202 protein-coding genes and 3 pseudogenes (1 of these 205 cut by a window edge) are annotated in these 226,127 nt (G+C 74.3%); 98 read left to right on the forward strand and 107 right to left on the reverse strand.

The window, feature by feature from the left end; translation table 11 throughout:
• Positions 1-810 carry the 3' portion of a sulfatase family protein gene (locus tag MF672_RS40850; protein ID WP_242381133.1) on the forward strand. It extends 549 nt beyond the left edge of the window, so only the last 810 of its 1,359 coding nucleotides appear in the window; the start codon falls outside the window, past its left edge; the stop codon is at positions 808-810.
• Between the two features lie 128 nt (positions 811-938).
• Here the strand turns inward: MF672_RS40850 and MF672_RS40855 are convergent, their stop codons facing one another.
• A complete protein-coding gene (locus MF672_RS40855; RefSeq protein ID WP_242381132.1) occupies positions 939-2,483 on the reverse strand; it encodes a M28 family metallopeptidase in 1,545 nt (514 codons plus the stop codon).
• A gap of 109 nt (positions 2,484-2,592) precedes the next feature.
• On the opposite strand from MF672_RS40855, the gene MF672_RS40860 reads away from it, so the two are divergent.
• Positions 2,593-3,438, forward strand: a complete 846-nt coding sequence (locus MF672_RS40860; RefSeq protein ID WP_302893362.1) for an aldo/keto reductase — start codon at positions 2,593-2,595, stop codon at positions 3,436-3,438.
• A 173-nt stretch (positions 3,439-3,611) separates the two neighbouring features.
• On the opposite strand, the gene MF672_RS40865 is transcribed toward MF672_RS40860, so the two are convergent.
• A complete protein-coding gene (locus tag MF672_RS40865; protein ID WP_302893363.1) occupies positions 3,612-5,549 on the reverse strand; it encodes a glycosyl hydrolase family 18 protein in 1,938 nt (645 codons plus the stop codon).
• A gap of 231 nt (positions 5,550-5,780) precedes the next feature.
• Here MF672_RS40865 and MF672_RS40875 point away from each other — a divergent pair, with 231 nt between their 5' ends.
• From MF672_RS40875 to MF672_RS40885, 3 genes are read left to right on the forward strand one after another with little or no spacing between them, the layout of a single operon-like run.
• Positions 5,781-6,131 (forward strand): luciferase domain-containing protein, encoded by a 351-nt coding sequence (locus MF672_RS40875; RefSeq protein WP_242383473.1) that lies wholly within the window; start codon positions 5,781-5,783, stop codon positions 6,129-6,131.
• Between the two features lie 4 nt (positions 6,132-6,135).
• Positions 6,136-6,546, forward strand: a complete 411-nt coding sequence (locus MF672_RS40880) for a RidA family protein (RefSeq protein WP_242383472.1) — start codon at positions 6,136-6,138, stop codon at positions 6,544-6,546.
• Positions 6,547-6,606: 60 nt separating this feature from the next.
• The gene (locus tag MF672_RS40885) at positions 6,607-7,500 is read left to right on the forward strand and encodes an IS982 family transposase (protein WP_242383471.1); all 894 of its coding nucleotides are present in this window, start codon (positions 6,607-6,609) and stop codon (positions 7,498-7,500) included.
• Positions 7,501-7,673: 173 nt separating this feature from the next.
• Here the strand turns inward: MF672_RS40885 and MF672_RS40890 are convergent, their stop codons facing one another.
• From MF672_RS40890 to MF672_RS40910, 5 genes are read right to left on the reverse strand one after another with little or no spacing between them, the layout of a single operon-like run.
• Positions 7,674-10,631: a DUF5682 family protein gene (locus tag MF672_RS40890; protein ID WP_407654798.1), complete on the reverse strand. Its 2,958-nt coding sequence runs from the start codon at positions 10,629-10,631 to the stop codon at positions 7,674-7,676.
• Positions 10,628-11,743 (reverse strand): ATP-binding protein, encoded by a 1,116-nt coding sequence (locus MF672_RS40895; protein WP_242383474.1) that lies wholly within the window; start codon positions 11,741-11,743, stop codon positions 10,628-10,630. Before MF672_RS40895 ends, MF672_RS40890 begins: the two co-directional genes overlap by 4 nt.
• Positions 11,744-11,751: 8 nt before the next feature.
• The gene (locus MF672_RS40900) at positions 11,752-13,062 is read right to left on the reverse strand and encodes a VWA domain-containing protein (protein ID WP_242383469.1); all 1,311 of its coding nucleotides are present in this window, start codon (positions 13,060-13,062) and stop codon (positions 11,752-11,754) included.
• Positions 13,059-14,444: a hypothetical protein gene (locus tag MF672_RS40905; protein ID WP_247815672.1), complete on the reverse strand. Its 1,386-nt coding sequence runs from the start codon at positions 14,442-14,444 to the stop codon at positions 13,059-13,061. The genes MF672_RS40900 and MF672_RS40905 overlap by 4 nt, the downstream gene beginning before the upstream one ends.
• Before the next feature lie 51 nt (positions 14,445-14,495).
• Positions 14,496-14,984, reverse strand: a complete 489-nt coding sequence (locus tag MF672_RS40910) for a hypothetical protein (protein WP_242384174.1) — start codon at positions 14,982-14,984, stop codon at positions 14,496-14,498.
• Positions 14,985-15,167: 183 nt separating this feature from the next.
• On the opposite strand from MF672_RS40910, the gene MF672_RS40915 reads away from it, so the two are divergent.
• A complete protein-coding gene (locus MF672_RS40915; RefSeq protein WP_242384173.1) occupies positions 15,168-15,791 on the forward strand; it encodes a GntR family transcriptional regulator in 624 nt (207 codons plus the stop codon).
• Positions 15,792-15,895: 104 nt separating this feature from the next.
• Here the strand turns inward: MF672_RS40915 and MF672_RS40920 are convergent, their stop codons facing one another.
• Positions 15,896-16,684, reverse strand: a complete 789-nt coding sequence (locus tag MF672_RS40920) for an NAD(P)-dependent oxidoreductase (protein ID WP_242383828.1) — start codon at positions 16,682-16,684, stop codon at positions 15,896-15,898.
• Between the two features lie 165 nt (positions 16,685-16,849).
• Here MF672_RS40920 and MF672_RS40925 point away from each other — a divergent pair, with 165 nt between their 5' ends.
• The 4 genes from MF672_RS40925 to MF672_RS40940 are packed head-to-tail and all read left to right on the forward strand — an operon-like array spanning position 16,850 to position 20,370.
• Complete coding sequence (locus MF672_RS40925; RefSeq protein WP_247815673.1) at positions 16,850-17,557, forward strand: PIG-L deacetylase family protein; 708 nt, start codon at positions 16,850-16,852, stop codon at positions 17,555-17,557.
• 11 nt (positions 17,558-17,568) lie between these two features.
• Positions 17,569-18,291: a 4-carboxy-4-hydroxy-2-oxoadipate aldolase/oxaloacetate decarboxylase gene (locus MF672_RS40930; protein WP_242383826.1), complete on the forward strand. Its 723-nt coding sequence runs from the start codon at positions 17,569-17,571 to the stop codon at positions 18,289-18,291.
• Position 18,292: 1 nt separating this feature from the next.
• Positions 18,293-19,420, forward strand: coding sequence for a 4-oxalomesaconate tautomerase (locus MF672_RS40935; RefSeq protein WP_242383825.1), 1,128 nt, complete (start codon positions 18,293-18,295; stop codon positions 19,418-19,420).
• A complete protein-coding gene (locus MF672_RS40940) occupies positions 19,420-20,370 on the forward strand; it encodes a catechol 2,3-dioxygenase (protein ID WP_242383824.1) in 951 nt (316 codons plus the stop codon). Before MF672_RS40935 ends, MF672_RS40940 begins: the two co-directional genes overlap by 1 nt.
• Positions 20,371-20,389: 19 nt before the next feature.
• On the opposite strand, the gene MF672_RS40945 is transcribed toward MF672_RS40940, so the two are convergent.
• Positions 20,390-21,826 (reverse strand): PepSY-associated TM helix domain-containing protein, encoded by a 1,437-nt coding sequence (locus tag MF672_RS40945; RefSeq protein ID WP_242383823.1) that lies wholly within the window; start codon positions 21,824-21,826, stop codon positions 20,390-20,392.
• A gap of 346 nt (positions 21,827-22,172) precedes the next feature.
• Between MF672_RS40945 and MF672_RS40950 the strand changes: the two genes are divergently transcribed.
• Positions 22,173-22,502 carry a hypothetical protein gene (locus tag MF672_RS40950; protein ID WP_247815674.1) on the forward strand — a complete coding sequence of 110 codons (330 nt, stop codon included), beginning with the start codon at positions 22,173-22,175 and terminating at the stop codon, positions 22,500-22,502.
• Positions 22,503-22,723: 221 nt separating this feature from the next.
• Here MF672_RS40950 and MF672_RS40955 read toward each other — a convergent pair whose 3' ends face one another.
• Positions 22,724-23,605: a polysaccharide deacetylase family protein gene (locus MF672_RS40955; protein ID WP_242384032.1), complete on the reverse strand. Its 882-nt coding sequence runs from the start codon at positions 23,603-23,605 to the stop codon at positions 22,724-22,726.
• A gap of 370 nt (positions 23,606-23,975) precedes the next feature.
• On the opposite strand from MF672_RS40955, the gene MF672_RS40960 reads away from it, so the two are divergent.
• Positions 23,976-24,629 carry a hypothetical protein gene (locus MF672_RS40960; RefSeq protein WP_242384031.1) on the forward strand — a complete coding sequence of 218 codons (654 nt, stop codon included), beginning with the start codon at positions 23,976-23,978 and terminating at the stop codon, positions 24,627-24,629.
• Between the two features lie 15 nt (positions 24,630-24,644).
• Here the strand turns inward: MF672_RS40960 and MF672_RS40965 are convergent, their stop codons facing one another.
• Positions 24,645-27,911: a glucodextranase DOMON-like domain-containing protein gene (locus MF672_RS40965; RefSeq protein WP_247815675.1), complete on the reverse strand. Its 3,267-nt coding sequence runs from the start codon at positions 27,909-27,911 to the stop codon at positions 24,645-24,647.
• Between the two features lie 117 nt (positions 27,912-28,028).
• Between MF672_RS40965 and MF672_RS40970 the strand changes: the two genes are divergently transcribed.
• Positions 28,029-29,255, forward strand: coding sequence for a L,D-transpeptidase (locus MF672_RS40970; protein ID WP_242383929.1), 1,227 nt, complete (start codon positions 28,029-28,031; stop codon positions 29,253-29,255).
• A 132-nt stretch (positions 29,256-29,387) separates the two neighbouring features.
• Here MF672_RS40970 and MF672_RS40975 read toward each other — a convergent pair whose 3' ends face one another.
• Both MF672_RS40975 and MF672_RS40980 read right to left on the reverse strand, forming a co-directional pair.
• On the reverse strand, positions 29,388-30,056 hold the full coding sequence (locus tag MF672_RS40975; protein ID WP_247815676.1) for a response regulator: 669 nt from the start codon (positions 30,054-30,056) through the stop codon (positions 29,388-29,390).
• Positions 30,053-31,309 carry a sensor histidine kinase gene (locus MF672_RS40980; RefSeq protein ID WP_247815677.1) on the reverse strand — a complete coding sequence of 419 codons (1,257 nt, stop codon included), beginning with the start codon at positions 31,307-31,309 and terminating at the stop codon, positions 30,053-30,055. Before MF672_RS40980 ends, MF672_RS40975 begins: the two co-directional genes overlap by 4 nt.
• 521 nt (positions 31,310-31,830) lie before the next feature.
• Between MF672_RS40980 and MF672_RS40985 the strand changes: the two genes are divergently transcribed.
• Positions 31,831-32,403 carry a multicopper oxidase family protein gene (locus tag MF672_RS40985; protein WP_242383742.1) on the forward strand — a complete coding sequence of 191 codons (573 nt, stop codon included), beginning with the start codon at positions 31,831-31,833 and terminating at the stop codon, positions 32,401-32,403.
• On the opposite strand, the gene MF672_RS40990 is transcribed toward MF672_RS40985, so the two are convergent.
• The gene (locus MF672_RS40990) at positions 32,400-33,374 is read right to left on the reverse strand and encodes a hypothetical protein (protein WP_247815678.1); all 975 of its coding nucleotides are present in this window, start codon (positions 33,372-33,374) and stop codon (positions 32,400-32,402) included. The two genes, MF672_RS40985 and MF672_RS40990, sit on opposite strands and share 4 nt — an antisense overlap.
• Positions 33,375-33,430: 56 nt before the next feature.
• Between MF672_RS40990 and MF672_RS40995 the strand changes: the two genes are divergently transcribed.
• Both MF672_RS40995 and MF672_RS41000 read left to right on the forward strand, forming a co-directional pair.
• Positions 33,431-33,961 (forward strand): hypothetical protein, encoded by a 531-nt coding sequence (locus MF672_RS40995; RefSeq protein ID WP_247815679.1) that lies wholly within the window; start codon positions 33,431-33,433, stop codon positions 33,959-33,961.
• Positions 33,962-33,979: 18 nt separating this feature from the next.
• On the forward strand, positions 33,980-34,852 hold the full coding sequence (locus MF672_RS41000; RefSeq protein WP_247815680.1) for a fumarylacetoacetate hydrolase family protein: 873 nt from the start codon (positions 33,980-33,982) through the stop codon (positions 34,850-34,852).
• Positions 34,853-34,875: 23 nt separating this feature from the next.
• Here MF672_RS41000 and MF672_RS41005 read toward each other — a convergent pair whose 3' ends face one another.
• The 8 genes from MF672_RS41005 to MF672_RS41040 form a co-directional block, all read right to left on the reverse strand.
• A complete protein-coding gene (locus tag MF672_RS41005; protein ID WP_242383746.1) occupies positions 34,876-36,858 on the reverse strand; it encodes a glycosyl hydrolase family 28-related protein in 1,983 nt (660 codons plus the stop codon).
• A 136-nt stretch (positions 36,859-36,994) separates the two neighbouring features.
• A complete protein-coding gene (locus MF672_RS41010) occupies positions 36,995-37,306 on the reverse strand; it encodes a hypothetical protein (protein ID WP_242383747.1) in 312 nt (103 codons plus the stop codon).
• Complete coding sequence (locus MF672_RS41015; protein ID WP_247815681.1) at positions 37,303-38,481, reverse strand: hypothetical protein; 1,179 nt, start codon at positions 38,479-38,481, stop codon at positions 37,303-37,305. The genes MF672_RS41010 and MF672_RS41015 overlap by 4 nt, the downstream gene beginning before the upstream one ends.
• A gap of 95 nt (positions 38,482-38,576) precedes the next feature.
• A complete protein-coding gene (locus tag MF672_RS41020; RefSeq protein WP_242381872.1) occupies positions 38,577-40,046 on the reverse strand; it encodes a sulfatase family protein in 1,470 nt (489 codons plus the stop codon).
• A complete protein-coding gene (locus MF672_RS41025) occupies positions 40,043-41,011 on the reverse strand; it encodes an aliphatic sulfonate ABC transporter substrate-binding protein (RefSeq protein WP_242381873.1) in 969 nt (322 codons plus the stop codon). The genes MF672_RS41020 and MF672_RS41025 overlap by 4 nt, the downstream gene beginning before the upstream one ends.
• Positions 41,012-41,038: 27 nt before the next feature.
• Complete coding sequence (locus tag MF672_RS41030; protein ID WP_242381874.1) at positions 41,039-41,809, reverse strand: ABC transporter ATP-binding protein; 771 nt, start codon at positions 41,807-41,809, stop codon at positions 41,039-41,041.
• Positions 41,806-42,618 (reverse strand): ABC transporter permease, encoded by an 813-nt coding sequence (locus MF672_RS41035; protein WP_242381875.1) that lies wholly within the window; start codon positions 42,616-42,618, stop codon positions 41,806-41,808. Before MF672_RS41035 ends, MF672_RS41030 begins: the two co-directional genes overlap by 4 nt.
• Positions 42,615-43,913 carry an ROK family transcriptional regulator gene (locus tag MF672_RS41040; RefSeq protein WP_242381876.1) on the reverse strand — a complete coding sequence of 433 codons (1,299 nt, stop codon included), beginning with the start codon at positions 43,911-43,913 and terminating at the stop codon, positions 42,615-42,617. The genes MF672_RS41035 and MF672_RS41040 overlap by 4 nt, the downstream gene beginning before the upstream one ends.
• Positions 43,914-44,158: 245 nt before the next feature.
• Between MF672_RS41040 and MF672_RS41045 the strand changes: the two genes are divergently transcribed.
• The gene (locus tag MF672_RS41045; protein ID WP_242381877.1) at positions 44,159-46,999 is read left to right on the forward strand and encodes a beta-galactosidase; all 2,841 of its coding nucleotides are present in this window, start codon (positions 44,159-44,161) and stop codon (positions 46,997-46,999) included.
• Positions 47,000-47,012: 13 nt separating this feature from the next.
• Here MF672_RS41045 and MF672_RS41050 read toward each other — a convergent pair whose 3' ends face one another.
• Entirely contained in the window at positions 47,013-47,339 is a 327-nt protein-coding gene (locus MF672_RS41050; protein ID WP_242381878.1) for a putative quinol monooxygenase, read from the reverse strand.
• Positions 47,340-47,566: 227 nt separating this feature from the next.
• On the opposite strand from MF672_RS41050, the gene MF672_RS41055 reads away from it, so the two are divergent.
• The 6 genes from MF672_RS41055 (at position 47,567) to MF672_RS41080 (ending at position 55,180) form a co-directional block, all read left to right on the forward strand.
• A complete protein-coding gene (locus MF672_RS41055; protein WP_242381879.1) occupies positions 47,567-48,580 on the forward strand; it encodes an ABC transporter substrate-binding protein in 1,014 nt (337 codons plus the stop codon).
• Positions 48,577-49,383, forward strand: a complete 807-nt coding sequence (locus MF672_RS41060) for an ABC transporter ATP-binding protein (RefSeq protein WP_242381880.1) — start codon at positions 48,577-48,579, stop codon at positions 49,381-49,383. The genes MF672_RS41055 and MF672_RS41060 overlap by 4 nt, the downstream gene beginning before the upstream one ends.
• Positions 49,376-50,350 carry an ABC transporter permease subunit gene (locus MF672_RS41065; protein ID WP_247815682.1) on the forward strand — a complete coding sequence of 325 codons (975 nt, stop codon included), beginning with the start codon at positions 49,376-49,378 and terminating at the stop codon, positions 50,348-50,350. Before MF672_RS41060 ends, MF672_RS41065 begins: the two co-directional genes overlap by 8 nt.
• Positions 50,347-51,672 (forward strand): LLM class flavin-dependent oxidoreductase, encoded by a 1,326-nt coding sequence (locus MF672_RS41070; RefSeq protein WP_242381882.1) that lies wholly within the window; start codon positions 50,347-50,349, stop codon positions 51,670-51,672. The genes MF672_RS41065 and MF672_RS41070 overlap by 4 nt, the downstream gene beginning before the upstream one ends.
• On the forward strand, positions 51,669-52,178 hold the full coding sequence (locus tag MF672_RS41075) for an NADPH-dependent FMN reductase (RefSeq protein ID WP_242381883.1): 510 nt from the start codon (positions 51,669-51,671) through the stop codon (positions 52,176-52,178). Before MF672_RS41070 ends, MF672_RS41075 begins: the two co-directional genes overlap by 4 nt.
• Positions 52,179-52,264: 86 nt before the next feature.
• Positions 52,265-55,180 carry a M36 family metallopeptidase gene (locus MF672_RS41080; protein ID WP_242381884.1) on the forward strand — a complete coding sequence of 972 codons (2,916 nt, stop codon included), beginning with the start codon at positions 52,265-52,267 and terminating at the stop codon, positions 55,178-55,180.
• A gap of 66 nt (positions 55,181-55,246) precedes the next feature.
• Here MF672_RS41080 and MF672_RS41085 read toward each other — a convergent pair whose 3' ends face one another.
• Positions 55,247-55,663, reverse strand: a complete 417-nt coding sequence (locus MF672_RS41085; protein WP_242381885.1) for a hypothetical protein — start codon at positions 55,661-55,663, stop codon at positions 55,247-55,249.
• Between the two features lie 126 nt (positions 55,664-55,789).
• Positions 55,790-57,064, reverse strand: coding sequence for a serine hydrolase domain-containing protein (locus tag MF672_RS41090; protein WP_242381886.1), 1,275 nt, complete (start codon positions 57,062-57,064; stop codon positions 55,790-55,792).
• 183 nt (positions 57,065-57,247) lie between these two features.
• On the opposite strand from MF672_RS41090, the gene MF672_RS41095 reads away from it, so the two are divergent.
• Entirely contained in the window at positions 57,248-57,985 is a 738-nt protein-coding gene (locus tag MF672_RS41095; protein ID WP_242381887.1) for a class I SAM-dependent methyltransferase, read from the forward strand.
• A gap of 22 nt (positions 57,986-58,007) precedes the next feature.
• On the opposite strand, the gene MF672_RS41100 is transcribed toward MF672_RS41095, so the two are convergent.
• Entirely contained in the window at positions 58,008-58,913 is a 906-nt protein-coding gene (locus MF672_RS41100; RefSeq protein ID WP_247815683.1) for an ArsR/SmtB family transcription factor, read from the reverse strand.
• Positions 58,914-59,293: 380 nt separating this feature from the next.
• Between MF672_RS41100 and MF672_RS41105 the strand changes: the two genes are divergently transcribed.
• Positions 59,294-59,482 (forward strand): hypothetical protein, encoded by a 189-nt coding sequence (locus MF672_RS41105; protein WP_242383265.1) that lies wholly within the window; start codon positions 59,294-59,296, stop codon positions 59,480-59,482.
• A 169-nt stretch (positions 59,483-59,651) separates the two neighbouring features.
• Here MF672_RS41105 and MF672_RS41110 read toward each other — a convergent pair whose 3' ends face one another.
• Both MF672_RS41110 and MF672_RS52315 read right to left on the reverse strand, forming a co-directional pair.
• A complete protein-coding gene (locus MF672_RS41110) occupies positions 59,652-61,067 on the reverse strand; it encodes a vanadium-dependent haloperoxidase (RefSeq protein WP_242383267.1) in 1,416 nt (471 codons plus the stop codon).
• A gap of 83 nt (positions 61,068-61,150) precedes the next feature.
• Positions 61,151-61,803: pseudogene (locus MF672_RS52315) on the reverse strand (endonuclease/exonuclease/phosphatase family protein).
• Here MF672_RS52315 and MF672_RS41120 point away from each other — a divergent pair.
• The 4 genes from MF672_RS41120 to pflA all read left to right on the forward strand — a co-directional run bounded on the left by MF672_RS41120 (position 61,721) and on the right by pflA (position 65,308).
• Positions 61,721-61,963, forward strand: coding sequence for a hypothetical protein (locus MF672_RS41120; protein WP_242383271.1), 243 nt, complete (start codon positions 61,721-61,723; stop codon positions 61,961-61,963). The pseudogene MF672_RS52315 and the gene MF672_RS41120 overlap by 83 nt on opposite strands.
• Before the next feature lie 12 nt (positions 61,964-61,975).
• Entirely contained in the window at positions 61,976-62,116 is a 141-nt protein-coding gene (locus MF672_RS41125; protein ID WP_242383273.1) for a hypothetical protein, read from the forward strand.
• Between the two features lie 213 nt (positions 62,117-62,329).
• Positions 62,330-64,579, forward strand: coding sequence for a formate C-acetyltransferase (gene pflB, locus MF672_RS41130; RefSeq protein WP_407654799.1), 2,250 nt, complete (start codon positions 62,330-62,332; stop codon positions 64,577-64,579).
• 3 nt (positions 64,580-64,582) lie between these two features.
• Positions 64,583-65,308, forward strand: a complete 726-nt coding sequence (gene pflA, locus MF672_RS41135) for a pyruvate formate-lyase-activating protein (RefSeq protein ID WP_242383275.1) — start codon at positions 64,583-64,585, stop codon at positions 65,306-65,308.
• Between the two features lie 18 nt (positions 65,309-65,326).
• Here the strand turns inward: pflA and MF672_RS41140 are convergent, their stop codons facing one another.
• Complete coding sequence (locus MF672_RS41140; RefSeq protein WP_242383277.1) at positions 65,327-66,025, reverse strand: CBS domain-containing protein; 699 nt, start codon at positions 66,023-66,025, stop codon at positions 65,327-65,329.
• Positions 66,026-66,249: 224 nt separating this feature from the next.
• On the opposite strand from MF672_RS41140, the gene MF672_RS41145 reads away from it, so the two are divergent.
• Complete coding sequence (locus MF672_RS41145; protein ID WP_242383278.1) at positions 66,250-66,690, forward strand: hemerythrin domain-containing protein; 441 nt, start codon at positions 66,250-66,252, stop codon at positions 66,688-66,690.
• Positions 66,691-66,881: 191 nt separating this feature from the next.
• Here MF672_RS41145 and MF672_RS41150 read toward each other — a convergent pair whose 3' ends face one another.
• The 6 genes from MF672_RS41150 to MF672_RS41175 all read right to left on the reverse strand — a co-directional run bounded on the left by MF672_RS41150 (position 66,882) and on the right by MF672_RS41175 (position 72,590).
• A complete protein-coding gene (locus MF672_RS41150) occupies positions 66,882-67,130 on the reverse strand; it encodes a cupredoxin domain-containing protein (RefSeq protein WP_242383280.1) in 249 nt (82 codons plus the stop codon).
• Positions 67,127-68,353 carry a nitrate/nitrite transporter gene (locus MF672_RS41155; RefSeq protein ID WP_242383281.1) on the reverse strand — a complete coding sequence of 409 codons (1,227 nt, stop codon included), beginning with the start codon at positions 68,351-68,353 and terminating at the stop codon, positions 67,127-67,129. The genes MF672_RS41150 and MF672_RS41155 overlap by 4 nt, the downstream gene beginning before the upstream one ends.
• A 40-nt stretch (positions 68,354-68,393) precedes the next feature.
• Complete coding sequence (locus tag MF672_RS41160) at positions 68,394-69,821, reverse strand: nitronate monooxygenase (protein WP_247815684.1); 1,428 nt, start codon at positions 69,819-69,821, stop codon at positions 68,394-68,396.
• Positions 69,814-70,863, reverse strand: coding sequence for an Acg family FMN-binding oxidoreductase (locus MF672_RS41165; protein ID WP_242382400.1), 1,050 nt, complete (start codon positions 70,861-70,863; stop codon positions 69,814-69,816). The genes MF672_RS41160 and MF672_RS41165 overlap by 8 nt, the downstream gene beginning before the upstream one ends.
• Positions 70,864-70,977: 114 nt before the next feature.
• The gene (locus tag MF672_RS41170) at positions 70,978-71,769 is read right to left on the reverse strand and encodes an SAM-dependent methyltransferase (RefSeq protein WP_242382401.1); all 792 of its coding nucleotides are present in this window, start codon (positions 71,767-71,769) and stop codon (positions 70,978-70,980) included.
• Between the two features lie 56 nt (positions 71,770-71,825).
• The gene (locus tag MF672_RS41175; RefSeq protein WP_242382402.1) at positions 71,826-72,590 is read right to left on the reverse strand and encodes a PP2C family protein-serine/threonine phosphatase; all 765 of its coding nucleotides are present in this window, start codon (positions 72,588-72,590) and stop codon (positions 71,826-71,828) included.
• Between the two features lie 366 nt (positions 72,591-72,956).
• Here MF672_RS41175 and MF672_RS41180 point away from each other — a divergent pair, with 366 nt between their 5' ends.
• Genes MF672_RS41180 through MF672_RS41190 form a run of 3 tightly spaced genes read left to right on the forward strand, consistent with a single transcriptional unit; the run spans position 72,957 to position 75,903 of the window.
• Positions 72,957-74,111, forward strand: a complete 1,155-nt coding sequence (locus tag MF672_RS41180; RefSeq protein ID WP_242382403.1) for a sensor histidine kinase — start codon at positions 72,957-72,959, stop codon at positions 74,109-74,111.
• A complete protein-coding gene (locus MF672_RS41185; RefSeq protein ID WP_242382404.1) occupies positions 74,108-75,238 on the forward strand; it encodes a hypothetical protein in 1,131 nt (376 codons plus the stop codon). Before MF672_RS41180 ends, MF672_RS41185 begins: the two co-directional genes overlap by 4 nt.
• The gene (locus MF672_RS41190) at positions 75,196-75,903 is read left to right on the forward strand and encodes a response regulator (protein ID WP_242382405.1); all 708 of its coding nucleotides are present in this window, start codon (positions 75,196-75,198) and stop codon (positions 75,901-75,903) included. Before MF672_RS41185 ends, MF672_RS41190 begins: the two co-directional genes overlap by 43 nt.
• A gap of 54 nt (positions 75,904-75,957) precedes the next feature.
• Here MF672_RS41190 and MF672_RS41195 read toward each other — a convergent pair whose 3' ends face one another.
• Positions 75,958-76,542, reverse strand: coding sequence for a Uma2 family endonuclease (locus tag MF672_RS41195; protein ID WP_242382406.1), 585 nt, complete (start codon positions 76,540-76,542; stop codon positions 75,958-75,960).
• 254 nt (positions 76,543-76,796) lie between these two features.
• Between MF672_RS41195 and MF672_RS41200 the strand changes: the two genes are divergently transcribed.
• Entirely contained in the window at positions 76,797-77,462 is a 666-nt protein-coding gene (locus MF672_RS41200) for a lytic polysaccharide monooxygenase auxiliary activity family 9 protein (RefSeq protein WP_242382407.1), read from the forward strand.
• Here the strand turns inward: MF672_RS41200 and MF672_RS41205 are convergent.
• Positions 77,455-78,477 carry a LacI family DNA-binding transcriptional regulator gene (locus MF672_RS41205; RefSeq protein WP_242382408.1) on the reverse strand — a complete coding sequence of 341 codons (1,023 nt, stop codon included), beginning with the start codon at positions 78,475-78,477 and terminating at the stop codon, positions 77,455-77,457. The two genes, MF672_RS41200 and MF672_RS41205, sit on opposite strands and share 8 nt — an antisense overlap.
• A 159-nt stretch (positions 78,478-78,636) precedes the next feature.
• Here MF672_RS41205 and MF672_RS41210 point away from each other — a divergent pair, with 159 nt between their 5' ends.
• From MF672_RS41210 to MF672_RS41250, 9 genes are read left to right on the forward strand one after another with little or no spacing between them, the layout of a single operon-like run.
• Positions 78,637-80,538 (forward strand): primary-amine oxidase, encoded by a 1,902-nt coding sequence (locus MF672_RS41210; protein ID WP_242382409.1) that lies wholly within the window; start codon positions 78,637-78,639, stop codon positions 80,536-80,538.
• Between the two features lie 14 nt (positions 80,539-80,552).
• On the forward strand, positions 80,553-82,175 hold the full coding sequence (locus MF672_RS41215) for an ABC transporter substrate-binding protein (RefSeq protein WP_242382410.1): 1,623 nt from the start codon (positions 80,553-80,555) through the stop codon (positions 82,173-82,175).
• A gap of 2 nt (positions 82,176-82,177) precedes the next feature.
• Positions 82,178-83,146, forward strand: a complete 969-nt coding sequence (locus tag MF672_RS41220; RefSeq protein WP_242382411.1) for an ABC transporter permease — start codon at positions 82,178-82,180, stop codon at positions 83,144-83,146.
• On the forward strand, positions 83,143-83,961 hold the full coding sequence (locus MF672_RS41225; protein ID WP_242382412.1) for an ABC transporter permease: 819 nt from the start codon (positions 83,143-83,145) through the stop codon (positions 83,959-83,961). Before MF672_RS41220 ends, MF672_RS41225 begins: the two co-directional genes overlap by 4 nt.
• Entirely contained in the window at positions 83,958-84,908 is a 951-nt protein-coding gene (locus MF672_RS41230) for an ABC transporter ATP-binding protein (protein ID WP_247815685.1), read from the forward strand. Before MF672_RS41225 ends, MF672_RS41230 begins: the two co-directional genes overlap by 4 nt.
• Positions 84,905-85,642 (forward strand): ATP-binding cassette domain-containing protein, encoded by a 738-nt coding sequence (locus MF672_RS41235; RefSeq protein ID WP_242376517.1) that lies wholly within the window; start codon positions 84,905-84,907, stop codon positions 85,640-85,642. The genes MF672_RS41230 and MF672_RS41235 overlap by 4 nt, the downstream gene beginning before the upstream one ends.
• A complete protein-coding gene (locus MF672_RS41240; RefSeq protein ID WP_242376518.1) occupies positions 85,639-86,625 on the forward strand; it encodes a P1 family peptidase in 987 nt (328 codons plus the stop codon). Before MF672_RS41235 ends, MF672_RS41240 begins: the two co-directional genes overlap by 4 nt.
• Before the next feature lie 4 nt (positions 86,626-86,629).
• Positions 86,630-87,226 (forward strand): FMN-binding negative transcriptional regulator, encoded by a 597-nt coding sequence (locus tag MF672_RS41245; protein WP_242376519.1) that lies wholly within the window; start codon positions 86,630-86,632, stop codon positions 87,224-87,226.
• Positions 87,223-88,290, forward strand: a complete 1,068-nt coding sequence (locus tag MF672_RS41250) for a C45 family autoproteolytic acyltransferase/hydrolase (RefSeq protein ID WP_242376520.1) — start codon at positions 87,223-87,225, stop codon at positions 88,288-88,290. The genes MF672_RS41245 and MF672_RS41250 overlap by 4 nt, the downstream gene beginning before the upstream one ends.
• A 4-nt stretch (positions 88,291-88,294) precedes the next feature.
• Here the strand turns inward: MF672_RS41250 and MF672_RS41255 are convergent, their stop codons facing one another.
• Complete coding sequence (locus tag MF672_RS41255) at positions 88,295-89,458, reverse strand: acyl-CoA dehydrogenase family protein (protein ID WP_242376521.1); 1,164 nt, start codon at positions 89,456-89,458, stop codon at positions 88,295-88,297.
• Between the two features lie 65 nt (positions 89,459-89,523).
• On the opposite strand from MF672_RS41255, the gene MF672_RS41260 reads away from it, so the two are divergent.
• From MF672_RS41260 to MF672_RS41275, 4 genes are all read left to right on the forward strand, one after another.
• A complete protein-coding gene (locus tag MF672_RS41260; RefSeq protein ID WP_242376522.1) occupies positions 89,524-90,957 on the forward strand; it encodes an aldehyde dehydrogenase family protein in 1,434 nt (477 codons plus the stop codon).
• The gene (locus tag MF672_RS41265; RefSeq protein WP_242376523.1) at positions 90,954-92,078 is read left to right on the forward strand and encodes a CaiB/BaiF CoA transferase family protein; all 1,125 of its coding nucleotides are present in this window, start codon (positions 90,954-90,956) and stop codon (positions 92,076-92,078) included. Before MF672_RS41260 ends, MF672_RS41265 begins: the two co-directional genes overlap by 4 nt.
• A complete protein-coding gene (locus MF672_RS41270) occupies positions 92,075-92,737 on the forward strand; it encodes a GntR family transcriptional regulator (protein WP_242376524.1) in 663 nt (220 codons plus the stop codon). The genes MF672_RS41265 and MF672_RS41270 overlap by 4 nt, the downstream gene beginning before the upstream one ends.
• 203 nt (positions 92,738-92,940) lie before the next feature.
• On the forward strand, positions 92,941-93,576 hold the full coding sequence (locus MF672_RS41275; RefSeq protein ID WP_242376525.1) for a hypothetical protein: 636 nt from the start codon (positions 92,941-92,943) through the stop codon (positions 93,574-93,576).
• 42 nt (positions 93,577-93,618) lie between these two features.
• On the opposite strand, the gene MF672_RS41280 is transcribed toward MF672_RS41275, so the two are convergent.
• The 3 genes from MF672_RS41280 to MF672_RS41290 are packed head-to-tail and all read right to left on the reverse strand — an operon-like array spanning position 93,619 to position 96,643.
• On the reverse strand, positions 93,619-94,830 hold the full coding sequence (locus MF672_RS41280) for a metal-dependent hydrolase family protein (RefSeq protein ID WP_242376526.1): 1,212 nt from the start codon (positions 94,828-94,830) through the stop codon (positions 93,619-93,621).
• The gene (locus MF672_RS41285; RefSeq protein WP_242376527.1) at positions 94,827-95,261 is read right to left on the reverse strand and encodes a GAF domain-containing protein; all 435 of its coding nucleotides are present in this window, start codon (positions 95,259-95,261) and stop codon (positions 94,827-94,829) included. Before MF672_RS41285 ends, MF672_RS41280 begins: the two co-directional genes overlap by 4 nt.
• A complete protein-coding gene (locus tag MF672_RS41290) occupies positions 95,258-96,643 on the reverse strand; it encodes an MFS transporter (RefSeq protein ID WP_242376528.1) in 1,386 nt (461 codons plus the stop codon). Before MF672_RS41290 ends, MF672_RS41285 begins: the two co-directional genes overlap by 4 nt.
• A gap of 189 nt (positions 96,644-96,832) precedes the next feature.
• Here MF672_RS41290 and MF672_RS41295 point away from each other — a divergent pair, with 189 nt between their 5' ends.
• Entirely contained in the window at positions 96,833-97,969 is a 1,137-nt protein-coding gene (locus MF672_RS41295; RefSeq protein WP_247815686.1) for a MurR/RpiR family transcriptional regulator, read from the forward strand.
• A gap of 220 nt (positions 97,970-98,189) precedes the next feature.
• Here MF672_RS41295 and MF672_RS41300 read toward each other — a convergent pair whose 3' ends face one another.
• From MF672_RS41300 to MF672_RS52320, 3 genes and pseudogenes are all read right to left on the reverse strand, one after another.
• On the reverse strand, positions 98,190-98,729 hold the full coding sequence (locus tag MF672_RS41300; protein ID WP_242376530.1) for a hypothetical protein: 540 nt from the start codon (positions 98,727-98,729) through the stop codon (positions 98,190-98,192).
• Between the two features lie 140 nt (positions 98,730-98,869).
• Positions 98,870-101,251, reverse strand: a pseudogene (locus tag MF672_RS41305) (WD40 repeat domain-containing protein); the annotation flags it as partial.
• Between the two features lie 277 nt (positions 101,252-101,528).
• A pseudogene (locus tag MF672_RS52320) lies at positions 101,529-102,224 on the reverse strand (serine/threonine-protein kinase); the annotation flags it as partial.
• A 140-nt stretch (positions 102,225-102,364) separates the two neighbouring features.
• Between MF672_RS52320 and MF672_RS41315 the strand changes: the two are divergent.
• Together MF672_RS41315 and MF672_RS41320 are read left to right on the forward strand one after the other, a co-directional pair.
• Complete coding sequence (locus tag MF672_RS41315) at positions 102,365-103,015, forward strand: RNA polymerase sigma factor (protein WP_242376533.1); 651 nt, start codon at positions 102,365-102,367, stop codon at positions 103,013-103,015.
• A gap of 41 nt (positions 103,016-103,056) precedes the next feature.
• Positions 103,057-103,296, forward strand: a complete 240-nt coding sequence (locus MF672_RS41320; RefSeq protein WP_242376534.1) for an anti-sigma factor family protein — start codon at positions 103,057-103,059, stop codon at positions 103,294-103,296.
• Positions 103,297-103,307: 11 nt separating this feature from the next.
• On the opposite strand, the gene MF672_RS41325 is transcribed toward MF672_RS41320, so the two are convergent.
• Entirely contained in the window at positions 103,308-104,201 is an 894-nt protein-coding gene (locus tag MF672_RS41325; RefSeq protein WP_242376535.1) for a hypothetical protein, read from the reverse strand.
• Between the two features lie 57 nt (positions 104,202-104,258).
• On the opposite strand from MF672_RS41325, the gene egtA reads away from it, so the two are divergent.
• Genes egtA through egtD form a run of 4 tightly spaced genes read left to right on the forward strand, consistent with a single transcriptional unit; the run spans position 104,259 to position 108,611 of the window.
• Positions 104,259-105,515: an ergothioneine biosynthesis glutamate--cysteine ligase EgtA gene (gene egtA / locus MF672_RS41330; protein ID WP_242376536.1), complete on the forward strand. Its 1,257-nt coding sequence runs from the start codon at positions 104,259-104,261 to the stop codon at positions 105,513-105,515.
• Entirely contained in the window at positions 105,512-106,819 is a 1,308-nt protein-coding gene (egtB, locus tag MF672_RS41335; RefSeq protein WP_242376537.1) for an ergothioneine biosynthesis protein EgtB, read from the forward strand. Before egtA ends, egtB begins: the two co-directional genes overlap by 4 nt.
• Positions 106,819-107,604 (forward strand): class II glutamine amidotransferase domain-containing protein, encoded by a 786-nt coding sequence (locus MF672_RS41340; RefSeq protein ID WP_242376538.1) that lies wholly within the window; start codon positions 106,819-106,821, stop codon positions 107,602-107,604. The genes egtB and MF672_RS41340 overlap by 1 nt, the downstream gene beginning before the upstream one ends.
• Positions 107,605-107,624: 20 nt before the next feature.
• A complete protein-coding gene (gene egtD / locus MF672_RS41345; protein ID WP_407654800.1) occupies positions 107,625-108,611 on the forward strand; it encodes an L-histidine N(alpha)-methyltransferase in 987 nt (328 codons plus the stop codon).
• A 1-nt stretch (position 108,612) separates the two neighbouring features.
• Here egtD and MF672_RS41350 read toward each other — a convergent pair whose 3' ends face one another.
• Positions 108,613-110,145, reverse strand: a complete 1,533-nt coding sequence (locus tag MF672_RS41350; RefSeq protein WP_242376539.1) for an outer membrane protein assembly factor BamB family protein — start codon at positions 110,143-110,145, stop codon at positions 108,613-108,615.
• 162 nt (positions 110,146-110,307) lie between these two features.
• Positions 110,308-111,072, reverse strand: a complete 765-nt coding sequence (locus tag MF672_RS41355; RefSeq protein ID WP_242376540.1) for a PaaX family transcriptional regulator C-terminal domain-containing protein — start codon at positions 111,070-111,072, stop codon at positions 110,308-110,310.
• An 88-nt stretch (positions 111,073-111,160) separates the two neighbouring features.
• Here MF672_RS41355 and MF672_RS41360 point away from each other — a divergent pair, with 88 nt between their 5' ends.
• Positions 111,161-111,889, forward strand: coding sequence for a VC0807 family protein (locus MF672_RS41360; protein ID WP_242376541.1), 729 nt, complete (start codon positions 111,161-111,163; stop codon positions 111,887-111,889).
• 13 nt (positions 111,890-111,902) lie between these two features.
• On the opposite strand, the gene MF672_RS41365 is transcribed toward MF672_RS41360, so the two are convergent.
• Positions 111,903-113,534, reverse strand: a complete 1,632-nt coding sequence (locus MF672_RS41365) for a hypothetical protein (RefSeq protein WP_242376542.1) — start codon at positions 113,532-113,534, stop codon at positions 111,903-111,905.
• Between the two features lie 301 nt (positions 113,535-113,835).
• Here MF672_RS41365 and MF672_RS41370 point away from each other — a divergent pair, with 301 nt between their 5' ends.
• Positions 113,836-114,672, forward strand: coding sequence for an amidohydrolase family protein (locus tag MF672_RS41370; RefSeq protein ID WP_242376543.1), 837 nt, complete (start codon positions 113,836-113,838; stop codon positions 114,670-114,672).
• Here the strand turns inward: MF672_RS41370 and MF672_RS41375 are convergent.
• Genes MF672_RS41375 through MF672_RS41400 form a run of 6 tightly spaced genes read right to left on the reverse strand, consistent with a single transcriptional unit; the run spans position 114,669 to position 120,114 of the window.
• Complete coding sequence (locus MF672_RS41375) at positions 114,669-115,709, reverse strand: aldose 1-epimerase family protein (protein WP_242376544.1); 1,041 nt, start codon at positions 115,707-115,709, stop codon at positions 114,669-114,671. The genes MF672_RS41370 and MF672_RS41375 overlap by 4 nt on opposite strands.
• Positions 115,706-116,407 (reverse strand): SDR family NAD(P)-dependent oxidoreductase, encoded by a 702-nt coding sequence (locus tag MF672_RS41380; protein ID WP_242376545.1) that lies wholly within the window; start codon positions 116,405-116,407, stop codon positions 115,706-115,708. The genes MF672_RS41375 and MF672_RS41380 overlap by 4 nt, the downstream gene beginning before the upstream one ends.
• Complete coding sequence (locus MF672_RS41385; RefSeq protein WP_242376546.1) at positions 116,404-117,447, reverse strand: type 2 periplasmic-binding domain-containing protein; 1,044 nt, start codon at positions 117,445-117,447, stop codon at positions 116,404-116,406. The genes MF672_RS41380 and MF672_RS41385 overlap by 4 nt, the downstream gene beginning before the upstream one ends.
• Entirely contained in the window at positions 117,435-118,625 is a 1,191-nt protein-coding gene (locus MF672_RS41390; RefSeq protein WP_242376547.1) for a CaiB/BaiF CoA transferase family protein, read from the reverse strand. Before MF672_RS41390 ends, MF672_RS41385 begins: the two co-directional genes overlap by 13 nt.
• Before the next feature lies 1 nt (position 118,626).
• Entirely contained in the window at positions 118,627-119,391 is a 765-nt protein-coding gene (locus MF672_RS41395) for an enoyl-CoA hydratase/isomerase family protein (protein ID WP_242376548.1), read from the reverse strand.
• Positions 119,392-119,403: 12 nt separating this feature from the next.
• Positions 119,404-120,114, reverse strand: a complete 711-nt coding sequence (locus tag MF672_RS41400; protein WP_242376549.1) for a FadR/GntR family transcriptional regulator — start codon at positions 120,112-120,114, stop codon at positions 119,404-119,406.
• A 205-nt stretch (positions 120,115-120,319) separates the two neighbouring features.
• Here MF672_RS41400 and MF672_RS41405 point away from each other — a divergent pair, with 205 nt between their 5' ends.
• A complete protein-coding gene (locus tag MF672_RS41405) occupies positions 120,320-121,072 on the forward strand; it encodes an SDR family NAD(P)-dependent oxidoreductase (protein ID WP_242376550.1) in 753 nt (250 codons plus the stop codon).
• Between the two features lie 142 nt (positions 121,073-121,214).
• Positions 121,215-121,742: a DoxX family membrane protein gene (locus MF672_RS41410; RefSeq protein ID WP_242376551.1), complete on the forward strand. Its 528-nt coding sequence runs from the start codon at positions 121,215-121,217 to the stop codon at positions 121,740-121,742.
• A 49-nt stretch (positions 121,743-121,791) separates the two neighbouring features.
• Here MF672_RS41410 and MF672_RS41415 read toward each other — a convergent pair whose 3' ends face one another.
• Together MF672_RS41415 and MF672_RS41420 are read right to left on the reverse strand one after the other, a co-directional pair.
• A complete protein-coding gene (locus MF672_RS41415; protein ID WP_242376552.1) occupies positions 121,792-122,142 on the reverse strand; it encodes a hypothetical protein in 351 nt (116 codons plus the stop codon).
• A 118-nt stretch (positions 122,143-122,260) separates the two neighbouring features.
• Positions 122,261-122,683, reverse strand: coding sequence for a pyridoxamine 5'-phosphate oxidase family protein (locus MF672_RS41420; RefSeq protein ID WP_242376553.1), 423 nt, complete (start codon positions 122,681-122,683; stop codon positions 122,261-122,263).
• A gap of 494 nt (positions 122,684-123,177) precedes the next feature.
• Here MF672_RS41420 and MF672_RS41425 point away from each other — a divergent pair, with 494 nt between their 5' ends.
• From MF672_RS41425 to MF672_RS41445, 5 genes are all read left to right on the forward strand, one after another.
• Positions 123,178-124,155 (forward strand): ABC transporter permease, encoded by a 978-nt coding sequence (locus MF672_RS41425; RefSeq protein ID WP_242376554.1) that lies wholly within the window; start codon positions 123,178-123,180, stop codon positions 124,153-124,155.
• Between the two features lies 1 nt (position 124,156).
• Complete coding sequence (locus MF672_RS41430; RefSeq protein ID WP_242376555.1) at positions 124,157-124,999, forward strand: ABC transporter permease; 843 nt, start codon at positions 124,157-124,159, stop codon at positions 124,997-124,999.
• Positions 124,996-127,071, forward strand: coding sequence for an ABC transporter ATP-binding protein (locus tag MF672_RS41435; RefSeq protein WP_242376556.1), 2,076 nt, complete (start codon positions 124,996-124,998; stop codon positions 127,069-127,071). Before MF672_RS41430 ends, MF672_RS41435 begins: the two co-directional genes overlap by 4 nt.
• A complete protein-coding gene (locus MF672_RS41440; RefSeq protein WP_242376557.1) occupies positions 127,068-128,777 on the forward strand; it encodes an ABC transporter family substrate-binding protein in 1,710 nt (569 codons plus the stop codon). The genes MF672_RS41435 and MF672_RS41440 overlap by 4 nt, the downstream gene beginning before the upstream one ends.
• 121 nt (positions 128,778-128,898) lie before the next feature.
• Positions 128,899-130,956 carry a M14 family zinc carboxypeptidase gene (locus MF672_RS41445; RefSeq protein WP_242376558.1) on the forward strand — a complete coding sequence of 686 codons (2,058 nt, stop codon included), beginning with the start codon at positions 128,899-128,901 and terminating at the stop codon, positions 130,954-130,956.
• Here MF672_RS41445 and MF672_RS41450 read toward each other — a convergent pair.
• Both MF672_RS41450 and MF672_RS41455 read right to left on the reverse strand, forming a co-directional pair.
• Positions 130,929-131,795, reverse strand: coding sequence for an NAD(P)H-binding protein (locus MF672_RS41450; protein WP_242376559.1), 867 nt, complete (start codon positions 131,793-131,795; stop codon positions 130,929-130,931). The two genes, MF672_RS41445 and MF672_RS41450, sit on opposite strands and share 28 nt — an antisense overlap.
• Positions 131,796-131,836: 41 nt before the next feature.
• Positions 131,837-132,832, reverse strand: coding sequence for a saccharopine dehydrogenase NADP-binding domain-containing protein (locus tag MF672_RS41455; protein WP_247815687.1), 996 nt, complete (start codon positions 132,830-132,832; stop codon positions 131,837-131,839).
• 84 nt (positions 132,833-132,916) lie between these two features.
• On the opposite strand from MF672_RS41455, the gene MF672_RS41460 reads away from it, so the two are divergent.
• Complete coding sequence (locus MF672_RS41460; RefSeq protein ID WP_242376561.1) at positions 132,917-133,507, forward strand: TetR/AcrR family transcriptional regulator; 591 nt, start codon at positions 132,917-132,919, stop codon at positions 133,505-133,507.
• 13 nt (positions 133,508-133,520) lie between these two features.
• Here the strand turns inward: MF672_RS41460 and MF672_RS41465 are convergent, their stop codons facing one another.
• Genes MF672_RS41465 through MF672_RS41475 form a run of 3 tightly spaced genes read right to left on the reverse strand, consistent with a single transcriptional unit; the run spans position 133,521 to position 137,700 of the window.
• The gene (locus MF672_RS41465) at positions 133,521-134,912 is read right to left on the reverse strand and encodes a glycosyltransferase family 2 protein (protein ID WP_242376562.1); all 1,392 of its coding nucleotides are present in this window, start codon (positions 134,910-134,912) and stop codon (positions 133,521-133,523) included.
• 11 nt (positions 134,913-134,923) lie between these two features.
• Positions 134,924-135,085, reverse strand: coding sequence for a hypothetical protein (locus MF672_RS41470; RefSeq protein WP_242376563.1), 162 nt, complete (start codon positions 135,083-135,085; stop codon positions 134,924-134,926).
• Between the two features lie 38 nt (positions 135,086-135,123).
• Positions 135,124-137,700: a polysaccharide lyase family 8 super-sandwich domain-containing protein gene (locus MF672_RS41475; protein ID WP_242376564.1), complete on the reverse strand. Its 2,577-nt coding sequence runs from the start codon at positions 137,698-137,700 to the stop codon at positions 135,124-135,126.
• 298 nt (positions 137,701-137,998) lie between these two features.
• Here MF672_RS41475 and MF672_RS41480 point away from each other — a divergent pair, with 298 nt between their 5' ends.
• Positions 137,999-140,446 (forward strand): glycoside hydrolase family 3 N-terminal domain-containing protein, encoded by a 2,448-nt coding sequence (locus MF672_RS41480; protein WP_242376565.1) that lies wholly within the window; start codon positions 137,999-138,001, stop codon positions 140,444-140,446.
• 19 nt (positions 140,447-140,465) lie between these two features.
• Here the strand turns inward: MF672_RS41480 and MF672_RS41485 are convergent, their stop codons facing one another.
• Positions 140,466-140,984, reverse strand: a complete 519-nt coding sequence (locus MF672_RS41485) for a snapalysin family zinc-dependent metalloprotease (RefSeq protein ID WP_242376566.1) — start codon at positions 140,982-140,984, stop codon at positions 140,466-140,468.
• Between the two features lie 139 nt (positions 140,985-141,123).
• Here MF672_RS41485 and MF672_RS41490 point away from each other — a divergent pair, with 139 nt between their 5' ends.
• Positions 141,124-142,986, forward strand: coding sequence for an ABC transporter ATP-binding protein (locus MF672_RS41490; RefSeq protein ID WP_247815688.1), 1,863 nt, complete (start codon positions 141,124-141,126; stop codon positions 142,984-142,986).
• A gap of 17 nt (positions 142,987-143,003) precedes the next feature.
• Here the strand turns inward: MF672_RS41490 and MF672_RS41495 are convergent, their stop codons facing one another.
• From MF672_RS41495 to MF672_RS41510, 4 genes are read right to left on the reverse strand one after another with little or no spacing between them, the layout of a single operon-like run.
• On the reverse strand, positions 143,004-144,938 hold the full coding sequence (locus MF672_RS41495; RefSeq protein WP_247815689.1) for an erythromycin esterase family protein: 1,935 nt from the start codon (positions 144,936-144,938) through the stop codon (positions 143,004-143,006).
• 1 nt (position 144,939) lies between these two features.
• Positions 144,940-145,830 (reverse strand): carbohydrate ABC transporter permease, encoded by an 891-nt coding sequence (locus tag MF672_RS41500; RefSeq protein ID WP_242383556.1) that lies wholly within the window; start codon positions 145,828-145,830, stop codon positions 144,940-144,942.
• Position 145,831: 1 nt separating this feature from the next.
• The gene (locus tag MF672_RS41505) at positions 145,832-146,758 is read right to left on the reverse strand and encodes a carbohydrate ABC transporter permease (RefSeq protein WP_242383555.1); all 927 of its coding nucleotides are present in this window, start codon (positions 146,756-146,758) and stop codon (positions 145,832-145,834) included.
• The gene (locus MF672_RS41510; protein WP_242383554.1) at positions 146,755-148,107 is read right to left on the reverse strand and encodes an extracellular solute-binding protein; all 1,353 of its coding nucleotides are present in this window, start codon (positions 148,105-148,107) and stop codon (positions 146,755-146,757) included. Before MF672_RS41510 ends, MF672_RS41505 begins: the two co-directional genes overlap by 4 nt.
• A gap of 344 nt (positions 148,108-148,451) precedes the next feature.
• On the opposite strand from MF672_RS41510, the gene MF672_RS41515 reads away from it, so the two are divergent.
• From MF672_RS41515 to MF672_RS52540, 5 genes are all read left to right on the forward strand, one after another.
• Positions 148,452-150,893: a beta-xylosidase/alpha-l-arabinosidase gene (locus MF672_RS41515; protein ID WP_242383553.1), complete on the forward strand. Its 2,442-nt coding sequence runs from the start codon at positions 148,452-148,454 to the stop codon at positions 150,891-150,893.
• Entirely contained in the window at positions 150,877-151,914 is a 1,038-nt protein-coding gene (locus tag MF672_RS41520) for a LacI family DNA-binding transcriptional regulator (protein ID WP_242383552.1), read from the forward strand. Before MF672_RS41515 ends, MF672_RS41520 begins: the two co-directional genes overlap by 17 nt.
• A 47-nt stretch (positions 151,915-151,961) precedes the next feature.
• Positions 151,962-153,392, forward strand: coding sequence for a PP2C family protein-serine/threonine phosphatase (locus MF672_RS41525; RefSeq protein WP_247815690.1), 1,431 nt, complete (start codon positions 151,962-151,964; stop codon positions 153,390-153,392).
• Positions 153,393-153,773: 381 nt separating this feature from the next.
• The gene (locus MF672_RS51630; protein WP_302893364.1) at positions 153,774-154,958 is read left to right on the forward strand and encodes an AfsR/SARP family transcriptional regulator; all 1,185 of its coding nucleotides are present in this window, start codon (positions 153,774-153,776) and stop codon (positions 154,956-154,958) included.
• Between the two features lie 635 nt (positions 154,959-155,593).
• A complete protein-coding gene (locus tag MF672_RS52540; RefSeq protein ID WP_507161387.1) occupies positions 155,594-157,360 on the forward strand; it encodes an ATP-binding protein in 1,767 nt (588 codons plus the stop codon).
• 64 nt (positions 157,361-157,424) lie between these two features.
• Here MF672_RS52540 and MF672_RS41540 read toward each other — a convergent pair whose 3' ends face one another.
• The 3 genes from MF672_RS41540 to MF672_RS41550 form a co-directional block, all read right to left on the reverse strand.
• Positions 157,425-158,327: a hypothetical protein gene (locus tag MF672_RS41540; RefSeq protein ID WP_242382851.1), complete on the reverse strand. Its 903-nt coding sequence runs from the start codon at positions 158,325-158,327 to the stop codon at positions 157,425-157,427.
• 44 nt (positions 158,328-158,371) lie between these two features.
• On the reverse strand, positions 158,372-158,764 hold the full coding sequence (locus MF672_RS41545) for a peptidase inhibitor family I36 protein (RefSeq protein ID WP_242382853.1): 393 nt from the start codon (positions 158,762-158,764) through the stop codon (positions 158,372-158,374).
• 67 nt (positions 158,765-158,831) lie between these two features.
• A complete protein-coding gene (locus tag MF672_RS41550) occupies positions 158,832-159,593 on the reverse strand; it encodes a FadR/GntR family transcriptional regulator (RefSeq protein ID WP_242382854.1) in 762 nt (253 codons plus the stop codon).
• Between the two features lie 140 nt (positions 159,594-159,733).
• On the opposite strand from MF672_RS41550, the gene MF672_RS41555 reads away from it, so the two are divergent.
• The 4 genes from MF672_RS41555 to MF672_RS41570 are packed head-to-tail and all read left to right on the forward strand — an operon-like array spanning position 159,734 to position 164,804.
• Entirely contained in the window at positions 159,734-161,089 is a 1,356-nt protein-coding gene (locus MF672_RS41555; RefSeq protein WP_242382856.1) for an ABC transporter substrate-binding protein, read from the forward strand.
• Positions 161,086-162,000 carry a carbohydrate ABC transporter permease gene (locus MF672_RS41560; protein ID WP_242382858.1) on the forward strand — a complete coding sequence of 305 codons (915 nt, stop codon included), beginning with the start codon at positions 161,086-161,088 and terminating at the stop codon, positions 161,998-162,000. Before MF672_RS41555 ends, MF672_RS41560 begins: the two co-directional genes overlap by 4 nt.
• Positions 161,990-162,859, forward strand: a complete 870-nt coding sequence (locus MF672_RS41565) for a carbohydrate ABC transporter permease (RefSeq protein WP_242382860.1) — start codon at positions 161,990-161,992, stop codon at positions 162,857-162,859. The genes MF672_RS41560 and MF672_RS41565 overlap by 11 nt, the downstream gene beginning before the upstream one ends.
• A gap of 16 nt (positions 162,860-162,875) precedes the next feature.
• Positions 162,876-164,804 carry a DUF8034 domain-containing protein gene (locus MF672_RS41570; protein WP_242382862.1) on the forward strand — a complete coding sequence of 643 codons (1,929 nt, stop codon included), beginning with the start codon at positions 162,876-162,878 and terminating at the stop codon, positions 164,802-164,804.
• Here the strand turns inward: MF672_RS41570 and MF672_RS41575 are convergent.
• Positions 164,785-166,167 carry a xylan 1,4-beta-xylosidase gene (locus MF672_RS41575; RefSeq protein WP_242382864.1) on the reverse strand — a complete coding sequence of 461 codons (1,383 nt, stop codon included), beginning with the start codon at positions 166,165-166,167 and terminating at the stop codon, positions 164,785-164,787. The two genes, MF672_RS41570 and MF672_RS41575, sit on opposite strands and share 20 nt — an antisense overlap.
• A gap of 117 nt (positions 166,168-166,284) precedes the next feature.
• Between MF672_RS41575 and MF672_RS41580 the strand changes: the two genes are divergently transcribed.
• Complete coding sequence (locus MF672_RS41580) at positions 166,285-166,749, forward strand: hypothetical protein (RefSeq protein WP_242382866.1); 465 nt, start codon at positions 166,285-166,287, stop codon at positions 166,747-166,749.
• An 8-nt stretch (positions 166,750-166,757) separates the two neighbouring features.
• Here the strand turns inward: MF672_RS41580 and MF672_RS41585 are convergent, their stop codons facing one another.
• The 7 genes from MF672_RS41585 to MF672_RS41615 form a co-directional block, all read right to left on the reverse strand.
• Positions 166,758-167,753 carry an endonuclease/exonuclease/phosphatase family protein gene (locus tag MF672_RS41585; RefSeq protein ID WP_242382872.1) on the reverse strand — a complete coding sequence of 332 codons (996 nt, stop codon included), beginning with the start codon at positions 167,751-167,753 and terminating at the stop codon, positions 166,758-166,760.
• A 126-nt stretch (positions 167,754-167,879) separates the two neighbouring features.
• Entirely contained in the window at positions 167,880-168,242 is a 363-nt protein-coding gene (locus MF672_RS41590; protein WP_242382868.1) for a hypothetical protein, read from the reverse strand.
• Between the two features lie 188 nt (positions 168,243-168,430).
• Positions 168,431-169,552 (reverse strand): hypothetical protein, encoded by a 1,122-nt coding sequence (locus tag MF672_RS41595; protein ID WP_247815691.1) that lies wholly within the window; start codon positions 169,550-169,552, stop codon positions 168,431-168,433.
• A gap of 116 nt (positions 169,553-169,668) precedes the next feature.
• Positions 169,669-172,317 carry a family 78 glycoside hydrolase catalytic domain gene (locus MF672_RS41600; protein ID WP_242382643.1) on the reverse strand — a complete coding sequence of 883 codons (2,649 nt, stop codon included), beginning with the start codon at positions 172,315-172,317 and terminating at the stop codon, positions 169,669-169,671.
• Position 172,318: 1 nt separating this feature from the next.
• A complete protein-coding gene (locus tag MF672_RS41605) occupies positions 172,319-173,146 on the reverse strand; it encodes a carbohydrate ABC transporter permease (RefSeq protein WP_242382642.1) in 828 nt (275 codons plus the stop codon).
• Positions 173,143-174,072: a carbohydrate ABC transporter permease gene (locus MF672_RS41610; protein ID WP_242382641.1), complete on the reverse strand. Its 930-nt coding sequence runs from the start codon at positions 174,070-174,072 to the stop codon at positions 173,143-173,145. Before MF672_RS41610 ends, MF672_RS41605 begins: the two co-directional genes overlap by 4 nt.
• Positions 174,066-175,379: an ABC transporter substrate-binding protein gene (locus MF672_RS41615; protein WP_242382639.1), complete on the reverse strand. Its 1,314-nt coding sequence runs from the start codon at positions 175,377-175,379 to the stop codon at positions 174,066-174,068. Before MF672_RS41615 ends, MF672_RS41610 begins: the two co-directional genes overlap by 7 nt.
• A gap of 195 nt (positions 175,380-175,574) precedes the next feature.
• On the opposite strand from MF672_RS41615, the gene MF672_RS41620 reads away from it, so the two are divergent.
• Positions 175,575-176,609 carry a LacI family DNA-binding transcriptional regulator gene (locus MF672_RS41620; protein WP_242382637.1) on the forward strand — a complete coding sequence of 345 codons (1,035 nt, stop codon included), beginning with the start codon at positions 175,575-175,577 and terminating at the stop codon, positions 176,607-176,609.
• A gap of 12 nt (positions 176,610-176,621) precedes the next feature.
• Here MF672_RS41620 and MF672_RS41625 read toward each other — a convergent pair whose 3' ends face one another.
• Positions 176,622-178,067: an amidohydrolase family protein gene (locus MF672_RS41625; protein ID WP_242382635.1), complete on the reverse strand. Its 1,446-nt coding sequence runs from the start codon at positions 178,065-178,067 to the stop codon at positions 176,622-176,624.
• A 151-nt stretch (positions 178,068-178,218) separates the two neighbouring features.
• Between MF672_RS41625 and MF672_RS41630 the strand changes: the two genes are divergently transcribed.
• From MF672_RS41630 to MF672_RS41650, 5 genes are read left to right on the forward strand one after another with little or no spacing between them, the layout of a single operon-like run.
• A complete protein-coding gene (locus MF672_RS41630; RefSeq protein ID WP_242382633.1) occupies positions 178,219-179,397 on the forward strand; it encodes a CaiB/BaiF CoA transferase family protein in 1,179 nt (392 codons plus the stop codon).
• A complete protein-coding gene (locus MF672_RS41635) occupies positions 179,394-180,215 on the forward strand; it encodes a citryl-CoA lyase (RefSeq protein WP_242382632.1) in 822 nt (273 codons plus the stop codon). Before MF672_RS41630 ends, MF672_RS41635 begins: the two co-directional genes overlap by 4 nt.
• Complete coding sequence (locus MF672_RS41640; RefSeq protein WP_242382631.1) at positions 180,208-181,074, forward strand: DODA-type extradiol aromatic ring-opening family dioxygenase; 867 nt, start codon at positions 180,208-180,210, stop codon at positions 181,072-181,074. The genes MF672_RS41635 and MF672_RS41640 overlap by 8 nt, the downstream gene beginning before the upstream one ends.
• Positions 181,071-181,433, forward strand: coding sequence for a hypothetical protein (locus MF672_RS41645; protein WP_242382630.1), 363 nt, complete (start codon positions 181,071-181,073; stop codon positions 181,431-181,433). Before MF672_RS41640 ends, MF672_RS41645 begins: the two co-directional genes overlap by 4 nt.
• Positions 181,434-181,459: 26 nt before the next feature.
• Complete coding sequence (locus MF672_RS41650) at positions 181,460-182,146, forward strand: zinc-binding dehydrogenase (RefSeq protein ID WP_242382629.1); 687 nt, start codon at positions 181,460-181,462, stop codon at positions 182,144-182,146.
• 46 nt (positions 182,147-182,192) lie between these two features.
• Here the strand turns inward: MF672_RS41650 and MF672_RS41655 are convergent, their stop codons facing one another.
• From MF672_RS41655 to MF672_RS41680, 6 genes are all read right to left on the reverse strand, one after another.
• The gene (locus MF672_RS41655; RefSeq protein WP_247815692.1) at positions 182,193-183,146 is read right to left on the reverse strand and encodes a nucleotidyltransferase domain-containing protein; all 954 of its coding nucleotides are present in this window, start codon (positions 183,144-183,146) and stop codon (positions 182,193-182,195) included.
• A 64-nt stretch (positions 183,147-183,210) separates the two neighbouring features.
• A complete protein-coding gene (locus MF672_RS41660; protein WP_242383725.1) occupies positions 183,211-184,014 on the reverse strand; it encodes an IclR family transcriptional regulator domain-containing protein in 804 nt (267 codons plus the stop codon).
• A gap of 175 nt (positions 184,015-184,189) precedes the next feature.
• The gene (locus tag MF672_RS41665; protein ID WP_242383726.1) at positions 184,190-185,803 is read right to left on the reverse strand and encodes a GMC oxidoreductase; all 1,614 of its coding nucleotides are present in this window, start codon (positions 185,801-185,803) and stop codon (positions 184,190-184,192) included.
• A 29-nt stretch (positions 185,804-185,832) separates the two neighbouring features.
• On the reverse strand, positions 185,833-186,345 hold the full coding sequence (locus tag MF672_RS41670; protein ID WP_242383727.1) for a carboxymuconolactone decarboxylase family protein: 513 nt from the start codon (positions 186,343-186,345) through the stop codon (positions 185,833-185,835).
• On the reverse strand, positions 186,342-187,424 hold the full coding sequence (locus tag MF672_RS41675) for an NAD(P)H-dependent amine dehydrogenase family protein (protein ID WP_242383728.1): 1,083 nt from the start codon (positions 187,422-187,424) through the stop codon (positions 186,342-186,344). Before MF672_RS41675 ends, MF672_RS41670 begins: the two co-directional genes overlap by 4 nt.
• Positions 187,425-187,478: 54 nt before the next feature.
• On the reverse strand, positions 187,479-188,069 hold the full coding sequence (locus MF672_RS41680) for a TetR/AcrR family transcriptional regulator (protein WP_242383729.1): 591 nt from the start codon (positions 188,067-188,069) through the stop codon (positions 187,479-187,481).
• Between the two features lie 101 nt (positions 188,070-188,170).
• On the opposite strand from MF672_RS41680, the gene MF672_RS41685 reads away from it, so the two are divergent.
• Positions 188,171-189,331, forward strand: coding sequence for an FAD-dependent monooxygenase (locus tag MF672_RS41685; protein WP_242383730.1), 1,161 nt, complete (start codon positions 188,171-188,173; stop codon positions 189,329-189,331).
• 111 nt (positions 189,332-189,442) lie between these two features.
• Here MF672_RS41685 and MF672_RS41690 read toward each other — a convergent pair whose 3' ends face one another.
• Together MF672_RS41690 and MF672_RS41695 are read right to left on the reverse strand one after the other, a co-directional pair.
• Positions 189,443-189,985: a copper chaperone PCu(A)C gene (locus tag MF672_RS41690; RefSeq protein WP_242383731.1), complete on the reverse strand. Its 543-nt coding sequence runs from the start codon at positions 189,983-189,985 to the stop codon at positions 189,443-189,445.
• 145 nt (positions 189,986-190,130) lie between these two features.
• Positions 190,131-190,955: an alpha/beta hydrolase gene (locus MF672_RS41695; RefSeq protein ID WP_247815693.1), complete on the reverse strand. Its 825-nt coding sequence runs from the start codon at positions 190,953-190,955 to the stop codon at positions 190,131-190,133.
• Positions 190,956-191,047: 92 nt separating this feature from the next.
• Between MF672_RS41695 and MF672_RS41700 the strand changes: the two genes are divergently transcribed.
• Positions 191,048-191,515, forward strand: coding sequence for an SRPBCC family protein (locus MF672_RS41700; RefSeq protein WP_242384036.1), 468 nt, complete (start codon positions 191,048-191,050; stop codon positions 191,513-191,515).
• A 4-nt stretch (positions 191,516-191,519) separates the two neighbouring features.
• Here MF672_RS41700 and MF672_RS41705 read toward each other — a convergent pair whose 3' ends face one another.
• On the reverse strand, positions 191,520-192,707 hold the full coding sequence (locus tag MF672_RS41705; protein WP_242384035.1) for a CoA transferase: 1,188 nt from the start codon (positions 192,705-192,707) through the stop codon (positions 191,520-191,522).
• A gap of 153 nt (positions 192,708-192,860) precedes the next feature.
• Here MF672_RS41705 and MF672_RS41710 point away from each other — a divergent pair, with 153 nt between their 5' ends.
• The 3 genes from MF672_RS41710 to MF672_RS41720 are packed head-to-tail and all read left to right on the forward strand — an operon-like array spanning position 192,861 to position 194,686.
• Entirely contained in the window at positions 192,861-193,325 is a 465-nt protein-coding gene (locus tag MF672_RS41710; protein WP_247815694.1) for an STAS domain-containing protein, read from the forward strand.
• A 10-nt stretch (positions 193,326-193,335) separates the two neighbouring features.
• A complete protein-coding gene (locus MF672_RS41715; protein ID WP_242384034.1) occupies positions 193,336-193,908 on the forward strand; it encodes a DUF2243 domain-containing protein in 573 nt (190 codons plus the stop codon).
• 7 nt (positions 193,909-193,915) lie between these two features.
• Entirely contained in the window at positions 193,916-194,686 is a 771-nt protein-coding gene (locus tag MF672_RS41720; protein WP_247815695.1) for a cytochrome c oxidase assembly protein, read from the forward strand.
• Here MF672_RS41720 and MF672_RS41725 read toward each other — a convergent pair.
• Positions 194,683-194,946: a hypothetical protein gene (locus tag MF672_RS41725; RefSeq protein ID WP_242382234.1), complete on the reverse strand. Its 264-nt coding sequence runs from the start codon at positions 194,944-194,946 to the stop codon at positions 194,683-194,685. The two genes, MF672_RS41720 and MF672_RS41725, sit on opposite strands and share 4 nt — an antisense overlap.
• Before the next feature lie 186 nt (positions 194,947-195,132).
• Here MF672_RS41725 and MF672_RS41730 point away from each other — a divergent pair, with 186 nt between their 5' ends.
• Positions 195,133-195,462, forward strand: a complete 330-nt coding sequence (locus MF672_RS41730; protein ID WP_242382235.1) for a helix-turn-helix transcriptional regulator — start codon at positions 195,133-195,135, stop codon at positions 195,460-195,462.
• 22 nt (positions 195,463-195,484) lie between these two features.
• Here MF672_RS41730 and MF672_RS41735 read toward each other — a convergent pair whose 3' ends face one another.
• Positions 195,485-196,603: a uroporphyrinogen decarboxylase/cobalamine-independent methonine synthase family protein gene (locus MF672_RS41735; RefSeq protein WP_242382236.1), complete on the reverse strand. Its 1,119-nt coding sequence runs from the start codon at positions 196,601-196,603 to the stop codon at positions 195,485-195,487.
• 258 nt (positions 196,604-196,861) lie between these two features.
• Between MF672_RS41735 and MF672_RS41740 the strand changes: the two genes are divergently transcribed.
• Complete coding sequence (locus tag MF672_RS41740; protein ID WP_242382237.1) at positions 196,862-197,632, forward strand: SigB/SigF/SigG family RNA polymerase sigma factor; 771 nt, start codon at positions 196,862-196,864, stop codon at positions 197,630-197,632.
• 71 nt (positions 197,633-197,703) lie between these two features.
• On the opposite strand, the gene MF672_RS41745 is transcribed toward MF672_RS41740, so the two are convergent.
• The 3 genes from MF672_RS41745 to MF672_RS41755 form a co-directional block, all read right to left on the reverse strand.
• On the reverse strand, positions 197,704-198,519 hold the full coding sequence (locus MF672_RS41745) for a sigma 54 modulation/S30EA ribosomal C-terminal domain-containing protein (RefSeq protein ID WP_242382238.1): 816 nt from the start codon (positions 198,517-198,519) through the stop codon (positions 197,704-197,706).
• The gene (locus MF672_RS41750) at positions 198,516-199,640 is read right to left on the reverse strand and encodes a CapA family protein (protein WP_242382239.1); all 1,125 of its coding nucleotides are present in this window, start codon (positions 199,638-199,640) and stop codon (positions 198,516-198,518) included. Before MF672_RS41750 ends, MF672_RS41745 begins: the two co-directional genes overlap by 4 nt.
• A 288-nt stretch (positions 199,641-199,928) precedes the next feature.
• The gene (locus MF672_RS41755) at positions 199,929-201,134 is read right to left on the reverse strand and encodes a cytochrome P450 (protein WP_242382240.1); all 1,206 of its coding nucleotides are present in this window, start codon (positions 201,132-201,134) and stop codon (positions 199,929-199,931) included.
• A gap of 128 nt (positions 201,135-201,262) precedes the next feature.
• Here MF672_RS41755 and MF672_RS41760 point away from each other — a divergent pair, with 128 nt between their 5' ends.
• Positions 201,263-201,886 carry a flavin reductase family protein gene (locus MF672_RS41760; RefSeq protein ID WP_242382241.1) on the forward strand — a complete coding sequence of 208 codons (624 nt, stop codon included), beginning with the start codon at positions 201,263-201,265 and terminating at the stop codon, positions 201,884-201,886.
• Positions 201,887-201,890: 4 nt separating this feature from the next.
• On the opposite strand, the gene MF672_RS41765 is transcribed toward MF672_RS41760, so the two are convergent.
• A complete protein-coding gene (locus tag MF672_RS41765; protein ID WP_242382242.1) occupies positions 201,891-203,033 on the reverse strand; it encodes a trypsin-like serine peptidase in 1,143 nt (380 codons plus the stop codon).
• Between the two features lie 158 nt (positions 203,034-203,191).
• Between MF672_RS41765 and MF672_RS41770 the strand changes: the two genes are divergently transcribed.
• A complete protein-coding gene (locus tag MF672_RS41770; RefSeq protein WP_242382243.1) occupies positions 203,192-203,827 on the forward strand; it encodes a LysE family translocator in 636 nt (211 codons plus the stop codon).
• Positions 203,828-203,868: 41 nt separating this feature from the next.
• Entirely contained in the window at positions 203,869-204,600 is a 732-nt protein-coding gene (locus MF672_RS41775) for a maleylpyruvate isomerase family mycothiol-dependent enzyme (RefSeq protein WP_242382244.1), read from the forward strand.
• 5 nt (positions 204,601-204,605) lie between these two features.
• Here MF672_RS41775 and MF672_RS41780 read toward each other — a convergent pair whose 3' ends face one another.
• A complete protein-coding gene (locus MF672_RS41780; RefSeq protein ID WP_242382245.1) occupies positions 204,606-204,821 on the reverse strand; it encodes a hypothetical protein in 216 nt (71 codons plus the stop codon).
• Positions 204,822-205,035: 214 nt separating this feature from the next.
• On the opposite strand from MF672_RS41780, the gene MF672_RS41785 reads away from it, so the two are divergent.
• Positions 205,036-205,593 carry a calcium-binding protein gene (locus MF672_RS41785; protein ID WP_242382246.1) on the forward strand — a complete coding sequence of 186 codons (558 nt, stop codon included), beginning with the start codon at positions 205,036-205,038 and terminating at the stop codon, positions 205,591-205,593.
• Between the two features lie 488 nt (positions 205,594-206,081).
• A complete protein-coding gene (locus MF672_RS41790; RefSeq protein ID WP_242382247.1) occupies positions 206,082-207,353 on the forward strand; it encodes an MFS transporter in 1,272 nt (423 codons plus the stop codon).
• A gap of 51 nt (positions 207,354-207,404) precedes the next feature.
• On the opposite strand, the gene amaB is transcribed toward MF672_RS41790, so the two are convergent.
• Genes amaB through MF672_RS41805 form a run of 3 tightly spaced genes read right to left on the reverse strand, consistent with a single transcriptional unit; the run spans position 207,405 to position 212,954 of the window.
• Complete coding sequence (gene amaB / locus MF672_RS41795; protein ID WP_247815696.1) at positions 207,405-208,937, reverse strand: L-piperidine-6-carboxylate dehydrogenase; 1,533 nt, start codon at positions 208,935-208,937, stop codon at positions 207,405-207,407.
• Positions 208,938-208,950: 13 nt separating this feature from the next.
• Positions 208,951-210,105: an NAD(P)/FAD-dependent oxidoreductase gene (locus MF672_RS41800; protein ID WP_242382248.1), complete on the reverse strand. Its 1,155-nt coding sequence runs from the start codon at positions 210,103-210,105 to the stop codon at positions 208,951-208,953.
• Positions 210,105-212,954 (reverse strand): FAD-binding and (Fe-S)-binding domain-containing protein, encoded by a 2,850-nt coding sequence (locus MF672_RS41805; protein WP_247815697.1) that lies wholly within the window; start codon positions 212,952-212,954, stop codon positions 210,105-210,107. Before MF672_RS41805 ends, MF672_RS41800 begins: the two co-directional genes overlap by 1 nt.
• Before the next feature lie 61 nt (positions 212,955-213,015).
• Between MF672_RS41805 and hglS the strand changes: the two genes are divergently transcribed.
• The gene (gene hglS / locus MF672_RS41810; RefSeq protein ID WP_242381890.1) at positions 213,016-214,407 is read left to right on the forward strand and encodes a 2-oxoadipate dioxygenase/decarboxylase; all 1,392 of its coding nucleotides are present in this window, start codon (positions 213,016-213,018) and stop codon (positions 214,405-214,407) included.
• A 33-nt stretch (positions 214,408-214,440) separates the two neighbouring features.
• Here the strand turns inward: hglS and MF672_RS41815 are convergent, their stop codons facing one another.
• Positions 214,441-215,187: a GntR family transcriptional regulator gene (locus MF672_RS41815; protein WP_242381891.1), complete on the reverse strand. Its 747-nt coding sequence runs from the start codon at positions 215,185-215,187 to the stop codon at positions 214,441-214,443.
• A gap of 176 nt (positions 215,188-215,363) precedes the next feature.
• Between MF672_RS41815 and MF672_RS41820 the strand changes: the two genes are divergently transcribed.
• Positions 215,364-215,981 (forward strand): hypothetical protein, encoded by a 618-nt coding sequence (locus tag MF672_RS41820; RefSeq protein WP_242381892.1) that lies wholly within the window; start codon positions 215,364-215,366, stop codon positions 215,979-215,981.
• Between the two features lie 10 nt (positions 215,982-215,991).
• Here the strand turns inward: MF672_RS41820 and MF672_RS51635 are convergent, their stop codons facing one another.
• Positions 215,992-216,117 (reverse strand): hypothetical protein, encoded by a 126-nt coding sequence (locus tag MF672_RS51635; protein ID WP_302893365.1) that lies wholly within the window; start codon positions 216,115-216,117, stop codon positions 215,992-215,994.
• 157 nt (positions 216,118-216,274) lie between these two features.
• Here MF672_RS51635 and MF672_RS41825 point away from each other — a divergent pair, with 157 nt between their 5' ends.
• On the forward strand, positions 216,275-218,224 hold the full coding sequence (locus MF672_RS41825) for an FHA domain-containing protein (RefSeq protein ID WP_247815698.1): 1,950 nt from the start codon (positions 216,275-216,277) through the stop codon (positions 218,222-218,224).
• A 17-nt stretch (positions 218,225-218,241) separates the two neighbouring features.
• Here MF672_RS41825 and MF672_RS41830 read toward each other — a convergent pair whose 3' ends face one another.
• Genes MF672_RS41830 through MF672_RS41840 form a run of 3 tightly spaced genes read right to left on the reverse strand, consistent with a single transcriptional unit; the run spans position 218,242 to position 220,652 of the window.
• A complete protein-coding gene (locus MF672_RS41830; RefSeq protein ID WP_242381894.1) occupies positions 218,242-218,661 on the reverse strand; it encodes a CoA-binding protein in 420 nt (139 codons plus the stop codon).
• A gap of 53 nt (positions 218,662-218,714) precedes the next feature.
• On the reverse strand, positions 218,715-220,091 hold the full coding sequence (locus MF672_RS41835; RefSeq protein WP_242381895.1) for a GntP family permease: 1,377 nt from the start codon (positions 220,089-220,091) through the stop codon (positions 218,715-218,717).
• Between the two features lie 24 nt (positions 220,092-220,115).
• On the reverse strand, positions 220,116-220,652 hold the full coding sequence (locus MF672_RS41840; protein ID WP_242381896.1) for a gluconokinase: 537 nt from the start codon (positions 220,650-220,652) through the stop codon (positions 220,116-220,118).
• A 78-nt stretch (positions 220,653-220,730) separates the two neighbouring features.
• Here MF672_RS41840 and MF672_RS41845 point away from each other — a divergent pair, with 78 nt between their 5' ends.
• Positions 220,731-221,423 carry a FadR/GntR family transcriptional regulator gene (locus MF672_RS41845; protein WP_242381897.1) on the forward strand — a complete coding sequence of 231 codons (693 nt, stop codon included), beginning with the start codon at positions 220,731-220,733 and terminating at the stop codon, positions 221,421-221,423.
• Between the two features lie 14 nt (positions 221,424-221,437).
• On the opposite strand, the gene MF672_RS41850 is transcribed toward MF672_RS41845, so the two are convergent.
• The 5 genes from MF672_RS41850 to MF672_RS41870 are packed head-to-tail and all read right to left on the reverse strand — an operon-like array spanning position 221,438 to position 226,111.
• Positions 221,438-222,298 carry an alpha/beta fold hydrolase gene (locus tag MF672_RS41850; RefSeq protein ID WP_242381898.1) on the reverse strand — a complete coding sequence of 287 codons (861 nt, stop codon included), beginning with the start codon at positions 222,296-222,298 and terminating at the stop codon, positions 221,438-221,440.
• A 56-nt stretch (positions 222,299-222,354) separates the two neighbouring features.
• Positions 222,355-222,948 (reverse strand): GTP-binding protein, encoded by a 594-nt coding sequence (locus MF672_RS41855; protein ID WP_242381899.1) that lies wholly within the window; start codon positions 222,946-222,948, stop codon positions 222,355-222,357.
• Entirely contained in the window at positions 222,929-223,279 is a 351-nt protein-coding gene (locus tag MF672_RS41860) for a DUF742 domain-containing protein (protein ID WP_242381900.1), read from the reverse strand. Before MF672_RS41860 ends, MF672_RS41855 begins: the two co-directional genes overlap by 20 nt.
• Complete coding sequence (locus MF672_RS41865) at positions 223,276-223,701, reverse strand: roadblock/LC7 domain-containing protein (protein ID WP_020546030.1); 426 nt, start codon at positions 223,699-223,701, stop codon at positions 223,276-223,278. The genes MF672_RS41860 and MF672_RS41865 overlap by 4 nt, the downstream gene beginning before the upstream one ends.
• Positions 223,682-226,111 (reverse strand): sensor histidine kinase, encoded by a 2,430-nt coding sequence (locus MF672_RS41870; RefSeq protein ID WP_242381901.1) that lies wholly within the window; start codon positions 226,109-226,111, stop codon positions 223,682-223,684. Before MF672_RS41870 ends, MF672_RS41865 begins: the two co-directional genes overlap by 20 nt.
• Positions 226,112-226,127 lie beyond the last annotated feature (16 nt).

The raw sequence follows: 226,127 nt of genomic DNA on the forward strand, positions 1-226,127 counted from the left end.
GCCCCCGACGGCTACGAGGAGCGCTACCAGGGCGCCTGGCTGCCGCCGGACCTGGCCGCGCTCGGCGGCACCGCCCACCGCCACCTGGGCGGCTACCTCGGCCAGGTCAAACGCCTGGACGAAGGGCTCGGCCGGCTGCTGGACGCGCTGCGCAGCCTCGGCCTGCTGGACGACACGATCGTGGCCTACACCTCCGACCACGGCAACCACTTCAAGACCCGCAACGGCGAGTACAAGCGCTCCTGCCACGACGCCTCGCTGCGGGTGCCGCTGGCGGTGCGCGGCCCCGGCTTCGACGGCGGCGGCGCGATCGCCCGCCCGGTCAGCACCCTCGACCTGCCGCCGACGCTGCTGGCGGCCGCCGGGCTGCCGGTGCCGGAGGCGATGCAGGGCCGCTCGTTCCTGCCGCTGCTCCGCGACGCCCGCGCCGACTGGCCGGAGGAGGTGTTCTTCCAGGTCAGCGAGTCGGAGGTGGGGCGCGGCATCCGCACCTCGCGGTGGAAGTACTACGCCGTCGCCGAGGACGCCCACCCCTGGGACGACCCGGCCGCCGGCCGCTACCGCGAGCAGGCCCTCTACGACCTGGAGCACGACCCGCACGAGCTGGTGAACCTGGCCGGCTACCCGTCGCACGCCGAGGTCGCGGCCGGGCTGCGGGAGCGGCTGGCGCGCCGGATCGCCGAGGCCGAGGGCGCCCGGCCGGAGATCGAGCCGGCCGCCGGGCGCGAGGCGCCGCACCAGACGATGACGGACCCCGAGGTGCGGCTGCGCGGCCCGCAACCGGTCCGGATCGGCCACCAGCGCAAGTAGGGGCACCGGCGCCAGGCAGGGGCACTGGCGGCGGGCAGGGGCACCGGCGGCGGGCAGGGGCGCCGGCGCGTGTGCGGTGACGCGGCGTGACCGGTGTGCGCGCGGCACCGGTCACGCCGCTCAGCGGGTCAGCTCGCCGCGTCGGCGGGCTTGTGGGTGTGCCCGGCCCGCTCGGCCTGCCCGGCCCGCCCGGCGGCCGGGGCGGGGGCGGTGCCGATGGCGCCGGTGTCGAAGGCGTACTTGGCGGTCAGGGCGGCGATGGCGTCGGAGTTGACGTCGAGGGCCTTGTCGTCGATGTTCGCGATCGTGTCGCAGACGCTGTGGTAGCAGGGGTCGAGCGGGATCCCGGCGGTGCCGCCGAAGATCGCCGCCTCCTCCTCGGTCTTCAGCACCTCGGCGCCGGTGAACAGGCCGCCCGAGGGGATGCCGACCGCGATGAACGGCCCGTAGTCGGAGCGGCCGGTGAACGCCGTCGCCGTGTGGGGCAGGCCGCGCCCGGCGAAGAACTTCTCGAAGTCCTCCTCGATCACGTCGGACCCGGCGGGGCCCGCGGTGCCGAAGGCGTCGCCGTCGCCGTCGTAGATCCCGAACGTGTAGTTCGGCGAGGCGATCATGTCGAAGTTGAGGTACAGGGCGATCTTCGCCCGCTCCTCCTCCGTCAGGGACGCCACGTAGTGCTCGGAGCCGAGCAGGCCGAACTCCTCGGCGCCCCAGAACGCGAAGCGCACCGCGTTCTTCGGCTTGGTCCTGGCGAACTGCAGCGCCACCTCCAGGATCCCGGCGCTGCCCGAGCCGTTGTCGTTGATGCCGGGGCCCTCCTGGACGCTGTCCAGGTGCGCGCCGAGCATGACGACGTGGTCCGGGTCGCCCTTCCTGGTCTGCGCGATCACGTTGTACGTGGTCCGCTGCTCCACGACCGGGTCCCAGTTGAGCTGGACCGTCGTGCCCGCGGCCGCGGCCAGCTCCTGGCCGACCGAGAACCGGGTGAAGAACGCCGGGATCGTCACGCCGGGCCCGCTGAGGGTGGGGTTGAGGTCGACCTCGGTGCGGCCCTCCTGGCCCTCGTTGAAGACGATGGCCGCCTTGGCGCCGGCCGCGATCGCGTTGTCCACCTTGACGCGGAAGTTGCAGGTGCCGCGCTGCATGAGCGCGACGTTGCCCGGGACGAACCCGGCGAAGTCGCTCGCCTCGCACCCCGACGTCGAGGTGTTGGCCGCCGCGCCGGGCGGCAGCACCAGGTCCACAGGCTGGATGGTGCCGCTCGCCGAGCCGGACGGGGAGTCGGCCATCGCCACGTAGTCCTGGAAGAAGCCGTAGGTGTAGGTCTTCTCCGGGGCGGGGCCGGTGCGCTTGAGCACGGGCGGGGTGCGGTAGCCGTCGAAGGTGAACTCGAACGGCTGGATCGTCACCTGGTAGCCGGCGGCGCGGAGCTTGCGGGCCACGTAGTCGCGGGAGGCGTCGAAGCCGGGGCTGCTGGAGACGCGGGTGCCGCCGTTGGCGTCCGCGATGGCCTGGAATGCTTTGAGGTGTTTCTTGACGTTCTTGCCTGAGACGTCCTTGACGAGCTTGCGGATCGCGGCGTCGTCGCGGCCGTGGGCCTCGGCGGGGGCTGCGACGGCTAACGGGGACAGGGCCACGGCGGCCACGGTGATGGCGCCGAGTAGGGAACGCATGCTTCCGTTGCTCCTCGGTACGTGGTGGGGGACCCGGGTCGAGATGCGCGCGTTTCCTGCCCGAAAGTAGTAATTACTGAGCTATTAGCCAAGATTGGGGATGTCTCCCTTGCGTCACGATACGTTCACCATCGCCGGGCGGGCCGTGCACCGGCTGGGGTTCGGCGCCATGAGCCTCACCGGACCCGGCGTGTGGGGCCCGCCGAAGGACCGCGACGCGTGCGTCCGGGTGCTGCGCCGAGCCGTCGAGCTGGGCGTCGAATTCATCGACACCGCCGACTCCTACGGGCCCTACGTCAGCGAGGAGATCATCCGCGAGGCGTTGCACCCGTACCCGGAGCACGTCGTGATCGCCACCAAGGCCGGGTTCGTGCGTACCGGGCCGGGGGAGTGGCACCCCGTGGGGCGGCCCGCGTACCTGCGGCAGGAGGTCGAGATGAGCCTGCGCAGGCTCGGCGTGGACCGGCTCGACCTGCTCCAGCTCCACCGCATCGACCCCGAGGTGCCGCTGGAGGACCAGGTGGGCGAGCTGAAGGCGCTCCAGGACGAGGGCAAGATCGCCGAGATCGGCCTGTCCGAGGTCACCGTCGCCGACCTGGAACGGGCCCGCCGCGTCGCCCCGATCGCCACCGTCCAGAACCGCTACAACCTCACCCTGCGCGGCTCCGAGGACGTCCTGGAGCACTGCGAGGCGCAGGGGCTCGGCTTCATCGCCTACACCCCCATCGCCAAGGGCCGGCTGGCCGCGCCCGGCGGCCCGGTGGACCACGTGGCCGAGGCCGCCGGCGCCACGCCCGCCCAGGTCAGCCTGGCCTGGCTGCTCGCCCACTCCCCGGTGCTGATCACCATCCCCGGTACGTCGTCGGTGGCGCATCTGGAGGAGAACATGGGCGCCGCGCGGGTGTCGCTGACCGGCGGGCAGCTGGCCGAGCTGACCGAGGCGGCGGCCCGGTGAAGGGGCTGCTCGCCTGAGGCGTCCTGGCCGGTGGGGCTCGCCGCCCGCTCGTGCTGAGGGCCGGCCGCTCGTGCTGCGGCCGTTCGTGCTGAGGGCCGGCCGCTCGTGCTGCGGCCGCTCGTGCTGAGGGCCGGCCCGCCGGCGCGTGGCGGGCCGGCCCCCAGGTCATCGGGTCAGCCCAGGCCGTTCTTCATGGCCGTGAGCAGCTCGGCGTTGGCGGTGTCGCCGCTGAGCTCCCAGAAGAACGCGCCGCCGAGGCCCTGGCTCTTCGAGTAGCTCATCTTGCCGCCGATCGTGGCCGGCGTGTCGTAGCTCCACCACTGACCGCCGCAGAAGGCGTACGCGGTGCCGGCGACCGTGCCGGTGGCCGGGCAGCGGGTCTTGAGCACCTTGTAGTCCTCGATGCCCTGCTCGTACGTGCCCGGCGCCGGCCCGGTGGCGGTGCCGCCCGGCGCGGCCTGCGTGACGCCGGTCCAGCCGCGCCCGTAGAAGCCGATGCCGAGCAGCAGCTTGCTCGCCGGCACGCCCTTGCTCTTCAGCTTCTGGATCGCGGCGTCGGAGTGGAAGCCCGCGATCGGGATGCCCGAGTAGGAGGTGAGCGGCGAGTGCGGGGCGGTCGGGCCCTGCGCGGCCCAGGCGCCGAAGTAGTCGTAGGTCATGACGTTGTACCAGTCGACGTACTGGGCGGCGCCGCCGTAGTCGGCCGCGTCGATCTTGCCGCCGTCGGTGCCGTCGGCGGTGATGGCAGCGGTGACCAGGTTGCCCGAGCCGAAGCGGGCCCGCAGCGCCGACATGACGTTCCTGAAGGCCGCCGGGCCGCTGGTGTCGCAGGTCAGGCCGCAGGCGTTCGGGTACTCCCAGTCGATGTCGATGCCGTCGAAGACGTCCGCCCAGCGCGGGTCCTCCACCAGCTTGTAGCAGGAGTCGGCGAACGCGGCCGGGTTCTGCGCGGCCTGGGTGAAGCCGCCGGACCAGGTCCAGCCGCCGAAGGAGAACAGCACCTTCAGGTTCGGGTACTTCTTCTTCAGCTTGCGGAGCTGGTTGAAGCTGCCGCGCAGCGCGCCGGCGTCCCAGGTGTCGGCGACGCCGTCCACGCTCTCGCCCGCCTGGTAGAAGCGGTCGTAGTCGGCGTAGGAGTCGCCGATCGCGCACTGGCCGTTCTGGACGTTGCCGAAGGCGTAGTTGAGGTGGGTCAGCTTGGCCGCCGAGCCGCTGGTGTCGATGTTCTTGACGTGGTAGCCGCGCTGGTAGACGCCCCACTGGACGAAGTACCCGAGGACCTTGTTGCCCCCGCCCCCGGTGCCGCCCGTGGTGGTGGCGGTGGTGGCGGCGCTGGCGGCGGAGCGGTTGCCGGCGGCGTCGCGGGCGCGGACGGTGTAGGTGTAGGCGGTGCCGGCGGTCAGGCCGGTGTCGGTGTAGGCGGTGCCGGTGACGGTGGTGACGAGGGTGGTGCCGCGGTAGACCTCGTAGCCGGTGACGGCGACGTTGTCGGTGGCGGCGTCCCAGGCGAGGGAGACGCTGGTGTTCGTCACGCCGGTCGAGCGCAGGTTGGCGGGGACGGACGGCGGGGTGGTGTCCGTGCCGGTGCCGCCCGTGGTGGTGGCGGTGGTGGCGGCGCTGGCGGCGGAGCGGTTGCCGGCGGCGTCGCGGGCGCGGACGGTGTAGGTGTAGGCGGTGTTCGCGGTCAGGCCGGTGTCGGTGTAGGTGGTGCCGGTGACGGTGGTGACGAGGGTGGTGCCGCGGTAGACCTCGTAGCCGGTGACGGCGACGTTGTCGGTGGCGGCGTCCCAGGCGAGGGAGACGCTGGTGTTCGTCACGCCGGTCGAGCGCAGATTGCCGGGGACGGACGGGGCCGTGGTGTCCGTGCCGCCGCCGGAGGCGACCTTCCACAGGGCCGGGACGTTCGGCGGCTCCCAGCCGGGCTGCGAGGTGTGGCTCTGGACGCACTCGTACTCGACGCCGTTGTAGGTGACGCGGGCGCCGGCCGAGTAGGCCGTCCACGGGGCCCAGTCGGCGGCCAGGACGACGCCGTAGGCGGCGGGCGGGGCCGCGGCGACGGCGGTGAGGGGCAGCGCGAGCGCCGCCAGGCAGGCGAGGATCTTGTGTCTCATCGATGCTCCGACATCCGTTGGGGGTGTGTTGGGGGGTGGGATGCCAGGAAACTATTAGGAAAGTTTCCTTTTAGTTGTACGTTGACGGTAGCCTCAACCTGCGGAGGCGTCAACAAGTTCGGCGCGCGAAATCCTGAGCCCGACGGGACGGCCGTCCCGGGCCGCCGGGGGTTGATAACGGTTGCGGAACGGACGGTGACGAAAGGGGCGGCGTGCACCAGCATGGGAGCCGTGGCAGGGATCACCGCCTGGCGGCGGACGCCCCAGCGGCGGGGGCCGTACGTGGCCCGCGCGCTGGCCGAGCTGCGGTCCTGGCCGGCGCTCGCGGTCAGCGACACCCGGCGCGGGGTGGCCTTCGCGGTGCGCGGCGGCGCGGAGATCCTGCGCACGGCCGGCGGCGACGAGGTGCGGGTGCGCCTCAGCGCGCCGGCGGTGGAGCGGCTGGAACCCTACCTGGCGGGCTGCGGCCAGGTGCAGGCGTGCCCCGACCCGGCCTGGGTGGCCGTCCAGGTGGACGCCGAACCCGACCTGGAGCTGCTGCTGGCGCTCACCAGCGTGGCGATCAAGGAGAATGTAGCCTGATCCCGTGACCCCCGCTGTCCGGTTGATCCGTAGTTCTGACCTCGCCCCCGTCCAGTACGCGTACGCGGCCGTCGCCGACGGGCCCGTACGCGCCGTGTGGGCGGCGGGGGCCTGCCCGCTCGACGCCGACGGCGCGACCGTCTGCCCGGGCGACGTCGCCGGCCAGACCCACCAGGTGATGCGCAACCTCGCCACCTCGCTCGCCGAGGCCGGCGCGGCGCTGACCGACATCGCCAAGACCACCGTGTACGTCGCCTCGTCCGACCGGGCCGACCTGGTGGCGGCGTGGGAGGTCTACCGCGAGCACATGGCCGGTTACGACGTCCCGAGCACGCTGCTCGGCATCGCCGTGCTCGGCTACCCGGACCAGCTCGTCGAGGTCGAGGCGGTCGCGGTGCTCCCCCTGCCGCGCTAGACGAGTAAGTCCTAAGTCGTTCGGTGTGCAGGTACGACGAAGGGTGTCGAGGATCGATGCGTGACGAACGACCTCAACACCCTTCTGACCGCACTGTACGTGAGAATCGACGACTGGCTGGGCGAATCACCCCGGCTAGGACGACCACCCCGACTGACCGACGCCGAGCTGCTGACCTTGGCGGTGGCCCAGGTCCTGCTCGGCGTGCACTCCCAGGCCCGCTGGCTGCGCTACGTCCCCGCACATCTGCCCGGCGCCTTTCCGTACCTGCCCGGCCAGTCCGGCTACAACAAGCGCCTGCACAAGGCATTGCCCCTGTTCAAACGGGTGATCCGGGCCCTGGCCTGCGACACCGACCTGTGGGACGACCCGCTCTGGGTGGCCGACTCCACCCCGGTCGAGTGCGGTCGTTCCCGCCCCACAGCCCGCCGTTCCGAGCTGGCAGGATGGGCCGGCTACGGCTACTGCCGCTCCCACTCACGCTGGTTCTGGGGCCTGCGCCTGCACCTGATCTGCACCCCGGCCGGACTGCCCATCACCTGGGCCTTGGCCACCCCGAACATCGACGAACGCCGAGTGCTGATGGCCGTCATCGAACACGACCCGAATCTCGTGGCCGAGCGCCCTGGTTTGCTCATCATCGCCGACAAGGGATACATCTCCGCCGAGCTGGACGCCTTCCTGGCCGAACGCGGGGTGCGGCTGTTACGCCCGTCCTACCGCAACCGCACACCCCGCCCCGGCGAGGAACTCCTCAAGCCCATCCGCCAGCTCATCGAGTCCGTCAACGACACTCTCAAAGGTCAACTCGACTTGGAGCTTCACGGCGCCCGAACCGCCATCGGCGTCGGCGCCCGCATCGCCCAGCGCATCCTGGCCCTGACCACCGCCATCTGGCACAACCGCGCCACCGGCCAGCCCATCACCCGATCCCTGATCGCCTACGACCACTGACCCGACTTAGGACTTACTCGTCTAGTCCTGGCACCAACTCCGAAGGAGCTGACCGGCCTCCGCCTGGCCCCACCCCTCGTGAGCTGGGGTGATCCGGCCCGTCCTGGTGCCCGCCCACCGTTCGCCGAGCCGCCCCGCCGGATCGGCCGGGGCGGCTCGGTGGGGGCGGAGCGTCAGGTGAGCAGGGTCGCCAGGGCGAGGGCGGGCTCGGGGTGGGTGGTGAGCAGGGTGGCGGCGGCGGTCACGGACGGGTCCGCGCCTCCCGACGGCCCGGCGCCTCCCGACGGCCCGGGGGCTCCCGACGGGTCGGTGGCTTCTGAGGCGGGGGAGCCGGGCGGCTGCCAGTCGCCCGCGCAGCCGAGCAGGGCCGCCACCGCGTCGCACGTCGCTCGGTGAGCGAACAGCAGCTCCGGCACCGGACCGGCGGCCGCACGCCGAGCCCCGGCTCCGGGAGCATCGGCTCCGGCGCCCCCGGTGCCCGCAGCGCCGGCGCTCCCAGCCCCGGGGCCCCCGGCCGCGACAGCCCCCGCGGTCCGGTCACCGGTCGAGCGGGAGGTCCAGGGCGGCGTGAAGGAGTCGACGGCGGCCAGCGTCGCGGGGAAGGTGCGGCCCGCCTCGCGGACCAGCGCGGGCATCAGCTCGCCCGCCTCGTCCTTCAGCGTCGTGATCAGCCGCGGCAGCCACGGCAGCAGCACCGCGTCCGGCAGCCGCCCGAACGCCTTGGAGATCACCTCCACCACGAACCCCGACAGCGCCGGCACCGGCTCCATGGCCTGCACGAACCCCATGATGTACTGCGGGAACGCCGGCACCACCAGCGGGTTGCCGAGCAGGTCGTCGCACCGCTGCCGCAGGTCGGCCACGGTCATCAGGCCGAGCTGGGTCCGCGCCGCCCACAGCAGCGCCACCTTGGCCGGCGCCTCCGGATGCGACTGCCGCACCGCCAGCTCGAGCTGCGCCCGGTCGCAGCCCAGCGCCAGCGCCAGGCTCTCCATCGAGAACAGGAACCCGAGCATCGCCCCGACCTGCCGCACGCCCGTGTCGTCGTCGTCGAACGCGGTCGGCAGCAGCGTGCAGTAGTGCGCGTACCCGGCGGTCGCGAACTCCTCGCACCAGGCCGGCAGCGCCGGCTCGCCGGCCCGGTAGTAGGCCAGCAGCCGCCGGATGCGGCGCAGCACCTCGGGCGCGTCGTCCACGCTCCGCTCGCCGGCCAGCAGCTCCACCGCGCGGGCGCCCAGCTCGTCGGCGAAGCGCCGGCTGCCGAGGTAGAGCACCGCGTCCTCGACCGCCGCCAGCGCCACCGCCGCCGTCGCCTTCGGGTCCCAGACCTGGCGCCGCAGCCGCTGCTCCAGCACCTGCTCGACGGTCACGCCCTCGTAGCCGAGCTCGATCAGCGCGCGCTGGTGCTTGCCGAACGCCAGGTCCCAGCTCTCCTGGATGGCCCGCTCCCCGAGCCGCCGCTCGCCCATGATGGGCCGCACCGCGTCGGGCGGCAGCAGGTAGCGCAGCATCCACAGCAGGTCGGAGCAGGGGCCGAGGGCCGGGTCGGCGCGCAGGTCCAGCAGGGCCCGCTGGATCGTGCGCTTGTCCAGGTCGAGGCCGAGCGGGGCGAGCCGGTCGTGGACGTTCCTGGCCAGCGGGGGCAGCGCGTCGTAGCCGACCTCGCCGACGCGGTCGCCGCCGAGCAGGATCTCGCACAGCCGCCGCACGTCCCTGCGGCCGGGGACGGCGTCCTTCTCGATGCAGGTGACGGCCGCGTCCTGGAAGTCGTACGGGGTGGGCCGGGCCCGGCCGCGCAGGCCGGCCAGCAGGATCGAGGTCTCGAACACCGCGATCGCGTCGGCCGTGCTGGCGAGGTAGCCGTTGCGGCGGGCCAGCCGGACGATGTCCACGCACCAGCCGAGCAGTTCGTCCTCGTCGAGCGCGTCGAGCGCGGGCGGCACGGACAGGAAGCCGGTGAGCTCATCGGCGATCGACTCACCGGCCTGCGGAGGGGCGGGCTTGGGGGTGGCGGGCTTCCGGGTGGCGGGGCCGCGTCCGGCGCCCTTCTGGCCGGTGAGCCGGAACGGGGTCAGCCGGTCGCGCCTGACCGCCTTCGCCCAGGTGGCCGCCGCGATCGACACCGACCCCGAGGCCAGCCCGAACTGCGCCTCGATGGCCGAGTGGCTGGACGGGATCAGCCCGTACAGCCAGGTCGTGCCGGTGCGCGGGCTGATCTCGAACGGCGCCGCCGAGCGCACCCCGAACTGCTCGACCCGGCTCGCCGCGTGGAAGGCGCCGCACACGTACAGGCAGTCGGCGGGGTCGGCGCCGGTGGCGGCCAGGTGCTCGCGCATCCGGGTCCACATGTGGCGCTCGCGGTCCTCGTCGACGGCGAGGCGGGCCGGGTCGCGGCTCAGGCGCCGGAACAGGCTGCCGATCAGCACCATCACCTGCCGGTAGGTGGCGTAGCCGGCGCCGGACAGCGGCTGCTCGACGTACTGGTCCCACCACTCCGACCAGTGGCGCACCTTGCCGTGGTGCAGCAGGTGCTCCTCCAGCTCGGCGAAGCGGGGCCGCAGGTCGCCGATCTCGACGCCCACCGCGTCGCCGTGCAGCCCGGCCTCCTCGCCGTGCTCCCGCTGCCGCTCCTCCTCCCGCGCCCACTGGAAGACGTGGTCGGTCGAGCGGTCGACCAGCACCAGCTCGACGCCGGGCGTCTCCAGCGCGTACGCGATCGCCTGGTACTCGGCTGACGCCTCGGTGACCGGCGCGACCACGCTGAGCGGCGCCCACTCCTTGGGGAAGCCGTCGAGGTCGGTCGCGAACGCCTGCACCGCGACCGGCAGCCGGCAGTTGCGCAGCTCGGTGAGCAGCGGCTGGAGGTCTTCGCACAGCTCCAGGTAGATGACCTTCGGCTGCTTCTCGCGCAGCCTGCGCACCATCGCCAGCGCCGAGGCGGGGGAGTGGTGGCAGACCGGGAAGATCTCCAGCTCCTCGCGCAGCGCCCGGTCCACGTCGTCGACCATGCCGGTGAGGACGCCGGACACGGCGTCGCCGCCGAAGTCGCGCGCCGCCCGCGCGAGCTGCTCCCGCAGCGGGTCGAACGTGCCGCCGATCATGGAAGGGCCGCTCATGGAGGAGCCGCTCATGACAGGGTCGCGATGGCCTCGCGGCCGCCGTCGAGGAACTCCTGCCACGGCCCGCCGTCCTTCTTGCCGCGCGGCTCGACGACGCCGTGCCAGTACTTGTTGAGTATCGCCAGGTCCTCAGGGCTGCGCCGGGCCAGCGAGCCGACCAGCGAGCCGGCGAGCGTCTGCGCCCGCAGCACCCGGTCGCCGAAGAAGTGGCTGTGCAGGATCGCGTCCTCCAGCACGCCGATCTGCTCGGCCGTGGACAGCGCCGACTCCAGCCGCTCGTCGTCGCTGGTCGCCGAGGCCGCCGCCGAGCGCAGGTCGGCGAAGCTCTGCAGCAGGATGTCCAGCAGCGTCGGCGGCAGGTCCAGCTCGATCCGGTGCCGCCGCAGCAGCTCCTCGGTACGGAAGCGGACGATCTCCGCCTCGCTCTTCTTGTTCGTCACGACCGGGATGCGCACGAAGTTGAAGCGGCGCTTCAGCGCGGACGACAGGTCGTTGACGCCCCGGTCGCGGCTGTTGGCGGTGGCGATGACGGAGAAGCCGGGCTGCGCGAAGACGATGTTGTCGTCGTCCAGCTCGGGGATGGAGACGTACTTCTCCGACAGGATCGAGATCAGCGCGTCCTGGACGTCGCTGGTGGAGCGGGTCAGCTCCTCGAAGCGGCCGATCACGCCCCGCTCCATCGCCGTCATGATCGGCGAGGGGATCATGGACGCGCGCGACTGGCCCTTGGCGATCACCATGGACACGTTCCACGAGTACTTGATGTGGTCCTCGGTGGTGCCGGCGGTGCCCTGCACCACGAGCGTGGAGTTGCGGCAGATGGCCGCCGCCAGCAGCTCGGCCAGCCAGCTCTTGCCGGTGCCCGGGTCGCCGATCAGCAGCAGGCCCCGGTCGGAGGCGAGGGTCACGATGCTCCGCTCCACGAAGCTCCGGTCGCCGAACCACTTCTGCGAGATCTCCCGGTCGAGCCCGTCGGCGCGCTCGGAGCCGAGCACGAACAGCCGGACCATGCGGGGGCTGAGCCGCCACGAGAACGGCTTCGGGCCGTCGTCGACCGACTCCAGGTAGTCGAGCTCGTCGGCGTACTTGACCTCTGCGGGGGCGCGCAGCATGTCACTCATCAGCGGGTCTCCTAGGTGAGGAAGTTCTTGAGCTCGAGGACGAGCTTGCGGATGTGGCCGGACAGGACGGGGGTGCCCAGGTCCTTGAGCTTCTGGCGGTACCAGGGGTCGACGCTCTGGTGGCCGGAGCTGTTGACCGAGCCGACGGGGATGAACTTCACCCCCGAGCGGTGGATCGCCTCGAAGTCGGTGATCAGCGACCGGTTGTCGTAGAAGTCGGAGATCCACACCATCACGGTGTTGCGCGGGTCGGCGATCTTGGGCCGGGCCAGCGCCATCGCGACCGTGCCGTCGGTGCCGCCGCCGAGCGTGGTGCGCAGCAGCACCTCGAACGGGTCGGCCACCCACGGGGTCAGGTCGAGCGCCCTGGTGTCGTAGGCGACGAGGTGCACGTCGACCTTGGGCAGCCCGGCGAAGATGGACGCCAGGATCGTGCAGTTGACCATCGCGTCCACCATCGAGCCGGACTGGTCGACGACCACGATCAGCCGGGCCGGCGTGGTGCGGCGCGCGGTGTGCTTGTAGAACAGCCGGTCCACGTAGAGCCGCTGGTCCTCCGGGCTCCAGTTGGTGAGGTTCTTCCAGATCGTCCGGTCGAGGTCGAGGTTGCGGAACACCCGCTTCGGCGGCACCGACCGGTCGATGACGCCTGCGCTGGTCTTCTCGACCTGGGTGCGCAGCACCTCGGCCACCTCGTCGACGAACCTGCGGATGAGCGCCTTGGCGTTGGCCAGCGCCACGCCCGACAGGTTGTGCTTGTCGCGCAGCAGCTGCTCGATGAGCGACATGCTGGGTGTGAGCTGCCGCGCCAGGCGGGAGTCGGCCAGCACCTCGCGCAGGTGCATGCGCTTGACCAGGTCGCCCTCGATGCCGGCGAGGACGGCGGCCACCTCGTCGTCGCCGGGGGAGTGGCCCCGGCCGCCGGCCTCGGTGCCCCTGCCCTTGCCGAGCCAGCCGGCGTCCCGCTTCCAGCGTTCGAGCTGCTCGGCGGTGACGTTGCCGCTGCCGGTGCAGAAGACGTTGAGCAGCAGCTTGGAGACCAGCGCGGCGCGCCGGACCTCGCCGCCCGCCTCGTGCTCGCGCTCGGTCATGAGGTCGCGCAGCTCGTCGCCGAGCGCGGGGAAGCGCTGGACCAGCGTGTCGACGGACACGCCCGGGTCGAGCAGCGCGGGCGGCAGGCCGAGGTCCTCGACGACGGCCAGGCCGGCTCTCTCCAGGGCGGGCTGCTCGTCGGCGCCGAACAGCCGCGACATCAGCCGCCAGTAGAGCACCTGACGGCGGGTCTCGTCGGCTTGCGTGTCGTGGGTCGGTCGCTGGGTCATTTGCGCAGCAACCGTCCCGCTCGCTCGCGGAGCACGGCGACGGGGTCGCCGGCCCTGGCCTCGGCCTTGACCACCTTGGGGTCGGCCGGGCCGAGCGCCCAGTCGCCGGTGTGCGCGGTGACGGGCTTCTTCTGCACCGTGGCCTGGACGGCGAGCGGCTGCAGCAGCCACCGGCCGCCGTCCCAGCGCAGCAGGCCGAGGCAGGTGGAGGAGGCCGCCACCAGCTCGGGCGTCAGCGGGGTGCAGGACGGCAGCCGGTCGAGGTCGAGCGCGAGCCGGTTGCCGCCGAGCTCCAGCGTCTCGCCGTCGACCCGGTAGTGCTCCACGAGCACCGGCTCGGCGATGCGCACCGGGTGGCGGTCGAGCGGCGGGACGGGCGGCGCCTGCGCCGCGCCGAGCAGCACGCGGGCGGTGGTGAACGGGTCGGCCGCCTCGCCCGCCCGCGCGAGGTCGTCGTGCCACACCAGGTCGCCGCCCGGCAGCAGCGGCATGCCGGCGAGGTCGAGGGCGTGGTGACCGGCGAGCGCGCCGAGCAGCACCGGATGGCCGGCCAGCAGCCGCCACACGGCCGGGCCGGTGATGGTGTCGACCTTCGCGGCGGCGACCCCGGCCCGGACCAGCCGCGCCGGGCCGCCCCCGGCGGGCTCCAGGACGCCGTGCACCTGGACGCGGACCACCGTGGCGTGCTCGTGCACGTCGGCGCCGAGGACCAGCAGCCGGCCCGACACCGGCTCCGGCGTGCCGTGCCAGGGGCCGGACCTGGCCAGGAGCAGGCCGCGCGCCCACAGGTCGGCCCAGCGGCGGGCGGGCAGCAGGTCCATCGCGCTCACCGGGCAGGAGGCGCGCAGCTCGGCCGCCAGGCCGTCGAGCAGCACCGCCAGGCCGCGCAGCGCGGGCACGCCGAGCAGCGCCTCGACCGTGCGGTCGGACGGGGTGACGACGTCGTGGTCGACGCCGCGCCACCCGGTGATGGCCAGCTCCGCAGCCAGGCGCGGGCGCCCGCCAGCAGGTTGTCCGGCTGGTCGCCCGCGGGCACGGCGGGCGCGTCCCAGGGGCGCGGGCCCGGCGAGCGCGGCGTCGAGCCGGGCCAGCAGGGCGTCGTGCGCCGCGCCGGTGAGCGCGGCCCGCCACGCCGGCCAGCGCGGCCAGGTGCTCGTCGCCGACGGAGCCCGCGACCACCTCTCCACGGCCTCGCCGGCGCGGTCGCCGAGCGGGCTGCCGGCCAGCGCGCCCGCCAGCGCGGCCAGCGCCGCCGCCGGCTCCTCGCCGACGCGGGCGAACCCGAGCGCGAGCGCCTGGTCGAACCCGGCCACCAGGCCGAGCGCCTCGGCCACGCCGGCCGGCCCGGCGGCCGTCAGCTCCCCGAGCTGTACGTCAAGCATCAGCCCTCACCTCGCCGGTCGGCTCGTCGCGGGTCGCGGCGGTCATGCCCCTCATCGGCGCACCGCCCCCGTCGCCGGGAACCAGTGCAGCTCGGCCAGCGGCTCGGTGCTGTCGGGCACCTCCAGGTAGGCCAGGTGACGCAGGAAGCGGCTGAACACGACCGCCGCCGGCGTGCGCTCGACCGGCCCGTTCAGCTGCAGCCCGGTCTCCGGGGACGCCTCCACCCGCAGGTAGCGGGCCACCCGGTCGAGGCCGTACTGGAGGATCGCCTCGTCGGCCAGCATACGTACGTGCTTGCAGGCGTAGCCGTGCAGCGCCCCGCAGGGGCGGTTGTTGTTGGTGCTGCAGCTCATCGCCAGGCTGCCGGCGGTGATCGAGGAGACGTAGACCCGCTCGATGTCGGACCCGCTCGACACCACTCCCTGGAGCCGGCCGTCGGCCAGCTCGACGAACGGCACCTTGGCCAGTTTGCGTGGCTCGACGGGCGCGACCACCCGTACCACGCTGCGTTGCTCCCACGCGGTCCTGTCCGCGTCCACGGCTTCGCGACCTCCGCCCTGCCGGTCGCGGGGCAGGCGGGGGTGCCCGCTCCCGCGCGAACGGCTTGATCAACTGATCCAGGAACCTACTGGAGGGCACCGACAGTTCGAGAGTGAAATGATCAAAGGCGGATTGTCGATAATATTGTCCAACCAGTTGCACGCGACGGCGGGAGGATTCCGTTGGGGGAGACGCTGACCGACCGCGTCCGGGCGGTCATACTCGGCGGGGACTTCGTGCCCAACCAGCGCCTCATCGAGGCCGACGTGTGCGAGCAGTTCGGGGCGAGCCGGGCGGCCGTGCGCGAGACGTTCAAGGAGCTGGCGTCCGAGGGCCTGGTCGAGATCATGCGCAACAAGGGCGCCAGGGTCCGGGTCATCTCCAAGGCCGAGGCCGTGGAGATCACCGAGGTCCGGATGGTGCTGGAGGGGCTGGCGGCGTACAAGGCGGCCGAGCGGGTGACGCAGGAGCAGGCCGACGAGCTGCGGCAGGTGGTCGCGGACATGCGCGAGGCCGTGGCGGGCAACGACCTCGACCGCTACTCCGAGCTGAACGTCGCCCTGCACGCCAAGGTCCGGGAGATCGCCGGGCACCGCACCGCGGCGTCGATCATCGAACGGCTGGGGGCGCAGGTGGTGCGGCACAAGTTCCGGCTGGCCCGGCAGCCGGGGCGGGCGGCCGTGTCGCTGCCGCAGCACGAGCTGATCGTCGCCGCCATCGCCGCGCGCGACCCCGAGGCGGCGCAGACGGCGATGCAGCAACACCTGCGCAGCGTCGTCAAGGCCCTGGAGTCGAGCGCGGACTGAGAGCCCGCCCCGCCCCGCCTCGCGCCCGCCGGCGGGCCCGCCCCGCGCCCCGCCCGTCCCCGCGCCCGTCCCCGCGCCCGTCCTCGCGGCCGTTCTCGCGGCCGTCAGCGCGGCCCGGGCGGGCGCGGGACGCCGGTCTCGGTGGCGCGGTGCAGCGCGGCGGCGGTGGCGGCGGTCATGTCGCTGGGCACGCCCAGCTCCTCCAGCATGCGGGTGGCGGCGCGCATCTCGTGCACGCGGCGGACGCCGTGCTGCCCGGCCCCCTCCAGCAGGCGGGTCAGGAAACGCTCGTCGGCGTCCGTCACCGTCTCCACCAGGTGCGCCCAGAACCACTCGCCCAGCCCGGCCGCCTCGGCGGCGCGCCGCGCCTCGACGGCCAGCGCGCTGAGGCCCTTGACCAGGACGCTGCGCAGCAGCTTGCGGGCGGCCGCGTCGCCGGGCGCGCCGCCGATCGGGGTCACGTCCATGCCGAGGGCGCCCGCGAACGCGGCGAAGCGCTCGGCGCCCGGGCCGCTCGCCAGGATCGGCGTGGCGAGGCCGCGCAGCGGGACGGGCGCCATGATGGCCCCGTCCACGGCGACCGCGCCGGCCGACCCGGCCAGCTCGGCGATCGCGCGCTTGTCGCCGGGGGCGGCCGTGGACAGGTCGGCGTAGAGGGCGCCCGGCTTCAGGTGGGGTCGCGACTCGGCGCAGGCGGCCAGGCTGTCGGCCCCGGTGGTCACGGCGATGACGACGTCCGCCCCGCGCACGGCGTCGGCATTGCCCGCGACGAGCGGCGACGCCGGTGGGTGCGCCGGGTCGTAGGCGCGCAGCCGCACCCGCCCCCCGAGCCCGCCGGCGAGCACGCGGCCGACCTCCCCGTACCCGAGCAGCGCCACCCGAAGCCCGTCCATGAGCACCTCTCCCCAACATCGTTGACAATATTGTCGATGTTCCGTCACCCACACCCTATCGAAACCCCGTTTAGTGGTCGATTGGCGACGAAAGTGTTGACAATCCTCCGGGGCCGCTCATAGCGTCGGGGCGTGAACTCGGGAAACACTCCGCACACCCTTCTGGTGATCAGTGCCCACGCGGGCGACTTCGTCTGGCGCGCGGCCGGCGCGATCGCGCTGACCGCCCACCGCGGCGGGCGGGCCAAGGTGGTCTGCCTCAGCTACGGCGAGCGCGGCGAGTCCGCCAAGGCGTGGCGCGCCGGCCACACCCTCGACGAGATCAAGGCCATCCGCCGGGAGGAGGCCGAGCACGCCGCCGCCGCGCTGGGCGCCGAGATCGAGTTCCTCGACGCGGGCGACTACCCGCTGGTGGAGACGCCGGAGCTGGTGGACCGGCTGGTGCGGGTCTACCGCGACTGCGAGCCCGGCGTGGTGCTCACCCACCCCCTCGCCGACCCGTACAACGGCGATCACCCCGCCGCGGCCCGCATGGCGCTCCAGGCCCGCGTGCTGGCCCAGGCCGCCGGCTACGACGCCCCCGGCGAGCCGCTGGGCGCGCCCCCGGTGTTCTTCTTCGAGCCGCACCAGCCCGAGCAGTGCGACTTCAAGCCCGACGTGCTGCTCGACATCACCCCCGTCTTCGAGGCCAAGCGCAAGGCCATGGAGTGCCTGCCGGCCCAGCAGCACATGTGGGACTACTACACCGACCTCGCCGTCCGCCGCGGCGTGCAGCTCAAGCGCAACGCCGGACCCAACCTCGGGCTGCCCCACGACACCCGCGCCGAGGCGTTCATGCGCCTGTACCCGCAGGTGACGGACACCCTGGGATGAGGCCCGCGCGCATGAGGAACGTCGTCGTCACCGACATCACCCGCGCGGACGTCGCCCGCATCGACGTCCTGGCCCGCTACGGCGTCGCCACCGTCCACGAGGCCGTCGGCCGCACCGGCTACCTCGGCCCGCGCCTCCGCCCCGCCTGGCCCGGCGCCCGCGTCGGCGGCAACGCCGTCACCGCGCTCTGCTGGCCCGGCGACAACCTGATGATCCACGTCGCCGTCGAGCAGTGCCGCGAGGGCGACGTGCTGGTCGTCGCCACGACGTCGCCGTGCGCCGACGGCATGTTCGGCGAGCTGTTCGCCACCGCGCTGCGGCACCGCGGCGTGCGCGGCGTGGTGATCGACGCCGGCGTCCGGGACGTCGCCGAGCTGCGGGCCATGGGCTTCCCCGCCTGGAGCGCGGCGGTCAGCGCGCAGGGCACCGTCAAGGCCACCCCGGGCGCGGTCAACGTGCCGGTCGCCGTCGGCGGCCAGGTCGTCCGGCCCGGCGACGTGATCCTCGCCGACGACGACGGCGTGCTCGTCGTCCCCCGGCAGGACCTGGAGTGCGCCGTGAGCGCCGCCGAGGCGCGGGCCGTCAAGGAGGCCGCGACGCGGGCGGCGTTCGAGAAGGGCGAGCTGGGCCTCGACCGGTACGGGCTGCGCGAGCGGCTGCCGGAGCTCGGCCTCGTCTACCTCACCCAAGCCGAGTACGAAGGCGCCGGGCCCGACGGGGACGGACGTGACTGACGTGACTGACGTGACTGACGGCGGCGCTGACGGCGGCCGCCACGACGGCGGCGTGCGCTGCATGCTGATGCGCGGCGGCACGTCCAAGGGCGCCTACTTCCTGGCCGCCGACCTGCCCGCCGACCCCGGCGAGCGCGACGAGCTGCTGCTGCGGATCCTCGGCAGCCCCGACCCCCGCCAGATCGACGGCATCGGCGGCGCCCACCCGCTGACCAGCAAGGTCGCCGTCGTGTCGCGCTCGGCCGACCCCGCGGCCGACCTCGACTACACCTTCCTCCAGGTGGCCGTGGACGAGCCCGCCGTGACCAGGACGCAGAACTGCGGCAACCTGCTCGCCGGCGTCGGCCCGTTCGCCGTCGAGCGCGGCCTCGTCCCGGCCGGGGGCGAGCACACCGAGACCCGCATCCGCCTGGTCAACACCGGCGGCGTCGCCACCGCCCGCTTCCCGACGCCGGGCGGCCGGGTCGACTACCGCGGCGGCACCGCCGTCTCCGGCGTGCCGGGGACGGCCGCCGCCGTCGTCCTCGGCTTCGAGGACACCGCAGGCTCCGCCACCGGCAGCCTGCTGCCCACCGGCAACCAGGTGGACGTCATCGACGGCATCGAGGTCACCTGCGTCGACAACGGCATGCCGGTCGTCGTGGCGGCCGCCCGCGACCTCGGCATCACCGGCTACGAGCCGTACGAGGAGCTGGCCGCCGACGCCGCGCTCGCCGAGCGGGTGCAGGAGCTGCGCCTGCGGGCCGGGAAGCTGATGGGGCTCGGCGACGTCGCGGGCGCGTCCGTCCCGAAGACGACGCTGGTCGCGCCGCCCAGGGACGGCGGCGCGCTGTGCACCCGCACGTTCATCCCGGTCCGGCCGCACACCTCGATCGGCGTGCTGGGCGCGGTGAGCGTCGTGACGGCGGCGCTGCTGCCGGACGGCGTGGCCCGCCGCCACGCCCGCCTGCCGGACGGGCCGCGCGTGGACGTCGAGCACCCCGCCGGCCACCTCCAGGTCGAGGTGGAGCTCGACCTGACCACCGACCCGCCCACCGCGGTGCGCGCCGCGAACGTGCGCACCGCCCGCAAGCTCTTCGACGGGACGGTCTTCCCCCGCCCGCGACCGGACGAAGGACCGACGACCTGATGAACGCCCTGCTGCACGACGTCGCCCACCTCGGCTACGCCGAACTGCTCACCCCCCAGCCCGAGCGCAGCCTGTGGTTCTTCACCGAGATCCTCGGCATGACCCGCGCCGGCGCCGACGGCGACTCGGTCTACCTGCGCACCTACGACGACTACGAGCACCACAGCCTCAAGCTGACCGCCCACCGCACCTCCGGCCTGCGCGCGACCGGCCTCCGCGCGGCGAGCCAGGAGGCGCTGGAGCGCCGGGTGCTCGCCGTCAAGGACGCCGGGCTCGGCATCGGCTGGCGCGACGGCGACGCCGGGCGCGGCCCCACGTACGCCTTCCGCGACCCCGACGGGCACGAGATGCACCTGTACTGGGAGTCGGAGTGGTACGAGGCGCCCGAGGAGCTACGGTCGGCGCTGAAGAACCAGCCGCAGGCGTTCCCCCGGCACGGGGTGGGCGTGCGCCGCCTCGACCACGTCAACTACCTGGCCGCCGAGGCCGCCGCCAACGGCGCCTTCGTCCGCGACGCGCTCGGCGCCCGCGTCACCGAGCAGATCATGCTGGACAGCGGCCGCGTCTCGGCCCAGTGGCTGCACTTCGCGAACAAGTCGTACGACCTGGTCTACACCGACGACTGGTCCGGCTCGTCCGGGCGGCTGCACCACCTCGCGTTCGCCACCAACGGCCGCGAGGACATCCTGCGCGCCGCCGACATCGCCCTCGAGAACGGCGTCTTCATCGAGACCGGCCCGCACAAGCACGCCATCCAGCAGACGTTCTTCCTCTACCTGTACGAGCCCGGCGGCAACCGGATCGAGCTGTGCAACCCCCTCACCCGGCTCATCCTGGCCCCCGACTGGCGAACGGTGACCTGGACCGAGGCCGAGCGCGCCAAGGGCCAGGCGTGGGGGCTGAAGACCATCGAGTCCTTCCACACGCACGGCACCCCGCCGCTGGAGTGACCTGACCGAGCGGCCGGCCTCAGCCCACGAACCGGGCCACCGCCGGGACCCGCCGCAGCACCAGCCGGTCCAGCAGCAGCACCGCCACCATGGTCGCGCCCGCCAGCGGGAACACCAGCCCCAGCACCGCCATGATCGCGATCACCCCGTACGCCGTGCGCCGGTCCGCCGGCCGGGCGGGCGCCCCGGCGCGGCCGCGCGGCCGGCGCTTCCACCACATCCACCCGCCGGTGACCACGAGCGTGATCAGCGACAGGCAGGCGGCGAGCATGACGGCCAGGTTGGCGGGGCCGTACCTGCGGCCCTCGTGCAGCGCGATGCCCTGCTCGACGAGCTTGGCCATCGTGCCGTACTCGGCCCAGCCGTACGACGTCAGCACCTTGCCCGAGTACTGGTCCACGTGGAGCGTGCGGGCGGCCGACGGGTCGCGGCGCGGCTCGGCCACGACCGTGTAGACGCCGGTCGGGCCGTCCGGCAGGAGCACCTTGACCTCGCACTCGCCGCACGAGGCGACGGCGGGCCGGGCGGCGGCGAGCGCGGCCTCCACGGGCAGCGCGCCGGCCTGCGCCGCCCCGCCGTGGCCGGCGTGCCCGGCATGCCCGCCGGACTCGGGGACGGGCAGCCGCTCGGCCGCCCACGGCACCTTGGCGTCGGGGTTCGCGGACAGGTCGCCGGACAGCGGCGGAGTGGAGGTGTGCGGGAAATCGGCGGCGTTCGGCGCGGTCGAGCCGGTGCGCTCCTGGAGGCGTTGCAGCCCGTCGCCCCACACGCCCGACCAGGGCAGGCCGGACACGACCAGGAAGACCACGACCGCGCCCGACCCGACGCCCACCCGGACGTGCAGGCGGCGCAGCCGGCCGCGGGGCGACCTGGAGGCCCGCGCCCGGGTCCGGCGGCCGGTCCACCACAGGTACGTGCCCGACGCCACGAGGATCAGCGCCCAGCAGGCCGCGATCTCCACGACGCGGTCGCCGGCGACGCCGGACATCAGCTCGCCGTGGATCGTGCGGACCATCCGCATGAACGTGGCCGCGTCGTCGATCTGGCCGACCACCCGGGCCGTGCCCGGGTCCACGTACACGGAGACGCCCTGCGCGAACGGGCCGGTGTCCGCGCCCTGGAGGATGACGCGGGTGGTGCGGTCAGGGGAGGAGGGCGGGACGACGGACATGACCGCCGCCCCGGGGCGGGCGTCGCGGGCGGCGGCGATCTGCTCCGACAGCGGGCGCGGCGCGGCGACCGGCTGGGCGAGGGTGCGGACGTCCTGGTAGCGCCACTCCTCGAACGGCTCCTTGAACAGGTAGACGGCGCCGGTCACGGCGAGCACGAGCAGGACGGGGGCGACGAACAGGCCGGCGTAGAAGTGCCAGCGCCACACGGCGCGGTAACGCTGCGAAGAGGAGGCGGGGGCGGGAGTGGTGGGGGAAGGGGCTGGGCGTGCCTCGACCGAGGTCATGAAGGGCTCCGTTCGTTACGGAGGAAAGGCAGGGGAGCACGCCCGCACCCGCGGGGCGCGGGCAGGGCGGCGGGGTGGCCCGCGGAGTGCGGGCGCGGCGGGATGGCCCGCGGAGTGCGGGCACGGCGGGTTGGCCGCGCGGCGGGTTGGCCGTGGGGCGCGGCGGCCGTGGGGCGCGGCGGTCGCGGGGTGGGCCTGCGTCAGCCTGCCGGGGCGGGCGGGCCACGCCGGCACAGCGCGCCCGCGAGGGCCTGGGGCGCCCGCACCCGGCCGCGTCCCACGCGGCCGGTCCCGGCGCGCACGGCTCGGGCGGCGGGACGAGGGCGGGCAGGCCGCGCCACAACCGGTGCAGCGAGCAGCACAGCAGCGCCAGGAGGGCGGCGAGCGCCGTCTCCCCCCGGTCCAGCCACCAGGCGGACACCACGGCGACGACGGCGTGCGCGGCCGGCATGCCGAGCTGCGTCCACAGCCCGCCGCCCCCGGCGAGGTGGCCGGGGTGCTCGTGGTGGGCGAGGGACGGGGCGGCGTCCAGGCCGAACAGGCGATGCATGCCGTACTGGGCGGCGAAGGCGGCCACGACCAGCGTCCCCAGGGAGCGCCGGCGGCGGGCCAGCACGTAGGCCCCGGCCGCGGTCAGGGCGGTGGCGGCGGCGAGGACCGGCAGGCGGACGCCTGAGCCGCCGGCCAGCGTGTGCATCCCGAGCGCGGCGTACACGCAGACGACCGCGAACACCGCCGAGCGGGGGCCGCGCAGGCCGGACCGGCCGGCCTGCGCGCCGTCCCTGCTGTCGGTGCCGCCGAGGCGTCCTTCCTGATCGGGTTTCATGCGCGACCACCGCTCACACCGACAGATACGGGGGCGTGTCACGAAAAGTTCAGACATCTACCTCGGACGGCTCAGAGCTGATCCGGCGCCCCTCCGCTGTACACCAGGCGCGGCGGCCGGCCGCCGAACAACCGGCTGACGGTGACGAACGCGTACCCCTGCCTGGACAGCGCCTTCAGCACCCGCGGAACGGCCCGCACGGTCGTCGGGTGGATGTCGTGGAACAGGATGACGCTGCCGGGCCGCGCCGACCTGATCGCCACCCGGGCGACGCGGGCGCTGTCGCGGTGCAGCCAGTCCAGGGTGTCGACGCTCCACAGCACCAGCGGGCGCTTGACCTGGGCGCGGACGGTGGCGTCGAAGGCCCCGTACGGCGGCCGGACGAGCGCCGGCGTGAGGCCCGCCGCGTCCCTGATCGCCTGGTCGTCGCGCGCCACCTGGGCGCGCACCCGGGCGGCCGACAGCTTCGTCAGGTCGGGGTGCGACCAGGTGTGGTTGCCGATCTCGTGGCCGGCGGCGACGGCCCGGCGCAGGACGGAGGGGTAGGCGGCGACGTTCTGGCCGACGACGAAGAACGTGGCGCGGGCGTCGTAGGCGGCGAGGTGGCGGAGCAGCGTGTCGGTGTACGGCCCTGGGCCGTCGTCGAAGGTGAGGGCCACGCACTTGACGCGGCGGCAGTCCACCGCCCGGCCCCGGGCCGTCGCGGCGCGGTCCCGCGCGGGGCCGGCCTGCGCGGCGCGGTCCTGTCCGGTGCCGGCCTGCGCGGTCGTAGCGGACGCGGGAACGTTCCTGGTCGTGGCCGCGTCGGCGCGGGCCGGGCCGGCGGCGTCGCGCGTGGCCGCCTGGACCGTTCCCGCCGGCGGCGGACGGTGGGAGACCGTCGCGAGCGCCGCGGCGGTCAGGACGACCGAGGCCGCCACCCGCGCCGATCCCCGTCTGGCACCAGTGCTCATGTGATCCCCCCAAACCGCGCCGCCCCCGGCGCGGCTCCCGGTCGTCCCGCCTGCCGGGACCGCCCCCATACGATTCGACACCTGCCGGTCACGCCTGGTTCGCCACGAACGGTTCTCCGGATGACACACTTTTGTCCTCATGAGGCCAGCAGCGGACGGGCTGACATACGATGCAGTCCGGTCTGCCGCGGGGAACCGCGACCAGGCTGACCGCGATCGCCCAGCGCCGGCGCCGACCGGCTCGACGCGCTGCTCAGCCTGCGCGCCCGCGGCGGACCTCACCGCCCGTCCCCGCCCGGGCGCGCGGCCGTTCGGCACGCACGGCGCGGACGCTTGATCCGGCGATCCGGGGCCCGGGATCATGCGGGGAATGGACTACTACCTGATCTCCACCTCGGCACATGACCGGTCCCCGGCGGGAGTCCTGGTGGAGGAGTTCGTCCTCTGCGAGGACTTCACCGCGGCCGGCATCGACAGCGCCGAGTGGGGATCGGAGACGGGGGAGTGGCTGGCCGCGCCGGAGGTGAGCCGCCTCATCCGCTCCGACGGCGCCCTCCGCTCCCGGGTCACGCCGGTGAGCCGGTCCGAGGCCCGCGACGCCTACGCCGGCCTCGGCGGGGGCGAGCTGCCCGAGGAGGAGGAGCTGCGCGGGCACTTCCGCCGCCGCCAGCCGCTGCCCGCCGCGGCCCCGCTCCGGCTCGGCTCGGGCGCGGCCCAGGCCCGCCGCTACCGCATCCTGTTCGCGGGGGAGCTGGGCGCGGACGGGCTGGCCGGGGCGCAGGCGGCGCTGCGGCTGGAGCCCACGGGCGACCCGCGCGTGGTCGGCAAGGCGTCCGGCAGCGCGGGCGGGCACGGCTTCACGTGGGAGCTGCGCCGCATCGGGGCGGGGATCGCCTGGTGCGTGGACGTCACCGTGCGGGTCGGCACCGGCTCCCTCGGCACGCTGGGCGCGCTGCTGCACCACCACCGGCAGGCGGTCCGCGAGCAGGGGCTGATCCCGGTCACGATCGAGCGCTTCGCCTGACCGGCCCCCGGGCGCTCAGGGGACGGGGACGGCGGGCAGGGTCACCGGCCCGGCCTGCGGGTTCAGCACGTCCGCCGGCGACCGTCCGGCCGGGAGGACCACGTCCATCGCCTTCGGGACGGTGGCCGGGTCGGCCGCGCACAGCGGCGCCGTCCCGCCCTCGGCGCACACCCCGAACAGGTACGGCTGCGGCGTCGGCGCGAAGCCCCGCGCCTGGTCGGCGGCGAACCCGTCCTGGCCGGTCAGCGCCACGGCGAAGCGCCAGCCGGGCCCCGGCGTGCCGAAGGCGTCCCGGGGTAAGGCGATCGTGATCGTCCTGGTCGTCCCCGAGGCCCGCACCGCCGCGCCGGCCGGGGCCGCGCCCGCCGCCGTCACCCACACGGGCGCGGCGAAGCCCTGGGCCTCCACCCGCTGCGTCCAGGCGTCGGCGAGCCGGTAGTTGCGCTGCGGGAACGCCGCCTCGGCGGAGCGCTCGGCCACGGCCGGGTCCTGGACGTAGACGTCGAGGAGCTGCGCGCCCATCTGGCTGCCGAACGTCGGCGTCAGGTCCCGCAGCTCGGCCCGCAGGTAGACGGTGGTGTCGTCGGTGATCACCTGGAAGCGGCGCAGGTCGAAGGCCCCGTCGTGGAAGTCGGCGGCCGTCGGGTAGGCGTAGGTGCCGGGCCCGTGGTCGTCGCCGTCGGGGTCGGCCACGTCGAGCACGGTCGTCGCGCCGGTGATGTCGCCGGTGACGGAGCGGCGCGCGTGGCCGGTGCGCCCGCCCGGAGCGGTGGCCGTCACCGTGAGCGCGACCTCGCCGAACGACACCGGCGCCGCGACCGAGAACGTCCCGTCCGCGCCCGCCCGCCCTGACACCACCTGGGCGGGCGCGCCGGTGTCCACGGGCGCGGCGGCGACGTCCACCCGCGCGCCCGGCGTCGTGCTGCCCTCGACCGCGACCGACGTGCCGCGACCGCGCTCCGTCGGCCGGGGCGGTGACGGCGAGCGGGGCGGCCGCGGGCGCGCCGCCCGGTCCGCGTAGCGCTGCCGCACCACGGCGGGCTGCTCGACCGGCCGGGTGCCGCCGAGCGACAGGATCAGCCGCAGCGCCTGGGCCTGCGCCCAGGTGAGCGGCGAGGCCGAGCCGGCCGGGCCGCCGTCGCGGAAGCCGATCGAGGCGGTCGCCGGGTCGCTCCCGTACGGCGAGGCGGGCAGGTCCGGGTTCTCCCACGCCTGCTCGGGCACCAGCCCGGTGCCGGACGCCATGCCGCGCATCGCCCGCAGCAGCGCCGCAGCCGTGCCCTGGTCGCCGCGCTGGAGCGCCTGCTCGGCCCGCTCGCCGGCGAGGACCGGCCACAGGTGCCCCGAGCCGGTGTCACCCGTGGGCCACGGGCGGCCGGACGGCGCGCAGGAGGTCGGGTCGGGCTCGTGGCAGTCGCCGTAGCCGTCCTCGGTGCCCGGGGTGTCGCCGCCGTAGCGGTACCAGCCGGGGCCGCTCGCCGTGTCGCGCCGGATCACCCGGTCCAGCACGGGCAGGCTGGCCAGCACGTCCGGGTCGCCGGCCGGCAGGACGCCGAGCCTGGTCAGCTCCAGGAAGCCGGCGTCCACCACGCGCCGCTGGTCCTCCGTCGGGCCGCCGTTGCCCAGGTTGTACGACACCGCCGCGTCCGGGTCGCCGGTCCGCGACAGCCGCAGGAAGTAGCGGGGCGCGTACGGGCCGGTCGTGGTGACCGTCCAGCCCTTGACCGAGCGCGCGAAGTGGTCGGCCGTGGCCCGGTAGAGCCGGGCGCGGGCCGCGTCGCCCTGCCGCTCGGCGATCTCCCCGGCCGCCGTCAGCCCGGCGATCTCGGCCGCGATCGTGGACGGCGAGTGGCCCGACTGCTCCTCCCACCGCTCCACGCCGAACGCGGGGCCGCGCGCCGTCAGGAAGTCGGCCGCGGCGCGCACGTCGTCCCACAGCCCGGCGTCGCCGGCCAGCCCCGCCTGGTACGCCATGAGGATCGGGTAGGCCGTCTCGTCGAGCTGGTCGCCGCCCGAGTCGGGCGCGAGCCGGCCGTTGAGCAGCGAGTTGCGCGGCAGCCGCCCGTCCGGCAACTGCTGGCGCTCCAGCAGGAAGCGGACCGTGGACCGGGCCGTCGCGAGGTCGCCGGCGGCGAGGAAGCCGGTGAACGCCTCGTACAGGTCACGGGCGAACACCTCGCGGTAGGAGCCGAAGTAGCGGGCCTTGCCGCCCACCGGCTCGCCGGCCGGCACCGCCTGCCCCCACGGGCTCGCCAGCGACGCCGCGACCGCACCGGGGAACGTCTTGTCCTCGCTCGCCTTCAGCACGTTCGCCGACAGCCGGTACAGGTCGGCGTGCGCCGCCGGCGGGCGGCGCAGCCCGGCGTCGTAGGCCGCCCAGCCGGCCTCGTACCTGGCCAGGGTCGCCGCGAACGGCCGGCTCGCGGCCTCGCCCGCCACCCGCAGCGCGGCGGCCCGGTCGCGGCCGAAGCCGAGCGCGAACGTCGCCTCGCCGCCCGGGTCCAGCGGCAGCCGCGCGGTGGCGACCACGTTGCCGTCCGGGGCCGCGGTGTACGGGGTGAGCGCGCGGGCCGCGTCGAGCTGGGCGGCGCCGTCGCCGGGCGTGCCCGCGTAGCCGACGCTCGCCTCCGGCAGCCGCCGCCCGGCCCGCAGCGCCAGGTGGGTGGGGACGGCGTAGTCGCGGGCGGTCGCGTCGGTCACGGTGTTGTCGTCGGAGAGCACCGGCGCGCCGGTGGCGGCGTCCACGACCGCGTCGTCAGCGCCGCCGTTGGCGGGCCCCCCGCCGCCGTTGCCGTTCACGCCGGCGTCGAGGCGCACGTACAGGCGCAGCCCGGGCGGCTGGAGCCGGGTGCGGACCACGACGGCGTCGCGGTCGGGGTCGGTGACGTAGGTGGTGGTCAGCCGGTAGCGGCCGGACCTGCTGGCGGAGGTGACCGTGCAGGTCATGCCGGAGCGGCCGGTGGCCACCTCGTAGGTGGTGTCGCGCGCCTGCAGCTCGGTGAACGTGCGGCCGTCGGTCACGATGAACTGCATCGTCTCGACGTTCGTATTGTCAATCGTGGGCTCGTACACGTCCGACAGGACGCCCCCCGCGACCGTGTACCAGACCTTCGAGGTCCGGGTCGCGGACGTGCCCACGCAGTCCTTGCGGGCCAGGCCGAAGTGCGACATCGCCCCCGGCCCGGCCGGCGCGGGCGCCGCCGCCCGCGCGGTCACGGCGGGCGTGGCGGCCAGGGCGGCGGCGCACATCACGGCAAGGGCGGACCGTCGAATCGCGGACATGGCTGCTCCCCTCCCGACCCCCGTACCGTCGAGGGAAGACCCGCCCCGGCCGCCTGTCAACCCCGTGATCCGCATGCTCGCCCCCATCGCGGGCATGGACCTGTCAGAGCGGTACGCATGCGGGAGGCATCGACGATGCGGAACGGCCGGACCGGCACGACGATCGCGGGCGGCCTCGCCGCGGCGCTGCTCCTGACCGCCGGATGCACCTCCGGCGGCGGCAGCGGCGTCACGGGGCCGGGCGCGCCGGGCGGATCGGGCACGCCGGCGCAGCAGGCGCCGGCGGCCAGGCTGTCGATCACCCCTGCCGACGGGGCGAAGCAGGTCCCGCCGGACACGGGCGTCGGCGTCCAGGCCACCGGCGGCAAGGTCACCGGGGTGCGCGTGAGCGACGCCAAGGGCCGCGAGGTGCGCGGCACGCTGGCCGCCGACGGCACCTGGCGCCCGCGGTGGCCGTTACGCCCCTCGGCGGCGTACACCGTCGAGGCCGAGGCCACCGGCGCCGACGGCAGACCGGTCACGGCGACGGCCACGTTCACCACCCTGAAGCCCCGGCGGGCGCTGGAGAGCGGCATGTCGCCCCTGGACGGCGAGAAGGTCGGCGTGGGCATGCCGGTGCAGCTCCTGCTGTCGCGGCCGGTCACCGCCAAGGCCGACCGGGCCAGGCTGGAGAAGGCGCTGACGGTGCGGATGTCCGAGCCGGTCGAGGGCGCCTGGAGCTGGGTGAGCGACCGCGAGGTGCAGTTCCGGCCGCGCGAGTACTGGCCGGAGGGCGAGCGGGTCACGGTCACCGCGCACCTGGCCGGGCTGCGCGCCGGCGAGGGCGTCTGGGGCACGAAGGACCGGAGCCTGAGCTTCACCGTCGGACCCTCGCACATCACCAAGGTGAGCGCGAGCAGCCACAAGGCGGTCGTGCGGGAGAACGGCCAGGTCGTCAGGACCATCCCGGTCAGCCTGGGCAAGCCCGGCGACGACAGCTACTCCGGCGTCATGATCGCGCAGGAGAAGGCCGCCGAGACCGTCATGGACTCCGCGACCATCGGCAAGCCGGGCGAATACCGCATCCGTACCAAGTGGAACGTCCGCATGACCTACAGCGGCACGTTCTTCCACGCCGCCCCGTGGTCCACCGGCGCGCAGGGCAACCGCAACGTCAGCCACGGCTGCGTGAACGCCAGCCCCGAGAACGCCCGCTGGTTCTACGAGTTCACCCAGCGCGGCGACATCATCGAGGTCACCGGCACCTCCAGGAAACTGCGGTTCGGCAACGGCCCGACGCCGTGGGCCAAGTCGTGGACGGACTGGCTGGCGGGCAGCGCGCTCGGCAAGCCGGTCAACGGGTAGAGCGACGGACGGAGCGAAGGGAAACGGGACGGTGCGGATGTGCGGGGCACGGGAGGCGGACGGCCGGTTCGCCGCCGTCCTGCTGTGGACGCTGATCTGGGGACTGAACGTCTACGAGCTCCTGCTGGCCTTCTAGCCGCGCCCGCCCGGCACGACCAGCCCCGACTCGTAGGCGAGCACGACGAGCTGCGCCCGGTCGCGCACGCCCAGCTTCGTCATCGACCGGCTCACGTGCGTCTTCGCCGTGGCCCCGCTGATCACCAGGTGCGCGGCGATCTCCTCGTTCGACAGGCCGCGGCCCACCAGGGCGACGATCTCCCGCTCCCGCTCGGTCAGCCGCTCCAGCCCGGCCGGCCTCGCCGCCGGGCGCGGCGGGGTGCTGACGTACTCCTCGATGAGCCGGCGCGTCACCGACGGCGACAGCAGCGCGTCGCCGCGGGCCGCCACCCGCACCGACTGCAGCAGGTCGCCGGGCTCGATGTCCTTCAGCAGGAACCCGCTCGCCCCGGCGCGCAGCGCGGCGAAGACGTACTCGTCGAGGGCGTAGTTGGTGAGGATCACCACGCGCACGCCGTCCAGATCGGGGTCCGCGCCGATCCTGCGGGTGGCCTGGATGCCGTCCAGCAGCGGCATCCGCACGTCCAGCAGCACCACGTCGGGGCGCAGCCGCCGGGCCAGCTCCACCGCGTGCGCGCCGTCGCCCGCCTCGCCGACCACCCGGATGTCGTCGGTCAGCTCCAGCAGCGCCTTGAAACCGGCGCGGATGAGCGGCTGGTCGTCGGCCAGCAGGACCTCGATCACCGGGCCGCCCCGGCGGACGCGGGCAGGTGGGCGCGCACGCTGAAACCGCCGCCCGCGCCGGGCCCCGCCGTCAGCGAGCCGCCGGCCGCGACCGCGCGCTCCCGCATCCCGATCAACCCCATCCCCGGCGTGACCGTCCCGGTCCCGCCGCCCTCGCCGTCGTCGGCCACGTGCAACGTGATCCCGGCGCGATCGTAGCCGAGGGTCACCGTGACCGACGCGGCCCCCGCGTGGCGCAGCACGTTGGTCAGCGCCTCCTGCGCGATCCGGTACGCGGCCCGCCCCACCTCGGGCGGCACGGGGTACGGCTCGCCGGTGACCTCGTACGACACCGGCAGCCCCGCCCGGCCGGCCCTCGCCACCAGCCCCGGCAGCCCGCCCAGCCCGGCCCCCGCGCCGCTTCCCGCGCCGCTTCCCGCGCCGCTTCCCGCGCCGCTTCCCGCGCCGCTTCCCGCGCCGCTTCCCGCGCCGCTCGTCCGGTCGCCGCCGGGCGCGCCGCCCGGGGCGTCCTCCGCAAGGCCCGCCTGCCGCAGCACGCCCAGTGTGGCCCGCAGCTCCCGCATCGCCTCCCGGCCCGACTCCCTCACCGCCGCCAGCGCCTCCCTGGCCCGCGCCGGGTCCCGGTCCAGCAGCTCCGCCGCCACCGCGGCCTGCACGTTCACCACGGAGATGCTGTGCGTGAGCGAGTCGTGCAGCTCCTGCGCGATCCACAGCCGCTCCTCGCCGGCCCGGCGCAGCGCCGCCTCCTCGCGGGTGCGCTCGGCCTCCTCGGCGCGCTGCTCGACCGCCCGCAGGTACGCCCGCCGGCTCCGCGCCACCTCGCCGACCACCACCATCGCGACCAGCCAGCCGCTCAGCAGCGTCATCCCGGAGCCGGCCGCCGGGTCCCGCTCGGCCAGCGCCATCAGCCCGTACACGGGGACGGCCAGCGCCGCGCCCAGCCCGATCGCCTGCCCCCGGCGGCCGAGCGAGGCGAGGGTGTAGATCGAGGCCAGCGCCGGCCCGGCGGCGAACACCCCCGGGTACTGGGCGTAGTAGTAGCCGGCCGCCGCCGCCACCGCGACCGCCCCGGCGGCCAGCGGGGCCGCGCGCCGCCAGGCCAGCGACAGGGCCGCGACGGTGATCAGGATCAGGCCCGCCGGGTCGAGCGGCCGCTCCGCGGTGCCGCTCCACGACAGGCCGGCGTACGTGCCGCCGACGATCCCGGCCAGCGCGCCTGCCGCCACCAGGGCGTCGGTTCTCCGGCTGCTCATGCCCCTCACCGTAGGGGGTCGCGCGTCGGGCGGGCGTCGGCCCCCGGGCGTACGTCCGGGCCCCGGCGGGCGTCACCTCCCGGGAGTACGCGCGAGGTCGCGGCGGCCCCCGTACCACCGGGGGAGTACGGCGCATCACCCTCCGCCGGGCGACGTCCGGCCGGGGCCCCGACCGGCAGCATGGCGGGCCATGAGCACCTCTCCCTGGATCCGCTGGGCGCTGCGGGCGCTCGCGACCGCGCACCTGGCCGGCCTCGCCCTGGTACGCGACGACGAGGAGGACGCCCTGCCGCTGCCCCGCGGCGAACGGGAGCTGCCGCTGCTCATCTGCGACCGCTCCTTCAACGAGGACGGCTCCTTCCGCCACCCCGGGATCGGCCCCGTGGGCGGCCATCACCAGGCAGGGCACCTGGCCGGCGACCACCTGGCCGGGGTCGAGGGCGACGTCGTCCTCGTCAACGGCGCGCCCTGGCCGGTCGCCGAGGTCACCGCCACCCGCCACCGCCTGCGCCTGCGCGCCCGTGGCCCACCAGGAGGTCCCGCTCGCCCCCGGCGAGCGCCAGGACGTGCTCGTCGACTTCTCCGCCTACCCGCCCGGCACCGCGGTCACCCTGGTCAACACGCTGGGCGACGGCCCGGCCAGGAACGTCATGCGCTTCGTCGTCACCCGCCGCGCCCCCGACGACAGCGCCGTCCCGCGCGTCCTGACCCGCCCGGCCCCCCGCCCGGTGCCGGTCGCCACCCGCCGTTTCGACTTCCGCCGCACCGACGAGACCTGGACGGTCAACGGGCTGCCCTACCGGCCCGGCGTCCCGCTGGCCCGCCCCAGGCTCGGCACCGCCGAGGTGTGGCGGTTCACCAGCGACTTCCACCACCCGGTGCACCTGCACCTGGCCCACTTCCTGGTGCTGGCGCGCAACGGCCGGCCCCCGCTGCCCGGCGACGGCGGGTGGAAGGACACCGTGGACGTGCGGCCGTACGAGGTCGTGGACGTGCTGGCCCGCTTCGCCGGGCACCGCGGCCGGTACATGCTGCACTGCCACAACCTGGAGCGCGAGGACATGGCGATGATGGCCGACTTCGAGGTGGTCTAGCCGGGACAGGGCGCCAGGCCGGGGACCGGGTGCGGGGCGTGCACGTACGCCTCGGAGACGTACCCCCACCCCCTCCCCTCGTACGCCACGTCGGCCACCGTGCGGTACCAGTAGCGGCCCGCCTTGCCCGTGCGGCAGAGGAAGAGGCTCACGGTGGTCTTGAGCAGCCCGGTCGTCCTGGTCGTGGCGTCCGGGCCGAGGTGGACGGGGGCCGGGTCGTTCGGGCAGGAGTAGCCGAACCGCCAGGTGCGGCGGAGGTCCGGATCGTCCGGCCGGATGATGGCGGGCCGCACGGGTGTCTCACGGCACGCCTCAGGCGCCGGCGGCGGGGACCCGGACGGCAGGGCCGCGCGCGACGCCGGCGGCGGGGCGGCGGCATCGAAGGCCAGCACCAGCGCGACGGTCACCGCGACCGCCACCGCCGACGCCGTCCCCACCAGCACGGGCTCGCGCACCCACCGCGCCGGCCCGGCCGCCAGCAGCGAGGCGTGCGCCACCAGCACCAGCCCGACCGCGCCCCACGCCCAGGGATCGCCGGTGTTGCTGGTGGCCAGGTTGACCGCCACACCGGTCACGGCGGGCAGCAGCACACCGGCCGCGACCGCCCGGCCCCGCCCGCCGCGCGGCCGGTGGACGGCGGCGAGCACGCCGTCCCAGGCGGCCCGCCACACGCGCTGCTCGGCCCCGATCTCCTCCTCGGGCCACTCGCGCAGCAGCAGGCAGGCCCGCACGATCAGCTCGGCCGCCCGCCGGTCCGGCACCGCCCGCCGGGTCTCGCCCAGCACGCGCCGCACCTCGGCCACGGTCAGGCCCGGCGCGTTCGCGGCCAGCTCGGCGTCGCCGCGCGCGCCCGCCCACAGGCGCAGCGTGCGCAGCGCGGCGACGTACTCCTCCCACGTCGTCACGCCGTCGGGCCGGGGAGGGGAGTCGAGGGGCACCGGGGTCACCGTCCTGGAGAGGTCGTGTCGCACTGCGTACGCGCACGATTACACCAAGCGATGGCCGCGCCGGGGGCCGTTATGCCGAGGTGGCCTGCGGCGCCGCGGTGGCCGGTACGCTGCCCCGGCCGGCCGCGGTCGTCCTGCTGCGTGACGGCTCGTTCAGCCTGATCACGCTGACCCACCAGGAGTGCGTTCCCAGCGGCGTGTTCGACGTGCCCGGCCTGCGGGACCGGTACGTCGCCGAGGAGAGGACGACGACGAGCCGGGTGCTCGTGATGTGGCTGCCCTACCCGGCCCTGCTGCTCGAGCCCGTCTCCAGGCTGACCTTCGGCGACCGTGACCCGGTGGACGGCCTGGCGTCCCGGCTGCTGGACCTGGGCCTGCACCTGGTGGGCACGCCCGCCGTCGAGCCGCCGGCCGCGCCCGGCTGGAGCGTCGAGCTGGACGGCGGGGACGGCGGAGGAGCTCTGCGCCCGTCTCGCGGCCGTGGCCGCCGCCGGGCGGCTGGTGGGCGGCACGATCACGACCGTCTCACGGGAGCAGGGGGACGGCGCCCCCGCGCGGCGGCGGATCAAGGAGTAGGGGAGACTTGCCCTCAGATGGGTCACTTCATCTGATCAAAGCGAGGAGCAGGCATGCACATCGTACGCTTCGTCAGCCCCCTGACCGGCACGGACGCGGTCGGCGTCGACGACGGCGAGCAGGTGGCCGAGCTGTCCGGCGTCACCACGGTCGCCGAGCTGCTGCGGCTGCCCGCCGCCGAGCTGCGCGAGCGTCTGGAGGCCGCCGACGGCCCCCGGCACCCCTCGGCGGCGATGCGCAGGCTGGCCCCGGTCGACGGGCGGATGGAGGTGTGGGCGGCGGGCGTCACCTACCGGCGCTCGCGCGAGGCGCGGGTGCTGGAGAGCGAGCGGGCCGCCGACGTGTACGAGCTGGTGTACGACGCCGAGCGGCCCGAGCTGTTCTTCAAGTCCGTCGCATGGAAGGTGGCCGGCGACGGCGGGCGCATCGCGGTGCGCGCCGACTCCGAGATCGACGTGCCCGAGCCGGAGCTGGGCCTGGTGCTCAACGCGGCCGGCGAGATCGTCGGCTACACGGTCGTGGACGACGTCAGCTCCCGCACCATCGAGGGCGTCAACCCGCTCTACCTGCCGCAGGCCAAGATCTACCTGGGCGCGTGCGCGGTCGGCCCGGCGGTCCGGCCCGCGTGGGAGGTCGCCGACCCGTACGCGCTGGACATCACGCTCACCATCGCGCGCGGCGGCGAGACGGTGTGGGACGGCAAGTCGTCCACCTCGGAGCTGCACCGCCGCCTCGACGAGCTGGCCGGCTACCTGTTCCGCGCCGACGTCTTCCCCGACGGCGCCGTCCTCGCCACCGGCACCAGCCTGGTCCCCGACCTGCCGTTCACCCTCCAGGACGGCGACACGGTCACCATCGGCGTCGGCGAGGTCGGCACCCTGACCACCACCGTGGTCAGGGGGCTCGACGCGATGCGCCAGGAGTAGGGCGCGGGGTCCCGCCCCCGGCGTCACCAGGGGGACGGCGGCGGGGGCGGCACCACCGGCGGGCGGTCGTCGCAGGTGATGGTGTTCGGCAGCAGCCAGGGCGCGAGCCAGCCGCCGTCGTTGCCCCCGAGGTCGGTCAGCGAGAACTCCGAGCCGGTGGGCGGGAAGCCGAAGGAGCCGCAGTTGTTGACGCCGACCGCGCCGACGTTGCGCGCGTCCACGTTCTCGAACGTCGCCCAGCCCTTGGCGCGGGCGCTCACCACCGACGTGCCGGTCCCGTCCACCCGGGTGTCCTTGACGTGCACGTTCGTGATCGAGTAGAGGTCCTTCACCGACCACTCGCTGACCAGCATGATCGCGTTGTAGGTGTTGTCGAGGAAGTGGTTGCCGGTGATCCGCGCGTCGGCGGCGATGTCCCGCTCCAGCGCGTAGAACCACAGCGCGCCGAGCCCGATGTTCCAGTTCAGCTCGTACGTCCCCGACCGCACGGTGGTGTTGCCGTCGATCGTCAGCCGCCCCTCGAACGGCTCGGCCCCGAACCGGGAGCCGACCTGCAGCGCGCTGCCCTCGCGGACGGGGTCGGCCACCAGGTTGCCGGAGATCGTGTTGTCCCGGCCGCCGTACACGGCGATGCCGTTGGCCAGCACGGGCGACTGCACGGTGTTGCGCTCGAACCGGTTGCCCGCGTCGGCCACCTGGTCCGACCACATGGCGAGGCCGTCGTCGCCGGTGTTGCGGACGAAGTTGCCCGCCACCACCGAATTCGTGACGCCGGTGTGGAAGTTGACCGCGTCGGCGATCTGGTCGACGATCATGTTGCCGGTGATCCGCAGGTTCGTTATCGGGCCGTCGAACCACATGCCGGCCTTGGTGTGGCGGAGGTGCAGGCCCTCGATCGTGGAGTCGCTCATCGCGCCGCCGATGCCGTTGACCTGGTCGTCGTCGACGCGCTCGCGCACGTCGCCCTCGATGGCGAAGCCCGACAGGCGCACGTCGCGGCTGCCGCCGTCGGCGGCGTCCCTGCCGTAGAAGCCGACGCCGCGGCCCTTGACGATCGTGTACCAGTTCCCGGCGCCCGTGATGGTCACGCCGTCCACGATGACGTGCCGGTTCACCTGGTACGTGCCCGGCGGCACGTACACCTTGAGCCGGGCCCGCTTGGCGAAGGCGATGGCCCGGTCGAACGCGGCGGCCGAGTCGCGCCGCCCGGCCGGGTCGGCGCCGAACGCGAGCACGTTCGCGGCGACCGGCTCCACCTTGGGCGGGCCGACGAGCTGGGAGTCCATCAGGTCGATGACGGTCCAGGCCGCGGCGGTGCCCGCCGGGGCGGTCAGGCGCACCCGGTCGCCGGCCCGGAACGCGCGGCCGAGCAGCAGCCGCTGCTCGTCGTAGAAGTGGCTCGGCCGGAACGGCTTGGCGATGACCGGCGGCGGCGTGGTGGCGCTCGGCACGCAGGAGCACTCGGTGATCCACCAGTCGGGGTGCAGCAGGTCGGCCTGCGGGTCGTTGCTGAACGGGTACTGGTTGTACAGCCAGGCGTACTGCGAGGTCAGCGTCATGGTGCGGCGGTGGCCGCCGTTGACCGTGACCTCCAGCGGCGCGGTGATCCCGCCGCCGCCGGGCGCGTCCGGGATGCTGTAGCGCACGGTGACGGCGTTGGCCGCGGCCGGCAGTGTGAACTCGACGTGCTGTCCGGGCGTCAGCCTGACCGCCTTGCGGCCGGACGCCTCGGCGGGCAGCGTGTAGGCGGTGCGGTCCGGGCCGATGACCGTGCCGTCGGTGGCGGCGTTCTCGGCCTCCTGCTCGGCGAAGTCCACGGGCGCGCCCCGGCCGGCGACCAGCGCCGGGTCCAGGGCGGCCCGCGTCACGACGGGCCCGGCTCCGGCGGTAGTGGCTCCGGCGGTGGCGGTCGCGGCGGTGGCGGAGGCGGGCGGCACGACGCCCGCGGCCAGCAAGGCCAGTAAGGCCAGGGTGGCCGGGACGGCCGGGAGGGGCATGCGACGCATGGGGGCTCGCTTCTCTCGGGGGGGGTGACGCGACAGTAGGTCCCCCGCACCGCCCTCCACAAGGCGTTGTGCAGAACTTTCGTCTTTTCGCCGACTTCTTGCGTAGGAACGCAAGTGCTTGCGGCTTATTGCGTGGTCACCCGGCCCACTGGTCGTCCTGTGCCGCGGCGGCGGCCGCGTCCTCGCGGAGCCGGCGGGCGCGGCGGCGCAGCCGCTCGGCCGTGGCCAGGCAGGAGTCCTCCAGCTCGGCCAGCTCCCGCCGCAGCCCGGCGGCGCGCGCCGCGAACCGGCCCGCGGCCGGGCCGCTCCAGTACGTCTCGCACTCCTGCCGCCGCACCGGGACGCCGTCGAACGCGCCCGTCAGGCGCTTGGCGTACCGGGCGAACGTGGAGGCCAGCGCCTCCTTCTCGGCGGCCTGCCGGAGCAGCTGGTGCCTGGTGGTGGTCATGGTCGGCCTCCGGCGTGCAGCGCGGGTTCGAGGGCGTGCCAGAGCGGGTGCTCGCCGTCGAGCGCGCCGACGAGGCCGAGCCAGGCCCGCTCGCGCAGGCCGTCCGCGCCCGCGCCCGGCTCCAGCGCGGCGTGCAGGGCTCCGGCGAGGGCCCGCTCGTAGGCGGGGTGGGTGCCGAGGGCGTAGGCGTCCAGCAGGACGCCGGTCTCCTTCGGATGCTCGGCCAGCAGCTCCTGGAACGCCTCGGGGCGGGCGCGGCAGGCGTGCACGAGGTGGTGCAGGTTCCAGTCGGGGCCGGCGTCGGGGCGGCGGTTCAGCAGCTCGACGGCCACCACGGTGAGGAACGCGCCGGACGGGCGGCCCAGCGCGAGCAGCGTCGTCAGGACGTCGGCCGGGGCCGTCACGGGCAGTTCGCGCCACTCCTCGCCGAGCCGGGCGGTGCGCTCGGCGGCGGCGAAGGCCCGGGCCAGCAGGCCGGGGGAGGCGGCGGCGGCGCGGGCCAGCGCGGCCGGCGGCAGGCCCTCCCGCTCGCCGGCGGCCTCGGCCTCCGTCCAGCAGCGCAGCGCGAGGACGAGGCCGTCGGGGCCGAGCGCCGCGAGCAGGGCCGCCGCGTACGCCGGATCCCCGGCCACCGCGCCGTCCCCGGCCAACGCCCGCTCGACCGCCAAGGCCCGCTCGATCACCGTCGCCCGCTCGACCGCCGACGCCCGCTCGTCCGCCAGGGCGCGCAGGGCGCCCGGCCGGGCGGATCCGGGTGGGGCCGCGTCGCCGGAGCGGCTGGTTCCGGCGACGCGGCTGGCACCCGCGGCCCGGCCGGGGGCAGGCGGGGGCAGGCCCAGGGCGGCGAGGACGGCCGCGGCCGTCGTGCCGGCCGCCCGCGTGGCCTCCGCCTCCTCGGCGAACGGGAACGCGACCCTGATCAGGCCGCGCTCCCGCACCGGCACGAGCTGCTCGGCGGCGTCGATGCGCCACCTGAGCTCGCGCCGCGCGTCCTGGAGGAAGGCCGCGACGCGGGCCAGGGCGGCGGTGCCGTGGCGGCCGGACCAGTCCTCGCCCGCCTCCGCCACGGCCGCGTCCAGCAGTGGACGCACGCTGCCCAGGAGCCCTTCGCCCGCCTCCAGGCGGTGGATGAGATCGTGTGCTCCGCTGGGGTCGATCCCCACGAACTCCCCCATGGTCAAACCCTCCCAGAGGGTGTGTTTATAGGGCGGGAGTCAAGCACACCTGGCGGCGTGTCGCAGGGCTTTGGGCGTGCCATGCGCAACGGGAATCATCCGGCGGCGCTCTCCTTCTCGAAGGAGCTGAGGGTGGGGTCGTAGTCCGAGGCGCCGATGTCGTACATCGGGGTCATCCAGTGGTAGAAGTTGTCGCCGCGCCCGCGCAGCAGGTCGTACAGCCTGCGCATCAGGCGGCGGCGGACCGGGGCCAGCTCGGGGTGGGTGTAGCGGTTGCTCAGCTCGTGCGGGTCGGCCCGCAGGTCGTACAGCTCGTTGACGGACTCCGGGTTGACGACGAGCTTGTAGCGGTCGTCGCGGATCATCCGCTGCGGGTAGGGGAAGTGGTGGCCGTGGAACTCGGCCAGCAGCTCGCCCGGCCACTCCGGACGCTCGCCGCGCACCAGCGGCACCAGGCTGCGGCTGTCCACGGCCGGCTCCGGGTCGCAGCCGGCCAGCTCCAGGATCGTCGCCGTGCAGTCGGTGAGCGTCACGAACTCGTCCCTGACCTGCGGCGGCGCGCCCGGGATGCGGACCAGGCCCGGGATGCGGTAGATGTCCTCGTACATGGCCGGGCCCTTGTCGTGCAGCCGGTGGGCGCCGGTGAACTCGCCGTGGTCGGCGGTGAAGAACACCGCCGTACGGTCGCCCAGCCCCAGCTCGTCGAGCCGGTCGAGGACGCGCCCGACCTGCTGGTCGATCAGCGTCACGTACCCCCAGTAGACCGCGATCAGCTTGCGGGTGACCTCGATCGGGATCGTGTCGAACGTCCAGTGGTCGCTGTAGTTGCGCTGCACCGGCGGCTTGCCCTCGAACGTCTCCGCGATCGACGGCGGCAGCTCCACCAGCGCCGGGTCGTACATGTCGAAGTACTCGTCCGGCAGCAGGTACGGCAGGTGCGGCCCGAAGAAGTGCGTGGCCAGGTAGAACGGGCGGCCGTCGGCGGCGTACCGGTCCAGGTGCTCGATCGCCCGCGTCGCCAGGTAGTGCTCGAAGGTGGCCTCGACCGGCTGGTGCAGCCGCGCGGCCAGCAGGTTGCCCGGGTTGCCGTTCGGCGTCGTCCCCCTGATCAGGTCCGAGATCCGGTACGGCGGCAGCCCCCGCTCCTCCAGGTAGGCCAGGTAGTCGGGGTGGTCCACCGGATTGTGCCAGCCGGGCAGGTCGGGCCCGTCGAAGCCGTAGGAGGCGGCGTTCCTGTGCGTGCCGCCGTGCCACTTGCCGATCAGCCCGAGCTGGTAGCCCTGCTCCTTCAGCGCGCCGGGGAAGGTGAAGGCGTCCTCGCGCAGGTCCTCCAGGTAGCCCACGTTGCGCTCGTAGTTGGCCAGCAGCCGGTGCCGGAACGGGGCCTGCCCGGTGAGCAGGCTGGCCCGCGCCGGCGTGCAGATAGCCGTCGGCGTGTAGAACCGGTCGAACCGCGTGCCGGTCGCCGCCAGCCGGTCGAGGTTGGGCGTGGCCACGTGCGGGTTGCCGTAGCAGCCCAGGGTGTCCACGCGGTGCTGGTCGGTCATGAGGAACAGCAGGTTCACTTGCTGGAAGCCTTCTCGTAGAGGTCGCCGGTGTAGTACGTCGCCGGGTCGGGCCGCGACTTGAGCTGGCCGGTGCCGACGAAGAAGTCGCCGAGGCTGTTCAGCCACTTGGCGACCGTGCCGTCCTTGGTCTTGGCGACCAGGTCGGCGGTCGTCATGGTCCGCACGTTCGCCGCGTCGGCCTTGACCTTGGCCGGGTCGAGCTTGAGCAGCCCCGCCGCCTCGGTGATCGACTCCTCGGGGTGCGCGGCCCGCCAGTCGTTGGCCTCCTGCAACACCTTGATCACCTTGGTGGTCAGCTCCTGGTCCACCTTGGTGCCGCCGACGAACGCCGTCGGGAACGAGTTGTCGGGGAACTCCTTGGTGCTGGCCAGCTCCGTCAGGCCGGGCACCTTCTGCTTGATCGTGTCGATCAGCGGGTACCAGATGCCGGCGCCGTCGATCTGGCCGGCGGAGAACGCCGAGACGACCGTCGCCGGGTCCATCGGCACCTTCTGGATGTCCGCGGCCGTCATGCCGGCCTTCTTCAGCGCCAGGTTGAGCACCATGTCGCCGGAGGTGCCCTCGGGCACGCCGACCTTCTTGCCCTTCAGGTCCGCCATGCTCGCCACGCCGGGCCGGCCGATGACGCGGTCGGCGTAGGCGAGCGTGTTGATCGCGACGACCTTGGCCTTGCCGGAGGCGGGCAGCCACATGGCGCCGGGGCCGATGTAGCCGAAGTCCAGGTCGCCGGCGCCGAGCGCCTGGATCTGGAGCGGTCCATTGGTGAAGACCTTGATCTCGGGCGTGAGGCCCTGCTTCTCCCACAGCCCCTGCTTCTGGGCGATGGCGAGCAGGCTCGCGCCGTTGTAGTCGCTGATGTAGCCGAAGCGGACGGTGGTGCCGTCGTCGGAGCAGGCGGTGACGGACAGTGCCAGGAGGCTCACGGCCGTGGCGGCCGTCAGGGCGCGGCGAACAGAACGCATGGCGGGTGGATCCTTTCCGGGGGGTGGTTACGCGGCCTTGGGCTGGTGGTAGACGCCGTGCCAGACCTCGTTGCGGATGCGCGCGAACTCCGGGGACAGGCGCATCTCCTCGGTCCTCGGGTACGGCAGGTCCACGTCGACGACCTGCTGGACGCGGCCGGGCCGGGCGGCCATGACGACCACCCGCCTGGCCAGGTAGACGGCCTCGTCCACGTCGTGCGTGATGAACATGACCGTGCGCTGCTCCCGGCTCCACGTGGCGAGGAGCTGGTCCTGGAGCTGCACCCGGGTCAGCGCGTCCAGCGCGCCGAACGGCTCGTCCATGAGCAGCACCTGCGGGTTCACCGCGTACGCGCGGGCGATCGCGCAGCGCTGCTTCATGCCGCCGGACAACGTCTTCGGCAGCGCGTCGGCGAAGTCGGACAGGCCGACCAGCTCGATCGCGTGCCCGGCGCGGCGTCGCCGCTCGTCCGGCGGCAGGTCCATCAGCTTGAGCCCGAACTCGACGTTCTTGCGTACGCTCAGCCAAGGGAACAGCGCGTACTGCTGGAAGATCACGCCGCGGTCGGGGCCGGGGCCGGTGACGGGCGCGCCGTCCACCAGCACCTCGCCCGAGGTCGGCTCGGTCAGCCCGGCGGCCATGCTCATCAGCGTGCTCTTGCCGCACCCCGACGGGCCGACGACCGTGACGAACTCGCGGTCGGCGATGTCCAGGGAGACGTGGTCGAGGGCGGTGAAGACGCCGTCCTTCATCGGGTAGGTCTTGACGATGTCGGTGAAGGAGATCTTGGCTTTCATCGGCGCTCCTGCCAGTCGGTGAGGCGGCGCTCGGCGAGCAGCAGCAGGCGGTCCATCAGCAGGCCGAGCACGCCGATGGCGATCAGGCCCACGAAGATCGTGGACAGGTCGTAGTAGAGCTGGGCCTGCTGCATCCGGAAGCCCAGGCCCTCCTGGGCGGCGATCAGCTCGGCGGCGACCAGCGTGCCCCAGGCCGAGCCGAGCCCGACCCGCATCCCGACCAGGATGAACGGCGTGGACGCCGGGACCACGACCTTCAGGAAGATCGTCCGGTCGGACGCGCCGAGCACGCGGGCGGCGTTGATCAGCGTCCTGTCCACGTCCACCACGCCCTGGAACGTGGACACGACGCTGGACAGGAACGACGCCAGGAAGATCACGAAGACCTTCGGCACCTCGCCGATGCCCATGAGCACGATGGCCAGCGGGATGATCGCGAGCGGCGGGATCGTGCGGAAGAACTGCACGTACGGCTCCAGCAGGCCCCGGGCGGTGGCGTACCAGCCCATGAGGAAGCCGACCGGGATCGCCAGCAGCGTCCCCAGCAGGAAGCCGAGCAGCACCCGGCGGAGGCTGGCCAGGGCGTCGCCGAGCAGGGTGCCGTCCGCGATCAGCTCGCCGGCCTTGGCCGCCACCTCCAGCGGCGTCGGCAGGCCCTGGACGCCGACCGTGGCCAGCAGCGTCCAGACGAGCAGGCCGGCGAGGACCGCGACCAGGTTGAGCACGATGGCGCGCCGCGGGCGCCGGCCGCCGCGGCGCGCGGCCGGCGCCGGCTGCGACGACTTGCCCAGCGCGGTGAGCTGGGTCATGAGCCCTCCTTCGAGAGGTTCTTGCGCGGGAAGCCGGGCCCGGCGCCGGGCAGCGCCAGGTCCGGGCCCGCCGGGTAGCGGGAGAGCAGCGGCGACTCGTGCAGCACCAGGGCGATGCCGCCGAGCGCGCCCGCGGCCTCGCCGAGGGTGGCCCGGCGCAGGCTGACGCGGTGCCGCGAGATCGGCATGACCCGGGCGTCGAGGGTGCGCTCGATCGGCTCCAGCAGCGCGGGACCGGCCTCGGCCAGCTCGCCGCCGACCACGATCACGCTCGGCCCTATGGCGTTGCACAGGGCCGCGAGCACGCCGCCGATGTCCGCGCCCACCTCCGCCAGCAGGCCGAGCGCGCCCGGCTCGCCCTGCTCGGCGGCCCTGACCAGGCCGGGCACGTCCGCGGCCCGGCCGCCCCTGGCGCGGTAGGCGTCCAGCACGGCCCGGACCGAGGCGACGGTCTCCAGGCAGCCGGTGCCGCCGCACGAGCAGGGGCGGCCGCGCGGGTCCACCACGATGTGGCCGAACTCGCCGGACAGCCCGTACGCGCCGCGGTGCAGCGAGCCGGCGATCACCAGGCCGCCGCCGACGCCGTGGGACAGGCGCAGGTACAGCACGTCCCGGCCGCCGGTCGCGGCGCCCCAGATCGCCTCGCCGAGCGCGGCCAGGCGGGTGTTGTTGTCGAGCAGCACGGGGACGCCGAACCGCTCGCGCAGCAGCACCTGGGCGGGATGCGGAAGCGGCTCGTCGGGATCGGTGCCCGGACCAGCGTGTCCCGGGCCGTCGGGAGGGCCGTCGGCCGGGCTGTCGGCCGGGCCGTCGGCCGGGCCGCCGACCGGGCCGACGACGCCGGCGCCGATCGCGCTGAGCGCGCCGAGCCGCAGGTCGCCGCCGCCGAGCCGGCCGACCAGCCGCTCGGCCAGGTCCACCCGCTGCTCCCAGGGCAGGTCGGCGTCGTGCGGCTCGCTGGCCGCGCCGACGATCTCGTGCGCCAGGTTGACCGCCGCGACGTGCAGCGCCCGGCGGGCGAAGTCGATGCCGATCGCCTGGCCGGCGCCCGGGTTGAGGGCCAGCGTCTCGGCGGGCCTGCCCCGGCCGCGCGGCGCGTCGTCCTGCTGCCCGGCGGGCACGACGGCGCCGGTGGCGACGAGCTCGGCGAGGATGTCGTACAGGGTGGTGCGCGACAACCGGCAGAGCTTGCCCAGCTCGCCCCGGCTCAGCGGGCCGTGCTTGCGCAGCAGGCCGAGCACGAGCTCTTCGTGCCCGCGCCTGAGCTGCGACAAGGGGCCACGGGGTTGTGACATATCGCAGAGTGTGCCGACGTTCCGGGTTTTTCGTCAATAACCCGGAAAAAAACGTACCGAAGCCGTCATCCCCGCTGTGAGCTGGGAAAACGGCCGCCCGAAAGGATTCGCACGCCGCGTAACGTTCCCGTAACGGGACGGCGGGCCGGGTCGCCGCTCCAGCCCCACGCGTTGACATTCGTTTGGACAGTCGCCAAATTAAAGGAGCGCGTGCCGTCCCGAGCCGACCCCCTGGAAGGCCACCCATGAGGCGCTTGCTCCCGGTGCTCCTGGCCCTGACGCTCACCTGCGGCACGCTCGCCGCGCCCGGCCACGCCCGCACCGCCGCGCGCCAGGTGACCTACGACCGGTACTCGCTCATGCTCGACGGAGAGCGGATCGTGCTGCAGGCCGCCGAGTTCCACTACTTCCGGCTGCCGAGCCCGGCGCTCTGGCGGGACGTGCTGGAAAAGCTCAGGGCGGGCGGCTTCAACGCCGTCTCGGTGTACTTCTCCTGGGCCTTCCACTCGCCGCGCCCCGGCGCCTACGACTTCACCGGCGTCCGCGACGTGGACCGCCTGCTCCGCCTGGCCGAGGAGACCGGCCTGTACGTCATCGCCCGCCCGGGCCCGTACATCAACGCCGAGACCACCGGCGGCGGCCTGCCCGCCTGGGTCAAGACCGTGCCGGGCCGCGCCCGCAGCAGCGAGCCCGGCTACCGCGAGGCGTACCGGGAGTGGCTGGACCACATCAACCCGATCCTGGCCCGCCACCAGGTCACCAGGGGCGGCCGGGTGATCCTCTACAACGCCGAGAACGAGTACCAGGTCAACACCGACGCGGCGTACATGCAGGACCTCCAGGACCGGGCCCGCGCCGCCGGCATCGACGTGCCGATCACCACCAACGACTGCTGCGACGCCGGGAGCTGGAGCTCGACCTGGGCCACCGGTCCCGGCGCGGTGCAGATCCCCGGCGTGGACGACTACCCGCAGTCCTTCGCCTGCGCCACCCCCGGCGTGTGGGGCCCGTGGGGCGAGGGCCTGACCGAGCGGCTGCGCGAGGACGTCCCCGTCTTCGCCGCCGAGTACCAGGCGGGCGCGATCGACTCGGGCAACGCCGGCTACGACAGGTGCCGCGAGCTGACCGGCCCGGCGTACATGAAGTTCTTCTACAAGAACAACCTCATCCAGACCGGCGCGACCGTGCTCTCGTACTACATGGGCTACGGCGGCACCAACTGGGGCTGGCTCGCCCAGCCCAACGACGTCTACACCTCCTACGACTACGGCGCCGCCGTCACCGAGGCCCGGCAGCTCACCCCCAAGTACGACGAGTTCAAGCGCCAGGGCTCCTTCCTGCAGGCCGTCGCCCCGCTGGCCGAGACCGACCCGCTGGCCGCCCGCCCGGCCGCCGACAACCCCGCCCTGACCACCGCCGCCCGCGCCAACCCGGACACCGGCACCCAGTTCGTGCTGGTCCGGCACGCCGACCGGGCCGCCGCCACCACCGACGACGCCACCCTCGACTGGGCCGCCCCCGACGGCCGCTACCGGGTGCCGGTGCGGGTCCAGGGCCGCGACGCGCACGTGCTGGTGGCCGGGTACGACCTCGGCGGCCAGCGCCTGGCGGTGTCCACCAGCGAGATCATGACGCACGCCGCGATCGGCGGCCGCGACGTCGCCGTGCTCTACGGCACCGCCGACTCGCCCGGCGCGACCGTGCTCCGCTACGCCGCCGAGCCGCGCGTCACCGTGCTCGCCGGGCGGGTGCGCAGCGCGTACGCGGGCGGCGACCTGCGCCTCGACTACACGCACGAGGGCCTGGCCCGGGTGCTGGTGACCGGCGGCGGGCGGCGTCCGCTGCTGCTCCTGCTCGGCACCGACGAGGAGGCGGCGGCGTTCTGGCGGGCCGGGACGGACGCCGTCCCGGTGCTGGTGCGCGGCACGAAGCTGGTCCGCGCCGCCTCGGTGAGCGGCGACGCCGTCCGGCTGACGGCCGACACGGCGGCAGGCGAGGTCGAGGTGTTCGCCCCGCCGCAGGCCCGCCGGCTGCGCGCCGGCGGCGAGGAGGTGGCGGTGTCCCGCACCGCGAGCGGCTCCCTGCTCGGCGTCACCCGCGCCCCCGCCCCCGTCCGGCTGCCCGCGCTGACCGGCTGGCGCCGCCACGCCGAGAACCCGGAGGCGCGGCCCGGCTTCGACGACTCCCGCTGGACCGCCGCCGACCGCACCACCACCGTCAGCCCTCACAAGCCGCGGACGCTGCCCGTCCTGTACGCCGACGACTACGGCTTCCACCACGGCGACGTGTGGTACCGGGGACACTTCACCGCCACCGGCCAGGAGACCTCGGTGGACCTCAACGCCGTCACCGGCCTGCGCGGCGGCTACCTCGTCTGGCTCAACGGCCGCTACCTCGGCTCGGCCGCCGGCGGCGTGGAGGCCGACTCCGGCGACCAGGCCACGCCGCCGAACCCGGACCCCGGGCCGGGGCACTTCGCCGTCCCCGCCGGCGTGCTCCGGCCCGGCACCGACAACGTCCTCGCCGTGCTGGTCGAGAACATGGGGCACAACGACGACTGGATCGCCGACGACCTGCGCTTCAAGCAGCCGCGCGGCCTGGTCGCCGCCGAGGTGGGCGGCGCCCCGATCGCCTGGCGGATCCAGGGCGCGGCCGGGACGGACCCGGTCAGGGGCGGGCTCAACAACGGCGGCCTGTACGGCGAGCGCGCCGGCTGGCACCTGCCGTCCCACCCCGACCGGGCGTGGCCGGCCGCCGATCCCGCCGCCACGCCGCTCGCGCCGGGCGTCACGTGGTACCGCACCTCGTTCCGGCTGGACCTGCCCGCCCGGCAGGACGTCCCGGTGGGCCTGCGCTTCGGCGGCACGCCGTCGCCGGACCACCGGGTGCTGATCTTCGTCAACGGCTGGAACCTCGGCCAGTACGGCGGCGACATCGGCCCGCAGACGGAGTTCGTCCTCCCGGCCGGCGTGCTGCGGGAGCGCGGCGCGAACACGATCGCCCTGGCGGTGACCGCCGAGCGGCCCCTGCCCGGCGGTCCGGGGCCGCTGGAACTGTTCGCCTACGGCAACGTGCGCACCGGGTAGCGCACCGGGTGGCTCAGTCCCGGACCGCCATCTCGCCCAGCTCGGACCAGTCGTCCTGCGGGACGGTGGCGTTGACGATGCGCGGCGTCTCGGCCAGGTAGCGCGGCAGCGTCTCCTGGGCCTGCTTGAAGTGCGGCGACTGCACGTGCGCCGCCCCGGCGGCGGCGTCGCGGAACGCCTCGACCAGGACGTACTCGTCGCGGTCGGCGACGCTGCGCGACCAGTCGAACCACAGGCAGCCGGGCTCGGCCCTGGTCGCCTCGGTGAACTCCCGGGCGATCTCCGGCCAGCGGTCGGCGTGCTCGGGCTTGATGCGGAACTTGGCGGTGATGAAGATCATGGAGCCTCCCTCGTCGGATCCTGCGTACGGCTCCGAGCCTAATTTCATGGTTTCCGTGTAGGAAATGTTGACTTTCTTCGAGGGGCCCCGTAACTTCGTCCGCATGAGCCAGGGCCTCTACCTGACCCGGCGCCCGCACGTGGACCACTGCCACGTCGCCAGCGCGCAGTGTCGCTGATCACGCTTCGCCGGAACCCCCCTCTCTCCCTCCCCAGAGGACACCCAACGTGATCAAGACCAGACATGCCTTCATGGCCGTGCTGCTGCCCGCCGTCCTGGCGGGCTGCGGCGGCGCCGAGGCGACCACCGGTGCATCGGAGGTGAAGGTGCTGCGTTACCAGGGCAACGCAGGCGCCGTCACCTTCGCCGAGCTGGCCGAGTCCCTCGGCTACCTCGGCGACGTCAAGCTGAAGTGGGTGGGCAACACCACCTCGGGACCCCAGGACATCCAGTCCGCCGCGACCGGCCAGACCGACTTCGGCGGCGCGTTCAACGGCGCGATCATCAAGCTCAAGGCCGCCCGCGCCCCGATCAGGGCGGTCGTCGGCTACTACGGCTCCGACCGCGAGACCTTCAACGGCTACTACGTCAAGCAGGACAGCCCGATCAGGACCGCCCGCGACCTCATCGGCAAGAAGATCGGCGTCAACACCCTCGGCGCGCACCACGAGGCGGTCATCAAGGAATACCTCAAACGCCAGGGGCTCACCCCCGAGGAGGTCAAGCAGGTCCAGCTCGTGGTGATCCCGCCGGTCAACACCGAGCAGGCGCTCCGGCAGGGGCAGCTCGACGCGGGCACGCTCGGCGGCGTGCTCAGGGACAAGGCGCTCGAACGCGGCGGGCTGCGCCCCCTGTTCACCGACGTGGACCTGTTCGGCCCGTTCACCGCCGGCTCGATCGTGCTGCGCGAGGACTTCATCGCCGACAACCCCGCCACCGTCAAGACCTTCGTCGCCGGCTTCGCCAAGGCCGTCGAATGGGCGCAGACGCACTCCCGCGCCGAGGTCGTCGCCCGCTTCGAGCAGATCATCGCCAAGCGGGGCCGCAACGAGAGCGCCGACACCGTCCGCCTGTGGAAGAGCACCGGCATCGCCGGCAAGGGCGGCGTCATCGCCCCCAAGGAGTTCCAGACCTGGATCGACTGGCTGGAACGCGAGGGCGAGCTGCGCCCCGGCCAGGTCAAGGCCGCCGACGTCTACACCAACGAGTTCAACCCCTACGCCGCCGGGAGCGCGTCATGACCGAGATCGGCATCAGGGACGTCACCAAGACGTTCCACCTCCGCGACGCCGCCGAGCCGTTCACCGCCCTGTCCGGCGTCGACCTCGACGTGCGCGCGGGCGAGTTCCTGGCGCTCGTCGGGCCGAGCGGCTGCGGCAAGTCCACCCTGCTCGACCTGATCGCCGGGCTCACCCCGCCGACCAGCGGCAGCGTCCTCATCGACGGCGTCCCGGTCACCGGCCCCGGCCTCGACCGGGGCGTGGTCTTCCAGCAGTACGCGCTGTTCCCGTGGCGCACCGCGCAGGCCAACGTCGAGTTCGGGCTGGAGGCCAAGGCCGTGCCGAGGCGCGAGCGGGCGGCGCGGGCCCGCGAGCACCTGGCGCTGGTGGGCCTCGCCGGGTTCGAGGACCGCTACCCGCACGAGCTGTCCGGCGGCATGCGCCAGCGCGTGGCCATCGCCCGCAGCCTCGCCTTCGACCCCGACGTGCTGCTCATGGACGAGCCGTTCGCCGCGCTCGACGCCCAGACCCGCGAATCCCTCCAGGAGGAGCTGGTGCGCGTCTGGCAGCACACCGGCAAGACCGTCGTCTTCATCACGCACGGCATCGACGAGGCCGTCTACCTGGGGCAGCGGGTCGCCGTCATGACCTCCAGGCCCGGCCGGATCAAGGAGGTGGTGGAGGTCGCGTTCGACTCGCGCGAGGGCGACCTGCGGGCCCACCCGGACTTCGGCGAGTACCGCCACCACATCTGGACGCTGCTGCGCGACGAGGTCGCCGCCGCGCAGCGCCAGGAGCGGGAGGTGGCGGTCTCCCATGGCTGACACCCGCGCCCTGCCCGGCGACCTCCACTGGTACGACCTCCCGGACGACGAGGCCGAGACGGACGGGCCCGACACCGGCGAGCCCGACACCGGCGAGCCCGACACCGGCGAGCCCGACACCGGCGAGCCCGACACCGGCGAGCCCGACACCGGCGAGCCCGACACCGGCGAGCCCGACACCGGCGAGCCCGACACCGGCGAGCCCGACACCGGCGAGCCCGACACCGGCGAGCCCGACACCGGCGAGCCCGACACCGGCGAGCCCGACACCGGCGAGCCCGACACCGGCGAGCCCGACACCGGCGAGCCCGACACCGGCGAGCCCGACACCGGCGAGCCCGACACCGGCGAGCCCGACACCGGCGAGCCCGACACCGGCGAGCCCGACACCGGCGAGCCCGACACCGGCGAGCCCGACACCGGCGAGCCCGACACCGGCGAGCCCGACACCGGCGAGCCCGACACCGGCGAGCCCGACACCGGCGAGCCCGACACCGGCGAGCCCGACACCGGCGAGCCCGACACCGGCGAGCCCGACACCGGCGAGCCCGACACCGGCGAGCCCGACACCGGCGAGCCCGACACCGGCGAGCCCGACACCGGCGAGCCCGACACCGGCGAGCCCGACACCGGCGAGCCCGACACCGGCGAGCCCCTGCTGATCAAGTCGGCCCGGTCCATGGGCCTCGGCCCGGTCCGGCTGTTCCAGAAGGTGATCCTGCCCGCCGCCGTGCCGGCCATCTTCACCGGCGTCCGGCTGGCCGGGGCGACCTCGATCCTCGTGCTGCTGTTCGCCGAGATGGTCGGCGCGAAGGCCGGGCTCGGCTACCTCATCCTCGACACCCAGTCCAGCTTCCGCATCCCCGACATGTACGCCGGCATCATCACCATCTCCGCCCTCGGCCTGCTGCTCAACCTGCTCCTGGTCGCCGCCGAGCGCCGCTTCTCCACCTGGAGGACCACGTGACGAGAAAGCTCCACCTGAACGCCTTCCTCATGGGCGTCGGCCACCACGAGGCCGCCTGGCGGCACCCGCGCACCGAGCCCGCCCGGCTCACCGACGTACGCCACTACCAGGAGCTGGCCAGGATCGCCGAACGCGGCACGCTCGATTCGGTGTTCCTCGCCGACGGGCTCGCGCTGCAGGGCCACGTCGGGCACAACGCGCTCGGCGGCCTCGAACCCCTCACCCTGCTGTCCGCGCTCGCCGCCGTCACCGACCACATCGGGCTCATCGCCACCGTGTCCACGACGTACAACGAGCCCTTCCACGTGGCGCGCAAGTTCGCCTCGCTCGACCACATCAGCGGCGGCCGGGCCGGCTGGAACATCGTCACCTCCGCCGGCGAGGCCGAGGCGCGCAACTTCGGCATCGAACGCCCGCCGCACGCCGCCCGCTACGCCCGCGCCGAGGAGTTCCTGGAGGTCGTGCTCAAGCTGTGGGACAGCTGGGAGGACGACGCCGTGCTGCGCGACCGGGCCGCCGGGCGCTACGCCGACACCGGCAAGATCCACGCGATCGAGCACACGGGGGAGCACTTCGCCGTGCAGGGCCCGCTCAACGCCGCCCGCCCGCCCCAGGGGCACCCGCTGCTGGTGCAGGCCGGCTCGTCGGAGGACGGCAAGGACTTCGCCGCCCGTTACGCCGAGGCCGTCTTCACCGCCCAGCAGACGCTCGCCGAGGGCCAGGAGTTCTACGCCGACCTCAAGCGCCGGGTGGCCGCGCGGGGCCGACGTCCCGAGGAGGTCCTGGTGCTGCCCGGCATCTCGCCGATCATCGGCTCCACCGAGCGGGAGGCGCTGCGGCTGGAGAAGGAGCTGGAGGAGCTGATCATCCCGGCGTACGGGCTGGCGCAGCTCCGCCAGATGACCGGCATCGAGCTCACCGAGGACGACCTGGACCGGCCGCTGCCGGAGCTCCCGGCCGAGACGGAGGGGGCGCAGAGCCGCCGCCGGCTCGTCCTGGACCTGGCCAGGCGCGAGCGCCTGACGGTCAGGGGGCTGCTGGCCCGCCTGGCCGGCGGGCGCGGCCACCGCGTCGTCGCCGGCACGCCGGAGCAGATCGCCGACCAGCTCCAGGAGTGGTTCGAGGGCGGGGCGGCCGACGGCTTCAACGTGATGCCGCCGATCCTGCCGGACGGCCTGGCCGACTTCGTCGACCACGTGGTGCCGGAGCTGCGCGCGAGGGGGCTGTTCCGGCACGCCTACGAGGGCCGCACCCTGCGGGAGAACTACGGCCTGCCCCGCCCCGCCTCCCGCTACGCGGCCGAGCTGGTGGCCGCCGGATGAGCGTCGTCACCGTCGTCGGCCATCCGAGAGCGGACTCCAGGACCCAGACCGTGGCGATCGCGGCCGGCGAGGCGATCGCCGCCCGCCTCGGCGGGCCGGTCGCGCACGAGCTGGTGGACCTGTCGGCGCTCGGCCCCCACCTGCTCGCCCCGGCCGCCTCCCCGGGGGTGGAGGCGGCGCTCGGCCTGGTGGCGGAGGCGAGCGTGCTGCTCGTGGCCGGCCCCACCTACAAGGGCACCTACACGGGCCTGCTGAAGGCGTTCCTGGACCGGCTGCCGCCGGCCGCGCTGGCGGGCAGGAGCGCCCTCCCGCTGCTGGTCATGGGCGATCCGAAGCACTCGCTCGCGGTGGAGGTGCACCTGCGCCCGCTGCTGGTCGAGCTGGGCGCGTCCGTCCCGACCCCCGGCCTGGCCTTCCTGGAGTCCCAGCTCCCGGACCTGCGGGAGGTCGTCGCCGCCTGGGCCGAGCAGGTCGTCCCGCAGCTCCCGGCGAGGGTGCCTCACTGAGATCTTGTCAGGCAGTCAACACGGTGTTTCTGTTGCGGGAGGCGCGCGCGACCCGTGCGCCTCCCGGCACGCAGAGAGGACCGTCCGTGTCGTCACAGTCCTGGTTACGCAGCAGCACCCTCCTCGCCGTCGCGCTCGTCGCGGCCACCCTGTCGCCTGCCGGGCCGGCCCGGGGCGAACCCGGCGGGCCGGCCCCCGTCCACGACTTCCAGGCCGAGCAGGGCGGCAAGCCCGACGTGGACAACCGGCAGGGCCGGGTCCCGCCGCCGGCCGGCGCCGACGCCCGCAGGGCCGGCTCGGCCGCCCGGATCCGCTGGAACGACCTCGGCACCCCCGCCGTCGTCACCCCCGCCGTCGTCACCGGCGCCGGGCCGCTGGCCGAGGGCCTGGGGAACGACCCCGAGCAGGCCGCGCGCGGCTACCTCAAGGCGAACGAGAGCCTCTTCGGCCTGCCCGCCGAGGCGGTGGACGCGCTGGAGCGGGTCGCGGTCAACCCCGTCGGCGCCGGCCACGCCGTGCTCCTCCGCCAGCGCTTCGGCGGCCTGCCCGCCGGGGTGGACGGCCTGGTCTCGGTCGGCGTGGTGAACGGCGCCGTCCGGTTCGTCACCTCCTCGCTGTCGCGGGCCACGCAGCCGCCGCCGGCCGCCGCGATCACCGACCGGCAGGCCTTGGAGATCGCCGCCAGGGACGGCGGCATCGACCTCGCCACCGCCGCGACCAAGCAGGCCACGCCGGTGGCGGTGCCCGCGCCCGACGGCGTGCACCGGGCGTACCAGGTGGTCCTGATCGGCGGCTCGGACGGCGCGCCGGCGGCGTACACCACCCACGTGGACGCCGTCACCGGCGCGATCCTGACCCGCGAGAACCTGGTCGACCACTTCGACCCGGAGAACCCGCGCTGGGCGGTGTTCCCCGCCACCCCGCCCGGCGACCACTCCTCCGCCGACACCCGCCGGACCTGGTGCTTCGCCGCCGCCCCCGGCTGTGACCTGGTGACCGGCGGCGACCCGCGCACCGGCCTGCCGTGGGACGTGGACCACGCCACCGGCGAGCCGACGCGCACCAGCCTCGGCAACGCCGCCCGCACGTACGAGAACCGCGCCAACGGCGACCCGTTCAGCGTCGGCACCCGCACCAACGTCCTCACCCCGAGCCGGAACTACGTCCACCCGTGGCGCAACGCCTGGTACGCGGCCAAGTGCGACCCGGCCGCCCTCGACCAGCCGGGCGAGGCCGACCTGGAGGCCGCCATCGCCAACCTCAACGCCATGCACAACCGCATGCACGACTGGTCCTACCGGCTCGGCTTCACCGAGACCGCCTGGAACATGCAGGCCGGCAACGGCGACCGCGGCGGCCTCGGCGGCGACCCCGAGCAGGGCAACGCCCAGGCCGGCGCGCGGGTGGCATCGGTGCGCGACAACGCCAACCAGGTCACCGGCCCCGACGGCGTGGCCCCGATCACGAACATGTACCTGTGGCAGCCCATCGCGGGCTCCTTCTACGCGCCCTGCGTGGACGGCGACTACGACATGTCGGTCATCGCCCACGAATACTCGCACGCGATCTCCGGCCGCATGATCGGCGGCCCGGCCGCCGGCTGGAGCGGCGCGCAGGCCGGCGCGATGAACGAGAGCACCTCCGACCTGTTCTCCATGGAGTACCTCTTCGAGTACGGCTTCCGCGCGCCGGGCGCTACCCCGTACGTGACCGGCGGCTACGTCACCGGCGACCGGCAGCGCGGCATCCGCAACTACGACATGTCCAAGTCGCCGCTCAACTACAGCGACCTCAACTACGACCTGGTGGGCCAGCAGACCCACGCCGACGGCGAGATCTGGTCGGCCACCCAGTTCGACGTGCGCGCGGCCTTCGTCAAGCGCTACGGCCTCGGCACCGCGGCGCTCCAGCGCTCCTGCGCGGACGGGAGGACCCCCGTGGAGCGGTGCCCGGGCAACCGGCGCTGGGTGCAGCTCGCCTACGACGCGCTGCTGCTCATGGCCTCCGGCGCGGTCACGTACGTCGACCACCGCGACGCCCTGCTGGCCGCCGACGCCATCCGCTTCGGCGGCGCGGACCAGGACATCATGTGGCGCGCGTTCGCCCAGCACGGCCTGGGCCGCGACGCCGCCGCCACCGGCCCCAACGACGGCGACCCGACGCCGAGCTTCACCGACCCGCTCGGCCGCAACGGCTCGGTGCGGCTGAAGCCCCTCGGCGAGGCGAAGGACGCGGCGCTGCGCCTGTACGTCGGCGACTACGAGGGCCGCGTCGTCCCCGTCGCCGACACCGACCCGGCCACCCCGCTCGGCGACACCGCCGAGCTGACGCCCGGCGTCCACTCCGCCGTGGTCGCAGGGAAGGGCTTCGGGCACCATCGCCTGACGCTCCCGGTGGTGCCGGGCGTGACGCTGCCGGTGCCGCTGCCGCTGACCCGCAACCTCGCCGCCGCGGCGGCGGGCGCGACGGCGAGCGGCGACGGCGTCAACCAGGGCCTGCTCATCGACGAGACCGAGGCCACGAACTGGGCCTCGCTCTCCGGCGCGCCGGCCGGCCGGTCGGTGGTCGTGGACCTGGCGGGCGACGCCCCCGTCACGGTCCGGCGGGTGCAGGTGAGCGCGATGCTGCGGCCGAACACCGGCGACCCGGCCGACCCCGGCGGGCAGAACCGCTTCTCGGCCCTGCGCGCCTTCGAGGTGCTGGCCTGCAGCGCGAACTGCGCCGACCCGGCGAGCTTCAGGAAGATCTACACCAGCCCGCCCGACGCGTTCGCCGCGACGCTGCCGCGCCCGCGCGGCTCCGACCTGCTGATCAGGTCGTTCGCGGTGCGGCCGGCGGCGGCGACGCACCTGATGCTGCGCGTGGTCAGCACGCAGTGCACCGGCAACCCGCTGTACGCGGGGGAGCAGGACGCCGACCCGGCGTCCTCGACGGACTGCGCCACGGCGAGCCCGCAGCGGGAGCAGGTGCGGGCGGCCGAGTTCCAGGCGTTCACCCGCTGACGCAAGGGAGAGGCCCGGCGGGGGTGGTGGCCGCCGGGCCTCTGGTCAGGTGTTCAGCCGCGGGCCTCAGTAGATGCGGTACTTCTTGCCGCAGTTGTCGAACTTGCCGGCCCAGCAGGTGAAGGTGTAGATCTTCTTGATCCCGTGGCCGCTCCACGTGCCGACGACCTTGCCGTCGAAGGCGTGGTTGAAGCGGTGCCAGGAGCCCTTGCTGTAGTACTCGAACCAGACCCAGCCCTTCTTGCCGCCGGGCTTGTCCACGCCGTACCACTTCGTGTAGACCTTGCCGCCCTGCTTCCAGGTGCGGCCGAAGGTGTAGGCCTTGTGGTCGCTGGAGAAGAACCTGCCCCAGGTGTGGACGCCGGTGCCGGCGGTGGCGGCCTGCTGGGCGCCCGCGGTCGTGGCCTGGGCGGCCGGGGCGACGGCGAGGCCGGTCAGGGCCAGCGAGCCGGCGATGGTGGCCATGGCGAGGGTCTTACGCATTTCGGGTTTCCTCCCCGTTTGTCGGTGCTGCCGGGTGCTGTCCGGCATCACGGACATTACGGAGACCTCCAGCGAGACTCTGTGGAGAAATCCACACGTGGGACGTGATCAGGAGCACACCCGCCCTCACGAGCCGCCGAGCGGCCCCCGGTCGGCCGGGAACGGCAGGAACGGGGCCGTGGCCGCCTTCGCCGCGGCCGCCCCGGCGTCGCCGCACAGCGCCACCAGCAGGTGATCGACCTGGGCGTAGTCGATGGCGTGCGGCACGAGGTGCCCGTTCTCGTCCACGGTCTGGTACTTCGTGCGGTTGACCCCGAAGGAGATCTGCCGGGCGCCGTCCGGGCTGGACAACGACTGCGTGGCCATGCCGAACACGCCGCCGTCGTGCCCCCAGAACCGGCCGCAGGGCAGGTCGAGGGCGTAGATGCCGAGGCCGTACTCGATCCGGCCGCCGCCCGCCAGGACGGGCACCGTCTTCTGCATCTCGGCGAGCTGCGCCGGGCCGACCAGCTCGCCGCGCAGCAGCGCCCGGTAGAACCGGTTGAGGTCGTCCATGGTGGAGGTGACCGCCCCGGCCGTGCTCGCCCACGACGGGTCGTAGACGCTGTAGTCGCGCGGCGGGTCGATGAAGCCGTACCACGACTCGTACGCCTTGGAGTGCGGCCCGGGGATGTGCGGCGTGCGCGGGAACGACGTGTGCCGCAGGCCCGCCTTCCTGATCACCTCGCGGGTGACGTAGTCCTCGGCGTCCTGGCCGGTCACCTTCTCCAACAGCAGGCCGGCCAGCACGTAGTTGGTGTTCGAGTACGAGCCGGGGGCCGCGCCCGGCTCGCCCGTGGGCGGCGCGGCGAGGCCCATCCGGGCCAGGTCCTCCGGCGCGAACCTGCGGAAGCGGTTGTCGTCCAGGCTGCGCGTCGAGCCCTCGCCGAGCGAGGGGAACGCGGGCAGGATGTAGTCGGCGATGTGGCTGGTGTGGTTGAGCAGCATCCGCACCGTGATCCGCTGCCCGCGCTCGCCCGGCACCAGGTCCGGCAGGTACCGGCCCACGGGGGCGTCCAGCTCGACCGCGCCCCGCCCGGCCTGCTGGAGGATCGCGACCGAGACGAAGGTCTTGGTGATGCTGCCGATGCGGTGCACCAGGTCGGGGCGGACCGGGCGGCCGGTGTCCACGTCGGCCACGCCGGCCGCGCCCCGCCAGGTCCGGCTCCCGTCGCGGACCTCCGAGTACATCCCGAACATGCCGGCGTCGTGGACGGCCTCCAGCGTCCGCCGGAGCGCCTGGCGGTCCAGGCCGCCGGCCGCCTCGGCGGGGGCGGCCAGGGCTCCGGCCGCGAGCAGCGCGCCCATGGCGGTGGCGGCGGCCGCCCGCCGGGCGCTGGTGGGGAATCGGCGAGAAGTCATGGCCTCAGCATGCGCCGGGCGGGGGTGCGGGGATAAGTCGGCGATGTCACCGGGTGGGTATGACAGGGATCATGCGTTCCCGATGACATCGCGCGAGCGCGCGGGTGAAAGGGCGCGCGGGTGAAAGGGCGCGCGGGTGAAAAGGGCGCGCGCCCGGCGCCGCCCGCGCGGCATGATCGCTGGGTGGAGTACGAGGAGCTGGTCCGCCGCGCGCTCGCCGAGCCCTTCGCGGGCTGGGACTTCGGCGTCCTGGCCGGCCGCATGACCGCCCGCGAGGAGCTGCCCTGGGACTACGCGCGGCTGGTGCGCGACCGGCTGCCCGGCGCGGCCTCGCTGCTCGACCTCGGCACCGGAGGGGGCGAGCTGCTGGCCTCCCTCGCGCCGCTGCCGCCCCGCACCGCCGCCACCGAGGGCTACCCGCCGAACGTGGCGATCGCCCGCCGGCGGCTGGCCCGGCTCGGCGTCGAGGTGGTCGCGGGTGGTCCCGCGCCGCTGCCCGGCGGGGCGTTCGAGCTGGTCACGGCCCGGCACGAGGCGTACGACCCGGGCGAGATCCGCCGCCTGCTGGCCCCCGGCGGCGTCTTCGTCACCCAGCAGGTCGCGGGGCGCGACCTGGAGGAGGTCAACGCGGCCCTGGGCGCGCCGCCGCACGAGCGCCGCGACTGGGACCTCGCCCAGGCGGCGGCCGGGCTGGCCGCCGCCGGGCTGGAGGTCACCTGGACGGGGGAGGGCGGCTACCCGGCGGTCTTCCACGACGTCGGGGCGCTCGTGCTGTTCCTGCGGGTGGTGCCCTGGCAGGTGCCGGGCTTCACGGTCGCCGGCTACGACGGGCGGCTCCGCGCCCTGCACGCGGAGCTGCGGCGGGGCCGGTCGCTGCGCGCCACCGCCCGCCGCTTCGCCCTCGTCGCCCGCCTCCCCTGACCGCCCGGCGTCCCCCTCGGGGTCACTGCCGGAACAGCTCCAGCAGCTCCTCCGCGCGGTCCGTGCGGGCGATCCACACCTCGCGGCCCCGCCGCTCGCGGGTGATGAGCCGCCCGGCGCACAACCGGTCGCAGTGGTAGGTCAGCCCGCTCGGCGCGATGTTCAGCCCGGCGGCGAGCGTCGACATCGTCATCGGCTGCTCCAGCGCGTGCAGCAGCTCCGCGCGCACCGGCCCGATCAGCGCCGACAGCTCGTCCGGCGCCTCGGTGTCGGGACGGCGCCACAACGTCTCCGCGCCGGGCACCGGGTACGCGATCCACACCGCCTCCGGCCCGTCCAGCCCCAGGATCAGGGCGTCCCGGCCGGCCAGCATGGGCACCAGCACGATCGGGCGCTCGCCCAGCTCGTACGTGCGCGGCTCCGGGTCGGCGATCAGCAGCCCGCGTCCGCCCGGGTGCGGCCTGACCCGGCCGCTGAGCGAGGCGAGCAGCAGCTCCGGCGTGCCGCGGACGGCGGCCACGCCCACCCGTTCCACCTCCTTGCCGAGCAGCGGCCGGGCGCGCCGCCACACCGGCTCGGCGGCCTCCCACGCGGCGGCCAGCGCGCCGGCGTAGCCGTGCAGCCAGCGTCCCGGCCGCCGGGCGGCCTCCTGCCAGTGGGGCGGCGGCGGGCCGGCGCCGAACGTGCGCTCCAGGTCCGCGAGCAGGGCGCCGGGCGGGGTGTCGCGCAGCGCGATGAGCTGGTCCCGCACGCCGACGTCCCCGGCGGTGGGGGGCAGCGGGACGACGAGGTCGGGGGCGATCGAGCGGCCGGGCGCGCCCAGGGGCCGCGCGGCCTCGTGGCCGAAGCGCCCGGCGCGTGAGCTGAGCGTCCGCCGCCAGTGCTCCGGCAGGCCGCGGCGGCGGCCGGCGAGCGCGTCGGTGACCATGGCGACGGCGGTCAGACTGGAAGAGAGCGAGACGTGCAGCCGAGGCGTGGAGCCGATGATCAGTTCGCTCCACCCGTTGGTGCTGGTTACCGGGACCCCCAGAGTTCGACGGCAGGGACGATCCGCGAGATTAGGGAGCTTCGCTAACTTCCGACTTGAAAGTCCCTTACAACGGCCTGACTCGGTCCCGTCCGCGAAAATCTTGCTCCCAGGGGGGAAAGAGAGGCACTCCAGGTGGTGGATTTGTCACCCTAAGTGCCGACGGAACCGCTGGCCGCGGCCCGCACGGAATGGGAGGCTTCCCGCAACCGCCCCGGCTCCCCTGCGAACGGGGAGCCGGGGCGGAACCTCCGCAGTGTTCACGGAAGAAGGAATGCGGCATGACTCATGACGCCGGCCGCGTCGCGGCCAAGCGGATCAACGACCACGTGGAGCTGGTGCACGCCGACCACCCCGAGACGGTGTTCGAGGTGCCCCGGCGCGACTGGGAGGCGTTCACCACGGCGGTCAAGTCGGGCGCTTTCGACCTCGGGACGCTGGAGCGCGAGGCGGAGGAGAACGTGGCCTGACCGCTTCCCCCAGCCGCGCGACGGCGCCCGCTCCCGTGCAGGGGGGCGGGCGCCGTCCTTGAGGAGAACGCCGCCCCCGTCGCGGGGGCGGTCCGCTCCGGCCGGGGCGGGCGCGCCTGTCTATGGGGGGCGGGGCGCGCCTGCCCGCGGCCGGTCAAGCGTCACCAGGTCAGCCGCGGCCGGTCCAGTAGGCGGTGGCGCGGTTCCAGGCCGCCTCGCCGACCGCGCGCCCGAGCGCGCGCCCCTGCAGGTCGCCGGCCTTGAAGTGGATGCCGCCGTAGCGCCGCGACAGCCCCGCCTGGTCGGCGGCCTCGCTGTAGGTCCGCCACCGCAGCGTCACGTCCTGCGCCGGCGTCACCCAGGGCTCCACCTTGGACGACCCGGCCGCGACGACCGCCTGCCCGCCGAACGCGTCGGTGCCGGTGAAGCGCTTGAGCACCTCGGCCGAGGCCGCGCTGAACGTGCTGTGCCCCGAGACGTACTCGGCGAACGGCGGCGTCGGGAACGTCGAGGGCTGGTACGGCACCCACGACGCCCCGTCCACGCTCCGCCCGCCCCACGTCGGGACCGTGGACCCCCGGTACAGGTCGCGGATCGCGGTGATCGGCCGCCCGGTGTCGTGGTCGCGCTTGACCTCCCACGAGGCGATGCCGGCGTCCATGACGGCGTTGGTCAGCGCGAAGAACAGCTTGACGTCCTGGTCGAGGCCGTGCCGGTCGCGCGCCGAGACCTGCTGCGCGAACAGGCACCAGTGGCCGGGCGGCGTCTCGCTGGCCGGCCCGTCGGCCCAGTACTCGGCGATGGCCTTCTGCCGGTCGTCGAGGGCGGCCGTGAGGGCCACGATCTCGGCGGCCTGCGTCTGCCAGCCCGCCGACCCGTACGGCACGGGCGCGGGAACGGCGTCGGCCAGCGCCCGCGCCGACCCGCCGAAGGAGGCCACCTGACCCCAGTGCGGGGCCAGGAACGGCGGCGTGACCAGGGCGCCCGCCGCGTTGCGGTAGGTCAGCGGCGCCCACCGCCCCGGCTGGGCCAGCGTCGTCAGCGGCTCGGACACGACCACGGGCGCGTTGGCCGGCGCGTAGCCCGTGGTGTCGGCGTACCCGCCGAGCTGGTTGGAGCCGTCGGCGTGGCGCTGGTCGAGCACGGCGCGGCAGGCGGCCAGGCCGGTCTGCGCCGCCTGGCTCGCCGGGGCGGCCGGGTCGTAGCCGAGGTCGGCCATCAGGGCGTCGAACGTCGCCCGCTGCGCCGGATAGAGGTCGGCCGCCGCCAGGTGGGCGGCGTAGCTGATCGCCTCGGCCTTGTTCGCCTGGGTGCGCTCGGCAGCCGGGCGGCGCAGCGACCCGCCGAGCCGGGTGCCGACGGCCACGGCGTCATAGGCCGCCCAGGCGTCGTAGGCGCAGGTGTGCACGATCGCCAGCGCCCTGGCCACCAGCGGCGGCCCGAGCGTGCCGGTGCGCACCGCCGTCAGCATCGCCTGGTTCCAGCGCACGACCAGCGTCGGCCCGCCCGCGTGTGCGGGCACGGCGGTCAGGGCGAGCATGAGCGCGGCGGTCAGCAGGGCAGCGGTTAATCGTCGTACGGGCATGGATGATTCCCCTCGGTGTCGGACGGGCCCCCGAGCGACGATCTCACATTCGAACAGGTATTCGAGCTAACCTTTTGGTGACATCAAGGAAGCCTCAGCTCGGCGAACACGGCCCGGTGGTCGGTGCCCGGCACGTCGGCGAACTCCACCTCGTTCACCGCCACCCGCTCGTCGGCCAGCACATGGTCGATCGCGATGATCGGCGGCACCGGCCGGAAGTTCGGCCAGGTCGGCACCAGGCCCTTGCCCGCCTGGGCGGCGGCGTCCACGTAACCGCGCTCCAGCAGCTCGCGGAAGGCGCGGTGGTCGAGGCTCGCGTTGAAGTCGCCCGCCAGCACCCGCACCGCGCCGCTGGGGGTGGGCGGGGGCAGCGAGCCGAGGGCGGTGTCCCAGTCGTCGGCCATGCGGCCAGCGGCGGGTTGGGATGCACGGCCACGACCTCCACCGCGTCGCCGCCGGGCAGAGTCAGGGCGGCGGCCGGCATGTTGTGGCCGACCGGCGTGAACAGGCCCTTCAGCTCGGTCACCGGGTGCCGGGAGTAGACGCCGCTGCCGGTCGCGCCCGGGGCGTCATGGAGCACCCGGTACGGCAGCAGCTCCTTCAGCCCGGCCTCGTCCAGCCGCCCGGCCGTCTCGGGACGCAGCTCCAGGGCGGTGAAGACGTCCACGTTGTCGCGCCGCACCAGGTCGACCACGGCCCGCGCGTCGGCCCGGCCGAACAGGTTCAGCGTCAGCACCCGCAGCGCCGGGCCGGCCGCCGCCGGCTGCTCCTCGGCGGTCAGCCGCGGCGCCACGCAGGCGGCCAGCACCACGCAGGCCGTCGCGGCCACCAGCGCCGCCGGGCGGTTGCGCCGGACCAGCAGCAACGCCGTGAGCCCGGCGAGCACCGCCCCGTAGGGCGTCACGGTCATGAGCTGGGCCGGGAACGAACCCTGCTCCCATCCGCCGGCCCTGACCAGGGCCCACAGGCCCAGCAGCGTGACGATCGTCCAGGACATCCACCGCCTGCGCCGCCGCCGCTTCGCCGGCCGTTCCGTCCGCGTGGCCTGATCGGTCCCGGCCGTCGTGCTCACTCCGCCGTCCCGTCCACAGATGCGATCACAAGGTGAACCTTAAACGGATCACCGCCCGAACGTGCCCATCCCGCCTGCCGGCTCCGCGGCGCGGCGGGGTCGTTGGTCACCGGGGTTGGGGACCTTCGCCCGCAGTGTCCCGCCTGTCCCCGGGCGACAGTAGTGGTATAGACCACTACGTCAAGGGGGCATGATGACGGCCACGGAGGTCGAGCGCGAGGCCTGGCGGGGATTCCGCGGCACGCAGTGGCGGCACGCCATTGACGTGCGGGCGTTCATCCAGGACAACTACACCCCGTACGAGGGCGACGGCGCCTTCCTGGCGGGACCGACCGAGCGCACCCGGGCGGTGTGGGCCAAGGTCTCGGCCCTGTTCCCGGAGGAGCGCCGGCGCGGGATCCTCGACGTCGACACCACGACCCCGTCCACGATCACCTCCCACCGGCCCGGCTACATCGACCGCGACCGTGAGCTCATCGTCGGCCTGCAGACCGACGCCCCGCTCCGCCGCGCCATCATGCCGGCGGGCGGCCTGCGCATGGTCGAGAACGGCCTGGCCGCCTACGGCCACGAGCTCGACCCCCGGGTGAAGGAGATCTTCACCCGCTACCGCAAGACCCACAACGACGGCGTCTTCGACGCCTACACGCCGGAGATCCTGGCCGCCCGCCGGGCGCACATCATCACCGGCCTGCCCGACGCCTACGGCCGCGGCCGCATCATCGGCGACTACCGCCGCGTCCCGCTCTACGGCGTGGACCGGCTCCTCCAGGCCAAGCGGGCCGAGCTGCGCTCCCTGGACGGCGAGCCGGCCACCGACGAGGTGATCCGCGACCGCGAGGAGCTGTCGGAGCAGATGAGCGCGCTGCACGAGCTGAAGGTCATGGCCGCCTCCTACGGCCACGACGTCTCCCGCCCGGCCGCCACCGCGCACGAGGCGATCCAGTGGCTCTACCTCGCCTACCTGGCCGCGATCAAGGAGCAGAACGGCGCCGCCATGTCGCTGGGCCGCACCTCCACGTTCGTGGACGTCTACCTGGAGCGTGACCTGGCGGCGGGCCTGATCACCGAGGAACGCGCCCAGGAGCTGGTGGACGACTTCGTGATCAAGCTGCGGATCGTCCGCTTCCTGCGCACCCCGGAGTACGACCGGCTCTTCTCCGGCGACCCGACCTGGGTGACCGAGTCGATCGGCGGCATCGGCGCCGACGGCCGTCCCCTGGTGACCCGCACCAGCTTCCGCTACCTGCAGACGCTGCGCGACCTCGGCCCCGCCCCGGAGCCGAACCTGACCGTCCTGTGGTCGCCGCGCCTGCCCGAGCCGTTCAAGCGGTTCTGCGCGGAGCTGTCCATCGAGACGAGCGCCCTCCAGTACGAGAGCGACGAGCTGGTGCGCCCGCTGATGGGCGACGACACCGCCATCGCCTGCTGCGTCTCGGCCGCCCCGGTGGGCCGCCAGATGCAGTTCTTCGGCGCGCGGGTCAACCTCGCCAAGACCCTCCTGTACGCGATCAACGGCGGACGCGACGAGCTGACCGGCGTCCAGGTCGGCCCGGAGCTGCCGCCGCTGAGCGGCGAGTACCTCGACTACGACGAGACCGTGAAGGCCCTCGACCGGATGATGGACTGGCTGGCCGAGACGTACGTGAACGCGCTCAACGTCATCCACTACATGCACGACAAGTACGCCTACGAGCGCCTGGAGATGGCCCTGCACGACTACCCGGTCAAGCGCACGCTGGCCTGCGGCATCGCCGGCCTGTCGGTCACCGCCGACAGCCTCTCGGCGATCCGGCACGCCCGCGTCCGGGTCATCAGGGACGAGACCGGCCTGGCCGTGGACTACGAGGTCGAGGGCGACTACCCGGCGTACGGCAACAACGACGACCGGGCCGACGGCATCGCCGTCGAGCTGGTGCGCTCGTTCATGGAGAAGGTGCGCCGCCACCCCGCGCACCGGGGCGCCGAGCACACCCAGTCCGTGCTCACGATCACCTCCAACGTCGTCTACGGCGAGCACACCGGCAACACGCCCGACGGCCGCCGCGCCGGCGAGCCGTTCGCGCCCGGCGCGAACCCGATGCACGGCCGCGACCGGCACGGCCTGGTGGCCTCGGCCCTGTCGGTGGCCAAGCTGCCGTTCGACGCCGCGCAGGATGGCATCTCGCTGACCAGCACGGTCACCCCGGACGGCCTCGGCCGCACGCCGGAGGAGCGGGTGCGCGACCTCGCCGGGGTGCTCGACGGCTACTTCGACGCCGGCGGCTTCCACATGAACGTCAACGTGCTCACCCGCGAGGTGCTGCTGGACGCGATGGCGCACCCGGAGCGGTACCCGCAGCTCACGGTCCGGGTCTCGGGGTACGCGGTCAACTTCGTCCGCCTCACGCCCGACCAGCAGCGCGACATCGTCAGCCGCACCTTCCACGGAGCGCTCTGAGCCATGGACGGCGTCATCAGCTCGTGGGACCTGTCGGTCGGCGTGGACGGCCCCGGCACCCGTTTCGTGGTGTTCACCTGCGGCTGCCCGCTGCGCTGCCGGTACTGCCAGAACCCGGAGACCTGGCGGATGCGCGACGGCCGCACGGTGCGCGCCGACGAGGTGATGACCGAGATCGGGAAGTACCGCCGCTTCATCGCGGTCGCGGGCGGCGGGGTCACGATCAGCGGCGGCGAGCCGCTGCTCCAGCCCCGCTTCACCGCCGAGCTGCTGAGCCGCTGCCACGCGGGCGGCCTGCACACCGCCCTGGACACCTCGGGGCTGCTCGGCGTCCGCGCCACCGACGAGATGCTGGCCGACACCGACCTCGTCCTGCTCGACCTGAAGTCGTGGGACCCGGCGACCTACCGCCGGGTCACCCGCGGGCCGGTGGAGCCGACGCTGCGCTTCGCGCGGCGGCTGGCGGAGCTGGGACGCCCGGTGTGGGTGCGGTTCGTGCTGGTGCCGGGGCTGACCGACGCCGCGGACAACGTGGCCGGGCTGGCCCGCTTCGCCGCCGGGCTGGGCAACGTGGAGCGGGTGGACGTGCTGCCCTTCCACCGGATGGCGACCGGCAAGTACGAACGCCTCGGCCTGACCTTCCCGCTGGCGCACGTGGACCCGCCCGGCGAGGCGCTGCTGGAGCGGGTCCGCGGCCAGTTCCGCGAGGAGGGGCTGGCGGCCGTCTGACCGGCCGGCCCCTTCACCTCAGGTGTGGCGCGCCGGGTCGCGCTCGTCCCACACCAGCGACTGGCGCACGTCCACGACGCCGCCGAGCCCCTTGGCCAGGTGCACGGCCGCCGCCGCCTCGGTGCGCGTCGCGGTGTGCCCGGACAGCGTCACGATGCCGTCCCGCACCTCGACCACGATGCCGCGCCGGTCGGTCCAGCGGGCCTGCTCGGGGATGGCCTCCTCCACCCAGCGCTTCAGCTCGGCGTCGTCACGCGTGTACGCCTTCAGCAGGTCGCGCCGGCTCACCACGCCCAGCAGCCGCCCGTCCTCGTCCACCACGACGAGCCTCTTGACCCCGCGCGCGTCCATGAGCTGGGCGGCGGTCACCGTGGAGGCGTCCGGGCCGATCGTGACCGGCGGCGACGACATCAGCTCGGCCGCGGTCGCGCCCGCCGCCTTGCGCCGCCCGTCCTCACCGCGCCCGGTCAGCCGGCGGCGCAGCCGGGCCCGCAGCCGCGGCCGGTAGCCCTCGCCGTAGTAGAGCTCCCGGAACTCCTCCTTGCGCAGCAGGTCCGCCTCGGACACCACGCCGACCACCCGCCGCTCCCCGTCCAGCACGGGCACCGCGCTGACCTCCCGGCTCACCAGGACGCCGGCCACGTCCTTGAACGGGGTGCCCGCCGCGACCGAGGCCACCCGGGTGGTCATGACGTCCCGCACGCTGATCCGCATCATGGGATGCTCCTTTCCTTCCCTCCGCCATGCCATCGCAGGTCAGCGGGGCGGCCCCAGGGGCGGAAGTCCCGTGGTGCGGGGCTTTGGTCCGGGGCGTTCGCCCCGGCGCCGCACTCGTGACGGACGACCGTGGCACCGGTGACCTTCGGCCCTGATCATCCGGCCGCCGGTCCCCGAAGGTGAGGGCGAGAGATGACGCTCGTCTTGGCCGGAAGGACACGATCATGTGCAACTACTGCGGCTGCCGGGAGTTCCCGCTCATCGGCCGCCTGTCCGCCGAACACTGGGACATCGAGGAGTGCGCCGGCGAGCTGCGCAGGGCCATCAGGGCCGGGCGCGAGGCCGAGGCCCTGGCCCTGCTGGAGGAGCTGTTCGGCCGGCTGGTCCCGCACACCGCCGCCGAGGAGGGCGGGCTGTTCGCCGAGCTGCGCGCCGAGGGCACGCTGGCGGGCGAGGTGGAGCGCCTGTGCGACGAGCACACCGGCATCCACGGCGTGCTCGGCACGGTGGACCGGGCGGCCCCCGACTGGCCCGCCGTCCTGGACGCCCTGGACCGGCTGCACCAGCACATCGACCACGAGGAGCACGGGCTCTTCCCGGCCTCGGTCATCATGCTGCCGCTGGCCGCCTGGGACCGCATCACGCCGACGGCGGTGTCCGGCTAGCGGGGACCTTCGGCCGGGTGATCAGGGCCGAAGGACCCGGCCGGCGGCCCCGCCCGGTGATCTAGCGTGAGGGACGAGCCCCCCGAGAGCCGCCCGGCCGGCGGCGATCGGCGCGGGGCCTGCACCCAGACGGGCGGCGAGTCGTGAAAGCCCATCCCCGGACTCGCCGCCCTTCGGGTCCCCCCGGCAGCTCAGCGCGCGGTCACCTCGAACACGCCGTGCGCGCCCGCCTCCGCCCGCCGCATCGCGTGGTCGACGACCGGGTAGCGCCCCGGCCCGGGGAACACCAGCTCGGCGAAGCCGCCCTGCGCGGGGGCCAGGTCCAGCACCTGCGCGCCGCCGGCGTCGCCGGTGGTCGTAGCCGGCCGCGGTGCCGGCGACCGCCACGGCCAGGCCGGGCGCGGCCAGCCGCAGGCCGGTCCGCGAGGCCCGCTGGTCATCGCCGTCCCGGCACCAGCGCGCCCGCGCCCCGCGCGGCCAGGGCCCGGACCTTGGTGGCGGTCAGCAGCAGGATGAGGACGGCGGTGCCGGCCAGCAGCGCCAGGCCCGGCCCGTACGAGCCGGTCTGCCCGTACACGAAGCCCATGAGCAGCGGCGGGACGAACCCGCCGAGCCCGCCCGCCGCGCCGACCAGCCCGGTGACCGAGCCCACCTTGTCGGCCGGGGCGACCTGCGCGACCAGCGCGAACGTCGCCCCGCTGCCCGCGCCGAGCGCGGCGGCCATGGTCAGGAACGCGATGGTCCCGACCGGCATCAGCGCCGGGGTCAGCGCCTGCACGCCCGCCATGACGGTGAGCACCGCGAACACGGCGGCCAGCACCGGCACCGGCCCCACCCGGTCGGACAGCCAGCCGCCGACCGGCCGCATGAGCACGGCCAGCACCACGAACCCGGCCATGCGGTTGGCGGCGTCGGCCTGCTCCAGGCCGTAGCCGGTCTGGAGGTAGGCGGGCAGGTAGACGGAGAAGGCGACGTAGCCGCCGAAGGCGAGCGCGTACAGCACGCACGCCTGCCACGTGACGGGCAGCTTCAGGGTGGCCGCCATGCGGGCCAGGAGCGGCTGCGCCGCGACGGCCCGCCCGGGGGCGTCGCGCAGCACGAGCCAGGCGAGCACGGCGTAGCCCGCCAGCACGCCGGCGGTGATGAGAAAGGGCAGCTCGGGCCCGCCCGCCCGGACGAGCGGCACGGTGGTCAGCGCACTGATCGCGGTGCCGCCCATGCCCGCGCCGAACACGCCGACCGCGAGGCCGCGCCGGTGCGGCGGGAACCAGGCGTTGACGAACGGCACGCCGACCGCGAAGGCCGTCCCCCCGATGCCCAGGAAGAACCCGCCGGCCAGCAGCGCCGCCAGCGAGGTCTGCCCGGCCAGCCCGATGAACAGCACCGGGACGATGGTGGCCGCCGAGATCAGCGGGAACATCACCCGCCCGCCGAACCGGTCGGTCAGCGCGCCGACCGGGATGCGGCCGAGCGAGCCGACGATGACCGGCACGGCCACCAGCAGCGCCTGCTGCGCCGCCGACAACCCCAGCAGCTCCTTGAAACGCGGGCCCAGCGGGCTGAGCAGCGCCCAGGCCCAGAAGTTCAGCGCGAACCCCAGGGTCGCCAGGCCGAGCATCACCGCGGGCGTGCGGCCGCCGGTGACGGCCGGTGCGTTCGTCATGTCGTTCTCCATAGAAGGATCTCAAGATGGGGGTGGTGCGTCAGACGCGCGCGCCCAGCAGGATGCGGGCCACGACGTCGGCGGCGCAGTGGTCGTCGGGCAGGCCGTCGAGGAAGGCCGCGTCCTGGCCGAGGGTGAGCAGCGGCGGCTCGGCGTAGCCGTCCGCGCGGTGCTGGCCGAGCCCTACGGCGGCGAGCAGGCCGTTGCACAGGCAGCGCCGCTCCTCGGCCTCCTCGGCGGGCCGGCCCTTGCGCACGAGGACGTCGACCGGCTCGGCGGGGCAGCGGTAGCCGACCGAGCCGTCCGCCCGCTGGTACGGCGTGCGCAGGTAGCCGAGGTCGCACAGGCGGGGCCGCTCCCGGTAGACGGCGTCCTCCGACAACGTCCCCGGCACCTCGGCCACCTTGAACGGGAACCCGGTCGGCGAGGCCCGCGGGTCGTTGCGCACCCGCAGCCCGCCGGCGGCGGCCCGCTCGCGCAGCCCGCGCCGCAGCCGCGGGTCCAGCCCGGACTCCCGGCACAACGCGAACGCCGAGCCCACCTGGACGCCCTGCGCGCCGGCCGCCCGGGCCCGCTCCAGCCCGCCGGGCGTGCCGTAGCCGCCCGCCAGCCAGAACGGCAGCCCGAGCGCGGCGAGCTTGCCCAGGTCGGGCTCGTCGCGCGGCCCGTACACGGGCTCGCCCGCCGCGTCCAGCACCGGCCGGCCGCGCGGCGGCGCGCTGTGCCCGCCCGCCACCGGCGTCTCGACGACGAACCCGTCCGGCCGGGTCGCGGGGGAGCGGGCCAGGTACGCGGCCAGCACGTGCGAGGACACGATGGCCAGCAGCCGCGGCCGGGGGAGCGGCGTCAGGCGGCGGCCCAGCAGCGCGACCGGGTCGAGCCCGGCGGTGTGGCCCTCGCCGCCGGACACCGCGACCGAGATCCGCGCGGGACGGTGCCCGGCCAGGTCGTCGAGCAGGCGCGGCAGCTCGGCCGGGATGCCGGCGCCCACCAGCACGTAGTCCACCCCGGCCAGCAGCGCGCCGTAGGCGGCGGCGGGGGTGGCGAGCTGGATCTTCTCCAGGTAGTTGACGCCGACCGGGCCGTCGTGGCCCTCCTTGGCGAGGAACACCTCGGCGAAGTTGGCCACCACCGCCAGCTCGTCGCGCGCCCGGTGCGCGCGCAGCCCGAGCCGGGGCACGGGCCGGTACGGCACGCCCTCGCCGGTGCCGCCGGGCACGAAGTAGCGGCCGAGCACGCGCTCGGCGACCTCGGGCACCGGGAAGCGGGCCAGGGCGCGGCGCAGGTGGCCACCGGGGTCGCCGCGCTGCAGCCGCCTGGCCAGGGTGACGTCCAGCGCGGTGCCGGACACCACGCCGAGCTGCCCCGTGGCGGCCACCGCGCGGGCCAGCCGCCAGCCGGACACGCCGACCCCCATCCCGCCCTGGATCAGCGCGGGCCAGGCCGCGGCGCGGTCCGCGTCAGGCACCGGGGGCCTCCCGGCCGTCGAGCACGTCGGGGACGGGACGGCGGGGGACGCGCGGGACCGGCGGGCCGTACCCGAGCCTGATCAGCATCTGCACGTGCCCGAAGGGCCCGGTCACGTCGCCGCGGTGCTGCGCGGGGCGCAGGTCGAGCGGCTGGCTGAACAGCGAGGCCGCCACGCCCTTCGCGGTGGCCGTGAGCAGCACCCGCTGGAGCGCCTGCCCGGCCCGCAGCCAGTCGCGCGGCCCGTCGCCGCGGGTGAACAGGGCGGCGAGCTGCGGCTCCGCCTCGAAGTCCGCTTCGGCCTGGCGGCGGCCCGGCGCGAAGTCGCGCATCGGCACCCGGCCGTCGCGGGGCCGCGGGCCGAAGGCGTGCTCCGGCACCCCGTCGGGGCGGGCGTCCGTGCCGGTCCAGGCGGCACGGGCGTCCGTGCCGGTCCAGGCGGCCAGCTCCGCCCGGTACGCCGGGTCGTCGGACAACGTGTCGTCGGCCATGGCGACCAGGTCGAGCACCCGGCGCGCGGTCCGGCCCGCCACCGGCACCAGCGTGGCGCCCTCGGCGTGCGCGGCGTGCACCAGGCCGACCATGACCTCGCGCGCGACCGGCCGGCCGTCGAAGGGGAAGCGGTTGGTGCGCCGGTGCGGGATCATCTCGTGCAGCAGCCGCTCGTCCGGGTCCGGCGGCGCGCCGGGCACGGCGTGCACGGTGGCCAGCAGGTCGGGGCGGTCCGCCGGCCGGGGCAGCAGGCGCACGTGGGCGTCGTGCCCGGTGGCGCGGACGGCCAGCCGCAGGTTGAGCAGGGCGGCGCCGCAGCTGATGCCGAGGCCGCGGCCCATGGGGTCGGTGGCGGTCAGCAGCCGGTCGAGGTCGGCGTACAGCTCCATCGTCGTGTCGTCGGCGCAGTGGAAGCGCCACGGCTGGGTGTTGTGCACGGACGGCGCCGCGACGGCGGCGCCCACGATCGCGCACACGCGGGCGACGGAGGCGAACGGGGGTTCCAGGGCGGCGGCCGGCGACCGGTGGCCGGCCGCGCCGAGATCGATCACCGGGACGCTCCCGGGACAGCGGTGACAGCGGGCATGGGATCACCCTCCCGCGGGCCGGCTGCCCCGCGTCAGGGACCAAAGTCCCTGGCATCAGGCCCGATGGACCGGGATCGGTCAGAGCTTGCGGCCCACGCCGCCGTACATCCAGGGGATCTCGTCGGGGAAGAGCGGGGTGTCGCGCCACTCGGAGACCGCGACGAGCCCCGGCTCGACCAGCTCGAACCCGTCGAAGTAGCGGGCGATCTGCTCCCCGGTGCGCGGGGTGCGGCGCATCGCCTGCCGCCCGGTCGCCGCCAGGTAGTCCGCGGCGACCTGCGGCGGCGCGAGGTCGAGCGTGAGGTGGCTGAGCACCAGCCAGCCGCCCTGGGGGAGGGCGTCGGCGTACGCCTTGACCAGCCCGGCGGGGTCGTCGGAGTCGGGGATGTGCATGAGGAGCGCGACCATCATGAGCGCGACCGGCTGCCGGAAGTCGATGATCTCGCGCAGCTCGGGGTGCTCCAGGATGGCGGCCGGGTCGCGCACGTCGGCCTCCAGGTACGCGGTCCGCCCCTCCTCCGTGCTGGTCAGCAGCGCCCTGGCGTGGGTCATCACGATGGGGTCGTTGTCGACGTACACCACCCGCGCCTCGGGAGCCTCCGCCTGGGCGACCTCGTGGGTGTTGCCCTGGCTCGGGATGCCGGTCCCGAGGTCGAGGAACTGCCGCACGCCCTGGGCGGTGAGGTGACGCACCGCGCGGCCGAGGAAGGCGCGGTTGTTCCTGGCGCTCTCGCGGACGCCGGGGACGGCGGCCATCGTCTCCTCGGCGACCCGGCGGTCGGCGGCGAAGTTGTCCTTGCCGCCCAGCCAGTAGTCGTACACGCGGGCCGAGTGCGGGATGTTCGGATTGATCCCCGACGCTGCGCTCATGATCGAGATCCTAGGCGATGCGCCGCCGGCTGTGAGAGCTTCTCGCGTTCACCGGGTCAGACGGTCACGAAGTCGGCGATGACCACCGTGGCGTCGTCCTTCGGCTCCACCGCGGCCAGCTCGTCGTAGAGCCGGTCCAGGCAGGCGACCGGCGGGGCGGCCGCGTCCAGCAGCTCCGTCAGGCGCTGCGCGCCGAGGGCCCGCACGACGCCGTCCGTCACGATCACCACCCGGTCGCCCGGCCGGACGGCCACCGTGCCGACCTCGGCGTTGAGCGCCGTGGGCCGGCCGAGCGCGCGCAGCGGCGGCCCGTCGTCGAAGCAGTGCGAGGTGGTGAGCGGCGCCGGCGTGCCGCCGCGCGGGCAGTGCCAGATCGCGCCGTTGCCCACGTGCGCGAAGCGGAGGCGCGGGCTCTCGCCCGGGTCCAGCACGATGAGGTCGAGCGTGCTGGTCAGCTCGGGCATGGCCGGGTTGCGCAGGGCGGCGTTGCGCACCGCGCGGTGCGCGGCCTGGGCGCAGTCGTCCAGGTCCTGCTCGCGGGTGCCGGCGTGCTGCGGGCGCGCCGCGACGACGGCCGCCAGCGCGAGGGCCGCGGCCGCGTGGCCCAGCTCCGCGCCCGCCCCGCCATCGGCCGTCGCGACCAGCCGCTCCTGGACGACGTACGCGTCCGACGGCCGGCCGTGCGTGCCCTCGTAGGTGCCCCCCACCGCCACCAGGCGCGGCCGGGTCACCGGCATGCCCGGCGGCCACTTGCCGCGCCTGCCCTGCACGGTCATCACCGACAGACATCCGATCAGGATCGAGATCACGAAGAACGTCATGAGGTCCCCTCCCGCCGCGGCCTTCGCGGCACCGCCCTTTCGGGCACCGCCAGTAGACGCCCCCGCGTGCCCGGACGGCTGACGGCCGATCGGCCGTCGTAGCGTTATATAGGCGGATATGCGCAGGTGACGGCATGACGGCCGTTCGACCGTCATGTCCGGCGGGGCGGCCCCGGTCAGGGTGGGGAGGGGCGGTGCACACCGCACAGCACCGAACCAAGGGAAAAACAGCCATGCGACCCATGACCACCGGCCCGGAAATTCCTTACCGGTCATCCGGGAGAACACATTCTGTTTTCTTTTTGCGCATCCGGAACTGCGTTATCGTGAGACCCGTCCTGTGCTCCCGGCGCGTGCGGACGGCTCATGTCTCACCCCCGCTCCACCAGGTACGACTCGGCGACCCGGCAATTCGAGAAAGCCACCGCCAGAACCGCGGCGGGCGCGCGCAGCGCGGTGGGCGCGGTGGCCGTCGTCGCGGCCTCCTTCGGCGCCGTCCAGCCGGTCTCCCTTTCCTGGCTGGTGCCGTTGCTGGCCGTTCACCTCACCCTGACGGCCTTTTTCGCGCGGGTGTGGTGGCGCAAGGAGCTGGTGCCGCGCGGGCTGGTGGTCGCTGATGTGGCCGTCACGCTCACGCTGTGCCTCGCGCAGCGTCACCTGGTCGCCGAGGAGTCGCTGGACAGCGGCGCGAGCTGGGTGTCGGGGCTGGTCACGATGACGATCATCCTGACCGGAGTGGCCTGGCGGCCGGTCGTCACGGTCGCGGTCGGGCTGGCCGTCGCGGCGGCCTTCGCGGCCGGCGTGCGCCTCGCCTCCGCCGCCCACGACGTCGTCGTCCCCACCGGGGTGCACCTCGTCCAGCTGCTCGCCATCGTCATGCTGATGACGCTGCTGCGCCGCTCGTCCGCCAAGACCGACGCCTTCCTGGAGCGCAGCGTGCGCGCCGAGATCGCCCTCATGGTCGAGCGGCTGCGCCGCGAGGACCAGCTCAAGCAGGTCGGCAGCATCCACGAGACCGCGCTGCACACGCTCACCATGGTCGGCCTCGGCACCTACGACCGGCCCTCGCCGACGCTGGCCGCCCAGGTCCGCACCGACCTCGCCGCGCTGGAGAAGCTGCGCGACACCCCCGGCGCCGACTCCGCCCCGATCGCCCTCGACGCCCTGCTCGACGAGGTCGCCGGCCGCGCCGCCGGCCTCGACGTGCGCACCGACCTCACCCCCGAGACCGTGCCGGGCGACGTCGCCGAGCGCTTCGCCCGCGCCGTCACCGAGGCCCTGGCCAACGTCGCCCTGCACGCCGGCGTCCAGCAGGCCGAGGTCGTCTCCACCCGGCGCGACGGCGAGATCGTCGTGGAGATCGCCGACAGCGGGCGCGGCTTCGACCAGGAGCGCCTGCCGCCGGACCGGTTCGGGGTGCGCGGCTCCATCCTCGACATGATGCGCACGCTGCCCAACGGCGGCGCCCAGATCTCCTCCGGCGCCCAGGGCACCCGCGTCAGCCTGTGGTGGCGGCCATGACCGAGGAGATCGAGCAGGTGGCCCAGCGCTACGCCCGCTACACCGCGCTCGGCGCCGCCGTCATCGCGGCCGTCTGGCACCTCGGCTACGACCTGACCGTCACGCTCACCGGCTGGCCGGCCTACCGCCTGCCCTGGCTGAACGTGGCCGCCTGGCTCGTCTACACCGCCGTCTTCGCCGTCGCCCTCCGCTCGCTGGCCCGCGAGTCGCGCGGCCCGGCCCGGATCCGCGAGCTGGCCGTCGTCACGCTCGCCGTGGACGTCATGGGCATCGTCGCCATCGAGCCCCGCGAGCTGCTCGGCATCAGCGACTGGGCGTGGGGCTCGATCGGCTGGATCGGCGTCATGCTCGTGTGGGGGCGGCCGCGCTGGCGCCGCGAGCTGATCGCGATCCTCGCCGCCAACGCCGCCGTCATGCTGGCCGCCATGGCCCTGACCGGCATGCTCGACCGCGTCGCCATCTCCAAGTACCTCGTGGTCATCGTCGGCGGCATCACCATGCAGCTCGGCTACACGTGGGGCTGCCACCTGCTGCGCACCCGCGCCGAGGACGCCGTCCTGCTGGCCCGCCGGCTCGCCGCCGACGACGCGCTCCGCGAGTCGGCCCAGCGCATCCACACCGACCGGCTGCGCAGGTACGCCGCCATCCGCGACGTCGCCGAGGAGCTGCTGCAACAGCTCGCCGACGGCGCCGACCCCGGCGACCCCCAGGTGCGCGACGGCTGCACGGCCGGCGCGATGCGGCTGCGCCGGCTCATCACCGAGCGCGAGGACGTCCCCGACGAGCTGGTCTCGGCGCTGCGCGAGCGCATCGAGGCGGCCGAGCGGCGCAAGGTGATGGTGACGGTGCCGCCGTTCGGCGACTACCTGCCCTGCCTGCCCGACGGCGTGCGCGAGGACCTGCTGCGGGCCCCGGTCCGGGCGCTCGACGGGGCCAGGACGCGGGCCCGCGTAACGGTGTCGGCCATGTCGACGATGGTGAGCGTGGCCGTCGTGGCCGACAACGACGACCTGCCGGTCAGCGCCGCCCCGGTGCGCGAGCCGAGCGGCGTGGTCGTCACCTATCAGCGGCAGGGAGGGGAGGTATGGGTCAACAGCATCTGGCAGAACCCGTCACCGGGCCGGTGACGGTCGCGCTGGTGGAGGACCACCAGGTCGTGGTGGACGGCGTGCGCTCCTGGTTCGGCCCGCCACCGAGCCCGGTCGAGCTGGTCGCCGAGGGGCCCACCATCGAGGCGGTGCAGGGCGTCGAGGCCGACGTGCTGCTGCTCGACCTCAACCTCAACGGCACCATGGTCGTCGACCGGGTGGCCGAGCTGTGCCAGGGCGGGCAGCGGGTGATCGTCTTCTCCGAGCACGAGGAGCCGGAGACGGTGCGCGCCGTCCTGGACGCGGGGGCGTCGGCGTTCATCGGCAAGGGCCGCGCCACGCGCGAGTCGTGCCTGGAGACGATCATGGAGGTGGCCGCCGACCGGCCCACCGTCACGCCCCCGATGGCCCAGGCCATCGCCACCGACGAGCGCCCCCACCGGCCCCAGCTGTCGGACAAGGAGCGGGAGGCGCTGCTGTTCTGGTTCCAGTCGATGTCGAAGGCGTCGGTGGCGGCCCGGATGGGCATCAAGGAACGCACCGTGCGCCAGTACATCGACCGGGCCCGCGTCAAGTACGCCGCCGCCGGCCGCCCCGCCCCCACCAAGGAGAAGCTGCTGATCTGCGCCATCCAGGACGGCCTCATCCAGCCCGACGAGGTGACCATCTACACCTCGCTGGCCGCCGACCCCGGCCCCCGCTGAAGCCCCTGGCCCCGGTCCTCCCGGCGGGAGGGGACCGGCAGGGCCGAGGCCAGGTCAGCGGCGGCGTACCAGCTCGGCGGGGTCGAAGCTCACGGGGAAGGGCGCGGGCGGCGTGGCGACCGCGCCGGCCTTGAACACGGCGGGCGGGTCGTAGGAGTCGCCGTCGAGCTCGTACACGTAGAGCGCGGGGCCCTCGTCCGGCTCGATCCGCCAGTAGAGCGGAATGCCCGCCTCCGCGTACGCCTCGGTCTTCAGGATGCGGTCACGGACGTTGGTGCTCGGGCTGCCCACCTCTACGGCGAGGAGCATGTGCTCGGGGGAGAACATCAGCCCGACGCTCTCCACCAGGTTCGTGGGGACGACGACGAGGTCGGGGATGTAGAAGTCCCTGTCGGTCACCCGCAGGTTGACCGTCGCCAAGGGCTCCAGCTCCGGCGGCGCCGCGTCGGTGAGGATGACCTGCAGCCGGAAGCAGATGCGCTGGTGCAGGGGAAGGGGGGCTGGGCTCACCAGTAGGCTCCCGTTGAAGAGCTCGTAGCGGTTCCCGTCGTCGGGGAACTTGAGAAGGTCGTCGACCGTGTACGGGGGCGCGCCCGGAAGTACCGTGCTGCGCTCCGTGCCCGGTTCGATCGTCGCCATCGCGGTCACCCACTCAGTATCGAGAACTCGGCCCTCGCTCACATGCTACTTCTCCAAAATCACGCACGCTGAGTCACCGCTCGACCACGGTGAAAGTTTCACCTGCCGGAAAGCCCTTTCCCCTGCTCATCCCCCCTCTCTGCCGTCCTGACAACGACACTCACTTGGCCGCGGCGATTCCGGTCAGATACCGTCCCGCACCAGGAGCGCTCCTCCCCACCGGCAACCCCCGACCGGAACACGGAGACCGCACTATGCCCCGACCCGCACGGAACCGCTGGGCGCTGCGCGCCCTGGCCCTGCTGACGTCCATGGCGATGGTCGTCGTCGTGCCGCTGGCCGAGACCGCCTCGGCGCACGGCACGGTCGTCGACCCGGCCACCCGCAACTACGGCTGCTGGCTGCGCTGGGGCAACGACTTCCAGAACCCGGCCATGGCCCAGCAGGACCCGATGTGCTGGCAGGCCTGGCAGGACAACGCCAACGCCATGTGGAACTGGAACGGCCTCTACCGCGACAACGTCGGCGGCAACCACGAGGGCGTCATCCCCAGCGGCCAGCTCTGCAGCGGCGGCCAGACGCAGGGCGGCCGCTACCGCTCCATGGACACCCCCGGCGCGTGGAGGACGACGAGCCTGCCCGCCACGTTCGACATCCGGCTGACCGACCAGGCCCGGCACGGCGCGGACTACATCAGGGTCTACATCACCCGCCAGGGCTACAACGCCCTGACCACGCCCCTCGGCTGGGGCGACCTGGAGCTGATCCGGCAGACCGGCAAGTACGCCCCCAGCGACACGTACCTGATCAACGGCATCAGCAAGGGCTCGCGCACCGGCCGCCACGTCGTCTACACGATCTGGAAGGCCTCGCACATGGACCAGACCTACTACTTCTGCAGCGACGTCACCTTCAGCTGAGCCCCGCCCCCGCCCCGGCCGCCCCCGGCCGGGGCTTCGCCGTGGAGGCGCGCACGGCCAGCTCGATCGGGTGCAGGCGCTCGGTGCCCACCGGCGCGGCCCCCGACAGCAGCTCGAACAGCAGCTCCGCGCAGCTCGCCCCGGCCTCCTTCGGCCGCAGGTCGATGGCGGTGATCGGCGGGTCGGCGAGGCGGGTGCCCGCGCTGTCGACGCACGAGGCGAGCAGCACCTCCGCGCCCGACTCCCGCAGCAGCGGCGCGACCTCCGTCGCCGCGCCCGCGGGCGCGCACACCAGCGCGTCCATCGGGGTTCCGGGGCCGGCGCCGAGCAGGGCGCGGGCGGCCGCGCGCACCTCGTCGCCGGTCGCGTCGAACGACACCCGCCGCACGAGCGGCGCGACCTCCCGCGCCGCGCACCAGTCGAGGTAGCCCCGGTGCAGGCTGGCCGCCCAGTCGCTCTCGTCGCCGGCCACGATGAGCGCCGGCCGGGCCGCGCCCGCCCCGCGCAGGTGGTCGAGCAGCCGGGCCAGCATGGGCGCGTGCTCCGACCAGACCACGCCGTCGGCCTGGCGCGGCCCGGGGAAGCGCTCGCACGAGACCGTGGGCAAGCCGGTCCCCATCAGGCGCTCCACCACCGGGTCGCCCTCCAGCGGGTCGCCGAGCACGAGCCCGTCCACCCGGGGCGGACGCGGGCGGCGCTGGCCGGAGGTGATGAGCGTGACGTCGTAGTCGTGCCGCGCCGCCTGCTCGACGACGCCGAACACGAACGACATGTAGTACGACGAGCGGGTCAGCACCTCGGGGACGTGCAGCCCGATCGTGCCGGTGCTGGCCCTGCGCAGGTGGCGGGCCGAGCCGTTGGGGACGTAGCCGAGCCGTTCGGCGACCTGCGCGACCGCCGCCCGGGTGGTCTCCGAGACCCGCCCGGAGCCGCGCAGGGCGTCGGAGGCGGTCGTCTTGGACACCCCCGCCTCACGGGCGACGGTGAGGATGGTGACCGGCTCGTCTGCTTGCACGCCCCGAATGGTAGCGGCCCTCATGAGCGCCCCCTCGCGGGCTCTCGTCCGTAAACGATGTGTTTCAGCTGGCGTCCAGGTCTTGTGCCGTCCGTCCTGCGGGTTTTATGTTAGCCCGCAATTGCCGGAACGTTCCGGCAGCAGAAAGGGGCGGACACGTTGCACCTCACCACCGGCCGGCACCCCCACCCCCTCGACCCGCTCGCCGCGCGGGAGATCGACGAGGTCAGGCGGATCCTCATGGCGGAGGGCCTGCTGACCGAGCCGGTGCGGGTCGCCTACCTCGGCCTGGAGGAGCCGCCGAAGCACGAGGTCCTGGTCTGGGAGCCCGGCGCCCCGCCGCCCGCCCGCCGCGCCCGCGCCTACCTGCTGGACCTGTCCACCGAGGCCGCCGAGGCGGTGACCGTCTCGATCACCGCCGGCGCGGTCGAGTCCCGCACCCCGATCGACCCGCTCACCGACGGCCAGGTCCCGATGCTCGACGAGGAGCACGCCCTGGTCAGGAAGGTCCTGCGCGAGGACGCCGGCTGGGCCGCCGCCCTCGCCAGGCGCGGCATCGACGACCCGGCGTCGGTCTACCTGGCCGCGCTCAGCGCCGGCCACTTCGCCCGGCCGCGGGAGCACGGCCGCCGCGTCGCCCGGGTGCTGGCCCACCTCATGCCGACCCGCGCGAGCCTGCCCTGGGCGCACCCGGTGGACGGCCTGGTCGCCTACGTGGACCTGGTCAAGGCCGAGGTCATGGAGATCGTCGACACCGGCCCCCAGCCCGTCCCCGCCGAGCCCGGCGACTACGGCCACGGCCCCTACCGCACCACCCAGAAGCCCATCCACATCACCCAGCCGGACGGCCCCAGCTTCACCGTGGACGGCCCGCTCGTCACCTGGGAGAAGTGGAGCCTCCGCCTCGGCTACGACATGCGCGAGGGCCTCACCCTGCACCGGATCGGCTTCGAGGACGGCGGCCGGGTCCGCCCCGTCGTCTACCGCGCCTCGGTCGCCGAGATGGTCGTCCCCTACGGCGACCCGAGCCCCGTCCGCTTCTGGCAGAACTACTTCGACACCGGCGAGTACCAGCTCGGCAAGCTGGCCAACTCCCTCGAACTCGGCTGCGACTGCCTCGGCGAGATCACCTACTTCGACGCCGTCGTCACCGACGGCGCCGGTCTGCCCAAGGTGATCACCAACGCGATCTGCATGCACGAGGAGGACTACGGCGTGCTGTGGAAGCACACCGACCCCGCCAACGGCTCCCGCGAGACCCGCCGCCAGCGCCGCCTGGTCATCTCCTTCTTCGTCACCGTCGGCAACTACGACTACGGCTTCTACTGGTACCTCTACCTGGACGGCACGATCGAGCTGGAGGTCAAGGCCACCGGCATCGTCTTCACCGGCGCCTACGACGACCGCGCCGCCCCCTACGGCTCCGAGGTCGCGCCGGGCCTCGCCGCCCCCTACCACCAGCACCTGTTCAGCGCCCGCCTCGACATGACCGTGGACGGCGTCGCCAACGCCGTGGACGAGGTCGAGGCGAAGACCGTGCACAGCCCGTACGGCAACGCCTTCACCCGCGTCGCCACCCGCCTCCGCACCGAGCGCGAGGCGGTCCGCGACGCCGACCTCAAGGCCGAGCGCACCTGGCACGTCGTCAACCCCGGCGTGCTCAACCGCCTCGGCCGCCCGGTCGGCTACGCCCTGCACCCCGAGGGCAGGCCGACCCTGCTGGCCGCGCCCGGCTCCAGCATCCACGGCAGGGCCGAGTTCGCGACCCGGCACCTGTGGGTCACCCGCTACCACCCGGCCGAGCGCTACCCCGCCGGCGACCTGGTCAACCAGCACCCCGGAGGCGCCGGCCTGCCCGCCTACACCCGGGCCGACCGCGACCTCGACGGGCAGGACATCGTGCTGTGGCACACGTTCGGCCTGACGCATTTCCCCCGCACCGAGGACTGGCCGATCATGCCGGTCGACACGTGCGGGTTCGTCCTCAAGCCGGTCGGCTTCTTCGACCGCAACCCGACGCTCGACGTCCCGCCGAGCGCCTCCGCACGTTCCTGCCACTAGAGGAGAAGAGGCCCATGCGTCCGATACGCCTGGCCTGCGGCGTCACGGCCGCCCTGCTCGCCGCGGCCTGCGCCGCCACCGACGGGACGGGCGCCGCGCCCGCCTCCCCCGCCGCCCAGGAGACGGTCGCCCCCGGCTACCTCGCGCTCGCCGACGACAAGCTGCCCGCCGGCGGCGCGCTCAACGTGAGCGTGCACATCGACAGCGGCGCCGCCACCGGCTACGACCCGCAGCTCGCCGACGTCGCCTCCACCTGGCAGCTCCTGTCGCTGTCGTACGAGACGCTGGTCACCATCGGCCCCGACTTCAGCGTCCAGCCGCTGCTGGCCGAGAAGTGGGAGACCCCCAGCCCCACCGAGTACGTCTTCCACCTGCGCCCCGGCGTCACCTTCTCCAACGGCCGGGCGATGACGGCCGACGACGTCGTCGGCAGCCTGAAGCGGCTGCTCGCCTCCAAGTCGGTGTGGCGCGGCCAGCTCGGCCCGGTCGAATCCGTGACCAAGGACGGCGACACGGCCGTCAAGGTCACGCTGGCGCAGCCGTACGCGCCGTTCCTCGCCGCCCTCGCCAACGTGCCGGCCGCGGTCCTGCCCATGAAGGAGATCGGCGACAAGTCCCTCGACCCGGCCACCACGCTGCTCGGCACCGGCCCGTACGTCGTGCAGGACCACCGCCAGGACGTCTCCTGGACCTTCCGGCGCAACGACAGGTACTGGGCCGAGGGCAAGCCCGCCGCCGACACCCTCACCGTCACGATCGCCCCCGAGGAGGCCGCCCGCATCGCCGCCCTGCAGAACGGCGGCACCGCCCTCGCCACCCTCGGCAACGTCGACTCCGGGTCGATGCTGGCCGGCGCCGAGGACGTCAAGGTCGTCACCCAGGCCACCACCGACTTCTACTACCTGATGCTCAACACCCGGGCCGCCGGCTCGAAGTTCGCCGACCCCAGGGTCCGCCAGGCCGTCGCCATCGCGCTCGACCAGCGGCAGATCGCCGACGTGGCGCTCGGCGGCAAGGGCCGGCCCACCGCGATCACCCCGGCCGGGCTGCCCGGCGCCTGCGACCCCGCCGCCCTCCCGTCGGCCGGCAGGACCGTGGACGACGCCAGGAAGCTGCTGGCCGACGCGGGCGCGCAGAACCTGTCGTTCACGCTCAGCATCTTCAACACCGAGCCCGCCCCCGCCGTCGCCCAGGTCATCCAGCAGAACCTCCAGCAGGCCGGCATCACCGTCACGATCGAGCAGCTCGACGAGGCCAGCTGGTCGGGCAAGGTGTACGGCAAGGCGCCCGCCGACTTCGACGCCGCCCTGTCCTGGTTCGCCGGCTACGCCGACCCCGGCATGGTCGCCAAGTGGTGGAACCCGGAGACGGCCGGCTTCAACGCCGGCTTCATGCGGCCCGACAAGGAGCTGAACGCGCTCATCGACGCGGCCAACAGCGGCACCGGGAACCGCGCCCAGGCCCTCACCGCCGCCTGCGCCAAGGCCGACACGGACGCCCAGATGATCCCGCTCGTCACCCGCCCGGCCACCGTCGCCTACCGGGCCGACGCGCTCAGCCCCAGCCTCTACGCCACCGAGGGCTACGGCAACGTCCTGCGCCTGGTCGCCGACGCCCGCGTGAAGAAGTCGCGGTAGCCATGCGCCTGCTGATGTGGTGGTGCGGGCGGGCGCTCAGCTCGGCCGTCACGCTCCTCGGCGTCTCGGTGCTGATCTTCGCCGCGGTGCGGCTGATGCCGGGCGGCTTCGCCGAGACCGTGCTCGGGCCGTTCGCCACGGCCGCGCAGAGGGCCGAGCTGGCCACCCGCTACGGGCTGGACCAGCCGGTGTTCGTCCAGTACGGGCACTGGCTGGCCGCCGTCGCGGGCGGCGACCTCGGCGTCTCCATGATCAGCCGCGCGCCGGTCGGCGGCGAGCTGCTGGCCCGGCTGCCGGTGACCGCCGAGCTGACCCTGCTCGCCGTCGCGGTCAGCGTGCTCGCCGGGGTGCCGCTCGGCGTGCTCACCGCCGTCCGGGCCAGGCCGGGCGGCGGCGGCGCGGCCGGCCGGCTGCTCAGCGGCCTCGGCGTGAGCGTGCCGGAGTTCGTGCTCGGCAGCCTGGTCGTGTTCGTCTTCTCCCGGTACGCGCTCGGCCTGGAGGTCGGCCGTTGGGTGCCGTTCGGCGCGGACCCGGCGGCGAACCTGGCCACGATTATCCTGCCCGCCGCCGTCCTGTCCGTCTTCTCCGTCTCGGTCACCGCCCGCACGACCCGCGACGCCGTCATGAACGTGCTGGTCGAGCCGTACGTGACCGCCGCCGTCGGGCGCGGCGAGCCGCCGTGGGCGATCGTCCGCCACCACGTGCTGCGCAACGCCGCCACGCCGGTGGTCACGCTGGTCGGCACCACGATCGCGTACCTGCTGGGCGGCGCGCTCATCGTGGAGCACGTCTTCAACCTGCCCGGCGTCGGGTCCTACGTCGTGCAGGCCGTCGGCCGCCGCGACTACGCCGTCGTCCAGGCCGGGGTGCTGCTCGCGGCGGGGGTGTTCATCGTCATGAACGTGCTGATCGACCTGCTCGTCGGGGTGCTCGACCCCCGGCTCGGCGTCACGGCGGGGAGGCGGGCATGAGGAGACTCGACCGGCTGACCGTCGCCGGGCTCGCCTGCCTGGCGCTGCTCACGGCGCTGGCGCTGGCCGGCGCCGCCGGGCTCGGCGGCGACCCGGACGCCATCGCCGGGCCGCGCCTGCGCCCGCCCGGCCCCGGCTGGTGGCTCGGCACCGACAACCTGGGCCGCTCGGTGCTGCCCCGCGTGCTGGAGGGCGTCGGCACGACGCTGCTGCTGTCCTCGGCGGCCGTGCTCGTCACCGCCGCGCTCAGCGTCACCCTCGGCATCGTCGCCGGCTACCGCGGCGGCTGGCTCAACGAGCTGGTCATGCGCGTGGTGGAGGTGCTGTACTCGTTCCCGGCCATCGTGCTGGCGATCCTGGTCGCCGCCGTGCTCGGCCCCGGCCGCACGGCCGCCCTGGCCGCCATCGTGCTGGTCACCATCCCGCTGATGACCCGGCTGGTCCGGGCCGCCGCCGCGGCCGTCTCCCAGCGCGACTACGTCACCTCCGCCGTCATCAGCGGCGCCCGGCTGCCCCGCGTGCTGGCCCGGCACGTGCTGCCCAACGTGGCCGGCACCGTCGCCGTGCAGGGCACGTACGCGCTGTCGGTCGGCATCGCGGTCGAGGGCGGGCTGAGCTTCCTCGGCTTCGGCGTGCAACCGCCGCAGGCGTCGCTCGGCGTGCTCATCCAGCAGGGCGGCACGTACATGATCGCGGCGCCCTGGCTGATCCTCGGCCCCGGCGTCGTGCTCGTGGCGGCCATCCTGGCCATCAACGTGGTCGGCGACGGCCTCCGCGACCGCCTCGAACCACGCGAAGCGAGGTCTTTGACATGAGCCTGCTCACCGTGCGCAACCTGGTGATCGACTATCCGGGGACGCGCGCGCTCGACGGCGCCGACCTGGACCTGGCGCAGGGGGAGACGCTGGGGCTGGTCGGCGAGAGCGGGTCGGGCAAGTCGACGCTCGGCGCCGCCGTCGGCCGGCTGCTGCCCCCGTCCGCGCGGCGCGGCGAGGGGGAGGTGCTGGTGGCGGGGGAGCCGGTGTTCGACCTGCCCGCCAAGCGGCTGCGGCACCTCCGCAGGCGGCACCTCGGGTTCGTCTTCCAGGACCCGATCGCCTCGCTCGACCCGACCAAGCGCGTCGGCGCGCAGCTCCGCCTGGTGCTCGGGCGCGGCGGGGACCCGGCCTTCCACCTCGGCCGGGTCCGGCTGGCCGACCCGCGAGTGGCGCGCTCCTACCCGCACCAGCTGTCGGGCGGCATGGCGCAGCGCGTGGCCCTCGCCCTGGCCATGGCCGGCTCGCCCGAGCTGCTGGTCGCCGACGAGCCGACCGCCGCCCTGGACAGCCAGGTGCGGGAGGAGGTGTCCGACGTGGTCTTCGCGCTGGCCGCCGAGGCGGGCACGAGCATCCTGTGGCTGAGCCACGACCTGCCGGCCGTGGCGCGGCGCTGCGACCGGGTGGCCGTCATGTACGGCGGCCGGGTGGTGGAGCGCGGGCCCGCCCGGGAGGTGCTGGGCCGGCCCGCGCACCCGTACACGGCGGCGCTGGCCCGCTCGTCCCCGGCGGCCGCGGCGCCCGGGGTGCGGCTGGCGCCGGTGCCGGGCCCGCCCGCCGGTGCTCGGCGGCCCGCGCCGGGCTGCGCGTTCGCGCCGCGCTGCGCGTTCGCCGTCGAGCGGTGCGCGCACGAGCGGCCCGCGCCCGTGCGGGTGCGCGAGCAGGACGTGTTGTGCCACCGCGCCGCCGAGCCGGCCGTGCGCGCCGCGCAGGAGGTGGGCGCGTGATCCTCGAACTGGACGACGTCACCGTCACCTTCGCCGCCGGCTCGCCGCTGCGCCGCGTGCACCTGAACGCCGTGCGGCACGTCTCGCTGGCCGTCGCCCCCGGCGAGATCCTCGGCCTGGTCGGCGAGTCCGGCTCGGGCAAGACCACCACCGGCCGGGTCGCGCTCGGCCTGCAACGGCCGGGCGCCGGGACGGTGCGGTTCGACGGCCGTCCCTTCCCGAGGCGGCGGCGCGAGCTGGCCGGGCGCATGCAGGCGGTGCTGCAGCATCCGCACTGGTCGCTCAACCCGCGCCTGCGGGTCGGGCAGAGCGTCGCCGAGCCGCTGACCGTGCTCGGCCGTCCCGCCGGGGACGCCGTCGCCGAGATGCTGGAGCACGTCGGGCTGGAGGCGTCGTTCGCCGCCCGCTACCCGCACGAGCTGTCGGGCGGCCAGCGCCAACGCGTCTCGATCGCCCGCGCCCTGGTCACCCGGCCCGGCTTCATCGTCTTCGACGAGGCCGTGAGCGCGCTGGACGTCTCCGTCCAGGTGCAGATCCTCAACCTGGTCAAGGACCTGCGGGCCGAGTACGGCTTCAGCGCCCTGTTCATCTCCCACGACCTCGGCGCGGTGCGCTACCTCGCCGACCGGATCGCCGTCATGCGGCACGGCGAGATCGTCGAGACCGCCGACACCGCGACGTTCTACGCCGCGCCGTCCCACCCGTACTCCAAGCAGCTCCTGGAGGCCCTGTGACCATCGAGCCGAGAACCGCCCGCCCGTCGGCGTTCGCGCCGGGCGTGCCGCGCAACGCGGACCTGCCGCTCAGCCCGCAGCCCAGCCCGGGCCGCGGCGCGGTCGCCTTCGACCTGCCGGGCGTGCTGGTCGGCACCGCCGAGTACGCCGAGGGCCCGACGGGCTGCACGGTCGTGCACATCCCGGCCGGGGCGCGCACCGCCGTGGACGCGCGCGGCGGCGCGGTCGGCCTGAGCGGCGGCTACGACTTCAACCACGCGATCTGCCTGGCCGGCGGCTCGGTGTACGGCCTGGCCGCGGCCGCCGGCGTCAGCGACGAGCTGCTGGCCCGCCGTGACAACCGCACCCGCTGGGACGACCTCCAGCTCGTCTCCGGCGCGGTCATCTACGACTTCTCGGCCCGCGACACGGCCGTCTACCCGGACGCCGAGCTGGGCCGGGCCGCGCTGCGCGCCGCGGTGTCGGGCTCCTTCCCGGTGGGCCGGTGCGGCGCGGGCCGCACCGCGAGCGCGGGCAAGGTCGAGTTCGGCCGGGCCGAGTTCGCCGGGCAGGGCGCCGCGTTCGGCGTGTTCGGCGAGGCCAAGGTGCTGGTCGCGACCGTGGTCAACGCCGTGGGCGCGGTCGTGGACCGGACCGGCGCGGTCGTGCGCGGCAACTACCACAGTGAGCTGGGCGAGCGCCGGCACCCGAGGCTCGACTACGCCGAGACGGTTGGCGACCCGTCCCCTTCGGTGATGGGCAACACGACGCTGACGGTCATGGTGACCAACGTCCGGCTGAGCGACGTCGAGCTGCTGCAGGTCGGCAGGCAGGTGCACAGCTCCATGCACCGCGGCATCCAGCCGTTCCACACGCTGACCGACGGCGACGTGCTGTTCGCGATGACCACCGACGAGGTGGACCTCACCGGCGTCAAGCCCACCGGCCTCGGCACGCTCGCCTCCGAGGTCGCCTGGGACGCGATCCTGAGCGCGGCGGAGTAGCGGCGTGCACGTCTTCCCGCGGTACGCCGCGGCCCGCCCCGAGCAGGCCGCCGAGCTGGTCAGGAGCAACCCGTTCGCGCTGGTCGTCAGCGCCGTGGACGGCGTCCCCGTGGCCACGCACGCCCCCGTGATCCTGGAGGGGGACGCCGTCGAGGGCGGCACGCTGCTCGGCCACATGGCCCGCGCCAACCCGCACTGGCGCTCGTTCGCGTCCTCGCCCGACGTGCTGGTGGTCTTCTCGGGCCCGCACGGCTACGTCTCGCCCACCGTGTACGCCACCGACCCGGCCGTCCCCACCTGGGACTACGCGGCGGTGCACGCCACCGGCCGGGTCGAGCTGGCCGAGGACGCCCTCGACGTGGTCGAGCGCACGGTCGCCGCCCTGGAGGCGCCGCGCGACCCGGCCTGGACGCCCACGCCGGCCTCCAGGGAGAGGTTCCGGGCGCTGCTGCCCGGGGTAGTGGCCTTCCGGGTGCGGGTACGCACCGAGCAGAGCATGTTCAAGCTGAGCCAGGACCTCGACGCGGAGCGGTACGCGCGCGTGCGCGAGGCGTTCGCCGCCGACAACCCCGGGCTCGCCGACCTGATGGACCGTTCATGACCTTCCCCGCGTTCGCCTCCACCCAACTCGACCCCCGCGCCCGCGGCAAGGAGCTCGGCACCGCCCGGCGCGCGGCCATCACCGCCAACCTGGCCGGTTACGGCGACCTGTTCGCCGCCGCCGGGGCGTCCCCGCCGCAGGTCCGGGCGTGGGGCGAGCGGGCGCTGGAACGCAGCGCCGCCTGGTCGCCGCGGCTGGCCGAGGAGCTGGCCGGCATCGCCGCCGGCGCCGGCCTGGAGCCCTGGCAGGTCGCCGCCGTCAACGCCCGCACCGAGATCCTGGCGGCGGTGGCGGCGACCGGCGAGGGGGAGTGCTCGACCTCCGTCGTGCTGCCCGGCGGCGGGGCCGCGCCGCGCACCGTGCAGACCTGGGACTGGCACGACCACCTGCGCGAGGCGCCCATGCTGTGGGAGCTGGAGCCGTTCCCCGGCCACGTGGTGCGCACGTTCACCGAGGCCGGGGTGCTGGCCAAGATCGGGGTGAGCACGGCCGGGCTGGGCGTGCACTTCAACATCCTGCGCCACCGCTCCGACCACGCCGAGCTGGGCGTGCCGGTGCACCTGATCGCGCGCCGCATCCTGGACGAGGCCGCCACGGTCGAGGAGGCCGCCGCGCTCGCCCGCTCGGCCACGGTCTCGGCCTCCACGGTCATCACCGTCGTCACCGGGCGGGCCGCGGCCTCGATCGAGATCTCCCCGGCGGGGGTCGCCGTCATCCCCAACGGTCCTGACGGCGTCCTGCAGCACTGCAACCACTTCCTCGACGCGGCGCTCGCGGAGGGGGAGCGGCACGCCACCGACCGGCCCAGCACCTACGAGCGGCTGCGGCACCTCAGCGAGCACGTCGAGGAGCTGGGCGGCGAGGACCCGACCGGGCGGGCCAGGGCCATGCTGAGCCACGGCCCCGAGCACGCCCCCGTCTGCGCTCACCCCGACCTGAGCCAGCCGATCGACCAGCGGTGGGAGACGCTGGCCACGATCGCGCTCGACCTGCCCGCGGCGCGGCTGCGGGTGCACAGGGGCGGGCCCTGCCAGGTCACCGAGGAGACCTGGCAGGTGTTCTGAGGCGTCAGTGGAAGGCGGGGATCCCGGTCAGCGCCCGGCCCAGCACCAGCGTGTGGATCTCCGAGGTGCCCTCGTAGGTGAGCACCGACTCCAGGTTCACCGCGTGCCGGATCACCGGGTACTCCAGCGTGATCCCGCTCGCGCCGAGCAGGGTGCGGCAGGTCCTGGCGATCTCCAGGGCCTCGCGCACGTTGTTCAGCTTGCCGGCGCTCACCTGCTCGGGGGTGAGCGCGCCGGCCTCCTTCAGCCGGCCGAGATGCAGCGCGAGCAGCAGGCCCTTGCCCAGCTCGACGGCCATGCCGGCGAGCTTCTCCTGGGTGAGCTGGTAGGAGGCGAGCGGCCGGGCGAACACCTGGCGCTCGCCGGCGTAGGCGATGGCCGTCTCCAGGCAGTCGAGGGCCGCGCCCATGGCGCCGAACACGATGCCGAACCGGGCCTCGTTGAGGCAGCTCAGCGGCCCGGACAGGCCGCGGGCCGCCGGGAGCATCGCCGCGGCGGGCAGCCGGACGCCGTCCAGCACCAGCTCGCTGGTCACGCTCGCGCGGAGGGAGACCTTGTGCTTGACGTCGTTGACGGTGAGGCCCCGGGTGCCGGCCGGGACGAGGAAGCCCCTGATGCCGTCGCCGGTCCTGGCCCAGACCACGGCCACGTCGGCGACGGAGCCGTTGGTGATCCACATCTTGGTGCCGTTCAGCACCCAGTCGCCGCCCTCGCGCCTGGCCGTGGTGCGCATGCCGGCCGGGTCGGAGCCGAAGTCCGGCTCGGTGAGGCCGAAGCAGCCGATGGCCTCGCCGGCCGCCATCCGGGGCAGCCATTCGCGCTTCTGCTCCTCGCTGCCGTGCTTCCAGATGGCGTACATGGCGAGCGAGCCCTGTACCGACACCAGGCTGCGCAGGCCGGAGTCGGCGGCCTCCAGCTCCAGGCAGGCCAGGCCGTAGGCGACCGCGCCCATGCCGGCGCAGCCGTAGCCGTCCAGGTGCATGCCGAGCACGCCGAGCTCGCCGAGGGCGCGGGCCAGCTCGCGGGCGGGCAGCTCGCCGCGTTCGAACCAGGTGGCGACGTGCGGGCGGATCTCCCGGTCACACAGCTTCCTGACGGTGGCCCTGATCTCGCGTTCCTCGTCGGAGAGCAGGGTGTCGAGGGCGAACAGGGCGGTGGGCGAGATCATCCTGGCCTCCGTATTTTGGATCCAATATTGAAAATCCAATATGACACAGTTAGGGTGCGGTGACCATGGACGTTCTGCAGCTGATCGGCGGCCGCTGGCACGAGGGCGAGGGCGCCGAGTTCGCCCGCGCCAACCCGGCCCGGCCCGCCGAGATCGTGGCGCGCGGCCGGTTCGCCTCGGCCCGCGAGGTCGAGCGGGCCGTCGCCGCCGCCCGCGCCGCCGCGCCCGGCTGGGCCGCCACCCCGCACCACGCCCGCGCGGCCGTGCTGCTCGGCGCGGCCGACACCGTGGACCGCGAGGCCGAGACGTGGGGCGCGGAGCTGGCCCGCGAGGAGGGCAAGACGCTGCCCGAGGCGGTGGCCGAGGTGCGCGGCGCGGCCCGCATACTGCGCTACTACGCAGGGGAGGCCGACCGGGAGAGCGGGGAGGTCTACGCCTCGCCCCGGGCCGGCGAGAACGTCCTGGTGGTGCGGAAGCCGGTCGGCGTCGTCGGGATGATCACCCCGTTCAACTTCCCCATCGTCATCCCGGCCTGGAAGATCGGCCCCGCGCTCAGCCACGGCAACACCGTCGTGTGGAAGCCGTCCTCGCTGGTGCCGCTGCTGGCCTGCCGGCTGGCGCAGGCGCTCACCGGGGCCGGCCTGCCCGACGGCGTGCTCAACCTCGTGCACGGCGAGGCCGAGGCCGGCGCCGCCGTCGTGGACCACCCCGGCGTGCACGCGGTCTCCTTCACCGGCTCCACCGCCGTCGGCCGGGCCGTCATCGCCCGCTGCGGCGAGCTGGGCAAGCCCGTGCAGACCGAGACGGGCGGCAAGAACGCCTCCGTCGTGCTCGCCGACGCCGACCTCGGGCACGCCGCCGAGCAGGTCGTGCTCGGCGCGTTCCGCTCCACCGGCCAGAAGTGCACCGCGACCTCGCGGCTCATCGTCGCCGAGCAGGTCGCCGGCGAGCTGGTCGAACGGGTCGCGGACGCGGCGCGGCGGCTCGTCGTCGGCGACCCGCTGGAGCCGGGCGTCGAGATGGGCCCGCTGGTCAGCTCCGCCGCCCGCGACCGGGTGACCGCCGGGGTGCGCCGGGCCGTCGAGGAGGGCGCCAAGCCTCTCGCCGGGGCCGACCCCGTGGAAGGGGAGGGCTGGTTCGTCCCGCCGACCGTGCTCGACCTGCCCGGCACCGGCGTCGACTTCTGGCACACCGAGCTGTTCGGCCCGGTCGTCGGGGCGGTGCGCGCCGCCGGCCCCGAGGAGGCCATAAACCTGGCCAACCTCAGCGAGCACGGCCTGTCCGCCGCCGTCTTCACCCGCGACCTCGGCGTCGCGCTCAAGGCCGTCGAGCGGCTGGAGGTCGGCGTGCTGCACGTCAACTCCGAGTCGGCCGGGACGTTCCCGCACGTGCCGTTCGGCGGCGCCAAGCAGAGCGGGTTCGGGCCGAAGGAGCAGGGCCGGGCCGCCCGCGAGTTCTTCACCAGGACGGTCACCGTCTACCTCGGGGCCCCGGCGTGAGCGGCGCGCTGGACGGGCTGCTGGTCGCCGACTTCAGCCGGGTGCTGGCCGGGCCGTACGCCACCATGCTGCTGGCCGACCTGGGGGCCGACGTGGTCAAGGTCGAGCGGCCCGGCGAAGGGGACGACACCCGGGCCTGGGGGCCGCCGTACGGGCCGGGGGGCGAGGCCACGTACTTCCTGGGCGTCAACCGCAACAAGCGCTCGATCGCGCTGGACCTGCGCGCGGACGCCGACGTGGCGCGGGCGCTGGCCGCCCGCGCCGACGTCGTGGTGGAGAACTTCCGCCCCGGCACGATGGACCGGCTCGGCCTCGGGTACGACGCGCTCCGCGAGCTGAACCCCGGGCTCGTGCACTGCTCGATCACCGGCTTCGGCTCCGGAGCCGGGGCCGGGCTGCCCGGCTACGACCTCATCGCGCAGGCCGTCGGCGGCCTCATGAGCGTCACCGGCGAGCCGGACGGCCCCGGCACGAAGGCCGGCGTGGCGCTGGTGGACGTGATCACCGGCCTGCACGCCGCGCTCGGCATCCTGGCCGCGCTCCGCCACCGCGACCGCACGGGGGAGGGGCAGCACCTGGAGGTCTCCCTGCTGTCGTCGCTGCTGTCCGCCCTCACCAACCACGCCTCCGCCTACGCCGCCGCAGGGGTCGTGCCGCGCGCGATGGGCAACCGGCATCCGAGCATCGTGCCGTACGAGGTGTTCGAGACCGCGGACCGGCCGCTGGTGATCGCCGCCGGCAACGACCGCCAGTTCCAGGCCCTGTGCCGGGCGCTCGGCCGCGCCGACCTGGCCGCCGACCCCCGCTACGCGACCAACCCCGGCCGCGTCGCGGCCCGCGCGGAGCTGGTGGCCGAGCTGACCGCCGCCCTGCGCCGCCGCCCGGCGGACGACTGGTTCGGACTGCTCACCGCGGCGGGCGTGCCGTGCGGGCCGATCAACGACGTCGCCGCCGCCTTCGCGCTCGCGGCGGACCTCGGCCTGGAGCCCGCCGTGGACGTCGGCGGCGTCGGCCAGGTCGCCAACCCGATCCGGCTGGCGGCCACGCCGCCCTCCTACCGCCGCCGCCCGCCCCGCCTCGGGGAGGACGAGGCATGGGTTCGTGAGATATTGGGGCGGTGATCGGGGACGAGGCGCGGCGCCGGCCGCCGACGGCCCAGCAGTTCGTGCTGGCCGAGCTGCGCCGCGCCATCACCACCGGCCGCCTGCGCCCCGGCGCCCCGATCCGCCAGGACGCGCTGGCCGAGGAGCTGCAGGTCAGCCGGGTCCCGCTGCGCGAGGCGCTGAAGACGCTCCAGGGCGAGGGCCTGGTCAGGTACGAGGCCCACCGCGGCTACTTCGTCGAGACCCTGTCCCTCGACGACCTGCGCGAGGTCTACCGCATCCGTGAGCTGCTGGAGGAGGAGGCGGTGCGGCGCGCGGTCGCCCGCCTCGACGACGACGGCCTGGCCCGCCTGGAGGCCGCGCAGCTCGACGTCGAGCGCGCCGCGGCGGCCGGCGACGTCCTGGCCATGGCGACCGCCAACCGCGTCTTCCACATGACGCTCTTCGACGCCGCCGGCATGCCCCGCCTGTCCCGCCTCATCCGCACGTTGTGGGACGCCACCGACGCCTACCGCTCGATGTACTACGGCGACGGCGGCAACCGCGAGCGCGTGGTCACCGAGCACCGCGCCACCCTCGACGCGCTGCGCCGCCGCTCCGCCGACGACGCGGTGGCCACCCTCGACGTGCACCGCGCGCACGCGGTCGCCGAGCTGGAAGGACTCCTCGGCCCGTAGTGGCTCCGCTACGACAAGTGACGTACCGCTGTGCCTCGCGACGGAGGCCGCCTACGAGCGGCGCACCGGCAACCCGTGGCTCCAGCCGCTCGGCCTGGCCCACGCCGGGCCCGCGCCTCCTGCTCGCCCGCGAGTAACACGAAGCACGCATCAACGGATGTTCTCCATGATTGGTGCGGTCTTTGAGACGGGCGGTTTGGAACGTGACAGTCCCCCCGGTCGAACCCAAGAAGAAGGACCACCGGGTCCAGATCGTCGTCGCGATCATCGGCGCCTGCGCGGCGATCCTGGCCGCACTCATCCCCGTGGTCCTCAGCCGGATGGGCGGCCCCGAGCCCACGCCCACCCCGGCCCCGCCGCCGTCCCCGTCCTCGTCCCCGTCCTTCGTCGACGAGAGCACGGATCCGCCCGAGACCACCGATCCGCCCGAGACCACGGACCCGCCCGCCTCCCCCTCCCCGGAGGAGGAGCCGGCGGTCGGCGTGCCCGCCGGCTACCGGGGCTCCTGGAGCGGCCGGGTGGACTGGCTCCCGCCCCTCCAGGGCTCCTACAGCACGAACCTCACCATCACCGCAGGCACGCTGGAGTCGATGGTCGGCCAGTTCTCCGCCCAGGGCGACACCTGCCGCGGCATGCTCTACCTCGTCTCCGGCGGCGGCCCGATCGTGCTGCGGCTGAAGACGGTCTACGACGGCGGCGGCTGCTCCTCGCTGGCCGACGTCAAGCTGACCCTGGACGACGACGGCGACCTGAGCTACGAGCTGATCGCCGCCCAGTTCCCCCAGGGGTACGTGAACCAGCCCTCACCGCCCGCCAGGGGCACCCTCACCCACGACTGAGCCGAGTAAGGGGCCCGGGGCGTCACGGGCGGGCGCGGAGGCTCAGGCGGCCACGGCGCCCGCCTGCACCACGTGCCGCAGGTGCCGGCCCGGCTCGGCCAGCACGCCGACGTCCTCCAGCGGGTCCGCGCCGAGCACCAGCAGGTCGGCGTGCGCGCCCACGTCCAGGGTGCCGATCTCGCCCGCCATCCCCACCAGCTCGGCCGCGCCCGAGGTGGCCGCCCGCAGCACGTCGAGCGGGCTCTGCACCTCCCGCCGCAGCCGGAACTCGTGGTTCTGGTGCCGGTGCATGCCCCCCAGCAGGTCGGTGCCGTAAGCCATCCTGACCCCGCCCCGCGCGGCCCGCTCCAGCGCGGCCAGCCCGGCCTCCAGCACCTCGTCCACCTTGCGCCAGCTCGCCTCCGGCAGCCCGAACGAGCGGCCCTCCTCCTTCAGCGCCCAGTACGTCACCAGCGTCGGCACCAGGAACGCCCCCCGCTCCACGAACAGCTCCACGCTGCGGTCGTCGATGAGGTTGCCATGCTCGATGGAGCGCACCCCGGCCTCCAGCGCCCGGTTCACGGCGCGGGCGGTGTAGGCGTGCGCGGCGACGTACCGGTTGGCGGCCTCGGCCTCCTCGACGATCGCGCGCAGCTCCTCCATCGAGTACTGCGTGGAGTCGATGCGGTCGGTCGGCGAGGCGACGCCGCCCGAGGCCATGACCTTGATGTGGCAGGCGCCCTTGCGCAGCTCGTCGCGGGCGGCCTCGCGCACCGCGTCCACGCCGTCGGCCACCCGGCCGACGCCCGCGCAGCACGGGTGGTCGTCCTTCAGGTGCTGTCCCCGGCCGCGGAAGTCGGCGTGGCCGCCGGTCTGGCTCAGCCCCTTGCCGCAGAACAGCAGCCGCGGCCCCCGTACCAGCCCCTCGGCCTGGGCGTCGGCCAGGCCGAAGTCGGCGCCGGAGTTGTCGCGGACGGTGGTGAAGCCGCGCGACAACATCTCGCCCATGATGCGGGCGCTGTGCGCGGTCACGTACGACGGGGACATGGCGGGCAGCGCCCCCAGGTCCGCCGTGTGGGCGGTGACGTGCACGTGGGCGTCGATGAGGCCCGGCACCACGTACGCGCCCGCGCCGTCGATCACCCGGGTCCCGTCCGGCGCGCGCAGCCCCCGGCCGGTCTCGGCGACGCGGCCGTCGGCGCAGCGCAGGTCGCCCTCGGCGTACTCGCCGGTGGCCACGTCCAGGACGCGCACGTTCTTCAGCAGCAGGCTCATCGCGCACCCCGCACGGCGGCGACGGCCAGCGGCGCCAGCGCCTCGGCGGCGGCGACCGACCTCTCGTCGTAGGCGCCCTCCGCGTCGAGCAGGTTGAGCACGCCGACCACCTCGTCGCCGTCCAGCACCGGGACGTTGACGACCGCGCCGCAGCCCAGGCTCTCGATCAGCTCGTGGTCGGCGAAGATCTCGCGCACCGCCGCCCGGTCGGCCCCGAGGTACGGCCGGCGCCCCTCGATGCACGTGGCCAGCCAGCCCTGCGCCACCTCCACGCTCTTCTCCCCGCCCACGGGGTACTGCTCCGGGTGGCTGGTGTGCACCCGGCGCAGCGTCCGCCGCTCCGGGACCCAGGCCAGCACCGTGAACAGGCGCACGCCCACGTCGGCGCGCACGCGCTCCTCCAGCTCCTCGAACGTCGTTGCGTCCGTCATCTCGTCGCCTCCTTGGTGGCGGGTTCGGTCAGCTCTTCCAGCGAACGCCCGGCCGTGGCCAGGCCGAACACGATCACGCAGATCACCCCGGCCACCAGCACCGCCGTGGTCAGCCCGAACACCCCTGCGAAGCCGAGGCCGGCGGCCGACACGCCGATGATCGTCGGGGCCAGGATGCTGCCGACGCGCCCGAAGGCGCTCGACAGGCCCGTCCCGGTGGCGCGGATCCAGGTCGGGAACACCTCGGGGGTGTAGGAGTAGACGCCCGCGTACGTGCCGTTCAGGAAGAACGACAACACCGCGCCGGCGAGCGTGATGGCGGCCGGGGAGTCCATCTGCGACAGCCAGAACGCGCTGACCGCCGAGCCCGCCAGGTAGATCGCGATGGTGTTCTTGCGGTCCAGCCGCTCCGACAGCCAGGCCGCCGAGAAGTAGCCGGGCATCTGGGCCAGGTAGATGATGATCGAGAACTCGAAGCTCTTGGTGACGGTGATGCCGCGCTGCACGAGCAGCGTCGGGATCCACGAGAAGAACCCGTAGTACGAGAACGTGATCACGAACCAGATCAGCCAGATCACCGCCGTGCGCCGGGCCATGACGGGGCTCCACAGGAAGCGCAGCGCGCTGAACAGGTTCACCTTCGGCGCGCTCGCGGGCGCCGCGGCCGTGCCGGCCGGGGCGTCGGGCACCGGCGGCAGCGGCTCCCCGGTGGCCCGCTCCACGCGGCGCTCCAGGCCGGCCACCACCGCCTCGGCCTCGGCCACCTTGCCCTGCTGGAGCAGGAAACGCGGCGACTCCGGCAGCGAGCGCCGCCACCACAGCAGCATGAGGACCGGCAGCGCGGTGATGAGCTGTGCCACCCGCCAGCCGTCGTCCATGGTCGGCACCACGAACCGGCCGATCAGGGCGGCCAGCACGAACCCGAACGAGAAGAACCCGGCCAGCGCGCCGATGAACCAGCCGCGCCGCTTGGCGGGCACGAACTCCGACAGGAACGGCGCGATGATCGCGCTCTCCGCGCCCGCGCCCGCCCCGGCCAGCACCCGGCTGGCCAGGAACACCTCGTAGTTGGGCGCGAACGCGGCCACCACGGAGAAGGCCGCGTAGAAGGCGAGGGCGTACATCATGACCTGCTTGCGGCCGATGCGGTCGCCGAGCAGGCCGGCGGCCGTCGCGCCGAACAGGAAACCGAACGGCGTCGCGGAGCCGATGAGGCCGAGCTGCCCGTTCGACAGGCCCCAGGCGTCCTGGGCGCTCGGCAGCAGGAACGCCACCACCGCCGAGTCCATGCCGTCGAAGGTGTAGCCGAGTCCGCCGATCAGGAGCAGGAGGTAGTGCGGACGGCTCAGCGGTAGCCGGTCCAGACGGGCCAACAAGGTCATCGAACACACCTTTCCCCAGGTCATGGCCCTGCAGGTCGATTGCGCAGCAACATACTGTGCAATTCTGTGGAATTGCAATAGTCTTTGCATTTCCTCCGTGTGACGACCGCGTACGATGACCGGCAGGCCCGATCGGAAAGAGGGAGCAGTGAGGGCAGTGAGCGGGGGCATGACCGAGGAGCGAACGCCGTGACCGGCCGTCTCGCCCGGCGGGAGCACGCCGCGGGCGACGATCTCGCCCGGCCCGGACACGCCGCGGGCGACGATGTCGCCCGGCCCGGACACGCCGCGGGCGACGAGTTCACCGCGCACAGCGCCGCCGCCGCCGACGCCGCCGCCGACGTGGGTTACGCCGGTGACGCGGGCGATGTCGGTGGCGCCGGCGACGACTTCGAGGGCTGGCTGCGGGGCCGGACGCCGGAGCGCGGGCTGCGCGGCAAGTCAGCCGCGGTGCTGGAGGTGCTGCTGTCACAACCCCGGCGGGCCTCGTTCGGCTCGGCGGGGGAGCTCGCCCAGCTCGCCGGCGTCAACGTCGCCACCGTCACCCGCACCGCCCAGGCGCTCGGCTTCGCCGGCTGGCCCGCCCTGCAACAGGAGCTGCGCGCCCGCTACCTGTCCTCGCTGAGCGCCGGCCAGGTCGCCGCCGAGCACCGCGGCAGCGGCTCGCCCAGCTCGCGCTCGCTCCGCCGCGACCTCGACAGCCTCGCCCTGCTCAACCGCCGCCTGGACGAGCGCGTCCTGGTCACGATCGCCGAGGCCGTCGCCGCCGCCCGCCGCACCACGATCGTCGCCGACGGCAGCTACGCCGCCGTCGGCCTGGCCCTCGCGCACAACGCCCGGCTCGCCGGCTACCCCGTGCACGCCGTGACCGGCGGCGACTCCGAGCTCGCCAACGTCATGGCCGCCATCGGCGAGGGCGACGTGCTCATCGCCATCAGCTTCTGGCGGCTCTACGAGAGCACGGTGCTGGCCGCCAACGAGGCCCGGACGCGGGGCGTGCGCGTCTTCGCCCTGACCGACGCCGCCAGCCCCGCGCTGGCCGCCGCGGCCGAGGAGGTGGTGCTGGTGCCGGCCGAGGGGGAGGCGTTCTTCCCGTCACTGACGGCCGGGATCGCGGTCGCGCAGGCGCTGGTCACGCAGCTCGCGGCGGTGGACCCGGCACGGACGGGGGCCGCCATCGAGGCCGCCGAGGCCATGTGGGCCAAATTCGCCCTCCTCCACCGCCGCCCCACCACTCCACCCACCACCCCACCCACCGGCCCTCTCTCCACCGGCCCTCTCTCCACCGGCCCTCTCTCCACCGGCCCTCTCTCCACCGGCCCCTGAGCCGGGGGGCCTTGAGCCGTGGGCTCTTGAGCCGGGGGGCCTTGAGCCGTGGGGCCCTGAGCCGTGGGCTCTTGAGCCGTTGACCCCCTGCCTCGTGGGCCTCCTGGTTCGTGGGCGCTGACCGTGGAGGCCCGGCGGGCGATCAGTCGGAGGGGCCGGAGGGTGTTACGGGTACCGGCGGGGTCGTTCGGGTGGGGGGAAGGGGGAGAGGCGGGCGGGGTCAGAGCCAGCTGGCGCGGAGGCTGCCGGCGGAGGCGGCGTCGTCCGGGGCGGCGATCTCGCCGGCGCGGACGCGCTCGAGCAGCCGCCCCACCGTCTCGACGATCTCCGGCGCCCGTTCCCGCAGCCCCGCCACGTCGGCCGGCGACGCCTCGCCGGGGTCGGCCCCGACCTCCTTCAGCACGCCCTCCAGGTCCGCGAGCCGTTCCCCGAGCCACTTCAGCGGCTCGCCCGACAGCGCGTGGTCGAACACCCGCCGCCCCGGCTCCCAGCCGTTCATGCCGGGGTGGTGGTGGGTGCGGTCGAAGCTGCCGGGCGTGCCGGAGACCGACTCCAGCAGGTCGACCCGCCACAGCGGGCGCTCCACGGTGATGGGACGGGCCGAGTAGATGGAGCCCCTGAGCTCGCCCTGTTTGAGCCTGCGCAGCTCCAGGCGCACACCGCGCTCGGCGCCCTCCTGGTCCTGTCCCGGGTTCGGGTCGACGAAGTAGATGTCGCTCACGGCCACGCCGATCCGTTCGAAGCCGAACAGGTAGAGCACGGAGAACCACTTCCTTCGCAGGTAGACGCTCTCCGCCCAACGTAACCCGGCGGGGGCGGGCGAGCCAGCGGGCGGCCAGCATCCGGTCCGGCGCGTCACGCGGCCCCGCGCCGCCGCCATCCTCAGCGTCCAGGGGCAGCTCAGCACCCCTTCCGGTACGGCCGGCCGGGCAGGTGCCGGGCCCATTCGGCGGCCGTCAGCGACCGCCCGGCCCGCGCGCACACCGCCTTCAGCAGCGGCCCGACCGCCGTCGGCACCCGGGTCACCCGCCCGGCCCGCCCCACGGCCGACACCTCGCCCCCGTCCGGCGAGAACACCACCGACCGCGCGCTGTCGCCCAGCCCGATCACCGGGCCGATCCGCTCGCCCGTCGCCACGTCCCACAGCGACAGCGTCTTGTCCTGCGAGGCGAAGGCGAACAGCCGCCCGTCGGCGGAGAACCGGCCGTCCCAGGACGCGAACGCGCCCATCCGCAGCCAGCCGCCGAGCTGCCGCCCCGTCGAGGTGTCCCACAGGCCGATCTTGCCGGTGAACTCGGCCGCGACCTGCCGCGCGTCGCCGCTGAACCACACGGCGCCGGGCTCCGCGGGGAACGGCAGCCGCGCCCCGAACGGCTGCCCGGTCCGCAGGTCGACCAGCCGCAGCCGGCCCGCGTCCAGGCCGACGAGCCGCCCGCCGGCGGTGACGGTCCAGCCGAGCAGCGCCGGCCGGGCGACCTGCGTCACCCTCTCCCCGCCCGGGACCCGCCAGAGCGTGAAGGCGTCCTCGCCCGCCGTCCAGAGGCCGGCGGGGGACAGGCGCGCCGCGTTCTCCTCGAACGCGCCGGCCCATCGGGGCCTGACGTGCGCCAGGCGGCGGCCGGTGGCGACGTCGTAGACGTCCACGGAGCCCGTGCCGCGCCGCACCGCCGTCCTGCGGCCGTCCGCGGCGAGGGACAGCTCCACGTCGTAGGGATCGGACCGGCCGATCCGCAGCGGGTGGCCGCCGACGACCACCCGGTCCGCGCCCACCTCGTGGGTGGCCAGGGTGCCGCCGGAGGTCAGCCGCACGTCGTCCATCCGGTCCTCGCCGGCGAGGTTGAGGCGCAGCGTGACGACGGTGTCCTCGCTCAGGTAACGCAGCCGCTCGCCGGCGAGGGCGACCGTGTCCACCGGGTCGCTGACCGGGCGGTCGAGCAGCAGCGGCTCGTCGGCGTCCAGCCGGTAGACGCGGACCCGGTCGCCGGACCCCGCCAGCAGCCGCCCGTCCGGGCTGAACACCGGCCGCGCCCCCGTCTCCCAGTCGGGGAACGCGGTGACCTCCTTGCGGGTGCGGGCGTCGAACACCGTGAGCCCGTCGTGGCCGGCGAGGGCCAGCAGCCGCCCGTCCGGGCTGAAGGCGGGGACGCCGGCGCAGTCGGCGCACACGCCGGGGAAGCCGCGCTCCTCCCGGCCGGACGGCAGCGCCCACCGCCGCGCCCCGGACACCGCGTAGTCGGCGCCCGGGTGGACGGCCGTGGCTTCCATCGTCGCCAGGGCGGTCCGCCGGCCGGTGCGCCAGTCCCAGACCGTGAGCCCCTGCCCCTCCGTCACCAGCAGCCGGTCCGCGCTGAAGGCGACGCCTCCCTCCACCTCGGCCGAGACCGCGAGGCGGCGGCCGGCCGGGCGGCCGGTGGCCGTCTCCCACACCCCGGCGCCCCGCCTGTCCAGGACGGCCAGCAGCTTGCCGTCCGCGCTGAGCGCGATCCCCCGCAGCCCCCGGCCCGCCAGGTCGAGCGCGAAGCCGCCGGTGCGGCGGCCGGCGCCGACGTCCCAGATCCGGACCTGGTCCGGGCTGACGCTGACCAGCGTGCGGCCGTCGGCGCTGAGCGCGCGCAGCACCCCCGGGCCGGTGCCGGGGTCGTGGAAGGCCGCCTCGGCCGGGTCCACGGCCGAGGCCAGCAGGCTGGAGCGGGCCTCGGCCGTGGGGGACAGGCGCCCGGCCGCCGCGCTCAGCAGCATGCCGAGCACCGGGTCGCGGCCCCGCACCGTCTCCGCGGCGGCCGCCAGCCGGGCCGAGTCGGCCGCGTCGCGCTGCCCGGCGAGCGTCGCGCCCTGCTCGGCCAGCGTGGCGCTCTGCCGCACCGCCAGCAGGCCCGCCACCACGGCCACCACCAGCAGCACCGCGAGCGCTCCCGCCATCAGCCGGGTACGGCGCTGCCGCCGCCGGGTCAGCGCCGCGCCCGCCTCCAGGAAGTCGCGCTCGGCCGGGGTGAGCGTGATGTTCCTGCGGTCGGCGGCGGCCCAGCGCAGCGCCGCGTCCAGCGTGCTGCCGTGGAACAGGTCGGCGTCCCGGCGGCCGTGCTCCTGCCAGCGGCCGGCCGCCGAGCTGATGCGGCGGTGCACGGCCAGGCCCTCGCGGTTGGCGGAGATCCAGAGGCGGAGCCGCGGCCAGGCCATGGGCAGCGCGGGCCGCAGCAGCCGCACCGGGTCGTCGCCGGAGACGACGTACCTGAACGCCTCCAGCACCCGGTCCGCGCCCTCGGGCAGCTCCGCGCGGCGCCAGCTCGCCCTCGTCGGTCACCGTCACCAGGCGCAGGAACAGCTCCGGCACCAGCTCCCTGTCCGCCGGGGCGAGCGCGGCGTAGGCGTCCTCGGCGATGACGCCGAGCGCGGGGTCGTCGGCGGCCGACGCCACCCGCCGCCCGTCGCCCGCCCCCAGCTCCAGCAGCCGTCCGAGGTCGCCCCTGACCAGGTGCCCGTCGCCGCTTACCAAGGCCAGCAGCAGCTCCCTGGCCGGCGGGCGCAGCTCCGGGTCCTTGGCCAGCGCCGCGCCCACCGGGCCGCGCAGTGCGGCGGGCAGCACGGACAGGTCGGGCTCGTGCGTGAGCACCTGGTGCATCACCGCGCCCAGCGACTCCCCGGTGAACGGGTCGCGGCCGGTGGCGGCGTACAGGACGACCCCGCCCCACGCGAACACGTCCGCCGCGGGCCCCGCCCGCTCGCCGGAGAACACCTCCGGCGCCATGTAGCCGGGCGTGCCCGTCACCAGCCCGGTCGAGGTCAGCGGCATGTCCAGCGTGCGCGCCACGCCGAAGTCGATCACCCGCGGGCCGTCCGGGCCGAGCAGCACGTTGTCCGGCTTGAGGTCGCGGTGGACCACGCCCGCGTCGTGGATGGCGGCGAGGGCGGTGGCGATCGCGGTGGCCAGCCGGTGCAGTTCGCCGCCCGCGAGGACGCGGCGGGCCGCGCGCAGGCTGGGGCCCTCGACGTACTCGCTGACGAGGTACGGCCGCGGCCCCTCCAGGTCCACGGCGAGCACCCGCGCCGTGCAGAACGACGCCACCCGCTGCGCCGCCGCCGCCTCCTTGGCCATCCGGGCGCGCAGCTCCGGCTCGCCCGCGGGGTCGCCGCGCAGCACCTTCACCGCCACCCGGACACCGTCCGGGTCGTAGCCCTCGTACACGACCCCCTGGCCGCCCGCCCCGAGACGGCCGGCCAGCCAGTACTCGCCGAGCCGCCGCGGGTCCCCGTCCATCAGCGCTTTCACCACGCCGGGTTGGACGCCGGATCCGGCGGGATCGTTCGCGATCTTCGTCCGGTCCGCCGTCGCGTGGTGGAAGCTCCGGCGGCCGGATGTGATGATGGCTGAGGCGTCGGACCGGGGAGGAAACGATCGTGGGGTCTTTCGCGGGCAGCGCGCTGCCCCCGGACGACGTGATCGTCTCGGCTCTGCGGGCGGGCGACGAGGCGATGTTCGCCGCGTTGCTCGACACGTGGTCGCGGGGCATGTTGCGGGTGGCCAGGTCCTACGTCTCCACGGACGACTCGGCCGAGGAGGTCGTCCAGGACACCTGGCTGGCGGTCATCGGCGGGATCGACGGCTTCGAGGGCCGCTCGTCGCTGAAGACCTGGGTCTACCGCATCCTGGTCAACGCCGCGCGCAAGCGCGGCGCGCGCGAGAGCCGCACGCTGCCGTGGAGCGCCCTCGACCAGGACGGCGGGCCGTCCGTCGACCCGGCGCGCTTCCACGGCCCGGACGCCGCCCTGCCGGGGAGCTGGAAGGAGCCGCCCGCGTCCTGGCCGACGCCGGAGAACCAGGCGCTGGCCGCCGAGGTGCGCGGGCTCATCGGCAAGGCCCTGGCCGAGCTGCCGCCGCGGCAGCGCATCGTGATCACCCTGCGCGACGTGGAGGGGTGCGCGTCGGAGGAGGTGTGCGACATCCTGGACATCTCCCCGGCCAACCAGCGGGTGCTGCTCCACCGGGCTCGCGCGGCGGTCAGGGAACGGCTGGAGGGCTACTTCCGGTCGGTGATGGCGGCAGAATAGGTGAAACGGTTCATGCGACAGAGGGTAAGGCGGGCAGCATCGTGAAGCGGTTCACGTGCGGCGAACTGGTGGAAGTCATCACCGCCTACCTCGACGACGCCCTCGACGAGCCGTCGCACGCCGCCGTGGAGAGCCACCTCGCCTGCTGCGCCGACTGCGGCCACTACCTCGACCAGTACCGCGCCACCGTCCGCGCCGTCGCCGACCAGCCCCCCGAGAAGTTGTCCGACCGCACCCGCGACCGGCTGATGTCCGCCTTCCGCGAGCGGCGCAAGCCCTGAGGCCGCGCGGCTCAGTCCGGCTCCGGGCCCACGCAGGCGTCGCTCTCCCGCACCTGGTCCGGCGGCGGGGGCTCGATCCGCGTCTCGCCGCCCCAGCCGGTGAAGCCGACCTCGGCCACGGCGCTCCTCGGCTCGCCGTCCCCGGGCTCGGGATACGCCCAGGTGAGGCGCACCCGGCGGGGCAGCCCGTCGAGGCCCACCCACAACCGCCAGGAGACCTCGGCCGAGCCGATCCGCTCGCGCAGCAGGGCGAAGAGCACGGGGTCGTCGGACGGGGCCGCGGCGACGAGGTCCGCGGGCGAAGCGCTCCCGGCGTGCACGACGGTCTCCGCCCCGTCCACGACCTCGCCCGGGACGGGATCCGGCGCGGTCAGCCTGCCCAGTGTCCCGGGTGAGACGAGGTCGCGCAGGCGGAGCGAGCCCGTGGCGCGCCGCAGCCACTCACATCTGGAGCCGTCGCCGTGCAGCCAGGGCTTGCCCGCCGGGACGTCGCGCCGGTCGGCGCGGTGCTCATAGCTGCCGGCGCCCGCGATCGTGATCGTCCTGGTCGTCAGGTGGCTCAGGTCCGTCGGGACGACGCCTGCCAGCCCGGCCGGGACATTGGTCCGGTAGTAGGTCGTGGTCAGGTCGGAGGCGACCTCGCCGAGGACCCCCGTGGTGCGGCTCTCGTCGTACTCGCCGATGCCGACCTCGGCGAGGTCATCCGCCGGAGGGGTGTCCACCTTCCCGTGGTCCAGGCGGACGTGCCTGGTGACCCGCACCCCCGCCGAGCCCTTCAGCCGCTCGGCCACGGCCTCGGCGGGCGCCCGCGCCGGGGCCGCGGTGCCGTCGCCGCCGCAGCCGGCGGCCAGGACGAGCACCAGGACGAGCACCAGGACGGTCGGCGCGATCCTCGGTAACGCCATCCGGCGATCATAGGGGTGGCCCCGTAACGTTCGCGCGTCTCGCGGCTCTGTAGGTCCATGCGCCACGCGAGGGACACCTTGGTCACCGCCCGCCCCGGCACGCTCGAAGGGACGGCCGAGGTGACGGAGTTCGCCCGCGGCTGCTTCCGCGACGACGGGGGCGGCGGCGGGAGACGGATGGGCGTCGAGCTGGAGTTCCTGGTCTACGACCGGTCGGACCCCGGGCGGCACGTCCCCATGGCCGAGACGGCGCGGGCGCTGCCGCCGCTGCCCGGCGGCAGCCGGGTCACGTTCGAGCCCGGCGGCCAGCTCGAACTGTCCGGACCGGCGGGCCCCCTGCCCGAGGCCGTCGCCGCGCTGGCCGGCGACCTGAGCGTGACCCGCCGCGCGCTGGCCGCCGGCGGCCTGGCGCTCGCCGGGGTGGGCCTGGACCCGGTGCGCCCGCCCCGCCGCCAGCTCCGCCTGCCCCGCTACGAGGCGATGGCCGCCTTCCTCGGCGGCCCGTACGGACCGCTCATGATGTGCTCCACCGCCTCCGTGCAGATCAACCTCGACCTGGGGGAGCGGCCCGCGGCCCGGTGGGAGCGGGCCCACCTGCTCGGGCCCGTCCTCACCGCCGCCTTCGCCAACTCCCCGCTCACCGGCGGCCGCCCGAGCGGCTGGATGTCCGGCCGCCAGGCCGTCTGGGAGCACCTCGACCCCACCCGCACGGTCCCCGTCCCGGCCTCCGCCGACCCGGCCGCCGCCTGGGCGGAGTACCTGCTCGACGCCCGCCTCATGCTGGTGCGGGAGGACGGCGACCGGTGCCGGCCGGTGCGCGACGGGTCGAGGTTCCGCGACTGGCTCGGCGGGCGCGTCCCCGGCCGCCGGCCCACGGCCGCCGACCTGGCCTACCACGCCACCACCGTGTTCCCGCCGGTCCGGCCGCGCGGCTGGCTGGAGGTCCGCTACCTCGACGCCCAGCGGCCGGCGGACTGGCCGGTGTCCGCGGCGGTCACGTACGCGCTGGTGATGGACGACCGGGCGGCCGACGCCGCGCTGTGCGCCGCCGAGCCCTGCCGCGCCCTCTGGACGCCCGCCGCCCGCCGCGGCCTCGCCGAGCCCCGACTCGCGCGCGCCGCCGAGGCGTGCTTCCGCGCCGCGCTGGAGGCGCTGCCCCGGCTCGGCGCCGGCCCCGCGCTGACCGGGGCGGTGGCCGCCTTCGCCGACCGCCACGTGACCCCCGGCCGCTCGCCGGCCGCCGACCTCATCGATTCGCACGCGTCAGAGCCCGGCCGCCCGCCGGCCTGGCTCGCCGGAGGAGAGACCGCATGACCGACGTCAAGGAACGCATCGCCGCCCAGCTCCTCGCGGTGCGCGACCGTTCGCTCGCCTACACCGCCGCCGAGGACGACCTGCTCGTCCGCCAGCACTCGCCGCTGATGTCCCCGCTGGTGTGGGACCTCGCCCACGTCGGCAACTACGAGGAGCTGTGGGTGCTGCGCGCCGCCGCCGGGATCACCCCGCTCCGTCCCGAGATCGACGACATCTACGACGCCTTCAAGACGCCGCGCAGGGACCGGCCGTCGCTGCCGTTCCTGCGCCCGGCCGAGGCCCGCGACTACATCGGCGGCGTGCGCGGCCGGGTGCTCGACGTCCTGGACGCCGTGGACCTGGCCGACCCCGACCCGCTGCGCCGCGACGGGTTCGTGTTCGGCCTGGTCATCCAGCACGAGCACCAGCACGACGAGACCATGCTGGCCACGCTCCAGCTCTCCGGGCGGCCCGGCGTGGTGCGCGACGGCGCCCTGCCGCCCGGCCGCGTCCCGGCCGGTCCCGGCGAGGTGTACGTCCCGGCGGGCGAGTTCGTCATGGGCACCGGCGACCTGCCGTGGGCCTACGACAACGAGCGGCCCGCGCACCGCGTGGAGCTGCCCGCGTACTGGATCGACCGGCTGCCCGTCGGCAACGCCGCCTACGCCGCCTTCATCGAGGACGGCGGCTACCACGACCCCCGCTGGTGGACGCCGGAAGGGTGGCGGTGGCGGCAGGAGCACGGCGTGTTCGCCCCGCTGTTCTGGACGCGCGACGGCGGGACCTGGTGGCGCGAGCGCTTCGGCCGCACCGAGCCGGTGCCCATGGACGAGCCGGTGCAGCACGTCTGCTGGTACGAGGCCGACGCCTACGCCCGCTGGGCCGGCAAGCGGCTGCCCACGGAGGCCGAATGGGAGAAGGCCTGCGGCTGGGACGCCGCCGCCGGCCGGGCCCGCCGCTACCCGTGGGGCGACCAGGACCCCACCCCCGAGCTGGCCAACCTCGGCCACCGGGCGGCCCGCCCCGCGCCGCTCGGCGCCTACCCGGGCGGCGCGAGCCCGTACGGGGCCGAGCAGATGGTCGGGGACGTGTGGGAGTGGACCTCCACCTGGTTCCAGGGCTACCCCGGCTTCCGCGCCTTCCCCTACCGGGAGTACAGCGAGGTGTTCTTCGGCCGGGAGTACCGGGTGCTGAGGGGCGGCTCGTGGGCGGCCGACCCCGCCGCCGTCAGGACCACGTTCCGCAACTGGGACTACCCGATCCGGCGGCAGATCTTCACCGGCTTCCGCTGCGCCCGCACCGCCGCGCCGCCGGAGCGCGGCTGATGTGCCGGCACGCGGCCTGGCTCGGCGCGCCCCGCCCGCTGACCGCGTTGATCCACGAGCCGCCGCACGGGCTGCTGCGGCAGTCGTACGCGCCGCGCAGGCAACGGCACGGCACCGTCAACGCCGACGGCTTCGGCATGGCCTGGTATCCCGCGCCCGCGCAGGACCCCGTCCGCTACCGCCGCTCGATCCCCATCTGGGCGGACGCCAACCTGCCCGGCCTCGCCCGCGTCGCCGCCTCCGGCTGCCTGCTGGCCGCCGTGCGCTGCGCGACCACCGGGATGCCGGTCGAGGAGAGCGCCACGGCGCCGTTCACGGAGGGGCGCTGGCTGCTCAGCCACAACGGCCGCGTCGCCAGGGACGCCGTGCGCGGCCTCGCCGACAGCGCCGAGAGCGCCTGCGACTCGGCCTGGCTCGCGGCCGCCGTCTTCCAGCGCCTCCGCGCCACCCCGCTGCCGGGGGACGCCCCGGCGCCGTTCGCGGGGGACGTCCCGGGCCCGCTGCCGGGGGACGTCCCGGCCTCGTCGCTGGTGCTGGGGGACGTCCTGGCCGAGGTCGTCACGGCCGCCGCCGCCAAGGACCCTGACGCCCGCCTCAACCTCCTCGCCACCGACGGCACCACCCTCGCCGCGACCGCCTGGGGCGACACGCTCTTCCACCGCCGCCGGCCCGACGGCGTCCTCGTGGCCAGCGAACCGCTCAGTGACGATCCCGGCTGGCGGCCCGTACCCGACCGCAGCCTCCTGCTCGCCGGCCCCGGCGACCTCCACGTCCGACCGCTCTGACCACCACTCCAGGAGACCCTGTGACCGCCACCACCGGCCGTTCCGCCGTGCGCCTGACCAGCCACCTCGACCCCGACCACCTCCGCCTGGCCCTTGAGCACGACGTCCGCACCGGTCTCGCCGCCACCCCGAAGTGGCTGCCGCCCAAGTGGTTCTACGACAAGGCGGGCAGCGACCTGTTCTCGCAGATCACCCGCCTGCCCGAGTACTACCCGACCCGCCGCGAGCTGGCCATCCTCCGCGCCCGGGCGGCCGGCCTCGCCGCCGCCAGCGGCGCGGACACCCTCGTCGAGCTGGGCTCCGGCACCAGCGAGAAGACCGTCCTGCTCCTCGACGCCCTCGCCGCGGCCGGCACCCTGCGCACCTACACCCCGGTGGACGTCGACGCCGCCACCCTCACCGCCGCCGCCCGCCGCCTGGCCGCCCGCTACCCGGGGCTCGCCGTCCGGGCGGTGTGCGCCGACTTCGAACGCCACCTCGCGCTGCTGCCCCGCACCGGCCGCCGCATGGTCGCCTTCCTCGGCGGCACCATCGGCAACCTCGACCCGGACGCCCGCCGCGTCTTCCTCAAGGAGCTGCGCGCGAACCTCCGCCCCGGCGACACGTTCCTGCTCGGCGCGGACCTGGTCAAGGACCGGGGGCGGCTGGTGGCCGCCTACGACGACGCGGCCGGGGTCACCGCCGCCTTCAACCGCAACGTCCTGCACGTCCTCAACCGCGAGCTGGACGCCGCCTTCGACCCGGACGCCTTCGCCCACGTCGCCCTGTACGACGAGCGCAACGACTGGATCGAGATGCGGCTGCGCGCCACCCGCCCGATGCGCGTCGCCATCGCCGCCCTCGGCCTGACCGTGGACTTCGCCGCGGGCGAGGAGATGCGCACCGAGATCAGCGCCAAGTTCCGCCCGGACGGCCTGCGCGCCGAGCTGTCCACCGCCGGCTTCACCCTCCGCGAGTGGCACACGGACCCGTCCGGCGACTTCGCCCTCCTGCTCGCCGCCGCCTGACTCACGCCAGCCCGAACACCGTCGTCGTCCCTGCCGGGGCGAACGTGATCGCGCCAGGGGTGCGGAGCGCCGCCGCGCCGGGGCCGCCGTTCCCGGCGGGGAGCGGGATCCGGGTGGCGTCCCCCGTCCACCACGGGGCGCTCAGCACCGTCAGGCCGTCACCCGTCCTGACCGTCACGAGCAGGGCCTGCTCCAGCGCGATCGCCTGCTCGGGCCGGCCCGCCGCCGGCAGCGTCACCTCCTGCGGCAGGCCCGCGAACGGCTCGTACCGGAACGTCCTCGTCGCGAGGTCGCTCACGACGCGGCCGGTCGCGGTGATCGCGAGCTGGTGCTCGCCCGGCTGCCACGCGAACTGCTCCAGCCCGGTGTGCTGGGCCAGCAGCCTGCGCTCCCCGGGCGTCGTCACGGCCAGGGCGGCGCCGTCGTCCGACACCGCGGCGTCGGCCTCGCCGGGCGCGACGCCCGCCGCCCGCTCGTCGCGCCAGCGCTCCTTCCCGGTGCCCGGGTCGAGCGCGACGACCGTGACGCTCATCGTGCGCCGTTCCGCCGACCGGGCCCACCGCTCGACGTCCACGCCGCACGTCATCAGCACGGCGACCACCTCACGCAGCCCCAGGTGGGTGGTGAGCACACATCCGGGCGGCACGTCGTAGACCCAGCGCGCGGCGCCCGCCGCGAGCCCCCAGCCGGTCAGCCGCCGCGCCCCGGTACGCGTCACCAGGCCCCGCGAGTGCAGCACGGCCTGCTCGGCGAAGCGCGCCGGCCGCTCCGCCTCCGAGCGGACCTCGCCGGTGACGGCGTCCAGCAGGACCGTGCGCTCCCCGTACGGCGAGCCGAACCCCACCAGCACCGCGCCCCCGTCGGCCGCCCCCAGCAGGCGGACCGCCCGGGCGGCCGGGCGGCGGTAGTGCCAGCGTTCCCGGCCGGTCGCGGTGTCCACGGCGACCACGCCGTCCGCCACCAGCACCGCGACGCCGTCGCCGGCGGGGACCGCGTCCCGTACCGCGCCCGGCGCCGCCCAGCGCCAGGCGACGTGCGAGACGGACGCGGGCAGCCCTGCCTTCGTCCCCGCCGGTCGCGCCGTGGTCGCGTGCACGGGCAGCGACGTCACCGCAAGCGCCACCCCCACCATGAGCACCCCTCCGGCGACCGCCCCCGCCGCCGCCCTCGCCGTGGCGCCCGCACTCACGGGACGCCGTCGCCCGATCACCATCGGCACCACCGCGACGACCGCGACCGACGCCCCTGCGGCGTAACAGGTGACGCCCACCCCTGGCACCCCGTCGGCCAGCCCACCGCCCGCCTGCCACCAGCCGTACCCGGCCGCCAGCACCATCGAAGCCCCCGCCGCCACCCCCGTCGCGACCCGCTCGCGCACCGCCAGGGCGACCAGCAGCGCCGTGCCCACACCCAGCAGCCCGACGGCCACGACCGGCACCCGGACCCCCGCCACCCACTCCAGGCACCCCCACCAGGCCCCGCCCACCCCCGCGACCGCCAGCCCGGCCCCGAACCAGCCCCGACGCTCCCTCACGACAACCCCCTCCGCGGACCACCGGCAAGCCAACGCGCCCGCTGTTGCGGATCCGTTGAGGATCTGTTGAGTCGCCTGGCGAAGAAGCCTCCTGCTCCTGCCTGGCGGGGTCCCTTCGGCGGACCGCCTGCGCAGCGCCCGCGACCTGCTGGGGCGCGGGTCTCAGGAAGCCCCGCCGCTCTCGGCGATGACGCGGACGGCGTACGCCTGCGCCGGCGGCCCGCACCGCTCGAAGACCTCGCCGATCGCGGCGCGCAGGCCCGGGAGGGCCCAGTCGGCGGGGAGCAGGTCGGCGGGGAGGGGCGGGACGCGCAGGGTGTCGACCAGGGCGCCGCCGAGGAGCCGGACGTAGGCGGCCAGCGTCTCGCCGGTCGGCTCGGCGGGCGGGGTGTGGTCGCGGGCGGCGCGGCGCAGGCGGTCGGCGTGGGCGCGGAAGCGGGCGTTCAGCTCGGCGAGGTCCCAGGCGCGGTAGGCGATCTCGGCGGCGTCCCGGGTGGGGAGGCCGACCCGGCCGTAGTGGACGGTGCCGTCCGGGGGCGGGGCGCCGAGCTCGGCCTCGAGGCGGGCGCGGCCGTCGGCGGGGGAGATGAGCACGCCCGGCTGCATCTGGCCGTAGCGGGCGAGGGCGGCGGCGCGGCGCAGCCGGTCGCGGTAGGCGCGCTGCGGCTCGGGGATGCTGTAGAAGACGGCGTGGAAGTAGCCCTCCCAGGCGGGCGGCGGGGCGACCTGCGGGGCCTGGGCGCGCCGGAAGTCGGCGAGGAAGCCGCCCGCCAGCCGGTAGTCGGCGGCCCGGCCGCGTGGAGTGGCCGACAGCAGCCCGTCGCGGCGCATCCGGGCGATCAGCGAGCGCGCCGCGCCCTCGGTCAGGCCGAGGTCGGTGAGCAGCCGCACCAGGGCGACCCCGGGCAGTTCCTCGCGGCGCGCCACCCCGTACAGGAACGGGACGAGAGCGACATTCGGTCCTCGGGAGACATGGGCAGAGCTGCCTCCATCTGTTACGCTTCCACTCACGTTCGTGAGCATACACGGCACATATGACGACAGTGAGGCGACGATGGCCGAGACCACCAACGCACGCGGCGGCGGCAGGAGCAGGGCGATGCTGGCGAACCTCGCCCCGTCGATCCTGTTCGGGGTGGTCCTGCCGTTCGTCACCTACGGGATGCTGACCGACCGGGGGGTCGCACCCGTCACCGCGCTCCTGCTCTCCTCGCTCTGGCCGGCCGCCGACGTGGCCCTCTACCTGGCCGTCAAGCGGCGCGTGGACGAGTTCGGGCTGATGATGCTGATCCTGCTGATGCTCGGCGCGCTCAGCTCCCTCGCCTACAACAGCACCGAGTTGTTCTTCATCAAGGACTCGGCCATCACCGGGCTGCTGGGGCTGACGTTCCTGGGCAGCCTCGCCCTGTCCCGGCCGATCATGTTCTACCTGGGACGCAAGTTCGGCAGCGACGGCACCCCCGAGGGACGGGCCCGCTGGGACGGCCTGTGGCAGTACCCCGGCTTCCGCCGCATCCAGTACCTGCTGACCACGGTGTGGGGCGTGACGTTCCTGCTGGAGGCGGCCACGCGCATCCTGCTGACCCGCCTCCTGCCGACCGCGACGATGCTGCTGGTCAACAACGTGCTGCCGATCGTCGTGGTGGCCGCCCTGGTGACCTGGACGTTCTTCATGGCGAAGCGGGGACGGGCCCGCCAGGCCGCCGCGGCCGTCGCCGCTCAGGCGTCACCGGGGCCCTCCTGAGCGGCGGCGGGAATCACTCGATCAGGTCGCAGAGGGCCCGGCCCATGTCGTCGCCCAGCATGCCGAGAGCCGTCTCGGCGCGGGAGGCGAGCACCAGCGGCGGCACGCCGGCCACCAGGTCGGCGTGCGCCAGCCGGTCGAGGGCGGCGCCCACCAGCGGCGCCGTCACCCGCAGCGCCGGCTGCAGCGCGACGCCGCCCGTCGAGCCGCCGTGCAGGACGATGTTGCGGCTGCGGTAGAGGCGGCGCAGCGAGCCCTCCACGTGACGGCGCACCCGTCCGAGGACGTGACCGGGATCGGCGAGCAGCGCCCGCATGCGGGTGATCGCAGCGATGTCGCTCCTGCGCCGCCAGGAACGTTCCAACGGCAGCGAGTTGCCCGCCGCCAGCTCGGCCGCGACCAGGACCGCGCGTTCGCGGTTGGAGCCGCAGCGGTCCAGGCGTTCGGCCAGGTCGCCGCCGCTGACCCGGCGGATGCGGTGGGACAGCGCGGTCAGCTCGGCGCGCGGCCACGAGCACGTGACCAGCGCGGCGGCGCGGGAGGCGGCGACGACGCGTTCGCGCTCGTCAGGGTCGCGGGCCTCGGTCAGCAACGACTCCAGCGCGCTCCAGCCGCCCGCGACGGCGGGGGCGAGCGGGCCGTGGTTGAGCGCGGAGGCGAGTTCGAGCGCGTCGTCCACGGCGCTGCGCCGGCGGTCGCCGAGACGTTGCGGCTCGGCGCCGACCAGGTAGAGCTGGCGTTCGGCGGCCAGGGACAGCACGCGGGCGCCGCGCGCGGGCATGCGCAGCGGCATCGCCTGGTTCTGGTTGAGCACGACGGCCAGGTCGAACGGCGTCACCAGGGAGGTCGAGACGAAGCGAGCCCGGGCCTGGAGGCGTTCGACGAGGTCCGCGACGATCTCCAGGGCGCGCTCGACGTCGCGGGCCTCCACCTCGTAGGACAGGGCGCCGGCGATCGGCGCGGTGGTCTTGGCGCCGGCGGCGGCCATGAGATCCTCGGTCTCGCGCACGCCGATCCAGTGGGGCAGGCCGGTGGTGCGCTTTCTGTGCCGGTGCAGGTCGGCGAAGGGGACGAGGATCTTCCAGCGGGTGGGCCGCGTGGTCAGCAGGGCGGCGGCCTCGGTGATCAGGTCGGCGGCCGACAGGGTGAGCCGGCCGTCGCGGATCCAGCGGTCGAGGCCGTTCATGCTGTGGCCGCTGTCGAGCAGGTGGGAGGCGATGAAGCGGGCGGCCTTCTCCGGCGGCGGCGGGTTCGTGCCGGCCACGCAGGCCGCCCAGCGGTCGAGGTAGCCGGGGCGGCCGAGGTCGATGAGGTGGCGGAGCTTCCTGCGGCCGTCGCCGGCGACGGTCAGCGTGCTGCGCAGGCACTCTTGCAGGCCGCGCCGGTACGCATTGGTGCCGAGCGCGGGATCGTCGCCGAGCAGGCGCTCCAGTTCGCGCCGCTGCCAGTCGACCGCCGACTGCGACAGCACCCGGCGCTCGACCCAGGCGCCCGCCTCGTACAGCTCCTCCAGGGACAGGAAGGCGCCGACGTCCCAGAGCCGGCGTGGCCAGGGGGTCGTCAGGTCGCAGAAGTTCATGATGCGCGCGGCGACGTGCTGGGAGTAGGCGGAGGAGGCGTCGCGCCCGGGGGGTGGGGTGTGCATGCGGCGACCTTGCGAGTGAGCCGGGGGGACCGGAGGCCAGTGTGACTACCGTCAGCATAAGGTAGCGGCACGCTGCGTGTTCGTTGTACCATCGAAGCAGACTAGTCCGGGGCTGCGGCCCCCCAGAGGGCGTGATCACCGCGATCACGCCCTCTGTTTTTACGTCAAGCGCGGATCGGGTACGGGACCGCGCTCGCCGCCCCACAGATGGTCATCGGATGTATGTTCCCGAGAACCGGTCAGGGTCTGTACATATCCGGCCACAGTGGCTTATACATGGGACCTCTGTTAGGTTTCGCGCATGGACATGGACCGCATCGACGCGCACCACCACGTGTGGGACCTCGCCGCCCGTCCGCACGCCTGGCTCGACCCCGAGCCGATGGCGCCCGTGCGGCGCACGTTCACGCTCGACGACCTCGCCGGGCCCGCCGCCGCGGCCGGGATCACCCGCACGGTGCTCGTGCAGGTGCTCGGCGACCTCGCGGAGACCCGCGAGTTCCTGGCCCTCGCCGCCGCGTCCGACCTGGTCGCGGGCGTGGTCGGGTGGATCGACCTGACCGCGCCCGACGCCGCCGACACCCTGGCCGCGCTGCCGCCCGGCCTGGTCGGCGTGCGCCACGGCGTGCAGTCCGAGCCCGACCCGGCCTGGCTGGGCCGCCCCGACGTGCGCCGCGGCCTGGCCGCCGTCGAGGCCGCCGGGCTCGCCTACGACCTGCTCACCCTGCCGCACCAGCTCCCCGCCGCGATCGACGCGGCACGGGCGTTGCCCGGGCTCACGTTCGTGCTCGACCACCTGTCCAAGCCGCCGATCGCGGCGGGCGAGCTGGAGCCGTGGCGCGGCCGGATGAAGGAGCTGGCCGCGCTGCCCAACGTGTACTGCAAGCTGTCCGGCCTGGTCACCGAGGCCGACTGGCGGACGTGGACGGTCGCCGACCTGCGGCCGTACGCGGAGGTCGCGCTGGAGGCGTTCGGCCCGGAGCGCGTCATGTTCGGCTCCGACTGGCCGGTCTGCCTGCTGGCCGCCGGGTACGCCGAGGTCGCCGGCGCCGCCGCCGAGCTGTGCGCGGGCCTGACCGAGGGCGAGCGGGCCGACGTCTTCGCCGGCGCCGCCCGCCGCGCCTACAAGCTGCCCTAGGACACCCGGAAGGTGGTGTGGTAGGTCCGCGACTCCAGCGGCCCGAGCCAGATCATGCTGCCGTCCTCCCGCGCCGCCGCGTCGCCGGACACGTGGTGCGTGGACGGCTCCAGGCCGACCGCGTAGTTGCCCGAGCGCAGGTTCAGCCACTCGAAGAAGTACGGGAACTCCGCGGCCGGCCACTCCACCGACACCTTCATCCCGAGCCGGTCGTTGGCCACCGCCACCCGGTGCAGGCCGTCCTCGCCGGGCACCAGCGCGTGCTCGTACACCTGCTCCACGAACCCGGGCACGGGGCCGGGGAAGGTGACGTGGTCGGCCTTCTGCTCGGCGACGCTGTCGCTCCGCCACACCGTCTCGCGGATGTCGGCCTCCAGCCGGGCGCCCTCGTCCAGCAGCGGCCAGCCCAGGTTGATGTGGTAGAGGAACATGTGCGGCGTGGGCTCGAAGCCGGCGTTGGATACCGTGTCGACCAGCCGGATCTCGTTCCCGCCGAGGTCGGCCTCGATCCGCCGGACCAGCCGCAGGTTCTCGGCGAAGACGGCCGCCTGGCGCACCTCGCCCTCGGCCCACAGCACGCAGCGCTCGTCCTCCCACCGCTCGCCGTAGCCGGTCAGCCGGGCCGGCAGGTTCGCCGCCCGGCCGTGCAGCCCGTGCCGCACGCTGGCGCGCGGCGGGTAGCGGTAGCCGCCGGCGGGCACCTCGCCGCCGAACAGCGTGTGGTCCAGCCCGGCGGTGACGATCAGCCCGGAGAACGAGCGCAGCCACGACAGGCCGTCCTCGTCGTTGTTCTCGTGCAGCCCCGGGTGGCGGAAGCCGGTGGGGGAGCGCCAGCCGAACGAGCGCCCGGCGTGCTCGGCGTGCCCGATGTCCATGCACCGGTCCACCAGCACCTCGAACGCCAGCCCGGTGCCGGTGCGGAACTCCAGCGCCCGCACGCCGCGCTCCACCCCGTCGCCGAGCGTCACCAGCCGGACCCCGCCGGCCGCGCTCAGGTCACCGGTCAGCTCGGCCAGCCGCCTGCGGTCCGGCGTCATGCCATCACCCACCCTCCGTTGACTTCGATGGTCTGGCCCGTCACGAACGAGGCGTCCGGACCGGCGAGGAAGGACACCACGGCCGCCAGCTCCTCCGGCGTGCCGCGCCGCTGGAGCGCCTGCCGCTCCAGCACCATCCGGTTGTAGGCCGCCAGGTCCTCGTGGATCGCCTCGGCGGCCGTCGGGAACGCGCCGGGCGAGACGCAGTTGACCCGGATCTCGCGCGGCCCCAGCTCGCGGGCCAGCGCCCGGGTGAGGGCCGCCGCCGCGCCCTTGGTGGACACGTACGCGGCCAGACCGGCCCAGCCGCCGTGCATGGTGATCGAGGCGACGTTCACGATCGCGCCGCCGCCGAGCCCGGCCATGTGGCGGGCCGCGTGCTGCGCGCACAGCCAGTAGGCGCGCTGGTTGACCGCCACGACGTCGTCGTACTCGGCCAGCGGCACCTCCAGGAACGGCCGGGCCGGGTAGATCGCGGCGTTGTTGACCAGCACGCCGACCGGGCCCAGCCGGGCGGCGGTCTCGGCGAACGCCGCCTCGATCGCGGCCGGGTCGCGCAGGTCCACGGCGAGGCTCAGCGCGCCCGTGTCCTTGACGTCGAGGTCGAGCGCCGCGACCTGGTGGCCGTCGGCCGTCAGGCGGCGGACGATCGCCGTGCCGAGCGCTCCGGCCGCGCCGGTGACCAGCGCCGTGCTCATGGGTGATGCCTCCATTCCTCACGCAGGTCACCCAGCAGGTCACGGGCCGGCGCGCGGGCCAGCAGCCCGTCGCGGATCAGCGCCGACGAGCGCTCCTGCAGGGCGATGTAGCCGGGGAAGCGCGGCCTGATCCAGGCGGCCTCCAGCGTGGCCAGGGTGTCGCGGTGGAAGGGCCCGCCCCGTTGCCAGGCGGCGAGGGCGGCGGGCTGGCCGCCGGCGGACGGGAACAGCTTCGTCTGCACCGGCTCGGAGGTCAGCCGCAGCAGGTGCGCGCGCACCGCGTCGCGGAGCTCGCCGATCCGGCGCCGGGAGACGGCGAGGCCGGTGCCGCCCAGCACGCTGCCGGGCGGCCGGCCGGGCCAGGCGGGCGCGTCGCCGAACGCCAGCGGGTAGGTGACGTACCCGTACAGGAGGGGGCAGAAGTCGGCCTCGCCCGCCGTGATCGCGTCCAGCACCCCGATCGGGTTGCGCACCGAGAGGCCGGGGTCGGACAGCGCCAGCAGCTCCGCCATCAGCTCCAGCGCCCGCAGCCCGGCCGCCTCGTCGCGGAACCCGCCCTCGCAGAGCGCGCAGAACATGAGGAACGCGTGCGGCCCGCCGAGGCACAGCGCCATCCGCGCGCCGCCGCGCGCCAGCGCGGCCACCTCGGGCCAGGCGGCGGGCACCCGCAGGCCGGGACGGGCGGCGGCGACCTGCGCGGCCGCGTCGAGCGGCAGCGCCCACTGCCGGCCGTCCAGGCGGTAGCTCTCCCAGGAGCGGCCCGCGAAGCGCAGCCCGGCCAGCTCCTCCGGCGCGAACAGCTCCTCCATGGGCGTCAGCGCGTCCACGGCCGCGCCCAGCCCGGGATGGTCGATCACCAGCACGTCGTAGGTCCCGGCCAGCTCCGCGATCGGCTCGGCCTCGAAGCCCTCCAGCGGCTGGCGGTCCCACACGATCGGCTCGGGCACCTCGCCGTACGGGTTGCCGCCCGCGAGGTCGAGCCGGGTCAGCTCGTCCAGCGGGCCGTAGCCGCGCGGGTGGTCCCAGGTCAGTCCTCGCATGCCAGCACGCCCTCCGCGACCAGCTCGGCCGTGCGCTCCTCGGGATAGCCCAGCTCGGCCATCAGCTCGCGGGTGTGCTCGCCGACCAGCGGCGCGCCCCGCCGCACCTCCGGCGGGCTGGCGCTCAGCCCGTACGGGAAGCCGGGCGTGGTGACGGTGCCCTCCGTGCGGTGCTCGTAGGTGACGAACGAGCCGTTGTGCGCCACCTGCGGATCGGCCACCAGGTCGGCGTAGCCGTACACCGGGCCCGCCCACAGGTCGTGCCGGGCGCAGATCTCCAGCCACTCGGCGGTCGTGCGGTCCGGCAGGCGGCGGGCCACCAGGGCGGTGATCTCGTCGCGCCGGGTGTGGCCGTCGGCGTCGCCGTCCATCCCGGCCAGCTCCGGCAGGCCGAAGGCGACGGCGAGCGCGTCCAGCCGGGGCATGCCGAGCGCGATGAAGCCGTCCTTGGTGGCGAACACCCCGTACGGGGCGCGGATGTAGGTGTGGCCGTGCGGCTCGCGCCCGCGCCGCTGCGGCACCTTGCCGACGGTGAAGACCGACAGCTCCTGCATCTGCACGGCGATGGCCGCGTCCAGCATGTTGACGCTGACCCGCTGGCCCTCGCCGGTGCGCTCGCGGTGCAGCAGCGCGGCCAGCGCGCCCTCGAAGGCGCTGTAGGCGGTGATGGCGTCGATCGCGTACGTGCCGGCCGGCGCGGGCGGGTCGCCGTCGCGGCCGGTGCTCAGCATGGCGCCGCTCATGGCCTGCAGCAGCAGGTCCTGGCCGGGGCGGGCGAGGTAGGGGCCGCTCTCGCCGTAGCCGGACATGGAGACGTAGACCACGCGCGGGTTGAGCGCGCTGATCGCGGCGTGGTCCATGCCGAGCCGTTCGGCGACGCCCGGCCGGTAGTTCTGCAGGAACACGTCGGCGGTGGCGGCCAGACGGTGCGCGATCTCGCGGCCCTCGGCGGACTTGAGGTCGACCGCGAGGCTGCGCTTGTTGCGGTTCAGCGACAGGAACGAGGCGTTCACCCGGTTGCCCGTCGCGCCGCCGGCCGGGGCGTGGCGCTGCCACTCGCCGGTGACCGGCTCGACCTTGACCACGTCCGCGCCGAGGTCGCCGAGGCGCATGGCGGCGAGGGGGCCGGCCATCGCGATGGACAGGTCGACGACGCGGTAGCCGTCCAGCACGCCCATGTCAGCGCCCCTCGAAGACGGGCTCGCGGCGGGCGGCGAAGGCGGCCCGGCCCTCGGCGGCGTCGGCGGTCGCCATGCAGACGGTCTGCAGGTCGCGCTCGTACTGGATGGCCTGCTCGAGCGGCATCGAGTAGGCGGCCCGCAGGTTGGCCTTGGCGGTCTGGGCGGCGATCGGCGGGCGGGCGGCGATCCGGCCGGCCAGCTCGCGGGCCGCGGGCAGCAGCTCCTCCGGCGGGTGCACGGCGGTGACCAGGCCCCACTCCCGGGCGCGGGCCGCGTCGATCGGGTCGCCGGTCAGCAGCATCGTGGCCGCGTTGCCCGGCCCGACGCAGTGGGCGAGCAGCGCGGACTGGCCGCTGCCGCCGATCCAGCCGAGCTTGATCTCCGGCGCGGCGAACGTGGCCCCGGTCGCGGCCAGCCGGATGTCGCAGGCCAGGGCCAGCTCCAGGCCGCCGCCGTAGGCGTACCCGTGCACGGCCGCGATGATCGGCGTGCGCAGCGCGCGTACGGCGTCGCCGTAGTCGCCGCGGTTGCGGAACTCCCACGGGGTGGCGTACGCGTCGAGCTCGCCGATGTCGCTGCCCACGCAGAACGAGCGCTCGCCCGCGCCGGTGAGCACCGCCGCCCGCACGGCCGGGTCGGCGTCGATCCTGGCCAGGCAGGCGCGCAGGGCGTCGGCCATGGCGGGGGTGATGGCGTTGAGCTTGGCGGGACGGTTCAGGGTGACGACGGCCACCGGGCCGTCGACGTCGAGGAGGACGTCCAAGGGTGAGAGCTCCTAGCAGCAGAGACGGACGTGCTGCTCGGCGTCGGCGCGGGCGACCTCGACCACCTCGCGCATGGCCTCCTCGGCCTTGCGGTGGTGGCGGCGCCTGATGGCCACCGCGACGCGCTCGTGCCCGGGCAGCGTTTCCTTGTTGTGCGCGACCGAGCGGGTGTGCACCTGGCGCACGGACCGCAGGGCGATGCTGATCATGTCGTAGACGTAGAGGAGGAGGTCGTTGTCCGCGGCGGCGAAGATCGCCTGGTGGAAGGCCAGGTCGGCCTCGATGAACGGCTCGGGGTCGTCGGCGGTGGCGTAGAGCGCGGCCAGGGCCTCGTCGATGCGCCGCACCGCCTCGGCGTCGGCCCGCTCGGCGGCCACCCGCGCCGCGCCCGGCTCCAGCGCCACGCGCAGGTCGGCCAGCACCCGGATGTCGTCCGGGCGCGGCTCCGGCTCGAAGCGCCAGCTCAGGACGTCGGCGTCGAGCAGGTTCCAGGAGGCGCGCGGGCGCACGATCGTGCCCGCGCTCCGCCGGGTCTCCAGCAGCCCCTTGCCGGCCAGCACCTTCACGCCCTCACGGACCGCCGAGCGGCCCACGCCGAGCTCGCCGACGAGGTCCTCCTCGATGGGGATGGACGTGCCGGGAGCCAGCTCGCCGCCCACGATGCGGGTGCCGAGCGCGTGCGCCACCTGGACGTGCCGGGCGGCCTGGGGATCGGTTGCCACGCACGGCACGTTAGCCGTCCCACGCCGAATTTCCTAGCCTTTCATCAGATGAAGTTCCGATTTCATCGGATGAAAGGGGGTGCGGGTGTACGCGGGCCGGGGCGGCGTACCGCGGCGGGCGTAGCCGGGCCGCCTTCCCGCGCCCGATGACCGCCGCCCGTCCCTGAGGCACGGTGGAGTCCTGACCACCGGAAGGGGACAAGCCATGGAATATCCGGATCTGCGGGGCAAGGTCGCGCTGGTCACCGGCGGCTCGCGCGGCATCGGTCTCGGCACCGCCCGCGTCCTGGCCGGGCAGGGCATGCGCGTGGCCGTCAACGGCCGCGACCCCGCCGCCCTCGCCGCCGCCGTCAAGGAGCTCGGGGACGGCGCGATCGGCGTGTCCGCCGACGGCACCGACTTCGCCGCCGTCGAGGCCATGCGCGCCGAGGTCGAGCGGCGGCTCGGCCCGGTGGACGTGCTGGCGGCCTTCGCCGGGGGCGGCACCGGCCGGCCCGTGCCGCTCGACCGGCTCGGCGAGGACGACTGGCACGCCACCCTGGACGCCAACCTCACCTCGACGTTCCTCGTGCTCAAGAGCCTCCTGCCGGGCATGCGCGAGCGCCGCGCCGGCTCGATCGTCACCATGGCGTCGCTGGCCGCCCGCGTGCCGACCGGCGCCTCCGTCGCCTACACGGCCGCCAAGGCCGGCGTGATCGCGCTGACCCGGCAGCTCGCGCACGAGCTCGGCCCGCTCGGCGTCCGGGTCAACTGCGTGTCGCCGTCCACGGTCATGACCGAGCGGCTGGCCGGGCGGATGCCGGAGGAGCAGGAGCGGCGGCTGGTGGCCGAGCACCCGCTCGGGCGGCTCGGCACGCCGCTCGACGTGGCCAACGTGACCGCCTTCCTCGCCTCGGACGCCTCGTCCTGGCTGACCGGGCTCACCATCGACGTCGCGGGCGGCAAGTGGATGCCCTGACCCCGGGATGACCAAGGTCCCTGGCGAAGGTCCTCCGGGGACGGGCCCTAGTGCTCTGCGATCCGGACGGCGAAGACGATGTCATGGAGGTGTCAAAGAAACGCTCGGAAACAGCCGGAACGCCCCCCAAGAGGAGCCCACGATGGCCACCACATACCGCCACCAGCACGCCGTCCACGCCGAGACCGCCGACGCCAGGAACCCCGTCGAGTACGTCTGGGCCGCCGCCCGGATCGCGATCGGCTGGATCTTCCTGTGGGCCTTCCTCGACAAGACCTTCGGCTGGGGCTTCGCGACCCCCGCCGCCAAGTCCTGGATCAACGGCGGCAGCCCCACCACCGGCTTCCTCAAGGGCACCGGCGAGAACGCGCTCGGCGGCTTCTTCAGCTCGCTCGCCGGGCAGGCCTGGGTGGACTGGCTGTTCATGCTCGGCCTCGCCGGCATCGGCCTCGCGCTCGTCCTCGGCGTCGGCACCCGGATCGCCGCGCTCGCCGGCACCGCGATGCTGGTCCTCATGTGGGCGGCCGAGCTGCCCCTGGCCAACAACCCCTTCCTGGACGAGCACCTCATCTACTCGATCGTGCTCATCGGCCTGGCCCTGGCCGACGCCGGCGCCACCTTCGGGCTCGGCAACCTGCCCGTCGTCCGCGACCGCGCCTGGCTCAAGTGACCCGGTCCCCCCGATGCCCGGCCCCGGGAGGGGCCGGGCATCGACGTGTTCAAGCCGCCGGGCGGCGGCGTTTACGAAGGTTCTCCCAGTCCCGGGTGGTCTCCAGCAGCCGCTCCCGCAGCCGGTCACCGAGCAGGTGGACGGCCGCGCGGGTGGAGGCCGCGGCGGCCCGGGCCCTGATCAGCCGTCCCTGGACGTCCAGGACGGCCTCCGCCGTGCGCTCCTCCAGGCGGCCGGGCGCGGCGGCGAGAGTGACCCTCGCGGCGAGCACGGGCTCGTGCGCGAGCCGGGACAGCGCGGCGACGGTCTCCCTGGCGCGCCGGACGTCCCCGGGCCTGATCCCGCCGCGGATCCTGACCTGGACGTCGGCGGGGTTCAGGGCGATGGACCTGTGCCTCATGCCTGAGCACCTTCTTCGCGTTGCGAATGGTGCTACCACACTCTGACCAGTGACGACGGGGCGGCCAGGGACCTACGTCCCGCCCGCGGCGGGACCTTGGGCCCGGCGTCGCGGCCGGTCAGGAGGCGGCGTCCACCGGCACCAGCTCGAAGCCGTTGACGAACTCCGGCCGGATGCGGATGACCTGGTCCATGCCGCCCTGCACCCACGGGTGCAGCAGCTCCTTGAACCGCGCGACCTCCTCGGGGTCCTCCACCAGGCGGGCCACGCCGGTGACGATGACGCTCCAGCCGAGCCGCTCGTACGGGTCCAGCTCGTCGGCCTCGAACGCGACCACGGCGGCGGCGGGCGCCACCTCCCTGCTCAGGACCGTGCCGGGGTTGCTGCGGATGACGACCTGCCCGTCCACCACGAGGTGGTTCACCGGCCGCACCGCGGGGAGCGCGTGCCGGGTGAAGACGACCCGGCCGAAGGGGACGCTCGCCAGCCGCCGCAGGGCCTCGGTCTCGGACAGTTCCTTCAGGTCTCGGGACGCCGTCATCCGGAACCGCCCATCAGGTTACACATCACCCAGCCATCGTGCCGGGCCGCGCATGCGGGCAGGTAGGGACCAAAGACCCTAGTTCGCCCGCGGAAGCCGCGCCCCCGCGGCCGTGGCGGCACCGCTGACGCGAGTGGCGGGAGTGGCCGCATTCGCCTGGCGCGGGGCATGAGCTGGATCACTTTGCCGGCCCCCGAATGATGTCCGGATTCTGTGACATACGCCTTGTCCGGACGCTGTTTGCCGCAGGTAAATAGCCGACGTCCCCGCAGGTCGGAGGCGGTTTCGGGGGGCGTGCTATGGGCCGTCACGATCTATTGTGAGTGATCTGACTGTTATGTGGGGCGGTTTCTGACTGTTATATTTTTGGCCATATTCTGCGCCTTGATCGCCGTTCCCCGGGTCAGTGGGATTTCCCGATGGGGGGCGGCTTTACGTTGCGGAGGCGCCTCTCCACCCCGAGGTGTGCCTCCGGTCAGCGCGAACGGAGAGTGATGGGCAAGTACCTGCTTCGCAGGTTGGCAATAAATGTGGTCCTGGTCGCCGTCGCGGCCAGCCTCGCGTACATGCTCGCCGCCAGCACCATGAGCCCGCGGGCCGCGTACCAGGGCCGCCAGCCTCCGATCCCCGAAGCGACGATCGACGCCACGCTCAACGCCTACAACCTCAACGACAAGACCCCCGTGCTCCAGCGCTACGCGACCTGGGCCTCGGGCGTCCTGCACGGCGACTTCGGCAGGACGTGGAACGGCGGCTCCGTCAACGACGAGATGGGCCGGCGGATCTTCGTCAGCCTCCGGCTGCTGCTCATCGGCACGCTGGTCGGGTTCGCGGTGGGCGTGGGGCTGGGGGCCGTCTCGGCGGTGCGGCAGTACCGGTTCACCGACCGGTTAATCGGCGTCTCCTCCTTCGTGATCATGGCCATCCCCGTCTTCGTGCTGGCCACGCTGCTGGCGATCGGGACGTACAACCTCAACCGCGGCCTCGGGTTCACGCTCATCGAGTACACCGGCGAGTACAACCCGCGGCTGTCCGGCTGGGACCAGTTCGTCAACCGGCTGAACCACCTGATCCTGCCCACGATCTCGCTCAGCCTCGGCTCGATCGCCTTCTACAGCCGCATCCAGCGCAACATGATGCTCGACGTGCTCGGCCAGGACTTCGTCCGCACCGCGATGGCCAAGGGCCTGCGCCGCCGGACCGCGCTGACCAAGCACGCCCTGCGCACCGCGCTGATCCCGTCCGCCACGTACTTCGCCTTCGCGTTCGGAACCATGTTCACCGGAGCCACCTTCACCGAGAAGATCTTCGCCTGGCACGGCATGGGCGCCTGGCTGGTCGACTCGATCAACGCCAACGACGTCAACTCCGTCGCCGCGGTGACCTTCTTCACCGCCGTCTGCGTGCTGTTCGCCGCCTTCCTGTCGGACGTGCTGGTGGCGGCGCTCGACCCGAGGGTGCGGGTGAGCTGAGATGCGTTCCAAGGTCGTCCTGCGGCGCCTGATGCGCAACCGGCAGGCCCGCTACGGTTTCATCGCGCTGTTCCTGCTCGTGGCGCTGGCCTACGTCGGGCCGTACTTCGGCGCCTACGACTGGACGGAGAAGGACTTCCTGGCCTTCCTGTCACCGCCGGACGCCGACCACTGGTGGGGCACCACCTCGATCGGCCAGGACATGTTCGCGATCACGCTGCGCGGCATGCAGAAGTCGATCGTGATCGGCCTGCTGGTCGCGCTGATCTCGACCGGGCTGGCGGCGGTGGTCGGCGCGTTCGCCGGATATTTCGGCGGATGGGTGGACAGGATCCTCATGTGGGGCGTGGACCTGCTCCTCGTCCTGCCCAGCTTCCTCATCATCGCCATCATCTCGCCGCGCCTGAAGGCCGGCTCCTCCTGGCTGTGGTTCGTGGTGCTGCTGGCCGCGTTCTCCTGGATGGTCACCTCCCGGGTGGTCCGCAGCATGACGATCTCGCTGCGCGAGCGCGAGTACGTGCAGGCCGCCGTCTACATGGGCATCCCGCGCTGGAAGATCATCTTCCGGCACATCGTGCCCAACCTGTCCTCCCTGCTGATCATCGACGCGACGCTCAACGTCTCGGCGGCGATCATCGGTGAGGCGGCGCTGTCCTTCTTCGGCTTCGGCATCCAGCCGCCGGACGTCTCGCTCGGCACGCTGATCGCCACCGGCTCGGGCAACGCCACCGGCTACCCCTGGCTGTTCGCCTTCCCCGCGGGCCTGCTGGTGCTGCTCGTGCTCAGCGTGAACCTCATCGGCGACGGCCTGCGCGACGCCCTCGACCCCGGGAGCAACACGTGAGCATCTTGGAGGTCAAGGACCTCACCGTCACCTTCCCCGGCGGCGTCCAGGCCGTGCGCGGGGTGTCGTACGAGGTCGAGCGCGGCGAGGTGCTCGGCATCGTCGGCGAGTCCGGCTCCGGCAAGTCGGTGACCTCGCTCGCGGTCATGGGCCTGCTGCCGCCGAACGCCGTCGTCAGCGGCTCGGTCAAGCTGCACGGCCGCGAGCTGCTCGGCATGGACGAGGACGAGCTGGTCAAGATCCGTGGCAAGGCCATCAGCATGATCTTCCAGGATCCGCTGTCGGCGTTCACGCCCGTCTACACCATCGGCGACCAGATCGCCGAGGCCGTGCGCATCCACCAGAAGATGGCCAAGGACAAGGCCGCCAAGCGCGCCGTCGAGCTGCTCGACCTGGTCGGCATCCCGCACCCGGACGTGCGCGCCAAGGCGTTCCCGCACGAGTTCTCCGGCGGCATGCGGCAGCGCGCGATGATCGCCATGGCCATCGCCAACGACCCCGACCTGCTCATCTGCGACGAGCCGACCACCGCGCTCGACGTCACCATCCAGGCCCAGGTGCTGGAGGTGCTGAAGACCGCGCAGCAGGAGACCGGCGCCGGCATCGTGATGATCACCCATGACCTGGGCGTCATCGCCGGCATGGCCGACCGGGTGGTCGTCATGTACGCCGGCCGGCCGGTCGAGCAGGGGTCGGTGGACGACATCTACTACCGGCCGCGCATGCCGTACACGATGGGCCTGCTCGCCTCGATCCCGCGCGTGGACGGCGAGGAGGGGCCGCTGGTGCCGATCGAGGGCAACCCGCCCTCGCCGTCGGCGCTGCCGCCCGGCTGCCCGTTCGCGCCGCGCTGCCCGATGCGGGTGGACATGTGCGACGACGAGGAGCCGCCGCTGGTCCCGTTCGGCGGCGGTCAGCGCAGCGTCGCCTGCATCCGCTCGCACGAGATCGAGCACAAGGGCCTGACCGGCGCGGACGTCTTCCCCGTGCCGGTGATCCCGCCGAGCGACGTGGTCCGGGTGCCGCGCGCCGAGCGCCCCACGGTGCTCCAGCTCGACGACATGATCCGGCACTACCCGCTGATGAAGGGCGCGGTGTTCAAGCGCCGGGTCGGCACCGTCTACGCGGTGGACGGCATCAGCTTCGACGTCGCCGAGGGCGAGACGCTGGCCCTGGTCGGCGAGTCCGGCTGCGGCAAGACCACCACGCTGCAGCAGATCATGCAGCTCGCGCCGCCGCAGGGCGGCCGGGTGGTGGTGCTCGGCAAGGACAGCGCGAAGATCGACCCGGCGGCCCGCCGGGCGCTGCGCCGCGACCTGCAGATCGTCTTCCAGGACCCGATGGCGGCGCTCGACCCGCGCATGCCGGTCCAGGACATCATCGCCGAGCCGCTGCGCGCCCACGGCCGCAAGGACGTGCGGGCCCGCGTCGCGGAGCTGCTGGAGCTGGTCGGGCTGTCGCCGGAGCACGCCGAGCGCTACCCGAGCCAGTTCTCCGGAGGCCAGCGCCAGCGCATCGGCATCGCCCGCGCGCTCGCGCTGGAGCCGAAACTGCTCGTCCTGGACGAGCCGGTCTCGGCCCTCGACGTCTCCATCCAGGCCGGTGTGATCAACCTGCTGGAGGAGCTGAAGAACACGCTGGGGCTGTCGTACCTGTTCGTCGCCCACGACCTGGCCGTGGTCAGGCACCTGGCCGACCGGGTGGCCGTGATGTACCTCGGCAGGATCGCCGAGATCGGCACGGTCGAGGAGGTCTACGACCATCCCGCGCACCCCTACACGCAGGCGCTGCTGTCGGCGATCCCGCTGCCGGACCCCGAGATGGAACGCACCCGGAAGCGGATCCTGCTCGAGGGCGACCTGCCCAGCCCGGCCGACCCGCCCACGGGTTGCCGGTTCCGCACCCGCTGCCCGAAGTTCGCCACGCAGCTCAGCGAGGCGGAGCGGCAGCGGTGCATAGATCAAGAGCCCTCGGTTGCCCGGCTCGCGAACGCCGTCGACCACGGCGCCGCCTGCCACTACGCGGAGGAGATCGAGGTCATCACGGCCTCGGACGATCAGGAGGAAAAGTGAAGGTTCGTTACCGGGCGACCGCGGGGCTCGCGGTCCTCGCCCTTGCCGTGGCGGCCTGCGGCGGCGGTGGCGGCGAAGCCAAGAAGCCGAGCGCCGAGCAGTCGCAGCAGGCCCAGCAGCAGATGTCGCAGACGCCCGCCGTCAGCATGAACGACGTCGCGTACGAGCAGGTCAAGGACGGCGGCACGCTGACCCTGGCGATCGGCCAGTGGCCGACCCAGTGGAACGGCAACCACGTGGACGGCAACCAGGCCGACACGGCCGACATGCTCGACCCGATCATGCCGCAGCCGATCGTGTTCGACGAGAAGGCCCAGTGGAAGGCCAACCCGGACTACCTCACCGACGTCAAGAACGAGGTCAACGGGGACAAGCAGGTCGTCACCTACACGATCAACGACAAGGCCAAGTGGTCCGACGGCACGCCGATCACCTGGGAGGACTTCGAGGCCGCCTGGAAGATCAACAACGGCAAGGACAAGAAGTACAAGCCGGCCTCCACCGACGGCTGGGACCGCATCGCGTCGGTCACCAAGGGCGACACCGACAAGGTCGCCGTCGTCACCTTCGCCAAGCCGTACCCCGAGTGGATGGGCCTGTACTCCCGCTCGCCGCACCTGTACCCGGCCAAGTACATGCTCGACGGGGACAAGTACGAGAAGTCCTACAACCAGGCGATCCCCGTCACCGCCGGCCCGTTCAAGGTCGAGAAGATCGACGAGGGCACCAAGACGCTCACGCTGGTGCGTGACGACAACTGGTGGGGCAAGAAGGCCAAGCTCGACAAGGTCATCTTCCGCGCCATCGAGTCGCCCGAGGCCCAGGTCAACGCCTTCGCCAACGGCGAGCTCGACGCGGTCGAGATCCCGTCCGGCGCCCCGGCCGAGCTGAAGCGCGCCAAGGAGGTCCCGAACGTGGACGTCCGCAAGGCGCTCAGCCCGAACTGGCGGCACATCACGGTCAACAACGTCAGCGCGAACCTCAAGGACAAGAACGTCCGGCACGCGGTCGCCTACGCCATCAACCGTGACGTGATCACGCAGTCCGACCTGAAGGACATGGACTGGCCGCTGCAGACGCTCGGCAACCACGTCTTCATGAACAACCAGAAGGGCTACGTCGACAACTCCGGCGACCTCGGCAAGTACAACCTGGAGAAGGCCAAGCAGCTCCTCGACGCGGCCGGCTGGAAGCAGGAGGGCGAGTACCGCAAGAAGGACGGCAAGGAGTTCGACCTCAGCTTCGTGATCCCGACCGGCACGCCGGTCGCGCAGACCGAGGGCGAGCTGGTCCAGGCCATGCTGAAGGAGGCCGGGATCAAGGTCAACATCCGGCCGGTCCCGCTGGACAAGTTCTTCAACGACTACATCATCAAGGGCGACTTCGACCTGGTGCCGTTCTCCTGGATCGGCACGCCGCTGCCGATGGGCGGCCTGCCGCAGATCTACAAGACCGGCTCCGAGAGCAACTTCCCGAAGGGCAGTGACCCGGCGCTGGACGCGGCCATCGAGGCGACCGTGAGCGAGATGGACCCGGCCAAGGCCATCGAGAAGGCCAACGCCGCCGACAAGCTCATCTGGGACATGGTGCACACGATCCCGCTGTACCAGCGCCCCGACATCCAGGCGTGCAAGAAGACCCTCGCGAACTGGGGCGCGAAGGGCTTCCGCTCGCTGGACTACTCGATCGTCGGCTTCACCGGCTGATCGCTGACCGCTGAGACCCCGTCCGGCCGCGGGCCAGGCGGGGTTTCGGCATTCCTGGGTCTTGTGCGGTGTTTGTGGCCGTCTTTCAATGAGTGAGCCTCAGCACCCCCAGGAGGAGCAGATGCGTCGCTTACGGGCGTCCGCCACCGTACTCACCCTCGCCCTCGCCACCGGCCTGACCGCTCTCGCCCAGCCCCCGGCCCCGGCCGCCGTCGCCGGGCCCGCCGATCCCGAGCCGGCCTCGCTGGTCACGCTGTCCGTCCCCGACCGCGCCGCGATGGAGCGCCTCGTCGGCTCCGGCGCCGACCTCACCCACCGGGTACGCCCCCAGCCCGACGGCAGCGTCCAGGTGGACGCCGTGGTCACCCCCACCGAGCTGGCCGAGCTGCGCGCGCTCGGCGCCACCCCCGCCCCCGAAACGCCGCCGCGGGCGCGGGCCGCAAGGACGCCCGCCACCGCGCAGGACCAGATCGTCGTCGAGCGGGCGGTGTGGTTCAGATCCCGCGACGGGTACTTCCTGTCGGTCGAGGCGTCCAGCAGCCTCGCCGACGCCGCCGCGCTCACCGTGAGCTGGCGCGGCAGGCAGGGCGCGGGCGGGCAGGCCGCCATGGTGCCGTACGTGGACGCCGGCGCCTACCTGGGCCACCAGTTCAGCGCGCCCGTCCCCGTCGCGGCCCGGCCCGAGTGGATCACCGTGACCTCGGCGGGCGGCGGCAAGGCCGAGGCGCGCGTGCGCGAGTGGCCGGACGGCGACCGGCCCGACCGGCGGGCGAAGGGTTACCAGAGCGACTTCGTCACCCAGTACATGCCGCCCGACCAGCTCAACGACCGGGTCAAGGCGCTGCACCGGGCCTTCCCCCGGCTGACCGAGATCATCACGCTGCCGTACGAGACGAACGGCTACCGCCGCCAGGCCCAGGCCCTGCTCGGCGCCCCGCCCGGCGCGGCCGTCGTCGTCACCTCCAACGCCTACGGCTCCGAGGGCGGCAACGACCTGGCGATCGAGCTGACCGACCCCGGCGCGCCCGGCCGCGCCCTCCAGGTCACCGTCAACGGCAAGATCATCACCGTGAGCCTGGCCACCGACGCCTCGGGCGCGGTCACCAGCACCGCCGCGCAGGTCGTCGCCGCGCTCAACGCCACGCCCGGCATCCCCGTGCGGGCCGCCCCCTACCGCACCGATCCCGGCGCCGGGGTCGTGGCGCCGGTGCCGCTCACCCAGCTCAGCGACTTCCTGCGCGCCCCGGCCGGCGTCTCCAGGGCCCCGGCCAAGGTGCTGGCGCTGCGCGTCGGCGCGCACCGCGACGGCTCGCGCACCGGCGTGCTCGCCTACGCCCAGGAGCACGCCCGCGAGTGGGTCGCGCCGCTGGTCGCCGTCGAGGCCGCCGAGCGGCTGCTGCGCAACTACGCCCGCGACCCGGCCACCCGCCGCCTGCTGGAGCGCACCGACGTGTTCATCGTGCCGACCGTCAACCCCGACGGCGCGAACTACAGCTTCTACGACTTCAACGGGCAGCGGAAGAACATGACCAACCACTGCCCGGCGAGCCAGTCCGACCCGGCGCTGCGCAACACCTGGGGCGTGGACGTCAACCGCAACTACGCCGTCGGCTCGCTGCACGACGGCTACTTCGGCGCCTCGGCCAACTGCCAGAGCGGCACCTACGCCGGCCCCGCCGAGCACTCCGAGCCGGAGAGCCGCAACGTCATGTGGCTGGCCGAGCGCTACTCCAACATCCGCTTCGCGATGAACATCCACAGCTACGGCGGCTACTTCATGTGGCCTCCCGGGGCGTACAAGCTGGACGGCCGCGTCACCCTGCCGCGCCCGACCGCCCAGCAGGAGGCGTACTTCCTGGAGTCGGCCCGCACGATCGAGCAGGCCATCGCCGCCGAGCGCGGCACGGTCGTCTGGCCGCAGCAGACCGGGCCGGTCACGGACGTGCTCTACTCGGCGGCCGGCAACTCCGCCGACGAGCTGTGGTACGACCACGGCGTCTACGGCTGGGACTTCGAGGTCGGCGCCGACCTGTGGAACGCGCAGACCGGCGCGTGGGAGGGCGTCGGCTTCCAGCCGCCGTTCAGCGAGGGGCACCAGGAGGCGCTGGAGTTCGCCGCCGGGCTGATCTCGCTGATCGGCGTCGCGGCCGACTACCGGGACGACTCCCGCAAGCCCTGAGCGAACTCGGCGAGGGTCACCGGCGGCCGGCCGCCGAAGCGCTCGATGGCGCCGGTGACCTCGTAGAGCGGGTGGTGGCCCGGGCCGATGAAGCGGAAGATCGCCCACAGGTGGGTGAGGTGCTCGACCGCGTACGGGTCGCGGTAGACGTCCGCGGCCCCGGCCTCCCACTCGCCGGGCGGCACGTCCCGGTACGGCAGGCCGAACGCGTCGGCCACCTCGCCGATCGTGGCCATCTGGCCGGTCAGCGGCACCACCGGATCGACGGGGCCGGGCTCCAGCAGCAGCCCGGCCCCGGCCCGCGCGACGTCGGCGGCGGCCACCAGCGGGAGCAGCGTGTCGCGGCCGCCGAGCGGCAGCGCCAGCTCCCGGTGTCCCGAGGCGGCCGCGACCACGGCCAGGTTCTCGAAGAACACGCCCGCGCGCAGGTGCACCGCGCCCACCCCGGCCCAGTCGAAGACCTGCTCCGACAGCCAGTGGCGGCGCATGCGCGGCGTGCCCGCCTCGGGCTGCGCGTCGAGCTGCGATACCTCCACCACCCGCTCGACGCCCTCCTCGCGGGCCGCGGCGGCGAAGGCGGCCGTGGCGTCCAGCAGGCCGGCGGTGACCGGGTAGGTGAAGTACGCCCGGCGCACGCCGCGCAGCGCCGGGCGTACGGACCGGATCTCGCGCAGGTCGCCCACCACCACCTCCGCGCCGAGCTTGCGCAGCTCGGCCGCCCGGTGGTCGTCGGCGCGGACGAAGGCGCGCACCTGCTCGCCGCGCTCCAGCAGCAGCTCCGCGACCTGGCGGCCGGTGCCGCCCTGCGGGCCGCCCGCGGCTCCGGTGACGAGGATCATCGGGTCTCCTTTCCCGGCAGGGTGGTGGGCAGACCAAACGCTCAGGTCGCTGGAGGCGCAACCAGCCAGGAACGCCTGCCCAGCGCCACCACGCCCAGCGCGGCGGCGGCGGCGCGCGCTGGCGTGGCGGCTGGCGGCCGTCGGCCGTGGCGCGGCGTCGCTGGACGGCAGCGCCACCGGGCGCGCGAGCCGCCAGGTCGCGGCGGCCGCCCGGCCGCGCCCCCGCCGCCGGCCGTGATCACCTGGCAGGCGACGGTGAAGCCGGAGCCCGCCCGGGTGGCGGCGTCCACGTGCTCGCTGCCGAACGCCTGCTCCTCCTCGAACGTGTGCGCCGTGAGCTGCGCCTCCACCCGCCGCGCCGCGACGTGCCGGGGCACGGTCACGACCTCGGGGAACGGCACCGGCGCGATCATCGTGCGCGGCCCGAGCGGCGGCGGGAACGGGAAGACGGCGTTGCGCGGCTCGACGTAGCCGACGTGCTGCTCGCCGCCGTCGAAGGTGATGCGGCGGGTGTCGGCGAACAGCAGCTCGGCGGTCTTCCTGGCCCCCGTGGTCAGCCGCCAGCCGCTCACCGCGTAGGCGGTGACCACCCGGTCGATGTCGTCGAGGCCGGCGGCGACGGCCCCGGCCAGCAGGTCGCCCATCCCGCCGTAGAAGCTCATGGCCGTCACCATGGGGACGCCGGGCTCCGGCAGCTCGTCCACCATCCACTTGGTGTGGTGCTGCTCCAGCGCGTGGTCCACGTACGGGCAGCCGGCCTCGGCGGCGGCCAGGGCGACGGGCCGGCCGGTATCGGTGAACGGCCCGGCGCAGTGGATCAGCACGCCGGCCTGCCCGGCCAGGGCGCGTAAGGCGGCGGGGTCGTCGAGCGGGGCGTGGTGCACGCGGGTCTTGCCGCCCAGCTCGCCGGCCAGGGCGTGCAGCGCCTGCTCGTCCCGTCCGGCGAGGACGACCTCCCGGCCCCGGGCCAGCAGCTCGGCGGCGGCCAGGCGGCCGGTGTGGCCGGTCGCCCCGTAGACCGCGATGGGTCGCGACACGATGTGCCTCCATGTTTCATACTGTCGGTACGTAACTGTTCTCGAAGTTACGTACCGCGAGTATGTAAGTCAATGGGGAGCACGATGATCCGCCGTACCCAGGCAGAACGGTCGGACGGGACGACGGCGGCGCTGACCCGCGCCGCCCGGGAGCTGTTCGGCCGCCACGGCTACGCCGCCACCTCGATCGACGCGGTCGCCGCCGCCGCCGGGGTCACCAAGGGGGCCGCCTACCACCACTTCGGCGGCAAGGCGCCGCTGTTCCGGGCGGCGTTCGAGGAGGAGCTGGCGGGGGTCTCGGCCCGGCTGGAGCAGGTGGCGGCGGAGGAGGCCGACCCGTGGGCGGCCGTCCGCCGGGGCGCCCGCACCTTCCTGGAGCACTGCCTGGACCCGGGGTTCCGGCGGATCGTGCTGCTCGACGCGCCGTCCGTGCTGGGCTGGGAGACGGTGCGGGAGCTGGAGCACGGGCACCTGCTGCGGATCCTGCGCGCCGGGTTCGAGCTGGCCGCCGCCGGGGGAGGGGGAGAGGCGGCCGCCGTGCCCCTCCGCGCGCAGCTCGCCTTCGGGGCGCTGTGCGAGGGCGGCATGCTGCTGGCCCGCTCGGCCGACCCGGCGGCCGAGCTGCCCCGCCTCGCCGCCGAGGCCGACCGGCTGCTGACCGCCCTCCGCCCCTGAGCCCCCGGGCGGCTCAGACCCGGGCGGGCTCGGCGGCGCCGGTCGCCGTCAGCGCCACCTCCACCGAGCCGCGGGTGCCCCACTGGTTGATGCGCCAGCACGTCACGAGCGCGTACAGGTACAACGGCCGCAGTACCACCAGCCGCCACAACGACGCCACCGGCGCCAGCGCGAACATCAGCAGCCGCGCCCGCAGCGGCTCGTCGCTGCGCTCCACCGTGAACAGCCGCAACGCCATCAGGTAGCACATGGCCAGCCCGACCTGGCCCGCCGCCATCGAGAACTCGCCCAGGTGCCCCCGGCACACCGGGTCGGCCAGCAGCACCACCGGGATCGCCACGGCCAGCAGCAGGTGCAGGTACTCGGCCACGGTCGCCCAGAACACCACCCCGGTCAGCGGCATGTACCGCAGCCACCACAGGTGCCGGACGGTGGTGCCGCGCATCCAGCGGAGCTGCTGGTTGGCGTAGTGGCCGAACCGCTCGGGCACCAGCGTGAACACCATCGACGACGGCTGGTGCACGGTGTCCCCGGCGAGCAGCGCGTAGAAGGTGAGCATCGAGTCGTCGTTCATCTGCATCGGCCGGCCGCGGAAGTGCTCGTTCTCGTACGCCCCCGCGCACCGCCGCACCACGGCCGCCCGGTAGAAGGCGAGCGTGCCGGAGTTGATCGTCACCCGGCGCAGCACCGACTGGGCGCTCCGCAGCCCCCGCGTGAACGGCAGGTACAACACGCAGGTCAGCCGGGTCAGCAGGGTCGCGGTGCGGTTGAGCACGAGCACGTGCCCGGCCACCGACTGCACCCGCGGGTCGGCGAACGGCTGCAGCCCCTCGCGGACCGCGTGCCGATCGAGCACGGAGTCGCTGTCGAGGGTCATGAAGATGTCGGCGTCGTCGTGGGCCAGCACGTGCATCTGGGCGAAGCGCTTGCCCCGGTTCTCGGTGCGGTCCCAGGTGGTCTCGACGCCGAGCCGGGCGGCCGCCGCCTCGAACTCGCGGCGCACGTCGTCGTAGTGGATGGGGGCGCCGGTCGCCTTGTCGGCCGAGCCGTCGTTCACCACCCGGACCCGGTCGACCGGGCGGCTCTGCGCCAGCACCGAGCGCAGGCACGCGCGCAGCGCCTCGGGGTCCTCGTTGTAGACGGGGATCTGGACGGTCACGGTCAGGGCGTCCAGCTCGGCGCGGCGTTCGCGCGGCGCCCGGATCGGCCGTTCGAACCAGGCCAGCGGCACCCACCACAGCAGCAGGAACGAGGCCATCCAGGCGGCCGACATGTCGTACGGATGGCCCTCGATCGCGCCCGCGAGCGCGGCCAGGTGGGCGAGGCCCCAGGCGGCGAACCCGGCGATGGGCAGGGCGCCGAGAAGCAGCAGCTTGCGGTGGTTCGCGTAACGGGCGGTCGGCATGCCGGGCCCCCTCATCGGCTCATCGGGCCGCGCCCGCGCCGGAACCGGGCGCGGATGAGCAGCGCCGCGGCCAGCACGACGGACGCGCAGAGCCCGACCAGCCAGAGATGGCCGCCCGCCAGGGCGGCCAGCGCGACCCCGCCCCCGTAGCCGACAAGTGATCCGTATGCCATGACACATCCTTCGCGATGATGATGGGAAGTGGTGGTGATCAGGACAGGGCGACCACGGCCCGTTGCGTGGCGCCGGCCGCGCCCCGCAGGTCGCCGAAGGTCAGGAGCAGAGCGGAGCCGGTCTCCGCGCGGGTCACGGCCGGGGACGCGGACAGCACCGCCCGGACCGGGCGTTCCCAGGTGAGGGTGAGCGAGGCGGCGGCGCGGGGCGGGTCGGCGACGCAGACGACGGCGGTGCCGTCGCGGCGCTCGCGCACGAGCACCGCCGCCGGCCCGCTCGCCACGAGCCCGCCCCCACCGGCGGCCACACCGCCGTCGTCACCCGGATCGGCACCGTCGAGCCCGGCACCGTCGAGCCCGGCACCGTCGAGCCCGGCACCGTCGAGCCCGGCACCGCCGTGCCCGGTTCCGGCCGGTTCGCGGGCGGGGAGGCGGCCGGCCGTCCAGAAGACGGCGGCGGTCAGCCCGAGCGCCGCCGCCCGCACCGCCTGCACCGCCGGGCCGTTGGCCGCGATCTCCACCCGGCCGGCGTCCTCCGCGCGGGCCCGCGTGGCGGCCGCGCTCGCCCCGGGGAGCAGCACGTACGCGTAACCGGCCCGCGCCGGGTCCGTCCCGTGGTCGAGCCACAGCGTCAGGTAGCGGCGGGCCAGCGGAGCGGGGGAGCCGCCGGCGTTGACGTCCCGCCAGGAGCCCTCTCGCTCCTCGTGCAGCACGTGCAGCTCGGCCCCGGCGGGGAAGACGTACCCGGCGCGCCCGGACGTCGCGGCGGCCCACTCGGCGTGCGCCCAGCGCGCGGCCCGGCGGGCCCGCTCGCCCGGGACGCGCTCGCCGTCCACCCGCACCTCGGCGGAGCCGGCCGCCCCCAGGTTGCGGTGCTCCACGGTCGTCACCACGGCGGCCCCGTCGGCGCAGCCGATGCCCGCCCCCAGGCACACCACCCCGTCGTCGAGGAAGAACCACGCCTTCCTGGCCGCCAGCGTGCTGGCCAGGCCGCGCAGGTCCTGCCCCACGGCGGCGAACTCGCCGTCGGTGACCCCGCCCACCCAGTCCGCCGCGGGCCGGGGCCGCGCCCACGCGCCGCCCTCGCCGTCGGCCAGCCGCCGCGTGGAGACCGTCGTCCCCGGCAGCCGGTACGGGTCCGCCGTCGGCCAGAAGGCGTCGGCGTACTGCTCCCCGCCGAACCCGTCGCCCCACCAGGCCAGCCAGCCCGACCCGGTGTGCCAGCCGCGCGCGTTCTCCCCGTTGCCGTACTCGTAGTGCGCCACCCGGCGCGAGGCCATGCTGAGCGCGGCCGTCCAGCCCGGCCGCCGGTGCACGGCCCGGTCCATGGCGGGGAAGAGGCGGTGCCCGGCCGGCTCGGGGGCGGCGGCGCCGGGGTGGGCGGCGGCGTCGAGCAGCAGCGCGGTGCGGGCCACGCCGAGCCCCTGGTCGTCGCGCACCGGCCGGTGCCGGCCGCGTTCCAGCCAGCCCTTGACCATGGCCCGCCAGCGCGCCTCGCGCTCCGCGCCGGCCGTTCGGCCGAGCAACACGATCGAGGCGAGCAGCGCGTGGGCCCTGGTGTGGTCGTCCTGGCCGGCGCGGCTGACGCCGCGCCCGGTCACGCAGTCCATCAGCAGGCCGTCGTGCACGAACGGCGCGACGCCCCGCTCGACCAGGCCGAGCAGCGTTTCCAGCCCCGGGTCGCCGGTCAGCTCCCATGGCGAGCCGCGCAGCAGCGCCGCGAGCGTGGCCATGCCGTCGAGCAGCACCGCGCCGTACCCGCCGGTGTAGGGGACGCAGCCGTGCTGGAGGAACGAGCCGTCGGCGTGGAAGCCGTCGCCCTCGGTCACCGTGGCGCAGGCGGGGGCCAGCGCGGCCCGGGCCAGCGCGATCGGCTCGGGGTCGCCGCCGAGCACGCCGCGCAGCACGAGCACGCGGCACAGGTCCACCCGGTTCGCGCCGGTGCTGTTGCCCTCGTAGCGGGCGACGGCCGAGCGCGGCACGAACGCGTCCACGGCGGCGCAGCAGGCGGCCGTCCGCTCGGCGGGCAGGTGGGGGCCGACCAGCACGGCGGCCTCCAGCAGCGCGCGCGGGCCGCCGATCTGCCAGTGCCACCAGTTGCCGAAGGGGGTCGCGCCCGGCCGGTAGACGTCGGCCAGCAGGTGGTCCAGGCCGGAGACGACCGCCCGGGCCAGCGCGGGGTCGCCGGTGCCGCCGGTGCCGGGCTGCGCGTACGCCTCGGCCAGCACGCGCAGCCGCTGGAAGCTCTCGTTGACCCGCCCCGACCGCAGGCCGGGCTCGTCGTCGCGGCCGCCGTAGGCGAGGTCGGGCCAGAGCGAGCCGGGCGTCCCGGCCATGCGGGCGAGGTGGCCGGCCGCCCGGTCGCCGAGCGCGCGCAGCCGGCTCCGGTACGGCTCCCGTCCGGGCGTGACGCCCTCGCCGAGCAGCAGCGTCCGCCACCGGTCCCGCAGCGCCGGAAACGGGTCGGCGGCGGGGGCCGGGGAATCGGACGCGAGGGCCGCGCGGGGCGGCACGAGGCCGGCGAGCAAGGCGGCCCCGCCGCCCGCGCGCAGGAGGGCGCGGCGCGTCCACTCCACCCGCATGGCGAACTCCCCGTGTCGATGCACTGCGGACATCCGGGACAGTACGTGGCGTTCGCCCAGGTCACGGATCAGACGTGCACGGCATTGGCCGAGTTCTGACCGATAAATGCGCGCAATTGACAGGCCGGGGTGACCTGACCGCCATCGGGGACGGCGGCCGGGATCGGGTGATCCGGTCCGGGGGCAGCGCGGCTGAAACTTTCACCCGATCCGCGTCGTCCGCGCTGGTCGCGCCGCCGGGACGGGCCCGCCGGGTGGGCGGCGCGGGGCGAGTCACCTACAGTCGCGCTTGGGAGCGCTCCCAAGACGACGTCGCCAGGGGTGGAGGGCCATGAGAAGCACGAGCGTGAAGTGGGCGGCACGGGCGGCGGTGACGCTGCTCGTGCTCGCGGTGCTGGGCGTGCCGGGCACGCGGGACGGCTTCGCGGCGGCGGTCCTGCCGTACCAGGACCCGGCCCTGCCGGTGGCGACCCGGGTGGCCGACCTGATGTCCCGCATGTCGCTGGACGACAAGCTCGGCCAGATGACCCAGGCCGAACGCGGCTCGGTGAGCACCGCCGACGTCACCTCCTACCGGCTCGGCTCGGTGCTCTCGGGCGGCGGCTCCGCGCCCTCCCCCAACACGGCCGCTTCCTGGGCCGACATGTACGACAGGTTCCAGAACGCCGCCCTGGCCACCCCGCTCGGCATCCCCATCCTGTATGGCGCCGACGCCGTTCACGGCCACAACAACGTGTACGGCGCCACGATCTTCCCGCACAACATCGGCCTCGGCGCCACCCGCGACCCCGCGCTCGCCCAGCGCGTCGGGCGGGCGGTGGCCGAGGAGATCTCCGGCACCGGCGTCGACTGGGACTTCGCGCCCTGCCTGTGCGTGGCGCGCAACGACCGGTGGGGCCGCACCTACGAGTCCTTCGGCGAGACTCCCGACCTGCCCTCCTCGATGGCGACGATCATCACCGGCCTCCAGGGCACGGCGCTGAACGGCCCCGCCTCCGTGCTCGCCACCGCCAAGCACTACGTCGGCGACGGCGGCACCACGGGCGGCGTCGACCAGGGCGACACCCAGCTCTCCGAGGCCGACCTGCGGGCGATCCACCTGCCGCCGTTCCGCGCCGCCGTCGAGCGCGGCGTCGGCTCGGTGATGATCTCCTTCAGCAGCTGGAACGGCAGCAAGCTGCACGGCCACCAGTACCTCATCACCACCGTGCTCAAGGGCGAGCTGGGCTTCACCGGCTTCGTCGTCTCCGACTGGAACGGCATCGACCAGATCGACGGCGCGGCCGGCACCTCCGCCGCCGACGTGCGCACCGCCGTCAACGCCGGCATCGACATGGTCATGGCCCCCACCTCCTGGCGGCAGTTCATCGACCTGCTGCGGGCCGAGGTCCAGGCCGGGCGGGTCAGCCAGGCCAGGGTCGACGACGCGGTCCGCCGCGTGCTGACCAAGAAGTTCGAGCTCGGCCTGTTCGAGAAGCCGCTCACCGACCGGTCCTACACCTCCACCGTCGGCGGCTCCGCGCACCGCGCGCTGGCCCGCGAGGCCGTCGCGAAGTCGCAGGTGGTGCTGAAGAACAGCGGCGTCCTGCCGCTCGCGCCCGGCGGCAAGATCTTCGTGGCCGGGCGGAGCGCCGACGACATCGGCCTGCAGAGCGGCGGCTGGACGATCTCCTGGCAGGGCTCGGCCGGCGCGATCACCCCCGGCACCACCATCCTCCAGGGCATCAGGAACGCCGCCGGCTCCGGCACCACCGTCACCTACAGCCGCGACGGCAGCGGCGTGGACGGCTCCTACAAGGCGGCGATCGCCGTCGTGGGCGAGACCCCGTACGCGGAGGGCGAGGGCGACCGGCCCGGCGCGATGGGCCTGGACGCCACCGACCTCGCCACCCTGTCCACCCTGCGGGCGGCGGGCGTCCCGGTGGTGGTCGTGCTGGTCAGCGGCCGGCCGCTGGACATCGCCGCCCAGCTCCCCGGCTGGAACGCGCTGGTGGCGGCCTGGCTGCCGGGCACCGAGGGGCAGGGGGTGGCCGACGTGCTGTTCGGCGCCGTCAAGCCCAGCGGGAAGCTGCCCGTGACGTGGATGAGCAGCGCCTCCCAGCAGCCGATCAACGACGGCGACGGCAAGACGCCGCTGTTCCCGCTCGGCTTCGGGCTGACCTACGACGGCCCGTCCGGCGACACCACCCCGCCGACCGCGCCCGGCACGCCGTCGGCCGCCGACGTCACGTCCTCCTCGGTCCGGCTGACCTGGGCCGCCGCCACCGACGACGTGGGGGTGACCGGCTACGACGTGGTCCGGGTGACCGGCACGGGCGAGAGCGCGGCGGCCACGTCCGCGACCGCCGCCGCCACGGTGAGCGGCCTGAGCGCCGGCACCTCCTACACCTTCGCCGTGTACGCCAGGGACGCGGCCGGCAACCGCTCGCCCCGCTCCGGCACGGTCACCGTGACCACCCGTCCCGACGGGGGGACGGGCGGCTGCTCGGTCACCGCGACCGTGCAGAGCCAGTGGAGCACCGGCTACGTCGTGCAGCTCACCGTCACCAACACCGGCACGACCGCGCTGAGCGGCTGGGGCGTCACCTTCACGCTCCCCTCCGGGCACCAGATCACCGGCTCGTGGAACGCCTCCCTGACGGTGAGCGGGCAGACCGTCACCGCCAGGAACGCCGCCCACAACGGGTCGCTGGGGCCGGGCGCGAGCACGTCCTTCGGCTTCCAGGGCAGCCGCCCGGCCGGCGACACGTCCCTGCCCTCCGGCTACCGGTGCGGATGAGCGCGCCGGTGACCGGCGCTCAGCGGTCCACGTGCAGCCGGTCGAACTCCACCTGCGGCGTCGCCGTCCCGGCGAAGTTGCGGTCCACCGCGGCCCGCTCGGCGGCGCTCGGGTAGGCGTTCGTGCAGCTCACCGGCGCGCTGGAGCCCGACATGAGGTCGGCGCACAGGCCGGTGCGCCGGTCCGGCAGGCCCAGGATGTGCCCGATCTCGTGCGCGGCGACGCGGACCGGGTCGTAGCCCTGGGAGGTGGCCTGGCGGCCCATCCAGACCGTGCCGCGGCCGAGGCTCGTGGGCAGGGCGCGGGGCCAGCCGTTGTCGGCGACGACGACGAAGTTCGCCGGCGTGCCGGCCACGAGCCGGACGTTCGCCACGCCGGCGTTCCAGATCTGGGCGGCCTGGTTCACGGCGGAGACGAACTCGGCCGCCCGGCTCGCGTCGTAGCGCAGCACCGTGGCCGCCGCCCGGGCCGGCGAGGTGACCAGGAGCAGAGCCAGCCCGAGCAGGAGGGACAGCGCGAGACGCAGAGTTCTTGACATGAGGCTCCTCCGGGGGTGAGGGGTGGCTGTCACGGTATGCGCGCCTCCGCCGTCCGGGACCCTGGCAGATTGCCCCTATCACGGTGTTATGACCCTGACCCGGCGCGGGATTGTCGGTCGCCGCGGGCATGCTTCCCTCATGCCCGATGAGCCCCTCGAACTCGGCGAGATCGCGCCCTCCGACTACTACATCCACCGTGACACCATGGCCGGGGTCGGCTTCCTGACCATCGCCAGGCGGCTGCCCTCCCTCATCGCGCAGGCACTCCGCATGGCCTGGACGGCGAGCCCGCGCGACACCGTGACCACGGTCTCGCTCAGCCTGCTCGGCGGCATCGTCACCGCGTTCGGGCTGCTGGCCACCACCGGCGTGCTCACCGCCCTGTTCAGCGAGGGGCCGACCCCCGGCCGGGTGCTGGCCGCGCTGCCCAGCCTGCTCCTGGTCGGCGCCGCCGCGGTGGTGCGCACCCTGCTGCAGGCGGGCGCCGGGTGGGCCGAGGCCCGGCTGAGCCCCCAGATCCAGCGCGCCGCCGAGCAGCGGCTCTACAGCCTGACCAGCCGGGTCGAGCTGGTCGCCTTCGACGACCCCGACTTCCACGACGCCCTCGAACGCGCCGAAGGCCGGGGCGCGAGCATCGCCGGCTCGGTCGTGTCGGCGGCCGTCGACGTGGTCACCTCGCTCGTCGGCCTCGCCGCGGCGGCCGGCGTGCTCGGCCTGCTGCACCCCCTGCTGCTGCCGCTGCTCCTGCTGGCCGTGCTGCCCGACGCCTGGGCCGCGGTGCGCAGCGCCCGCCAGCGCTACTCGACCATGTTCGGGCTCGGCCCGGCCCGCCGCCGCAAGTGGATCATCAGCAAGCTCCTCGCCGACCGCGGGCCCGCCGCCGAGGTCCGCGCGTTCACCATGCGGCACTTCCTGCTGCGCGTCTACGACGCGGTGGCGCGGGCCGAGCAGGAGGAGATGCTCAAGCTGGTCAGGCGGCAGACACTCACCCGGCTCGTCGGCAACGCCCTCAGCGGCCTCGGCAGCGCCGTCGTCTACGTCGCGCTCGGCCTGCTGCTGGCGTTCGGCGCGATCCCGCTCGCCGTGGCCGGCACCGCCGTCCTCGCCATCCGCTCCAGCCAGAGCTCGCTGTCCAGCCTCATGTACACCACCAACGGCCTGTACGAGCAGGGGCTCTACTTCACCGACTTCCTGCGGTTCTGCGCCGACGCCGAGCGCCGCCTGGTGCCGCCGCGCCCGCTGCCCGCCCCCGAGGGCTTCGACCGCATCACCGCCGAGAGCCTGACCTTCACCTACCCGGGGGCGGAGCAGCCCGCCTTACGCGAGGTTTCCGTCGAGATCAAGCGGGGCGAGATCGTGGCGTTCGTCGGCGAGAACGGCTCCGGCAAGACCACCCTGTCGAAGATCCTCGCCGGCCTGTACGAACCGGACACCGGAACGGTCCGCTGGGACGACACCGACCTGCGCCAGGTCAGCCCCGACGACCTGCGCCTGCGCACCGCCGTCATCGCCCAGGACCACACCCGCTGGCCGCTCACCGCCCGCTACAACATCACCATGGGCACCGACAAGGGCGAGCCCGCCCTGCTCTCGGCCGCCGCCGTCGCCGGCGCCGACGAGGTCGTCGAGGGCCTGCCGCACGGCTACCGCACCCTGCTCGACCGCCGCTTCAAGGACGGCCAGGAGCTGTCCGGCGGCCAGTGGCAGCGCATCGCCGTCGCCCGCGGCTTCCACCGCGACGCCGACCTGCTCATCTGCGACGAGCCCACCGCCGCCCTCGACGCCCGTGCCGAGCACGCCCTGTTCGAACGCATCCGCACCCACGCCGACGGCCGCACCGTCCTGCTCATCACCCACCGCCTGGCCAGCGTCCGGCACGCCGACCGCATCTACGTCCTCGAGCACGGCAAGGTCGTCGAGCAGGGCGACCACGAGACGCTGCTCGCGCTGGGCGGCCTGTACGCCGAGCTCTACACCCTCCAGGCCAGCGCCTACCGGTGACGCCCCGCTCCGCGCCGTCACGGCAGCGGGGGCAGGGGAGTGGAGGCGGTCGAGGTGCGGACGAAGGCGAGCCCGTCGAAGTCCTCGCCCGGCACCGACGGCATGAACGCGAACCGCGCGGTCAGCCGCCCGGCCGTCGCGCCGAACGCGCGGACGTGCCCGGTGGCCCCCAGCCACGCGGCCACCGCCGCCGGGCGCTCACCGCTTCGCAGGTCCACCACGTGGTCCTCGGGACAGGCGGCCGCCAGCCGCGCCTCCACGCAGAGCGCCGTCCGCGCGAACGGCACCCGAAACCGCTCCACCCGCGCCCCCCAGCTCCCCGGCACGCCAACGTCGTCACCCGACCCACGCCCGGCCCACCCGGATGGCCCGGCCTGCCCGGCCGCCCCCTCGGCCCCCTCAGCCTGCCCGGCCGCCCCCTCGGCCCCCTCAGCCTGCCCGGCCGCCCCCTCGGCCCCCTCAGCCTGCCCGGCCGCCCCCTCGGCCTGCCCAGCCTGCCCGGCCGCCCCTTCGGCCTGCCCAGCCTGCTCGGCCTGCTCGGCCTGCTCGGCCTGCTCGGCCTGCTCGGCCTGCTCGGCCTGCTCGGCCTGCTCGGCCTGCTCGGCCTGCTCGGCCTGCTCGGCCTGCTCGGCCTGCTCGGCCTGCTCGGCCTGCTCGGCCCGCTGGGCTTCCTCGGCGCGCTGGGCTCCCTCGGGTCGTTCGGGTCGCTCCGGTCGTTCGGCTGGCTGGGGTCGTTCGGGGCGGGCGGGTCGCTCGGCCCTCTCGCCTCCCTTGGCTTGCTCGGGTGGCTGGGCTTGGCCGAGCTTGCCGCTTTCGTCGGCGGTGGTGAGGCGGGTCAGGCGGGAGAAGAGGCGGGTGACGGCGGCCAGTGGGCCGGTCCTGCCGCGGCGGGACGCGCCGGGGCGGCGCATGGGCAGGGCGCGGAACTCACCCTCGCCGAACAGGACACCGAGCGCGTAGTACGCGTCCCCGTGCGCCCGCGCGAGATGCCGCCCCATCGCGGCGACCCCGTGCCCGGTGCGGGCGGCCCCGCTGTGGCGGCCCTTGGAGATGTGGCCGTTGTGCGCCCACAGGACGACCTTCGCCCCCGGCTCGGCCAGCAGCAGGCCGGCGTTCTCGGCCATGTGGCGGTCGCGGGCCGCGCCCAGGGTCAGTTCGGGGTCGGCGTGCCGGAAGGGACGGCTCGACAGGTCGGCCGCCTGCCGGACGATGCGCGCGGCCTCGACCGCCGCACCGACGCTGAAGGGGCCGGAAGCGCCGAAGGGGCCGGAAGCGCCGAAGGGGCCGGGAGAGCCGGAAGCGCCGGAGTTGCCGGAGGCATGGGAGGCGCCGGGGGACGGGAGGTGGGCGGCGAGGTGCTCCTCCAGGCGCCGCGCCGCGTCCTCCAGCCCGGCGTCCAGGGGTTCGCCGCGCCCCCACCGGGACCGGGCCAGGACGTCCAGCGGCCCGACGAGCTCGTCCGCCGCCTCCCCCAGGTACGCCCGCAGCGTCCGCAGCGCCGCGCCCGGGTGTTGCGGGTCGATCCCGACGAAGCGGACGGGCCGCTCGGCGGTGCGGTTGTGCTCGCGCAGCCACTCGACCACGGCCAGCATCTCGGCCGTGTCGAGCGTCCAGAAGCCCAGCCCGGCCAGCGCCCGCCGGGCGTCGCCGCGCCCGGCGCGCACGTAGTCGTCCACGGCCCGCGCCCCCGCCGCGCTGGCCTCGACGGCCAGCGTCGTGAAGCCCAGCTCCTTGACCAGGAACTCGGTCAGCCGCAGGCGCAGCAGGAAGAACTCGGCGCTGCCGTGCGTGGCCTCGCCGAGCCCGACCAGCCGGACGCCGTCCAGCGCGGCCCGCAGCGGGGCCAGGCGGGACAGGTCGCCGCCCGCCCCGAGCCCGCCGAGCGGGACGGCCCGCCCGGCGAGCCAGCGGCACACCTCGCCGTCGAGGTCCGCGGCCTCCGCCGAGGGCACGCTACTTGCCGAAGCCGGCGGTCAGCCCGGCGAGGAGCTGGCGGCGGCCCAGCACGTACAGGACGAGGATCGGCAGCGTGGTCAGCACGACCGAGGCGAGGACGGCGGGCACGTTGATGCTGTACTGCCCCTGGAAGCTCCAGAGCGCCAGCGGCAGCGTGCGCTGGTCGGGGCTCTGCGTGAGGATCAGCGGCAGCAGGAAGCCGTTCCAGATCTGCAGCGCGTTGTAGATCGTCACCGTCACCACGGCCGGCCGGGTGAGCGGCAGCGCCAGGTGCCACAGCGTGCCCCACTCGGTGGCGCCGTCCAGCCGCATCGACTCGAACAGCTCCTTCGGGACGTCCCTGATGAAGTTCGACAGCACCAGCACCGACAGCGGGATCGCGAACGCGATCGACGGCAGGATCAGCGCCAGCAGCGTGTCGTACAGGTGCAGCCTGATGATGATCAGGTAGATCGGGATGACCGTGGCCTGGAGCGGGATGGCCAGCCCCATGAGGAACAACGAGTTCGTCCAGCGCAGGAAGCGGCCCCTGCTGCCGCGCACGATGGCGTACGCCGCCATGAACGACACCGCGACCGCCGGCGCCACCGCCCCGACCGCCACCACCAGGCTGTTGAGGAAGTAGCGGATGAAGTTGGCCTCGATGACCATCTTGTAGTTGGCCAGCGTCGGGTCGGCCGGCGGCACCAGCGGGTTCTCGGCGTAGTAGGTGCTCTGCGACTTGAAGCTCGTGATGACGATCCAGTAGATCGGCACGATCACGATCACCAGCCAGAGCCAGCCGACCGCGCCGCCGAGCCAGTTGGGCCGCTCGCCGGCGCTGCGCCTGCGCGGGCCGGCGTGTCTGGCCGTGGTGCGCGCCTGCTCCTTGGTCAGCGTCGTCGCCATGTCAGGCCCCTTCCATCTGGCTGGCGCTGGCGTCCCGGCCGCCCAGGCGGCGCAGCAGCAGCGCCATGAGCAGGCCCACCAGGACGAGGATGCAGGCGATCGCGCTGGCCGGCCCCATGAGGTTGGCCTGGAAGCCGCGCTTGTACATGTCGAGCGCGAGCACCCGGGTGGCGTCGCCGGGGCCGCCCGCGGTCAGCACGAAGATCAGGTCGAAGAACGTCAGCGAGCCGACGACCATGAGCGTCGAGGACGTGATGATCGTGTACTTGAGCTGCGGCAGCGTGATGCTGAAGAACTTGCGCATGCGGCCCGCGCCGTCGATCTCCGCCGCCTCGTACATGGAGCGGGGGATCTGCCGCACGCCGCCCTGGTAGATCAGCGAGTGGAACGGGATGTACTGCCACGACACCACGAAGATCACCACGCCCATCGCCAGGACGGGCTCGCCCAGCCAGTCCTGCACGAGGAAGGGGATCTGCAGCCCGGCGCCGAGCCCGAAGTTCGGGTCCAGCAGCGCCTTGTACGTGATCGCGATGGCCGCCGAGCTGAGCAGCAGCGGGATGAAGTACAGCACCGCGAGCACCGCCCGGTAGCGCTGGTGCCCGGCCAGGAACACGCCGATGAGGATGCTGGCCGGCGTCTGCACCAGCCACGACAGCGCCATGACGAGGAACGTCACCCACAGCGCGTGCGGCAGCCCCGGGTCGCTGAGCACGGCCCGCCAGCTCTCGAGACCGGCGAAGTTGATGTCGCCGAGCCCGTCCCAGGACGAGAAGCTGAGCAGCAGCACCCCGACCAGCGGGATCACGCCGAAGCCGACGAAGAACACCAGGGCGGGCACCGCAAGCCAGGAGAGCCCGGCCCCCCGGCCGCCCTGCGCGGCGGCCGGGGAGGTGTCCCGCCGGGCCGGAATGGGGACGACGCTCACTTGCCGATGACCGCGTTCATGTTCGTCACGAACTGCTGCGGCGAGATCGACAGCTGGAACAGCTTGGCGATGTTGTCCAGCAGGACCTCGGCCGCCGTCGGGCTGAGCGCCTGGTCCCAGGACTGGGCGAAGGTCTTGGCGTTGACGGCGATGCCGTAGACGAAGTTGAGGAAGTCGCGGTCGGGGGAGGAGGCGAAGGCCGCGTCGGCGCCCTTGACGATCGGCACCGCGCCGGTGCCGACCCACTCCTTGACCGAGGCGTCGCTCATCAGCTCGGTGGCGAAGAACTTCTTGGCGATCTCCTTCTGCTCCGGCGTGGCCTTGGAGGAGATCGACATGTACTGGCCGGGGTTGCCGACGGTGTTGCCGGGGTCGCCCTTGCCGCCGTCGACCGGCGGGAAGTTCATGTAGCCGAGGTGGCCGCCGGGGACGAAGTCGCCGCCGTCGGTCTTCATGCTGCCGTACGTCCAGCCGCCGTGCAGCATCATGGCGGCCTTGCCCGTGTAGAGCAGCGCCTGGTCGGCGTTGGAGTCGGCGGTGATGGAGGAGAAGCCCTTGATGAAGCCGCCGGCCTTGATCAGCTCCTGCATCTTGCCGAGCGCGTCGAGGGCGGCCGGGTTGGACCAGGCGTCCTTCTCGCCGTCGAAGACGGCCTGGAAGACCTCGGGGCCGCCGATGCGGTCGAACAGGAACTCCAGCCACATCATGTTCGTCCAGCGCGACTGGCCGCCGAGCGAGAACGGCGCGATGCCCTTGGCGTTGAACTTCGGCACCAGGTCCATGATGTCGCCCCACGTCTGGGGCGGCTGCGCGCCGATCTTCTCGAACGCGCGCTTGTCGTAGTAGAGGACGATCGGCTGCATCGTCTCGCACGGCATCGCGTAGATCTTGCCGTCGATCGTGGCCGCGCCGAACGAGGACGGGAACAGCCGGTCCTTCAGCGCCTGGTTCTGCTCGAAGAAGGGAGTGAGGTCGTCGACCTGCCCCGCCTGCACGTAGCTGCGCAGCGTGCCGCCGCCCCAGCCCCAGATGAGCGTGGGCGCCTGGCCGGCGCCGATGGCCGTCTTGATCTTCGTCTTGAAGGCGTCGTTCTGGAAGGTCGTCCCCTTGATGGTGCCGTTGGGGTTGGCCTTGTTGAAGCGCTCCATGGTCCTGGTACGCACGCCCTCCTGCGGCTGCGTGGACAGGTACCAGTAGGTCGCGCTGGTGCCGCCCCCGCCGCCGCCGCTGCTGGCCGCGGTGCCGGGTCTGGTGGGCCCGGAACTGCCGCAGGCGGCCAGGGCGGCTCCCAGGGGCAGGCCCATGGAGAGGCTGAGGAACGTGCGGCGAGAGGTTGTCCTGATCTCCACGCTGATCTCCGTACTCGAACGCCGGGGGGTTGGGCGCGCGGCTCGTTGAACTAGGGGTGCGGGGCGGGCCGGCCGATGCCGCTCGTCCACGTCCTCCTTGAGAGGTGAGCTCGTCGAAATGTTTGCGACATGCCGCGTGGCACGCCAATTTAGATTTCGACTATGTGGCTGTCAAGAGCGGCGCAATGCGACTGCTCTCTATTCGAACAGGGGATGAGTAAAGTACGCTGGCGCGGCGCTTAGCTGCTCTTCTGGAGTCGAGGAGGTCTCGCTCACGGGTCGCTGACGACGTCGAAACATTTCGAAAAGCTCACGCTGGAAGTCTCTGCGAAGGAGAGCATCAGATGACGGCTGTGGATCGGACGCCCGCGGTGGACGGTGTTCTCCGTCCGTGGCAGAACCCTGGCCTGCCCGTGGCCGACCGGGTCGAGGCCCTCCTTGCCGAGATGACGCTCGAAGAGAAGATCGGACAGCTCGGCAGCCGCTGGGTCGGCAACGACATGCAGGCCGAGCCGCCCGCGGAGGACGCGCCCGACAGCGAGGGCGCGCTCAACGTCGCCCCCATGCAGGACGTCTTCGCCGCCTCCGGCACCGTCCCCTTCGAGGAGGCGATCAGGCACGGCCTCGGCCACCTGACCCGCGTCCACGGCAGCGCCCCCGTCACGCCCGCCGAGGGCGCCGCCGAGGTGGTCCGGCTCCAGCGGCAGGTGATGGCCGCCTCCCGCTTCGGCATCCCGGCGATCGTGCACGAGGAGTGCCTGACCGGGTTCACCGCCTACGGCGCGACCGTCTACCCGGCCGCCATCGCCTGGGGCGCCACCTTCGACCCCGAGCTGGTCGAGCGCATGGCCGCGGCGATCGGGCGCGACATGGCGGCCGTCGGCGTCCACCAGGGCCTGTCGCCCGTGCTCGACGTGGTGCGCGACTACCGGTGGGGGCGCGTCGAGGAGACGATGGGCGAGGACCCGTACCTCGTCTCGATGCTCGGCGCCGCCTACGTGCGCGGCCTGGAGAGCGCCGGGATCATCGCCACCCTCAAGCACTTCGCCGGCTACTCCGCCTCCCGCGCGGCCCGCAACCACGGCCCCGTCCCCATGGGGCGGCGCGAGCTGATGGACATGATCCTGCCCGCCTTCGAGACCGCGATCGCGCTCGGCGGGGCCCGCTCGGTGATGAACTCCTACTCCGACGTGGACGGCGTCCCCGCCGGGGCCGACCCCTGGCTGCTCACCGAGGTCCTGCGCGACGACTGGGGCTTCACCGGCACCGTCGTCTCCGACTACTGGGCGGTCCCGTTCCTCGCCACCATGCACCGCGTCGCCGCGGACACCGACGAGGCCGGCGCGCTGGCCCTCGCCGCCGGGATCGACGTCGAGCTGCCCGACACCCTCGGCTTCGGGCAGCGGCTCGCCGACCGGGTGCGCCGCGGCGAGCTGCCCGAGGAGCTGATCGACCGGGCCGCGCGCCGGCTGCTCACCCAGAAGGCGCAGCTCGGGCTGCTCGACGCGGACTGGACCCCGGAGCTGTCCGTGGCCGGGGCCGCCGCCGTCGACCTCGACGCGCCGGGCAACCGGGCCCTCGCCCGCGAGCTGGCCGAGCGCTCCGTCGTCCTGCTGGACGCCGGCGCCGCCCTGCCGCTGACCGGCGAGGGCCGGGCGGCGCCGCGGCGGGTGGCCGTCGTCGGGCCGTGCGCCGACGACCCGCGCACGTTCATGGGCTGCTACGCCTTCCCCAACCACGTGCTGCCCCGCCACCCCGGCCTCGGCCTGGGCGTCGAGGCGCCGAGCCTGCTCGACGCGCTCCGCGCCGAGCTGCCGGACAGCGAGATCACCCACCAGCGGGGCTGCGACGTGCAGGGCGACCGCTCCGGCTTCGCCGCCGCGCTCGCCGCCGCCCGCGACGCCGACCTGTGCGTGGTGGCCGTCGGCGACCTCGCCGGGCTGTTCGGCCACGGCACGTCGGGGGAGGGCTGCGACGCCGACGACCTGCGGCTGCCCGGCGTGCAGGAGGACCTGGTGACCGAGCTGGCCGCCACCGGCACACCGGTCGTCGTGGTCGTCGTCTCCGGCCGGCCGTACGCGCTCGGCCGGGTGCACGCGGCCGCCGCCGGGCTCGTGCAGGCGTTCATGCCGGGCGAGGAGGGCGGCGCGGCCGTCGCGGGCGTGCTGTCCGGCCGGGTCCAGCCGTCCGGACGGCTGCCGGTGCAGATCCCGCGCGGGCACGGCGGGCAGCCGGGCACCTACCTGCAACCGCCGCTCGGGGCCGACAGCCACGGCATCAGCAACCTCGACCCGACGCCGCTGTTCCCGTTCGGGTACGGCGCCTCGTACACCGCCTTCGACGTCACCGACCTGCGCCTCAGCGACGCCGAGGTGCCGACCGACGGCGAGTTCACCGCGAGCGTCCTGGTGCGCAACACCGGCGGCCGGGCCGGCGACGAGGTCGTCCAGCTCTACCTGCACGACGTGCTCGCCCAGGTGACCCGGCCGGTGCGGCAGCTCACCGGGTTCGCCCGGGTGCGGCTGGAGCCCGGGGCCGCGGCCCGCGTCACCTTCCGGGTGCACGCCGACCGCACCGCCTTCACCGGACGCGACCTGAGGCGCATCGTGGAGCCCGGGGACGTCGAGGTGCTCGCCGGCACGTCCGCCGCCGACCTGCCGTGCCGCGGCGTGGTCCGGCTGACCGGCCCGGTCCGGGCCGTCGGCCACGACCGGCGCCTCGACACTCCCGTCTCCGTGCAGCATCAGGAGGGACCTCAGGAGGGAATCGATGCCGAACGGTCCTAGACGAGCCACCCTGGCCACGGTCGCGGCCTCCGCCGGCGTGTCGGTCGCGACCGTGTCCAAGGTGCTCAACGGGCGCAGCGACGTCGCTCCGGCGACCCGCTCGCTGGTCGAGTCGCTGCTGCGGCAGCACGACTACGTGGCGCCCGCGCTCGCGCCGCGCCGCGGGGAGGGCCCCGGGACCGACACCGTCGAGGTGCAGTTCGACGCGGACATCAACGCGTACTCCAACGAGATCATCCAGGGTCTCGTGGACACCGGGGCCGAGCTGGGCGTCGGCGTCGTCGTCGGCATCAGGAGGGGCGCCGCCCGGTCCGGCTCCTGGGCGCGCGACCTGGTCGCCGCCGGCCGGCGGGCGCTGATCGCCGTCACCAGCCAGCTCACCGGCGGCCAGCTCACCGCGCTGTCGCGGGCCCGCCTGCCGCTGGTCGTCATCGACCCGCTCAACCTGCCGCGCGCCCGCGTGACCAGCATCGGCTCGACGAACTTCGCCGGCGGCCTGAGCGCCACCCAGCACCTGCTCTCGCTCGGCCACCGCCGCATCGCCTACATCGGCGGCCCGGCCACCGCCGCCTGCAACCAGGCGCGGCTGCACGGCTACCGCGCCGCGATGGAGGCCGAGGGCGCGCCCGTCCTGCCCGGATACACAAGCTTCGGCCACTTCCGCTACCGGGACGGGCTGGAGTACGGCGCCGCCGTGCTCGACCTGCCCGAACCGCCCACCGCGATCTTCGTCGGCTGCGACGAGGCCGCGCTCGGCGTCATGGAGGCCGCCCGCGCGCGCGGCCTGCGCATCCCGGAGGACCTCAGCATCGTCGGCTTCGACGACACCCAGATCGCCCGGATCGCCTCGCCGCCGCTGACCACCGTCCGCCAGCCGCTGCGCGAGATGGGCGGCGTCGCGCTGCGCACCGCGCTGCGCCTCGCGGCCGGCGAGCCCATCGACTCCCATCACGTCGAGCTGGCCACCGAGCTGATCGTGCGCGGCTCGACGGCGGAGGTGACCTGCTCACGGCATGCCTGAGAGGCGTCCCGGCCGGGTAGGACCCCGATGATCGGGGAGGGGGCGCCATGCGGGGCGAGGGGGGCCCGGGCGGCGACGCCGCGGACGGCGGTGCCGCGGACGGCGGTGCCGCGGACGGCGGTGCCGCGGACGGCGGTGCCGCGGACGGCGGTGCCGCGGACGGCGGTGCCGCGGACGGCGGTGAGCGCGGTGCTGACGGCCCGGGCGACGAGGGGCTGCTGGGCGGCCTGCTGCGCGACGGCCAGCTGGCCGCGCTTGAGGACCTGCCCGGCCTGGTCGGCGCGCACGCCGACCAGGCCGGGCTCGCGCACGCCATGCTGTACGTGGCCGACCTCCAGCAGCAGTTCCTGCTGCCGCTGCCGGGGCAGCGCGACGAGACCGGCGCGCCGCTCGACCGGATCGCCATCGACACCACCATTCCCGGGCTGGCCTTCCGCGGCATGGAGCCGGTCCAGGGCCGCACCGCCACCGCCGCCGGCGACCCCGCCGACCCCTGCCCCGGCCCCCTGCCCGGCCCCTCCGCCGGATCCTCCGCCGGGTCCTCCGCCGAGGAGGGGCCGCGCCGGCTGTGGGTGCCGCTGCTCAACGGCACCGAGCGGCTCGGCGTCCTCGGCGTGATCGTGCCGCACGCCGGCCCCGACGTGCTCGCCCGCGTCACCCGGCTCGCCGGCCTGGTCACCCTGCTCGTGCAGAGCAAGCGGCCCTTCAGCGACGTCTACGCCCAGCTTGTCCGCACCCGCCCGATGGCGCTGTCGGCCGAGGTGCTGTGGAACCTGATGCCCGGCGCCACCTTCGCCAACGACCGCGTCGTGGTCAGCGCCGCGCTGGAGCCCGCGTACGAGGTGGGCGGCGACGCCTTCGACTTCGCGCTCAACGGCGACGTGCTCCGGCTGTCGATCTTCGACGCGATGGGCCACGACACCTCGGCCGGGCTCACCGCGACCATCGCCGTCGGCTGCTGGCGCAAGCACCGCCGCGAGGGCGCCGACGTGCTGGCCGCCGGCGACGCCGTGGACGACGCCATCGCCGGCCAGTTCGCCACCACGCGCTTCGCCACCGGCATCCTCGCCGACCTCGACACCCGTACGGGCTGGCTGGTGTGGGCCAACCGGGGCCACCCCCCGCCCGTGGTGCTGCGCCGCGGCCAGCTCGTCGCCACCCTCGACGCCGGCTCGGGCACCCCGATGGGGCTCGGCCTCGGCGTGCCCACCGAGCTGGGCCGCTACCAGCTCGAACCCGGCGACCGGCTGCTCCTCTACACCGACGGCGTGATCGAGGCCCAGGACCCGCACGGCGAGCTGTTCGGGCTCGACCGCTTCATCGACTTCGTCATCAAGCGGGAGGCCGACGGCGTGTCCGCGCCCGAGACCCTGCGCCGCCTGATCAACACGATCCTCGACCACCAGCGCGGCTGGCTCCAGGACGACGCCACGGTCCTGCTCGTCGAGTGGTGCGCCCAGCCCCAGCACACCTCCTGACCTGCCCCTCCGCCACGGCAGGATGGTGACGAACCGGAGAGATCGGGCGGCCCGCGGAGGCGACCGCCTGGGGCGGTCGCGCCCTGCCCGGATGGTCGCGCCCTGCCCGGATGGTCGCGCCCTGCCCGGATGGCCGCACCCTGCCCGGATGGCCGGGCGCCGGCCGGACGGCGGCGCCGTGGCCTTCGCCTGCCCTGCTGCCCCACTGCCGCATCGGCCGGTCCCGCCACGCCCCGCGACCTCGGCGAGAGCGCCGTGGTCGTGCTCGGCCCCCCGCCCACCGCTCGCGCTTCGGCCGCACCACCGCCCCGCGTCACCTCCGGTACGCCGCCGGGTGAGGGGATTTGACCGGCAACGCCCGGCTGCTGGCAAGCTTGGGGCGTGCGTGTTCTGCTGCTCGGTCCGTTCGAAGTGCGCGACGAGGACGGGCGTCCCGTCGAGATCCCCGGCGCCCGGCTGCGGGCGCTGACCGCCCGGCTCGCCCTCGAACCCGGCCGGGTGGTGCCGGTGGACGTGCTCATCGACGCCATCTGGGGCGAGCGGGCGCCGGCCGGCAGCGCCAACGCCCTGCAGTCGCTGGTGTCGCGGACCCGGCGGCTGATCGGGCACGCCGCCATCGAGTCGCACCCCGCCGGGTACCGGCTCGTGGCCGGGCCGGACGACGTGGACGCCGTGCGTTTCGAGCGGCTGGTCGCGGCCGGCGGGCTCGCGGCGCTGCGGGAGGCGGAGGGGCTGTGGCGGGGGAGCGCGCTCACCGACCTCGCCGGGTCGCCGTTCGCCGGGCCGGTCGCCGTCCGGCTGGAGGACCTGCGGCTGTCGGCGGCCGAGGACCGGCTGGAGCTGGAGCTCGCGGCGGGCGCCGACGTGCTGGCCGAGCTGGCGCCGCTCGCCGCCGCCCACCCGCTGCGCGAACGCCTCCAAGGGCTGCACATGCGGGCCCTGTACGCGGCCGGGCGGCAGGCGGAGGCGCTGGAGGTGTACGAGCGCACCCGGCGCACGCTGGACGCCGAGCTGGGCGTGGATCCCTCGGCCGCGCTGGCCGCCCTGCATCTGTCCATTCTCCGGCACGACCTGGAGACGCGCCCCGGGCCGGCCCGGCCGCCGCGCCCCGCCCCCTCCCGCCGGACCAACCTGCGGGCCCAGGTCACCAGCTTCGTCGGACGGGAGCGGGAGCTGGCGGAGGTGGAGGCGGCGCTGCGCGCGGGGCGGCTGGTCACGATCGTGGGGGCGGGCGGCGCGGGCAAGACCCGCCTGGCCTTGGAGGCCGCCCACCGCGCCGCCGCCGGCCCAGCGCCCGCCGCCGCCTCAGAGCCCGCCGCCGTGCCGGGGAACGCCGCCGTGCCGGGGAACGCCGCCGTGCCGGGGAACGCCGCCGTGCCGGGGAACGCCGCCGTGCCGGGGAACGCCGCCGTGCCGGGAACGCCGCCGTGCCGGAGCGCGCCATCGCGCCGGAGCGCGCCACCGTGCCGGAGCGCGCCACCGTGCCGGAGCGCGCCGCCGACCCGGGGATCGCCGCCGGGGGCGAGCCCGATGACGTCGTGTGGCTGGCCGAGCTGGCCGCCGTGACCGACCCCGCCGACGTGCCGCACGCCGTGCTCGCCGCGGTCGGGCCCAGGGACGGCGGCTGGTTCGAGTCCGCCGACGCCGGGCCCGGGCCGGGTGACGCGATCGCGAAGCTGGTCGAGGCGTTCACCGGCCGCCGCGCGCTGCTGGTGCTCGACAACTGCGAGCACGTGGTCGGCGAGGCCGCGCGGCTGGCTGACCGGCTCCTCGGCGCCTGCCCCGACCTGCGCATCCTGGCGACCAGCCGGGAGTCGCTGGCCGTGGCGGGGGAGACGTTGTACCCGATCCCGTCCCTGGCCTGGCCGGGGGACGACCCGGCGGCGGACGTCCGCGCCTACCCGGCCGTGCGGCTGTTCGCCGAGCGCGCCGCCGCCGTACGCCCCGGCTTCGTCGTGGACGAGGGCAACGCGGACGCGGTCGTCGAGATCTGCCGGCGGCTGGACGGCATGCCGCTGGCCCTCGAACTGGCCGCCGCCCGGATGCGGGCGCTGACCGCCGAGCAGATCGCCGCCCGCCTGGACGACCGGTTCCGACTGCTCAGCAGCGGCAGCCGCACGGCGCTGCCCCGGCACCGGACGTTGCAGGCGGTCGTGGACTGGAGCTGGGAGCTGCTGTCGGAGGACGAACGCGAGCTGGCGATGCGGCTCGCCGTCTTCCCGGGCGGCGCCACGCTGGAGGCGCTGGAGGAGGTCGGCGGCCTCGACCCCGGCGACGTGCTGGACGTGTTGTCGGGCCTGGTGGACAAGTCCCTGGCCGAGCCGGTCGGCGACCGCTACCGCATGCAGGAGACCGTGCGCTCGTACGGCATGGCCCGGCTGGCCGCCGAGGGCCGCGACCGCGACGTGCGCGACCGGCACGCCCGCCACTTCCTGCGCCTGGCCGAGACCGCCGACCCGGGGCTGCGTACGGCCGATCAGCTCCGCTGGCTGGCCCGGCTGCGGGACGACCACGACAACGTCGTCGCCGCCCTCCGGCACGCCGCCGAGACGGGGGACGCCGAGCTGGGCGTGCGGCTGGTCGCGGCCGTCTGGTGGTTCTGGTACCTGCGGGGCATGCGCGCCGAGGGCATGCACTGGGCGCGGGGCGTCCTGGAGCTCGACCGGGAGGTGCCCGAGGCGCAGCGGTCGGCGTCGCTGGTGCTGCGCGGGCTGGCCAGGCAGGAGCGGGGCGAGCGGGAGCGGGCGCGGCGGGACGTGCTCGCCGGCCTCGCCCTCCGCGACCGCCTGCTCACCGCCGCCCAGCCCACCGCTGCCGAGTCCGCTGCCGAGTCCGCCGCCGAGTCCGCCGCCGAGCCCGCTGCCGAGTCCGCCGCCGAGTCCGCCGCCGAGTCCGCCGCCGAGTCCGCCGCCCTGCCCGCCGCGGCCGAGGCCGACGCCGGTGAACCCTCCGACGCCGGTGCACCCTCCGACGGGCCGGGCGGCGGATCCGATCGCGAGGTCGTCTCCGGGAGCGTGCTGCTGCTGGTGGCGCCCGTGCTGCTGGACGACGAGGCGGAGGCCGCGCGGGCCGCCGGACGCGTCCTGCCGCTGCTGACCGGCTGGGAGCGGGCGCTGGCGCTGCTCATGATGGGGATGCTGGCCGAGAGCGAGGGCGACGTCGGCCGGGCGTTCACGCTGATGAGCGAGGCCCGCGAGCGCCTGGAGGCCCTGGGGGAGCGGTGGGCGCTGTCGGCCGTGCTGCGGACGCTGGCCGAGCACCACGCGCTCCGCGGCGACCTGGCGGCCTCGATCGAGGCGCGGTCGCGGGCGCTGCGGCTGACCGGCGAGCTCGACATGCTGGAGGACCAGGCCGAGATCCTGGCGAAGCTGGCGGTCGCGTACGCGCGGGCGGGGGAGCCGGAGCGGGCCCGGGCGTCCGTGGCCGCAGCCTGGGAGCGGGTGGAGCGGATGCGGCGGCGCGAGGGCGTCGAGTACATCCGGCTGGCGCACGCCGAGGTGCTGCTGCGCGCCGGTGACCGCGCGGGCGCGCTGGCCGAGCTGGCCGCCGCCGAGCAGGCCGCGACCTTGCCCCATCTGCGGGCGTGGACGGCGTGCTGGCGCGCGACGGCCGCGCTCACCGGCGCTCCGGGCGAGCACGCGTACGGCGAGGCCGAGGGGCTGCTCGCCGCGGCCGTCGAGCTGGGGATCGCGGCCGGGGACATGCCGACCCTGGCGGCGATCGCGCACGTCCAGGCCGCGCTCGCCCTGGACCGGGACGCGCCCGCCGAGGCGGCCCGCCGGCTCGGCGCCGCGACCGCGCTGCGCGGCACCGAGGACCTGAGCGGCTTCGACGGCCTCCTGCGCCCGGCCGAGCGCGCCCGCGCCCGGCTCGGTGACGCGGCCTACGAGGCGGCTTACGCGGCCGGCGCGGCTCTGGCCCGCGACGCCGCGGTCAAGACCGTCCGCGCCCCGCTGCCCACCCCCTGACCAGCGCCCGAGGGGCGGCCTGGCGCGAAGCGGACCGGGTGTCACCAGGACGGGGGCCCGGTCGCTATCGGTGGCCGATGACCTTGCGGGCCGCGTCCAGCTCGGCCTCGCGGGCGCGCCGGAAGCGGTCGAAGGCGTCGCGGTGGGCGGCGATGGCGCGGAGCTGGACGGCCTCGTCGGCGGCGGACCAGGTGGCGACCAGGCCCGTGGCCCGCTTGCAGCCGACGTCGGCCGTGGCGGCGGCGAGCTCTCCCGGCCCGGCCTGAGGGTAGCGCGACCAGGCCGGGTCGGCGGCGGCGTCGAGGGGCGTGCGGTAGCCGAATCCGCGGGCCTTCATGCACCTGCTCCAGGCGTCGAACGCCGCGACCACGGCGGGGACCCGCTGGGAGGCCGCGAAGGTGTCGCCGATGAAGCCGTTCAGCCACTGCTGGTCGAGCGCCGGGACGCCGGCCGCCAGCCGGGTGCGGGCGGTCTGCCGGCAGCCGCCCTGGCCGTCGTCGCCGTAGGCCGCGCGCCGCTGGGCGGGCGGCAGCGTCTCCCGCCGCCGCCACACCTGCTCGCGCGCCCGCTGGTCGGCGGCGAGGGGCGGCAGGTGGTAGCCGTAGCGGGCGGCGACCTCGGGCTCGATCACGCCGTACCGCCTGCGGTGCAGCGGGTCGGTGTCGACGCGCGCGGGCGGCGGCAGCAGCTCCCAGTCGAGGCCGGCGCCGCGCATGCACGCGCGGGTGAGCAGGTCTTCCGCGTACTCGACGGTCTGGATGTCGAGGCGGGAGAGGGTGTAGGCGTCGAGGGGGAAGCGGAGGGCGCGGGCCTCCGCGCTCACCTCGGGTGGCTGCCCGGCCGGTGCGGCGGCCTGCCGCGGGTGCGCGCACCCGGCGGCGAGGAGCACCAGGACGAGAGCCGCCCAGCGGGCAGGAGAAGCGGGACGGCGGCGGGCGCGCCTTCGGGAGAAGAAGCCGATCGGCACAGTCCCTCCTCGCCTCGCGCGGGGCGATGCCGTCCCGCTGTCTCTCAGATCACGAAACGGACGGAGCTGGCCACGTTGTCGAAGTTGGACGGGTTGTGGCTGTTGTGGGTCAGGTCGCTGTCGACGGAGTGGGCGAGCGCGGAGTAGGCGGCGCCGGTGTAGTTGGCGTCGGAGTACATCACCGCGCGCTGGTCGCCCTGGTTCCGGAACGAGCTGATGTTGTCGTTGATGCTGGCCCCGCTGCCCGGCCAGTAGTTGTTGATGAAGTTGGAGTCGTTGGCCGAGAGCTGCGCGGAGCGGCCCTTGAAGTCGTCGTGCTCGTAGACGAGGAGCCAGCGGGCCGCCCGCGCCTGCGCGTCCGCCGGGGACGCCGCCACGAGCAGCCCGGCGATCCCGAGCACCGCGGCGCCGACGGCCGTGCCTGACCTGAACTTCATACGCACTCCCTGGGGACGAGGCTGGTCCTGGCAACCCAGAGTAGCATCACGAACGCGCAAAGTAATGCTATGAGGCCGGGCCGGTGGGGCGGCGGCGGTTCCACGAGTCGGTGATGTGCCGGCGCATGGCCGCGGCCGCCGCGTCGGGGTCGCCCGCCGCGATGGCGTCGCTGATCGCCCGGTGCTCGTCCAGGGTGCGGCGCATGACGGCCTCGTTGTACTCGCCGTGGTAGCGCATGCTGGTGCGGGCCTTGTCGTGGATGCTGTTGACGATGGCCCTGCCGAGCCGGTTGCGGGACGCGGCCATGATCATGTCGTGGAAGCGCACGTCGGCCGCGCCGAAGTCGGGGGCCGAGTGCAGGCTGGCCCGCATCGCGCCCAGCTCGGCGGCGATCCGGGCGTCGTCGTCGGCGGTGTGGGCGAGAGCCGCCGCGGCCGCCATGTCGGCCTCCAGCGCGGTGCGGACCGACACCAGCTCGTCCAGGAACGTCACGTTCTCGTCGTGCGCGATCACCGAGGTGAGCACCACGTCGTCGAGCAGGTTCCACTGGCGCGGGTCGGTGACCTGGGTGCCGCGCCCGTGCTCGATGCGGACCAGGCCCTTCTCCTGGACGACCTTCACCGACTCGCGGATCACGGTGCGGCTGACGCCGAACTCGGCGCACAGGTCGGCCTCGGGCGGCAGCGCCGTGCCGGGGGCGAGCACGCCGCGGACGATGTCGTCCACCAGCTGCTCGACCACGGTGGTGCCCAGCTTGGCGGGCCGGGCGCGCCGCCGCCGAGGGGGCTCGGCTGCGGGCGTCGCCGCAGGTGGTGCGTGTTGGGTCAACGTGCCCTCCGGAGCACAGCCGGTCACGATCGCGGACCGCCCTGATTATAGGCGTTGTGCCAGACGTCACACGTATGATGTCATATCCGGAAACGCGGCGTTCACATACCCAGCAATTCCGCCTGCACCGAGGACATCCCATGAGACGACGCAGCCAGGCCCTCCTCGCAGCCCTGGTCCTTTCCGCCGTCGCGGCCTGCGGGCCGCCGCCCGGCCCGGCCAGGACGGCCACCACCGCCACGAACTCGCAGGCCGGTTCCCCCTACGGCTTCGCCCCCGCTCCGCAGAAGGACGGCAAGCTCGTCGTCTGGGTCGACTCCACCCGGCTGGACGCCGCCAAGGCCTACCAGGCCGCGCACCCGGACGTGCAGCTCGACATCGTCACCTACGACGGCAACGCCAACGGCTCGGGCACGCTCAAGACCAAGGTCCAGCTCTTCAACCGGGCCGGCGAGGGGTGGCCCGACGTGGTGTTCACCACCGACAACAACACCGCCTCCTGGGCCTCCCAGGGCGACGACGCCTTCGTGGCCCCGCTCAGCAAGGGGCTGGTCGACCAGGCCACGCTGGACGGCTTCGCCAAGGGCGCGCTCGACGTGTGCACGGTGGGCGGCGTCGTCTACTGCCTGCGCAACGACCTGGCCCAGGTGGTGCTCTGGTACGACAAGAAGCTGTTCGACGAGTTCGGCTACACCGTCCCGAAGACCTGGGAGGAGTACCAGGCGCTGGCCGGCAAGGTCGCCGCCGAGCACCCCGGCTACCTCGTCGGCACGGCCGGCGACGCCTGGGCGCCCGAGATCTACATGTGGGGCGCGCAGTGCCCGGCCAACCAGGTCACCGGCGCCAAGGCGATCACCGTCAAGGCCACCGACCCCGCCTGCGTCCGCGCCGCCCGCATGATCGACAAGCTGGTCGCCAACAAGACGATGTCGATGCTGCCGCTCTTCGGCCCCGACTTCGCCAAGAACCAGGGCGACAAGGTCCTCATGCTGCCCGGCCCCGCCTGGTACGGCGGCGCGGTCTTCCAGGGCGCGCTCAAGACCCCGAAGGGCCGGCTCGCGGTCGGCGACGCGCTGCACTGGGCCGACCAGAACCCGCCCGTCACCGGCAACGTCGGCGGCGGCACCTGGTGGCTGTCGCGGCACACCGCCCGCCTCGACGCCGCCAAGGACTTCCTGACCTGGGTCGCCACCGCCGACGCCTACCAGGTCGACAAGTCGCCCGGCTACCCCGCCTACGCCTCCGCCGCGGCCAAGTGGATCGCCAAGCAGCAGGACAGCGGCTACTACGCGGGCGACATCGCCGCCCCGATCACCGCCGCGGCCGGCCAGGTCTGGCCCGGATGGGGCTCGCCCGAGTTCAGCCAGGAGTCGATCTGGGCCAAGACCGTCATCCCCGGCCAGACCGCCGGCAAGACCGTCGAGTCGCTGCTGCCGGAGTGGCAGACCGCCATCGAGCGGCAGGCTCAGGTGTTCGGCTACCAGGTCGCCAGATGACCGCACCCGTGATCAGCGCCGCCGCCGCGCCCGCCAGGAGCCGCTCGCGCTCCTGGCGGCCGGCGGCGGGGCACGTCTTCGTCTCCGGGTACGTCGTCCTGCTGGTCGCCTTCGGCATCGTGCCGACGGTGTACGCGCTCAACCTGGCCTTCACCGACTCGGGCGGGCGCTTCGCGGGCCTGGACAACTTCGTCCGCACCGCCCAGGACTACCGGTTCCTGGCCGCCGTTGGGCACGTCGGCACGTACCTGGTGCTCTGGCTGGTCATGCTCGCCGTGCTGGTCCTGGTGCTGGCGCTGCTGGTGCACCGGCTGACGGCGGCCTGGTCGCGGGCCACGCTCCGGTTCGTCTACTACGTGCCGGGCGCGCTGGCCGGCGCCTCCAGCGTGCTGCTGTGGCTGTTCATGCTGGACCCGTCCGTCAGCCCGGTGGACGGCATCGTGCGCGCGCTGTGGGGCTCGACGTTCGTGGCCGTGGTCGCGCCCGGCCACCTGCCGTGGATCTTCACCGTCATCGCGTTCTGGACCGGCGCGGGCGGCTGGATCGTCGTCATGTACGGCGCGCTCAACGGCATCCCGCACGAGATCATCGAGGCCGCCCGCGTGGACGGCGCCGGCCCGGTCCGCACCGCGCTGCGCGTGCAGCTCCCGATGCTGCGCAAGTGGATCGTGTACATGCTGATCCTGTCGCTGGCGGCCGGCACCCAGCTCTTCGTCGAGCCGCAGCTCATCTCCCAGGCCAGCTTCGGCGTCGTCGGCACCGACTACTCGCTCAACCAGCTCGCCTACCTGTACGCCTTCGACCAGAACGACTTCAACGGCTCGGCCGCGATCGCGATCGACCTGCTCGTCGTGGCGGTCTGCTGCGCCGGGTTCTTCGTGGCGAAGGGCGGCCTGTTCGATGCGGATTAGCCTGCTGGTCAAGGGCCTGGTCGCGGTCGTGCTGGCGGCGTTCGCGCTGTTCTTCGCGCTGCCGATGGTGTGGCTGGTGCTCGCCTCCACCAAGAGCCCGGCCGGGCTCGTCCGCGACAACCCGCTCGCGCCCGGCTCGCTCGGCACGCTCCTGGACAACTGGCGCCACCTCATGGACTTCCAGGATGGCGCGGTGGCCACCTGGATGGGCAACTCGGTGCTGTACGCCGCGCTCGCGGTGGTGCTGACGCTGCTGGTGAGCGTCCCGGCCGGCTACGCCCTCGCCCTGATGAGCTTCGCCGGCCGCCGCCTGCTGCTGATCATCACCCTGGTGGTGATGCTGATGCCGGCCACCGCCCTGGTGCTGCCGATCTTCCTGGAGCTCAGCTACGTGGGGCTGGTCAACACCACCGCCTCGGTGGTGCTGCCGATGTCGTTCTTCCCGTTCGGCGTGTACCTGACCTACATCTACTTCTCCACCAGCGTGCCCGCCTCGCTGCTCGACTCGGCGCGGCTGGACGGCTGCGGCGAGACCGCCACGTTCGCGCGGGTGGCGCTGCCCCTCGCCAAGCCGGTCGTCGCGCTGGTCGGCTTCTTCAGCTTCACCCAGAACTGGAACAACTTCTTCCTGCCGTACGTGATGCTGCCGAACAGCGACCACTACCCGATGCAGGTCGGCCTGACCCAGATGCTGGCCGCCACCCCGACCTTCAACCCCGTCGTCGGCGCCGCCGCCGAGGTGCAGCCGCCGGAGCTGGTGCTCGCCACCCTGCTGTCGATCACCCCGGTGCTGCTCGTCTTCCTGTTCTCGCAACGTTTCCTGGTCGCCGGGCTGACCGCCGGCGCGACCAAGGGCTGATCCCGTGAGGAGTTCCATGGCCAAGGTGACGGCCAGCGTCCCCGTCCTCGACCCGCCCGCCTGGGCGCTGGCCCAGCGTGCGCTGCTCGACCTGCTCGACGAGGGACGGCGGCTGTTCTCCTCCCGCTACACCGAGCCCGACGGGTCGCTGCGCTACACCGGCCGGCTGTCCTCGCGCGACGGCGCCGACGACTTCTTCGAGCCGTTCTTCAACTGGCCGCAGCTCTACCTGCTGGGCGGCGCGGACGACCTGCTGGAAGTTTGCGCCCGGCACTGGCACGGCGTGACGGCCCAGATGACCGCGCTCGGCATGTTCGCCGACGAGTTCGAGATCGGCTACGACTGGTTCCACCAGGGCGAGAGCCTGCTGTTCACGTACTTCCTGACCGCCGCCGACCCGGCCGCCTGGACGGAGCGCGCCCGGCGCTTCGCCGACCTCTACCTCGACCCGGCCAAGGGCAACTACGACCCCGGGCGGCGGATCATCAAGGCCCCGCACAACGGCAGCCGGGGCGCGCGGGAAGGCGTCGCCGACTCGCCCGCGTACCCGTGGACCGAGGCCGAGGCCGCCCAGTACGGCTACCCGCTGGACTGGCTGCTGCCGCCCGGCACACCCGTCCCGCCGCTCGCCGAGGACCCCCGGCTCGGGGCCGAGATGCAGCGGCGGCTCGGCAGGGGCGACGCCGTCGGCAACCTGAGCGTGGCCGGGCTGGTCGCCAACGCCTACCTGGCGACCGGGGAGGAGCGCTACGCCGCCTGGCTGCGCGACTACGTCGGGGCCTGGCGGCGCCGCGCCGAGGACAACGGCGGGATCGTCCCCGACAACGTCGGGCCCGACGGCGTCGTCGGCAGCCTGCTCGACGGCCGCTGGTACGGCGGCCACTACGGCTGGAGCTGGCCGCACGGCCTCTACAGCATCGGCCAGGCGGCGGCCGCCGGCGCGCTCAGCGCCGCCCTCGCCACCGGCGACGACGGCTACCTCGGCTTCGTCCGCAGCACCCTGGACGCCGTCATCGAGCGCGGCGTCAAGCTGCCCTTCGACGAGTGCGACTCGGCCAACCAGGGCCGCTGGCGCGCCCACCTCGGCCCCGACGTCGCCGTCCCGACGCTGCTGGTGCCCTACCGGCACAGCGACAAGGGCTGGTTCGACCACAACCCGATCCAGACGTCGGTGCCGCTCGCGCTGTGGCACCACACCGGCGCCCCCGAGGACCGGGCCAGGCTCGACACGCTGCGTGCCGCCGCCGGCTACGACTGGGCGACCGTCCGGCCCTTCCGCGACAAGGAGGAGGCCGGGCACGAGGAGCCCTGGTACGCCTACCTGCGCGGCGACAACCCCGACTACCCTGAGCGCATCCTGGCCGCCGCGCACGCCCAGGCCCGCCGCCGCGTCGCGCTGCTGCTCGCCAACGCCGGCCGTGACCTGCCGGAGGAGGACATCCACCTCTGGCAGAACGTCAACCCGGTGGTCACCGAGGCACTCGTCCAGCTCATGTGGGGCGGCCCCCAGGTGATCTACAACGGCGGCCTCCAGCAGGCCCGGGTCCGCTACTTCGACGCCCGGCGGCGCCGCCCCGGCGTGCCGGACCAGGTGGCGGCGCTGGTCAGCGCGATCGAGCCGGAGGCCACCGTCGTCACGCTGGTCAACCTGTCGGCCACCGAGGACCGCACGATCGTGGTGCAGGGCGGCGCGTTCGGCGAGCACGAGATCGTCACCGCGACCGCGACCGGCCTCGACCCCGCCGCGCCCGCCTGGACCGGCCGCCACACCGAGTACGTGCACCACGAGCCGGCCGTCGCCGCCGCCGAGCACCCGGTGGGCGGGCCGCACCTGACCGTGGAGCTGCCGGCCGGCACCACGGTCACGCTCACCCTGCGCCTGCGGCTGCGCGCCCGCCGGCCGTCCTACCGCGCGCCGTGGGAGGTCAGCGAGAGCTCCATCTGACCTCGTACGGCTTGAGCTCGAACGTCTTGCCGTCCACCTCCGTGGCGACCCGGGAGTTCGCGGTGTTGACCAGCAGCAGCTGCTGCGGCTGGGCCAGCACCCGGACCTTCGGGTCGGAGGAGGAGACGTCGTCCAGCTTCGCCCCCGCGGGGAACCACTTCACGAACTCGCCGATGAGCTTCTCGGAGGCCAGCGGCTGCCCGGTGCGCGGGTCCCACAGGCAGCCCTTGCAGGCGCGGTCCTTGGTCTGCGGGTTCCAGAACAGCGCGGTGGCGGCGCCGCTCCGCACGAACTCCATCATCGAGGCCGCCTGCACGGCCAGCCGCTTGCCCTCCGGCCAGACCGTGCCGTCCTCGGGCTCGAAGTACCACTCCGACCACCAGACCGGCAGGTTGCCGGTCTTCTGGCGCAGCCACGTCGTGACCGCGCTGAACTTGCTCAGCGCGCCGAACTCGTCGGGCAGCAGCTCGTGGGCGTCGGTCGGGGAGGCGCCGTCCACGACGACGAAGTCGGCGCCCTTCTTGTGCTCGAACCAGTAGTCGAAGGCGTCCAGGACGTTCTGGTTGATCACTCCCCAGTCGCCGCGCAGCTCCGAGCGGCCGCTCCTGTTGCTGTCGAAGCCGAGGTAGGGGCCGCCGACCTTGGCGTCGGGGCGGACCGCCTTCACCGCGTCGTAGACCTTGTTGTAGAGCTGCGTGTAGCCCTTGTAGTCGGCGGGCCTGGAGTGGTTCGGCCAGAAGCCCTTGAACTCGTTCCACACCATGAAGTACTGGACGTCGCGGTAACGCTCGGCGACCGTGGCGGCCAGCTTGGCGAAGTCGTCGTAGTGCTCGGGGTAGGGGGCGTCCTCCAGGTGCGCCTCCCAACCCTCCTGCGAGGTCGGGCCCTCGGGGCCGCCCTTCATCCAGTCGGGGGCGCAGCACAGGGTGAGGATCTGGGTGCCGCCGGACTCCTTCATGAAGTTCGTCCGGCTGTCCAGGTCCTCCCAGAAGTAGTCGTTGCGCGAGGGCTGCGGGTTGAGCGCGCCAAAGCCCATGATGTGCTGGTTCTGCAGCATGGGGGTCCGGGAGAGCGACTCGGCGACGGTCCGTTCGAAGGCGGGGGTGATGTTGTTGGCGCTGACGCCCGTGTGGGTGAAGCCCCAGCGCGGCCAGTCAGGGTCGACGGCGGGCGGCGCGGCGGCGTCGCCGGACGCCTCTGTAGGCGGCGCGGACCCCGTGGCGGCCGGCCCGCCCGGCTCGGCGGTGGCGCCGTCCGGGCCGCCGGAGGCCGCCGCGCAGCCTGCGACGACCATCGCCAGCGTGGCCACGGCGATCGCCCGGACCGGCCGTCCCCATTTCGTGTTCCCGCTGTCCGCTGACACTGAGATCCACCCGTTTCCGATGTTCCGTCTGGTTGTGAGCATGGCACGGGCGGCCGCCCGTGCGAGGATCCGGAACCCGATCGCCGGCCAACGCTACCCCCGATAGGTTGGCGAGCCGTGTCCACTAGATCACGGTTATGGTGGGCCGCCGCGCTGCTGCTCGCCGCCGGCGGCTTCGTTCTGTCGGTCACGCTGGGCGACGCGGGCTTCTTCTTCTACGGGCCCGCACTGTACTGCCCGGGCAGGGAGCTGTCGGGCGAGCCGCGCTCCCTGTTCTGGAACACCTTCGGGTGGCTGCCGCCCCTGTGGTCGCCGGCGGTCGCGGTGGCGGCGGCCTGCTTCCTGCACTGGCTCGGCCTGCGGCGCGGCCGGCCGGTGCCCGGCCGGGCGGCCGCGCGGGTGCTGGCGGCCGGGCTGCTGCTCTACCTGCCCGAGCCGCTGGGCTTCGCCTTCGACATGGTGTACGACCCCGGCTGCCTGGACCGGTGGTACGGGGCGCGGGGCGCGTTCGTCCTGCTGACGCCGATGGTGCCCACGGTGCTGTCCGCCTGCTGCGTCCTGGCCGCCGTCCGGCGCCGCTGAGCGGGGCGTCACGGCCGGACCCGCAGGTCGGCGAACAGGGCGCGGTGGTCGGAGCCCGGGACGTCGTGGATCCGCACCGCGACCGCGCCCGCGCGTCCGTCGGTCAGCACGTGGTCGATGGCCACCAGCGGCGGGAACCGGCGCATCGGCCAGGTCGGGACGAGCCCTTCGCCGGTCGCCGCCGCCGCGTCGGTGTAGCCGGTGCCGAGCAGGTCGCGGAGGACCGCGTGGTCCAGCGTCGCGTTGAAGTCGCCGGCCAGCACGCGCGGCGGGCCGGACGCGGGCGCGGGCGGCAGCGTCGCCACGCCGTCGTGCCACTCGGGCACGGTCGAGGGCACGGGCGCGACCGGGTGCACGACCACCACCTCGACCGCCTGGCCGCCGGGCAGCGACACCTCGGCCACCGGCATGTGGTGCCCGACCGGCCGGAAGAGGCCGGTGCGCTCGCGCAGCGGGTAGCGGGCGTACAGGCCGCTGCCCTCGGGGCCCCACACCTCCGGCCTGGTCACCTGGTACGGCAGCAGGCTCTCCAGCCCGGCCGCCTTCAGCCGCCCGCGTTCGGAGTAGGTGAGCTCCTGCAGGCTGAGCACGTCCACGTCGTGGCTGCGCACCAGGCCGACGATCGTGGCGGCGTCGCCGCGCCCGCCGTTGAGGTTCGCGGTCAGCAGCCGGAGCGGCCGCCCCTGCGCCGGCTCGGCCGACGCGATCGCGCGCGGGGCCACGCACCACGCCAGGCACGCGCACACGGCCAGCAGGATCGCGACGGCCGCCCGGCTGCGGAGCAAGGCCGCCGGCACGAGCGTCAGCGCCGCGGCGAGCGCGAAGTACGGGGTGAAGGAGACCAGCGGCACCAGCAGCGCGCCCGTCTCCAGGCCGCCCAGCCGCACGGCCGTGCCCGCCGCGAACACCACGGAGGCCGCCACGACCAGCCGGGACGCCCAGCGCCGCCACCGCCTGGGACGGGGCGCGGCGCCCGGCGCCGGCGCTCCGGCGACCTCTTCCATCAGCACGGAGACGCACTCTAGGCGGTATTCATGAAATTTCTATGATAGTGGGAAAGCCTGGTACGGATGGTGTTTTCGCGCCGGACGGGGCGCGGGCCCGGATCCGCTCCGGGCCCGCGCGCCCGGTCAGTAGCAGTACCAGGAGAAGGCGTTGCGCTCGTCGTGGAACTGGGCGTGCGCCAGGCCCGGGCCGTGGTGCCAGCGGCAGGCGTCGTGCATGTTGATGCCGTGCATGGTGCCGTCCACGCCGACGCACCGCCAGCTCCAGACCGACTTCGGGTCCTGCGCCACCGAGTTGAGGTGGCCGAGGCTCTGGCAGTACGCGTGCAGCCGGTCCAGGCCGGGCTGCCCGGCCGCCTGCGCCGGGGCCGCGGCCGTCGCGAGGGCGGCGAGGCCGAGCGCGGCGGTCAGCCCGGCGGTCAGCGCGGTGGCGGCGAAGGCGGCCCTGGCGGTACGGGCGGGGCGGCGCGGGGTGGTGGGTGCGTTCATGGTGGTCCTCCTGTCGGGAGCGGCCCGGGCGGCCGCTGCGACCAGTGAAGCGGGCGGGCCGGGCTGTCCAACAGCAGGTCGGACGGACGCGGACGGACTCGTCCGAGGTCGTCCGGACGCCGCCAGCCGACGCGGACGCGGGCCCGGACGCGGGCCCGGACGTCGGTCCGAACCTGGGCCCAGCCCGGTCATCGCGTCCGGCGGTCCTCCGCGCGGGGCGGGTAGGCGAAGGTCTGGAAGTGCGCCCAGCCCTGCCGGGCGTTGCGGTAGCCGTGCGCGGCCTCGTCGGCGGTGTGGGCGGGGCCGACGTCCAGGCGGTCGGCGCGCCTCCAGACGCCGCCGAGCCGGTGCTCGACGACGTACAGGAACTCGTTGAAGCCCAGGGACGAGGACAGGAACCGGTTGACGACGGTCAGCGAGGCGCGGCCGGCGGTCAGGGCCGGGGGCAGCTCGACCACCTGGTCACGCCACTTGTAGGTGTCGTCGCCGGGCAGCGGGCGCCACAGGGCCGCCGGGTTGCCGTCCACCTCGACGAGCGCGCACTGCCTGGCCACGCCCGCGTCCAGGCGGCGGATCAGCCGCACGCCGGTGTTGGCGGGATCGACGCTCACCGTGAACCGGCTCCAGCCGCCCGGGCCGAACGCGCGGCCGTCGTCGGTGAGCACCAGCCCCGGATCCGCGACCCCCGCCGCCCCCGCCACCGCCGCCCGGGCCGCGGGAGCCGACGCCGCCCGGCGGCCGATCAGGACGCCGAACGGCACGGCGAGGACCAGCACGCCCAGCACGGCGGTCAGCACGGCGCCGCCCCGCCGCCGCACGGGTCCGGCCCCGCGCGCCGGCGCACCCCCGGCGCTCCCCGCCTGGCCGGAGCCCGTCCCACCGCCGGCCGCCCCATCGGAGCCACCCGTCACCCCGCCGGCGCCGTCCGCCGCCCCACCGCCGTCACGGTCCTCAGCGGGCGTGACGGGACCGCCCGGCGAAGGATCGCCGGGCTGGGGAGGGCCCGCCAGGGCGGGCGTGCGGGTGACGCGCACGCGCTCCCACGCCCGCTCCCAGGCGGGCAGCTCGTCGGCGGGCAGCCGGCAGGCCCGCAGGAACGCCACCATCACCGCCTTCTTGGGGAAGCGCCGGCCGGCGAGCATGTCGGCGCAGGTGGCGCGCGGCAGCCGGGCCCCGCCCGCCCGCTCGGCCCTGGCCTGCAGCTCCCGCAGGGACGCGTCCGACCGGACGAACTGCCGGTGCAGCAGCCGGACCAGCTCCTCGTGGCAGGTCACCGCGTCCGGCCCGGCGTCGTCCAGGTGCGCGCTCATGCTCCTCCTCGACCTCGCAGCCGCCGCGCTTGCGTGACTGACAGCGTACAAAGAGGAGCACTGGGTGACCGCCCGTCTGTGAGGTAACGCGGCGTGACGCTACAGGGCCGCCCGGGTCAGGGGAGGCGGGTGCGGCCGGGGGCCGGCGCCGGGTCGTCGGCGGGGTCGCGGAAGGCGCACGTGAACACGTGCTCCCCCGACCCCACCGTGACCGGCCCCTCCACCGCGCCGTCCCCCGAGCCGTCGCCCGTCTCGGTGTCCGACGGCAGGTGGACGGTGGCCGTGGCGTTCGGGGGCACGACCACGCGCAGCTCCAGCCGCCCGCCGGCGCGCGACCAGCCGGCCTCCGCCCGCCCGTACGGCGTGTCGAGCGTGGCCCGCGCCCGCGACAGCCCGCCCCCGGGCCGGGGCCGCACCACCAGCTCCCGGTAGCCGGGCGCGCCCGGCGCGAGCCCGGCCACGGTGCGGTGCAGGAAGTCGGCGACCGCCCCCAGCGCGTAGTGGTTGAAGGACGTCATCTCGCCCGGGTTGATCGACCCGTCGGGCAGCATGCTGTCCCATCGCTCCCAGATGGTGGTCGCCCCCATCGTCACCGGGTACAGCCACGACGGGCAGTTGCGCTGCGTCAGCAGCCCGTACAGGGTGTCGTAGGCGCCCACCGAGGCCAGGGCGTCGCAGATCAGCGGGGTGCCGACGAACCCGGTGCCGATCCGGTGGTCGTCCTCGGCGACCAGCTCGGCGAGCCGCCGGCCGGCGCGCTCGCGCTGCCCGGGCCCGTCCAGCAGGTCGAAGCAGAGGGCGAGGGCGTAGGCGGTCTGGGTGTCGCAGGCCAGCCGCCCCGACGGGGTGACGAACTCGCGGCGGAAGGCGGCCCGCACCCGCTCGGCCAGCTCGCGGTGCCGGGCGGCGTCGGCGTCGCGGCCGAGCAGGGCGGCGGCGTCCGCCACGATCCGCGCCGACCAGGCGTGGTACGCGGTCGCGACCAGCGCGTGGTCGGTGCGGGCGCGGCCCGGGTCGTCCGGCGGCGCGGCCGGGTCGAGCCAGTCGCCGAACTGGAAGCCCTCGTCCCACAGGTGGTCCTCGCCGGCGAGCCCGGCCACCTCCTCCACCCAGGCCGCCATGCTCGGGTACTGCCGGCCCAGCAGCCCGAGGTCGCCGGTGCGCTGGTACAGCAGCCACGGGACGAGCACCGCCGCGTCGCCCCACGCCGCCGTCGGCTGCGGCGGGAACAGCAGCGGCACCCACGGCACGTACGGCGGCACGGTGCCGAGCTCGCCCTGCTCGGCGGCCAGGTCGGCGAGCCAGGAGGACAGCGGCCCGGCGCAGTCGTAGAGGAACGCGGCGGCCGGGGCGAAGACCTGGATGTCGCCGGTCCAGCCGAGCCGCTCGTCGCGCTGCGGGCAGTCGGTGGGCAGGTCGACGTAGTTGCCGCGCATGCTCCACCGGACGTTGTCGTGCAGCCGGTTGAGCAGCGGCTCGGAGCAGTCGAAGTCGCCGGTGGGCCGCATGTCGGTGTGGCAGACGACCGCCACGACGTCGAGCGGGCCGCCGGGCCAGCCGTCGATCTGGGCGTAGCGGAAGCCGTGGGTGGTGAAGCGCGGCTCGTAGGTCTCCGGCTCGGCGTCGCCGCGCAGCGTGTACTGGTCGGTGGCGGCGGCGTTGCGCAGCGGGCGCAGGGCGAGCGCGCCGTCCTCCAGGACCTCGGCGTGGCGCAGCGTGACGGTGTGCCCGGCGGGGCCCTGGACGCGGATGCGCAGCCGGCCGGCGAGGTTCTGGCCGAAGTCGAGGATCGTCTCGCCGGACGGCCCGGTCAGCACCTCCGCCGGTGACAACGTCTCGGTGCGGCGCACGGGCGGGCCGGTGGGCGCGACCAGCAGGGCGGGGTCGTGGGCGAGGACGTCGGCCGGTCGCCAGGCGGAGTCGTCGAAGCCGGGCGAGGACCAGCCGGCCGGCTCCAGGCGGGCGTCGTGCTTCTCGCCGTCGTACAGGCTGGCCGCGGTGACCGGGCCGGGGGCGCAGCGCCAGGAGCCGTCGGTGACCACGGTCTCCGTGGTGCCGTCCGCGTAGGTGACCTCCAGCTGGGCGATGAGCGCCGTGCGGTCGCCGTACAGGTCGGTCTTGCCCGCGTGGAAGCCGACGCGGCCCCGGTACCAGCCGTCGGCCAGGGTCGCGCCGACCGCGTTCGCGCCCTCGCTGAGCAGCGCGGTCACGTCGTGGGTGCGGTAGCGCAGGCGGTGGCCGTAGCTGGTCCAGCCGGGGGCGAGCACGTCGTCGCCGACGACCTGGCCGTTCAGCTCGATCTCGTACAGGCCGTGCGCGGTGACGTACAGGCGGGCCGAGGCGACCGGGCCGCGCAGGGCGAAGTCGCGGCGCAGCAGCAGCGCGGGGCCGTCGGGCCCGCCCAGCAGCTCGGGCGGCGGCGCGGCGGCCCCCGCCTGCCAGTCGCCGGGCTCCAGCAGCCCGGTCTCCACCTCCGACCACGGGCTCCAGTCGCCGGCCGAGCCGTCGCGGCCGTGCACCCGGACGCGGACCGTGCGCCGCTCGCGCGAGCCGAGCGGCGCGAAGGGCCACGCCACGAGCACCGAGTCGGCGGACTCGACGCGGCCGGTGGCGGTGCCGTCGCCGAGCTCGATCTCGTACGCCTGCTGGATCCAGCCAGGGACGTCCGTGGTGACGGTCCAGGACAGGCGCGGCTCGGGTTCGCCGATGCCGATGGGGTCGCGGTGGTGCTCGAACGTGGGGGCGGAAACGTGCAAAGAGGTCATGTCATCCCTTGATGGCACCGGCGGTCATACCGGCGACGATCTTGCGGTTGAAGAAGACGAACAGCAGCAGCGGCGGGATCGTGATCAGGACGATGTCCATGAACAGCAGGTTCCACTGCGTGTTGTACTGGCTCTGGAAGTTGTAGAGGGTGACCTGCACGGTGGCGTTCTCGTCACCGGGCAGCAGGTAGAGCGGGTTGACGAAGTCGTTGAAGATGTTGACCGAGCTGACCAGGACGACCGTGATGGTCACCGGCCGCAGCAGCGGGAAGATCACCCGGAAGAACAGCCGGAAGCCGGTGCAGCCGTCGATCTGGGCGGCCTCGTCCAGCTCGCGGGGGATGGCCGCGACGAACGCCCGGAACAACAACATCGCGAACGACAGGTGGAAGGCCACCTCGGCCAGGATCATCCCGGGCAGCGTCTTGAACAGTCCGAGGGCCTGCAGCAGCCAGATGGTCGGCACCACGGCGGGCGGGATGATCAGCCCGGACAACACCAGGAAGTCGGCCAGCCTGGCGACCTTGCCGGGACGGCGCTGTAGCACGAACGCGGCCATCGAGGCGAAGACGACCAGCAGGGTCACCGCGGCGACGGTGATGATCGTGCTGTTGACGTAGGCGCGCAGCAGCACGTAGTCGCGCGCCTCGATCACGGCCATGAAGTTCTCGACCACGGGCCAGCTCGTCGGCCAGGCGAAGTCGAGGTCCACGGCCTGGGTCTGGTCCTTGACCGCGGTCAGCAGCATGAGCGCGAACGGCACCAGGAAGATCACGGTGGCCAGGACCAGCGCGACCGCTTCGGCGCTGAGCCTGCGAAGAGCCGTCATGCGGCCACCTGCCTCTTGCCGAGGTAATGGTTGAGCGGCACGGCGATGGCCGTGACGATGAGGAACAGCAGCACGTTGCCGGCGGTCGACAGGCCGAAGAAGCCGGCCTGGTACTGCTTGTAGATGATCGAGGCGATGGTGTCGCTGGTGAAGCCGGGGCCGCCCCGGGTCATCGTCCAGATCAGGTCGAACGAGCGCAGGCCGCCGATGAACGACAGGATGATCACCGAGTAGGTGGCCGGCCACGACAGCGGCAGCGTGATGTGCCGGAAGCGGTGCCAGGCGCCGCCGCCGTCCACGGCCACCGCCTGGTGGTACTCCTGCGGGATGGACATGATGCCGGCGATGTAGATGACGGTGGCCAGGCCGACGCCCTTCCACACGTCCACCAGCGCCACCGACAGCAGCGCGGTGGTGGCGTCGCCGAGCCAGTCGCGCCCGTCCACGCCGACCAGCGCGAGGGCCTGGTTGACCAGGCCGGTCTGCGGCTTGAGCAGCATGCTGAAGGTGATGCCGACCGCGACCGTGGACACCAGGGTCGGGAAGAACACCACCGAGCGCAGGAAGCCGCGCAGCCGCAGCCGCGAGGTGAGCAGCACGCCGAGCAGCAGCCCCAGCACGACCTTCAGGCCGCTCGTGACGACCGCGTAGACGATCGTGTTGGCGAAGCCGATGCGCAGGTTCTGCTCGGCCAGGAAGTCGCGGAAGTTGTCCAGGCCGACGAAGGTGCTGTCGAACAGCGTCCACCGGGTCAGCGCGAAGTAGAAGGCCATGGCCGTCGGCACCAGGAAGATCACCAGGAACACGACGGCCGCCGGCAGGTACAACGTGAAGGGGTAGGCCGACCGGTACCGCGCCCGGCGGGCGTGCCGCCGGGCGCCGGCCCGGCCGGGCTCCGTGCGGAGCCCGGCCTGCTCGGTCACCACCCCGCGAGCCCCAACTGCTTGGCCTGCTTCTCCACGTCCGTGTCGTACTGGGCGGCGCCCTCGGCGGGCGGCGTCAGCCCGGAGCCGACCGCGACGGTGATCTGCTCCAGCGACGGGCCCTTGACCGGGGAGACGAACTCCAGCGCGGGCGCGGTGCGGCCCTCGTCCACGTAGACCTGGAGGTCCTTGGCCACCTGGATGGCGTCGTCGGGCAGCTTGGCGCCCTCGATCCGGTACGGCCCGGCCGGCTGCACGGCCTTGTTGGTCGCCTCGGCGCCGGCCGGGGAGGCCACGAAGGCGAGGAACTTCTTGGCCGCGTCCAGGTTCTTGGTGGTCTTCGGGATGTAGAGGCCGGCCGGCTCCCAGATCGTGGCGCCGTTCTTGGCGGCGTCGGTGCCGGGGATGCCGAAGAAGCCGATGTCGGTGGCGGCCTGCGGCATGGTGGCCACCAGCGGCGGGAGCTGGGCGCTCAGCATCGGGTAGTGCGCGCCCTTGCCCTCGACCAGCATCTTCATGCCCTGGTCGTTGGTCGCCGAGCCGAAGCCCTCCTGCAGGTAGCCCTTGGCGTGCACCTCGGCCAGGTGCTGGAAGCCCGCCGTCGCGGCCGGGGTGGTGGCGAACTTGGCCTTGTTGGCCGTGTAGTCCTGCGCGAACGTCGGGGCGGCGGCCTGCACGTTGTAGTAGTCGCCGAGCACGAAGAGCTGCGAGGTCCAGGTGTCCTTGAAGGTGCCGATCACGGGGGCGATCCCGGCCGCCTTGATCTTGTCGTTGTTGGCCATGAACTCGGCCCACGTCTTCGGCACCTGGAGGCCGAGCTTGTCGTAGACCTTGCGGTTGTAGAGGATGCCGCCGCCCATGGCGGTGCCGCTCGGCACGCCGTACGCCTTGCCGTTCTGGCTGACCACGGGCAGGAAGTCCTTCTGGACGTGCTGCAGCACGGGGTCGCCGGTGAGGTCGACCAGGGTCTGCGCCGGGTTGAGCGCCTGGAGGAGCGAACCGGAGTTGTACCAGAACACATCCGACATGTCGCCTGTGGAGAGGCGGGTCTTGATGATGTTGTCGCCTTCGCTGCCTCCCGGCCGCGTCTCGGTCTCGATCTTGATGGTCGGGTTGGCCTGCATGAAGGCGTCCGCGAGCGCCTTGGAGGTGTCCACGGTGGCCTGGCTGTTGTCGATCAGGAACTTCAGGGTCACCGTGCCGCCGGCGGACGTGCCGGAGCCGGCGTCCGAGTCCGAGCCGCAGGAGGTGAGGGCCGCGATCGCGAGAACGGCCAGCGCCGCTCCCATCGTGCGGTGAGAGGTCTTCACAACGCCCCTCCGGGTCCGTTGAAACGTTTTAAACGCCCCCGATGCGAGTTAACGTAGGCGTCACATACCGGGCCCGTCAAGGGTGAATTTGGGGAACGATCTCCAATCGTGATGCTGCCAATCGTCAACCCGCAGGAGACTGACGGGAAGAAAATGGGTAACGTTACCCACAACAGCCGGCGAGGAGGCGAGCGCATGGGCCGGATACGCCGCGTCACGATCGCCGACGTGGCCGACCGCGCCCGGGTCTCCACCACCGCCGTGTCGAAGGTGCTGCGCAACGCCTACGGCGTCAGCCCCGCCATGCGCGAGCGCGTCAGGGCCGCCATCGACGAGCTCGGCTACCGGCCGCACAACGCGGCGCGGGCCATGCGCGGGCGCACGTTCACCATCGGCGTGCTGCTGCCGCACATCAAGAACCCGTTCTTCGCCGAGATCCTGGACGGGCTCATGGAACAGCTCGGCGGCACCGACTACCAGGCCATCATCGTCCAGGGCGGCCGCGACGACGGCGCCGAGCGCCGCGCCATCGACGCCCTGGTCGACCGGCAGGTGGACGGCATCCTCATGGTCGTCCCGCTCAGCTCCAAGGCGCGGCTGGAGGAGGTCGCCGCCGGCACGCCCACCGTCGTGCTCGGCCCGCACGAGCGCTCGGCCGCCTACGACTCCGTCCACGACGACGACGAGACCGGCGCCGAGCTGGTCGTCAGGCACCTGATCGGGCTCGGCCACCGCCGCATCGCGCACATCGCCCAGCAGGACGCCGGGCGCGGCCGTCCCGCCGCCATGCTGCACACCATCAGGGAGCGCGCCTACCGCCGGGTCATGACCGAGCACGGCCTGGCCGCCGAGATCGCCGTCGCCGCCACCGCCTACACCGAGGACGGCGGCTACCGCGGCGCGCGCGAGCTGCTGGCCCGCGACCCGCGCCCCACCGCCGTCTTCGCCGGCGCCGACCTGGCCGCCTTCGGCGCGCTCGCCGCCCTGCACGAGGCGGGCCTCGCCGTCCCCGGCGACGTCTCCCTCGCCGGCTACGACAACACCCGCGCCGCCGGGCTCGCGCACATCGCGCTGACCACCGTCGACCAGGACGGCGCCATCATGGGCAGGACCGCCGCCCGGCTGCTGCTCGAACGCGTCGAGGGGCGCACCGCGTCGGTGCGCTTCTCGGTCACCCCGAGCCTGGTCGTCCGCCGCTCCACCGGCCCGTGCCGGAGCGTCCCCGCCTGACGGCCGGACCGGTCAGCGGCGGTGGGTGGCGTCGCTGCGGTAGTCGGTGTACGTGTACGGGTTGTCAAGGATCTTGGTCTCGGGGACGTCCGGGTTCATGCCCCGCTGCCACGCCTCCTCGCCCAGCTCGGCCCGCAGGTACTCCACCGTCTCCCCGACCTGGCGGCGGGCCGCGGCGAGGTCCACGCCGACCAGCTCGTGCTCGTGCTTGACCACCCGCCCGTTCACCAGGACCGTGTGCACGTCGCCGCGCTGCGCCTGGAACGCCACGTGGCCGAACGGGTTGAGCAGCGGGAACGACACCGGCGAGCGGTCGTTCTTGAGCAGCACCAGGTCGGCCTTGCGGCCCGCCGCGACCACCCCGAGGTCGTCGCGGCCGAGCGCGTGGGCGCCGCCCCGCGTGGCCCACTCCACGACCTGCTGGGCGCGGAGCCCGCAGTGCGTCACGGTCTCGCCCTTGGCGTGCGCCTCCAGGTGCTCGCGCGAGCGGTCCGCGCCCAGCGTGGCGCGCATGGCGGAGAACAGGTCGCCGCTCCACCACACGCTCGTGTCCATCGACAGCGAGACCGGGATGCCGTGCGCGCGCAGCGCCCACGTGGGCGGGTAGCCCTGGCCGGCGCTCTCCTCGCTCTCGGTCGAGACCGACACCGAGCCGCCGGTGGCCGCGATGCGGTGGTAGGAGTCGGCCGACAGCGAGGCGGCGTGCACGTAGATCGTCTCAGGGGTCATGAAGCCGTGCTCGTGCATGAGCCTGATGCCCTCGTCGCTGGTCGCGCCCCACACGCCGGCGTGCGTGGTGACCGCGACGCCGAGCTCGCGCGCCACCTCGAAGGCGGGCCGCTCCGGGAAGGACGGGTCGCCCAGCACGTCGAAGGCGAGCTGGAAGCCCAGCAGGTCGTCGCCGGTGACACGGCGGCGGACGAAGTCGCGGAACTCGGGGGCGGTGCTCCACTCGGCGGGCGGCTGCTGGATGTTGCCGTAGGCGAGCACGTACCGGCCGGGCACCGACCGCAGCGCGTCCACGGCGGCGTCGGCGTGCTCCACGGTGCGCAGCCCGTGCGACCAGTCCACGACGGTGGTGACCCCGGCGTCGAGGGCCTCGATCGCGGCCAGGGTGTTGCCGGCGTGCACGTCCTGCGGCCGGAACAGCTTGCCGTGCTCCAGGTAGAACCAGACGAAGTACTGCGTGAGCGTCCAGTCGGCGCCGTAGCCGCGCAGCGCGGTCTGCCACATGTGCCGGTGCGTGTCGATCAGGCCGGGCAGGACGAGGCCGCCGGTCGCGTCGATCACCAGGGCGTCCTCCGGGGCCCGCAGGCCGGGGCCGACCTCGGCGACGCGGTCGCCGGTCACCAGGACGTCGGTGTCCTCCAGCACCGGGCGCGCGCCTTCCATGGGCAGCACGGTGCCGCCGCGCAGCAGTACGGGCCGCCCGGCCCCGGCCTCGGTCTGTCCGCCCATCGGGCCCTCCGAACGGTTGTCCGCTCCACGGTCACGCTGTTCGCCGTAACTCTACGGTGGGCCGGTCGCCTGTCAAGGGCCTAGGCCGCGCGGGCGGGCTGTGCCAGAATCACGGTTACGGACAGATGTCCGTACGACGGAGGGAGACCGGATGGTGGACGACGGGGGCGGGCCGCTGAAGGGCGTGCTGGTGGCCGACTTCTCCCGCATCCTGGCCGGGCCCTACGCCACGATGCTGCTCGCCGACCTGGGCGCCGACGTGGTGAAGGTCGAGGGGCCCGGCGGCGACGACACCCGCGGCTGGACGCCGCCGACCCGCGGCGAGGTCTCGACGTACTACCTGGGCGTCAACCGCGGCAAACGCTCGATCGCGCTCGACCTGCGCGACCCCGGCGACGCGGCGGCGGCCAGGGAGCTGGCCCGGCGCGCCGACGTCCTGATCGAGAACTTCCGGCCCGGCGGCCTGGCCAGGTACGGCCTCGACCACGCCGCCGTCAGCGCCGCCAACCCCGGCGTCGTCTACGCCTCCATCAGCGGCTTCGGCACGGGGCCCGGCGCCCGGGTGCCCGGCTACGACCTCATGGTGCAGGCCATGTCCGGCCTGATGAGCCTCACGGGCGACCCGGACGGGCCGCCGTACCGGGCCGGCATCTCGGTCTTCGACGTCATGGCCGGCAACCACGCCGTCATCGGCATCCTGGCCGCGCTCCGCCACCGCGAGGCGACAGGACGAGGGCAGCACGTCGAGGTCAACCTGCTGTCCTCGGCGCTCACCGGGCTGGTCAACCACAGCTCCGCGTACGTGGCGGGCGGGGTCGTGCCCTACCGGATGGGCAACGCGCACCCGAGCGTGTTCCCGTACGAGCCGCTGCCCACCGCCGACGACGACCTCATCGTCGCCGCCGCCAACGACGGCCAGTTCCGCAAGCTGTGCGAGGTGCTCGGCATCCCCGAGGTCGCCGACGACCCGCGCTTCGCCCGCAACGCCGACCGCACCGCCCGCCGCGACGAGCTGCGTCCCCTCCTGGTCGGGCGGCTGGCCGCGCGGGGCGCGGTCGAGTGGTTCGAGCTGCTGGTCGAAGCCGGGGTGCCGAGCGGGCCCATCCAGACGATCGACGGCGGGTTCGCCATGGCCGAGCGGTTCGGGCTCGATCCCGTGGTCGAGGTGGGCGAGGGCGAGCGGGCCACGCCGACCACCCGCCACCCCATCCGCTTCTCCGAGACCCCGGCCCGCTACCTGCTGCCGCCGCCCGAGCTGGACGAGCACGGCGCGGAGCTGCGCAAGTGGCTCGCCGGGCCGGACCGGCCGCTGGGCGGGGAGGCGACGTGAGCGAGCGCTCGTACCCGACCGCGCTCGGCGCCTCGACCCGCGACAGCATCACGCTGCTCGGCCAGGACCTGGCCGGGGACATCATGGGCTCGGTCGGCTTCGGCGAGCTGGCCTTCTGGCTGGCCGCGCAGCGCCGGCCCACGCCCGGCGAGACCCGCGTCTTCGAGGCGGTGCTGGCCGCGCTGGCCGACCACGGCTTCACGCCGACCGCGATCGTGACGCGGCTGACGTACCTGTCGGCGCCGGACAGCGTGCAGGGGGCGCTCGCGGCGGGGCTGCTCGGCGGCGGCTCACGCTTCCTCGGCGTCACCGAGGACTGCGGCCGCTTCCTGCACGACGTGCTGCGCTCCCATGAGGGGTCCCTGCCGGAGCCGGACGACGACGCCGGCTGGGACGCGCTCGCCCTGGAGAGCGTCCGGGCCCGCCGCGAGCGCCGCGAGCTGATCCCCGGCCTCGGCCACCACGTGCACAAGGACGGCGACCCGCGCACGCCCCGGCTGTTCGCGATCGCCGCCGAGGAGGGGCTGCTCGGCCCGCACCTGGCGCTGTTCGCCGCCGTCGGCCGCGTCCACCCCCGGGTGCTCGGCCGCACGCTGCCGCTCAACGGCGCCGGCGTCTGCGGGGCCGCGCTCGCCGACCTCGGCCTGCCGCTGGAGCTGCTGCGCGCCTTCGCGCTGCTGGCCAGGACCGCCGGGCTGATCGGGCAGCTCGCCGAGGAGCTGCGCCACCCGGTCGCCAACGACATCTTCCTGTCCGTGGACCTCAGCAACCGGTCCATCCCCCCAGAGCCGTTCGCCGACGGAGGTCTGCATGGCTGAGCTCGTCGCGGTCATCGCGTCCACCCACCATCCCTTCTACCACCGGGCCTCCACCGCGACGGGGCCGGACCGGCCGCCGTTCGCCGACGAGTGGGTCCGCAAGGTCGAGGCCTTCCGCGAGACCCTGACCAGGGCGGAGCCCGACGTCCTCGTCATGGTCGGCTCCGACCACTTCCACCAGCTCTGGCTGGACAACATGCCGCAGTTCCTGGTCGGCAAGGCGCCCCACTACGACGCCAACTGGTACAACGAGGAACGCGAGTTCGGCCTGCCCCGGATGCTTTTCACCGGCGAGGAGGACCTGTCCGCCCACCTCCTGCGCGGCGGCCTCGACCTGGGCTTCGACCTGGCCTTCTCCAACGAGCTGCGGATCGACCACTCGATCACCTGCCCGATCATCACCCTGCGCCCGCAGAACGACCTGCCGATCGTGCCCGTCTACACCAACATCTTCGCCCCGCCGCTGCCCAGGCCGAAGCGGTTCGTGCAGCTCGGGCAGGCCATCCGCGAGCTGGTCGAGTCGTGGCCGGACGAGCGGCGGGTGGCCGTCATCGGCACCGGGCACCTGTCGCTGGAGCTCGGCGGGCCCCGCCAGTTCGGGCCGCACGGCCCCGACCCCGCCTTCGACCGCAAGGCCGTCGAGTGGATCGCCGCCGGCGACCTGGAGGGCTGCCTGTCGGAGGTCACCCTGGACAGCCTGTGGAACCCCGGCAACGCCACCCACGGCTTCATGGACTTCATGCTGATGATGGGGGTCGCCGGCGAGGGCCGCAAGGCCGACTACACCGACACCTACGACCTGTTCCACACCATGGAGGCGTACTTCACCTGGTACCCGGACGGAGGCGGAGCCGCATGAGCAAGTACCTGCTCGACAAGTTCCTGTTCACCGTGGACCGCGATCCCGAGCTGGTCGAACGCTACCGGGAGCAGCCGCGGGCCACCGTCGAGTGGTGGGAGGCCGAGTACGCGGGCCGCCTCCTCGGCTGCCACGGCGGCGAGCGCTCCACCTGGCCGCGCTTCGACGTGGTCGAGCGGGAGGCCCTCGCCACCCACGACTACCCGAGGCTGTTCGAGCTGGGGGCGCACCCCTTCCTGACGCTGACGCTGTTCATCGCCATGTTCGAGCGGGACTACGACGAGCCGCTGGGGTTCCAGCACGAGTACGCCCGGCGCCTGGCCCACCACAGCCTGCCCTATCCGGACATCTCCACCTGACCGATCACCCTTGGGGAGCCGCCCGCATGCGTGCCGCGCAGATCGTGACGTGCGACCGGCCGCCGGTCGTCACCGAGTGGCCGGAGCCGGCCGCGCCGGGGCCGGGGGAGCGGCTGGTGCGGTTCCCGACCAGCGCCGGGATGGCGGCGGGCGACGGCAGCATGGCGGAGCTGGCCCGCGTCCCGGCCGAGGACTTGGTGGAGCTGCCCGCCGGGGCCGACCCGGTGGCGGTGGCGGCCCTCGGGCTGTCGGCGGTGGCCGCGTACCAGGCGCTGACCTGGCGGGGCGAGCTGGCGGCGGGGGAGCAGGTGCTCGTGCTGGGGGCCGGCCTCGCCGCCCGGCTCGCCGCCGCCTGCGACGGGCCGGTGGACCTGGTCCTCGACCCCCTGTACGGGGTGCCCGCCGCGGCGGCCGCCCGGACGCTGCGGCCGGGCGGGCGGCTGGTCAACCTCGGCGGGTCGGCGGGGGAGACGTCGCCGCTCGACTCCTCGACGCTCCGGAGCCGGTCGCTGCGGGTGCTCGGCTACACCAACAACGAGCTGACGCGGGAGCGGCGGGCGGCGGCTGTACGGCGGGTCGCGGAGCTGGCGGTGGCCGGGCGGCTGGGCGTGGCCTGCGAGCCGGTCCCCCTCGCCGACGCCCCGGCGGCCTGGCACCGCCAGGCCACCGGCACCGCCTCAGGCCGCCTGGTCCTGCTCCCCGCCCCCGCCTGACCTCGGCCACCGCTGCCGGCCGGGCTCCTGGGCTTCGGGCCGCCGGTCAGGGACGGCCGCTTGCCTGGCCTTCGGGCGGGTGCCCGAGGCGGCCGGCGTCGGTCACCACCTCGTGGATGAACGCGCCCGCCAGGCGGGGCACCTCGGCCGGGGCGGGCGCGCCGGCCGGGGCGGGGGAGCCGAGGCGGCGGGCGAGCGCCAGGCGCAGGAGCGGGTGCCAGCGCCCGCCGAAGACGTCCAGCGCGTACGCGACGCCCTCCTCCTTCGACACCACCTCCCCGGTGGCCACGGTGCGGTGCAGCCGGGGCGGCGACAACACCTGGGCCAGCGCCACCCGGTACGGCGACTGCAGCCGTTTGCGCGGCGGCCGGTCCGACGCGGCGCGCGTGGCGTAGCGGGCCCAGTGGCCGCGGAGCTGGGCGAGGGTCCAGGGGCGCAGCAGGCCCGGCTCCGGGTCGAGCCCCAGCGTGCCCGGGGCCGGGCCGCGGACGGCGATGCCGCGCTCGGCCAGCACCGTCCACATGACCGGGTTGACGTCGAAGCCCCGCCCCCGCCGGAACGACGGCCCGCTGTGCGAGGCCACCGGCCGGATGCGGGTGACGGGCAGCCCGAGGTCGGCCGCGGCGACGAAGACGGCGTTGACCGTGTGCGGGATGTGCGGGTGCCGGCGGGCGAGGGCGCGGCCCGCGGCGCCGAGGTTGCCGAGCTTGTGCAGCAGCGAAAGGCGGCGCAGCTCGCGCTCGCCGGGTCGCGCGGCCGGGTCCCGGCGCAGTTCGCGCTCGCCGGGTTGCGCGGCCGGGTCCCGGCGCAGCTCGCGCTCGCCGGGTCGCGCGGCAGGGTCGAGGACGGCCACCACGTCGATGTCGCTCACGTCCGGCCGCCACGCGCCGAGCGCGGCCGAGCCGACGACGTAGCACCCGGCGACCAGCCCCGGCGCCAGCCGGTCGGCGACCGCGAGGTAGCGGGAGACCGCCCGCGCCAGCTCGCCGGGCAGCGTCACGAGACCCCCGTCGCCTCGATGCCGCCTCGCGCGGCCGAGGTCGTGGCGGCCGCTGCCCGGGCTCTCACGAGCCGACCGTGACGTGGGGGACCGTCTCGTAGGCGGCCCAGTCGGCGCTGATCGCGCCGGCCGTGCGGAGCAGCAGCGGCAGGTGCTCCTCGGCCAGCCGCTCCACGGAGGTCTCCGCGGCGTGCGCGTTGACGTTGAGGGCGGCGATGACCCGGCCGAGGCCGTCGCGCAGGGGCGCGGCCACGCTGCGGATGCCGAGCGCCAGCTCCTCGTCCGTGATGGCCCACCCGCGGGCGCGGACCTCGCGGAGGGCGGCGTCGCGCTCGGCGGCGTCCGGCCGCCAGCGCGGCTCGACGCCGGACCGGCTCGGCTCGGCCAGCACCCGCTCGACCTCGCCCGGCGGCAGCGCGGCCAGCAGCACCTTGCCGAGGGAGGTCTGCAGGGCCGGGAACCGGGTGCCGATCTGCACCGACAGGGTGACGATCTTGGGGACGGCGACGCGGGCGACGTACACGATGTCGGAGCCGTCGAGCTGGGCGATCGAGCAGGACTCGCGCGTCTGCGCCACCAGCCGCTCCATGTGCGGCCGGGCCACCTCCCACAGCCCCATCGAGCGCACGTACGACACGCCGAGCTCCAGCACCCGTGGCGTCAGCGCGTAGCCGCCCCGCTCGCCGCGGGCGTAGCCCAGCTCCTGGAGGGTGAGCAGGATGCGGCGGGCGGTGGGGCGGGCCAGGCCGGCCGCGGTCGCGACCTCGGTGAGGGACATGACCGGCCGGCCCGGCCGGAAGCACCTGATGACGTCGAGGCCGCGGGCCAGCGCCTCGATGAAATCGGGGCCGGTGTCGGCTCGTGCCATGGAAACGCCTCCCTGCTCGGATCCCGCCGCTCCGACTCTAGACCGTCGGGGCGGGCCGTCCGCACAGCGGCGGCCGGGGCGGGCGCGGGTGAGCCCGTCCCAGCCGCGGCGACGGGTTGGGGTGCCGGGGCGAGGCAGGGAGGCGGTCGTTACGCGGACGGGTGTCCGGAGGCGGTCACAGGTCGGTGGCGATGATGCGCTCGATGTTGCGCTCGGCCAGCGCGGTGATGGTGACGAACGGGTTCACGGTCGTGTTGCCGGGGATCAGCGCGCCGTCGATGACGTACAGGCCGGGGTAGGCGGTCAGGCGGCCGTAGTTGTCGGTGGCCCTGCCGAGCACCGCGCCGCCGAGCGGGTGGTAGGTGAGGTGGTCGCCCCAGATCTTGTAGACGCCGAACAGGTCCGTGCGGTAGATCGTCCCCTCCTTGGCGTTGATCTTGTCGAAGATCATCTTGGCCATGTCGATGGACGGCTGCTTCCACGCGGTCTGCCAGCTCAGGTCCACCCGGCCGGCGGCGGCGTTCCAGGTGAACTCGGCGCGGTTGGGGTTCCTGGTGATCGACAGGTAGAAGGAGGCGAACGTCTCGATGCCCGTCGGCAGCGGCGCGACCTCGGCGAACGCGCCCCCGGCGGCCCAGTTGTCGATGCCGGCGCACGGGATCGCCGACTGCTGCGCGCCCGTCGGGTCCCACAGGTGGTTCGCCCGGCCGCACATGACGTTGCCGTTGTCGCCCCAGCCCTTGCCGACCTCGCCGTTCAGGCTCGGCAGCGCGCCCGTCGCCTTCAGCTTGACCAGCAGCTTGCTGGTGCCGACGCTGCCCGCGGCGAAGAAGACCCGCTCCGCGGTGACCGTCTTGGTGGCGGTGACGGCGCCGGTCGTGCCGAGCTGCTCGATCACCACCGCGTACCCGCCGGAGCCCGCCGGGGCGACCGAGGTGACGCGGTGCAGCGGCGAGATCGCCACCCGGCCGGTCGCCCTGGCCCGCGCCAGGTACGTCTTCTGCAGCGACTTCTTGCCGTGGTTGTTGCCGTACAGGATCTCGGCGTCCAGCGCCGACTTCGGGACGGTGCCCGCCTCCTCCTGCTTCATGTAGTCCCAGTCGTAGACGTCCGGGACGAACACGAACGGGAAGCCGGAGCGCTGCGCGTGCTTCCGCCCGACCCGCCCGTACTGGTAGTAGGCGGTCGTCTCGAACCAGGCCGGGTCGATCAGGCCGACGCCGAGACCGGCGTTGGCGCGCGGGTAGTACACGTCGTACATCTCGGCGGCGTTCACCGTGGGCAGCACGGAGGCGAAGTTCTCCCGCTTCGGGGTGACCGCCATGCCGCCGTTCACCAGCGAGCCGCCGCCGACGCCGCGGCCCTGGTAGACGGTGATGCCGGCGAACTCCTCGGCGTCCAGGACGCCGGTGTGACGCGGGATGTCGCGGTCGATGGGGAAGCCGAGGAAGTAGTTGAGCGGGGCCTTGGTGCGGGTGCGCAGCCAGTACGACCGGTAGTCGGGCTCCCGCGTGTTGCAGAAGATCTTGCCGTCGGCGCCCGGGGTGTCCCAGGCCATGCCCATCTCCACCATGTGCACGTCCACGCCCGCCTCGGCCAGGCGCAGCGCGGCCACCGAACCGCCGTACCCGGTGCCGATCACCAGGGCCGGGACGTGCGCGCCGTCCGCGATCGGCCCCGCGGCGGCCGCCCGCGCCGGGGCGGCCCTCCCCAGGACGACCGCCGCGCCCGCGCCCGCGATGAACCCGCGGCGCGAGACGCGCCCGCGTAAGGACGAGGTGTCGCTCATGCTGGTCTCCCTCTGATCATCTCGACGGGCTACTTGTCGTGGTGGGGTGCGGCGGGGGAGCGTCCCGGGCCGGGCAGCACGCACGCGGTGTCCAGGCCCAGCACCCGGTTGAGCCGGCCGAAGGCCCACCAGGAGCCGATGCACATGCTCAGCTCGACGATCTCGGCCTGGCTGTAGCGGGCGGTCATCCGCGCCCAGAACTCCTCGTCCAGGCCGTGGTGGTCGAGGGCGTAGCGTTCGGCGTACTCGGCGGCCAGGCGGGTGCGCTCGTCGAAGGCGTCCGTGGTGCGCCACTCGGCCAGCGCGTCGAGGAAGCCGTCCTCGACCTTCTGGCCGTCCCGCTCGGTGCGCCAGTCGAGGCAGAACGCGCAGCCGTTGAGCTGGGCGATCCGCAGCCGGGCCGCCTCGAACTCGCGCAGGCCGAGCGTCGTGTGCGCGTACACCGCGAGGGAGAAGCCGGCCGCGGCCGGGCCGATGCCGGGGACCAGCTCGCCCCACACGTACGCGATCGGGTCCTTGCCGTCGGGAACGTCGACGATCACGGGTGCTTCCTTCCGAGTCGGCCCGTCGCCGGGCGCAGCGGCACGTCGAGCGCGTCGTACAGGCCGGGCTCCGCCTCCGCGAGCCAGTCGAGGGCGTTGACCAGGCGGCCGGCGGCGGTGGCGTTGCCGCCCGCGGCGCGGTTGCCGTCCTCGTCCGTGGCCTCGACGGTCACCTCGATGCGCGGGCTGCCCTCGATGATCACCCGGTGCGCGCCGTCGCCGCCCGCCGGGGGCGCGGGCCAATCGGGGGCGCAGGAGGGGTGGATGCGGGTGACGTGCTCGACGACGATGCGCGGCTCGCCCTCCACCACGCCCTGCACCTCGAACCGGAGCGCGCCCTGCGTGCCCGCCTCGAACACGCCCATCGCCGGGGTGGTGACCGTCTCCTCCAGGGGGCGGCGCTCGACGTGCTCGCGGAGCTCGTCCAGCTCGGCCCCGAGCGCGCGGGCCATCAGTCGCACCTGGCCGCCCCACACCATGGACGGGACCGTGGGGGCGATCATGGGGGGCTCGTAGTCCATGGGCTGCCCCATGCCGACCAGGTAGCGCACCGAGTCCGGCTGGTCGTAGGCGGTGTAGTCGAAGATCTCCTGGCAGCGGACCGCGTCCACCCGCGCCCCGAGGCCGCTGACCAGCAGGGGCAGGACGTCGTTGCCCCAGCCGGGGTCCACCCCCGACACGAACAGCGAGCCGCCGCCCTCGGCGATCGCCTCCAGCACCCTCGCGCGCAGCTCGGGCGGGGCGTTGCGCTGGTCGTACAGGGCGTAGAGGGAGGGCGTGACGACCACGGCGCCGCCCCGGACCGCGCGCAGCACGTCGGCCAGGGCGTCGTCGGGACGGACGTCGCCGGAGGCGGCGTAGACGACGGCGCGGGGCCTGGCGGCGAGGACGGCGGCCACGTCGGTGGTGGCGGGCACGCCGAGGCGGACGCCGAGGCCGCTCAGCTCGCCGGCGTCGCGCCCGGCCTTGGCGGGGTCGTGGACGAGGACGGCGGCCAGCTCAAGGCCGGGATGCGCCTCGACGGCGCGGATGGCGGCGCGGCCGACGTTGCCGGTTCCCCAGATCACCGTGGACACCATGGGCGGAGCGTAACAAGCGCTTGGTTGACTGTATAGATCCCCGTCCGGACGCGATCAGGGCGCGGCCGGCAGCAGGGTGCCGACCAGGCGGCGCATGCGCTCGCCGAGCTCGGGCGAGCGCGGCCCGCGGGTGAGGACGAGCTGGTGCGCGGCCCCCACCAGGGCGAGCGCGAGGGAGGCCGGGTCGGCCTCGGCCGGCAGCCGGCCGAGACGCTGCTCGGCCTCCAGGTACGCGGTGAACAGCCGCTCGCCCGCGTCCGGCTCCAGCGTGCCGTCGCCGAGCGCCTGGGCGAGCCGCGGCACCACCGTGGGACGGGCGAGCGTGAGCCCGGCCAGCGCCAGCAGGTTGCCGGTCAGCAACGAGTCGATGGCCGCCAGCACGTTGCCCGCGACCGTGCCGGAGCCGGCCCGCACCGGCAGGTCGCGCAGCCGGCCGGTCGCCGCGCCCGCGCGGTCCACGATGAGCGCGGCGAGGAAGGCGTCGAGGTCGGTGAAGTGGTTGTAGAGCAGCCCGGTCGCGACGCCGGCCTCGCGCGTGATCGCCCGCCCGCTCATCCCCGAGGGCCCCTCGCGCAGCAGGACCCGCTCCGCCGCGTCGAAGAGCTGCTGCCGGACTTCGGGGATCGTGACGCCGCGCGGTGACATGGCCCGCACTCTACCGGTCGGGGCCTCGGGGGCTTGCGGTAAATGAGCACTCGCTCATACTGTATGAGCAAGTGCTCATTCTCGGTCGCAAGGGGTGGATCATGCGGAAAAGGGTCATCATCATCGGAGCCGGGATCGCCGGGCTGGCGGCCGCGCTGCGGCTCGGCCGCGACGGGTGGGAGCCGGTCGTCGTCGAGCGCGCCCCGGCCCGCCGCACCGGCGGGTACGTGCTCATCCTGTCCGGCATGGGCCTGGACGCGGCCGAGCGGATGGGGGTGCTGGCCGGGCTGGCGGAGCGCCGCGTCGCCGCCTTCGACCTCGCCTACTTACGCCCGGACGGCCGCCCGCGCTTCACCGTCCCGCGCGCCGCGGTGCGGCGGCTGCTCGGCGACGACGGCTACGCGCTGCTGCGCGGCGACGTCGAGGACGTGCTGCACGAGGCCGCGGCCGGCCACGCCGAGCTGCGCTTCGGCACCACCGTCACCGCCCTGGCGCAGGACGGCGGGGGAGTGGACGTCACGCTCAGCGACGGCACCAGCGAACGGGCCGACCTGGTCGTCGGCGCGGACGGCCTGCACTCGGCGGTGCGCGCCCTCGCCTTCGGGCCCGAGGAGCGCTACCGGCGCGACCTCGGCCACATGGTCGCCGCGGTCGTCCTCGGCGGGCTGCCCGCCGGGGCCCGGCCGGGCGCGTTCACCACGGCCGGCGAGGTCGGGCGCACGTTCACGGTGGCCGACATGGGCGGCGGACGGGCCGCGGCCTTCTTCACCTGGGCCGCCGCCGACCCCGCCGCCGAGCTGGCGGCCGGCGCGGCCCGCTCGCTCGGCCGCGCCTTCCCCGGCGAGCGCTGGGTCGCCACGGAGCTGATCGCGGGCCTGCGCGAGGAGGAGACCTACTTCGACAGCGTCAGCCAGATCGTGATGGACCGCTGGAGCGCCGGCCGGGTCGTGCTGCTCGGCGACGCCGCCTGGTGCGTCACGCTGTTCGCCGGGTACGGCTCGTCGCTGGCCGTGGGCGGCGCGGCCCTGCTCGGCGACGCGCTCGACCGCAGCCCCGGGGACGTCCCGGCCGCCCTGCGGGCCTGGGAGGCCGGGCTCCGCCCCGAGGTGAGCGAACGGCAGCGCAAGGGCAGGGCCAACACCGGCGCGCACGCGCCCCGCAGCAAGCTCGAACTCGCCCTGCGTGACCTGCCCCTGCGGCTGGCCGCCGTCCCCCCGGTGACGAGCCTGCTGAGCCGCCGTCTCGACTTCCGGCGGCACTGATCCGCCGCCGGTCGCCCGAGTGTGCGACTTTTCGCAGGAGAAGTCAATGGACGGGCTGTGCGGCTGCTCAGGAGGCTGCTCTCAGGAGGCCGGCTCTCAGGAGGGCGGCTCTCAGGAGGTCGGCGAGGGCGAGGCGGACGCGGTCGGCGACCTCGAAGGAGAAGGAGCGGGGGTGGCCGGCCCGGAGGGAGCGGGGGTGAGGTTGGCGTAGAAGCCCGTCCTCGGCTTGACCGGCACGATCACCCGCACCGGCGGGGCCCCGGCGAAGGTGAACGTCATCGGCACCGTGCCGCCGCGCACCCCCGTCGCCGTGCCGAGCGGCCGGTCGCCGACGCCGACCGGCTGGAGCGGCTGCACCGTGACGGGCGCGGCGAGCTGCACCTGCCCGCCGCCCTCGGCGGCGATGCTCTGGAGCTGGACCGGCTGGTGGCCGTCGTTGACGATCACCCCGTACAGGGTGGTCTGCGGTGCGGGGGAGGCCGGGTCGGCGCCGCCCAGCAGGAAGACGTTGCGGACGTGGATGGTCTGGCCCACGTCGGCGTTGGCCCCCTCGTTCTGCGGCAGGCGCTGGACGGTGTCGATGCTGGTCTTCGTGCAGCCCGCGGCCAGAGCCGCCAAGGCCACGGCGGTCACGGCAGAGGCGATGGGACGCATCGCTAGGCCCTCCTCTCGGCACCCACTTCCGCACCGCCACTACCCGCGCACGTTCCGTTGAACCCAGCCGGGGCCCCAGGGCCCGCGGCGGCGCGGGCGTCGCAGGACCGCTCGCGGCACGACCACGCGGTGGAGTGCGACGAGGTCACCTGAGCCGCCGGTCGAGGAAGCCGATCACCGCGCGGGCCAGCGCCACCCGGTGGTCGGCCAGGCCGTGGCCGGTGTCGAACAGGTGCTCGTCGAGCAGCGGGCCCGCGTACGCCGCCGCCGGCGGCCGGTGGTGCGTCTCCGGCGGGGCCACCGTGTCGCGGCCGGCGCCGATCAGCAGGACGGGCCGCCCGGCCAGGGCGGGGGCGAGGCCGGTCAGGCGCCAGACGTCGCCCGCCGCCAGCATCTCGGCGACCAGCGCCTCGGCGGTGGTGCCCGCCAGGGGCAGCAGCTCCTCCCGCCACGCCTCGGCGAGCGCGCCGGCGTAGCCGGGATCGGCGCGGCAGGCCGCGGCGGCGGCCCCGAAGTCGAACGCGGCCACCGCGCCCGCCGCGGCCACCGACGGCAGCGCCGCCGCCGTCATGAGCGCCGCGAACCCGCCCGCGCTGTGCCCGACGACCGCCAGCCGGTCCGGGTCCAGGCGGTGCGCGGCGGCGGTCGCGGGGTCGCGCAGCGCCGCCACGGCCGCCGCCGCGTCCTCCAGCAGGTGCGCCCACGCGTACGAGCCGCCCATGCCCCAGGAGCCCCGGTAGTGGAAGACCAGGGTGGCGTAGCCGGCGCGGGCGGCGGCGTGGGCCAGGTCGAAGTTGCGCTCGGTGCCGGGGAAGCCGTGCAGCAGGAGCAGCACCGGGTGCGGGCTCGGCCCGGCGGGGACGTGCAGCACGCCGAGCAGCGGGACCCCGCCGGACGGGAACGTCAGCGGCACGGTGGCCGCGCGCGGGCCCGGCACGTCGATGGGGTCGGTGATGAGGGGGTCCGCCATGGTTGCTCCCGCTAGATGGTACCGATCGGTTCGATGAGGAAGCGTAGCACCCGCCCGCCTCCCGCGAAGCCGCGAAACGTAGCATCTGGGACGTGCCGACGCGCTTCGAGGTCGTGACCCTCGTCCACGCCCCTCCCGGCCTCGTCTTCGACACCTCGCTGTCGGTCGAGGCGCACACCGAGTCCATGGCGGGCGCGCGCGAGCGGGCCGTCGCGGGCGTCACCACCGGCCGGCTCGGCCCCGGCGACCGGGTCACCTGGCGGGCCCGGCACTTCGGGCTCCCCTGGCGGCTGACGTCGGTGATCAGCGGCTACGAGCGGCCCGCGTACTTCATGGACGAGCAGGTCGCGGGCCCGTTCCGGCGCTGGCGGCACGCGCACCACTTCGTCCTCGCGCCCGACGGACGGGGCACGGTCATGCGGGACGTGGTCGAGTTCGCCGCGCCCGCCGGGCCGCTCGGCACGCTGGCGGAGGCCCTGGTGCTGCGCCGGTACATGACCCGGCTCATCCTGCGCCGCAACGCGCACCTCAAGCGCGTCACCGAGGCCGCCGCCCGGTGAGCGGTCAGCCGATCACGCCGTCCGCGCGCAGGGCCGCCACCTGCGCGGGCGGCAGCCCCAGCAGGTCGCCCAGCACGGTCTCGGCGTCGCCGCCCAGGTCGGGGGCGGGCTCGGGCGGCGCCTGCCGCCCGTCCAGCACCAGCGGCGAGCCGGGCGCGAGGTGCGGGCCGACGCCCGGCTGCCGCAGCTCGGCCATCAGCGGATGCCGCCCCAGGTCCGTGGCGGCCTCGGCGAACGTGCGGTAGCGCGCCCACAACACCGACGTGCCCGCCAGCGCCTTGTCCACCTCGGCGGCCGTGCGCGCCGCGAACCACGGCGCGAGCAGCCCGGCCAGCGCCTCCCGGTGCGCGTAGCGGTCGCGGTCGCGGCGGAAGTCGGCCGGCAGCGCCTGCTCCAGCGCCGCGACCACCCGGGCCAGCCCCGTCGCCGTCACCAGGTCGTGCCAGTGCCGCTCGGTCAGCACGACGACCATGACGCGCCGCCCGTCGGCGGTGCCGAAGTCGCGGCCGAGGTCGCCGTACAGGTCGTTGCCGATGCGCGGCCGCGACTCGCCGAACTGGGCCTGCGCCAGGTAGCCGAGGTTGCCGGCGGTGGCGAGGGCCACGTCGTGCAACGCCAGCTCGATGCGGCGGCCCCGGCCGGTCGCGGTCCGCTGCCGGTCGGCGGCCAGCAGGCCCACCGCCAGGTAGAGGCCGCAGGCCACGTCCCAGGCGGGCAGCACGTGGTTGACCGGCGCGCCGTGCCGCTCGGGGCCGGTCACGTACGGGAAGCCCAGCTCGGCGTTGACCGTGTAGTCCACGGCGTTGCGGCCGTCGCGGTGGCCGAGCAGCCGCGCGTACACGAGGTCGGGCCGGCGCTCCAGCAGCTCCTCGTAGGCCAGCCCGGGCCGCGGCGGCGCGTTGGTGACCAGCGTGCCCGCCGCGGCGGCCAGCCCGGCGACCAGCTCGCGGCCCCGGGCCGAGCGCAGATCGACGGTGAGCGAGCGCTTGCCCTTGTTGAGGCCCGTCCAGTAGAGGCTGCGGCCGGAGGGGGCGAGCGGCCAGCGTCCGAGGTCGGGGCCGCCGCCGATCGGGTCGACCCGGACGACGTCCGCGCCGAGCTGCGCCAGCGTCATCCCGCCGAGCGGCGCGGCGACGAAGCTCGACAGCTCGACCACCCGCAGCCCGGCCAGCGGCGCCTGATCGTCGATCACGCCCCGACCCTACGTCAGCCGCCGCCGGGCGGGCGCGGTCCCGGACCGGCGAAGATTTTCTACCGAAAAGTTATTCCGGTATTGTTCCTCCGAGTTACCGTGGAAGTGCCGGGACCGCCCCCGGTCCCACGTCACGCGGGCAGGGAGGCTGGAATGTCGCAGGCGCTGCATCCGCTCCGGGCGCTCCAGCGGTGCGGCACGCCCCCGACGGGGCCGGACGACGCAAGCGCCGGCGCGGTCCCCGGCCCGGTTCCCGGCGGGCACGCCGGAGCGCCGGCCGTCACCGAGCACCTGCTCTACGTCGACCACCTCCTGCGCGTCACCCTCACCGTCCGCTCCGGCCCCTCGCTGGTCCGGGTCATCGGCGAGATCGACCGCTCCAACGCCGCCGAGCTGCTGCGCACGCTGGAGCAGGCCCGCCTGATCGACGACGAGCTGCTCGTGGACGTCGGCCGGGTGAGCTTCACCGACGTCACCGGCCTGCGGGCGCTGGCGGCCTTCGCCGCCGCCGGGCGCGCGGTCGTCCGCGACGTCCCCCACCAGATGGCCCGGCTCATGCGCCTCATGCGCATGCCGCCCTTCGACGCGCCGGAGAGTGACCCGCCCCGCCAGGGGTAGGCGGGGCGGCGTGACGGAGAAGCAGACGGCCGCGCCGGCCGCCGACCGCGACCGGCGCCGCATCGCGCTGCCCGGCGTGGTCCTCGGGGTCGGGCTCGGCGGGTTCGTGGACGGGATCCTGCTGCACCAGATCCTGCAGTGGCATCACATGCTGAGCAGCACCGGCACCGACCGCCTCGGCGTGCCCGCCTATCCGGTCACCACCGTGCCCGGGCTGCGGATGAACACCCTGTGGGACGGCCTGTTCCACACCTTCACCTGGCTGGCGGTGCTGACCGGCCTCGGCCTGCTCTACTCCCGCGTCACCGCCTCGCGCGGGCGGGTGTGGCGCTCGCGGGCCCTGTGGGGCTGGATTCTCGCCGGGTGGGGGCTGTTCAACCTGGTGGAGGGCATCGTCGATCACCAGCTGCTGGGCATCCACCACGTGCGGACGGGGCCGTACCAGCTCTGGTGGGACCTCGGGTTCCTGCTGCTCGGCGTGCTGCTGACGGCCGGGGGCTGGGCGCTGCAGCGCGGGGCGCGGGTGCTCGACCTGTGCGCGCCCCGCCCGGCGCCGGGCGCGCCGGGCGGCCCGCGACCGTGACGCGGCCGTGACGCACCACCACGAGCACGGCGCCGCCGCGCTGCCGGTGCCGCTGCTCGCCCTCGCGGTCACGGCGCTCTACCTGGCGGCGGCGGCCAGGACGCCGGGCTGGAGCCGGTGGCGGGCCGCCGCGTTCACGGCGGGCGCCGCGCTCGCCGCGTCCGCCCTGAGCGGCCCGCTCGCCGCGCTCGCCGCGGCGGACTTCCGCGGGCACATGCTCCAGCACCTGCTCCTCGCCATGCTGGCGCCCCTGGGGCTGGTCCTCGGCGCGCCGGTGACGCTGCTCCTGCGCGCGCTGCCCCGCCGGTACGCGCGCCGGCTCGGCGGCCTGCTGCGCGCCCGCGGGCCGCACCTGCTCGCGCACCCGGTCACCGCGCTGGCGCTGAGCACCGGCGGGATGATCGTCCTCTACTGCACGCCGCTCTACCGCGCCACCACCACGACGCCGTGGCTGCACGACCTGGCGCACGCGCACTTCCTGCTGTCGGGGTGCCTGTTCGCGTGGGTGATCGCCGGGCCGGACCCCGCGCCGCGCCGCCCCTCCGTGCCGGTGCGGCTGGTGGTGCTGGGCGTGGCCGTGGCGGCGCACGCGGGGCTGTCGCAGCTCATGTACGCCGGGCTCTGGGTGGACCTGCCGGTGCCGGCCGCGCAGCGCACCGGGGCGGCCGAGATCATGTACTACGGCGGCGACGTCGCCGAGCTGCTGCTGGCGCTCGCCCTGGTCGCGGGGTGGCGGCCGGTCCGCCGGGCGGCCTGGGCCGTGCGGGAAGGGGGCTAGTCCGGGCGGCGGCGGTGCTCGCCCACCAGGTGGCCGTTGTGCCGGATGCGCGCGGCCTCGTACGGGTGGAGGGGACGGGTGACGAACGACTCGGCGATGCTGTCGGCCTCCCTGCGGTCGACGCCCCAGCCGATCGTGTGCCAGTGGCCCTGACCGTCCCCGTCGGAGAGGTCGAGCACGGCGATCTCGAAGAGCTGGTCGGCCGGAGCCGGGGTGCACGAGACGTGCCCGATGCCGGTGTCGATACCCGATCGCTCCATATGGCGCTCCTTTCGGTCCCGGAACAAGGTGATACCCGGCTTCGGACCGCAAAACATCCGCGTCCGTGGCCGGCAAGGGGGCGAATCGATACCGGAAAAGAAGTTCGTTATAGGATCTTCCGGAACAGCGCCTCATGTCTTGTCGAAAGGCTGGGGCCGCCGCCCGAGCCAGGAGCGTGAGAACCGGTGAGCGCCTCGCACGACCGCCCGTCCACCTGGACCTTCCTCACCCACCACGCGCGGGTGCTGCTGGAGATCGCGCGGGATCCCGAGGTGCGCCTGCGCGACATCGCGGCCAGCATCGGCATCACCGAGCGGGCCGTGCAGGGCATCGTGTCCGACCTGCACGACGCCGGGTACGTGGCGCGCGAGCGCGTGGGCCGGCGCAACCGCTACACCCTCAACCTCGACCAGGCCTTCCGCTACCCGACCGAGGCCGACCTGCCGGTCCGGCTGCTCATCGACATGTTCACCCAGCGCGACCACCTGCCCGCCGGGGACGGCGCCGCCTCCTAGCGCCGCCCCCGGCCGCGCGGGCTCAGCCCCACACCAGCCTGGCGGTCTCCGCCACGAGCTCCAGCTTGCGGCGCTCCTCGTCCACCGTCAGCAGGTTGCCGCGCTCGGTCGAGGCGAAGCCGCACTGCGGGCTGATCGCGAGGTCCTCCAGCGGCACGTACTTGGCCGCCTCGTCGATGCGGCGGCGCAGGTCGTCGCGCGACTCCAGCCGCGGCACCTTGGACGAGACCAGCCCCAGCACGACCGTCGTGCCCCGGGGGACGAAGCGCAGCGGCTCGAAGCCGCCGGCCCGCTCGGTGTCGTACTCCAGCAGGAACCGGTCCACCGGCACCTCGCCGAACAGCCGCTCGGCGACCGGCTCGTAACCGCCCTCGGACATCCAGGCGCTGCGGTTGTTGCCCCGGCAGATGTGCATGCCGACCGTGACGCCGGGATCGACGGCCTTGGCGGCGCGCACCTGCTCGGCGTCGATCCGCACGATGAGGTCCAGCAGGGCGTCCGGGCCGGGGGCGTCCGGGCCCAGCATGCGGGCGCGGAACCCGGGGTCGAAGACGAAGTTGTAGGCGAGCGAGTCGAGCTGGATCCAGTCCACGCCGCGCCGCACCAGCTCGGCGATCTCCTCGGCGCGCAGGGCGACGAGGTCGCGCAGCAGGTCGGCGGGCGTGGGGTAGGCGTCCTGGCTGACGTCGGGCCGCCACAGCAGGTTGCCCATGGACGCGCTCATCATCGTGATCTTGAACTGGCCGGGCGCGTGCCGGGCCATGAAGTCGGCCTCGACGGCGGTCAGGTGCGCCCGCTGGGTGAGCCGCTCCTTGGCGGCCACCATCCGGAACGCGGTCTCCTCGGGCGGCGGCGGCCCGTCCTCGCGGAACCAGGCGGAGGTGGGCACCTCGACCGGCACGACGCCGCCCAGCGACTCCAGCAGGCCCGCCATCCAGGTGGCGCGGCGCATCTCGCCGTCGGTGAAGACCTCGATGCCGGCCTCGCGCTGCAGGTCGATCGCGGCCAGCACGGCCTCGTCCTCCAGCTTGGCCAGCTCGTCGCCGCCGAGCTCGCCGCGCTCGCGGGCCCGCCTGGCCTGGAGCAGGCCGGGTGGTCGCAGCAGGCTGCCGACGTGCTCGGCGTGGTGGGTCGCGGGCATGATCCCTCCTTGGCGTGGGCATGGGGGAGACTCCACCCGCCACTGTCCGTCCGTGGGGAGGGTCCGTCCAGTCCCAAGCAAGCTGAGATCGGTTGTGATGGTTTCGTGACCTGGATCCGTGATAAAACATAGGTGATTGGGAATCTCCCATGTCGAAGTCCAGCAGAGGGCTTCATCTCACGCGATATTCGTGGTGTGCCTCTGCCTGGGCTTTTTGTGTCTGCAGGGGCGCCTCAGATCTACTCTCGGAGTACTCAGATGGCAGTCCTGGACATCACATTCGAAGAGATGACGGCCGAGCAGCTTCTGGTCGAGATGAACCGGCCGGAGACCTCCGACCTGCAGCAGGTCCGGATCCGCGAGCGTCTGGTGGACATGTACAACGGCCTCGTCAACGAGGTCACCCGCCGCTACTACCACCGCGGCGAGCCGATGGAGGACCTGCGCCAGGCGGCGTACGTCGGCTTGATGAAGGCCATCAACGGCTTCGACCCCGACCTCGGGCACGAGTTCCGCGGCTACGCCATGATCACCATGGTCGGCGAGGTCAAGCGCCACTTCCGCGACCGCACGTGGGCGATCCGGGTGCCCCGCGTGTACCAGGAGCGCCGCCTGGAGCTCAACAAGGCCACCGCCGAGCTCACCCAGACCCTCGGCCACGCGCCGACCGTCGCCGAGCTCGCCGCCAAGATGGGCATCTCCGAGGAGGACGTGCTCCTCACGCTCGACGCGTCCTCGGCGTACAACACGCTGTCGCTGGACGCGCCGGTCGGCGGCGAGGAGGACGCGGCCGACCTCGGCGACTTCATCCCCGCCCAGGACGACGCGCTGGACAACATGCTCGGCGCGCACGCGGTCAAGCCGCTCATCGACGCGCTGCCGGAGCGGGAGCGCAACATCCTGCTCATGCGTTTCTACGGCAACATGACCCAGTCCGAGATCGCCGCGGAGTTCGGCATCTCCCAGATGCACGTCTCCCGCATCCTGCGGGCCGTCCTCGCCAAGCTGCGCAAGGCGCTGCAGGACTGAGTCGTCCCGCCCGGCCCGCCCAGGCCCGGCCGACCCCCGGGGTCGGCCGGGCCGCGGCGTTCCCGGGCCGCTCAGCCTGCGGCGGCCAGCAGCCCGTAGTCGCCGTCGTAGCGGTGGTACAGGACGTGGCCGCGCCCGGTGCCGGCGTTGGCGAAGAAGACGAACGGCAGACCGGTCGCCTCCAGCCGGGCGACCGCCTCCTCGGCGGTGAGCCGGGGCGCCGGGGCGGGGCTGAGCGTGATCGGCTCGGGCGCCGCCGTCAGCCGGGGCGTGACCTGGGCCAGCCGGTAGCCGCCGCCCGCGCGGCGCAGGAAGCTGTCCACGCCCGTCGTGGCCTCGGTGAACAGGTGGAAGTCGTAGTCCAGCCGCTCCATCTCGGCGGCGGCCTCGTCCGGGTCCAGCTTGTTCAGCGCGTACGTCTTGTGCCGCACCACCCTGCGCTCGCCGATCGGGCGCGCGGCGTACGGCAGCGGCCTGCGCGGCGCGCCGCCCCGCTGCCACTCGCGGTCGCCGGGGGCGCCGGGGGCGCCGGGGACATGGCCGCGCGGGTTCTCCCAGCCGCGGGCGTCGCGGCGCAGCCGCACGCGCAGCCGGTCGTGCAGCAGGTGGATCGCCTGGTGCGCGGAGGCGGCCACCGCCTGGGCGCGCACCGGGCGGCCGTTGACGTCGAGGTTCGCCTGCGCCGTGCACGGCCGCTCCCCGCCGGGTCCGGCGCCGGGGCCGGCGGTCAGCTTGACCCGGGCGTCGAGGACCGGCCCGTGCGCCAGCCGGGTCAGGGCGGCCACGGTCAGCCGGGCGTGCTCGACGTCGTCGCCGCGGATCGTGCCCCGGGTCTTGACGCGCACGTCGGCGGGTTCGAGTGGGGTGGGCGGGTGGCGGCGGGTCATGAGGTGCCTCCTCCGTGGGCGCGTGGCTCGGTGACGGGCTCGCGAGACGGGGTGACGGGCTCGTGGGTGGCGGCGGGCTCGTGGGTGGCGGCGGGCTCGTGGGCGACGGCGGGCTCGTGGGTGGCGGCGGGTTCGCGGGGTGCGGCGGCGGGCGGGCGGAGCTCGACGATCAGCTCGCCGCGCTCCTCCCGTACGGGCGTGCCGAGCCGGGCGCAGGCCGCGGTGAGGCGGTGCCGGATCCACCGCAGGTCGTCGCCGGCGGCCGGCCGGGTACGGGCGTGGCCGAGCCGCAGCGGCAGGGCGCTCACCCGCACCGGGCCGCGCTCGTCCAGCGTGACCAGCCACAGCAGGCCGAGGTCGTTGCGCAGGAGCGGGTGCACGGCGTAGTCGTCGAGGAAGTCGCCGAGGTCGTACAGGACGGGCGGCTCGACCCCCTGGAAGACGTGCGCCGCGTGGCCGGCGACCAGCGTGGCCCCGGCCTCCAGCAGCTCGCCGGCCGCCGTGCGCACGTACGGCAGGGGCGCGCCCGCCATGTCCGGCCCCCAGTGCGGCGAGACCAGCACCGTGCCGGTGCGCCGCCGCAGGCCCGCGACGCTCTCGCGCACCCAGGCGGGCGTGCCGGCGCCGAGGTCGGCGTAGGCGATGCCGGGCCGCGAGCCGGTGGCGGCGAAGCTCGCGGGCCGGTCGGCGAAGGCCACCACGGCGAGGGTGCGCCCGCCCACCTCGAACTGGGCCGGGCGGCGGGCCTCGGTCACGTCCTCGCCCGCGCCCACGCAGCGGATGCCGCGCCGCTCCAGGTGGCGGCGGGTGTCGCGGAGGGCGTCGTAGCCGAAGTCGAGGGCGTGGTCGTTGGCCAGCGTGACGCAGCGCACGCCCAGCCCGGCCAGCAGGTCGGCGGCCTGCGGCGGCGCGCGGAAGTGGAAGCGCTTGCCGGGCGCGCGCCAGGGCGAGCCCCTGGCCGAGACGCAGCACTGCAGGTTGAGCAGGAAGAAGTCGGCGTCGGCGAGCCGGTCGCGCAGCTCGGCCGGGAAGAAGGCGGCCGGTTTCGCGGTGCGGTCGAGCTGCTCGGCCACGCCGCGGCCGAGCATCGCGTCCCCCGCCAAGGCCAGCGTGACGCTCATCTGATCACCCCGTCTCGGGGCCGGTGAGCTCAGCCAACCGCCGCGGGCGGCGGCCCGCCAGGGGCCAAGGTCCGTCGGTCGGGGACCTTTCAGCCCTGCCGTTCGCCGCCGGGCCCGGCGCAGGACGGGGGAGGCCCGGCGGCCCGCTTCCCGGTGAGGAGGGGTGGCCACCGCGACCCCATCAGGCCGAGCCCGCCGTCCACGAACACCGACGACCCCGTGACGTACGACGCCGCCGGGCTCGCCAGGAAGGCCCCGGGCGCCCCCTCTCACCCGGCGGGACGGCGCTCACCAGGTGACCGGCAGCTCGTAGACCCCGTAGACCTGGCCGTCGTGCTTGAACGGGACCTGCCCGAGCGCGGTGGCCAGGCGCAGGGTCGGGATGCGGCGGTAGAGGGTGCCGTAGACGACCTGCAGCTCCATGCGGGCCAGCGGCTGGCCCAGGCACTGGTGCACGCCGAAGCCGAAGGCGACGTGCCGGCGGGCGTCGTCGCGGCGCAGGTCCAGCTCGTCGGGGTTGCCGGGGAAGACGCGGGGGTCGCGGTTGCCGACGTCGTTGGCCATGATCATGCCTTCGCCGGCGCGGATGACCTGGCCGTCGACCTCGATGTCGGCGAGGGCCACCCGGCGGCGTCCGCTGTGGGTGATGTTGAGGTAGCGCAGCAGCTCCTCCACCGCCCCGGCGACCAGCTCGGGGTCGTCGCCGCCGGCGCGCAGCAGGGCGAGCTGGGCGGGGTTCTCCAGCAGCGCGAGCGTGCCGAGGGCGATCATGTTCGCGGTGGTCTCGTGCCCGGCGATCAGCAGCAGCACGCCCATCTGCGCCGCCTCCTGCCGGGTCAGCTCGCCGTCCCTGACGCGGGCGGTCAGCTGGGACAGCAGGTCGTCGGCGGGCTCGGCGAGCTTGCGCCCCACCAGGTCGTCCAGGTACGCGAACAGCCGCTTCCCGGCAGCCGTCCGCTCCTCGGGGGAGGCGTCGCGCCGGATGACGGTCTTGCTGTTGTCCTGGAAGAAGCCGTGGTCGGCGTACGGGACGCCGAGCAGCTCGCAGATCACCAGCGACGGCACCGGCAGCGCGAACGCCTCCACCAGATCCACCGGCTTCGGCCCGGCCAGCAGGCCGTCGATGAGGTCGTCCACGATGCGCTGCACGGCCGGGCGCATCGCCTCCACCCGCCGGACCGTGAACGGGGCCTGCACCATGCGGCGCAGCCGGTGGTGCTCGGGGTCGTCCATGAGGATGAAGCTGATGCCGACGCTCTCGGCCAGGCGGGGCGCCTGGAGCGGGTAGCCGGGCAGCCGCACGTCGGAGCTGACGCGGGGGTCGGCCAGCAGCGCCCGCTGCTCGGCGTAGCGGGTGACCAGCCAGGGCGTGCTGCCGTCCCACAGCCGGACCCGGGTGAGCGGGCCCTCCTCCGCCAGGTCGCGCAGGGCGGGCGGCGGGTCGAACGGGCACGCGGCCGCCCGCGGCATGGGGAACTCCTGGATCTCGGTCAACGCGTCGCTCCTCCCAGGTCCGACCGTCAGTGAAGTCGCTGGGTCAGGACAAGTCAAGCAAGTGCTTTAAAGGTGCTCCGGTGACGTTTCGGCCGGGCGTTGAACGTCGGATTCCTAGGCTCCGTCCCATGAACGCAGCTCACGTGGCGATCGAGCCTTCCATCCTGTACTTCGGCACCCCCGTCGTGCTCCTGTCCACCGAGAACGAGGACGGCACGGCCAACCTCGCGCCGATGTCCTCAGCGTGGGCCCTCGGCCAGGTGGTCGTGCTGGGGCTGGGCGCGGAGGGCCAGACCGCGCACAACCTCCGCAGCCGGCCCGACGTGGTGATCAACCTGCCCGCCCCGCACCAGTGGGCAGCGGTGGAGCGGCTGGCCCCGCTCACCGGCCGCCACCCGGTGCCGGCGGGCAAGCCCGACGGGTGCCGGTTCGAGCCCGACAAGTTCGGCGCGGCCGGGCTGCGCGCCGAGCCGTCGCACACCGTGCGCCCGCCCCGGGCGGCCGAGTGCCCGATCCAGCTGGAGGCGCGGGCCGAGCGGGTACGGCCGGGCGTCTCGGGCGGGTTCGTCATCGCCGAGGCGGTCGTCACCAAGGTGCACGCCGACCCGCGCGTCGTCGTCCCCGGCACCGACCACGTGGACCCGGCCGCCTGGAGCCCGCTCATCTACAACTTCCGCCACTACTTCGGGCTCGGCCCCGAGCTGGGCCACTCCTACCGCAGCCGGACCCCGCGACGGGTGGCCGCCGGGTGACGGGTCACTGGGCGCCGACGTTCTGCGCCGCCCGGTAGACGGCCATGGCCTCGTTGCCGAAGAACGGGCCGAACATGAAGTTCTGCGCGAAGTCGTACTTGAAGCTGTTGACCGAGTTCAGCCAGCCCTGCCCGGTGGAGCCGTTGAAGCCGGCGAACCACGGCCCGCCGCTGGAGCCGCCGGTCATGTTGCAGCGCAGCCCGAGGTCCCTGGTCTGGACGGTGTCGTCGATGGCCCGCCCGCTGCAGTAGATCAGCCGCGAGCCGTCGAACGGGGCCGCCGCCGGGTAGCCGAAGGCGAACATCTGCCGCCTGCGCGGCTGGTTGAAGGCCACCCCCTGGCCGCCCACCACGTCCGTCAGCGTGCGGCCCTGGAGCGGGGCGACCACGGCGGCGGCCACGTCGAAGTTGATGTCCTCGCCGGCGTTCCACTGCTGGGTGGTCAGCAGGGCGGTGGCCACCCACGTCCCGAACGGGCGGCGGCCGTTGTCGAAGCCCGGCACGAACACCCAGTTGCGGTGCGCCGCGCCGTTCAGCTTCACGCAGTGTCCGGCGGTGATCACGACGCTCTCGTTGGCGCTGGTCACGGCGGTGCCGGAGCAGGCCGAGTTCTGGCCGTCGGCCGTGGTGAAGAACACCCGGCCGACGGTCCTGGTCACCGCGCCGCCGTCCACCCAGCGCAGGCCGGGGCTGTTGTTCAGCACCTCGGCCGCGCGCTCGGCCGCGACCGGGCGGACCGCGTACGGGCGGCCCTGCGTGGTCGTGGAGGGCGTGGAAGAGGGCGCGGAGTAGGACGCTCCCCGGGTCGCCCACGGGGTGCCCTGGGTCGGGCCCGACTGGGTGGAGCGGCGGGGCGCGGGGGTGTCCAAGGGGCGCGCGGCCAGCATGCGCTGCGGGGTCCAGTACGACAGGACGGTCCTGCGTTCCGACGAGGTGTCCGCGCCCGACCAGCCGACGGGGCCGTGGTCGAGGGCGCTGCCGGCCGCCTGGGCCGAGGCCGCCCGTGCGGTCGCCTGGCCGGTCGCCTGGCCGGTCATCTGGCCGGTCACCTGGCCGGTCACCTGGCCGGTCGCCTGGGCTGGGGCCGGGGCCAGGGCGCCGGTCAAGGCGATCGCGGCGGCGGAGAGCAGGGCGACTCTGCGGTGCATGACGTACCTCCTGAAACCGAATAGTTGCCGCATGGAGGTACGTACGGGGACGGGCATGTTCCTCAAGGCATGCCGAGATGGATGGGGAACGCGCGGGAACGACCGCCGGCGGGCTGGCCGCTTTATGCTTGTTTTCCGGCATATGTCACGATGCGATCATGCCTATCGACCCGCACCTCCTCGCGCTCTTCGGCCTGACGACGCTCATCGCCATGATCACGCCGGGTCCCGACATGCTCTTCGTCCTCGGCTGCGGCATGCGCGGCGGCCCCCGCGCCGGGCTGCTGGCCACGGCGGGCGTGGCGACCAGCGAGGCGATCCACGTCGCGGTGGCGGCGGCCGGGCTGGCGGCGTTGTTCGAGGCGGTGCCGGTGGCCTTCACCGTCGTACGGGTGGCGGGCGCCGCGTACCTCATCTACCTCGGCGTCCAGATGCTGCGCAAGCGCAAGGGCCTGGACGGCGAGCTGGCCGCCGAGGGCCGCGGCACGGTCACCGGCCGCCGCGCCTTCACCAGCGGCCTGCTCACCAACCTGCTCAACCCCAAGATGGTGACCTTCACCATCGCCTTCCTCCCGCAGTTCGTGAACCCGGCGCTCGGCCAGGTCTGGCTGCAGTTCGCGATCCTCGGGGTCATCCTCATCGCGCTGGAGTTCGCGGTGGACGGGCTGGTGGGCGTGCTCGCCGGGCGCATCGGCGGCTGGCTGCGCCGCCGCGCCGCCGCCCGCCGCAAGGTGGACGTGGCCACCGGCGGCATCTTCATCGGCCTCGGCGTGCGGCTGGCCGTCGAACGCTGACTCGTCCTGGCGTCTAGAACAAAGTTCTGTACGATGGGGTGATGACGGACATCTTCGATGACCTGACCGCCGAGTGCCGCCGGCTCGACGAGGTCCTCACCGCCCTCACCCCCGAGCAGTGGGCCGCGCCCTCCGCCGCCGCGGGCTGGACGGTCGCCGACGTCGTCCTCCACCTCGCCCAGACCAACGACGCGGCCGGCGTCCCCGCCGACGGGCCGGCCAAGGCGTTCCTGGAGCCGGACAGCGCCATGGACGCCGTCGCCGACGCCATGGTCGCCGCCGAGCGCGGCCTGCCGCCCGCCGAGCTGCTGGCCCGCTGGCGCACGTCCGCCGCCGCCATGACCGGGCGTCTCCGCGACCAGCCGCCGGGGACGCGCCTGGCCTGGGTGCGCACCCCGCTGTCGCCGCGCACCCTCGCCACCACCAGGATCGCCGAGCACTGGGCGCACGCCCTCGACATCGCCGTCCCGCTCGGCATTCCCTGTCCCGACACCGCCCGGCTGCGGCACATCGCCTGGCTGGCGCACCGCACGCTGCCGTACGCCTTCGCCGTCGAAGGGCTGCCCGACGCGCCCGTCCACTGCGACCTGACCGGCCCGGACGGGGAACGCTGGACCTTCGGAGACCCCGCCGCCCCCAACCGCATCACCGGATCTGCGGGGGAGTTCTGCCGAGTGGGCGCCCGGCGGCTCGCCCCCGGGCGGACGAGCCTGTCCGCCGAGGGCCCCCGAGCCGCCGACGCCCTCCGCGTGCTGCGCAACTACGCCGCCTGAGGGCGTCAGCGGCCTGGCCAGTACGGGGCGAGCAGGTCGAACTTGTTCGGCAGACCGAGCAGGTAACGGGCAGCAGCGCCGCGCCGCCCGGAAAGGCCGCCCGCACCTGCTTCATCGCGGACGTCAGCAGCGGGCGCAGCCGCTCGACCGGCATCGCGGCCACGTAGCGGTCGGCCGTCACCGGACCGGCGGCGCCCGTTGCAGATCAGCGCCTCGAACATCAGGCCCATGGTGCGCGTGTTGGCCGGTGCGGCTGGGCGGCCAGGTCAGTGGTGCCCGAATCGGGATCCGCAGTCTCACGACGCACTCCTCCACCGCGTATTGCGCCACAGAGACGGCGGTATCCGGTGCGCTCTAATCGGCCCGGGCAGGCCACTCCAGGCCGCTCGCCGAAGTCCCCGCCAAGGGGACCTTCACCTCACAGGGGGATCCATTATGCGTAACCGCATCAGAGCCGTACGGGTCGCCGGGCTCCGCGCGCTCCTCGTCGGCGCCGCCGCCGCGGCGCCGCTGCTCGCCCTCGCCGGGCCCGCGCACGCCGCCGGCACCGTCAGCAACTCGGGCGGCCGGCTGGTCATCAGCTCGACCACGACCAACAACGCCGTCACCGTCAGCGTGTCCGGCTCCAATCTGCTCGTCACCAACACGCTCACCACGCTCTCGCCGGGAGGCACGTGCGTGCAGGTCAACGCCAACACGGTGCGGTGCCCGGCGGCGGGCGTCGCCGACATGAGCGCCGTGCTCAGCTCGGGCAGCGACGTCTTCACCAACAACACCGCCCTGCCGTCGCTCGTCTTCCTCGGCGATGGCGCCGACTTCTTCATCGGCGGCTCGGGACGCGACCAGGTCAACGCCGGGAGCGGGAACGACAGCATGAGCGGCAACGGCGGCAACGACACGCTGCTCGGCGGGGCGGGCACCGGGGACCGCGCCTCGGGCGGCTCCGGCACCGACGCCTGCACCGCCGAGATCGAGGACACCTGCGAGTCCTGACCCACCCACCCCACCGCCTCCACCCCGCCCGCCCTCTCGGGCTCCGGTCCTCGGGCTGCGGCCCTCCGACCTCGGCCCTCCGATCCCGGCTCTCGGGCCCCAAGCCGTCCGGGCAGCCGGGATCCGGATCGTCCAGGCCCCAGGACTTCAGATCGTCCGGGCATCCGGGACTTCGGGTCGTCCGAGCCCCGGGCTTCGGGTCGCCCGGTCCCGCTCCGGATTTCGGCGCTCGGCCGTCGGGTCGGAGGGCTGAGGTGCTCGGCCCGGTCGGGGGCCACGAAGGTGGGTGGGGCCGCCGGAGGTGGTGGGTCGAGCGTTCGTCTCCAGGGCCGCTGGGTCGTTGGAGTGGCGGGGGAGGGCGGTCGGCGGTGGGGAGAGGACGGGGGCGGTTGACGTTGGGGGGAGGGGCGGGTAGCGTACCCACCCCCTAGCGACGCCTTCGGAGCTGCGGGTGGGGGTTCACCCCACCGGCTCTCTGGAGGACCCCGATGCCCATCGGCTCGCTCTCGCGGCAGCGCGACTTCCGCCTGCTGCTCCTCGGACAGACCACCGCCCAGCTCGGCGCGCAGCTCAGTGGCGTGGCGATCCCGCTGCTCGCCGTCGTCACCCTCGATGCCTCGCCGCTCCAGCTCGGCCTGGTCAGCGCGTCCGGCACGGTCGCGTTCGCGCTGATCGGGCTGCCCGCGGGGGCGTGGCTGGATCGGTGCCGGCGTCGTCCCGTGCTGGTCGCCGCCGACCTGGTCCGGGCCGTTCTGCTGGCGACGATCCCCGTGGCCGCGTCGCTCGGGACGCTCACCGTCGGGCACCTGATCGCCGTGTCCCTGCTGGCGGGCGTCGCGCGGGTGTTCTTCGACGTCGGGTACCAGAGTTACCTGCCGTCCGTCGTCGGGCGGGGCGGCGATCTCATCGCGGGGAACTCGGCGATGGAGACCGTACGGGCCTGCGGGCAGGTGGCGGGGCCGGGCGTCGGCGGGTGGGCGGTGAGCGTGCTGGGGGCGGCGAACGTCGTCCTGGCGCAGGCCGTCACGTTCGCCGTGAGCGCGGTGTCGCTGCTCGCCGTCCGCACCCGCGAGCCCGCCCCCGCCCGCGAGCCGGCCGCCGTCCGTGGGTTCGGCCGGGGGCGGGGTGGGCTGGGGCGGGAGATCGGGGAAGGGCTGGCGTTCGTGCTGCGTAACCCGGTGTTGCGGGCGCTCGCGCTCACCGGTGCGGCCGGGAACCTGGCGTTCGCGCTCGCCTCGGCGGTGAGCGTGGTGTTCCTGGTCCGCACGCTCGGGCTCACGCCCGCCGGCGTCGGCGGGGTGCTCGCCGCGGGGGCGCTCGCCGCGCTGGCGGGCGCGGCGCTCACGCCGTGGCTGGCCCGCCGGGCCGGCTCGGCCCGGATCATCTGGCTGTCCCTGGCCGTCACCGGCCCCGCCGGGCTGCTGACGCCGCTCGCGGGGCCCGGCTGGGGCGTGCTTCTCGCCGTGGCGGGCGTGGCCGCGGGCGAGCTGGGCCAGATCGTGTACGCGATCACCAGTGTCAGCCTGCGCCAGCGGCTGTGCCCGGAGGAGCTGCTGGGCCGGGTGAACGCCACCATGCGGGTGCTGCTCATGGGGCTGTTCCCGCTGGGCGCGGTGGCGGGCGGGGCACTGGGCGAGGTGGCCGGGCCGCGTGGCACGCTCTGGCTGGCCGGGGTGCTCGTCCTGGTGTCCCCGCTGCCGGTCGCGCGTGCGCTGCGCGGGCTGCGCGACGCCGCGGACGCCCGCCCCTGGTCCAGGTGAACGTCCCCTGGACCAGGTGAACCTCCCCGGTCCAGGGGAGAGGGCCGGGTGTCAGACGGTGAACTCGACGCCCTGGGCGAGTGGCAGCTCGCCGGAGTAGTTGATCGTGTTCGTGGCGCGGCGCATGTAGCCGCGCCACGCGTCCGACCCCGACTCCCGGCCCCCGCCGGTCTCCTTCTCGCCGCCGAAGGCCCCGCCGATCTCGGCGCCCGAGGTGCCGATGTTGACGTTGACGATCCCGCAGTCCGATCCCTCCGCCGACAGGAACAGCTCGGCCTCGCCCTGGTCGCGGGTGAAGATGCTGGACGACAACCCCTGCGGCGCCGCGTTGTTGAGCGCGATCGCCTCCTCCAGCTCCTCGTACGGCAGCACGTACAGGATGGGCGCGAACGTCTCGCGCAGCACGATCGGCACCTGCTCGCCGACCCGGACCAGCGCCGGCTCGGCGTAGTAGGCGTCCGGCGCCTGGTCGGCCAGCCGCCGCCCGCCCCCGGTGACCAGCGTGCCGCCCTGTTCGCGGGCCTCGTCGAGGGCCTGCCGCATGGCCTCGTGCGCCCGGCCGGAGATGAGCGGCCCGACGAGCGTCCCGGCGGCCAGGGGGTTGCCGATCGGCAGCCGGGCGTAGGCGGCGGCCAGCCGCTCGGTCAGGACGTCCACGACCGAGGTGTGCGCGATGACCCGCCGCATGGTGGTGCACCGCTGGCCCGCCGTCCCGGCCGCCGAGAACACGATGCCCCGCACGGCGAGGTCCAGGTCCGCGGACGGGCACACCACGGCCGCGTTGTTGCCGCCGAGCTCCAGCAGCGAGCGCCCGAACCTGGCCGCCACGCGCGGCCCGACCTCGCGGCCCATCCGGGTCGAGCCGGTGGCGCTGACCAGCGCGATCCCCGGGTGGCCGGCCAGCGCCTCGCCGAGGCCGGGGCCGCCGAGCAGGACCTGGCTGAGGTGCGGCGGCGCGCCCTGCTCGGCGGCGGCCCGGTCCAGCAGGGCCGCGCAGGCGAGCGCGGTCAGCGGCGCGAGCTCCGACGGCTTCCACACGACGGGGTCGCCGCAGACCAGCGCGATGGCAGTGTTCCAGGACCACACCGCGGCCGGGAAGTTGAAGGCGCTGATGACGGCGACGACACCTAGGGGGTGCCAGGTCTCCATGAGCCGGTGGCCGGGCCGTTCCGAGGCGATGGTGCGGCCGTGGAGCCGGCGGGACAGGCCCACCGCGTAGTCGCAGATGTCGATCATCTCCTGGACCTCGCCCAGCGCCTCGGAGGTGATCTTGCCGACCTCCAGGCTGACGAGCGTCGCCAGGTCCGCCTTGTGCGCGGTCAGCAGCTCGCCGAACCGCTTGACCAGCGCGCCCCGCACCGGCGCGGGCACCGCCCGCCAGGCCAGGAACGCGGCCCCGGCCCGGGCGACGGCCTCGTCCACCGCGCCGGGCCCGGCCCAGCCGACCCGGGCCAGCGGCGCGCCGTTGATCGGCGAGGTCGTCGTGACGGCGCCGCCCAGCGCGTCCACGTCCACGCCGCACCGTTTCGCGGTCTCCCGCGCCATCGCGGCCAGCTCGTCGGCTCCGGGCAGCGTGGTCGTCATAGGGGCTCCAGGTTCAGACGATGTTGAGCTCGGGACGGGACGCCGACAGCGCGAAGCGGCCGGCGTCGAAGCCGGAGACGTCCGTGAACGGCTCGCGGCCCAGGTAGAGGTCGCGCATCACCTCGCCGACCGCCGGTCCCATGAGGAAGCCGTGGCCGGAGAAGCCGGTCGCGTACAGGAAACGCTCGACGCCGGGGGCGGCGCCGATGAGCGCGTTGTGGTCGGGCGTCACCTCGTACAGGCCGGCCCAGCCGCCGGCGACGCCGACGTCCATGAGTGCGGGGGCGCGGCGGGCCATGGCCTCGCCGAGGCGCGGCAGCCAGGCGTCGGAGCGGTCGAGCTTGAAGCCGGGCGTCTCGTCCGGGTCGGACATGCCGAGCAGCAGCCCGGGCCCCTCGCGGTGGAAGTAGAAGGTGGTGCCGAAGTCGATGGTGAACGCGGTCGGCGGCAGGTCCGGGACCGGCTCGGTGACCAGGATCTGGCGGCGCAGCGGCGTCACCGGCAGGTCCACGCCCGCCCACGCGCCGACCTCGCGCGACCAGGCCCCGGCGGCGCAGATCACCGTCTCCGTGGGGATCCGGCCGCCCTCGGTCGTGACGGCGGCGACGCGCCCGTCCGCGACCTCGATGCCGGTGGCCGCGCAGCCGGGCAGCAGCCGCGCGCCCAGCCGCCGGGCCGCGCCCGCGTAGCCCAGCACGACCGACTCGGGCGTGCAGTGGCCGTCGCTGGGGGAGTAGGCGGCGGCGAGCAGCCCGTCGGTGCTGATCAGCGGCGACAGCGCGGCCGCCTCCCGCACGGAGACGATCCGGCTGGGCACGCCGAGCTCGTTCTGGACGGCGACGTTCCGCTCGAACTCCGCGACCGCCTCCGGCGAGTCCAGCAGGAACAGGTAGCCCGGCTTGTGCAGGTCGATCTCCTGCCCGAACCGCTCGGCGAAACGGCCGAACGTCTCCAGGCTGCGCGCGGCCAGCTCGATGTTGACCCGGTCGGAGAACTGCGCCCGCACGCCCCCGGCGGCCCTGGAGGTCGAGCCGGAGCCGAGCGGGCCCTTGTCGAGCAGCACCACGTCGCGCACCCCGGCCGCGGCCAGCTCGTAGGCGATGCTGACGCCCATCACGCCGCCGCCGATGACGACGACCTGGGCGCGCCGGGGCAGTTCTCGTCCCATCATCGGTTCCCTTCGGACGTGAGCCGGTCGGCGAGGAGCTGGGCCAGGTGGACGCCGCGCCTCGGGGACAGGTCGGCGATCTGCGTGCGGCAGGAGAAGCCGTCGGCGAGCACGGCGGCGTCCGGCCCGGCCGTGCGCAGCGCGGGCAGGAGCTGCTGCTCCGCGACCGCCGCCGACACCTCGTAGTGGCCCTTCTCGACGCCGAAGTTGCCGGCCAGCCCGCAGCAGCCGCCGAGCCGCCGCACCTCGGCGCCGGCCTCCCGCAGCAGCCGCAGGTCGGTCTCCCAGCCCATGACGGCGTGGTGGTGGCAGTGCGGCTGGGCGACGACCGCGGTGCCGGCCAGCGACGGGGGGCGCCAGCCGGGCGTCGCGGCCAGCAGCTCGGCGAGGGTGGTGGTGGCGCGGGCGACCGGCGCGGCCGCCGCCTCGCCGAGCAGTTCCAGCGCGTCCGAGCGCAGGACGGCCGTGCAGGACGGCTCCAGGCCGACGATCGGCACCCCCGGCGCCTCCTGCGCCCCCTGCGCCCCCTGCGCCCCCTCCCCGAGGTCCCGCGCCGCCGCGCCGAGGTCGCGGACCGTGCGGCCGAGGATGCGCCGGGCCTGGTCGAGCTGGCCGGTGGAGATCCAGGTGAGCGCGCAGCAGCCGCGCCGGGCGGTGACGCGCGGCGCGTACCCGGCCGCCTCCAGCACCGCGACGGCGGCCCGCCCGATCTCGGGCGCGAAGTGGTCGGTGAAGGTGTCCACGAACAGCAGCACCGGCCGCCCCCCGGCGGGCCGCGCCCGCCGCGCGAACCAGGAGCGGAACGTGCGGGGCGCGAACGCGGGCAGCGTCCGCCGCGCGTCCACCCCGGCGAGGGCCAGCGCCGGCCGCCGCAGCGCGGGCGCGCGCAGCACCGCGTTGGCGGCGCGCGGCAGCCGGGAGGCGAGGCGCGCCCACAGCGGCAGCCGGCCGAGCGCGTAGTGCGCGGCCGGCCGCAGCCGGCCCCGGTAGCTCTGGTGCAGCACCTCGGCCTTGTACGCGGCCATGTCCACGCCGGTCGGGCAGTCGGAGGCGCAGCCCTTGCACGCCAGGCACAGGTCGAGCGCCTCGTGCACCTCGGGCGAGCGCCAGCCGCGCTCGGCGATGCCGCCGTTCAGCATCTCCTGCAACGCCCGCGCCCGCCCCCGCGTGGAGTCCTTCTCCTCCTTGGTCGCCAGGTAGGAGGGGCACATGACGCCGCCGGTCGCGGTGTTGTCGGCGCGGCACTTGCCGACGCCGGTGCAGCGGTGCACGGCCTGGGCGAAGTCGCCGCCGTCGTGCCGGTAGGCCAGGGCGAGCCGGCCGGGGGCCGGGCGGGCGGCCGGGACGCGCAGGTCGGCGTCGACCGGGCGGGGCCGCACCAGCACGCCGGGGTTGAGCGTCCCGGCCGGGTCGAAGATGCCCTTGACCTGCTCGAACAGGGCGATCGCGGCTGTCGGGTACATGAGCGGCAGCAGCTCGCTCCTGGCGCGCCCGTCGCCGTGCTCGCCGGACAACGAGCCGCCGTAGCCGGCCACCAGCTTCGCGGCGGCGAGCAGGAACTCGCGGAACACCTTGCGCCCGCCCGGCCGCTCCAGCGGCAGGTCGATGCGGATGTGCAGGCAGCCGTCGCCGAAGTGCCCGTACGGCAGGCCGCTCAGCCCGTGCCCGGCCAGCAGCTCCTCGAAGTCGCGCAGATAGCGGCCGAGCATCGCGGGCGGCACCGCGGCGTCCTCCCAGCCCGCGTGCGCCGGCCGGCCGGCGGGGCTGCGGCCGGACAGGCCCGCGCCGTCCTCCCTGATGCGCCACAGCGCGGCCGCCTCGGCCGGGTCGGTGACGACCAGGGCGTCCCGGTGGCCGGCGGCGGCCCGCGCGGCGCGCTCGCGCACCTCGGCCTCGTCGTCGCCGGCGATCTCGGTGAACAGCCAGGCGGCCCCGCCGGGCAGCGGCGGCACCGCCCCGGGGCCGCGCCGGGCGCGGACCACGTCCACGATGCGGGCGTCCAGGCCCTCGCAGGCGGTGGGCCGGTGGGCCAGCAGGCCGGGCGCGGCGTCCCCGGCCTCGGCGATGTCGCCGTAGCCGAGCACCACGAGCGCGCGGTGCGCGGGGTCGGCGACCAGCCGCACCGTGGCCTCGGTCAGCACGGCGAGCGTGCCCTCGCTGCCGACCAGCAGCCGGGTCACGTCGAAGCCGTTCTCCGGCAGCAGGTGCTCCAGCGCGTAACCGGACACCTGCCGGCCGAACCGGCCGAACTCGGTGCGGATCGTCGCCAGGTTCGCCGCCACCAGGTCGCGGAGCGCGCGCGGGCCGTCCTGGGCGGGCAGGTCGAGCGGCGTGCCGTCGCCGGCCACGGCCTTCAGGCCGGTCACGTTGTCGGAGGTGCGGCCGTAGCCGAGCGCCCGCGAGCCGCAGGCGTTGTTGCCGATCATCCCGCCGATGGTGCAGCGGGTGTGGCTGGAGGGGTCGGGGCCGAAGCGCAGCCCGTACGGGGCCGCGGCCCGTTGCAGCGCGGCCTGCACCACGCCCGGCTGGACGACCGCGGTCCGGGCCTCCGGGTCCACCTCCAGCACCCGGTGCAGGTGCCGGCTGAAGTCGAGCACCAGGCCCGGGCCGACGGCGTTGCCGGCGATGGAGGTGCCCGCCCCGCGGGCGGTGAGCGGGATCCCGTGCCGGGCGCACAGCTCGACGGCGGCCTGTACGTCGTCGGCGGATCTGGGGCGGGCCACGAGCAGCGGCGGCACCCGGTAGAGGGAGGCGTCGGAGGAGTGGACGGCGCGCGTGGTGGGGTCCGTCAGCACGTCGGCGACCCCGCGACGGCGGAGGTCGCGGGCGAGAGCGGTGGCCCGGTCCATGCGTAGCATGTTACATGCGACCCCTGTACCATGCCAGCCAGCCACGAGAAGGGACGGCACGATGGTGGACGCGACCGCGCTGCGGGCGGCCTTCGCCCGGCGCCTGTCGGCCATGTACGGCACCGAGGTCCCCGCCTACACCACGCTCGTCGAGGTCGCCCAGGAGGTGAACCGCGAGGTCCTGGAGCGGTCCGGCCCCGACGCCGAACGGCTCGGCTCCATCGGCCGGGTCACCGCGGAGCGGCACGGCGCGATCCGCGTGGGCACCCCGGCCGAGCTGGCGCAGGTCGCGCGCGTCTTCGGCGCGATGGGCATGTACCCGGTCGGCTACTACGACCTGCGGGAGGCGGCCGGCAGCTCGGTGCCGGTCGTGTCCACCGCGTTCCGGCCGGTCGCCGCGGAGGAGCTGGCCGCCAACCCGTTCCGGGTGTTCACCTCGATGCTGGTCACCGGCGACCGGCGGTTCTTCAGCGCCGACCTGGAGCGCCGGCTGGAGGCGTTCCTCGGCGCGCGGCGGCTGTTCCCGCCCCGCCTGCTGGAGCTGGCCGACCGGGCCGAGGCCGAGGGCGGCCTGGCCGAGGCCGCGGCCGAGGAGTTCCTGACCCTCGCCACGCGCGCGTTCGAGCTGTCCCGCGAGCCGGTCTCCCGCAGCTGGTACGCCGAGCTGGAACGGGTCTCGGCCGTGGCGGCCGACATCGGCGGCGTCCCGAGCACCCACGTCAACCACCTGACCCCGCGCGTGCTCGACATCGACGCCCTCTACGCCCGCATGTCCGCGCGCGGCATCACCATGATCGACGCCATCCAGGGCCCGCCCCGCTGGGACGGCCCCGACCTGCTGCTGCGCCAGACGTCCTTCCGCGCGCTGGCCGAGCCCCGCCTGTTCCGCGAGGACGACGGCCGGGTCGTCGAGGACGACCTGCGGGTGCGCTTCGGCGAGGTCGAGGCGCGCGGCATCGCGGTGACCCCGGCCGGGCGGGCCCTGTACGACGAGCTGTCCGCCGAGCTGGACGAGGCCCTGGCCGGCCGGCGCGTCAGCGCGGAGGAGCGCAACGCCGTGGCCGCCCGCCTGTGGGAGTCGCGGGCGCCGCGCACCGAGGCCGAATTGGCCGCGCGGGACCTGGCGTACTTCACCTTCCACGCCGCGGACCGGCGCCCGCCCGGCGAGCCGCCCGCCGGCCTGGCCGAGCTGCTGGCCGGCGGCTGGGTGACCGCTCGGCCCATCGTGTACGAGGACTTCCTGCCGCGTTCCGCGGCCGGCATCTTCCAGTCGAACCTGACCTCCGACGGCACCAAGGACGTCACCGCCGCCGGGGCCGACTTCGGGCCCGAGGCCCTGGCGGGCGTCCTCGGGCGGCCGTTGCACGATCCGTACGAGCTGTACGCGGCGATCCGCGCCGACTCGCTCGCCCGCGCCCGCGCGGCCCTGGGCCTGCCCGCCGCGACCGGCTGACCGCCCGGCACCCGAGCGGCCCGTCCGGAGGCGTCAGACGTCGTCCACCACGGCCGCCCACAGGGCGGCCACGTCCACCGGCTCGCCCTGGGCGCGGGCCGCCTGCCCGGCCAGGATGAGCCCGGTGTTGGTGAGGTGGCCGCGCATCGCCCGCTCCGCGCCCGCCGGGTCGCCCGCCGCGACCGCCGCCACGATCGGCTCGTGCTCCTCGTGCACCTGCCGCAGCGTGCGGGAGGCGTCGTCGGTGGAGGTGCCGAGGATGCGCATGGTGTCGCGCAGGCCGCCGACGATCGCGCGGGCCCGGTCGTTGCCCGCCGCGGCCAGGATGCGGTCGTGCAGCGCCTGGTCGAGGTGGAAGAACCGGGTCTCGTCGCCGGCCTCGACGGCGGCGGCCATCTTCGCCATCGTCGCCCGCAGCGCCACCCCGAGCCCGGCGGGGACCTGCGCCGCGGCGCGCCGGACGGCGGGCAGCTCCAGTGCCAGCCGGACCCCGAAGATCTCCACGATCTCGCGCGGGTGCGGCAGCACGACGCGGAAGCCCCGGTTGCGCTCGACCTGCACCAGCCCGGCCTCCGCCAGGCGCAGCATGGCCTCGCGCACGGGGCTGCGCGAGACGTTGAGCTGCTCGGCGATCTGGTAGACGGAGTAGAGCCGCCCGGGCACCATCGCGCCGGTGTGCACCGCCCGGCGCACCTCGGAGATCACCTGCTCGGCCAGCGACCGGCCCGCCTGCGGCAGCGGCTGCAGCTTCAGCTCGGCGTGTTCGCGGGCGGGCGGCATGGTGGCATGTTACCCGGGCGGGTCCCCCATGCGTTCTTCACCATTTCTTTCCTGGTACGGGGAATTCGGGTGCGGTGTGGCGGTGCGGTGTGTTTCGTGCCTCCTGCCACGATCGTGCAGCAGGTATTTCCGGAAAGGAACGGCACATGTTCGCGCCTATTCGCTCGCGTCGCAGAATGACCAGATCCGCGGTCTGCGGCACGCTCTCGGTCGTCCTGCTCACTGCCCTGGCCCCGGTGGCGAGGGCGGACGGCCGGCACGACGGCACCGACGGCACCGACCGGATCGACCGGATCGACGACCACGACCATCACGGCGGGTGCACGCCGCGCGTCTTCTACAAGCGCGGCCACGTCTCGCCCCGCAACTTCTTCCTGCCCCGCACCCGCTACACCGACGGTCCCGGCGGCTCCATGACGGTGTCGGTCACCAGGGAGCACGAGGTGCTGGCGTTCCTGGAGACGGAGAAGGAGCGGGTCAACACCACGACCCTGATCAACCCGGGCGACGTGATCCGGGCGCTGCGCAAGAACGGCATTCCCCACCTGGAGGAGCGCCACATGGTCTTCACCGGGCACGAGTACACCCGGGAGATCAGCGAGGGCATGTACGGCAACATGTGGTACCGGGTCTTCGGCTACCGCATCGGCTGGTCGGCGTGGTCGGTCCTCGGCACGTGCCGGCACGTCAAGATCGCCTCCGGTTTCGCCAACGTGCCGGCCCGCTTCGAGGGCTGGAAGTACTGGGAGACCCGGCATCCCGTCTACAAGGGACACCGGCTCCCCTGGAAGTGACCCGCCGGCGTCAGCGCCGCCTGCGGCGGCGGCGCCGGCTCTGGTCGGCGGCGTGGTCGTCGTACGGAGACGGCCCCGGCAGGCGGGACACGGACAGGCAGGCTCGTGCGGCCGTCAGACGGCGCAGTGTGATCATGATTGCTCCCCCCTCATGACCACCCTACAAACCGGACATACCTCCCGCATCAATTGAAGTCTCTCATCTGAGTAATTTTAGCTGGTAAATCCGCCAGGACCGTCTCACGATAAAACGGCGCACCTCCATGCAAAGGCTAGGGAAATGGGAGTGACCCATGCCGCCGGTGATCGTGGGACGTGAGGGTCCTTCAGCAGGAAGACAATTCCCGCTCGGCGAGCGGCCGATGACGTTCGGCCGCAGGAGCGACAGCACCGTCGTGATCGCCAGCGGGCGGGCCTCGCGCGCGCACGCCGAGGTGCGGCCGGACGGGGGCCGCTACGTCCTGCACGACCTCGGCAGCCGCAACGGCACCCTGGTCAACGGCGCCCGCGTCGTCACGCACGTGCTCAGGCCCGGCGACGTGATCACGATCGGCGACGAGGTCTTCGGCTTCGAGACGGCGGCCGACGAGGCCGACACCATCATGGACAGGCAGCCGGCGCCCGCCGCCGCCCGCGCCGTGGACCCGGCACAGGTCCTGCGCGTCACGATCAGCGGCGGCGGCCCCGTCGGGCTCGCCTTCGCCCTGCTCCTCGACCAGCTCATGGGCGAGCGCGTCGCCGTCACCGTGTACGACGGCCGCTGGACGAGCGACGGCGGCCGGGTCGTGTGGAAGGGCAAGGAGCAGGGCAACGTCCGGCGGCAGCAGGTCGTGACCGTGCAGAGCCGCCAGTACCTCAACCTGCCCGAGCGGGCGCAGGCCCGGCTGTTCGCGCCCGGCGCGTTCACCGAGATGTGGCCGACCGGGCCCGACTCCATCCGCGGCCAGGGCCCGCGCAACCTGCGCATCGCCTACATCGAGGACACGCTGCTGGAGCTGGCGAACGAGCGCTCCGGCCGCATCCGGCTGGTCCCCGAGCGCTTCTCGCCCGAGGAGCACCGCGAGAGCGCCGCCCAGGGGCACGTCCTGGCCATCTGCGAGGGCGGGCGCTCACGCACCCGCGCGCACTTCGCCGGCAAGTTCGGCAACGCCGACACCTCGATCTACTCCCTCGACGGCCACCACCTGCAGGACGTCGTGCTCGGCCTCCGCGTCAGGTCCGCGCTGCCGGACCCGATGACGGTGCTGCTCACCGTGGCCCAGAACCGCTTCCTGCTGAACGCGCTGCGCGGCGAGGGCTTCCTCAACATGCGCCTGACCGACGAGGAGGCCAAGGAGGTCATCGGCATCGACCCGGTCCGGCACGTCTTCGAGCAGTGCGTCGCCTCCAGCCCGTGCCTGATGGACCGCACCGAGCTGGGCGAGTTCCACTGCTCGACGCACGGCACGCTGTTCCTGCCCGCGCTGGTCAAGGGCTCGCCGCTGTGGGGGCGGGTGCGGGAGGGGCTGCGCCTGTTCGGGGTGGCGGAGGAGGACCTGAGCGCGGTCACCGCGTTCCGGCTGGACATGGTGCAGCGGCCGCGCTTCACCGCCCAGCTCTACCCGCCGACCTCGGGCACGCCCGGCACGTACGGGTTCCTGCTCGGCGACGCCGCCAACGCCATCCACTTCTGGCCGGGACGCGGCCTCAACAGCGGCCTGGCCTCGGCCATCTCGCTGGCGCGGAGCCTCAGCCAGAGCTGGCGCGGCCGGCCCCTCAGGGACGCCGACTTCATCCGGCACGAGGCGGCCATGTCGATGCTGCAGTACCGGCACAAGAGCCGCGCCTGGAAGGCGATGGTCGCCACGGACGGGCAGGGGGTCACCCGCGCCATCAAGGACCTGATCGCCGACGGCCTCACAGCGGGCGCGGCCACAGCGCCCGGCGAGCCCGACGCGGACCTCGGCGTCTTCCTGGACCGGGTGCGGCGGATCCGCGACCGGCTCGCGCCGCGCATCCCCGGCATGCCGGACGACGCCACCCTCGGCGCCCAGCTCCGGGGCCTGCGGCCCGAGACGCTGCGCGCGTTCCTGTCGGGCGGGGCTTGGGACACGCTGATCATGGGCGGGGAGGAGGTGGACATCGACATCTTCTACCGGCAGGACCCGCCGGACGTGCTCGTGTCCGCCCAGGCCCCGCTCCCGGACGACCGGCAGCAGGCCACCAAGGTCATCCGCAGGGGGCCGCGCGGGCAGATGGTGTGAGCCCTGGCGTCAGGACGTCAGGCGGTGCGGCGGAGCGCCCACTCGACGCCGGGACAGCGGTCCATCACCACGTCCAGCCCGGCGTCCAGGGCCCGCCGCGCCGCCGCCTCGTCCACGACGCCGAGCGGCAGCCACACCGCCCGGGCCCCGATCGCGATCGCCTCGTCCACGCTCTCCCCGGCCACCTCGGCGCGCCGGTAGATCGCGACGACGTCCACCGGGCCCGGCACCTCGGCCAGCGTGGCGTAGCCCGGCTCGCCGAGCACGGTGGCGGCGGCCGGGTGCACGGGGACGATCCGCTTGCCGCGGCGCTGGAGCAGGCCCGCCTGGTCGTACGCCGTGCGCTCCGGGTTGTCCGACAGCCCGACGAAGGCCCAGGTGCGGGTGTCGGCGAGCAGGCGCCGGATGACGTTCTCGTCCGCGAAAGGGTTGCTCATGTCCGAGGCAACACGACGGTCACGTCCGGAAATTTCCTCATGTGCACAAGGACTCAGAGGAACGCGCCGAGCACCAGCGTGAAGACCAGCCCCGACACCGACAGCACGGTCTCCATCAGCGACCAGCTCTTGATCGTCTGCCCAACCGACAGCCCGAAGTACTCCTTGACCAGCCAGAACCCGGCGTCGTTGACGTGCGAGAAGAACACCGACCCGGCGCCGATCGCGAGCACCAGCAGCGAGGTCTGCCCGGGCCCGAGCCCGGCGACGAGCGGCGAGAGGATGCCGGACGCGGTGACCGTCGCGACCGTGGCCGAGCCGGTGGCCAGCCGGATCAGCACCGCGACCAGCCAGGCCAGCAGCAGCACCGACAGGCCGCTGTGCTGCACCCACTGGGCGACCAGCTTGCCGATGCCGGTGTCGACGAGGGTCTGCTTGAAGCCGCCGCCCGCCGAGACGATGAGCAGGATGCCGGCGATCGGCGGCAGCGCGCTCTCCACCGACTTCGCCAGCGCCTGCCGGTCCATGCCCGAGCCGCGGCCCAGCGTGAACATGGCGACCACGACCGCGAGGAACAACGCGACCAGCGGCGTGCCGAGGAAGTCCAGCACGACCCGGACCGGCTGGGTCTTCGCGGCGAAGATGTCGGCCAGGGCCTTGCCGAGCATCAGCGCGACCGGCAGCAGCACGGTGGCCAGGGTGACGGGGAAGCCGGGCCGGCGGGCGTTCCCGGCGTCCGGGCGGGTCTCGTACATCTCGGGGGCGGGGACGTCCACCCAGCGGGCGGCGTAGCGGGCGAACAGCGGCCCGGCGATGACCAGCGTCGGGATCGCGACCAGCACCCCGAGGCCGAGCGTGAGGCCGAGGTCGGCCTTCAGCGCGTCCACCGCGACCAGCGGCCCGGGGTGCGGCGGCACCAGCCCGTGCATGACCGACAGCCCCGCCAGCGCCGGGATGCCGACGCGCACCAGCGACAGCCCCGACCGGCGGGCCACCAGGAAGATCACCGGCATGAGCAGGACCAGGCCGATCTCGAAGAACATGGGCAGCCCGATCAGCGCGCCGACCACCGCCATGGCCCAGGGCAGGGCGCGCGGCGACGAGCGGCCGACGATGGTGTCCACGATCTCGTCGGCCCCGCCGGAGTCCGCCAGGAGCTTGCCGAACATGGCGCCGAGCGCGATGAGGACGCCCACGCCGGCCGCGGTGGCGCCGAACCCGTCGGAGAAGCTCTCGATGGCGTCCGCCATCGGCAGCCCGGCGACCGCCGCGACCGCGAGCGAGCCCACGGTCAGGCTGAGGAACGGGTTGACCTTGAGGTAGGTGATCAGCACCACGATCAGGGCGATGCCGACGAGCGCGGCCGGGACGAGCCGGCCGCCGGAGACGGCGGCCTCCTGCGTCCGGGCGATCAGGGTGAGGGTGTGCATGGGGTTCTCCTGGCTCCGCCGTCGTCAGGAGGGGCCGGCGGCGGTGGCGGCGAGGTAGGCGTCGACCAGCCGCTCCACGGGCTCGGTGAGGTCGAGCACGATGCCGTGCTCGTCGCGTTCGAGCGGCTCCAGGGTCTGGAACTGCGACTCCACGAGGGTGGCGGGCATGAAGTGCCCCGGCCGCCCGGCCACGCGCCGCCGGATGACCTCCGGCGTCCCGGCCAGGTGCACGAACGTGAGCGCGGGCGCGTACCTGCGCAGGACGTCGCGGTAGCGGCGGCGCAGCGCGGAGCAGGCGACGACGCCGCCCGTGGCCGCGTGCCCGGCGAGCCACGCGCCGATGGCCTCCAGCCAGGGGCGCCGGTCGTCGTCGTCGAGGGGGATGCCGGCGGACATCTTGGCGATGTTCGCGGGCGGGTGCAGGTCGTCGGCGTCGGCGAAGGGCACCCGCAGCCGCTGGCTCAGCGCCGCGCCCACGGTGGTCTTGCCCGAGCCGGTGACGCCCATCACGACGACGAGCGGGGGAGCCGGCGCGCTGTTCGGAGGTTCCGCGTGGAGCATGGTTAAGTATCCTTAATACGTAACTATTACATAATAAATCATACTTTTGTCCGTTTTGGCGCTCGGGGTGGGTCGATCATGCGGGGTCTGCACGGCAGCGTTCTCGACGAGCTGGGCCTGCTGATCACCTCGGCCGCCGTCCCGCCCGGCCACGTGCTCCGCATCGAGGAGCTGGAGGCCCGCTTCCGCGTCTCGCGCACCGTCGTCAGGGAGGCCGTCCGCGTCCTGGAGTCGATGGGCCTGGTACGGAGCCGGCGGCGGGTCGGGGTCATCGTCGCGCCGCGCGAGGCCTGGCACGTGTTCGACCCGCGGGTGATCCGGTGGCGGCTCGACGGCGAGGGCCGCCTGGCGCAGCTCCGCTCGCTCAGCGAGCTGCGCCGCGGCGTCGAGCCCGCCGCGGCCGCGCTGGCCGCCGCCCGCGCCACGCCCGCGCAGTGCGGCGAGCTGGCGGGCGCCGTCATGCGGATGGCCGCCCACGGGCGCGCCGGCGACCTGGAGAGCTACCTCGCCGCCGACGTCGGCTTCCACCGCACGCTGCTGGAGGCGAGCGGCAACGAGATGATGGCGGCGCTCGCCGGCGTGGTGGCCGAGGTGCTGCGCGGGCGCACCCGCCACCACCTGATGCCCGACCGGCCCGACCCGGCCGCGATCCGCCTGCACGCCGAGGTCGCCGAGGCCGTGCAGGGCGGCGACGGGCCGGCGGCCGAGCGGGCCATGCGCGCGATCGTGGACGAGGCCGCCCACGCCATGCTCACCGGCCGGCCCGCCTGACCGCCCCCTCGGCGTCATGGCCGCAGGAAGCCCAGCAGGGATGCCGCCAGCTCCTCCGGAGCCTCCTCGGCGACGTGGTGGCCGCTGTCGATCGGGTGGCCGGTCACGTCGTCGGCCCAGGTGCGCCAGATGGCCAGCGGGTCGCCGTACAGCTCCTCCATGTCGTCCTTCGAGGACCACAGGAACAGCGTGGGGCAGGTGACGCGGCGGCCCGCGGCCCGGTCGGCGTCGTCGGCGGCGCGGTCCACCGTGAGGCCGGCGCGGTAGTCCTCGCACATGCCGTGGACCGTGTCCGGGTCGTGGATGGCGCGGCGGTAGTCCTCGTACGCCTCCTCGCCCATCTGCTCGGCGGTGGCCTGGTACCAGGCGTCCGGGTCGGCGTTGATGACCCGTTCGGCGGGTTTGTCGGTCTGGCCGAAGAAGAACCAGTGCCACCAGGACGCCGCGAAACGCGCGTCGGCGCGGGCCAGCGCCTCGCCGATGGGCACCGCGTCCATGATGACCAGCCGCGACACCGCGCCGGGGTGGTCGGCGGCGAGACGGTGGGCCACGTACGCGCCCCGGTCGTGCCCGGCCACCGCGAAGCGGTCGTGGCCGAGCGCGCGCATCAGCGCCACCATGTCGCGGGCCATGGCGCGCTTGCCGTAGGGGGCGTGGTCGGGGGTCGTGGGCGGCTTGCCGGAACGGCCGTAGCCGCGCAGGTCGGGGCAGACCACGTAGTAATGGGGAGCGAGGAGGGGGGCGACCCGGTGCCAGGTCGCGTGCGTACGGGGGTGGCCGTGGAGGAGCAGCAGCGGGGCGCCGGAGCCGCCGTGCCGGACGAACAGCTCCGTCTCGCCCACGTCGATCACATCGGTCGCGAAGTCGTCGAACATCCGCGGCCTCTACCCACCAGGACGGGAACCGGGCGGGCCCCGCGCGGGAAAGCCGATCACCCCGGCGGCTGCAGCCCCTTCACCGCGTACGTGACGAGTGTCGTCAGCACCTCCTTGACCGACTCGCGCCGCCGCACGTCGCACAGCACGATCGGGGTCGTCGCGCTGAGGCCGAGGGCCCGCCGCACCTTGACCGGCTCGTACCGGCGCGCCCCGTCGAAGCAGTTGACCGCCACCACGAACGGGATGCCGCGCTGCTCGAAGTAGTCGACCGCGGGGAAGCAGTCCTGGAGGCGGCGCGTGTCGGCCAGCACCACGGCCCCGAGCGCGCCGAGGGCCAGCTCGTCCCACATGAACCAGAACCGGTCCTGCCCCGGCGTGCCGAACAGGTACAGCCACAGCCCGTCGCGGATGGTGATGCGGCCGAAGTCCAGCGCGACGGTGGTGGTGGTCTTGGACTCCACGCCCGACAGGTCGTCCACCCCGACGCCGCGCTCGCTCAGCAGCTCCTCGGTGTGCAGGGGGCGGATCTCGCTGATCGTGCCGACCATGGTGGTCTTGCCGACGCCGAAACCGCCCGCGATGAGGATCTTGATGGCCAGGGCCGAGGCGACGGCCGTCGTCCCCGGCTCAGAGGCTGCGTAGCCCATGCAGCACTTCCCTGTAGATGCGTTCGTCGATCGTCTGCGCCGCGGGGCGGGGGCGTTCGATGCCGACCAGGCCCTCGCGCCGCAGGTCGCCCAGGATGACCCGGGTGATGTTCAGCGGCAGCCTGAGGTGCGCCGCGACGTCGGCCACCGGGGTCGGCCGGCGGCACAGCGACAGCACGGCGCGGTGCTCGGGGAGCAGGTCCGCGAACTCGTGCGAACCCGCGGCCGTCGTCACGATGGCCACCAGGTCGAACGTCTCGCCCTGCGGGCGCGCCCGGCCCCCGGTCAGCCCGTACAGGCGGATCAGGGGGCCGGGGTCCTCACCGGTCACGGTCTCGCGCCGTTCCAGGCGGGTGCCGGTGCCGCTCCCCTCGGCTGCGCGGAGAGGTGCTCGCCGACCCTCTTGACCATCAGCGCCATCTCGTAGGTGACCATGCCCAGCTCGGCGTCGGCCGCCGCGAGCACCGCCAGCCGGGCTCCCTGGCCCGCCGCGGTGACGAACAGGAAGCCCCCTTCCATCTCGATGATCGTCTGCCGTACGCCGCCCAGGCCGAAATGCCGGCCCGCGCCCATCGCGAGGCTGTGACTGCCGGCGGAGATGGCGGACAGGTGCTCGGCGTCCTCGCGGGTCAGGTCACGCGAGCCGCCCATGGCGAGCCCGTCGGCGGACAGCACGATGGCGTGCCGGATGCCGGGGACGCGCTGGGTCAGGTCGTCGAGGAGCCAGCTCAGTTCACTTCTGGGGTCGGGCATCGGGATGGTCGTCCTTTCGGTTCCACACGTCCTGTCCGCGCTCGTCGGCCTGGCGGCGTCCTTGCTGCCAGCCCTGCTGCATGGAGGACATGAGTTGTGCGAGCTCCTCCGGCGTACGCACGGAGATGCCGGGATTCCGGCCGCGCGTGGCGGTGCGGAGCTGAGGGGCGAGGCTGGCCTGTGGCACCCGCATGGGCAGGCCGTCGAGGTCGTCGTCGGCCTCCTGCGGGGGCACGGTGACGCTCCAGCCGGCGGGCGGGCCGGGGGGGACGGCGGCGTCGAACCAGGTCCCGCGTTCGGGCCTGACCGGCTCCTCCGGCCGCGCGTCCCCCGGCCGGGCCGCGTGGCCGTTGACGATCGTGCCACCGTCGAGGACGGGGTCGGGCACGGGGTCGAGGACGGTGTTCAGGAGGGTGGCGTCGAGCGGCGCGCGGGGCTCCGGCGCGGCGGGCGGCGCCGGCTCGCCGTGGCCGGTGTCGAGCGCGCGCACCGGCCGGCCCGCGCTGACGGGCTCGGCGGGCCGGGCCGGCTCGTCCGTCCCGGCCAGCAGCGCGCCGGGCAGCAGCACGATCGCGGTGGTCCCGTCGTACGGCGACCGCCGCAGCGAGATCTTGATCCCGTGCCGCGCCGCCAGCCGGGACACCACGAACAGCCCGAGCCGGTCGCTGTCGTCCAGGTCGAACTCCGGGGGGTCGGCGAGGCGGGCGTTGAGCTGGTCCAGGGTGTCCTGGTTGAGCCCGAGCCCGCGGTCCTCCACCTCCAGGGCGAAGCCGTTGGCCGCCGTCATGCCGCGGATCTGCACGGAGGTGTCGGGCGGCGAGAAGACGGTGGCGTTCTCCACCAGCTCGGCCACCAGGTGGATGACGTCGGTGACCGCCGCCCCGACCAGCATCGGGGCCTGCGGCATCGGCGCGACCGTGACCCGGGTGTAGTCCTCGACCTCCAGCACCGCCGCCCGTACGACGTCGAAGAGCTGGACCGGGTCGCGCCAGCGGCGCGCCGGGACCGCGTCGGACAGGATGATGAGGTTCTCCGCGTGCCGCCGCATGCGGGTGGTGAGGTGGTCGAGCTTGAACAGGTCCTCCAGCACCTCGGGCTCGTCCACCCTGCGCTCCATCGTGTCGAGCAGCGCGAGCTGCCGGTGCAGCAGCGCCTGGTTGCGCCGCGCCAGGTTGAGGAACACCTGGCCGACGCCCTTGCGCAGGGCCGCCTGCCCGACCGCGGCCTCGACCGCGGTGCGGCGCACCGCCGAGAAGGCGTCCACCACGCGGTCGACCTCGGCGGTGTCGGCCGGGTCCAGGCCGGGGGCCTCGGTGGCCGGGTCCACGTCGTCGCCGCGGCGCAGCCGTTCCACCAGGCGGGGCAGCCGCTCCTCGGCCAGCTCCACCGCCGACGCCTGCAGCCGCCGCAGCTCCTCGATGAGCGAGCGGCCGAAGCGGTAGGACAGCGCCAGCGACACCAGCATCGCGGCGAGCCCGAGGAGCAGGACGATCCCGACCCGCCAGTACGCGCCGCTCTTCTGGCTCTCCGCCTCCTCGGCGGCCCTGGCCAGCTCGGCCTGGGTGTCCCGGTTGATGGCGCCGAGCAGCGCCTCGGCGTCGCCCTTCCACTGGGCGCCCTCGACGGGCGGCGGCCCGCCGGTGTCGAAGGTGAACAGCTCGTCCTCGACCTCGACCACCCGCCGGTAGTGCAGGCTGGCCACCAGCTCGTCGTAGTCGGCCTTCAGCTCGGGGCCGGCGTCGCGCTCGGCGTTGGCGAAGACCAGCCGGCGGCTGCTCATCGCGGCCACGAACGCGGCCCGGTCGGTGGGCGACATCCGCCGCTGCACGATGGTGGCGGTGAGCACCGCGTGCTCGCGGCCCAGGTACTCGGCGGTGGCGACGTAGGCCGCCATGCCGCGCACCGAGCGGAAGGAGGAGACGTCGCTCAGCGCGTCGCGGTCGGTGAACTGCCGGTTGGCCACCGCGATGAGGTTGTTGTACGCCTCGATGATGGTCAGCGGCGGGGCCAGCACGCCGCCGTCGGCCGAGGCGCGCAGCGACTGCAGCCCGTCGAGGGCCTGCACCAGGGCGCGCACCTGGGCGGGGGCCTCCTCGCCCGCGTCGACGGTGCCGATGACCTCGCGCAGCCGGTCCACCTTGACGTCGGTGTTGCGGCGCTGGTCCAGGAGGGGCGCGTACGACCCGGTGCTGCGCGGGGCCTCGGCCGAGAGCTGCCGCTCGCGCTGCAGCTCGATGATGAGCTGCAGCACCGGCGAGCCGATGGCCTCCCAGCGGTCCTGGGTCTGCGAGACGTCGCTGATCTCCTGGACGCTGGAGTACGCGATGAAGCCCCACAGGGCCGCCATCGACACCAGCGGGAGTAACAGGATCCGGAGCAGTTTGGCACGGATCGGAGGGGGCGAGCTCATACGATCATGTCCAATT

The sequence above is a fragment of the Actinomadura luzonensis genome, from assembly GCF_022664455.2.
Lineage (GTDB): Bacteria > Actinomycetota > Actinomycetes > Streptosporangiales > Streptosporangiaceae > Nonomuraea > Nonomuraea luzonensis.

Coding starts and splice junctions, on each gene's coding strand:
- MF672_RS40855 (WP_242381132.1), bottom strand. CDS start 2,483: ATGCGTTCCCTACTCGGCGCCATCACCGTGGCCGCCGTGGCCCTGTCC.
- MF672_RS40865 (WP_302893363.1), bottom strand. CDS start 5,549: ATGAGACACAAGATCCTCGCCTGCCTGGCGGCGCTCGCGCTGCCCCTC.
- MF672_RS40890 (WP_407654798.1), bottom strand. CDS start 10,631: ATGAGCGGCTCCTCCATGAGCGGCCCTTCCATGATCGGCGGCACGTTC.
- MF672_RS40900 (WP_242383469.1), bottom strand. CDS start 13,062: ATGACCCAGCGACCGACCCACGACACGCAAGCCGACGAGACCCGCCGT.
- MF672_RS40905 (WP_247815672.1), bottom strand. CDS start 14,444: ATGCTTGACGTACAGCTCGGGGAGCTGACGGCCGCCGGGCCGGCCGGC.
- MF672_RS40920 (WP_242383828.1), bottom strand. CDS start 16,684: ATGGACGGGCTTCGGGTGGCGCTGCTCGGGTACGGGGAGGTCGGCCGC.
- MF672_RS40930 (WP_242383826.1), top strand. CDS start 17,569: ATGAGGAACGTCGTCGTCACCGACATCACCCGCGCGGACGTCGCCCGC.
- MF672_RS40940 (WP_242383824.1), top strand. CDS start 19,420: ATGAACGCCCTGCTGCACGACGTCGCCCACCTCGGCTACGCCGAACTG.
- MF672_RS40945 (WP_242383823.1), bottom strand. CDS start 21,826: ATGACCTCGGTCGAGGCACGCCCAGCCCCTTCCCCCACCACTCCCGCC.
- MF672_RS40955 (WP_242384032.1), bottom strand. CDS start 23,605: ATGAGCACTGGTGCCAGACGGGGATCGGCGCGGGTGGCGGCCTCGGTC.
- MF672_RS40960 (WP_242384031.1), top strand. CDS start 23,976: ATGGACTACTACCTGATCTCCACCTCGGCACATGACCGGTCCCCGGCG.
- MF672_RS40965 (WP_247815675.1), bottom strand. CDS start 27,911: ATGTCCGCGATTCGACGGTCCGCCCTTGCCGTGATGTGCGCCGCCGCC.
- MF672_RS40970 (WP_242383929.1), top strand. CDS start 28,029: ATGCGGGAGGCATCGACGATGCGGAACGGCCGGACCGGCACGACGATC.
- MF672_RS40980 (WP_247815677.1), bottom strand. CDS start 31,309: ATGAGCAGCCGGAGAACCGACGCCCTGGTGGCGGCAGGCGCGCTGGCC.
- MF672_RS41000 (WP_247815680.1), top strand. CDS start 33,980: ATGCACATCGTACGCTTCGTCAGCCCCCTGACCGGCACGGACGCGGTC.
- MF672_RS41005 (WP_242383746.1), bottom strand. CDS start 36,858: ATGCGTCGCATGCCCCTCCCGGCCGTCCCGGCCACCCTGGCCTTACTG.
- MF672_RS41010 (WP_242383747.1), bottom strand. CDS start 37,306: ATGACCACCACCAGGCACCAGCTGCTCCGGCAGGCCGCCGAGAAGGAG.
- MF672_RS41015 (WP_247815681.1), bottom strand. CDS start 38,481: ATGGGGGAGTTCGTGGGGATCGACCCCAGCGGAGCACACGATCTCATC.
- MF672_RS41025 (WP_242381873.1), bottom strand. CDS start 41,011: ATGCGTTCTGTTCGCCGCGCCCTGACGGCCGCCACGGCCGTGAGCCTC.
- MF672_RS41030 (WP_242381874.1), bottom strand. CDS start 41,809: ATGAAAGCCAAGATCTCCTTCACCGACATCGTCAAGACCTACCCGATG.
- MF672_RS41035 (WP_242381875.1), bottom strand. CDS start 42,618: ATGACCCAGCTCACCGCGCTGGGCAAGTCGTCGCAGCCGGCGCCGGCC.
- MF672_RS41040 (WP_242381876.1), bottom strand. CDS start 43,913: ATGTCACAACCCCGTGGCCCCTTGTCGCAGCTCAGGCGCGGGCACGAA.
- MF672_RS41045 (WP_242381877.1), top strand. CDS start 44,159: ATGAGGCGCTTGCTCCCGGTGCTCCTGGCCCTGACGCTCACCTGCGGC.
- MF672_RS41050 (WP_242381878.1), bottom strand. CDS start 47,339: ATGATCTTCATCACCGCCAAGTTCCGCATCAAGCCCGAGCACGCCGAC.
- MF672_RS41060 (WP_242381880.1), top strand. CDS start 48,577: ATGACCGAGATCGGCATCAGGGACGTCACCAAGACGTTCCACCTCCGC.
- MF672_RS41065 (WP_247815682.1), top strand. CDS start 49,376: ATGGCTGACACCCGCGCCCTGCCCGGCGACCTCCACTGGTACGACCTC.
- MF672_RS41075 (WP_242381883.1), top strand. CDS start 51,669: ATGAGCGTCGTCACCGTCGTCGGCCATCCGAGAGCGGACTCCAGGACC.
- MF672_RS41085 (WP_242381885.1), bottom strand. CDS start 55,663: ATGCGTAAGACCCTCGCCATGGCCACCATCGCCGGCTCGCTGGCCCTG.
- MF672_RS41090 (WP_242381886.1), bottom strand. CDS start 57,064: ATGACTTCTCGCCGATTCCCCACCAGCGCCCGGCGGGCGGCCGCCGCC.
- MF672_RS41100 (WP_247815683.1), bottom strand. CDS start 58,913: ATGGTCACCGACGCGCTCGCCGGCCGCCGCCGCGGCCTGCCGGAGCAC.
- MF672_RS41105 (WP_242383265.1), top strand. CDS start 59,294: ATGACTCATGACGCCGGCCGCGTCGCGGCCAAGCGGATCAACGACCAC.
- MF672_RS41110 (WP_242383267.1), bottom strand. CDS start 61,067: ATGCCCGTACGACGATTAACCGCTGCCCTGCTGACCGCCGCGCTCATG.
- MF672_RS41125 (WP_242383273.1), top strand. CDS start 61,976: ATGAGCTGGGCCGGGAACGAACCCTGCTCCCATCCGCCGGCCCTGACC.
- pflB (WP_407654799.1), top strand. CDS start 62,330: ATGATGACGGCCACGGAGGTCGAGCGCGAGGCCTGGCGGGGATTCCGC.
- pflA (WP_242383275.1), top strand. CDS start 64,583: ATGGACGGCGTCATCAGCTCGTGGGACCTGTCGGTCGGCGTGGACGGC.
- MF672_RS41140 (WP_242383277.1), bottom strand. CDS start 66,025: ATGATGCGGATCAGCGTGCGGGACGTCATGACCACCCGGGTGGCCTCG.
- MF672_RS41145 (WP_242383278.1), top strand. CDS start 66,250: ATGTGCAACTACTGCGGCTGCCGGGAGTTCCCGCTCATCGGCCGCCTG.
- MF672_RS41150 (WP_242383280.1), bottom strand. CDS start 67,130: ATGACCAGCGGGCCTCGCGGACCGGCCTGCGGCTGGCCGCGCCCGGCC.
- MF672_RS41155 (WP_242383281.1), bottom strand. CDS start 68,353: ATGACGAACGCACCGGCCGTCACCGGCGGCCGCACGCCCGCGGTGATG.
- MF672_RS41170 (WP_242382401.1), bottom strand. CDS start 71,769: ATGAGCGCAGCGTCGGGGATCAATCCGAACATCCCGCACTCGGCCCGC.
- MF672_RS41175 (WP_242382402.1), bottom strand. CDS start 72,590: ATGACGTTCTTCGTGATCTCGATCCTGATCGGATGTCTGTCGGTGATG.
- MF672_RS41180 (WP_242382403.1), top strand. CDS start 72,957: ATGTCTCACCCCCGCTCCACCAGGTACGACTCGGCGACCCGGCAATTC.
- MF672_RS41185 (WP_242382404.1), top strand. CDS start 74,108: ATGACCGAGGAGATCGAGCAGGTGGCCCAGCGCTACGCCCGCTACACC.
- MF672_RS41190 (WP_242382405.1), top strand. CDS start 75,196: ATGGGTCAACAGCATCTGGCAGAACCCGTCACCGGGCCGGTGACGGTC.
- MF672_RS41195 (WP_242382406.1), bottom strand. CDS start 76,542: ATGGCGACGATCGAACCGGGCACGGAGCGCAGCACGGTACTTCCGGGC.
- MF672_RS41200 (WP_242382407.1), top strand. CDS start 76,797: ATGCCCCGACCCGCACGGAACCGCTGGGCGCTGCGCGCCCTGGCCCTG.
- MF672_RS41215 (WP_242382410.1), top strand. CDS start 80,553: ATGCGTCCGATACGCCTGGCCTGCGGCGTCACGGCCGCCCTGCTCGCC.
- MF672_RS41220 (WP_242382411.1), top strand. CDS start 82,178: ATGCGCCTGCTGATGTGGTGGTGCGGGCGGGCGCTCAGCTCGGCCGTC.
- MF672_RS41225 (WP_242382412.1), top strand. CDS start 83,143: ATGAGGAGACTCGACCGGCTGACCGTCGCCGGGCTCGCCTGCCTGGCG.
- MF672_RS41230 (WP_247815685.1), top strand. CDS start 83,958: ATGAGCCTGCTCACCGTGCGCAACCTGGTGATCGACTATCCGGGGACG.
- MF672_RS41250 (WP_242376520.1), top strand. CDS start 87,223: ATGACCTTCCCCGCGTTCGCCTCCACCCAACTCGACCCCCGCGCCCGC.
- MF672_RS41255 (WP_242376521.1), bottom strand. CDS start 89,458: ATGATCTCGCCCACCGCCCTGTTCGCCCTCGACACCCTGCTCTCCGAC.
- MF672_RS41260 (WP_242376522.1), top strand. CDS start 89,524: ATGGACGTTCTGCAGCTGATCGGCGGCCGCTGGCACGAGGGCGAGGGC.
- MF672_RS41280 (WP_242376526.1), bottom strand. CDS start 94,830: ATGAGCCTGCTGCTGAAGAACGTGCGCGTCCTGGACGTGGCCACCGGC.
- MF672_RS41285 (WP_242376527.1), bottom strand. CDS start 95,261: ATGACGGACGCAACGACGTTCGAGGAGCTGGAGGAGCGCGTGCGCGCC.
- MF672_RS41290 (WP_242376528.1), bottom strand. CDS start 96,643: ATGACCTTGTTGGCCCGTCTGGACCGGCTACCGCTGAGCCGTCCGCAC.
- MF672_RS41325 (WP_242376535.1), bottom strand. CDS start 104,201: ATGGCGTTACCGAGGATCGCGCCGACCGTCCTGGTGCTCGTCCTGGTG.
- egtA (WP_242376536.1), top strand. CDS start 104,259: ATGCGCCACGCGAGGGACACCTTGGTCACCGCCCGCCCCGGCACGCTC.
- egtB (WP_242376537.1), top strand. CDS start 105,512: ATGACCGACGTCAAGGAACGCATCGCCGCCCAGCTCCTCGCGGTGCGC.
- MF672_RS41340 (WP_242376538.1), top strand. CDS start 106,819: ATGTGCCGGCACGCGGCCTGGCTCGGCGCGCCCCGCCCGCTGACCGCG.
- MF672_RS41365 (WP_242376542.1), bottom strand. CDS start 113,534: ATGCACACCCCACCCCCCGGGCGCGACGCCTCCTCCGCCTACTCCCAG.
- MF672_RS41370 (WP_242376543.1), top strand. CDS start 113,836: ATGGACATGGACCGCATCGACGCGCACCACCACGTGTGGGACCTCGCC.
- MF672_RS41375 (WP_242376544.1), bottom strand. CDS start 115,709: ATGACGCCGGACCGCAGGCGGCTGGCCGAGCTGACCGGTGACCTGAGC.
- MF672_RS41380 (WP_242376545.1), bottom strand. CDS start 116,407: ATGAGCACGGCGCTGGTCACCGGCGCGGCCGGAGCGCTCGGCACGGCG.
- MF672_RS41385 (WP_242376546.1), bottom strand. CDS start 117,447: ATGCGAGGACTGACCTGGGACCACCCGCGCGGCTACGGCCCGCTGGAC.
- MF672_RS41390 (WP_242376547.1), bottom strand. CDS start 118,625: ATGGGCGTGCTGGACGGCTACCGCGTCGTCGACCTGTCCATCGCGATG.
- MF672_RS41405 (WP_242376550.1), top strand. CDS start 120,320: ATGGAATATCCGGATCTGCGGGGCAAGGTCGCGCTGGTCACCGGCGGC.
- MF672_RS41410 (WP_242376551.1), top strand. CDS start 121,215: ATGGCCACCACATACCGCCACCAGCACGCCGTCCACGCCGAGACCGCC.
- MF672_RS41415 (WP_242376552.1), bottom strand. CDS start 122,142: ATGAGGCACAGGTCCATCGCCCTGAACCCCGCCGACGTCCAGGTCAGG.
- MF672_RS41420 (WP_242376553.1), bottom strand. CDS start 122,683: ATGACGGCGTCCCGAGACCTGAAGGAACTGTCCGAGACCGAGGCCCTG.
- MF672_RS41425 (WP_242376554.1), top strand. CDS start 123,178: ATGGGCAAGTACCTGCTTCGCAGGTTGGCAATAAATGTGGTCCTGGTC.
- MF672_RS41430 (WP_242376555.1), top strand. CDS start 124,157: ATGCGTTCCAAGGTCGTCCTGCGGCGCCTGATGCGCAACCGGCAGGCC.
- MF672_RS41445 (WP_242376558.1), top strand. CDS start 128,899: ATGCGTCGCTTACGGGCGTCCGCCACCGTACTCACCCTCGCCCTCGCC.
- MF672_RS41450 (WP_242376559.1), bottom strand. CDS start 131,795: ATGATCCTCGTCACCGGAGCCGCGGGCGGCCCGCAGGGCGGCACCGGC.
- MF672_RS41460 (WP_242376561.1), top strand. CDS start 132,917: ATGATCCGCCGTACCCAGGCAGAACGGTCGGACGGGACGACGGCGGCG.
- MF672_RS41465 (WP_242376562.1), bottom strand. CDS start 134,912: ATGCCGACCGCCCGTTACGCGAACCACCGCAAGCTGCTGCTTCTCGGC.
- MF672_RS41470 (WP_242376563.1), bottom strand. CDS start 135,085: ATGGCATACGGATCACTTGTCGGCTACGGGGGCGGGGTCGCGCTGGCC.
- MF672_RS41475 (WP_242376564.1), bottom strand. CDS start 137,700: ATGTCCGCAGTGCATCGACACGGGGAGTTCGCCATGCGGGTGGAGTGG.
- MF672_RS41480 (WP_242376565.1), top strand. CDS start 137,999: ATGAGAAGCACGAGCGTGAAGTGGGCGGCACGGGCGGCGGTGACGCTG.
- MF672_RS41485 (WP_242376566.1), bottom strand. CDS start 140,984: ATGTCAAGAACTCTGCGTCTCGCGCTGTCCCTCCTGCTCGGGCTGGCT.
- MF672_RS41490 (WP_247815688.1), top strand. CDS start 141,124: ATGCCCGATGAGCCCCTCGAACTCGGCGAGATCGCGCCCTCCGACTAC.
- MF672_RS41500 (WP_242383556.1), bottom strand. CDS start 145,830: ATGGCGACGACGCTGACCAAGGAGCAGGCGCGCACCACGGCCAGACAC.
- MF672_RS41515 (WP_242383553.1), top strand. CDS start 148,452: ATGACGGCTGTGGATCGGACGCCCGCGGTGGACGGTGTTCTCCGTCCG.
- MF672_RS41520 (WP_242383552.1), top strand. CDS start 150,877: ATGCCGAACGGTCCTAGACGAGCCACCCTGGCCACGGTCGCGGCCTCC.
- MF672_RS41525 (WP_247815690.1), top strand. CDS start 151,962: ATGCGGGGCGAGGGGGGCCCGGGCGGCGACGCCGCGGACGGCGGTGCC.
- MF672_RS52540 (WP_507161387.1), top strand. CDS start 155,594: ATGCGGCTCGCCGTCTTCCCGGGCGGCGCCACGCTGGAGGCGCTGGAG.
- MF672_RS41545 (WP_242382853.1), bottom strand. CDS start 158,764: ATGAAGTTCAGGTCAGGCACGGCCGTCGGCGCCGCGGTGCTCGGGATC.
- MF672_RS41555 (WP_242382856.1), top strand. CDS start 159,734: ATGAGACGACGCAGCCAGGCCCTCCTCGCAGCCCTGGTCCTTTCCGCC.
- MF672_RS41560 (WP_242382858.1), top strand. CDS start 161,086: ATGACCGCACCCGTGATCAGCGCCGCCGCCGCGCCCGCCAGGAGCCGC.
- MF672_RS41565 (WP_242382860.1), top strand. CDS start 161,990: ATGCGGATTAGCCTGCTGGTCAAGGGCCTGGTCGCGGTCGTGCTGGCG.
- MF672_RS41570 (WP_242382862.1), top strand. CDS start 162,876: ATGGCCAAGGTGACGGCCAGCGTCCCCGTCCTCGACCCGCCCGCCTGG.
- MF672_RS41585 (WP_242382872.1), bottom strand. CDS start 167,753: ATGGAAGAGGTCGCCGGAGCGCCGGCGCCGGGCGCCGCGCCCCGTCCC.
- MF672_RS41590 (WP_242382868.1), bottom strand. CDS start 168,242: ATGAACGCACCCACCACCCCGCGCCGCCCCGCCCGTACCGCCAGGGCC.
- MF672_RS41595 (WP_247815691.1), bottom strand. CDS start 169,552: ATGAGCGCGCACCTGGACGACGCCGGGCCGGACGCGGTGACCTGCCAC.
- MF672_RS41600 (WP_242382643.1), bottom strand. CDS start 172,317: ATGACCTCTTTGCACGTTTCCGCCCCCACGTTCGAGCACCACCGCGAC.
- MF672_RS41605 (WP_242382642.1), bottom strand. CDS start 173,146: ATGACGGCTCTTCGCAGGCTCAGCGCCGAAGCGGTCGCGCTGGTCCTG.
- MF672_RS41620 (WP_242382637.1), top strand. CDS start 175,575: ATGGGCCGGATACGCCGCGTCACGATCGCCGACGTGGCCGACCGCGCC.
- MF672_RS41625 (WP_242382635.1), bottom strand. CDS start 178,067: ATGGGCGGACAGACCGAGGCCGGGGCCGGGCGGCCCGTACTGCTGCGC.
- MF672_RS41630 (WP_242382633.1), top strand. CDS start 178,219: ATGGTGGACGACGGGGGCGGGCCGCTGAAGGGCGTGCTGGTGGCCGAC.
- MF672_RS41640 (WP_242382631.1), top strand. CDS start 180,208: ATGGCTGAGCTCGTCGCGGTCATCGCGTCCACCCACCATCCCTTCTAC.
- MF672_RS41645 (WP_242382630.1), top strand. CDS start 181,071: ATGAGCAAGTACCTGCTCGACAAGTTCCTGTTCACCGTGGACCGCGAT.
- MF672_RS41650 (WP_242382629.1), top strand. CDS start 181,460: ATGCGTGCCGCGCAGATCGTGACGTGCGACCGGCCGCCGGTCGTCACC.
- MF672_RS41660 (WP_242383725.1), bottom strand. CDS start 184,014: ATGGCACGAGCCGACACCGGCCCCGATTTCATCGAGGCGCTGGCCCGC.
- MF672_RS41665 (WP_242383726.1), bottom strand. CDS start 185,803: ATGAGCGACACCTCGTCCTTACGCGGGCGCGTCTCGCGCCGCGGGTTC.
- MF672_RS41675 (WP_242383728.1), bottom strand. CDS start 187,424: ATGGTGTCCACGGTGATCTGGGGAACCGGCAACGTCGGCCGCGCCGCC.
- MF672_RS41680 (WP_242383729.1), bottom strand. CDS start 188,069: ATGTCACCGCGCGGCGTCACGATCCCCGAAGTCCGGCAGCAGCTCTTC.
- MF672_RS41685 (WP_242383730.1), top strand. CDS start 188,171: ATGCGGAAAAGGGTCATCATCATCGGAGCCGGGATCGCCGGGCTGGCG.
- MF672_RS41690 (WP_242383731.1), bottom strand. CDS start 189,985: ATGCGTCCCATCGCCTCTGCCGTGACCGCCGTGGCCTTGGCGGCTCTG.
- MF672_RS41695 (WP_247815693.1), bottom strand. CDS start 190,955: ATGGCGGACCCCCTCATCACCGACCCCATCGACGTGCCGGGCCCGCGC.
- MF672_RS41710 (WP_247815694.1), top strand. CDS start 192,861: ATGTCGCAGGCGCTGCATCCGCTCCGGGCGCTCCAGCGGTGCGGCACG.
- MF672_RS41725 (WP_242382234.1), bottom strand. CDS start 194,946: ATGGAGCGATCGGGTATCGACACCGGCATCGGGCACGTCTCGTGCACC.
- MF672_RS41735 (WP_242382236.1), bottom strand. CDS start 196,603: ATGCCCGCGACCCACCACGCCGAGCACGTCGGCAGCCTGCTGCGACCA.
- MF672_RS41740 (WP_242382237.1), top strand. CDS start 196,862: ATGGCAGTCCTGGACATCACATTCGAAGAGATGACGGCCGAGCAGCTT.
- MF672_RS41745 (WP_242382238.1), bottom strand. CDS start 198,519: ATGACCCGCCGCCACCCGCCCACCCCACTCGAACCCGCCGACGTGCGC.
- MF672_RS41750 (WP_242382239.1), bottom strand. CDS start 199,640: ATGAGCGTCACGCTGGCCTTGGCGGGGGACGCGATGCTCGGCCGCGGC.
- MF672_RS41760 (WP_242382241.1), top strand. CDS start 201,263: ATGAACGCAGCTCACGTGGCGATCGAGCCTTCCATCCTGTACTTCGGC.
- MF672_RS41765 (WP_242382242.1), bottom strand. CDS start 203,033: ATGCACCGCAGAGTCGCCCTGCTCTCCGCCGCCGCGATCGCCTTGACC.
- MF672_RS41770 (WP_242382243.1), top strand. CDS start 203,192: ATGCCTATCGACCCGCACCTCCTCGCGCTCTTCGGCCTGACGACGCTC.
- MF672_RS41775 (WP_242382244.1), top strand. CDS start 203,869: ATGACGGACATCTTCGATGACCTGACCGCCGAGTGCCGCCGGCTCGAC.
- MF672_RS41780 (WP_242382245.1), bottom strand. CDS start 204,821: ATGTTCGAGGCGCTGATCTGCAACGGGCGCCGCCGGTCCGGTGACGGC.
- MF672_RS41785 (WP_242382246.1), top strand. CDS start 205,036: ATGCGTAACCGCATCAGAGCCGTACGGGTCGCCGGGCTCCGCGCGCTC.
- MF672_RS41790 (WP_242382247.1), top strand. CDS start 206,082: ATGCCCATCGGCTCGCTCTCGCGGCAGCGCGACTTCCGCCTGCTGCTC.
- amaB (WP_247815696.1), bottom strand. CDS start 208,937: ATGACGACCACGCTGCCCGGAGCCGACGAGCTGGCCGCGATGGCGCGG.
- MF672_RS41800 (WP_242382248.1), bottom strand. CDS start 210,105: ATGGGACGAGAACTGCCCCGGCGCGCCCAGGTCGTCGTCATCGGCGGC.
- MF672_RS41805 (WP_247815697.1), bottom strand. CDS start 212,954: ATGGACCGGGCCACCGCTCTCGCCCGCGACCTCCGCCGTCGCGGGGTC.
- hglS (WP_242381890.1), top strand. CDS start 213,016: ATGGTGGACGCGACCGCGCTGCGGGCGGCCTTCGCCCGGCGCCTGTCG.
- MF672_RS41815 (WP_242381891.1), bottom strand. CDS start 215,187: ATGCCGCCCGCCCGCGAACACGCCGAGCTGAAGCTGCAGCCGCTGCCG.
- MF672_RS41820 (WP_242381892.1), top strand. CDS start 215,364: ATGACCAGATCCGCGGTCTGCGGCACGCTCTCGGTCGTCCTGCTCACT.
- MF672_RS51635 (WP_302893365.1), bottom strand. CDS start 216,117: ATGATCACACTGCGCCGTCTGACGGCCGCACGAGCCTGCCTGTCCGTG.
- MF672_RS41825 (WP_247815698.1), top strand. CDS start 216,275: ATGCCGCCGGTGATCGTGGGACGTGAGGGTCCTTCAGCAGGAAGACAA.
- MF672_RS41830 (WP_242381894.1), bottom strand. CDS start 218,661: ATGAGCAACCCTTTCGCGGACGAGAACGTCATCCGGCGCCTGCTCGCC.
- MF672_RS41835 (WP_242381895.1), bottom strand. CDS start 220,091: ATGCACACCCTCACCCTGATCGCCCGGACGCAGGAGGCCGCCGTCTCC.
- MF672_RS41840 (WP_242381896.1), bottom strand. CDS start 220,652: ATGCTCCACGCGGAACCTCCGAACAGCGCGCCGGCTCCCCCGCTCGTC.
- MF672_RS41845 (WP_242381897.1), top strand. CDS start 220,731: ATGCGGGGTCTGCACGGCAGCGTTCTCGACGAGCTGGGCCTGCTGATC.
- MF672_RS41850 (WP_242381898.1), bottom strand. CDS start 222,298: ATGTTCGACGACTTCGCGACCGATGTGATCGACGTGGGCGAGACGGAG.
- MF672_RS41855 (WP_242381899.1), bottom strand. CDS start 222,948: ATGGGCTACGCAGCCTCTGAGCCGGGGACGACGGCCGTCGCCTCGGCC.
- MF672_RS41865 (WP_020546030.1), bottom strand. CDS start 223,701: ATGCCCGACCCCAGAAGTGAACTGAGCTGGCTCCTCGACGACCTGACC.
- MF672_RS41870 (WP_242381901.1), bottom strand. CDS start 226,111: ATGAGCTCGCCCCCTCCGATCCGTGCCAAACTGCTCCGGATCCTGTTA.